General features: G+C 51.2%; 134 protein-coding genes. 51 read left to right on the top strand and 83 right to left on the bottom strand.

Annotated features, from left to right (window positions below):
* Together BLX24_RS18710 and BLX24_RS18705 are read right to left on the bottom strand one after the other, a co-directional pair.
* On the bottom strand, positions 1–1,358 hold a 1,358-nt coding region (locus tag BLX24_RS18710; RefSeq protein ID WP_218160704.1), incomplete at its 3' end, for a DUF6923 family protein.
* 171 nt (positions 1,359–1,529) lie between these two features.
* The gene (locus BLX24_RS18705; RefSeq protein WP_071504706.1) at positions 1,530–2,765 is read right to left on the bottom strand and encodes a spore maturation protein; all 1,236 of its coding nucleotides are present in this window, start codon (positions 2,763–2,765) and stop codon (positions 1,530–1,532) included.
* 87 nt (positions 2,766–2,852) lie between these two features.
* Here BLX24_RS18705 and BLX24_RS18700 point away from each other — a divergent pair, with 87 nt between their 5' ends.
* A complete protein-coding gene (locus BLX24_RS18700; protein WP_071504705.1) occupies positions 2,853–3,536 on the top strand; it encodes a M15 family metallopeptidase in 684 nt (227 codons plus the stop codon).
* A 61-nt stretch (positions 3,537–3,597) separates the two neighbouring features.
* Here the strand turns inward: BLX24_RS18700 and moeB are convergent, their stop codons facing one another.
* Positions 3,598–4,737, bottom strand: coding sequence for a molybdopterin-synthase adenylyltransferase MoeB (moeB, locus tag BLX24_RS18695; protein ID WP_071504704.1), 1,140 nt, complete (start codon positions 4,735–4,737; stop codon positions 3,598–3,600).
* Between the two features lie 437 nt (positions 4,738–5,174).
* Between moeB and BLX24_RS18690 the strand changes: the two genes are divergently transcribed.
* Positions 5,175–5,720, top strand: a complete 546-nt coding sequence (locus tag BLX24_RS18690; RefSeq protein WP_071504703.1) for an RNA polymerase sigma factor — start codon at positions 5,175–5,177, stop codon at positions 5,718–5,720.
* Positions 5,721–5,769: 49 nt separating this feature from the next.
* Here the strand turns inward: BLX24_RS18690 and BLX24_RS18685 are convergent, their stop codons facing one another.
* The gene (locus tag BLX24_RS18685; protein WP_071504702.1) at positions 5,770–5,961 is read right to left on the bottom strand and encodes a hypothetical protein; all 192 of its coding nucleotides are present in this window, start codon (positions 5,959–5,961) and stop codon (positions 5,770–5,772) included.
* A gap of 158 nt (positions 5,962–6,119) precedes the next feature.
* Here BLX24_RS18685 and BLX24_RS18680 point away from each other — a divergent pair, with 158 nt between their 5' ends.
* Positions 6,120–9,917: a hydantoinase B/oxoprolinase family protein gene (locus BLX24_RS18680; protein ID WP_229201842.1), complete on the top strand. Its 3,798-nt coding sequence runs from the start codon at positions 6,120–6,122 to the stop codon at positions 9,915–9,917.
* A gap of 2 nt (positions 9,918–9,919) precedes the next feature.
* Here the strand turns inward: BLX24_RS18680 and BLX24_RS18675 are convergent, their stop codons facing one another.
* Positions 9,920–12,778 (bottom strand): serine hydrolase domain-containing protein, encoded by a 2,859-nt coding sequence (locus BLX24_RS18675; RefSeq protein WP_229201843.1) that lies wholly within the window; start codon positions 12,776–12,778, stop codon positions 9,920–9,922.
* 545 nt (positions 12,779–13,323) lie between these two features.
* Between BLX24_RS18675 and BLX24_RS18670 the strand changes: the two genes are divergently transcribed.
* Positions 13,324–13,824, top strand: coding sequence for a rhodanese-like domain-containing protein (locus BLX24_RS18670; protein ID WP_071504700.1), 501 nt, complete (start codon positions 13,324–13,326; stop codon positions 13,822–13,824).
* Positions 13,825–13,904: 80 nt separating this feature from the next.
* On the opposite strand, the gene BLX24_RS18665 is transcribed toward BLX24_RS18670, so the two are convergent.
* Positions 13,905–14,324, bottom strand: a complete 420-nt coding sequence (locus BLX24_RS18665; protein WP_071504699.1) for a nucleoside-diphosphate kinase — start codon at positions 14,322–14,324, stop codon at positions 13,905–13,907.
* Positions 14,325–14,461: 137 nt separating this feature from the next.
* On the opposite strand from BLX24_RS18665, the gene BLX24_RS18660 reads away from it, so the two are divergent.
* The 4 genes from BLX24_RS18660 to rdgB all read left to right on the top strand — a co-directional run bounded on the left by BLX24_RS18660 (position 14,462) and on the right by rdgB (position 18,114).
* On the top strand, positions 14,462–15,478 hold the full coding sequence (locus BLX24_RS18660; RefSeq protein WP_071504721.1) for a DHH family phosphoesterase: 1,017 nt from the start codon (positions 14,462–14,464) through the stop codon (positions 15,476–15,478).
* Between the two features lie 28 nt (positions 15,479–15,506).
* Positions 15,507–16,427 carry an FKBP-type peptidyl-prolyl cis-trans isomerase gene (locus tag BLX24_RS18655; protein WP_071504698.1) on the top strand — a complete coding sequence of 307 codons (921 nt, stop codon included), beginning with the start codon at positions 15,507–15,509 and terminating at the stop codon, positions 16,425–16,427.
* A 112-nt stretch (positions 16,428–16,539) separates the two neighbouring features.
* Entirely contained in the window at positions 16,540–17,472 is a 933-nt protein-coding gene (locus BLX24_RS18650) for an FKBP-type peptidyl-prolyl cis-trans isomerase (RefSeq protein ID WP_071504697.1), read from the top strand.
* 63 nt (positions 17,473–17,535) lie between these two features.
* Positions 17,536–18,114: an RdgB/HAM1 family non-canonical purine NTP pyrophosphatase gene (rdgB, locus tag BLX24_RS18645; RefSeq protein ID WP_071504696.1), complete on the top strand. Its 579-nt coding sequence runs from the start codon at positions 17,536–17,538 to the stop codon at positions 18,112–18,114.
* A gap of 159 nt (positions 18,115–18,273) precedes the next feature.
* On the opposite strand, the gene BLX24_RS18640 is transcribed toward rdgB, so the two are convergent.
* Together BLX24_RS18640 and BLX24_RS18635 are read right to left on the bottom strand one after the other, a co-directional pair.
* A complete protein-coding gene (locus tag BLX24_RS18640; protein ID WP_071504695.1) occupies positions 18,274–20,388 on the bottom strand; it encodes a peptidylprolyl isomerase in 2,115 nt (704 codons plus the stop codon).
* Between the two features lie 188 nt (positions 20,389–20,576).
* Entirely contained in the window at positions 20,577–21,275 is a 699-nt protein-coding gene (locus tag BLX24_RS18635; protein ID WP_071504694.1) for a DUF3291 domain-containing protein, read from the bottom strand.
* A gap of 346 nt (positions 21,276–21,621) precedes the next feature.
* Between BLX24_RS18635 and BLX24_RS18630 the strand changes: the two genes are divergently transcribed.
* The gene (locus BLX24_RS18630; protein WP_083422055.1) at positions 21,622–22,497 is read left to right on the top strand and encodes a carboxypeptidase-like regulatory domain-containing protein; all 876 of its coding nucleotides are present in this window, start codon (positions 21,622–21,624) and stop codon (positions 22,495–22,497) included.
* 293 nt (positions 22,498–22,790) lie between these two features.
* Positions 22,791–24,671: a polysaccharide lyase family protein gene (locus tag BLX24_RS18625; RefSeq protein WP_071504720.1), complete on the top strand. Its 1,881-nt coding sequence runs from the start codon at positions 22,791–22,793 to the stop codon at positions 24,669–24,671.
* 115 nt (positions 24,672–24,786) lie between these two features.
* Here BLX24_RS18625 and BLX24_RS18620 read toward each other — a convergent pair whose 3' ends face one another.
* The 4 genes from BLX24_RS18620 to BLX24_RS18605 all read right to left on the bottom strand — a co-directional run bounded on the left by BLX24_RS18620 (position 24,787) and on the right by BLX24_RS18605 (position 28,280).
* Positions 24,787–25,602: a TPM domain-containing protein gene (locus BLX24_RS18620; protein ID WP_071504692.1), complete on the bottom strand. Its 816-nt coding sequence runs from the start codon at positions 25,600–25,602 to the stop codon at positions 24,787–24,789.
* A gap of 42 nt (positions 25,603–25,644) precedes the next feature.
* Complete coding sequence (locus BLX24_RS18615; protein WP_071504691.1) at positions 25,645–26,079, bottom strand: TPM domain-containing protein; 435 nt, start codon at positions 26,077–26,079, stop codon at positions 25,645–25,647.
* 77 nt (positions 26,080–26,156) lie between these two features.
* Positions 26,157–26,738 carry a LemA family protein gene (locus BLX24_RS18610; protein WP_071504690.1) on the bottom strand — a complete coding sequence of 194 codons (582 nt, stop codon included), beginning with the start codon at positions 26,736–26,738 and terminating at the stop codon, positions 26,157–26,159.
* A 102-nt stretch (positions 26,739–26,840) separates the two neighbouring features.
* Positions 26,841–28,280, bottom strand: coding sequence for a DASH family cryptochrome (locus BLX24_RS18605; RefSeq protein ID WP_071504689.1), 1,440 nt, complete (start codon positions 28,278–28,280; stop codon positions 26,841–26,843).
* 491 nt (positions 28,281–28,771) lie between these two features.
* Between BLX24_RS18605 and BLX24_RS18600 the strand changes: the two genes are divergently transcribed.
* Positions 28,772–29,926: a hypothetical protein gene (locus tag BLX24_RS18600; RefSeq protein WP_071504688.1), complete on the top strand. Its 1,155-nt coding sequence runs from the start codon at positions 28,772–28,774 to the stop codon at positions 29,924–29,926.
* 229 nt (positions 29,927–30,155) lie between these two features.
* Here the strand turns inward: BLX24_RS18600 and BLX24_RS18595 are convergent, their stop codons facing one another.
* From BLX24_RS18595 to BLX24_RS18565, 7 genes are all read right to left on the bottom strand, one after another.
* A complete protein-coding gene (locus tag BLX24_RS18595) occupies positions 30,156–31,397 on the bottom strand; it encodes a M20/M25/M40 family metallo-hydrolase (protein ID WP_071504687.1) in 1,242 nt (413 codons plus the stop codon).
* 59 nt (positions 31,398–31,456) lie between these two features.
* A complete protein-coding gene (locus BLX24_RS18590; RefSeq protein ID WP_071504686.1) occupies positions 31,457–32,527 on the bottom strand; it encodes a TolB family protein in 1,071 nt (356 codons plus the stop codon).
* Positions 32,528–32,613: 86 nt separating this feature from the next.
* A complete protein-coding gene (locus BLX24_RS18585) occupies positions 32,614–33,858 on the bottom strand; it encodes an alkaline phosphatase family protein (protein WP_071504685.1) in 1,245 nt (414 codons plus the stop codon).
* A 126-nt stretch (positions 33,859–33,984) separates the two neighbouring features.
* A complete protein-coding gene (locus BLX24_RS18580) occupies positions 33,985–36,597 on the bottom strand; it encodes a TonB-dependent receptor (RefSeq protein WP_083422053.1) in 2,613 nt (870 codons plus the stop codon).
* A gap of 194 nt (positions 36,598–36,791) precedes the next feature.
* On the bottom strand, positions 36,792–37,598 hold the full coding sequence (locus BLX24_RS18575; protein WP_071504719.1) for a LytR/AlgR family response regulator transcription factor: 807 nt from the start codon (positions 37,596–37,598) through the stop codon (positions 36,792–36,794).
* A gap of 68 nt (positions 37,599–37,666) precedes the next feature.
* A complete protein-coding gene (locus tag BLX24_RS18570) occupies positions 37,667–38,851 on the bottom strand; it encodes a sensor histidine kinase (RefSeq protein WP_071504718.1) in 1,185 nt (394 codons plus the stop codon).
* Positions 38,852–38,977: 126 nt separating this feature from the next.
* Complete coding sequence (locus tag BLX24_RS18565) at positions 38,978–39,730, bottom strand: DUF547 domain-containing protein (protein WP_071504717.1); 753 nt, start codon at positions 39,728–39,730, stop codon at positions 38,978–38,980.
* Between the two features lie 230 nt (positions 39,731–39,960).
* Here BLX24_RS18565 and BLX24_RS18560 point away from each other — a divergent pair, with 230 nt between their 5' ends.
* On the top strand, positions 39,961–40,749 hold the full coding sequence (locus BLX24_RS18560) for an SDR family oxidoreductase (RefSeq protein WP_071504683.1): 789 nt from the start codon (positions 39,961–39,963) through the stop codon (positions 40,747–40,749).
* A 39-nt stretch (positions 40,750–40,788) separates the two neighbouring features.
* Here the strand turns inward: BLX24_RS18560 and prfA are convergent, their stop codons facing one another.
* Positions 40,789–41,862 carry a peptide chain release factor 1 gene (gene prfA, locus BLX24_RS18555; protein ID WP_071504682.1) on the bottom strand — a complete coding sequence of 358 codons (1,074 nt, stop codon included), beginning with the start codon at positions 41,860–41,862 and terminating at the stop codon, positions 40,789–40,791.
* Between the two features lie 97 nt (positions 41,863–41,959).
* Here prfA and BLX24_RS18550 point away from each other — a divergent pair, with 97 nt between their 5' ends.
* The gene (locus BLX24_RS18550) at positions 41,960–42,547 is read left to right on the top strand and encodes a hypothetical protein (RefSeq protein ID WP_071504681.1); all 588 of its coding nucleotides are present in this window, start codon (positions 41,960–41,962) and stop codon (positions 42,545–42,547) included.
* A gap of 60 nt (positions 42,548–42,607) precedes the next feature.
* On the opposite strand, the gene BLX24_RS18545 is transcribed toward BLX24_RS18550, so the two are convergent.
* The 3 genes from BLX24_RS18545 to BLX24_RS18535 form a co-directional block, all read right to left on the bottom strand.
* Positions 42,608–44,293 carry a hypothetical protein gene (locus tag BLX24_RS18545; protein WP_177225869.1) on the bottom strand — a complete coding sequence of 562 codons (1,686 nt, stop codon included), beginning with the start codon at positions 44,291–44,293 and terminating at the stop codon, positions 42,608–42,610.
* A 143-nt stretch (positions 44,294–44,436) separates the two neighbouring features.
* Entirely contained in the window at positions 44,437–45,477 is a 1,041-nt protein-coding gene (gene mnmH, locus BLX24_RS18540; protein ID WP_071504679.1) for a tRNA 2-selenouridine(34) synthase MnmH, read from the bottom strand.
* A 7-nt stretch (positions 45,478–45,484) separates the two neighbouring features.
* Positions 45,485–46,198 carry a pyridoxine 5'-phosphate synthase gene (locus BLX24_RS18535; protein WP_071504678.1) on the bottom strand — a complete coding sequence of 238 codons (714 nt, stop codon included), beginning with the start codon at positions 46,196–46,198 and terminating at the stop codon, positions 45,485–45,487.
* Positions 46,199–46,286: 88 nt separating this feature from the next.
* Between BLX24_RS18535 and BLX24_RS18530 the strand changes: the two genes are divergently transcribed.
* The 5 genes from BLX24_RS18530 to BLX24_RS18510 all read left to right on the top strand — a co-directional run bounded on the left by BLX24_RS18530 (position 46,287) and on the right by BLX24_RS18510 (position 50,515).
* Positions 46,287–46,487: a hypothetical protein gene (locus BLX24_RS18530; RefSeq protein ID WP_143092713.1), complete on the top strand. Its 201-nt coding sequence runs from the start codon at positions 46,287–46,289 to the stop codon at positions 46,485–46,487.
* The gene (locus tag BLX24_RS18525; RefSeq protein ID WP_071504676.1) at positions 46,478–46,927 is read left to right on the top strand and encodes a GatB/YqeY domain-containing protein; all 450 of its coding nucleotides are present in this window, start codon (positions 46,478–46,480) and stop codon (positions 46,925–46,927) included. Before BLX24_RS18530 ends, BLX24_RS18525 begins: the two co-directional genes overlap by 10 nt.
* 60 nt (positions 46,928–46,987) lie before the next feature.
* Positions 46,988–47,518 carry a CvpA family protein gene (locus BLX24_RS18520; RefSeq protein ID WP_071504675.1) on the top strand — a complete coding sequence of 177 codons (531 nt, stop codon included), beginning with the start codon at positions 46,988–46,990 and terminating at the stop codon, positions 47,516–47,518.
* A 69-nt stretch (positions 47,519–47,587) separates the two neighbouring features.
* Positions 47,588–48,634: a dual-specificity RNA methyltransferase RlmN gene (gene rlmN / locus BLX24_RS18515; RefSeq protein ID WP_071504674.1), complete on the top strand. Its 1,047-nt coding sequence runs from the start codon at positions 47,588–47,590 to the stop codon at positions 48,632–48,634.
* Positions 48,635–49,093: 459 nt separating this feature from the next.
* Positions 49,094–50,515, top strand: coding sequence for an inorganic phosphate transporter (locus tag BLX24_RS18510; RefSeq protein WP_071504673.1), 1,422 nt, complete (start codon positions 49,094–49,096; stop codon positions 50,513–50,515).
* A 65-nt stretch (positions 50,516–50,580) separates the two neighbouring features.
* On the opposite strand, the gene BLX24_RS18505 is transcribed toward BLX24_RS18510, so the two are convergent.
* A complete protein-coding gene (locus tag BLX24_RS18505; protein ID WP_071504672.1) occupies positions 50,581–51,387 on the bottom strand; it encodes a lysophospholipid acyltransferase family protein in 807 nt (268 codons plus the stop codon).
* A gap of 230 nt (positions 51,388–51,617) precedes the next feature.
* Here BLX24_RS18505 and BLX24_RS18500 point away from each other — a divergent pair, with 230 nt between their 5' ends.
* Positions 51,618–52,310, top strand: coding sequence for a porin family protein (locus BLX24_RS18500; protein WP_071504671.1), 693 nt, complete (start codon positions 51,618–51,620; stop codon positions 52,308–52,310).
* A gap of 81 nt (positions 52,311–52,391) precedes the next feature.
* Here the strand turns inward: BLX24_RS18500 and BLX24_RS18495 are convergent, their stop codons facing one another.
* The 3 genes from BLX24_RS18495 to BLX24_RS18485 form a co-directional block, all read right to left on the bottom strand.
* The gene (locus BLX24_RS18495) at positions 52,392–52,862 is read right to left on the bottom strand and encodes a Uma2 family endonuclease (protein WP_071504670.1); all 471 of its coding nucleotides are present in this window, start codon (positions 52,860–52,862) and stop codon (positions 52,392–52,394) included.
* A 27-nt stretch (positions 52,863–52,889) separates the two neighbouring features.
* Positions 52,890–55,013 (bottom strand): protein-disulfide reductase DsbD family protein, encoded by a 2,124-nt coding sequence (locus tag BLX24_RS18490; RefSeq protein ID WP_071504669.1) that lies wholly within the window; start codon positions 55,011–55,013, stop codon positions 52,890–52,892.
* Positions 55,014–55,368: 355 nt separating this feature from the next.
* A complete protein-coding gene (locus BLX24_RS18485) occupies positions 55,369–56,205 on the bottom strand; it encodes a phytanoyl-CoA dioxygenase family protein (protein ID WP_071504668.1) in 837 nt (278 codons plus the stop codon).
* A gap of 163 nt (positions 56,206–56,368) precedes the next feature.
* Between BLX24_RS18485 and BLX24_RS18480 the strand changes: the two genes are divergently transcribed.
* The 4 genes from BLX24_RS18480 to BLX24_RS18465 all read left to right on the top strand — a co-directional run bounded on the left by BLX24_RS18480 (position 56,369) and on the right by BLX24_RS18465 (position 60,031).
* Complete coding sequence (locus tag BLX24_RS18480) at positions 56,369–57,262, top strand: helix-turn-helix domain-containing protein (RefSeq protein WP_071504667.1); 894 nt, start codon at positions 56,369–56,371, stop codon at positions 57,260–57,262.
* A 229-nt stretch (positions 57,263–57,491) separates the two neighbouring features.
* Positions 57,492–58,784, top strand: a complete 1,293-nt coding sequence (glyA, locus tag BLX24_RS18475) for a serine hydroxymethyltransferase (RefSeq protein WP_071504716.1) — start codon at positions 57,492–57,494, stop codon at positions 58,782–58,784.
* An 88-nt stretch (positions 58,785–58,872) separates the two neighbouring features.
* Positions 58,873–59,748, top strand: a complete 876-nt coding sequence (gene tatC, locus BLX24_RS18470; RefSeq protein ID WP_071504666.1) for a twin-arginine translocase subunit TatC — start codon at positions 58,873–58,875, stop codon at positions 59,746–59,748.
* 64 nt (positions 59,749–59,812) lie between these two features.
* On the top strand, positions 59,813–60,031 hold the full coding sequence (locus BLX24_RS18465; protein WP_177225868.1) for a hypothetical protein: 219 nt from the start codon (positions 59,813–59,815) through the stop codon (positions 60,029–60,031).
* A gap of 87 nt (positions 60,032–60,118) precedes the next feature.
* Here BLX24_RS18465 and BLX24_RS18460 read toward each other — a convergent pair whose 3' ends face one another.
* The 8 genes from BLX24_RS18460 to BLX24_RS18425 all read right to left on the bottom strand — a co-directional run bounded on the left by BLX24_RS18460 (position 60,119) and on the right by BLX24_RS18425 (position 68,419).
* On the bottom strand, positions 60,119–61,585 hold the full coding sequence (locus BLX24_RS18460; RefSeq protein ID WP_071504665.1) for a M20 family peptidase: 1,467 nt from the start codon (positions 61,583–61,585) through the stop codon (positions 60,119–60,121).
* A 41-nt stretch (positions 61,586–61,626) separates the two neighbouring features.
* Positions 61,627–61,941: a nucleotidyltransferase family protein gene (locus BLX24_RS18455; protein ID WP_083422052.1), complete on the bottom strand. Its 315-nt coding sequence runs from the start codon at positions 61,939–61,941 to the stop codon at positions 61,627–61,629.
* Positions 61,942–61,966: 25 nt separating this feature from the next.
* Complete coding sequence (locus tag BLX24_RS18450) at positions 61,967–63,313, bottom strand: DUF58 domain-containing protein (RefSeq protein ID WP_071504664.1); 1,347 nt, start codon at positions 63,311–63,313, stop codon at positions 61,967–61,969.
* On the bottom strand, positions 63,310–64,284 hold the full coding sequence (locus BLX24_RS18445) for an AAA family ATPase (RefSeq protein WP_071504663.1): 975 nt from the start codon (positions 64,282–64,284) through the stop codon (positions 63,310–63,312). The genes BLX24_RS18450 and BLX24_RS18445 overlap by 4 nt, the downstream gene beginning before the upstream one ends.
* A gap of 100 nt (positions 64,285–64,384) precedes the next feature.
* Entirely contained in the window at positions 64,385–65,539 is a 1,155-nt protein-coding gene (locus BLX24_RS18440) for a DUF4350 domain-containing protein (protein WP_143092712.1), read from the bottom strand.
* Between the two features lie 75 nt (positions 65,540–65,614).
* Positions 65,615–66,322: a DUF4129 domain-containing protein gene (locus BLX24_RS18435; RefSeq protein ID WP_071504661.1), complete on the bottom strand. Its 708-nt coding sequence runs from the start codon at positions 66,320–66,322 to the stop codon at positions 65,615–65,617.
* Positions 66,323–66,431: 109 nt separating this feature from the next.
* Positions 66,432–67,304 carry a hypothetical protein gene (locus BLX24_RS18430; RefSeq protein ID WP_071504660.1) on the bottom strand — a complete coding sequence of 291 codons (873 nt, stop codon included), beginning with the start codon at positions 67,302–67,304 and terminating at the stop codon, positions 66,432–66,434.
* Positions 67,305–67,480: 176 nt separating this feature from the next.
* On the bottom strand, positions 67,481–68,419 hold the full coding sequence (locus BLX24_RS18425) for a stage II sporulation protein M (protein ID WP_071504659.1): 939 nt from the start codon (positions 68,417–68,419) through the stop codon (positions 67,481–67,483).
* 212 nt (positions 68,420–68,631) lie between these two features.
* Between BLX24_RS18425 and BLX24_RS18420 the strand changes: the two genes are divergently transcribed.
* The 3 genes from BLX24_RS18420 (at position 68,632) to BLX24_RS18410 (ending at position 71,263) form a co-directional block, all read left to right on the top strand.
* The gene (locus BLX24_RS18420; protein WP_071504658.1) at positions 68,632–69,327 is read left to right on the top strand and encodes an RDD family protein; all 696 of its coding nucleotides are present in this window, start codon (positions 68,632–68,634) and stop codon (positions 69,325–69,327) included.
* A 6-nt stretch (positions 69,328–69,333) separates the two neighbouring features.
* Positions 69,334–70,527: a M20 metallopeptidase family protein gene (locus BLX24_RS18415; RefSeq protein WP_071504657.1), complete on the top strand. Its 1,194-nt coding sequence runs from the start codon at positions 69,334–69,336 to the stop codon at positions 70,525–70,527.
* A gap of 232 nt (positions 70,528–70,759) precedes the next feature.
* Positions 70,760–71,263 (top strand): SixA phosphatase family protein, encoded by a 504-nt coding sequence (locus tag BLX24_RS18410; protein WP_071504656.1) that lies wholly within the window; start codon positions 70,760–70,762, stop codon positions 71,261–71,263.
* A 5-nt stretch (positions 71,264–71,268) separates the two neighbouring features.
* Here the strand turns inward: BLX24_RS18410 and BLX24_RS18405 are convergent, their stop codons facing one another.
* The 9 genes from BLX24_RS18405 to BLX24_RS18365 all read right to left on the bottom strand — a co-directional run bounded on the left by BLX24_RS18405 (position 71,269) and on the right by BLX24_RS18365 (position 78,818).
* Positions 71,269–72,600, bottom strand: a complete 1,332-nt coding sequence (locus BLX24_RS18405; protein ID WP_083422050.1) for a TolC family protein — start codon at positions 72,598–72,600, stop codon at positions 71,269–71,271.
* On the bottom strand, positions 72,597–73,976 hold the full coding sequence (locus BLX24_RS18400; protein WP_083422049.1) for a beta-barrel domain-containing protein: 1,380 nt from the start codon (positions 73,974–73,976) through the stop codon (positions 72,597–72,599). Before BLX24_RS18400 ends, BLX24_RS18405 begins: the two co-directional genes overlap by 4 nt.
* A 73-nt stretch (positions 73,977–74,049) precedes the next feature.
* A complete protein-coding gene (locus tag BLX24_RS18395; RefSeq protein ID WP_071504654.1) occupies positions 74,050–76,326 on the bottom strand; it encodes a peptidase domain-containing ABC transporter in 2,277 nt (758 codons plus the stop codon).
* 295 nt (positions 76,327–76,621) lie between these two features.
* Positions 76,622–76,858 carry a hypothetical protein gene (locus BLX24_RS18390; protein ID WP_071504653.1) on the bottom strand — a complete coding sequence of 79 codons (237 nt, stop codon included), beginning with the start codon at positions 76,856–76,858 and terminating at the stop codon, positions 76,622–76,624.
* A 127-nt stretch (positions 76,859–76,985) separates the two neighbouring features.
* On the bottom strand, positions 76,986–77,216 hold the full coding sequence (locus BLX24_RS18385) for a hypothetical protein (RefSeq protein WP_071504652.1): 231 nt from the start codon (positions 77,214–77,216) through the stop codon (positions 76,986–76,988).
* A 127-nt stretch (positions 77,217–77,343) separates the two neighbouring features.
* Positions 77,344–77,574 (bottom strand): hypothetical protein, encoded by a 231-nt coding sequence (locus BLX24_RS18380; protein ID WP_071504651.1) that lies wholly within the window; start codon positions 77,572–77,574, stop codon positions 77,344–77,346.
* A gap of 111 nt (positions 77,575–77,685) precedes the next feature.
* The gene (locus BLX24_RS18375) at positions 77,686–77,922 is read right to left on the bottom strand and encodes a hypothetical protein (protein WP_071504650.1); all 237 of its coding nucleotides are present in this window, start codon (positions 77,920–77,922) and stop codon (positions 77,686–77,688) included.
* 127 nt (positions 77,923–78,049) lie between these two features.
* Positions 78,050–78,280 (bottom strand): hypothetical protein, encoded by a 231-nt coding sequence (locus tag BLX24_RS18370; protein WP_071504649.1) that lies wholly within the window; start codon positions 78,278–78,280, stop codon positions 78,050–78,052.
* A gap of 301 nt (positions 78,281–78,581) precedes the next feature.
* Positions 78,582–78,818: a hypothetical protein gene (locus BLX24_RS18365; RefSeq protein WP_071504648.1), complete on the bottom strand. Its 237-nt coding sequence runs from the start codon at positions 78,816–78,818 to the stop codon at positions 78,582–78,584.
* 435 nt (positions 78,819–79,253) lie between these two features.
* On the opposite strand from BLX24_RS18365, the gene BLX24_RS18360 reads away from it, so the two are divergent.
* The 4 genes from BLX24_RS18360 (at position 79,254) to BLX24_RS18345 (ending at position 83,855) form a co-directional block, all read left to right on the top strand.
* Positions 79,254–79,676 (top strand): helix-turn-helix domain-containing protein, encoded by a 423-nt coding sequence (locus BLX24_RS18360; protein ID WP_071504647.1) that lies wholly within the window; start codon positions 79,254–79,256, stop codon positions 79,674–79,676.
* Positions 79,677–79,691: 15 nt separating this feature from the next.
* Complete coding sequence (locus tag BLX24_RS18355) at positions 79,692–79,973, top strand: hypothetical protein (protein ID WP_071504646.1); 282 nt, start codon at positions 79,692–79,694, stop codon at positions 79,971–79,973.
* 81 nt (positions 79,974–80,054) lie between these two features.
* Positions 80,055–80,495 carry a hypothetical protein gene (locus BLX24_RS18350; protein ID WP_071504645.1) on the top strand — a complete coding sequence of 147 codons (441 nt, stop codon included), beginning with the start codon at positions 80,055–80,057 and terminating at the stop codon, positions 80,493–80,495.
* A 12-nt stretch (positions 80,496–80,507) separates the two neighbouring features.
* Entirely contained in the window at positions 80,508–83,855 is a 3,348-nt protein-coding gene (locus BLX24_RS18345) for a M4 family metallopeptidase (RefSeq protein WP_071504644.1), read from the top strand.
* 46 nt (positions 83,856–83,901) lie between these two features.
* Here the strand turns inward: BLX24_RS18345 and BLX24_RS18340 are convergent, their stop codons facing one another.
* From BLX24_RS18340 to BLX24_RS18325, 4 genes are all read right to left on the bottom strand, one after another.
* The gene (locus BLX24_RS18340) at positions 83,902–84,792 is read right to left on the bottom strand and encodes an energy transducer TonB (RefSeq protein ID WP_071504643.1); all 891 of its coding nucleotides are present in this window, start codon (positions 84,790–84,792) and stop codon (positions 83,902–83,904) included.
* 38 nt (positions 84,793–84,830) lie between these two features.
* Complete coding sequence (locus tag BLX24_RS18335) at positions 84,831–86,660, bottom strand: M56 family metallopeptidase (protein WP_071504642.1); 1,830 nt, start codon at positions 86,658–86,660, stop codon at positions 84,831–84,833.
* Positions 86,657–87,028, bottom strand: coding sequence for a BlaI/MecI/CopY family transcriptional regulator (locus BLX24_RS18330; protein ID WP_071504641.1), 372 nt, complete (start codon positions 87,026–87,028; stop codon positions 86,657–86,659). The genes BLX24_RS18335 and BLX24_RS18330 overlap by 4 nt, the downstream gene beginning before the upstream one ends.
* Positions 87,029–87,146: 118 nt before the next feature.
* The gene (locus BLX24_RS18325; protein WP_083422048.1) at positions 87,147–87,644 is read right to left on the bottom strand and encodes a hypothetical protein; all 498 of its coding nucleotides are present in this window, start codon (positions 87,642–87,644) and stop codon (positions 87,147–87,149) included.
* 198 nt (positions 87,645–87,842) lie between these two features.
* On the opposite strand from BLX24_RS18325, the gene BLX24_RS18320 reads away from it, so the two are divergent.
* From BLX24_RS18320 to BLX24_RS18310, 3 genes are all read left to right on the top strand, one after another.
* Positions 87,843–89,336 (top strand): S41 family peptidase, encoded by a 1,494-nt coding sequence (locus BLX24_RS18320; RefSeq protein WP_071504640.1) that lies wholly within the window; start codon positions 87,843–87,845, stop codon positions 89,334–89,336.
* An 87-nt stretch (positions 89,337–89,423) separates the two neighbouring features.
* On the top strand, positions 89,424–89,966 hold the full coding sequence (locus BLX24_RS18315) for a 3'-5' exonuclease (RefSeq protein WP_071504639.1): 543 nt from the start codon (positions 89,424–89,426) through the stop codon (positions 89,964–89,966).
* A gap of 57 nt (positions 89,967–90,023) precedes the next feature.
* Positions 90,024–91,142, top strand: coding sequence for a Gfo/Idh/MocA family protein (locus BLX24_RS18310; protein ID WP_071504638.1), 1,119 nt, complete (start codon positions 90,024–90,026; stop codon positions 91,140–91,142).
* Between the two features lie 54 nt (positions 91,143–91,196).
* Here the strand turns inward: BLX24_RS18310 and gmd are convergent, their stop codons facing one another.
* Together gmd and BLX24_RS32750 are read right to left on the bottom strand one after the other, a co-directional pair.
* Positions 91,197–92,309: a GDP-mannose 4,6-dehydratase gene (gmd, locus tag BLX24_RS18305; RefSeq protein WP_071504637.1), complete on the bottom strand. Its 1,113-nt coding sequence runs from the start codon at positions 92,307–92,309 to the stop codon at positions 91,197–91,199.
* Positions 92,310–92,360: 51 nt separating this feature from the next.
* The gene (locus BLX24_RS32750) at positions 92,361–92,798 is read right to left on the bottom strand and encodes an SPOR domain-containing protein (RefSeq protein WP_071504711.1); all 438 of its coding nucleotides are present in this window, start codon (positions 92,796–92,798) and stop codon (positions 92,361–92,363) included.
* Between the two features lie 236 nt (positions 92,799–93,034).
* Between BLX24_RS32750 and murB the strand changes: the two genes are divergently transcribed.
* On the top strand, positions 93,035–94,060 hold the full coding sequence (gene murB / locus BLX24_RS18295; protein ID WP_071504636.1) for a UDP-N-acetylmuramate dehydrogenase: 1,026 nt from the start codon (positions 93,035–93,037) through the stop codon (positions 94,058–94,060).
* A 108-nt stretch (positions 94,061–94,168) separates the two neighbouring features.
* Here the strand turns inward: murB and BLX24_RS32200 are convergent, their stop codons facing one another.
* From BLX24_RS32200 to BLX24_RS18265, 5 genes are all read right to left on the bottom strand, one after another.
* A complete protein-coding gene (locus BLX24_RS32200; protein ID WP_143092711.1) occupies positions 94,169–101,908 on the bottom strand; it encodes an Ig-like domain-containing protein in 7,740 nt (2,579 codons plus the stop codon).
* A gap of 571 nt (positions 101,909–102,479) precedes the next feature.
* On the bottom strand, positions 102,480–103,598 hold the full coding sequence (locus BLX24_RS18280) for a TlpA family protein disulfide reductase (protein WP_083422047.1): 1,119 nt from the start codon (positions 103,596–103,598) through the stop codon (positions 102,480–102,482).
* A 302-nt stretch (positions 103,599–103,900) separates the two neighbouring features.
* Positions 103,901–104,761, bottom strand: a complete 861-nt coding sequence (locus BLX24_RS18275) for a hypothetical protein (RefSeq protein WP_143092710.1) — start codon at positions 104,759–104,761, stop codon at positions 103,901–103,903.
* A 233-nt stretch (positions 104,762–104,994) separates the two neighbouring features.
* On the bottom strand, positions 104,995–107,616 hold the full coding sequence (locus tag BLX24_RS18270) for a S8 family serine peptidase (protein ID WP_229201841.1): 2,622 nt from the start codon (positions 107,614–107,616) through the stop codon (positions 104,995–104,997).
* Between the two features lie 259 nt (positions 107,617–107,875).
* Positions 107,876–111,934, bottom strand: coding sequence for a S8 family serine peptidase (locus BLX24_RS18265; protein WP_071504631.1), 4,059 nt, complete (start codon positions 111,932–111,934; stop codon positions 107,876–107,878).
* Between the two features lie 159 nt (positions 111,935–112,093).
* Between BLX24_RS18265 and BLX24_RS18260 the strand changes: the two genes are divergently transcribed.
* From BLX24_RS18260 to BLX24_RS18240, 5 genes are all read left to right on the top strand, one after another.
* Entirely contained in the window at positions 112,094–112,873 is a 780-nt protein-coding gene (locus tag BLX24_RS18260) for a ParA family protein (protein WP_071504630.1), read from the top strand.
* A complete protein-coding gene (locus BLX24_RS18255; RefSeq protein ID WP_071504629.1) occupies positions 112,851–113,645 on the top strand; it encodes a hypothetical protein in 795 nt (264 codons plus the stop codon). Before BLX24_RS18260 ends, BLX24_RS18255 begins: the two co-directional genes overlap by 23 nt.
* Before the next feature lie 153 nt (positions 113,646–113,798).
* Positions 113,799–115,286, top strand: coding sequence for a helix-turn-helix domain-containing protein (locus BLX24_RS18250; RefSeq protein ID WP_071504628.1), 1,488 nt, complete (start codon positions 113,799–113,801; stop codon positions 115,284–115,286).
* A 117-nt stretch (positions 115,287–115,403) separates the two neighbouring features.
* Positions 115,404–116,843, top strand: coding sequence for a DUF1800 domain-containing protein (locus BLX24_RS18245; RefSeq protein WP_310590791.1), 1,440 nt, complete (start codon positions 115,404–115,406; stop codon positions 116,841–116,843).
* A 124-nt stretch (positions 116,844–116,967) separates the two neighbouring features.
* A complete protein-coding gene (locus BLX24_RS18240) occupies positions 116,968–118,173 on the top strand; it encodes a DUF1501 domain-containing protein (RefSeq protein ID WP_071504626.1) in 1,206 nt (401 codons plus the stop codon).
* A 69-nt stretch (positions 118,174–118,242) separates the two neighbouring features.
* Here the strand turns inward: BLX24_RS18240 and BLX24_RS18235 are convergent, their stop codons facing one another.
* From BLX24_RS18235 to BLX24_RS18220, 4 genes are all read right to left on the bottom strand, one after another.
* A complete protein-coding gene (locus BLX24_RS18235; protein ID WP_177225866.1) occupies positions 118,243–118,740 on the bottom strand; it encodes a GNAT family N-acetyltransferase in 498 nt (165 codons plus the stop codon).
* A gap of 11 nt (positions 118,741–118,751) precedes the next feature.
* Positions 118,752–120,335 carry an aldehyde dehydrogenase (NADP(+)) gene (locus BLX24_RS18230; RefSeq protein WP_071504625.1) on the bottom strand — a complete coding sequence of 528 codons (1,584 nt, stop codon included), beginning with the start codon at positions 120,333–120,335 and terminating at the stop codon, positions 118,752–118,754.
* Between the two features lie 244 nt (positions 120,336–120,579).
* Positions 120,580–121,098, bottom strand: coding sequence for a sll1863 family stress response protein (locus BLX24_RS18225; protein ID WP_071504624.1), 519 nt, complete (start codon positions 121,096–121,098; stop codon positions 120,580–120,582).
* A 68-nt stretch (positions 121,099–121,166) separates the two neighbouring features.
* Complete coding sequence (locus BLX24_RS18220) at positions 121,167–121,790, bottom strand: thioredoxin family protein (protein ID WP_071504623.1); 624 nt, start codon at positions 121,788–121,790, stop codon at positions 121,167–121,169.
* A gap of 186 nt (positions 121,791–121,976) precedes the next feature.
* On the opposite strand from BLX24_RS18220, the gene BLX24_RS18215 reads away from it, so the two are divergent.
* From BLX24_RS18215 to BLX24_RS18195, 5 genes are all read left to right on the top strand, one after another.
* Complete coding sequence (locus tag BLX24_RS18215; protein ID WP_071504622.1) at positions 121,977–122,588, top strand: TetR/AcrR family transcriptional regulator; 612 nt, start codon at positions 121,977–121,979, stop codon at positions 122,586–122,588.
* A 48-nt stretch (positions 122,589–122,636) separates the two neighbouring features.
* Positions 122,637–124,022, top strand: a complete 1,386-nt coding sequence (locus tag BLX24_RS18210; protein ID WP_071504621.1) for a TolC family protein — start codon at positions 122,637–122,639, stop codon at positions 124,020–124,022.
* Positions 124,023–124,109: 87 nt separating this feature from the next.
* Positions 124,110–125,162 (top strand): efflux RND transporter periplasmic adaptor subunit, encoded by a 1,053-nt coding sequence (locus BLX24_RS18205; protein ID WP_071504620.1) that lies wholly within the window; start codon positions 124,110–124,112, stop codon positions 125,160–125,162.
* Positions 125,163–125,194: 32 nt separating this feature from the next.
* Entirely contained in the window at positions 125,195–125,608 is a 414-nt protein-coding gene (locus BLX24_RS18200; protein ID WP_071504708.1) for a four helix bundle protein, read from the top strand.
* 93 nt (positions 125,609–125,701) lie between these two features.
* The gene (locus tag BLX24_RS18195) at positions 125,702–128,782 is read left to right on the top strand and encodes an efflux RND transporter permease subunit (protein WP_071504619.1); all 3,081 of its coding nucleotides are present in this window, start codon (positions 125,702–125,704) and stop codon (positions 128,780–128,782) included.
* Positions 128,783–128,846: 64 nt separating this feature from the next.
* Here BLX24_RS18195 and BLX24_RS18190 read toward each other — a convergent pair whose 3' ends face one another.
* The 9 genes from BLX24_RS18190 to BLX24_RS18150 all read right to left on the bottom strand — a co-directional run bounded on the left by BLX24_RS18190 (position 128,847) and on the right by BLX24_RS18150 (position 136,353).
* Positions 128,847–130,307 (bottom strand): M48 family metalloprotease, encoded by a 1,461-nt coding sequence (locus BLX24_RS18190; protein WP_071504618.1) that lies wholly within the window; start codon positions 130,305–130,307, stop codon positions 128,847–128,849.
* A 116-nt stretch (positions 130,308–130,423) separates the two neighbouring features.
* Positions 130,424–131,530 carry a hypothetical protein gene (locus tag BLX24_RS18185; protein ID WP_071504707.1) on the bottom strand — a complete coding sequence of 369 codons (1,107 nt, stop codon included), beginning with the start codon at positions 131,528–131,530 and terminating at the stop codon, positions 130,424–130,426.
* A 60-nt stretch (positions 131,531–131,590) separates the two neighbouring features.
* On the bottom strand, positions 131,591–132,754 hold the full coding sequence (locus tag BLX24_RS18180; RefSeq protein WP_071504617.1) for an AIR synthase related protein: 1,164 nt from the start codon (positions 132,752–132,754) through the stop codon (positions 131,591–131,593).
* A 45-nt stretch (positions 132,755–132,799) separates the two neighbouring features.
* Positions 132,800–133,318 carry a hypothetical protein gene (locus BLX24_RS18175; RefSeq protein WP_071504616.1) on the bottom strand — a complete coding sequence of 173 codons (519 nt, stop codon included), beginning with the start codon at positions 133,316–133,318 and terminating at the stop codon, positions 132,800–132,802.
* A 120-nt stretch (positions 133,319–133,438) separates the two neighbouring features.
* Positions 133,439–133,648 (bottom strand): zinc ribbon domain-containing protein YjdM, encoded by a 210-nt coding sequence (locus BLX24_RS18170; RefSeq protein ID WP_071504615.1) that lies wholly within the window; start codon positions 133,646–133,648, stop codon positions 133,439–133,441.
* 36 nt (positions 133,649–133,684) lie between these two features.
* Positions 133,685–134,056 carry a type II toxin-antitoxin system VapC family toxin gene (locus tag BLX24_RS18165; protein ID WP_071504614.1) on the bottom strand — a complete coding sequence of 124 codons (372 nt, stop codon included), beginning with the start codon at positions 134,054–134,056 and terminating at the stop codon, positions 133,685–133,687.
* Positions 134,053–134,277 (bottom strand): hypothetical protein, encoded by a 225-nt coding sequence (locus tag BLX24_RS18160; RefSeq protein WP_071504613.1) that lies wholly within the window; start codon positions 134,275–134,277, stop codon positions 134,053–134,055. Before BLX24_RS18160 ends, BLX24_RS18165 begins: the two co-directional genes overlap by 4 nt.
* A gap of 106 nt (positions 134,278–134,383) precedes the next feature.
* A complete protein-coding gene (locus tag BLX24_RS18155) occupies positions 134,384–135,340 on the bottom strand; it encodes a Kelch repeat-containing protein (protein ID WP_071504612.1) in 957 nt (318 codons plus the stop codon).
* A gap of 38 nt (positions 135,341–135,378) precedes the next feature.
* A complete protein-coding gene (locus tag BLX24_RS18150; RefSeq protein WP_071504611.1) occupies positions 135,379–136,353 on the bottom strand; it encodes a Gfo/Idh/MocA family protein in 975 nt (324 codons plus the stop codon).
* Positions 136,354–136,479: 126 nt separating this feature from the next.
* On the opposite strand from BLX24_RS18150, the gene BLX24_RS18145 reads away from it, so the two are divergent.
* On the top strand, positions 136,480–137,316 hold the full coding sequence (locus BLX24_RS18145; protein WP_071504610.1) for a DUF481 domain-containing protein: 837 nt from the start codon (positions 136,480–136,482) through the stop codon (positions 137,314–137,316).
* 30 nt (positions 137,317–137,346) lie between these two features.
* On the opposite strand, the gene BLX24_RS18140 is transcribed toward BLX24_RS18145, so the two are convergent.
* The 7 genes from BLX24_RS18140 to eno form a co-directional block, all read right to left on the bottom strand.
* Positions 137,347–138,060, bottom strand: coding sequence for a LysM peptidoglycan-binding domain-containing protein (locus BLX24_RS18140; RefSeq protein ID WP_071504609.1), 714 nt, complete (start codon positions 138,058–138,060; stop codon positions 137,347–137,349).
* Between the two features lie 18 nt (positions 138,061–138,078).
* The gene (purE, locus tag BLX24_RS18135; protein ID WP_071504608.1) at positions 138,079–138,564 is read right to left on the bottom strand and encodes a 5-(carboxyamino)imidazole ribonucleotide mutase; all 486 of its coding nucleotides are present in this window, start codon (positions 138,562–138,564) and stop codon (positions 138,079–138,081) included.
* 222 nt (positions 138,565–138,786) lie between these two features.
* The gene (locus tag BLX24_RS18130; RefSeq protein ID WP_071504607.1) at positions 138,787–139,359 is read right to left on the bottom strand and encodes a hypothetical protein; all 573 of its coding nucleotides are present in this window, start codon (positions 139,357–139,359) and stop codon (positions 138,787–138,789) included.
* Between the two features lie 81 nt (positions 139,360–139,440).
* Positions 139,441–141,018, bottom strand: a complete 1,578-nt coding sequence (gene gpmI / locus BLX24_RS18125; protein WP_071504606.1) for a 2,3-bisphosphoglycerate-independent phosphoglycerate mutase — start codon at positions 141,016–141,018, stop codon at positions 139,441–139,443.
* 68 nt (positions 141,019–141,086) lie between these two features.
* Positions 141,087–141,602, bottom strand: coding sequence for a low molecular weight protein-tyrosine-phosphatase (locus tag BLX24_RS18120; RefSeq protein ID WP_071504605.1), 516 nt, complete (start codon positions 141,600–141,602; stop codon positions 141,087–141,089).
* A 48-nt stretch (positions 141,603–141,650) separates the two neighbouring features.
* Positions 141,651–141,962: an FtsB family cell division protein gene (locus BLX24_RS18115; RefSeq protein WP_071504604.1), complete on the bottom strand. Its 312-nt coding sequence runs from the start codon at positions 141,960–141,962 to the stop codon at positions 141,651–141,653.
* Between the two features lie 119 nt (positions 141,963–142,081).
* A complete protein-coding gene (gene eno / locus BLX24_RS18110) occupies positions 142,082–143,362 on the bottom strand; it encodes a phosphopyruvate hydratase (RefSeq protein ID WP_071504603.1) in 1,281 nt (426 codons plus the stop codon).
* A 321-nt stretch (positions 143,363–143,683) separates the two neighbouring features.
* Between eno and BLX24_RS18105 the strand changes: the two genes are divergently transcribed.
* The 3 genes from BLX24_RS18105 (at position 143,684) to sov (ending at position 153,887) form a co-directional block, all read left to right on the top strand.
* Positions 143,684–145,393, top strand: a complete 1,710-nt coding sequence (locus BLX24_RS18105; protein ID WP_071504602.1) for a GH39 family glycosyl hydrolase — start codon at positions 143,684–143,686, stop codon at positions 145,391–145,393.
* Between the two features lie 115 nt (positions 145,394–145,508).
* Positions 145,509–146,105, top strand: coding sequence for a Holliday junction branch migration protein RuvA (gene ruvA / locus BLX24_RS18100; protein WP_071504601.1), 597 nt, complete (start codon positions 145,509–145,511; stop codon positions 146,103–146,105).
* A gap of 177 nt (positions 146,106–146,282) precedes the next feature.
* Positions 146,283–153,887 carry a T9SS outer membrane translocon Sov/SprA gene (sov, locus tag BLX24_RS18095; protein WP_071504600.1) on the top strand — a complete coding sequence of 2,535 codons (7,605 nt, stop codon included), beginning with the start codon at positions 146,283–146,285 and terminating at the stop codon, positions 153,885–153,887.
* A gap of 63 nt (positions 153,888–153,950) precedes the next feature.
* On the opposite strand, the gene BLX24_RS18090 is transcribed toward sov, so the two are convergent.
* The gene (locus BLX24_RS18090; protein ID WP_071504599.1) at positions 153,951–155,459 is read right to left on the bottom strand and encodes a flavin-containing monooxygenase; all 1,509 of its coding nucleotides are present in this window, start codon (positions 155,457–155,459) and stop codon (positions 153,951–153,953) included.
* A gap of 181 nt (positions 155,460–155,640) precedes the next feature.
* The gene (locus BLX24_RS18085) at positions 155,641–156,909 is read right to left on the bottom strand and encodes an MFS transporter (RefSeq protein WP_071504598.1); all 1,269 of its coding nucleotides are present in this window, start codon (positions 156,907–156,909) and stop codon (positions 155,641–155,643) included.
* Positions 156,910–157,155: 246 nt separating this feature from the next.
* On the opposite strand from BLX24_RS18085, the gene BLX24_RS18080 reads away from it, so the two are divergent.
* Positions 157,156–158,520 carry a tetratricopeptide repeat protein gene (locus tag BLX24_RS18080; protein ID WP_071504597.1) on the top strand — a complete coding sequence of 455 codons (1,365 nt, stop codon included), beginning with the start codon at positions 157,156–157,158 and terminating at the stop codon, positions 158,518–158,520.
* Between the two features lie 69 nt (positions 158,521–158,589).
* Here the strand turns inward: BLX24_RS18080 and BLX24_RS18075 are convergent, their stop codons facing one another.
* From BLX24_RS18075 to gcvH, 6 genes are all read right to left on the bottom strand, one after another.
* Positions 158,590–158,955, bottom strand: coding sequence for a VanZ family protein (locus BLX24_RS18075; RefSeq protein WP_071504596.1), 366 nt, complete (start codon positions 158,953–158,955; stop codon positions 158,590–158,592).
* A gap of 9 nt (positions 158,956–158,964) precedes the next feature.
* Positions 158,965–159,684, bottom strand: coding sequence for a gliding motility-associated ABC transporter permease subunit GldF (gldF, locus tag BLX24_RS18070; RefSeq protein ID WP_071504595.1), 720 nt, complete (start codon positions 159,682–159,684; stop codon positions 158,965–158,967).
* A gap of 256 nt (positions 159,685–159,940) precedes the next feature.
* Entirely contained in the window at positions 159,941–160,456 is a 516-nt protein-coding gene (locus tag BLX24_RS18065) for a DUF4199 domain-containing protein (RefSeq protein WP_071504594.1), read from the bottom strand.
* Between the two features lie 81 nt (positions 160,457–160,537).
* Positions 160,538–161,089 (bottom strand): DUF4199 domain-containing protein, encoded by a 552-nt coding sequence (locus tag BLX24_RS18060; protein WP_071504593.1) that lies wholly within the window; start codon positions 161,087–161,089, stop codon positions 160,538–160,540.
* A 22-nt stretch (positions 161,090–161,111) separates the two neighbouring features.
* The gene (locus BLX24_RS18055; RefSeq protein WP_071504592.1) at positions 161,112–162,401 is read right to left on the bottom strand and encodes a dihydroorotase; all 1,290 of its coding nucleotides are present in this window, start codon (positions 162,399–162,401) and stop codon (positions 161,112–161,114) included.
* Positions 162,402–162,489: 88 nt separating this feature from the next.
* Positions 162,490–162,873 carry a glycine cleavage system protein GcvH gene (gcvH, locus tag BLX24_RS18050; RefSeq protein ID WP_071504591.1) on the bottom strand — a complete coding sequence of 128 codons (384 nt, stop codon included), beginning with the start codon at positions 162,871–162,873 and terminating at the stop codon, positions 162,490–162,492.
* 252 nt (positions 162,874–163,125) lie between these two features.
* On the opposite strand from gcvH, the gene BLX24_RS18045 reads away from it, so the two are divergent.
* Together BLX24_RS18045 and BLX24_RS18040 are read left to right on the top strand one after the other, a co-directional pair.
* The gene (locus tag BLX24_RS18045; RefSeq protein ID WP_071504590.1) at positions 163,126–164,364 is read left to right on the top strand and encodes an MFS transporter; all 1,239 of its coding nucleotides are present in this window, start codon (positions 163,126–163,128) and stop codon (positions 164,362–164,364) included.
* A 119-nt stretch (positions 164,365–164,483) separates the two neighbouring features.
* Positions 164,484–164,912 (top strand): T9SS type A sorting domain-containing protein, encoded by a 429-nt coding sequence (locus BLX24_RS18040; protein WP_071504589.1) that lies wholly within the window; start codon positions 164,484–164,486, stop codon positions 164,910–164,912.
* Positions 164,913–164,943: the final 31 nt, after the last annotated feature.

The raw sequence follows: 164,943 nt of genomic DNA, 5'->3' as shown, positions 1-164,943 counted from the left end.
TCAAAACTGTACTCAACGCCGCTGGCCGGAGCAGTCACCGTAATCGCGCCCGTCGACAAGAAACACGTCGGCTGCACGACACTGACCGTCGGGGCGGACGGCACCGCCGGTGCCCCATTCACCGTCACACTCACCAGATCTGACTCACAGCCCGAGGCCAATGAGCGCACCTTCACCAAATACACGCCCGAGACTAACCCGCTTTTTGAACTGCCTGATTGATAGCTGGCCCCGTTGTCAAAACTGTACTCAACGCCGCTGGCCGGGGCCATGACCGTCATCGTGCCCGTCGACAACGAGCACGTCGGCTGCACGACATCCACCGTCGGGGCGGACGGCACCGCCGGGGCGGCAGTGACCGTAAATTTGTTTACTACAGAAACACAGTTGGTCTGTACGTTCCGGGCGGTCACAGTGTAGCTACCCGGGACTAATCCCATAAATTGTGTATCGGTCTGATAATCCCCCCCATTCAAACTATATGCTATCCCGGTACCTGTCGGCGCGGTCAAGGATATTGTACCCGTTGTAGTGGCACAGCCGGGTTGTGTTACAAACCCATCCGGACGAGCCGGAGCCTGGCAGGGAGGCGGGGCATTCATACAACGCGTACCGTCGTTCGACGATGTTGTCATGCCGGTACTTGCGAATAGATTTCCGGAAACCCGGGCCGTTGTACTGGCCACTAAGAGATGTGGCTTGTCAATCCTGAAAATTTTGCCGCCCTGATTATCCTGAACATACAAATTACCTTCGCTGTCTGAATAGGCCGCACCAAAACCGGTTCCTGTTGATACTGACCATTGAACAACACCTAACGTTGTGCGGACACCCGTTGTGGTATTGTAGCGCAACAGTAACGAGCTTTGATTAATGGCGTAAATATTGCCGTCCACTACGTTGAGTGCCCAGTCTGCAATGGTCGTACCAGTTGTGGTTAAGTCGGAAAGCGTTTGTAGATACGTTGGCGAGGAAGGATTCAGATCAATCCGTTTGATCACCGAACTACCTGAACTTAAATACATAATTCCATTGGCGTCAATATCACCAACATCGTAGGACCCAATGGCCAGACCGGAAATGGTAAAAAACTGAACCGACCAGTCACCGCCTATCCGGACCAACTGGTCGGTTCCTGACCGATACCCCCATAAATAATTATCCAGGATATTGTAGCCAACTGCCTGTATTTGCCGCCCCCCGATTCCTGTTCCGATCAGGTTATTCTTCACTAATGTGGTTTCGCCGGTCAACAGGTTAACAGCATAGGCATCTGTAGGACTGCCCTGCAACAGATAGGCCGGCATGGAGCATGAAAAAGTGGGCGGATCGACCGCCTTACGCGGTTGGTTACGCACATTTTTTACCGGTGGATTGATCGCATATAGACCAATTGAGCAAAAGAGTAACAGTAAAGTAAACGGTTTTTGCATGGCACAAACATGACAAAATTTTAATTTGTCTGTCAGACGCCTGTATCATAGCAGAGTAACGACCCGCTTATATATATAACCGTATTGTCCTATTTCTTAATGAAAGAATAAATAGCCGAGCGCAATACCCGCTAAAACACCCACAAAATCAGCAACTAAACCTGCAACAATCGCATAGCGGGTTTTCTTGATACCAACTGATCCAAAATAGAGCGCAACGATGTAGAAAGTAGTGTCAGCAGATCCCTGAAAAATACAAACGAGCCGCCCAATAAATGAATCCGGTCCGAATTGCTTCATGGCGTCGATCATCAACGCCCGTGCGCCGCTTCCGCTTAAAGGTTTCATTAAAGCCACCGGCAGCGCGTCCGTAAAATCTGTATTCACACCGGTCAGGCTAAAAAGGTATTTCAGGCCCCCTACCAGATAGTCCATCGCGCCGGCATTGCGGAAAGCGCCGATGGCCACCAGCATGCCAACGAGGTACGGAATAATACGCACTGAGGTCTCAAAACCAGCCTTTGCCCCTTCAATGAACGTGTCAAATATGTCTATTTTCTTCACAACCGCCCCGGCCAGAAAGCTGACAATAATCGAAAAGAGCAGCACATTACCAACTACTTTCGACACCTGCTCAATAGCTTCTTTAGGCAATCCTGATAAATACCATAAGGCCAGCGCCAGAAAGGCCGTTATACCACCCAGCCAGCCCAGTACCGTTGCATTCAGCAAATTCAGTTTTTGCTTAAACGCAACAATGATGACACTTACTACGGTGGTCACATACGTTCCGATCAGGCATGGGATAAATACATCGGAAGGGTCCTGAGCCCCCAGAATAGCACGCTGGGCCATAATCGACAGGGGAATAATGGTAAGCCCGGACGTATGCAGCACCAGAAACATAATCTGCGCATTGCTGGCCGTATCTTTCTGCGGATTCAATTCCTGTAAGCTCTGCATCGCTTTTAGCCCGAAAGGGGTCGCCGCATTATCAAGGCCCAGCATGTTTGCCGAAAAATTCATAATCATCTGGCCGTTAGCCGGATGATCTTCAGGCACTTCCGGAAAAAGTTTATTAAAAAACGGTCCGATTACACGGGCAATGACATTGATGGCTCCGATACGCTCCGCAATGTTCAGCAAGCCCAGAAAAAAGGTCATCACCCCGGCCAGCGGTAAGGCGATATCCATCACCGCGATTTTCGACGAGTCGAATAACCCTTCGATAATAACCTTAAAAATCTCGGTATCGCCCAGAAAAATGAGTTTGGCCAGTGCCACAAGAAAAGCAATAAGGAAGAAAGCGACCCAAATGTAATTTAGTGCCATATTTTGACGACTTGTGGCTGATGATTGTAGTTCGTTAATTAGTTTTAACCCCAATATTCATCATTCAGCCGCAAAATTCAACGTTCAATGCCGCATAAATCCATTTTTTTTCTGGTTACATTGCTCATCCATCTCCTTTCCTGTCCGAGGATAAAGGCTCAGGACATTGAAAAAGCGATGATCAACCAGGGCCTGACTGACGTTCAGACACTGGATCCGTCGATTCTGGTAGAGTTAAAGTATTCGACAACCGATAACTTTATCGGCAAGGATGTATATGGTGATTTAACCCGCGCTTATCTGCAACCAAAGGTGGCCCGTCAGTTGGTTCAGGCGAACCGGTTCCTGAAAGAAAAACATCCTGATCTGCGCCTGCTGGTTTATGATGCAGCCCGCCCCCGTAAAGCACAATGGAATCTGTGGAACGCGTTACCGCACTATCCGGAACGCCAGCGCCGGACCTATGTGGCCGACCCACGTGAGGGCTCTATTCATAATTATGGCTGCGCCATCGACCTGACTATTGCCACAGCCGATGGCAAACCCCTTGATATGGGTACGAAATACGATTATTTCGGCGAACTGGCTTATCCGAAAGCCGAAGCAAGATTATTGGCCGCCGGTAAACTTAACCGGCAGCAGATCAGCAACCGGCAGTTGCTCCGTGAGGTCATGCGGCGGGCCGGTTTTCTACCTATCGAGTACGAATGGTGGCACTTCAATGCCCTGTCCCGTGCCCGCGCGAAACAAACATACAAACTGATTGAGTAGCACCGGGCAAGGATTACCGGATGTTGGATATGACTAAGTACTGGTATCCAGCATCCACCATCTAGTACGTTGCCATTTCGGGCTCAATTTCGGTTGCCCAGGCATGAATACCGCCGGTCAGATTGTAGAGATTTGTCCGGCCGGTCTGGGCAAATAAATAGTCGATCACATTAGCCGAGCGGATGCCATGGTGGCAATAAACCACGACCGGCCGATCCGCCGGAATTCGCTTAAGGTTATTCGGAATCATGCTGACCGGAATCAGTACGGCTCCGTCAATGTGACAAAGCTCATATTCCGGTCGTTCGCGCACATCCAGCAGAAAGACCTCTTCATTATTCATCAGGCGGTTCGCCAGTTCCTGAACCGATATTTTCGACGGTTCATTGGTTTTGACGGCCACCTGCTGACGATGCTGTAGCCCTTGCCGCGCCTGCTCTTCAGCATCCGCCCGTCGTTTCACTTTGATTTTCTGTGTCGATACGTTGAGCAGATCCAGCATCACCAGATGCTCCTTCAGTGGCTCGCCGATGCCGGTAATCAGTTTGATCACTTCACTAGCCTGATAGGTTCCGATTACTCCGGGCAATACGCCCAACACGCCGGTATCTGAACAATTCGGAATTTCAATCTCGCCGGGCAACTCCGGAAACAAGCAACGATACGTAGGTCCGCGCTGCCCTTTTTCCGGATCCAGCACAGCGTTAAACACCGCGATCTGTCCTTCAAACCGGTGAATGGCCCCGTATACAAACGGCTTGCCGAGGCTTACGCAGATATCATTGATCAGATAACGTACTTTGAAATTATCCGTACAATCGACCACAATATCATACTCCTCGATGATGGCCCGTGCATTGCTATATTCCAGCGCTACCGTATAGGCGTCGAACGTCAGTTCCGGGTTCAGTTTCTGCAAATGAGCAACCGCCGATTTTGCTTTGTGTTTCCCGATTTCGTTAGTAGTATACAAAACCTGCCGCTGTAAATTACTGATATCGACCACATCATGATCGACGATACCAATATTACCGACACCGGCCGCCGTCAGATAAAGTAACACCGGGCAACCCAAGCCTCCCGCTCCGACAATCAGTACTTTGCTGTTTTTCAGTTTGATTTGACCTTCCTGGCCGATTTCCGGCAGATTAAGGTGTTTTTGATAACGTTTAAGTTCAATCGGAAGCAGGGTCGTTGTCATATACTTCTTATTACACTACACTACCTAACAACACTTCCGGTGCTACAGTTCTTAGTATATACCTGCATTTTCTTGTATTTTTTGTTGTAAGCTCCTCCTATCAGAGGCCGCCGGAAGGCTGGAGAAAAAGCTAGTTAAAATACACATTTTCCCGCTTCCCTGCGAGTATGAAAACAATATTTTTTTCATACTCGCAGTATGCCTGTTCTCTGGTATGTTGATCCAATGGCCAGGTGCAGAAACCTCATCCTGTACAATCAATAACGCTTAACCTGCCCAAAAGCAACTTAATCTAAAGTAACCAAAAATGCAGTTAAATCCTGTTTTCACGATTTCAAGTACAAAAATGCTCATTCATTTGTTTAAGCAATAATTTACTGGAAATCCATCAGTAAATACCTACATTTGAGATGACTTGTACCTACTGAAAATTTGCTATGGAAAAACTCACCGATGAAGAGTTAGTTCATTTGTTTATGACTACTCGCGAAAACAAATACTTTACTAACCTTTATAAGCGCTATCACAACAAAATTTTAAAAAAGTGCCTGTATTATGCTGCAGGCAACTACAGTGAGGCTGAAGACCTGACCCATAATATCTTTATCCGGATGCTGGAAAAGCTTGACACCTTTCGTCATGAAGCTCGCTTTTCGACCTGGCTCATGTCAATTACAGTTAATTATTGTCTTGACCACTCTCGCCTAAAGCGTAAATTAATTGTAACCTTTCAGGATTTATATCCGATGGCCGACTACATCGGTAACGGCGACACTGACCTGACTGACTTTATTAATTACCGCCTGCAACGGGCTATCAATCGCCTGGAAGAAATGGAGCGTACACTGCTCGTTCAGAAATATCAGGAAGGCCAGAGTATCCGCTTGTTGGCAACACAGTATGCGCTTAGTGAAAGTGCAGTGAAGATGCGGCTCAAACGAGCGAAAGAGCGGCTGCGGTACTCTTATCAGGAGGCGGCCTGACATATATAGTAACGTTCCTCCGGACTATCGCCCGGAGGAACGTATTGGTTTATTCTTCATCTTTCTGATTGCTCTTACCGAGAAAATCCTTCTCTTTCATTCCATCTGATGTATCGTTGACCCTGGAAGGCGACACCTTTACATCTTCCGTTTTTTCCTCAATCAACTTTGCACCTCCGGTTTGGCTCCCTGTGCCAAATTCTTTTCCTGCTTTCTGATTGCTTTTGTCTGTTCTGTCCATATCGTTAAGTATGTTTGTTATGTGGAGAACTGTTCAGGCTGGCAATAGTAAAGTCTTCAGAGATAAAAATGCGCTTCCGGTCCGTTACAGATTGCTCTGCTTTGTTCAATCATATTCTACCGTACCGGTGAACTACCTTCACCCGAATCCATCACAATATGACTCCAATCTGGCAAGTCTGGATTGATACCGGCGGCACCTTTACCGATGGTATCGCGCAAAAACCATCCGGTGACCTTGTACGCACAAAAGTATTAAGCAGCAGTCGCTTACGAGGCATCTTACACCATAACCACATTACTGCCAGCTGGCTCAATGCCCCGATTTTTACCGGTTATCAGATCAGGATTCCGGAAACCGGCGCATCGGCAACCATTGTTTCACTCACCGAAACCGGACTGCTACACACGGAGCCTGCGTTACCGGCAGTATCCTCACCACAAACCGTTGAACTCTTTACCGGTGAAGAAGCGCCTGTTCTGGCGGCCCGTCTGTTAACCCAAACACCCCTACATGCGCCTTTTCCGGCACTGGAAATGCGGCTGGGGACAACCAAAGGCACCAATGCCCTGCTCGAACGCAAAGGCGGCCGTGTGGCACTGGTAGTTACGAAAGGGTTCCGCGATCTGCTACGCATTGGTACCCAACAACGCCCGAACCTGTTTCAGCTCGCTATCCCTCCCGCCGAACTATTATATGATACCGTTATTGAAGCAGATGAACGCCTCAGTGCTACCGGTGACATTATCAGGCCTCTGACAGCAGAACACATTGAATCGCTCATCGACCGGATTAAAACGTTATCTGTCGATGCCGTTGCCATCTCGTTACTGAACGCCTACCGGAATGATACCCACGAGCGCCGGTTAGCAGCAGCGCTGGAGGCCGCCGGTATGCCATATGTGGTCACTTCAACCCGTATATCGACAATACCCCAGTATGTGTCACGTACCCAAACTGCAGTGGTAGAGGCTTATTTATCGCCGGTATTACGAAGCTATCTGAACAACATCCAGCTACAGTTACAGGGTTACCCCGTTCGGGTTATGACCAGTGCCGGTGCCCTGTACCGTGCCGACTTATTCCGGCCGAAAGACAGTCTGCTCAGCGGTCCGGCGGGTGGTGTTATCGGCTCCGCAGCTATTGCCCGGCAAACTCCGGCCATGCTCAAAGACATACCGCCAGGTCTGCACCGCCGCGTGCTTACGCTGGATATGGGCGGCACCAGCACCGATGTCGCCCGTATCGAAGGCGACCAGCCTGATTACCGTTTTCACACACAGATCGGCGGGTTCGACCTGCAACTACCTTCTTTAGCCGTAGAAACCGTGGCAGCAGGCGGCGGGTCGATTTGCTGGTTTGAGCATACCGGACAAGCGTTCGGGCAACTGCGCGTGGGCCCACACAGTGCAGGGGCTAATCCTGGCCCAGCCTGTTACGGTGCCGGAGGGCCGCTAACCATTACCGATGTGAATCTGCTGCTCGGCAAACTACATCCGGCCCGGTTCGGGATTCCGGTTTTTATCGAAAAAGCACAAGCGGCCCTGACAGCGATTCAGGAACGGATTCAGACACTTACCGGTCAGGAACTAACAGAGAATGATTTGCTTAAAGGCTTCGAACGCATCGCCGACGAAGCGATGGCCGGTGCAATCCGGAAAATTTCGGTAGCGCGGGGCTTCGATCCGGTTAACTACTCATTACTGTTTTTTGGCGGAGCCGGAGGACTGCATGGTTGCTCGGTCGCCCGGTTGCTCCACATTGACCGGCTTGTTCTGCCGTTCGACGGCGGTTTACTAAGTGCTTATGGCATCGGACAGGCACAAATTGAGCGGATAGCAACGCAAGTGGTTCTTAAACCGCTGCAGGAGGTAACAGATGCCCTTCCAGGGTTAATTGAGCGGTTAGGTACCGGGGCCATCGACGCCCTGCAGGCAGATGTTGGTAAAGCGACACCTGTAATCATCCGGTCGGTCTTGCTGTTTCTTCGGTTTTCCGGTCAGGAAACAACGTTGGAGATCCCGTACACCGCAACCCAAAACCTGCCTTCCCTCTTCCGTGAGGCCTATACGCTCCGCTACGGCCACTTTCCCGAAAACCGGTCAATCGAGCTGGAAAGTGTGCGTGTTTTTGCCTGCACGGATCCGGCAACCCGTACAGAAAGTTCAACACCACGCGACCTTACACAAACTGAACCAGCATTCCACACGGGCCATTATGCCGTCTATGACTGGACTCAATTAGGCCCCGGCGATACTTTTTCGGGACCGGCGTTACTGCTCAATAAAACCTCTTCCGCTTTTATTGAGACAGACTGGCGGGTGGTTATAGGTCCGGACAACAATGCAGAAGCCGTTTATCAGTCCGCCCGGGCAGCGCAGACAGGCGCACAGACCGCAGATATCGTTCAGACCGAGTTATTTGCCCGCCGGTTTATGGCCATTGCCGAGGAAATGGGAGCGCAGTTACAGCGTACAGCCTTTTCGGTAAATGTTAAGGAGCGCCTCGATTTTTCCTGCGCTGTCCTTAACCAATACGGGCAGCTGGTTGCCAATGCCCCCCACATTCCGGTGCATCTCGGCAGTCTGGGGGTGTGCGCCCGACTCTCAATTGCCTCACTGCCCCCCCTACAGCCCGGCGACGTCATTATTACCAACCACCCAAAATACGGCGGTTCGCATTTACCCGATGTAACACTGCTAAGCGGCGTTTTTTCTGATAACGACGAGCTTATCGGCTATGTGATCAACCGGGCGCACCATGCCGAAATCGGGGGTAAAGTACCTGGCTCCATGCCGCCGGATGCGACCAGTCTGGCCGAAGAAGGCGTTGTGCTGGTTCCGCAGTATGCCGTCCGGGACGGCGTCTTCCTGTGGGAAGAAGGGCTGAAAAGCCGCTTTACCGACGCCCCGTATCCAACCCGCTCGCTTGCCGAGAACCGGGCAGATATCGAAGCGGCGATTGCCTCCCTTCGTACCGGTGAACTGGCCCTGCAGGCCCTCGCCCGTCAGGAAGGCCTGACCACAGTCCATCATTACATGGACCGGCTCGCTCTAACCGCACAAAGCGCGATTCAGCGGGTATTGCAGCCATTGAGCGGCCAGGTGTTCAGCGCCGAAGAGTTGCTTGATGACGGCCATAAAATCTGTGTCCGGATACAGGTCAACGGCAATGAGTTATTGTTTGATTTTTCGGGCACCTCCGCCGTACACCCCAACAACCTGAATGCCAACCTGTCTATTCTGCACAGTGCTGTGCTTTACGTTTTGCGGCTTTGGTGTAACGAAGATATTCCGTTGAACGAGGGATTGATGGTACCGGTTCGCCTCGAAGTGCCTGCCTCATTTCTCAATCCTGATTTTGCGGATGACCCGGCACAATGTCCGGCCGTAGTGGGTGGCAATACCGAGGTTAGTCAGCGGCTCGTCGATACCTTACTGAAAGCGCTGGGCCTTTCGGCCTGTAGTCAGGGAACCATGAACAACTTTCTGTTTGGCCGGTCGGCGGCGGAAGGCCTCCAGCCGTTTGGCTATTATGAAACGATTGGCGGTGGTGCCGGAGCTACGGAAGGCGCTGACGGCCGGCCGGCCGTGCACCAGCATATGACGAATACCCGTCTGACAGATCCGGAAGAGTTTGAACGACGCTATCCGGTCCGGCTGCATCAGTTCAGCATCCGGCAAGGCTCGGGCGGCAACGGACAGTGGCAAGGCGGAGACGGGATTATCCGTGAAGTAGAATTTCTGGAACCGGTTCAGGTAACCCTGGTAAGCCAGCACCGCGTGGTTGCGCCTTATGGCCTTAATGGCGGGCAGGCCGGCAAACCCGGTCAACAAATGCTTATCAACGAAAAGGGGGAAGAGGAAGCACTACCAGGCATTTTCAGCCGTCCGGTACGGGCAGGCCAGCGTATCCGGATCGAAACCCCGGGCGGTGGCGGCGCTGGGAACGTTTAAGTTTATTTCAGCGCCTCGTAGATTACGTCGTTAATCCGACGGCGCAGTTTCGTGGTGTTGATGGATGTATTGGCAGCCGTCGGGTTGATCCGGTTAGAGAGGAAAACAAAAACCAGTTCCTGATCCGGGTCAATCCAGACGACATTGCCCGTAAAGCCGGTATGACCGAATGACCGAATGGATGCCTGCGGAGACAGGTATACGCTGTTGCCGTCCGGATTAGGCTTATCCCAGCCAAGGGCCCGGTAACTGCGGTTGCTGATGGTTTGCGAAAAATACGGGAGGGTCTGTTCCTGCAGAAAACGCTGTCCGCCATACATGCCCTTTTGCAGATTCATTTGCAGCATGGCCGCCACGTCCTGCGCATTACCAAACAACCCGGCATGGCCCGAAACGCCGCCCTGTACAGCAGCCATCTGATCATGCACGGTACCGGTCAGCAGGGTATGACGGAAATAAGTATCGAGTTCGGTCGGCGCACAACGCGGATATACCAGGCGCTGTAGCGGGGTAAACCCAATCACCGAGAGCCCCATCGGCTTGTAAAACCGCTCGTCCATGAACTTATCCAGTGACTGCCCGCTAACCCGTTCAACAATTTTCTGTAAGGTCAGAAAACCAAGATCGCTGTACACATACGCTGGTTTTCCATCCTCAACCTTTTTTGACATCGGCGACTGAATAACCCATTTCCAGACCGAATCTTTCAGCGCGGGTTTTGCCCAGAGGTTTGCCGCAATCTGTAAGGTATATTCGCTGTCCGGCGTTTTGCTGTAATATTCCGGTTTCAGCACACCGCCCGGCGTACGGGTACGGTCCCAGATGGTTGAATACGAAGAAATTAACCCCGACTGATGCCAGAGAATATCCTGAACGGTAATATTCTGTTTGTTAGTCCCCCGCAGTTCCGGCAGGTAGAACGACGCCTTCTGGGTCAGGTCAATGGCCTTCTGGTCATACAGATACATCACGGCCTGAAGGGTACTCAGCACTTTGGTTACCGAGGCCAGATCATAAATCGTTTCTGACGTAACCTTTTCGGGATTGTTGTAAGCCAGTGTACCAAAGTTTTTATTATAGACAATTGTTCCCTTACGGGCAACCAGCACCTGGCAGCCCGGCACGACCTTGTCTTTAATCGCCTGCTGCACCATTTTGTCGATCAGTTGCAGCTTGGCAGAATTCATCTCAACGCTTTCCGGTGTACCATAACCGAGGCGACCGTTCGGGGCCACTTTCAGGCCATCGCCGGCTTTCCGCCAGTCACCGATTGAGATCGGCAGCACACCTTTTGCCGCCAGTCCGCCAAAGATCACTTCGGCAGCCGCCCGGTGCATTTCATCAAAATCCTGATACCCGCACACAATGGCGTTGGCGCCCGCAAACTGACTCATACTATACGGCGATCCGAATGCGGCTACCACCACCCGAACCCCTCTTTGCCGCAGTTTATTGAGCACCATTAACGACCCTTGACTGATACCATATTTGCGGAAAGCGGATTCGCTCATGCGGTGAAAACTCATCACCACCATATTAGCATCACCGACCTGCGCCACAATGTTGTTAGCTTCAGCTTCAGTCACCGGCTTTTCCGGATAGGTTAAATTGCGGAAAGGTGCATACTGGTTCAATGATTTCTGAAACGCATTCTGCGGATCAATGCCAATCGCCACCGAAGCCAGCTTTAGTGTATCCAGCTTTGTCAACGGCAGAATCGCCCCCTGATTTTCGACTACCGTCAGCGCCTGGTTACACAGCTCCTGTTTTAGTTGCATGGCTTCCGGCGAGTTCAGATCCCGGTTCAGGTTAGCCAGGGCAATCGGTTTATATTGGTTCAGACCGGCCCAATACTTAGCCCGGAGAATCTTCTTTACTTTCTCATCAATAAATTCCTGCGAGATGACTCCTTGCTGCACCGCATTCAGAATGGTATGCACAGCATCTTTCACATTTTCGGGATACAGCAGAATGTCGTTACCCGCAATCAGCGCCCGAAGGTTTACATCAACCGCACGACCTGCACGACTTACGCCGCCCATGTTCAGGGCATCGGTAAACACCAGCCCACGGAAGCCAAGTTCTTTTTTAAGCAGTTCAGTCACCACTTTTTCAGACAGGGTTGCCGCCAGCGCCGGCCGGTTATCAACAACGGGCACGTGCAAATGTCCCGTCACCACCCCCATCAGGCTGTCGGCGATGAGTTTCCGGAACGGATAGAGATCAATATCACGGAGTTGCTCCGAGGAGCGGCTGATTATCGGAAGGGTATGATGTGAGTCGGTGCTGGCATCGCCATGGCCGGGGAAGTGTTTGGCCGTTGCAATGATGCGGTTATTCTGCAGGCCTTTCATGTAGGCAGAGGCCTTAATCGCTACGTTTTCCTTAGTTTCGCCAAAGGAGCGGATACCGATCACGGGATTAGCCGGATTACTGTTGATATCCGAAACCGGGGCAAAGTTAATGTGGATGCCTAACCGGTGGCACTGACGCCCGATCTCTTCCCCCATGCGGTAAACAAGGCCGTTGTCGCGGATGGCGCCCAATGCCATCTGCTTCGGGAAATCCATCGCACTGTCAAGCCGCATCCCCAGTCCCCACTCCCCATCTATCCCGATCAGCAGCGGAATTTTTGACAGGCTCTGGCACCGGTTGGTCATGATTGCCTGACGGTAGGGTCCGCCCTGGAAGAAGATCAAACCGCCGATATTATACGTTTGGATTAGGTGTTCAATGTATAACCGGTGGTTTTCGCTGCGGTTAGAAAACGCAGCGACCATAAAAAACTGACCTACCTTCTGCTGAGGCGTCATGGTCTGGAAGACACTATCAACCCAATGCCGGCCGCTATCGTCGATCATTAACACCTCGACCGGCTGCCCGATCCGTACCGGCGCTGTTACAGGTGCAAGAGGCAGCGGGGCACGCTTTACAACCAGATGTCGGGCAGCAACTTTACGGGCTTTTTTGGGTATGAGTATGTCTGTCCATAGGCGATTGGTCGTCATATGCAGACCAAAGGCTGTCAACAAGCTGATTATCAACAAAAAGCATGCAGACATCAGTAGGACCAGTCTTTTCCTCATGGGTACTTGGTACGGTAAAACAATGAAAACGGACGCGAACTCAAATTAAACGAATTCTAAAAATATATAAACTTAGTATGTTACCCTAAATTTTAGAGTAATTATTCAACATTTTAACGCTTTTTTCATAAAACAGTTATATTTGCCGGTTTATATTGTATGCTGATTTATAGTAACTTGTCAGTAAAATAACAGTTTATCATACCTGATGCTATTTTATCCTATGCACTTATTGGCCGGGAGCTCCCGAAATCCTTTGTAGCATACAGAGTTTGCTGTTTCAACGCATGTTGGTATAGTAGCGAGTAACTATTTTGACTATGAAAATCCGGCAATTGCTGCCCTGTCTTCTATGCATCTGCACGCTAACAGTAAAAGCACAGGTTACGAGCAAGGCATACAAAGCCTTACTCGAAACATTGTACAGTAAAACCGTACCGCTGGTTTCGTGTGAGGAACTGAAAAAAATGCCGGATCCGGTGCTGCTCGATACCCGTGAATCGAGAGAGTATGCTGTAAGCCACCTGCCCGATGCCCGCTGGGTGGGTTATGATGATTTTGACATCAGCCGCGTGAAAGACATTCCTAAAACGGCCGTTATCGTTACCTACTGTTCGGTTGGGTATCGCAGTGAAAAGGTGGGAGATAAACTACTGGCTGCCGGTTATAAACACGTCTATAACCTCTACGGAAGCATTTTTGAATGGGTAAACCAGGGCAATACGGTCGTGGATCAGCATGGGAAGCCAACGCGCCGCGTCCATGCCTACTCCCGGGCCTGGGGGATCTGGCTCAGGAAAGGGGAAAAGGTATATGACTGAAACGAGTCTCCGGGAAAAAACTAAGGATAAGAGGGAAAGTATAAACCCTATACCCCTCCCCCTTATCCTCTCGATCTTACTTAATACTGCTCTACGCCGGCAAAGAAGAATGACCCTTCAATCGCCGCGTTTTCGTCTGAATCTGAGCCATGGATGGCGTTTGCCTCAATTGATTTTGCAAACAGTTTCCGGACTGTTCCTTCAGCAGCCTGTGCCGGATTGGTAGCGCCAATCAAGGTACGGAAGTCAGCTACAGCGTTTTCTTTTTCCAGAATCATCGGAACAATCGGACCCGATGACATGTATGCACAAAGTGAGCTATAGAACGGACGTTCGCTGTGAACAGCATAGAATTTTCCGGCTTGTTCGCTGGTTAACTGCGTCTTTTTCAGCGCGATGATCCGAAAACCTGCTTCTTCAATCATTTTGATGATTGCACCGGTATGACCGTCAGCAACGGCGTCCGGCTTGATCATCGTAAATGTACGGTTTGTTGCCATGGATGAATGCCAAATTTTATTTGGGTGCAAAGGTAGGGACTTTTCGGCTACAATTTCCTAAACTCCCGGCAAGATGCTGTTGAGACGAGAAAACTTCGTATTTTTGGCGATTGATTTTCGGCCAAGGCCGTCTGTGTATGCAAGATATTGAAGCGATTGGCGACCTGCTTAAACAGCCGCAATCCATCCTGATTACCACTCACCAAAACCCCGATGCCGACGCCATGGGTTCGTCGCTGGGTTTGGCGGGTTACTTAAAGAAACGGGGTCATCGTGTGACAGTGGTCACACCAACCGATTATTCGCAGAATTTGCACTGGCTTCCGGGCAATGATGAAGTCATTGCCTTTGAAGAAAAAGCCCGTGTTGCCATCAGTCAGTTGATGGACGAAGTCGATATCATATTTTGTCTCGACTTTTCCAGCATTGAACGCATCCGCGAACTGGGTCAGATGGTCCGCCAGTCGCGGGCCAAAAAAATTCTGGTCGACCACCACCTGGAACCGGAATCATTTACAGACCTCGGGTATTGGGATCCGACGGCAGCGGCTACCGCCCAGCTCATCTTCTATCTCATTGATAAGCTAGGGGATCTCGATCTGATCGACATGTCGATTGCCGAGTGCCTTTATGCCGGTCTGATGACCGATACAGGCTCGTTCCGGCATCCGTCGACCACCGGCGATGTACACCGCATGGCCGCTTTTCTGGTCGACCGGAAAATCAACGTCAGTAACATCCACCGGCAAATCTACGACAATGTGTCACTCGAGAAGCTACGGATGCTGGGGTATGTCCTGAACGAAAAACTGCGCGTGCTGCCGGAATATAAATTCGCCTACATTACCTTATCGGATAGTGAGCTGAAACGTTTCCGTTCAAAAACAGGCGACACCGAAGGGCTGGTCAATTATGCTCTTTCGGTTGACGGTGTGGTTGGCGCCGCTATTCTGATCGACCGCGGCGACGAAATCCGGCTGTCTTTCCGGTCGATCGGCGATTTTTCGGTCCGCGACCTGGCCAGCCGTCATTTTAACGGCGGCGGACACCGGAACGCCGCCGGAGGACGCTCCCGCCTGTCATTAGCAGAGACCGAAGACTGGCTGCTGTCAGTACTGCCGATGTATCAGGAGCAATTACTTGAAACGCATTAAACGATTACAATAAACCAATTCCCAATTCATGTTTTTAAAAGACCTCGGAAAAGCCGCTTTGTTGATGGCCGTGTTGGCATCCTGCGGAAAAGACCGCGTTCAGGTAAGTGATACAGGGTTGAAATACCAGTTACACGACCAGAACTCTGATGCCCGCAAAGCCAAAGTTGGCGATGTCATGACAATCCATCTGACGCTGAAAAACAGCAAAGACTCTGTGTTGCGTGATACGCACAAAGAAGGGACTCCGCTGAAACTGATGTTGCAGGTACCTCCCTTTAAAGGCAGTTTTGAAGAAGGTCTGGCGATGCTCGCTAAAGGCGACAGCGCAACTTTCTTCGTTAGTGCGGATTCGCTGTTTGGCCGTGCTATGCAGCCAATGCCTCCGGGCGTAACGAAAGGCTCTGATATCGCGTTCAACGTCAAAATTCTGAACGTTCAGAGCGAAGAAGAATACCGTAAGTCGGAGGCCGAAGCGATGGGCAAACAAAAAGGCATCGACGATAAGGCAATCGTTGCTTACCTGGCAAAAAATAACCTGACCGGCAAGGCACAGAAAACGGAAAACGGTGTGTATTATATCGTTTCTCAGGACGGTACCGGTCCGCAGCCACAACGGGGTGATGCCGTTACTATCCATTACACCGGCAAATTGCTGGACGGCAAAGTATTCGACTCATCGCAGAAAACCGGTCAGCCAATTCAGCTGCAAATTGGTGTTGGTATGGTGATTCCGGGTTGGGATGAAGCTATCCTGAAGCTGAAAAAAGGCACCAAAGCGACACTGGTTATTCCGTCAACAATGGGTTACGGCCCACAAGGTTCACCTCCGGCTATTCCGGGCAACTCGGTTCTGGTATTTGATGTAGAACTGGTGAATGTACAGAAAGCGCCGGCAGCCGGTCAGGCGCCGGCAGGTGCACCGCAGGGAGCGCCGCAGGGTCGTTAATTCTCAGGCGTTCAAGCACCAATTTGCGCGCAATTTCGTTTATATAAAACGGGCGAATAACCGGCTCTTTGCCGCCTTGTTCGCCCGTTATGCTTACCAACTTTAAGCAAACATGCCTTTACGAGTAAACATAAATACGAAGCTGCTACTGCTGGCGGGAATTGCTGTCGGCCTCTGGGGCTGTGAGCAGGCAGGTGAGGCGCTGACCGAACGCTACAAACGGCAGAACGATACTGAAATTAACCAGTATATCGACAAAAACGGCCTGCGGGATAAAATCCAGCAAACGGAGGTAGGTACTTATTACATGGTAACGACCGCTGTTCCGACCGCTCAAACGGCTAATACAGGGGATGAGATCCAGTACCATTTTATTGCCCGCCGCCTTGACGGTACAATCGTCGACAGTACCGAAATTGCGGCAAACGTCCCCAATAAATTTATTGCCGGCGTGTATAGCGGGATTACGGCCGGTCTGTATGATGGTATCATCAATTCCGGTACGGTTAGGGGAAAAGGGCTGCGAAAAGGCGAGGCAGCCACTTTACTGGTTCCTTCTTATCTGGACAACGGCCGCGTAGGAACCCTGTTACTGCCTCAATATGCACCGATCCGTTACGACGTACGCGTTGTAAACATCCGCACTGAAGATCAGCAGATTGAAGATTATATCGCCGCCAATAAGCTGACGATCACCAAAAAAACCGACGAAGGGGTACGCATTGCCGTAACCTCGCCGAAGCCGGATTCAGCCTATGCACAAACCGGCCAGACAGCATCGGTATTGTATAAAGGAAAACTGCTGAACGGTACACAGTTTGATAGCCGCCAGGACTCCACAAACGCCTTTTCATTTAAAATCGGTGAAGGCTCCGTTATTAAAGCGTGGGACATTGCGCTGCCACTCGTCCGGAAAGGAGAAACATTTATTCTTATTCTGCCATCGACCGTTGGGTATGGTATTGCCGGAAGCGGCTCAGGTTCAACCGCCATTCCTCCCTATGCTCCGCTTGTTTTTGAAATCAGGGTACTGAGCTCAAAATAAATTTAAAACGGGGAATCTCCCTGGCCGTTCGTAGCTTTACGAACGGCTTTTTTTATTTCCACTATGACACTCTGTTTTGCCACTAACAACGCGCACAAGCTCGAAGAAGTAGCGCACGGTTTAGGTGATGCGTTCACCCTTCAGACATTAAAAGACATCGGCTGTAACGAAGAGCTTCCTGAAACAACCGGTACCATTCCGGGCAACTCGCGGCAGAAAGCCGGGTATGTATACAAGCATTTTGGCGTCTCCTGCTTCGCCGATGATTCAGGGCTGGAAGTAGATGCGTTGAATGGCGAGCCGGGCGTTGATTCAGCCTTTTATTCCGGCACACGGGACCACGGCAAAAACATTGAAAAACTACTCCGGAACCTCACTGGGGTTACCAACCGCCGCGCCCGTTTCCGTACGGTATTTACGCTGATTCTGCACGGTGTAGAGCATCAGTTTGAGGGTATTGTAGAGGGTACTATTCAGGCAGCCCCGCGCGGAAGCGGCGGTTTTGGTTATGATCCGGTATTTGTTCCTGAGGGTTACGACCGCACCTTTGCAGAAATGTCGCTGGAGGAGAAAAATAAAATCAGCCATCGTGCCAGAGCCCTGGCCGGTCTGACGGCTTACCTTAATCAACAGATCCACTGAATTTTCACCGTTCAACTACAGTGACTTTTGCTCTGCGCCATGTAGCGTAGACATGTGCGTCATTGCCGTACTGTCTGCTACGGTAGATTACCTGTAAAGAATAAGGCCCCGCTTCACGTTGAAGCGGGGCCTTATTCTTTTGTTTATGTCTGGCGCTGATTAAAAGAATTTAGCGCGGCGATCTTCAATTTTAGCAGACTCCTTAATGGCTTCGTTGATGTAGAAACCAGTCCGTGATGATACGTTCTGCTGCAACATGTTTTTGTAAACCGTGTAATCAGCAACGGCCGGAGCAGGTGTTACGCGTGTTGTTTCCAGCACCAGCACACCAGCTTCACCAGCGAATGGCTTAGAACGCTTACCGGCTTTCTGGCCAAATGCCTTACCCAATGCAACCGGGTCTACACCGGCGCTGCGCAGGAAGCCCGTTGCCAGGTTAACGTCTGTTACATCTTCAACCAATGCACCTGAACCGTATTTCTGAGCAATGGCTTCCAAAGTACCGCTGGCCGACCCTAATTTCGAAATGATCTGCTCTGCTTTCAGTTCGTTACGAACTTTTGCTGTCAGTTCCTGGCGATAATCGTCAACCGATACATTTTTTTTATCGCTCTTACCCGTCAGAACAGCAACGACATATTGCTCGCCCAGATCGAATGGTTCAGATACAGCATTCAGGTCGGTTTTATCGTCGAATGCCCAACGAACCAGCTGACGGGCATCAGTCAATGCATTCACGGTATTAGCACTTTCCGGAATCCGGTCAGCGGTAGCCACAACCAGTGATTTATCCTCTTTCACTTTCGCCATGAACTCGTCTTTCGTACGGGCTTCAGAAGCAAACTGATCGGCTTTACGCAACACTTCGTCACGGGTAACCTGGCTTGGCGTAATTGTCTTACCAACCGTTGCTAAGCGGTAGAGCGTGTTTGTCTTAGCTTCAGTTACCTTAATGATGTGGAAACCGAAATCCGTTTCTACCACTTTAGGCAACAAGCCTGTACCGCTGTGCGCGAATACGGCCTGCTCAAATGGTTTAACCATCTGACCATTGTCTTTGAAGTACCCCAGGTCACCGCCTTGCTGTGCGGAACCGTCGGCGCTGTTGGCCTGAGCCAGTGCTTCGAAGCTGGCGCCACCCTGAATTTGCTTCAGAATGTCTTCGGCACGACGACGGGCCTGTGCTTTTGCCGAGTCAGTCTGTGCCGTCGGACGGATCAGGATATGGCTGGCCCGTAAAGTATAGCTCGTATCTTTTTTCGTTCCGCCGTATTTTACAATAAAATATGTGCTGGCTTCACGGAAAGGACCGTAAACACCACCTGGGGCGAATGTACCCAGTGACGTGCGGATCTGCTCCGGAATTTCACCGGTTGTCATGTACAACGGCAGACGGACATCAGAGTTTACGATCGCAAATGATGAATCATTCTTGGCCGCACCTAAGCCACGGGCCAGCGATTTGATTTCGTCATACAGGCTGGCGCTGTCTTCTTTTGACGGTACAACCGAGAACGTCACATATTGCATTGAACGGCTGTCTGCACCCGGATATTCATCTTTGTGCTTATCCAGATAATCCTTCAGCTGTGAGTCGGTAACTTTTACCGTTGTATCGTTGATGGTATAATAAGGCACAAACAGGAACTTAACATCTGCCTTGCTGTTTTGTGCGTCATATTCTTTTTTTGCTTCAGCCGATGTGGCAAATACGGACAAACGCATCAGGTTTTCGTACTTTTCACGCAGGCGGTCAGAGCTCAGGTTTTTCTCAAAGCTCGCCCATGCTGCCTGCTGCTGAGGCGGCAGGTTACGCATGCCTTTCAGGTAGCTGATGATCTGATTTTTGTCAAAAACACCGGTTTGCGGGTTGGTAAACGCCTGACGAACAGCAGGGCTGATATTTTTACCCTGCACCATATCTACCAGTTCATCCGGTGACACTTTCAGACCGAGCTTGTCGAATTCTTCCTGATAAGCAATGTCAAAGATTAACTGATTCCAGGCCTGCTCACGAATCTGAATCATATCCTGTTCGGCAGGTGCGCGGCCGGTTTGCTGCTCGTATTCTGAGCGCAGCTGATCTACTTTTAAATTGAAGTCCTGATAATCAATCGACTGTCCGCTGATTTCTCCTACTTTCTGACTATTTCCGCCAAATAGCGAGTTTTGCCCCATCATCAGGTCACTCCCTACGATGAAAAGAATCAAGCTAATGGCCACAATCGCGACAGCGATACCAGATCGTTCTCTGATTTTGTTAATTAACGACATCTCGGTTTGAACAACATTTAGAACCGCAAAATAACAATTTTCCTTGCTGGTTTACAAATAGAAACAAAAGGTTTCGCAAAGTACTGATGTGCAGGGGGCTAAGGGCGCAGGGCGGAGAGCCAGTGCGCGGAGCGGAGAGCATAGGGCTCTGTGTTCTGCGCCCTATGCTCTCCGCCCCCTACACTACGCTACTGAGCAAGTTCCATGCCGATTTGATGAAAAACCGGTCCTTCAACGCTAATAACCGCAAACCGGGCAAACAATTCTTCACTATACCAGCGTCGCTGACGGGTACGCTGTACGACTTCCTTATGCCCGCTTTGCCGGTACGCATATTGGTTGATGGCTGCCCCATCGCGCCAGACACTGATCGTGCATTGCTGTACCAGTGGTTTCTCGCCTACCCCCAGCGCAAAAAGCAGCTGGTCCTGGTGGTGCTGCAGCATCTGACGGGCTTGTGGCACATGCCGCCAGAAATCCGGCAGTGCCCGCCAGCGGATGGTGGCGCGGGTCAGCACGGCAACGGGGCCATGCTGATGATCGTCGGGCAGCGGGTTAGTCATGAACGGGTTCTGCCCGTCCCAATTTCCGTGCGACCGGAAGGGCCGGAGGTATAGGGTACCGGTAGCCGATGTACCGTAGAGCAGCCGGCCAGCCTCTGTTGATTGCCAGAACGCCCGCGCCTGCTCTAGTGACTCCCAGACACCCAGAAACACATATTGAGAAAAATCAGGCACAACGCCGAAGTCGCGGCCGCTCCCGAGCAGCTTCTGAAACCGCAAGCCTGTAGCGGTAAAGGGCTTCATCAGAAAACGCCCCATATTGCCGAACGCCCGGAAACGGGCTCCTTTCGGGTATTGTAATACGGTTACTGTAACGATGGACATGGCGCTATAACACAGGGACGGGTAACCTTGTTTGCAGACAGGCACCACTACGCCAACAAATGAAAATACCTACGTATTATTTGTTACATTCCTCCTCTGAGCCGTATTATACGCTAAAAGCCACAACTAGCTATGATTGAACAACTTTCCCCCCCCCCAATAACTTAGTAACAACAGAGAAACTACGTTCAGGTTTAGATGAACTTACAGCTCAGGAGTGGAAAGATTTTAGCGTTGACGATTCAGGATTTTACCTATAAGGAAATTTACTATTATAAGACTTTATTAAGCAGCTTATTTACATCATATTATAAGCCACGTTTTCTGCATTAATTTAATTAATAGCATGAGTTATAAAATTATATATTTTCTTATTATTCTCTTTTTAGAATCAACTCATGCTTATTGCCAAACGTCAGGCAAGATAATAGCGTCATCTACAAAAGAGCCAGTCCCTTATGCCACTATTTTTATCAAAAACAGAAATATAGGCTTTCACTCAGATAGTGACGGGAATTTTACTATCGCTGCAAACATACTGGAAAATGATAGTCTGTATGTGCAGGCTCTTGGTTTTAAAACAGCGATATTAAGATACACAAAAGATATGTCGTTATCTGTTATTACGTTAGATGAAGCACCGATTCTTTTACAGCAGGTTACGGTAAAGAAGAAAAATAAACCCGATTTTGTCTGGAAAGGAGCAAAAGGAGAACATAAAGGTTTTATTTTCGGACAAATGGGGGGATCAATATTACGGGAAGTTGCTCTGTATATTCCTAATGAGGATAAACTAGAGGGGTTTCTTGATGAAGTGGCATTTTATATAGTCCGGTTTGGACAGCATAAAACCCCTTTTCGGGTGCATGTATATGATGTAAATGGCGATATGCCAGGCAAAGAACTGCTTTCAGGAAACGTAATTCTTGCCGGCAAACGCCCCAATAAATATACCACTGTTGATATAAGTTCGTATAATATTCCTTTTGGAGAAAACGGAGTTTTTATCTCCATGGAATGGTTAAATCTGAATGACAAAAAATATTTTTATACCATCAAACATTACAACAGTAAAGCAACAGATACGTATTATGGCCAACAAATAGGTTTATCGGGCGAATTTGAAGAACTCTATGGCAGAGTGCGTATAAATAACGGTCCGTGGAAAAAAATGACCGCAGGTTTCGCCTCTCCAATGTTCAGGGCAAAAATTTCGTTTTAGAAGGAAATTACATGCATCGTGATACATCCCGAACTTGTTGCACTTACTGTTTATTAAACCACGCACCATTCTAAAAGTAAGATCTTGCTAAACAACCTGATCACCACTGGTATATGAATGGGTTAGTTTGGCTACTAATGCACTGTCAATAATCTGTTTTTTCTGAATTACATTTTCCGATAGAAGCGCAGCAGCCTGGCGTTTCAAGGCGACACCGCCAGGCTACCTATAGCCTGGCTATTAGCCCGAACAGACCTTTGGTCAGTATGCTGTATACATACATGACCAAACCAATGCGAAACCTATACGCAGGCATCTTTTTACTATTACAGGGGCAGAACGCCGTGTTTGCCCAGACCGGCAGCGATCACGAACCGGTACGCTACGTCGGCGGGATCAGCGCTGACCCGCAGGTGCACGAGGGGCGGCTACGCTATGCCATCGGCGTCGAAAACCGGCAAACGGTCCGTGTTAACCGCACCCATCCCGAACTGGCTGATGGCTTTGGCTGGACCTACAGCCACGCCTCGAACCTTTGCTACTGGAACAACACCTTTTATCAGCAATACTTGAGCAACCCCGCCGACGAGCACATTGCGCCCGGGCACACGCTGATCGTCACCTCCCCGGACGGACGAACCTGGAGTAAACCAACCGTTGTGTTTCCGCCTTATAAAGCGCCCAAAGGCGTCAGGGTCCCCAGGGGGTCAAAGGGGTATATGATGCATCAGCGGATGGGCTTTTATACAGCCCCGAACGGACGGTTGCTGGTACTTGGGTTTTATGGACATGCTGAAGATCCGTTCCGCGAGGGCGGGATCGGGCGTGTGGTGCGCGAAGTGTACAAAGATGGCACCTTCGGGCCCATTTATTTTATCCGCTACAGCAGCCACAAAGCGGTAAACGGTACGCAGTGGACAGAAAAAAATACGGCATATCCCTTCTACCACAAATCCGGTGATGCCGGTTTTGTAGAAGCCTGTAATGCCCTGCTCCGTGATAAGCTTATGACACTACAGTGGCGGGAAGAAGACAACGGGCTGGACGGGTTTTACAAAAATAATCTGGACAAATCGCTCGACATCCAGGCACTCTCTTATTACCACCGCAAAGACGGGCAGGTCGTTGCGCTCTGGAAACGGTCAAAAGCAGCGTTATCGGCCGATGAAGGCACGACCTTCTCTAGGCCGGTCAAGGTGCCGACGCTGACTATGGCCGGGGGCAAACAATGGGGGCAACAGACCGGCGACGGGCGTTATGCGATCTGCTACAACCCGGTTGAGATGGACGAACACCGGTTTCCGCTGGTGATTATTACCGGCGACGACGGGGCCATTTTCGACAACATGCTGCTCGTCCAGGGCGAAGTACCGCCACGGCGTTTCTTCGGGCGCTGGAAGGATTTTGGCCCTTGTTACATGCGCGGCATTGAGGAGGGCAACGGCAATCCGCCAGGCAACGACATGTGGCTGTCCTACAGCATGAATAAGGAAGACATCTGGATTAGCCGCATCCCAACGCCTGTCCGTTACGAAATCAAAGGCCCGGTTAACGATTCGTTTGACGGGCTCGCCCTGAACGGTGCTGTCCCGGACTGGAACCTGTATGCTCCGCAATGGGCACCCGTAACGGTTGTGAATACGCCTGATAAAGCCGGTAAGTGCCTCGAACTGGCCGATAAAGACCCCTATGATTATGCACGGGCCATCCGGGTATTTGAAGAAGGCAGTCAGATTGAGTGCTCGGTGTCTGTTTCACCGGCACAGCAACAGACAGGATCGCTCGATATTGACCTGACCGACCGTTATGGCAACCGGCCTGTCCGCCTGCGTTTTGACGACAAAAGCCAGATTGTCGTAACCGATGGTGGTACCGAAAAAATCGTGCAGCCCTATGAAGCGGGTCAGTGGTATACGATCAGCCTGACGGTGCATGCAGCGCTATCGGGTGGCTGGTTCGATGTGATCATTAACGGTAAAAAGGTAGTGGAGCATGCCGCGCTGGCAGAGGCGGTCAAATCGGTAGAACGCTTATCGCTTCGCACGGGGCCCTACCGCGATCTGCCGAACCGGAAAACGCCGAACGAGGAGCCGCATCCACCACTAGCCGGGGCTGACGAGCCGGTGACGCCGGCCGTTTTTTATGTGGATGATGTGGTGATCAGGAAGCGATAAAAGCAAACTGCCCCTCTCTTGAAAAATCAGGAGAAGGGCAGTTTGCATACCTTACTAATTGCCTCAGAAAATCTATTATGGCTTTGGGTAAACAGGCAATAGACTACTTTACATGCTAGTAATCGCCGCTGGCGCCGCCGCCGCCGAAGCTGCCGCCGCCAAAACCGCCAAAACCACCACCGCTGCTGCCGCCACCACTGCCCCAGCCGCCGGATGAACTCCCCCAACCGGAATAGGTTGTCGGCGGGAAAAAGATCGGCCCGCCGCCGCCCCCCCGGTATCGGGTACCACCGCCGCCATTACGACGGCTGATGATGATGACCAGGATGATGATCCCGAAAATCAGGAAAAAGAAAAAGATACCGCCTCCGCCGCCGTCATCATCCGATGATTCATCGGCTTTGTATTCACCACTGGCACGTTTGATGATTTCGGTCGTTGCTTCGTCAAGGCCCTGGTAATACCGCTGTTCCTTAAATGCGGGCGACATGATGTTTTTAATAATCCGGTTCGCTACTGCATCAGGAATTGCCCCCTCCATGCCATAACCCGTAGCGAGGGTTATCTTACGGTCACCGGTGGCCCAGGCTAAGACCAGACCATTGTTTTTTTCATTCTGACCAATACCCCATTTGCGTCCAACCTGAAACCCAAAATCCCCGATAGGATATGGCTGGGTTGTCCGGACAATAACGATGGCAATCTGGGTCGAGGTAGAATCGTTATAGGCACGCAGCTTTTGTTCCAGTTGTGAACGCTCCGAGGGCTGTAAAATGCCGACAAAGTCGTTCACTAACCGCGGCGGATTTGGCCGGTCAGGAATGACCGCATCACCCGTATTATCCTGCGCCCATACCGGTAGCAGGGAACACAATGTCAGCAACATGGCTCCAAGCAACCGTACCAAAGATTTATTTGCGAGTAAACTCATAAGAAACAAGTTGAAGAAACAGGCATGCTGCTTCCGGGTGGGCTAGGCAAACGAAATATCATCGGGCAGTTCGTTGACATCGTCGTCCTGCCGCGGGAAAAAGGCCTTGAGCTGTAATCCCGCCTCGGTAATACCCCGGCACAACCCTTCGGTAATCTGGCCTTGTCTGAAGTGATGCCGGAGCAGGTCCTTAGTGCTATCCCAGAAACCGGCCGGTACTTTGTCGTTAATGCCCTTGTCGCCGATAACGGCAAACCTCCGGTCGTCGAAGGCCAGATAGAAGAGGACACCATTCTGCTCCCTCGTCTGGTGCATGCCCAGATGCGCAAAAACAGCAATCGCCCGTTGTATGGAGTCTTCTTCCGGACATCTGGCTTCCACATGCAGACGCACCTCACCCGACGTAGCCAGTTCGGCTTCCCGAATGGCTTCCATGATCTGATGCTGTTGCTCAGGTGTAAATACCGCGTTTTCCATAGTGGCAGCGTTTAGAGCATAGCGCTCAGGGCGGATAGCATCGAGCGCTATGCCCTGAGCGCCCCGCCCTGAGCTCGTTAAAACTGTACTGTCGGTGCGTTTTGGGCAGCCTGAGAAGCTTCGAATAAACCCTTACGCTGGAAGCCGAAAATGCCGGCAAAAATGTTATTAGGAAACGAACGGACCGATTGATTGTAGGTCGTTGCTACCCCGTTAAAATCATTACGGGCCACGGTAATCCGGTTTTCCGTACCTTCCAGCTGGGCTTGTAAATCGGAGAAATTCTGGGTAGCCCGCAGCTGCGGATAGCTTTCTGCTACCGCCAGCAAACGCGACAGGGACCCCCCTAACTGATTCTGGGCAGCCTGGAATTTCTGTATATTTTCGGGCGTCAGCTGGTCGGCGGTCAGCTTAACCGATGTGGCATTCGAACGGGCTTCAATAACTGCCTGCAGCGTACTTTTTTCAAAGTTAGCGGCGCCCTGCACCGTCCGGACGAGGTTTGGAATCAGATCTGCCCGACGCTGATACTGGGTCTGTACATTGGCCCATGCCTGTTCAACTTTTGTATCTTTTTCTACAAGTCCATTATACGAACTACAGCCGTACATGCCTAACACAATGGCGATGACAACGAAAATTATGAGTCCTTTTGACATAGTTTTATTTCAATTTTAATGGGCGATTGCCGGTAGCAAATGTGGTTAAATTGATCCTGAAATCCGACTGTTTTGTGTTGATCGGTGCTTTTGATACGTAAATCATTTTTTAATCCATTTGTTCGGATTTATGATTGGAGACGGATAATCCCTGCCAATCATCACGCCGAAAGTCTCCTGCTCCCGGGCATTCAGATTAGCGACCATGTGTATCTGTTTCGCCGGTACACGTTTCAGTTCAGGCAGCCAGTGCTTTACGTAATCACCCTGCTCATCGTAGCGCGTTGCCTGACTGTAGATGTTGAAATAACGGTCTTCGCGTGGATCATTTCCGACCCCGGCCACGTAGTTCCAGTTTCCCCAGTTACTGCACACGTCGTAGTCGGTCAGCATGCTTTCGAAGTAAGCCGCGCCCCACGTCCAGTCGATTCCCAGGTCCTTGACCAGGAAACTGCCCACGTTCTGACGCCCCCGGTTCGACATAAAACCGGTCAGTTTCAGCTCCCGCATGTTAGCATCTATAAGCGGGATCCCGGTTTCCCCATTTACCCATTTCATAAACAGGGCTTTGTCCTGCCGCCACTTTTTATGCATTTCGTATTTAATACCCGCCGGTTTAAACAGGCGGGTACCATATTTCAGTGCTACAAACCGGAAATAATCGCGCCAGATCAGCTCGAAGGTAAGCCAGTAGGTTGAGTCATTCCGCACGCGTTCGTCTTCATACCGGCAAACTTCGTCGTATACCCAGCGCGGCGAGAGACAACCCAATGAGAGCCAGGCCGAGAACTTACTTGAAAAGTCGGCACCCAACAGGCCGTTACGGGTTTCTTTATATACGTTCAGGGCATCACTGTCCCAGAAATAGTGCTTTAGCCGCGCCAGAGCGGCCGTTTCTCCGCCCTTAAACTGAATAGCCGCCCGTGCATCAATCGCAGCGGCCTCCTCAAAACCCAGCGCTGTCAGCGTCGGGATTTCCCCGGCCTCGATACCACTGATAAAGCGTATTCCTTCCGGAACCGGCCATGTCTCGCGCACCGTCGAGCGATCTTCCACTTGTTTGCGGAACGTTGTAAAAACGTCCGGCAATTTTACCACGCTGAACGGTAAATCACGGACATGGTACAGCGTCGACATCCAGAAAAGCTCCAGATCAATGTTAATGGGTTTCAGCCGTTTACTCAGCATCGACTCCTGATCGGTTTCTTCCTGCGTGACTTCCTTGCTGGCATACACTGCATCGGCATTCATTTCCGTTGCCAGCTCACTCAGTATCGTTGCCGGATTACCAATCCGGACTATGAGCTCCCCACCCTGGTTGCGAAGCGATTGCCGGAGGTCGGTGAGTGATTCAAGCAGAAAGGTTGCCCGATAGATACCGGTCTTCTGAAAACCAAGAACCGGATGCCGGCGAAACCAGCGCGGGTCAATGACAAATACAGGCAGGATTTCATCAGCATCTTCTACCGCACGGCTCAATCCCTCATTATCGTGCAGCCGCAAATCATTCCGAAACCAATAAATAATACGTTTACCTGACATAAAACAGTATCCAAATCAAGAACTTTAAAAAGTTAGTACAAAAACACTTACTAAAATCTAAAAGACAACATTAGCCTCTCTGGTTCACGATTAGGAAAAATATATCTGGTATATCTCCATTTTTGCCGCGCAGTGTAGAGCCAAAAGGAAACACAATATTAACAAACCGTTACACATAAAAATATTCCCTACCAATCATTTAAACATATAAACAAATATGTACAAATTTGTTTGTCCGTACATACCTCCAGATAATCTTCTATACTATAACGTTTCCATTAAAAATACACTATGATATGCTGTCTATCAATCACATAAACCCTAAGCCATTCTGTCTGTCCAGAAAGACTATCCGCACATTTCTGTTCAAGCTACATCGCATGGATCAATTGCCTGCACAAATCCAGTCAAATCGCGCGATAATCCTGATAACGTTGCTTCTGTTTAGTGCAAGCCTAACCTCCTATGCACAATACGGCACTAAAAATAACTTGTCTCAGTTCTCCAGTCCTGCGTCGAAGTACACCGTTCAGGTCAACGGATGTTCGCTCTTACTGGGTTGTTTATCATCTTCCGTTTCAAACGCCTCAGCTGTTGCCGACAACAGTCTGACCAATTATGCAACCGCGTCGGTCACCGGCTTATCCATTTTGGGCAGCGTTAACACGTCGGCCAGGGCCAAACTGGCGTCAACAACTATTTCTAAAGCCGGCGATTATGCCGGCTGGGTAGTTGCAACCAGTGGTCTGATTAATGTTGACCTGCTGAACAGTATAACCCTCAAAACATACCTGAATGGTACCTTTCAGGAGCAAAGTAACTCAGGTACACTGATCGGGCTTGATGTATTGGGCTTACTGGGCACACCACAAAATGAAATCGCGTTTAAAACAACCAAGGATTTTGATGAAGTAGAAATCATTTTCGGCGGCAGTCTGATTGGCGTTAGTTTGTTTAACGGAACGCAATATTATTACGCCTTCGGTGCTCAGACCCTTCAACCACCCACCATAGCAGTCCTGACGCCGGCCAATAACGCAACTACTACCACAAGTCCTGTCTTTAGTGGTACAGCATCGCCGGGAAGTACGGTTGTACTAACCGGAACGGGCTCAACAACCCTCTGTTCAACCACGGTCAGTACAAGCGGTAGCTGGAGCTGTCTGATCAGTGTTTCACTAGGTCTGCAATCAGTAACGGCTATAGCCCGTAATCAGGTCGGAGCGAGCAGTCCGGTCGTCACTCAGTTTACCGCCGTTAGTCCCGTCACAAATGGCGTTGGTGTGATAAACTGCGCTGCTACCTTCCTGATTGGTTCAATTGTTCCGGGCACCCCGGGTAGTGGTGTGTTAAAGCTTACAACCCTGGTAAATACAGCGGGGCTGTTTCCTGTGACGGTACAAGGTTCAGGACTTTCCTTACAAATTACCCCAACCGTACAGACAGCAGCCAGTACGGGCTCGCAGGTTTTCTATATCCCCGTTAACTACAACGGTTCAACATTAAATACATTTACTGTAATCTTAACCGGTGCCGGAACCTGTAGCTATGACCTGAGTAATCAAACACCACGGGGTCGGATGATATCCGTACTGGACATTGGCGGCAGTTGTCCGATTATTATTCCGGGAACGCTGGGGAAGTAATCCTGACCAACTATACTACTGAACGCCAGAGTCTTTTATCTAAGATTCCGGCGTTTATATTTACCAGCTGTTATATTGTTATCTATGAAACTAACCCGGCTACGCCCCATCCTCCGGGCCGGATACCTTAGATGCTGGATAACGTTAGATATTGGATAAGTATTCAGTATCAGTCATCCAGTATCAGTCATCCAGTATCCGGCATCCAGCATCAACCATCCAGCATCAGCTAAAACGTCACCTCCACTTCCTTCTCCCTCCCTTCCCGCAGGACCTTTACCTTGACAGTATCACCCTTTTTGACCTTGGCAAGGGCCTTCATGTAGCCCTCTACGTTCTTCACGTCATCGTCGCCCATGTGTATGAGCACATCGCCTTTTTGCAGGCCGGCTATCTGTCCGGGTTTTCCGTTGGTAACGCCGTCTATGCGCATGCCTGTGCCGTCGAAGGCATAGTCGGGCATGACGCCCATCGTAATGCGGAAGGCTGAGCGGGTCATGCTCGTATTGCGGGTAGTCAGGAAGGCGAGTTTGCCCTTGTCTTTTGTCTGGTTGATAACCGCCAGCATATACTCCAGTACGTCGCGCTCACCGGCATAGTTAATACGGTCGGCATCGTCGCTCGGCTTGTGGTAATCACCGTGCTGACCGGTAAAAAAGTGCAGTACCGGAATATTTTTCAGGTAAAACGAGGTCTGATCGCTCGGGCCGATACCTGAACTGTCTTTTACAACCTTAAACGAGGATGTCAGGCCATCCAGCAGCGGCACCCATACCGGCGATGTCCCGACGCCATATACCAGCAACGTCCGTGAATCGGGATTCAGTCGCCCGATCATGTCCATGTTGAGCATGTAATTCACTTTTTCGAGCGGATAGGTCGGGGCTTCACACCATTTCTTAGAGCCCAGCAACCCCAGTTCTTCGGCCGAAAAGCCCATAAACAGAAAGTTGAACGGCTCTTTTTCCTTGTTCTGCGAAAAATGACGCGCCAGTTCGAGCATTCCTGCCGTACCGCTCGCATTGTCGTCGGCACCGTTATGGATCATGCCTTCCGAATTGGCCTGTAAACTGTTCCGGTCTTTGCCAAGGCCGAGATGATCGAAGTGGGCGCCGATGATTACCGTGTTTTCGGCCCCGTTATCCAGAAAGCCGACTACGTCCAGCCCATTGCGCAGCGGCAGGTTAGCCGTTGCCGTATCGTGCGGGTTCGGGTTGGTTTTGAACGTAAACGGGTAATAATAGCCATCAGTCCCCATTGGCTTCAGCCCGTATTTTCTGAACTGCTTTGCCAGATAATCAGCCGCCTTTTTTTCACCGTCGGTCGACGTGCCGCGGCCTTGTAGTTCATCTGATGCCAGGTAGCCGATGTGCTCCCGCAGGTTCTTTTCCGATATAGACTGCGCCACCACGGCCGGTGCGGCCAGGTTCAGGGCAATCAGGGCAAGTGGTGTTGTGAATAGCTGTTTCATAGGAGTAGAAAGAAAAAAGGCCCTCTGTCCAGTCGGGGAGGGCCTGTCTGAATGCGTTCTTAATCGACCCATTCGGCGATAAACAGGTTGGTATCGCGCGTGTTACCGTTGTCACGGTTCGAGCTAAAAATCAACCGTTTACCGTCGTACGAAAACATCGGAAATGCGTTAAAGATGCTGTTGTTCGTAATCCGTTCAAGGCTGGTTCCGTCTTCGTTGATCATATAGAGCTGGAAGTCGTACCCGCGCTGACTGTGGTGATTCGAGGAAAAGATAATGCGCTTGCCGTCGGGATGAAAATACGGTGCCCAGTTGGCCTTGCCCAGCGTGGTTACCTGATGCAGGTTCGAACCATCGACGTTGCAGACGTAGATTTCCATATTCGTCGGTGCCACCAGCCCTTTTTTCAGGTAATCAAGATATTCCTGCTTTTCGGCCTCTGTTTTCGGCCGCGACGCCCGGAAGACCAGTTTCGAGCCATCGGGCGAAAAAAACGCCCCGCCGTCGTAACCCAACTCGTGGGTAATGCGCTTCACATTCGAGCCATCGATGTTCATGATGTACAAATCGAGGTCGCCGTCGCGCGTACTCGTAAACACAATTTTATCCCCTTTCGGCGAAACCGTTGCTTCGGCATCATAGCCCGGCGTGTTGGTCAGCCGCTTTTTGATATTCCCTTTCAGATCGCTGATATAAATGTCGAACGATTCATAAATCGCCCAGAGGTATTTCTGACCCGTCGGCGGCGGCACCGGACACGAATGCCCGCCGCCTTCGTGCGTGCTGGCATAAAGCACATGTTTGCCGTCGGGCATGAAAAACGAGCAGGTCGTCCGCCCGTGTCCTGTGCTGATAAACGGCGGCCGCGCGTCAGGGTCCTGTAGCCCCTTTTTCAGATCCATCATAAAAATCTGATCGCACTCCAGCCCCCACTTCGGATTATCCGACTGGAAGGAAATGTAGCGGTCATCGCGGCTGAAATAAGCCTCGGCGTTGTTGCCGCCAAAGGTCAGCTGACGGATATTTTTCAGGTGTTTTTCGGGAGCTGGCGGGGTTGCCGGATTCGGTTGCTGGGCCAGCACCTGTGTACCGACCAGTACGCTCAGCGCCAGCCAAAGTGAGTGTTTCATAGAGGTTTCAATCTTTCGTCACAATGGCCTCAAATCTACATACCTTTTGGATTGGTTGTCTGCCTGTTGCCCAAAAACGTACCCGGTTATTCCACAATCCAGCGATTCATGGTGTTATGCCGGCCTTCCAGTACGATTTTGTAGAACTTAGACGGTAGCTTCGATACGTCGATGGTCGCTTTTCCGGCCGTTACGCGGACCTCAGCCATCAGCCGGTACAGGTCCTGTTTGCCTTCTTCAAACAGGTTTGTGGTGGTCAGCCAGATTTTCACATTGCCTTCCGGGCCGACCGGCAGCCAGCTGATCTCAATCTGGTTATCTGTCTTCCGGACTACGGGCTTTATCAGTGATAACGGTCCTGTCAGGGGCACGCCATCCACCTCAAACGCCTGCTCTTTCGGGATGGTCACCCGCATGTGCCGGGCAATGGTGGGCATGATATCAACAATAGCAGGTTTGTCGTCCCCCGACCGCCGGAAGTTGACGTTCAGGTCTCCGGTGTTGGTTACCATCCAGGTATTCCGCTCCCGGTCCGACTGTCCGCCGTGGTTTTTGCCCGCCACGGCATCGCGCCCGTGATCGGTGGTGATCACCACCAGCCAGTCTTCCTTAAACGCTTTCCGGCGGTACTCAACGGCTTTCCACAACCGGCCCATCTGATCGTCCATGAGCTGAATGGCTTTCGTAAACTGTTCGCTGTCCCCGTAGCGATGGCCCATATCATCGGTGTATTCCAGATAAACCCACGACAGGTCGGGTCCCTGTTCGCTGATATACCGCGTAGCTTCGTTCACCACCCGCTCGTCGATCTGCCGGATGTACTGCTTGTCTTTGTCGTGCGGAAAGTTCACCGTATCGAGTTCAAACCCGTCGAAATGATACGATAAACGGAGATGGTTGGTTTCCGGCATATTTTCGCCCACGAGCTTTGTACGGTTATCGAGCCAGGTCGAAAAAACGGCCGTTTTCGCTGCCGGGTATTGCTCATGGAAGTATCGGAAAATAGTCCAGTAGTGGTAATTCGGGGCTTTGATGGAATTGTCCCAGACGTTGTGTTTGTTGACCCAGGTGCCGGTCAGCAGGCTGTTATAGCCCACGGCCGAGATCGTCGGCGTCTGCGAATACGTGCCCTTCCCGCCACCCACGTAGGCACGGGTATAGCCGCCTGCTTTGGCAATAGCGTCCAGATTCGGGCGCGGTACTTTTTCCAGTGCATCCGACGAAATACCGTCAACAATGACAAACAAGGTTTTCGGCGTTGACTGCGCCTGTACGGAAACGGTGAGGGCCATCAGGCCGGCAAGGGAAAAAAATCGGGTAATGCTTTTCATAGCGTGATTGTTCTGCGCCGCAAAACTGCAAAAAAAACAAAAGTGGTGGCACGACCGCCAGGCGAACCTGTCAAAGTCGTGCCACCACTAAAACCTCCTCACTACTAAACTCCTTCCGTTCACTAATTACCCGCGGGGTGAGGCCGCCTGGCTCTGGCTGTTATCATCGCCGCCTTTCACGTCGTCGTTATTGATACTTTTCTTCTTTTTGCCCAGGGAGAAACCTGATCCGTCGAAGCTCATTTTACCGATTTTATAGCTGAAGTTGATCCGGAAACCGGCGTTGTACATGCTGTTGATGCTGGTCTGTGTCAGCAGCGGCGATGTGATTTCGGTACGGATGTTATACGGATTGTTCAGGAAATTTTCGGCAACCAGACCGATACTGCCCCGTTTGTTGGCAAACTCTTTCTTCACACCCAGATTGTAGAACATGAAACTGCCTTGAGTCCCCTGCAGCTGCACCTGACGACCGCGTCCGCCGCCGAACGCCTGCACCGCCCAGCCGTTGCCCAGCGTCAGCGTCGAGAACAGGTGGCCACCGACTACCCAGCCTGCATTCGACTGGCCGTAAAGCTGGTTGCTGCTGTTGCTGGTCAGGTCAACGTGGTAGATGTCGAAGCTGGCACCCAGCTGTAGTTTAGAAGCAAACGTACCGTTGGCGAACAGGTTCAGGCCGACCGCGTTCTGCTTACCGATGTTGGCGTATGAGGTCTGAATTACCTGCTGCGTAACCCCGTTAATACTTTGTGAAAGCGTATCCCGCACACTGCTGATAGCGTTGTTGGTCTGACGGGCATACAGCGTAGCACTCAGGAAAATCTTGCTGATGTTACCGCTGAAACCAGCCTCCAGGTTGTCGGTCAGTTCAGGCGAGAGGTACGGGTTACCCACGCTGATGTTGGTCGGGTTGGCGGCGTTTACATTCGGGTTCAGGAACTGAATGCCCGGGCGCTGAATCCGGCGGTTATAGGCCAGTTTGATGGTTTTGGTACCACCGATGTTTTTCGACAGGTTCAGGCTTGGCACCAGCACGCCGTAGTTCGGAATAGACTGTGCTTTGGTTTGCTCGTTCCCGAACGCCGCGTTGATGAACGTGTATTCGTAGCGGGCACCGGCTTTCAGGGTGTATTTGTTCTTTGTCGACAGGGTGTAGGACAGGTAGCTGGCCACCACATCCTGATCGTAGTTAAGGCTGTTCGACGGATGCGAGTTGTCGACCACATAATCGCCCGTGGCGGTAGCAGTCAGGTACTGGTAGTCACTGTCGACCTGCCGGAATATCCCTTTCGCCCCTACTTCGAGCAGTTGGTTTTTCTGAATCGGGGTCTGATAATCCAGCTGGAAGGTCGATTCCTGGTTGTAGCTCAGGTTATTGTTTTTCTGGCGGGCCGTGATCGTTTCCATATCCGTGCCATTCAGCAAGTCAGCCACGAAGTTGTTGGTATTGTTGTTACGGCTGTACAAACCCATAATGCTCAGCTCCTGCTGCGGCTTGTAAATTTTCGTATAGTTCACGCTCGCATCCAGTGTGCCCGACAGGTTGGTTGTCTTTACATCACGACCAGACAATGTTGGTGATGTTACGTTGGGCAGGAACGTCTGCGTCAGCAGGTTATCCTGGGTCGAAATCATGTTCCGGACACCGTACCGGACGCTGGCCGAGAGTGAGGTATTTTTGTCAATATCGTAGTCCCAGCCAAACTGATAGGTACCAAACTGCCCGTGGCTCAGCGTATTGGCCGATTGCAGCGTCGTGATGTTGCCCAGCGATGAGAGCGTCGTCTGCGTATTGCTGAACGCGCCCTTTACGTTATACATTGCCCGGCCGAAACCGCTCAGGGTGAAGCCCATTTTACCCTGACGATATGAGCCGTTCAGGGCTAGATTTGCCCCCCGGTTACCGGCACCCATGTCCACATTCAGCGTAGCACCTTCCAGCGTAGTTTTCTTCGTGATGATGTTGATGATACCGGCCGTCCCTTCGGCATCGTATTTCGCCGACGGGCTGGTGATCACTTCTACCGACTTTACCATATCAGCCGGAATCTGCTTCAGGGCGTCGGCCACGCTGCTGGCCACAATCGTCGATGGTTTGTTGTTGATCAGCACTTTCACGTTCTGGCTACCCCGGAGGCTTACGTTGCCGTCGAGGTCAACGGTCAGCATCGGTACTTTCCGCATGATGTCGGTGGCGTCGCCCCCTTTGGCTGTCATGTCTTTATCCGCGTTATATACCAGCCGGTCTACCTTATTTTCGATGATCGACGCCTGGGCAGTAACGGTCACTTCGCTCAGCGTCCGGACGTCCGGCGACAGCAGCACCGCGCCGATGTTCAGGTCCGTGCTCTTCGCAATGTTGATGGTTTTGGTTTCCTTGTTCTGGTAGCCCAGGAACGAAACCTGTAAACGGTAGGCACCCGGCAGAATGTTGGCGATGGTGAACTTACCCTTATCGTCCGACATGGTGCCGTCGACCGGTTTGCCGGTAGCCGCGTTGAGCAGGGCAACCGTTGCAAATTCGACCGGCTGTTTGGTTGTTGAGTCGGTCAGCACCCCGCTGATTTTGCCGGTTCCTTTCGGGGCCACTTCCGCAACGGCGGCGGCTTGTGGCTGACCGGCAGCTTGTTGAGCGAAAGCAGATACGCTGGCAGTCAGCGCGATACAGGTGATAGCCGAAGCCACTAATTTCCGTGATACTGAGGTTAGCTGTGTAGTGAAGGAGTGTCCCGTCTTCATGACAAAGGTTGTTTACGATTGATGTCACAAAGTTGGGAGGCAGTCGCTCTCTCCGGAAATCAACTTCACCGAATGCCGGTTTCCGGTCGCTAAGTACCGGTTTTTCGTCGCTAAATTACGGGTGCTGAATGGGCTGAAAGCAAACTTCCCGAGGGGTTAAACCGCTCGGGAAGTTGATAGAAAAAGGCGGGTATCTACTTCCCCAGCCACTCTTTAAAGTCGCTGATACGGTCGCCGCTGACGAAGACCTCATGCCGCGCTTTGGGTGTCAGTTCCAGCTTGAGCTTACCTGCCGAATAGGTATGAATGGCCTGAATCGCCGGCAGTGACACCAGAAACTGGCGGCTTACCCGGAAAAACTGCTTCGGATCAAGCAGTTGTGTCAGTTTATCGAGGGTATAATCGACGGGCAGATTCGCACCGTCTTTCGTGACCAGAAAGGCCATCTTTTCTTCCAGAAAAAAGTAAGCAATTTCGTTGACGCCTACGCTCCGGATGCGGGTCCCGATTGTAATCATAAACCGGTCTTTATAACTCGTTTCCCGAGGCTGGGCCAGTAATTTCAGCAAGGCGTCAAGGTCAGGCGTCTGAACCGGTTTGGCCTCTGGCTCAGGGACGGTACCGCCGAAAATTTCGCGGAACGATTTAAACTTCTCAATAGCTGCGACCAGATCATCGTAGTTAACAGGCTTCAGCAAATAGTCGACACTATTGAGTTTGAACGCCTTGATCATGTACTCATCGTAAGCCGTCGTGAAGATAATCGGCGTGGTGAGCCGGGTCTGCTCAATGATCCGGAACGCCAGCCCATCTTCCAGGTGAATATCCATGAATACCAGATCAGGCTTCTCCTCAGCAGCTTCGACGGTCGAAAACCAATCAACGGCTTCCTCTACGGAAGGCAGTTGGGCCAGCACCTGAATGGTGGGGTCGTAGCGGAGCAACAGCCCTTCGAGCCGCTTGGCGGTCAGTCGTTCGTCTTCAATAATGACTACTTTCATGATCATTGAGTGATTGAGCGATTGGGTGATAGAGTGAATAGACAGGCGAATCAACTACGGATGGCGACTCAGGCGACGGCAACCGTCTGGGCAATCAGCGGAATCCGGACCACAAACTCGCCTTGCTGCTCGCCAACCCAAACGGGCTGACTGGTCAGCAGGTGATAACGGTTAATGATATTCTGCAGGCCAATGCCCGTCGATGGCTCATGATCGTCGCGGGGCTGAATCCGGTTTCGTACGACCAGCTCATTTCCCTCGACTCTGATCTGCACCTCCAGGGGCTGTTTGCTGGTCATCCGGTTGTGTTTAACCGCATTCTCAATCAGTAGCTGCAACGTCAGCGGCGCAATGGCGTTTTGCTCAGCCACCCTCTCCGGCACATCGAGCACGACAGAAAACTTCTCATCGAACCGGATTTTAAGCAGGAAAATGTAGGCCTGAATAAACTCCAGCTCCGTCCGCAGCAAAACACGGTCGTTATCTTTTTGTTCCAGAATATAGCGATAGGCCTTCGACAGGCGGTCGATAAACTGCTCCGACAAGGCCGGATCGACATAGACCAGCGATGAGAGGATACTCAAGCTGTTGAACAGAAAGTGAGGACTAACCTGATTTTTCAGGGCGGCAAACTGAGCCAGTGCATTTTCCTTTTCAAGCCGTTCGGCCTCCACCTGAATGTCTTTCATCCGGCGATTGGCGCGGCGGTTAGCGGCGAGGTAGAAAATGGAAAGCATAATGACCACAGCCAGCCCGTTGTTCGATCGTTCAAAAAACTCCCAGCGCCCGCTGCCGTTCCGGCCACGCCAGTTAGTTGTGGCAGGGCCGGACGCCTGATCTCCGGCCGGGCGCTGCTGCCCCGACGGACGCTGACCGGCTACCTCCTGCCGGTTCGGATTCTTCAACACCTGCCGCCTGATCTGGTGAAAAATTACGTTAAAGAACATCGCAAAACAGATCGTCACCACGATGGACACCAGCTGCCCCGGCCACTTAAACTCAAACATAAACTGATCGCCGAAGCGGTCGGCCAGTTTCTGCAACAGCCATTCGACGATGCCAATCCAGAAAAAATACAACAGGAACATGAGCCCGCCCTGCATGAGCAGATACGGCAGGGCCTGCATAATAAAGTCCCAGCTGCGGTCAGGCAGGTTGACGTAGAGCAAAATGGGATAGTACACAACCAGCACAAAAAGCGCCAGTTGCGCGATCTGCCATACCGACAGACGATACGATTTAGCGGAGCTCATACTGAGCAAATCTACAGAAAGCACGCATCAAAATGGTGATTTTTAGCCCCTCGCAGCAATTATTTATCGCTTAGTGCCCCGTTTTACCGGCTAAGCCAGCCAGAATCTCCGCCGAATGACTGTAGCCTATTGCCCATTCAGATCCCAGTTATAATCGAGGTAAGAAATTTTTGTGTCCTTGTTGATTTTGTTTGACGAATATTGGTTTACCCACGCTTCAACGGTCTTTCCGCGGTCGGTCCAGTCGGCTTTGTACCAATCAAAATATTTGGATAGGCTGGCATTTCCCGGGGTAATGGCATTCTTGGCAGGGTTATTCAGAAAGTCGGTTCCCTGATCGTCCAGCTGGGCAATCAGCCGGTCGGCGTCGTAGGCTTCCTGACGCAGCCGGGGGCATGAACGGGCTGCACACACAAGCGCAAAGTGAATCCGTGGTTCGTCAAACTTCTTCCGCAGAATGTCGTGCTCAATGTTATTGAGGTCGTATTTGTCGTTGCCGATGGTGATGAATTTAATGTCCCAGGGCGTATTCACAAACGGAATCTGGATTTTACTGCCGATGTCTTTAATGCTTTTAATCGGGTAATGTGTCAGGACCAGCTGTACCGTATACGCATTGTAGACATTGATCCAGTACGCCATTTGTTCGTTTTTACTCCATTTCGCTGTCGGCGGATTTTTGCTCAGCAGATCAAGGTATTTCCTGAGTTCGCCTTCTTCTTTTTTCAGCCCTTTGTAGTTGACCAGCCCTTTTTCATTCACGTATTTTTTCAGCAGCCGGTCCCAGATGCCATGATCAACGGCCATCGGGCGACTGATAAACGCGGCTGACACGCAGCCGATCACGAACAAAAGCAGGAATAACGTCTGTCTTTTCATCTGGTTTTTCATCTTTGCATTGCAATATACAAGGAATGGACCGGAGCGCGCAGCCTCACCGGCTAATAGCCCGGCGACGTTCTTCCTTTCAGCTGCACATCACTCAACAAATCAATCACTCAACAAATCAACAAATCAGCCACTCAATCACTCAACCACTCAATCACTCAACAAATCAGCCACTCAACCACTCAATCATTTAATCATTTAATCATAGTAAATCATAGTCCATGAACCTGAATTTAACCGGAAAAACGGCGCTGGTGTGCGGTAGTACCCAGGGTATCGGCAAAGCCACGGCCATTGAACTGGCACTGCTGGGAGCCAATGTTACGCTACTGGCCCGTAATGAAGAAAGCCTTCGGCAAACGCTGACTGAACTGGACAGAAGCCAGGGACAGACCCACCGCTATGTGGTGGCCGACTTCAGCGAGGCAGGAGCCGTTAAAACCGCTCTTGACCGCTATCTGGCCGAACACCCGATGGTGCATATCCTGATCAACAACACCGGCGGACCAGCGGGCGGACCACTCATCGAGGCAACTGCCGACCAGTTTACGACCACATTTCACAACCACCTCGTCAATAACCAGACATTAGTGCAGGCGGTTTTTCCGTCGATGAAAAAAGCCGGTTTCGGGCGTATTGTGAACATCATCAGCACATCGGTGAAACAGCCGATCATCGGTCTGGGAGTATCCAATACCATTCGGGGAGCGGTGGCGCAATGGGCCAAAACCCTGTCGCTGGAGCTGGGGCAATACGGCATTACAGTGAACAATGTGTTGCCGGGCTCCACGGAGACCGACCGTATCGAATCACTGATTACGGCTCGGGCCAAAGCCGCTGACAAAAGCCGGGAAGAAATCCGGCAGCAAATGGAGCGGGAGATTCCGATTGGCCGCTTTGCAACCGCCGAAGAAGTAGCCGCGGCGGCCGCCTTTCTTTGTACACCGGCTGCTGCTTCTATCAGCGGGATCAATGTGCCGGTCGATGGCGGCAAAACGGGCGGGCTATAAAAACAAAGCCGCAGGGGTCACTCCTGCGGCTTTTATACGCTAAGCGGTTGTGCCTTCTTTCAGGCGTTCCGCGTTTTCGGCAATCCGGAGCTGCTCGATAAATTCGCCGATCTCCCCGTCCATCACCGAGGGCAGGTTATAGACCGTCAGGCCGATGCGATGATCGGTTACCCGGCTCTGCGGGTAATTATACGTCCGGATTTTATCCGAACGGTCGCCGCTGCCGACCATCGTTTTGCGTTGCGAGGCAATGGCGTCGTTGTGCTTCTGCAACTCAATTTCGTACAGCCGAGACCGCAATACCGTCATGGCCTTTTCGAGGTTTTTAAGCTGCGAACGTTCGTCCTGGCACTGCACGACCAGACCGGTTGGCAGGTGCGTCAGCCGAACGGCGGAATAGGTCGTGTTTACCGACTGACCACCCGCTCCCGACGAACAGAAGGTATCCTTCCGGATGTCGTTCATGTTCAGTTCCACGTCTACCTCCTCGGCTTCGGGCAACACAGCCACACTGGCCGCCGAGGTATGAATACGTCCCTGCGTCTCCGTCGCCGGTACCCGCTGTACGCGGTGAACCCCCGACTCAAACTTCAGTTTTCCATAGACATCTTCCCCTTCCACCTCGGTAACAATTTCCTTATAGCCGCCTGAGGTTCCCTCGGTATAATCAACGATTGACATCCGCCAACCCATTTTGTCGCAGAAACGCTGGTACATCCGGAAAATATCACCGGCAAAAATCGACGCTTCATCGCCACCGGTACCCGCCCGGATTTCGAGGATGACGTTTTTGCTGTCGTTCGGATCTTTCGGAATCAGCATTTCTTTCAGGACGTCCTCCATCGGTTCCCGGCGAGCCAGCAGCTCATCGAGTTCCATTTTGGCCATATCCCGAAATTCTTCGTCTTTTTCTGTGGCAATGATTTCCTTAGCGTTATCAATTTCCTGCAATAACTGTTTGTAATCCAGGTACTGATTAACGATTTTTTCAAGGTCTTTATATTCTTTGCTCAGCTTTACAAACCGCTTCTGGTCGGAGACCACTTCGGGCTGCACGATCTGCTGAGATACTTCGTCGAAGCGTTCGCGAATGGCTTCTAACTGGTCGAGCATAGTTGTATCGTAGACTTATTTTGCAAAAATACAAAATTCGTTCTGTACTACCTTTGTACTATTGCAGATAGGCAATTCTATAACCAGTAAGAACACGATGGATGTCACAATGTTCAGGTCGATTTTTCACGGATGCATCCTTGCCATGCTGATCATGGGGTGCAATCCTGACAACCGGATTCAGCAAACCCCGGCGCTGAAGCAGGAAATGATGGATAAAAAAATAAAGCGGATTACGAATGAAGAAATCAACATTACCGTTGATAGCTGGGGAAAACAAATCGCGTCTGTTGCCCAACAGGAGCTTACGGCCAGACTAAGCGCCAAACCCGCCGACATAGCGGGGCTGTGTACCCTTAGCGAACTGCCCAAAACCCGGGCGCTGGCCAAACGGTATGCCATTGACATCAATCTGCTCAGCGGAGCCGATGTGCAGAATACGAAGCTGCCGGCCAAAGAGCGTGAAGTACTCGACGCTTATCTGTATAACGCCGAGAACAAACTTGCTCAGCAGCCGAATATCCAGAAAGTCAACGACACGCTGTATGTCTACAATACGGCCGTCCCGACCGATAATGTGATTTGTCAGGCGTGCTTCGGCAACCAGAAACAGCCATTAGCGGTCTGGCGGCTGGTTTTTCACAAGAGGGAGGTTATCCGGCGGCTGAATCAGCCGAAGAAATAGCCGGAAAACAAGAAAGGCCAGCGTAAAATGCGCTGGCCTTTTCTGTTGTATGTCGTTTATTTACTTACAATTACAGCCTGAAATCAAGCTCAAATTATAGACTCGCTGACCGGGTGCGGCTTTGTTCGGGTCCTGCATGGTAGCACGGCCCAGAAAAATTTCATCCCCTGTCATATTAATCTGCGTAACGAAGTTATAACCATTTTCGGCATAGCGCAAGAGTACTGACGTCTGTTCGCCCGCCGCTGCATAAGGTTTTGTAGCCGCTACCAGAATCTGATCGCCCTTCACTACCGCCCGTACAAACGGTAACCCTCTCGTTTTCAGTTGATTTGCATTGTATTTATGCCAGGTCTGCCCGCCATCGTACGAACACTCAGTGTTTTGATTCAGGTAGGTTTCGCCGCCCGAGAACATATCACCATGGTGTTTGAACAGACGCCACAACCCATGAATGTAGTGTTCGTAGCAGGCATAGTTCCGGTCGTTGCCGATACCCACCTGAGCCGGATCTGTCGGCGTCGGCTGATTGGGTACCAGGTTGATGTGGTCATCCCAGAACAGAGCTCCGTGAGCACCGGTAAACCAGTAAAAGATCGCTAACCCTTCGGCAATGGCCGGTGGCGCCGGATGCTCAGCTTTCCCGCTATTGAGGTAATACGAGTCCTGGGTATTAAATAACCACTGCCAGGCAACCCGTTTTTTAGGCGACAAGGCCAAATTAACTTCCTGCTCCTGAAGAATGTGGGCTAACCAATGACGGTCACGGTCACCGGTATGCGTCGATGCAGAGCTGTAATCAAAGTCAGGGTAAACAAAGTACACCCCCGGCATCTGCATGGTAATATGGTCTGAAAATGAGGTTCCGACAATGTCGTCCGGCATCCCCCGTTCACGCGACGTAGCGGTGTGCTGGGCCGTATTTTTCCAGAGATAATCGGCCGGCAGGTAATAATCGCCGCCCGGCGATACGCCGTGGCCGTTTACCGGAACAGGCGCAATGGAAGCCGTTTCGGTCTGCGGACTAACTACCTCCTTCAGTGTTTTTGCCAGGTAGGTATACAGGTTCACTTGCTCCTGCCCCAGATCCGACGAAATTCCTTCATTTTCAATATCCAGAAAAATAGTCCCGAATGTACTTTTCTTGTTCACCGGATTACAGTCACCGAATACCTCGCACGATCCCTGAATGTCTGAGATAGCCTTATATAAGCTGTTTGAAGAGTTCGGATCACCGTCCGGACGCCGGTAATAGGTATTTGCCGCGTCCTGGCTGTTGCGCGCCCACTGAACCTGATAGGCATTTTCGCTGAAGTATTGCTGGTAGAGAATCCACGAACGCTGGCTTTGTGTCAGCCGACTCATCCAGCCTGCCGGCTTGGGATGAGCAGGGTCGTTGTTACATTCGTCAGGTACCATCCTTGACTTTTCAATGGCCGAGAAGCCCCGTTTAAAAAGCTTCTGCCAGTCACTATTGACATGCAGATTTCGTCCTGCCCCACAAAACGTAATTGCTTTCGTGACGGGTAACGTAAAATCATCCACAACATCAATATTCCAGAAACCTTTAATGGTTGTAGGTACAAATGACTTACGGGGAGTAGCGGCCAACGTCCCGGTAAGCTGTATCCCTGTTGCTGAGGCTGGCTTACTCAATGCTCCACTTTCCCGTGCCTCCATTCGCCCGGCCTGCACATGGGTTATACCCAATGTAGCAAGCAACATTACACCGTAGATTTGTCTCATTCGGGTCATCACGTTATAGTAATTATAGTTCATGGCGTAAACCATGTAGATTTTTCTCCCCACTATCGCGGAGAAGTTGAGTAAAAGGCTGCTGAGGAGGCTATCTCAATTTTCGGGCCAAAAACAACACATGAAAGAAAATTTTAATTTCTTTCAGCTTTTAGTTGTATTAATTGAGTTGCAGAGAGAGACGGATTGTCCGTTGGAGCATCAAAAGTATATAAATCCGTCGATTTTTTTAACGAAAGTCCCGTTAAATATGACTTATCGTAATATGAAAGAGCAATATCGGCAACAGTTGCATAATCGCGTGTGGTTATTGCGTCGATAGCTTCCTGAGTGGCTTTTCCACCCAGTCTTTTCTGAATACGGCGGGTAGCTTCAATAAGGGCAGCCGGTTCAATGCCTTCCCCGCTGTATTCACGGACCAGCCGGGCAATGCGTTCGTGCCGGGGGACCTCTACCACCACTGTTGGTGCGGCTTGCATCTGCAACCAGAGGGGGTACGGAATAAAGCAGGTACCAATGGTCCGGCTTTCGTCTTCGAGCCAGATCCGGCGGGCAGGATCCAGTTGGCGCCAGGCATCAAAAAGCTCATTTTCAAAATATTCAGATGATACTTGCGGCAACTGCCCGATCGCTCCGTAAGACGAGCCCTTGTGCCGCGCGATGGCTTCCAGATCGATCACCTGCTCTCCTTGCCGCGCGAGTTCTTTCAGAATGTCGGTTTTACCGGAGCCGGTTTTGCCGCCCAGAATCATCAGTTGCCGGGGCTGCGCAAATGCCGACAGCACCTCGCTGCGGTAGGCTTTGTAGCCGCCTTCGAGCGTACGGGCACGGATACCGGCCGTATTGAGCAGCCACGCAAACGATCCACTGCGCATCCCCCCCCGCCAGCAATGCACCAGCACCTCTTTCCCCTCCGGATTCAGCCTTCTGACTTGTTTGACAAAGCCAGCCAGCTTCGGGCCTACCAGTTCAAGACCGAGCAGGACCGCTGCATCTTTTCCGGCGTGTTTATACTTTGTTCCGACTTTGGCACGCTCGTCATTATCAAATAAAGGAATGTTGATGGCATGGGGTATGTGGGCATGGACATACTCTCCCGGCGACCGCACATCGATGACGGGCAGCCGGCCGGCTTCGTTCAGAAAATCAGCCACAGAGAGTTGTTTAGCCGTCATATACCTACTACGCCAGCTGACGTAAATACATCTGAATGGTATTTTCCAGACCGAAATAGAGCGCGTCGGCAATCAGGGCATGGCCGATTGATACTTCCAGAAGCCCCGGGATATGCTGTGCAAAATACTGTAGGTTTTCCAGACTCAGATCGTGCCCGGCATTCAGCCCGAGTCCGAGTTCCTGTGCTTTCTGTGCGGCTTTTACGAAGGGAGCAATAGCGGCTTCCCGATCGTCCGGATAATGGGTTGCGTAGGGCTCTGTGTATAATTCAATGCGGTCGGTACCAGTGGCTTTGGCGCCTTCCACCATGCGCTCATCGGCATCTACAAAAATCGACACCCGGATACCGTCGGCCTTGAACATATTGACGAGATCCGTCAGGTGCCCGCGGTGGGTGATGGTGTCCCAGCCGGCATTCGAGGTAATGGCGTCAACGGCATCAGGCACCAGCGTTACCTGCTCTGGCTTCACCCGTTTTACCAGCTCAATAAAGCGGTCATCGGGATTACCCTCAATATTAAATTCCGTCGTCACTACGTTTTTCAGCGCCAGCACATCCGCATACCGGATATGGCGTTCGTCAGGCCGCGGGTGTACGGTAATGCCTTGCGCACCGAACCGTTCGGCATCAATGGCTACCTGCACTACATCCGGATTATTTCCTCCGCGCGAATTACGGAGCGTAGCAATTTTATTGATATTAACACTGAGACGAGTCATTGAATAAGCTGTAATTGAATACCTGAATTACTCTGCCAAAATTAACCCCATTACACGAAATATGGTTCTCCCGCCGTTTTTCTTTCCTATGATCCGCTATCTGCTCCGCCATCTTCTTGCCATCGCCCTGGTGCTGCACGGCCTCTATGCATTCAGCCAGCCGCTTTACGCCCCGGCCAGTCGGCTGACGCTGACACCTGGTAAAGGCGGATTTTATCTTTATTGCTCCCTTATTCCTACCTTTGCACGAATTATCAATACACTATCTTTTACGAAATCATGTCCTTAAAACAACAAATTGACGCCGATATAAAAGAAGCCATGAAGGCTAAGGATCAGGACGGTCTGCGGGCTTTGCGGGCTATCAAGTCTTTGATTCTGCTGGAAGAAACAAAAGAAGGTGCAGGCGACGGCCTGAAACCGGAAGACGAAATCAAGCTGCTGACCAAAGCCGTGAAGCAACGGAAGGATTCGGCCGATGTTTTCCGTACGCAGGGTCGCGAAGACCTGTTAGCGAAGGAAGAAGCCGAAATTGCTATCATTGAAAAATACCTGCCCAAGCAGCTGACTGAAGACGAGCTGAAGGCTAAGTTACAGGAAATCATTGCCCGCGTCGGTGCTTCTGCGCCATCCGACATGGGCAAAGTGATGGGCGTCGCGACTAAAGAACTCGCCGGCCTCGCCGAAGGCAAAGCCATCTCTGCCACGGTGAAGCAGCTTTTACAATGAGTGATTGAGTGATTGAGCGTTGTTCTTCACTCAATCACTCATCCGCACATTCACTCATTGATGAAAACACTCGACATTCTTATATTGATTCCGTTGATATGGGGGGCCTGGAATGGATATCGTAAGGGGCTGCTGATCGAGATCATTGCCGTTATTGCGTTTGTGGTCGCCATGGTTGTGGGATTCAGGTTTCTGGGCTTCGGTATTGAGTTACTGTCTCCTTATATCAGTCGCGAACTGGCCCGCAAACTCCTGCCATGGCTGGGCTTTTCGGTTATCTTTTTTCCTACCGTGTTCATGATCAACCAAATGGGCTATTCGCTCCGGCAATCGCTGCGGTACACCCTGCTCGGTACCTTTGACAGTATCGTGGGGGCGGCCGTCGGGATTTTTACGTGGGTATTTGGAATTAGTGTGTTGTTTTGGTTGTTCAGCTACATGGGAGTCAAAATCCCTGCTAATCAGACACAAGGCACCTATCTGTATCCGGTCATCCGCCCCGTGGCACCGGCCGTCATGCGCAAAACCGCCGTCTGGGTACCGAAGGGACTGGAAGCAGGGAAAAAAATAAATGAGCGAATTAGTGATTGAGCGATTGAGCGGAACGGCATCGTTTTGTCTCACCAAATCACTCATTCACACAATCACTCAATCGTAATAATGAAGCAAGATATTCGCAAATTATCGGCGGTTCAGCTGAAAGACTGGTTTACGGCAAACGGAGAGCAAGGCTTTCGCGCCAAACAGGTGCACGAATGGTTGTGGAAAAAATCCGCTCAATCGTTCGACCAGATGACCAACCTGTCGAAAACAACCCGCGAAAAGCTGGACAGCCACTTTGATATACGCCCGCTCACGGTTGCTACTCAGCAGCGCAGTGCAGACGGCACCGTTAAATCGTCGTTCAGACTCTATGACGGCAACCTCGTCGAAGGCGTTCTGATTCCGGCACTCCGGGCTGACGATACCGACCGCATGACCGCCTGTGTATCGTCGCAGGTAGGTTGCTCGCTGACGTGCAAATTCTGCGCCACGGGCTACATGGATCGCAAACGCAACCTGGAAGCCTCCGAAATCTACGATCAGGTGGTGGCCATCGACCGGCAGGCCAACGAGTTTTATCAGGCCCCGCTGACCAACATTGTCTACATGGGCATGGGCGAACCACTCCTGAACTATAAAAACGTCATGGAGTCGGTCGACCGCATTACATCGCCCGACGGCCTGGGTATGTCGCCGAAGCGTATTACGGTTTCGACAGCAGGCATTGCGAAAATGATTAAACAACTCGGCGACGATCAGGTAAAGTTTAATCTGGCCCTGTCGCTGCATGCCGCCAATGACCAGAAACGCGACCAGATCATGCCGATCAACGAAAGCAACTCGCTGAAAAACCTGGCCGAGGCGCTGAATTATTTCTACCGCAAGACCGGTACCCGTGTAACCTTTGAGTATATCGTGTTCTATAATTTCAATGACACCCTGCAGGATGCGCGGGAATTGTGGGAGTTCACGAAGAAAGTACCGGCTAAGGTCAACATCATTGAGTACAATCCGATTGCTGAAGCCAGCTTTAAGAATACCGACCCGCAGACACTCGACAAATTCGCAGGTTTTCTGGAGCAGAAAGGCGTTACGGTGAATGTGCGCCGCAGCCGGGGTAAAGATATTGACGCAGCCTGCGGACAACTGGCCGGCAAATCCTGAGGCTATTTTTGTACGGGCGACCCCACGTGGTCGCCCTTTTTTTTTATTGGCCCACGTGACCGCCCATTTTTTATTCGCCACGTGACCGCCCATTTTTATCCCCGATCAGCAGCAACACCGTACGGGCGACCCCACGTGGTCGCCCCTTTTTATCCCCCGATCAGCAGCAACACCGTACGGGCGACCCCACGTGGTCGCCCTTTTTTTTTATTCGCCCACGTGGTCGCCCCTTTTTTTATTGGCCCACGTGACCGCCCCTTTTTTTTATTCGCCCACGTGGTCGCCCTTTTTTTTATCCCCCGATCAGCAAGAACGGTCAGGGCATAACCCACCAGGGCGACCACGTGGGGTCGCCCCTACTTAACAATTTCTTAACATGGGGCTTAAAAGATTGGCTTACCTTTGCGGTATAATCGCCTGTCAGTAGGATAGGCTTTGAACTACAGAAGAATACCTCCAATGTTTGGTCTAGAAACAGACGTTTTCATCCTTCTTTTTATTAGCCTGTTCGCGGCTTGTGCTTTTGAATTTGTAAATGGTTTTCACGATACAGCGAATGCGGTTGCTACCGTTATTTATACCAATTCGTTAAAACCAACCGTTGCGGTAGTATGGTCAGGCATGTGGAACTTCATCGGCGTACTCCTCGGAGGGATCGGTGTCGCCATGGGTATTGTCAACCTGCTCCCTGTCGAACTCCTTGTTGATCAAAACGTTTATCATAGCATTGCCATGGTGTTGGCCCTCCTGCTGAGTGCCATTATCTGGAACGTAGGGACCTGGTACTTCGGGCTGCCAAGCTCCAGCTCCCACACCCTGATCGGATCGATCCTCGGGGTAGGTTTAGCCTTCTCTACGTTCCCTGAAAACACCTCAGGATCAGCCGTTAACTGGGACAAAGCGATCGAAACATTCGAGGCTTTACTGCTCTCACCGATGATTGGCTTCAGCCTTGTGATCATTCTGATGTTCCTGCTCCGCCGGCTGACGCCTCAGGAAAGCAAAGATGCGCTTTTCAAGGAGCCTAAGAAAAATTCACCGCCGCCAATCTGGATCCGTGGTATCCTGATCATTACGTGTACGCTGGTTAGCTACTTTCACGGCAACAACGACGGTCAGAAAGGTGTGGGCCTGATCATGTTGATTCTGATCGGTATCACCCCGACATTCTTTGCGCTCAATAACAGTAAGAATCCGCTGGAGATGCGGGAGAATACCGTACGCATTGAGCAGATTATCAATAAAATTGACTCGTCACGCCTATCTGATCAGGACCGGAAACGCCTGTCGGAGACACGCAAAGAACTGGCTGAGCTAAATAAAACGCTTTCAGAACCGATGGAAGACGGCAAGTTACCGGCCGCCAAACGTCTGGGTGTGCGCCGCGATCTGCTGCTGATCAACAACAACGTCAAGAAGATTCTGGACAGCGGCGAAGCCTCTCTGACCAAAACCGAGGTTGACGACCTGAAGGCAAACCTTGACGAAAAAACCGGTCTGCGCCGGTATACCGACTATGCACCGACGTGGGTAATCCTGATGATTGCCTTGTCGCTGGGCTTAGGAACGATGGTTGGCTGGCGCCGGATTGTGGTGACTGTCGGTGAAAAGATTGGTAAGCAGCACCTGACCTATGCGCAGGGAGCTTCGGCCGAGCTGGTTGCCGCGAGTACCATCGGTATTGCTTCAGCCCTGAAAGTGCCGGTTAGTACTACACACATTCTGTCATCGGGAATCGCAGGCAGTATGGTGGCTAATAAAGGTATCAAAAACCTACAGGCAGGTACCGTTAAGAACATTGCGCTGGCGTGGGTGCTGACCCTACCGGTTTCTGTACTGCTTTCGTTTACGCTCTTCCTGCTGCTGCGCTGGTTACTATAAGCATCAGCAGTAGCTTATATCCATAACGAAAAAGGCGCTCATCACACGATTGAGCGCCTTTTTCGTTATTTGTTCACCCATTCGGGGGCGTCCTGTTCGATGGCGCTCCGGACCCTCGCCACAATATCGTCTACGCTATCGTCCGGACTAATGTGCATCGGGGCTTTAAACCGGACTGTCAGCAGCGTATTGCGTTTTTTAAACCGCAATCCCTTTTTGTCGAATGCACGCCGGAAGCCGTTGATGACGATCGGCACCACAATCGGATGATGATCTTTGATCAGGTGGCCGGTACCTTTTCGTATCGGTGCATACGGGCTGGTTGTGCCTTGCGGAAAGCTCACTACCCAGCCATGTTCCAGTGCCCTGTTTACTTTGTCACCGGCTGAGGTGTCGACCGCCCGCTTTACATCACGGCCGTCGGCCCGCCACGAACGTTCGACCGTCAGGGCACCGCCCATGGCAAACAGACGCGACAAAATATCTTTTTTCATGGTTTCCGACGCGGCAACAAAGTAATTCCTTGCCCGTGGTCCGAACAGATAAATCGGTGGAAGCATCGTATTCTGAAAGCCCCATTTTACCGCACAAAAAATATGATAGAAGGCAATGACGTCAGCGAAATACGTCTGGTGGTTCGACAGAAACAGAACGTTATTGATCGGCAGGTTTTCCAGATGCTCGGTACCCTCAATCTGAATCCGGTTTACTACCGTGTACCGCGCATAGGTAAACCAGCCAATAATGCAGATCAGTATTCGCTTCACCAGCAACGAATTACCGAAAGGGTCACATTCAAACAGGCCCAATATATCCAGCCAGGCCAGAAACCGGGGCAGATAGCTATATTTTGTTGGCTTTGTGTACTTCATCACGATTAAACGGGAGGCTTCTTTAGTAAAGCTACAACTACTTTACAATGTTTTCAACAAATAGTGCAATACACCAAAAAAGGAATGTAAACGGTTCAAAAAAATATTTCCTGCCTGATTAATCCTTTTGGCTGCTTCTGCATCCAAGCATTACAAACAACAACTACTGCATGGCACAAGCTGTACTTTTTTACAAATGACTTTTACAATCAATCTTTTTTTTGACTACCATGAAACGAATTGTTTTCGCACTTGTATCAGCTTGTAGCTTTTTCCTGTTTCATACTGCCTCTGCACAGGTTGAACTGGGTTTCCGCGGGGGTGCCCACTGGGGTACTGTTTCCAAGCCATCTTCCTTCGATAGCTTCACCCCTGAATTCAAGCTGGCAGCAGGTCCGCAGGGCGCCGTTTTTCTGAACATACCTCTGAGCGACTACGTATCATTCCGGCCGGAACTGGCTTATGTCCAGAAGGGACTTATGATGCGCGAAGGCCTTAATCTGAACCTTGGCGGGATACCGCTTCCTTTGGGAGCACGGATTAACTTCCAGACCAAAAATATTGAATTACCGCTGCTGGCCCAAATTAACCTTAGCGACGGTGCCATTCAGCCCTATATCATTGCCGGTCCGTCAATCGCCTATGCCGTTGACAGCAAGGTTCGTACCCGCGCCGAGGCGCTGTTTGTGTCAAAACCAATTGATCTGGATGTGCCACTGGGTGGTGTGATGCAGCGGTGGGATTTCAGTGCCGTAGGCGGTCTGGGCTTAGCCGCTCCGGTTGGTGCCGGTAAGCTGATTCTGGAAGGACGCTATACCCATGGCTTCACCCGTCAGGTAAACGTACCGGTGGTGCAGTTGCCGGTTCGTAACCGCGGTGTCAGTGTATCACTGGGCTATTCATTCCCGATCGGCGGATATTAAGATTTTTCATTGACTGTTTTTGTTGAACCTACGAACTAGAAGCAGAAAAGCCGGCCCTTATCGAGGCCGGCTTTTTTTATATCAGCGAAAGATCCGTTTCAGGTCCAGTCGTATATCCAGTATCTCGTCGTAAAGTTCATTCTGCATATACGTTTTGTAAGTGTGCTTGTCCGAGAAAACATGGATCATTTGAAACGTTGGAATCACAATCCAGCAAGATTTTATCCCGAAAGAAAAATAAGTCTCCATCTTGTCAACCAGCTCCTGATTACCCTGAGTAGGCGATAGTATTTCGGCAATACCTAACGGCGGCTCTTTTACTTTGATTTCATCTTCCAGCCAATCAGATTCCTTTACCGCAAACAGTGCAATATCCGGAACTAAAGGCCGTGATGGAATATCAAGGCTAACTTCGGTCAGAATATCGAAGCGATCTTCGTATAAATCGCCAATCGCTTTGGATATCCGATACTGAAGTTTTCCGTGGTTCTTGCTTGGCATATGTTTATCCCGTTCCAGTTCATACTCCGACAATTCCCTGATCACTTCCATACCGTCTTTTTGGTTGATTACTTAAATTTAACCCTTTCCGTTAAACTTCGTTTTGCCGGCATCAAGAAACTGCACGAAGTTGTTGATGTCGCGGTCGTAGTTTTTAGGCGCCACCAGCAGTTTACCCTCGTGGTCGACCAGGCAATAGTGCGGCTGGGCGTTGTTGTTGTATTTTACAATCTGTAAATCACCGTTCTGGGCACCAATTGTTGTCTTTTGCTTTTGATCGTAGGTCGAGGTATACCAGTCGCTTTCGGGCAATTCGGTCTTATCATCGACATACAATGCCACAACCACATAGTCCTCTTTGAGCCGGCTCAGTACCTGCGGATCCGACCACACACGGGCTTCCATTTCGCGGCAGTTTACGCAACCGTGTCCGGTAAAATCAATGAACACCGGCTTGTTCACCTTTTTAGCGTAGGCCAGGGCCTGCTTGTAGTCGAAAAAGCCTTGTAAACCGTGCGGCAAGTGAAACAGATCGCCGTATTTCGGTTTTTCACCCAGCGCATTAGCCGGTTCCGATGCCGCTGAGCCGCCCGCTGTCAGTTTAAAATCCTGCGAGGCTTCCGGCGGCAAGTACCCTGAGAGGGCCTTCAACGGCGCGCCCCACAGACCCGGTACCATGTAAACGACAAACGCAAACGTAATAATCGCCATCAGCAGGCGCGGCACACTCACCGATTTGGTTTCAGAGTCGTGCGGCAGGCGGATTTTACCAAGCAGATAAAATCCAATCAGCGAGAAAATAACAATCCAGAACGCCAGGAATACCTCACGGTCTAGCAGCCCCCAATGATACACCTGATCGGCAATACTCAGAAATTTGAGCGCCAGCGCCAGTTCGAGGAAACCCAGGAGAACTTTCACCGAATTTAACCATCCGCCCGATTTCGGCAGGCTTTTCAGCCACTGCGGAAAGGCCGCAAACAACGTAAACGGAATGGCAAACGCCGACGAAAACGCCATCATACCGACAATCGGCTTGACCACTTCGCCACCGGCCGAGGCCACCAAAAGGCTCCCCACAATCGGACCGGTGCAGGAAAATGACACCAGCACCAGCGTAAAGGCCATGAAGAAAATCCCCATCAGCCCGCCTTTTTCGGCTTTGGCATCGGCACTGTTGACCAGGCTATGTGGTAATACGATTTCGAACAGCCCAAGGAACGAAAGCCCGAACGTAAAGAAGATGGCAAAGAACAGAATATTCGGTACCCAGTGGGTGCTCAGAAAGTTGGCAAACGCCGGTCCGTTGATGCGGGAAACCAGCGTGCCGATCAGTACGTAAATCCCGATAATCGAAGCCCCGTAGATAATGGCTTTCCAGCGACCACCTTTCTGATGGGTGAAATAACTAACTGTCATCGGAATAATCGGGAATACGCACGGGGTCAGTAATGCAACCAGACCCGAGAGGAAGGCCGCAATGATGAACCCAAGCATCGAATCACCCTCTGTTCCGGCGGCGGTTTCGGCAGCAATACCCGTAATTGATTCCGGTGCAGGCGCAACGGATTCGGTTACTGTATCAGTACTTGTTGTGGCAGCAACCGCTTCAGGTGCCGTTGTCGCACTTACGGCTGTGGCTGATACCGGTGTACTCACCGAAGCCGAAGCAGTCGTGGCAGTGGCCGGCACAGTAGCGGCGGCGGTCGTTTTTATTGTCAGCGAAAAGTCATCACTTACCTGCACACATTTTCCGTCAGTATCCGTACATGCCTGCCCTTCTATAGTGCCTGATATACCAGGATTGTCCTTAATTACTCTGATTTTCTGAATAAATACCGCCGGACGTGGCATCATGTACACATCTCCCTCAAATACTTCTTCGTATTTCGTTTTGGCACCGATTGGTTTCAGCTTGCCAACTACTTCATACCCTTCATTTTTCTTAAACGAAACGGTGGTAGCAATTGGCCCGAACTCCATTTTGGGATTTGATTCTGAAGAGTACATATGCCAGCCCTCCTGCACGTTTGCGGTAAGGTATAACTCCACCACATCACCCACCCTGGCAGTTGCAGGCTTTATAGTATAGTTCCATGACGGAACGGGCTTGGCAATACCCGATTGTCCGGGCACCCCAAACTGGGCATAAACACTCAGATTCAGCAGGAAGATTGCGCAGAGCGCCAGTATTCGTTTCATAAATGTTATGTACAGGTTCACGTAAGGGACAGTACTTTGGGTATAACAGAATCGTTGCAAAAATATTTCCAAACTACCGCAGATGTTTTCGTGACTGGTTCGTGATTGTTGAAAACAGATGCACAAAGATGGTCGATCGGCTCATAACTTCATACGCAAATCTTTGGCCAACCGCTCTCATTAACATCCTGATAACAAAAACACCGCCCCGACATCGTGGTCAGGGCGGTGTAACAACAACCAACCTATATTAATTTTTATTCACTCGAATAGTCTAAAAACAAGCCTTTTCAGTAATACTACTATATATCGCTGTTTAATTACTGATTTTTTCGTTAAAAAGGCTATTCCAACGTTAAGAACAACTATATAAAACCGGGTTCAGGTCGCTTTCCGGCCTGCTGCCAACCGGGTAAGACCCTAGCCAGGTCTCCCAGTCAGCCTGCTGAAACTGATTCCGGGGGTGCATAATGGTCTGGTTCTGGTCCATATAAATCATAGTCATCACTTTGCGGGGGGCTGCTGAGGTATTTGGCCCTGCCCGGTGAAACGTCCACCCGGCATGGTAACTGACTTCGCCCAGATCGAAAGGCGTATCGTACATCTCGAAGTTCATGCGCTGCAGTTCATCTGACAAAAGCCGCTCGCTCTCGTCACTGATTTCGATATCGCGGCCGATTTCGACATGCTGACTGCGGGCAGCAAATGCCAGTGGTCCCATGTTCATCGGTGTTTCCTGCAATGGAATCCAGACGGTTATGGTTTTCGGGCTTGCCAGGGGCCAGTAAAACTGATCGGCATGCCAGGGCGTAAGGCCACCGGATGGCTCCTTGTACAGCGCCTGATCGTGGTAAAGCCGGACACCGCTGACATCCATCAAATCAGCGGCAATCTGTGCCAGCCGACGGGAAAAGACAAACTCTTTTATCTCGTCGTTTTCACGCCATAAGTTCATGATCTGGAGAAAAGCGCGCTCATAAGTCGTGCGCTCCTCCATGGGTTTTGTCAGCGTATTTAATTTGATAACCCATTCAGTAATCAGATTGCCATAGTAGTCCAGCACTTCAGGCGATAACACGTGCTTTAGTTTAATAAAGCCATATTCCTGATAAAAGGCCCGTTGTTCGGGTGTGACCGCAAAAGGTTCGGCCAGCTGGTGTAAAAGCGATGATTTGTCTATGGCAGTCAGCATGATGATAAAAGTTAAACTATTTCTTTATTTACTGTTACAAAAATGCGGGCTTAGTTCTTGACAAACGTTCAGATTATTTGCTTATTTGTATGTTTTTTTGACGCCTATACCTTAACAACTTTCTCCTTTCGATCAATAAAGTACATTTTATTGCCATTACGTTATGAAAGCATTATTTGAGAAGGTCAGCATTGCCGACCGGGAATCGTTACTCACCAAACATGTCTGCATCAATCGTTTCAATGTTCCCTGGCATTATCATCCCGAGTACGAATTAACGTACATTGTCCGCAGTAGCGGAAAACGGTTTGTTGGTGACCACGTCGGTGATTTTGTGCCCGGCGACCTGGTCCTGCTCGGCCCGAACCTACCCCACTTCTGGCGTAACGACGAAGACCAGCCCGAGTTTCTGACCTCCGAAGCCTATGTCGTTCAGTTCAGCCCCAACCTCGATAATGCCCTTTTCCGGACGCTTCCGGAAGCAGACCGCATTATGCAGATGCTGCACCGCGCGAAATATGGCATCCAGTTCAGCGAGGAGTTTCAGCAGCGCGTTGGCCGGAAAATGGAACGGCTTCTGACGCGCACCGGTATGGAGCGCATCATCGACTGGCTCCAGATTCTGAATGAGCTCAGCTACGATACCGAAGCCGTATTACTGGCAAGCGATAGTTATCAGCTTTCGCCGAACGAAGCAGAGACCGAACGGATGAAGCGCGTACTGGAACACATGCTGCATCATTTCCGGAAAGAAATCCGGATCGACGAAATTGCTTCAATCGCCGGTATGGCGCCGGCTGCCTTCTGCCGGTATTTCCGTAAACGCACCAACAAATCGTTTGTCGAGTACCTCAATGAACTGCGGATCAGCCATGCCCGCAAACTGTTGACCCAGGCCGATATGAGTGTCGGGCAGGTTGGTCTGGAGTGTGGCTTCAATAATATATCTCATTTTCACCGGCAGTTCCGGCAACAGACCGGTACAACTCCGCTGAAATACCAGACACTATACCGCGATAAAGAGGTTCCGGTACTGGCGGAGGAAGAAATGTATTAAAATACGGGTAATACCCTCGGCTGTTTCAGGCAGGATCTCCGCTTCAGGCACTGATCCTGCCTGATTTTTTTTACTTGTCGGACTGTCCACCCGCCTGGTATGCTGTGCTGTACCACAAAATGCCGTACCTTTGCAGCAAAAATAGTTGGCCACGCAATGTGGCCGGGGAATTATCCATCCGGCTGATCAGCGGTCAACGGTTCAATTTTACCAAACGGAGTTCACTAACATGTCAACTGCAACGACAACTACCGCCCGCGACACGCAGGTATTTGATCTCATTGCCAAAGAACAACATCGCCAGGAATCAGGCATCGAACTGATTGCATCTGAAAACTTTGTCTCCCGCCAGGTAATGGAGGCTGCCGGCAGCGTATTAACCAACAAATATGCGGAAGGCTTACCAGGTAAACGGTATTACGGTGGTTGCGAAGTAGTTGACCAAATTGAGCAGCTGGCTATTGACCGGATCAAGGAACTGTTCGGTGCTTCGTGGGCAAACGTACAGCCGCACTCAGGGGCCCAGGCTAACACCGCTGTTTTCCTGGCCTGTCTGCAACCAGGCGACACTATTCTGGGCTTTGACCTGTCACACGGCGGTCACCTGACTCACGGTTCTCCGGTAAACATCTCCGGTAAATATTTCCGCCCGACATTCTACGGTGTTGAAAAAGAAACCGGCGTTATCAATTACGACATTGTGGAAGAAACAGCCCTGCGTGAGCGTCCGAAAGTGCTCATCTGCGGTGCTTCGGCCTATAGCCGTGACTGGGATTATGTTCGTCTGCGGGCAATTGCCGATCAGATCGGTGCGCTGCTGCTGGCTGACATTTCGCACCCTGCCGGCCTGATTGCCAAGGGCTTGTTAAATGACCCGCTGGAGCATTGCCATATCGTGACGACTACAACCCACAAAACGCTGCGTGGTCCGCGGGGTGGTCTGATCATGATGCGGAATGATTTTGAAAACCCGTTCGGCATCAAAACACCGAAAGGCGATATCCGGTTAATGTCATCGCTGCTGGATTCGGGCGTATTCCCGGGCACACAGGGTGGCCCGCTGGAGCACGTGATTGCGGCCAAAGCCGTTGCATTCGGTGAAGCATTATCTGAAGACTTCTACGATTATGCGGTACAGGTTAAAGCCAATGCCCAGGCAATGGCAAAAGCATTCGTTGACAAAGGCTACCAGATCATTTCGGGTGGTACTGACAATCACCTGATGCTGATCGACCTGCGTTCAAAAGGGTTAACCGGTAAACTGGCGGAAAACACCCTGATTAAAGCCGACATTACGATTAACAAAAACATGGTTCCGTTCGACGACAAATCGCCGATGGTTACGTCAGGCATGCGTGTCGGTACGGCAGCCATGACCAGCCGCGGCATGAAAGAAAGCGACATGGAGCAGATCGTTGGCTACATCGACGACGTATTGATGAACCACGATAACGATGCCAAAATTCAGACCGTTCGGGAGGAAATTAATTCCTGGATGAAGGCGTTTCCGTTATACGCATAACTTTATTTGTGATTGAGCGATTGAGTGACTGAGCGAACGTTTCAATCGCTTCCACTCAATCACTCAATTACTCATTCGCAATTTTTATATGGCACTCGACCAAGCATTTGAAGATCGGTACGATCAGGACGAAGAACAAGCGGAAGAAGGTGGTGAAATGACCTTCCTCGAACACCTTGAAGAGTTACGCTGGCACATCATCAGGGCAGTTGCTTCGATTTTTGTGTTTGCAATCGTGGCGTTCGTTTTTATACAGGACATCTTCCAGTACGTCATTTTAGCCCCTGCTAATCCTGGTTTCTGGACGTACAGGCAAATGTGTAGGCTGGCCGAGTTTTCGGGTTATGATGCGCTTTGTGTAAAAGACCTGGACTTTGAACTACAGGCGATCGGTATTGCCGATCCGTTTACGATGGCGCTGACGTCATCAGCCATTATCGGGCTTTGTTTTTCTTTCCCATATGCCTTCTGGGAGCTTTGGCGGTTTATCAAGCCCGGCCTTCGTTCATCAGAGCGTCAGGCAGCAAGGGGGGCGGTCTTCTATGTATCGATGCTGTTTCTGTTGGGTCTTTTGTTCGGCTATTACATTGTTTCACCGCTGGCCATCAACTTCCTGGCTAACTTCCGGATTGCGCCACAGATCAAAAACCAGTTCGATATTACCTCGTACGTAGGCGTACTGGTAACGCTGTCGTTAGGTTGTGCGCTGATGTTCCAGATGCCGATTGTGGCCTTTGTGTTGTCGAAAGTCGGTATTCTGACGCCACGCTTTATGCGCGAGTACCGCAAGCATGCCTGGATCGTGATTCTGGTCGTAGCCGGTATCATTACGCCTTCCCCTGATATTTACAGCCAGATTCTGGTTGCCCTTCCACTGGCGATGCTGTATGAAATCAGTATTCTGGTTTCCGGTTCCATTGAACGCGCCCGGCTTAAGGAGGCAAGAGAGATTCTGAATAATTAATCAACGGATATCTGCAGCCGTTAAGAGGTAGTCATCCTGCTTCTTAACGGCTTTTTTATGCTATATGGAATACGATTTCAGAAAATACCACTACCGCTCCATCAACGCGGCCACGGCCGAAGAGCGGGCCGCCATTAATCAGGAGCTGAAAGAGTTATACAATTCACTGCCTGATGACGAAAAAGAAGACTTCAATCGCCAGTTACAAACCTTTCTCGCCCGCGAAATGGGCCGGCTGAAATCCGGTTACGAGTCGGTTAGAGGAGGCATAAGCGATAACTAATCCGTTTTTTTGTTAGTCCGGACCGGAGAGGAATCTTAAGGCTTTTAACGCCTTAAGATTCTTTTAACGCCTGCCACGACAGCAGTGTTATCCGTTCTTGTCGAGCGTAATAAGCTGAATGTAGAACTGAATCATTTGCTGATAGTCTTTAGCAGCAATGCGTTCGTTGGTGCCGTGCAGCAATTTGAGGGTTTCATCGCTCATGCGAACGGGCATAAAGCGGTAAACATTCTTGCAGATGCCTGTATAATGACGGGCGTCGGCCGCCCCGAGCATCAGATACGGCGACACAATTACTTCGGGAAAAACACGTTGTATCGCACGCTGTACCCGTTGAAACGGTGCGGCATCCGGATCCGAGATCGGCGATGGCTCCGAACCAATTGTTCCCGGAATCGGCGCTACCCTGATACGTTCGTCGCCGATCACCTCAACAACGCGTTCTGTAACACTCCGGATCGTCTCGCCCGGCAAAATCCGGAAGTTGACCGTAGCCGTTGCCTCGATCGGCAGCACGTTTTCCTTTTCGCCGGCTTTAAAAATAGTCGGTGCTGTAGTTGTCCGCTGAGTAGCATCTCCCGCCGGGGTGCCGCCCAGAATCGAGCTGATTACCGGTGCAAACAACCATTGATTGGCAAACACCAGCCGTTGCCCGAAGCCCATTTCCGGACCGATGTACTGAAACATGTGGTTAAGCCCGGCATCCAGACGCCCCGGAAACGGATTTGCTTCCAGCTTAGCGACGGCGCTGGCAATAATCCCGATACTGGTTTGCTTCGGTGGCATAGACGAATGGCCGCCCTCGCCTACTGCCGATAGCTGCAGACTTACGTACCCTTTTTCGGCAATGCCAACGAGTGCGATCTGCTTTTTCAGCCCCGCCACACCGTCGGTTTTGATCACCCCTCCTTCGTCGAGTACCATTTCCGGCTCAATTCCGCGTTTTTTCAGCGCAGCAGCCATCGTTTTAGCCCCGCGACCCGTTGTTTCTTCATCCGGCCCGAACGCCAGCATAATCGTTTGTTCGGGCTGGTAGTTTGTTTTCAGCAGGTATTCCACGGCTTCCAGCAAACCCATCACCGTTGCCTTGTCATCGAGCGCCCCACGCCCATAGAGATAACCGCCCTCGGTCTCGCCTGCAAATGCCTGATGTTTCCACATCCGCTGCGTTCCCTGAATAACCGGCACCACATCGTAGTGCCCGATCAGCAGCATTGGTTTTCGGTTGGTGTCCTTGCCGGGCCATGTATACATCACAGCATAGTTGTTGAACCGTTCCTGCGTCAACTTACTGTGGATAAGCGGATAAGCCTTGTGGATAAATGACAGGAACTGATCAAACTGAGTCGTATCGGTCAGCGAATAATCCGTAAACGAAACGGTCCGTATCCGCAGTGCCTGGCTCAGGCGAACAAGCGCCGAATCCCCGACCGGCAAGTTGGCTACCGGCTTTACATCGGTTAGCTGTCTGGAGGTGAAGCGAAATGTATTGACCAGTAAAACCGCCGACAGCAGCACAAGAGCAATGCCCGAAATACGGAGAAGTCGTTTCATATTTTAGTTTGTTTCTTCCGGCGAACTACCTTCCCGCCAGACTATGCGGCATAAATCATCTGTTTAGTTGCCTCGACAGAGTTAGCGAAATAAGGATTCCGGAAAGGCCTTTCAATCATCAGATCAACTTTTCTGGAAAACAAATCTTCAAGTTCACATTGTAGCGTAAGTAGATGCTGTCCGGCTTCTTCTGGTCGTAATCCATCCTGGAATCTGACCAAAAAATCAATATCACTTCTCTGTTCATTAAATGTTCCATCAACTGCGGAACCAAAAAGATACATGCTTTTGATTTTATGCGCTTCACATAATTGCTTCAGAGAGGCCATCTTTTGCTCAACAATAGGGTGTATCATAACTTCTTCAACGCTAAAATCTTTGTTAAATCATGCCCCTTGCTTTCAGTTCCAGGTACTTGTTTACGGTATTCGCCGTCAGGTTTTGCGGAGCGGTCAGAATCGTCTGGATCCCATATTGCTGTAACTCCTTCACAATCTGCTTTTTTTCATACGAAAACTTCTCCCCGATTGTTTTCAGATATATCTCTTCGGTGTTTTGTGCCGGTTCATCCAGCAACGTACGCAATTCAGTATTTTCAAAGAAAACAACCAGCAAGAGATGCTCTTTAGCTAACCGGCGCAGAAACGGAAGTTGCCGGCGCATGGCACTGACTGTCTCAAAGTTAGTAAACAGCAGCAACAAACTACGTTGCCGGATCTGCGTACGGATAGTGGCATAAAGGGCTTCGTAATCCGTCTCCAGAAACTGTGTTTTCTGGCGGTACAGCACTTCCAGAATCCGCAGCATCTGCCCCGGCTTCCGGTCGGCAGCCACCATCTGCCCGATCTTGTGCGAGAACGTCAGTAACCCCGCACGATCCTGTTTAAAGATAGCGATATTACTCAGCACCAGCGAGGCATTGATGGCGTAATCGAGCAAGGTCAGCCCCTCAAACGGCGATTGCATAACCCGGCCTTTGTCGATCAGGCAATAGACCGGCTGTGACCGTTCATCCTGAAACGAGTTGACCATCAGCGTGGTAGCCTGCGCATCGGTCCGGCGGGCGGTTGCTTTCCAGTTGACCGTCCGGACATCGTCCCCGCGCGTATAGGGGCGGATCTGCTCGAACTCCATGCTGTGGCCAATGCGCCGGATTTTTTTAATGCCCAGTTCATTCAGCCGGTTGGTAGCTGCCAGCAGCTCATACTGCCGCATTTGCAGGTACGACGGATAGACTGCCACTGTCTTTCCCTGTTCAAACTGATACCGCCGCTTCAACAAGCGTAACGGCGTCATCACAAACACGTTAACCGCCCCAAAGTTGTATTCGCCCCGCCGCACCGGCCTTAGTTCGTAGCGGATTACCTGCTTTTCGCGCGGCTTCAGTCTGGCTTTAAACAACACATCACGCCGCTGAAACTGCGGGGGTAACTCGTCTATCACCTCAACGGGAGTTATAAAGCCGTAATGGTTCTCCAGATAAATGCTCAGCGGATTTTCATCCCCGTTCGACAGCCGGTCCGGCACGTCCCGCCGCGCGAAAAAGCCGTCTTTTACCCGGAACAACAACACCGTTTCGATGCCCAGCAGCAGGATAAACACGACGAGCCCGATCTGCACGACGGGTAAAAGAAGCGGCAGGGCAAAGGCTACGACAAACAATACCGTAAAGCCCGCCAACGCCAGCCAGACACGGACGGAAATGTATAAAGACCGGATTAGCTTCATCGCGGCACGTCGGCTTTCTGCACTACCTGCGCAATGACATCATCGACCGTTCCGCCTTCCATCTCCCGCTCAGGGGTCAGCAACACGCGGTGGCGCAATACAGGAACCGCCAGCTGCTGCACATCTTCCGGCGTAATGAAATCGCGGCCCCGCAGCGTAGCCAGTGCCTTCGCCCCGTTCAGCAGCGCCACGGCTGCCCGTGGTGAGGCGCCCAGATACAAAGACTTATTGGTCCGGGTATTCCGGACAATCTGCGCCATGTAATCGAACAGATGTTCTTCCACATGAACCTGATGCACGCTCGCCCGCAGGCCGGCCAGTACATCGGCCGTAATAACGGGTTCAATGGCCGCCACGGCATCCGATAAATTCCGGCGCTGGTGGTGCCCCCGCAAAATCGCAACTTCTTCGGCAGCGTCAGGATAATCAACTACGACTTTAAACAGGAAACGGTCAAGCTGGGCTTCCGGCAGCCTATAGGTCCCTTCCTGCTCAATCGGGTTCTGCGTAGCCAGTACCATAAACGGATCTGCCAGCTTATAGGTCGTTCCGTCGTTGGTTACCTGCCGTTCTTCCATTACCTCAAACAGGGCTGCCTGTGTCTTCGCCGGTGCACGGTTGATTTCGTCGATCAGGACCAGATTGGAGAAGATGGGCCCTTGCTTAAACTCAAAGTCGTTCAGTTTGGGCGTATATACCGACGTACCTAATACATCCGACGGCATCAGGTCAGGCGTAAACTGGATACGGCTGAAATCAACCGAAATGGTACGGGCCAGCAGCTTGGCTGTCAGTGTTTTTGCCACACCAGGTACGCCTTCGATCAGGACATGGCCGTCTGCCAGGAGCGCTGTCAGCAACAAATCAATGGTCTGATGCTGGCCAACAATTACTTTTCCGAGTTCAGCCCGGATGGCATTCACGGCGGCGGAAAGGTTATTAAGATCTAAGCGGGATTCGAACGATTCCATGTATGTAAAGACTTTCTGTTTTGATATAATTAGTTGCCGCAAAGGCCCTAAGCGGCACGACGTTTTGTTAGCATCTTTGTGCTGCTTCCTGTCTTCGTGGTTACCCCTGCCGGACCTCGCTGTTGAACTTTTCGATGGCAGCATTCAGCACCAGCAGGTCATACTCCGTCAGTGTAATACTCCGGCGGGCATTTTGTAACACCCGCACCAGTTCTTCGGCTTCGCTGCGGGCAATACCGCTCTTCAGCGCCAGCAGCTCCGCCAATCCGGCGTCCAGGGCATTGGTATTCAGCCCGTAGCGTTCACGAAGATGCGCCAGAAAATACTGAATCTTTTTTTGCCCGATATTATGATGATCGCCCTGACGGAAATACAACCGGCCAACCGTCTGTACAAAGTCAAGAGACGTATTTTTCGGCAGTTCAACCACCGGAATGATCCGCTGTGTTCGTTTTCCGGCAAAAAACACGTACAGGATCAGGCCCAGGATAACCACGTAATACGCCCATGTCAGCGCCGGTTGTGCGAAAATAAACCGCAGAATGCTTTGCTCATCTTCGGCAAACCGGCCCTGATTCTGGTATTCATCCCAATCGGTCGGCCAGGCCGGTAAATACGACATGGCTTTAAAGGCATAGTCTGACGTTTTGGGGCTGAGCACAAAAAAATTGGTGAATGCCAGCGGCAGATTATGGGCGTAAAAGTACCCCTTCCCGTAGCGGATCCGCAGAAATACCGGTTCTCCCCGTGCGTTGCGCCCCAGCACGGTTATCCCCGCCGGTTTCCTGATTGTGAAATAATTCCGGCCGTCATCGTGAAAAAAGTTATAGCCGCCTTTCTTACGAAGCTGCGGATTCACAAAGTTGTTCAGCAACGTGGTGTCGCGCAGACGGGGGGCTTTCATTGCGGCCTTGAACCCAAGTGACCGGGTAAGCGAATCGGGCCAGTCATAGGCCGAGACAAAGGCATTATTGCCCCGCTTCACATAGTTCAGTAACTCGCGCTGATCGTTTTTGTCGATACCGTACTGTGAACAAATGGTAATGTAGTTGCTTCGTGCGGCGAGGGTATCTTCGGTCAGGTGGTTATAGGGCGGCACCCGGATGGTCCGCACCTCCTTTTGTTTCAGCAAGCCGGGCAACAACCCGTAAAGCACTTTCGTCCCGAACGGGATCTTGTGGTTATTCTGATAGGTTGGCGAATAATCAATCGGTTTGGGACGGTAGTACTCAAACACCACGTAAGCGATCAACATCGTCGCCAGTATCAATAAATATTTGTTGGGCTTCAACGGATACGTAATTAGATAAAATCGAACGATTCGGGTTGCTTACTTCCGGTCAATCATGGCCTGCCGGTCTGATGCGAACTGACGATAGCTCTGTTCATCGACCGGAAAATCGCCATACCAGACATATTCGAAACGGGTGGTCAGCCGGTCGAAATCCTGGTGCAGCGGTGTATGGATCAGTTCCACTAAATACTGCCGGTTGGTTTTATCCGGTTTCCAGTCAATCAGGCGCTTATCGGTCAATTGCTTCAGCGTCTGCAGGTAGAGCAGCCGGATAGCCAGCCGGAAATTACGCCTTTGTACGGCTTCGTCAATAGCCTGCTCAAAATTGATTTCGTGTATGTTTTCGGTAATGTTTTCATAGTCCAATGGCAGCTCAGAGGCTTTGGCGGTAAACATAAACCGCAGCACATCGGCCTTAACCAGCAACCAGATGGCAACACCGGCAATGACAAGCAGGATCACGTACTGCCAGAAATTATGGTAGGCCTTACTCCGCAGAAAATCACGGATTTTCTGCGTCAGCCATGCCCGGAATCTGGCGAGCGGGTTTTCCGGAATCCGGGTGTCGTAGTCATACTGATAATCGCGCTGCGACCGGTAATCGCTCAGCCGGTCGGCCGGCGGGTAGCGAACGGTCATCGGCGCCCGGTCATCAGGAGCAGGAAGGGACACGGTTTCGGAGGCTGGTCTTTGCGGTGTCTGCGCCCATACCGGCCCTCCGGCCGCCATCAGCCAGAGGAGCATCAGCGGCACTAGCAGCCTGGCGGCTGATACCCAAGAAACGGAGACGCCAGAGACACCAGAAACGGAGACGCAAGGAACGGAGACGCAAGATGTTGCGTCTCTACAGTTGTTAAAATTCACCTTCATCGGCTGAATTCGGGCGGTTTTGCGAACTGCCGATTGAATCGATAGCTGATAATAAACCGGTTCCGTGATGACGTTCAACAAGGTTGGTATATTGAAATCCGAGTGCCATGGCCAGCAAGGCAGTCATTAGGGTGCTGCCAACGGTGCTCAGCGTATTGGTCATAATCGTTACGATGGATGGCATGTCCGGCACAAGTTTCATGCTGACCAGCATGCTAACGATACCCGCCGGAATGGAAAACACGAGGTTGCTGATCATCACAATGATAAACATGATCAGAATCAGCCCGAAGGTCGACCACCACTTATCGCGGATCAGTTGAAAACAGCGGCTCCATGTTGCGCCAAAATCCGTTTCTTCAAACACCAGCACGACAATACCCAGCGATAAGGCCACCCCTACATACAGACCGGGGATAAGAAAGAAGACAGAAGCCACCGCAATAGCCACAAAACTGATAAACGAAAACAGCAGCGAAGCCACAATATGCCGCCGGACCTCGTCCCATACGTCGCTGACACTGAGTACGCCCCCGGACCGCTCATGGTACAGCTTCATGTAACTGTAGGTAGTCAGGTTGACGAGAATATTCGACAGGATCGAAAAAAAAACCATCAGAAAATAGGCCGGGCTGAAGACGCGGGCCAGCGTATCGAAGGGTAGTTCGCTGCCCTGGCTTCGGTTCAGCGCCAGTATGTTCGATTGGTAGATACCCGCCGTGATACCGGTTGCCAGGGCCAGCGGCCCCACAATGTAGAGCAAACTGGTTATGAATGGCTTAAACTCGCGGCCAATAAAGGTAAAGGTGGCGTTGATCTTTTCGCCAAAGTCACGCTGCTGAAAAAGAGTAATCATGGTTCGGATGTATGCAGTCAATAATTATAAACCTAACGAAAATTCAGGCGATGCACAACAACGCACCATTGATCCATTCCCGTAGAGACGCAATAGCTTGCGTCTCAAAGCCTGCATTTCAATAGCTTGCGTCTCCATGTTTTTTGTTTCAGATCTGTTTTCCCGGAAAACACAAATTATCCGCGCCGGTTCAGCTGAATGGGGTATATGATAAAATACCAGATGATAAACGCGGCCGATATCAGGATAATAGCACTACTCGCGGCCGGATGCAGCGGCAGACGGGTTACGAAGCTTTCCAGAAAACCGGCAGCGATAAAAACCGGAATCAGGCCGACAGCAATTTTCAGTCCCTGCTTTGCCCCGCGTTTAAAGGAGGTCAGGCGGGAATAGGTACCCGGAAACAGGATACTGTTGCCGATGGTCAGCCCGGCGCAGCCGGCAATGACGATGGCCGAAATTTCGAGCGTGCCGTGTATCCAGATTTTAAGGACCGACTCCAGCAGCAGCCCGCGTTCGTAGAAGAAATACTGAAACGAGCCCAGCATCACCCCATTGTAAAACAGCATCACCACGGTACCGAACGAAGCGGCAATTCCCATCACAAACGCACGGAGGGCAACCATGATGTTATTCAGCGTAATCTGCAGAAACATGGTCGACTGATCACCGCTCCCGTAAACGCCCAGCGGATCGCCTTTCCGGATGTTTTCGAGCGTCATGTTCACGTAGCCATCGCCCAGAATCAGCCGCACAAACGTCGGGTCGTTGGCGGCCGATACCCAGCCAACCAGACAGGCCACCAGAAAAACGATGAACGACACCAGCAGCAGCCGGTGTGAGTGATAAAACAGCGTCGGCAGTTCATATTTCCAGAACGTGATAAACCGCCCCCGCTCCTCGCGTTTGTTCTGCATCAGCCCGCGGTGCATCTGAGCCGCCAGACCGTTCAGGTATTTTGTTACCTGTGCATGCGGATAAAACGTTCGGGCATAGGAAAGATCATCTGTCAATTCGACAAAGCGCTCCGTGAGTTCGTCGGGGTCGCGGGTCGGATTGAGCTCAATATCACGCCATTTGTCGGTATTTTTTTTGATAAACGCGGCTTCACGCATACGAATCGGGAACAGATGTGGCTTGTGTTAACGCAAGCAGGGTCGAACAGGGAAGAAATTTGAGAATTTAAACGTAAATACCCAACTTTTTGATACTACTTTTGATTTCACGAACCATGTTTGTCGTTAAATCGGTTTTCATCAAAAGCCCGCTGCCGGTGTGGCCGTGAGCTGCCAGTTTCTATTTTCTGACCTGAATTGCTAACAACCCAGTGGCTGTTTCTATCCTCACATCCCAAAACGTACGGCTGGAGTACGAGCCGGCCAGCATCGGCGAACGCATTGCGGCTACCTTTATCGATTATGCCGTTTTTATCGGCTGGATCCTGCTGACGCTCGCCGTTCCGGCGGCGGCCAAAATTCCGCTCGGGACGTTTTATGTCATTCTGGTCGGGGCGCTGCCGGTTTTTCTTTACGATTTTATCTGTGAATGGCAGCTCAATGGCCAGACATTAGGCAAAATCGCCATGAACATCCGGGTTGTTATGCTCGACGGCTCACAGCCCGGTATCGGTGCCTACCTGATGCGGTGGCTGCTCCGCCTCGTCGATACCAAACTGTTCAGCGGCCTGGTGGCCATTATTGCCATTGCAGCCAGCGAGCGCGGTCAGCGCATCGGCGACATTGCGGCCGGCACAACCGTTGTCAAACTCACGCAGAAAGTTTCGCTCGAAGAGGTAACGGTCAGCCAGTTGCCGGCCGATTATCAGGTCACCTTCCCGGAAGTAAAACTGCTTTCGGACCGTGATATTCACATTATTCGTGAGGTCATGTTACGGGGCGATGCTGAGGCCCTGCACCGTACGGCTCAGAAAGTAAAGGAAGTTACCGGTACCATGACCATGCTGCCGGATTACAACTACCTGAAAATTATCGTTAATGATTATCAGTTTTTAGCAACGCAGTAACGCCCTATGCTCGATTCCATAAAATCACTGGCGAAGCAATACGCTGCCGATAGCATTGCTACGCGCCGGCACCTGCACGCCAACCCCGAGTTGTCGTTTCATGAATACAAGACGGCCCGCTATGTGGCCGAACAGCTCAAAGCCCTCGGCCTGACGCCGCAGGAAGGAGTGGCCAATACCGGTGTGGTGGCCCTGATCGAAGGCACCAAAGCCCCCTCAGGCCGCGTCGTCGGTCTGCGCGCCGATATGGACGCCCTGCCCATTCTGGAGGCGAACAACGTGCCCTACAAATCGACGGTCGACGGGGTGATGCACGCCTGCGGGCACGATGTACATACGGCCAGCCTGCTCGGCACGGCCCGTATCCTGAACGTGCTGCGCGACCAGTTCGAAGGCACCGTCAAGCTGGTGTTTCAGCCGGCCGAGGAAAAAGCGCCGGGTGGTGCCTCACTCATGATCAAAGACGGGGTGCTCGAAAACCCGGCCCCCGGCAGCATGCTCGGCCAGCACGTAGCGCCGAATATTCCGGTCGGTAAAATCGGCTTCCGCGAAGGCATGTACATGGCCAGCACCGACGAACTCTACCTGACCGTGAAAGGCAAAGGCGGCCACGGCGCCATGCCCGACCAGCTGATTGACCCCGTACTGATTGCCTCGCACATCATCGTGTCGCTGCAGCAGATCATCAGCCGCAACCGCAAACCGGCCAATCCGTCGGTGCTGTCGTTCGGCCGGTTTATCGCCGACGGCGTTACCAACGTCATCCCGAACGAGGTTACGATTCAGGGAACCTTCCGCTGCATGGACGAAGAATGGCGGGAAGACGGCCTGCGCCGGATGCAGAAAATGGCGGAGGGCATTGCCGAAGCCATGGGCGCCCGCTGCGAATTCGAGGTCGTCCGTGGGTATCCTTACCTGAAAAACCATCCGGAACTAACCCGCCGGACCCGTGCTGCGGCCGTGGATTACATGGGCGAAAGCAACGTTGTTGACCTTGACTTATGGATGGCGGGCGAAGATTTTGCCTTTTATTCGCAGGTTGTCGATTCGTGTTTTTACCGGCTCGGTACGCGCAACGAAGCCCGTGGCATTGTATCGGGAGTACATACGCCCACGTTCGACATCGACGAAGCGGCCCTCGAAACCGGTCCCGGCCTGATGGCCTGGCTGGCGTTGCAGGAGTTGGCAAAGAGTGAATGAATGAAAGAGCGAAAGAGTGAAAGAGTGAATGAGTGAAAGAGTGAATGAGTGAAAGAGCGAATGAATGAAAGAGTGAAAGAGTGAACAGGGCATTTAGCCCCGCCAACGCATACTAACCATGCCTGCTGCTAAACATCGTATGCATGCATTCCATAACCCATCAGTAAATGTACCAACCAAACGGGCAGCTGATGGGTTATTTTATTGAATCCCGACAAACACGACACTTTATATGAAACACATTCTTCTGTTTGCCCTTTTAGCCAGCTTCATGGCCTGTACGCGGTCGGCTTCGATCTATATTGTCCGGCACGGCGAGCGGGCCAACGACTCCGACACAACGAGCCTCTCGGCAGCGGGGCATGAGCGGGCCTTTGCCCTGGCCAAACGCCTGGAGGGTCTTCACCTCGATACGATCTTTGTCACGCCTTACCTCCGGACGCAGCAGACGGCGGCCAAAGTCGCTTCGCTGAATGCCTTGCCGTTCACCCAATATCCGGCCGCCCCGACGAGTGTCCTTATCAACCGGCTGGCTAACCTGGACGACCGGCGCGTGCTGGTGGTCGGCCACAGCAATACCATCCTGGAGATTGCCAGGGGGCTGGGCACCAAACCGTCGATGACCAAAATTGAGCATTCGGATTATGATAACCTCCTGTTTATCCGGATCAGGCATACGCTCTTCGGCAAGCGGGTGCACCTGTACGAAGAAACGTACGGTAAACCAACGCCCTGAGCGATTTAGTTCTGATAGGTGTCGGCAATGAGTTTCCGGAAGTAGTACTCATACCGCGCCTGTAGCTGGTTAGACAACGCACGGTTCAGGTTTGTCTGCAAGGTTGCATACTCAATTACGTGGATGAGGCCCTCGTCAAACCGGGCTTTACCGGCCAGTAATGCCTTTTGCTGGGCTTCAACCTGCCGTTGGGCACTTTGCCATTTCTCAAATGCCAGTGTTTGCGCAAACACGGCCTGCTCAATTTCCTGGGTTAGTTGTAAATGAACCTTCTGCACATCGATCTCAGCTGTTTTTTTGGCGATAAGCGCCCGGGCAATCTGAAACCGGGCCTGTAGTCCGTTCAGAACAGGCAACGATACCGATAACCGCACATATTGACCGAGGTTATAGTTCAATTGCCGCCCGATCGGGAATAATTCGCGGGGGGCCGCGCTGGAATAAGCCGTATTAACGCCCCCACCCACCGAAATAGCCGGCAACAGTGAGGTACGGGCAACGGCATAGCCCGACTGAGCACTTTTCAGACGCCAGCCCGCCACCTGCGCCATTGGCTGCGTTCGTAATCCTTCCCGTATCCAATCTGACGGCTGCGCCGGTGGCGCGGCCGGTTCCGGAACCTCAATCACCTGAATGGTTAACGGCGCGGCTTCCTGCCAATTCAGTAATTGCTGCAGGAGCAGGCTGTTTTGCCGCAACGATGCCCCGGCGCTTACTACCTCATAGTCGGCCGCCGCCAGCTGTGCGTCCCAGTCCGTCAACTGAATGGTTGCCGCCTGCCCCTCCTCAATCAGCGCTTTGGTGCGGTCGCGCTGCCGGTTAATGGTTTGTCGCTGCGATACTGCCAGCTCTGCCAGTTGCTGACTCAGCAGCACCTGCATATAGGCCCCGATTACCCGCTGGCCCACTTCCTGCTTCTGACGCATTAGTTCAGCCTCATCGGCCTGCCGCATATACGTTTGCTGCTGCACCTGATGGTGCTGCCGGAATCCGTTAAACAGGCTCCAGTTGCTGCTCAAGCCGACACTACCCGAATGAATGGTCTTTTGGACAAACCCGTTGCTGAACGGGTCAATGGTCCGGCCCAAATTAAGCGCCTCCGACATGCTTCCTGCCAACGTTGGCCAGACCGCCCGTTCGGTCTGACGCTGTGTGAGCCGGGCCGTTTCGACCTGCAGCTCTCCCTGACGTATGACCAGGCTATGCCGAATGGCATAGTCCTGACACTGTTGAAGCGATAGCGGCTGGGCATTTAACGGCAAAAGAGTGAATGAGTGAATGAGTGAAAGAGTGATGACCAGGCTGACGTACCTGCTTAAACATGCTAGTCGTTTCATCGGATCAGCTTGCGAAGGTCGTAGAAGAAGCGTTCGAGCAGGCTAACCTCTTCGGTAATGATTTCGGCCGATGCCATCATGCCGTTCCGGAAAGGCAACTGCCGGCCCGCCGATGTCCTGAGCCCCTGCGGAAACTGCACCGAAACCCGCCAAAGCGAGTCGCGGGGTATATCGCCGATAGCCAGCACCCTGCCCGTTACGATACCAAACTCCTGATAGGGATAGCTTTTAAACTTGACAATAACCGGTTGCCCCTGCCTGACTTTACCGAAATTGTATTCACCCACGTACATTTCGCCGGTATACCCCGCACCCGCAGGCAACACATACAGCAGCTCCTGACCCGCCTTTACGGATTGGCCCTCCTGCAAGGGAGTCAGAAACGAAACGCGGCCGTTGGTGGGCGCCACCACCACAAACCGCTGCTTCCAGGCCTCCAGCTGACTTTTCAGGGTATGCAGCGATTGCAGCATCGTATTGCGCTGCTCCCGTACGGTTCGGTCTAACTCGACCAACTCCTGTTGTTTCTGATTTTTACTCATCTGATGATTATGGGACGTATTCCGCGCCTGCGCAACCGTTTGTTTCTTACTCAGATAACGGCTCAGCATCTGCCGGTAGTCATTTTGGGATACGTAGCCCTGTTTCATTAACCGTTCCTGACTTTTCAGCTCGGCTTCGGTCAGCGCCAGGTCGTGTTCGTATAGCTGAATCTGCGCGTTATTGTTTACCGCGAGGGCCATCAGCTGCTGTAAATCGTTTTGCAGCACCGCCCGTTTCTGCGCATATACGCCCGACGTGGTGAGCGCATTGGCTCGGACACTCGTTTCCTGAAATGTCTGATAACTCTGCTGTAGCTCACCTAACTGAAAAAAGGAAGGCAACGGGTTCCGGATCATTTCCTGAATCTGTCCCCGTTGTTCCAGCCCGATGAGCGAATCAACCACCTGATCCAGCGTCAATACGTCGGCGGTATTGGCGGTACTTTCCAGAAACGCCAGTTGTTGGCCTGCTTTAACCGGTTGTTGTTCCCTGACCAGCAACCGCATCAACCGGCCTTCTGTCCGGACAATAACTGATTTGGGCCATTGCGTGGCCACCACTTTCAGCGTCGCCTTAACCAGGTCAGGGTATTCGACCCAATAGGCTACGCCCCCCAGCACCAGCAGCACAAACGCCAATACCGTAATTCCCCACCGGACCAGCCAGGCCGGCGGCTTGCTGAGTACTTCATTAACATCAGGGCTACGAAGCTCAACAGCGGCCGGCGGCGGTTCCGGCGGCTTAGCCAAACCCGACAACCAGTCAGCGGCAACGGGCGGAAGTCCGCCTTCGGCCCTGCCATTCCGCCCTCCTACATAATCACGTAAATCCATAGCTCACTCTTTCACCCGTTCACCTTTCATTCAATCACCCAATCACTCAATCACCCAATCACTCAATCACCATTTAATCCGCCAGTTCCAGCTGATTCCGCACCAGTTCGTAATACCGGCCGGCTCGTTGCGTCAGTTCCGCGTGCGTACCGACCTCCACCACTTCGCCCTGCTCCAGCACCACAATCTGATCCGCCTGTTTGACCGTACTGAGCCGATGCGCCACCACCACTACCGTTTTCCCGTTAACAAACTGCGCCAGATTGTGCAGAATCATACGCTCGTTGTTGGCATCCAGGGCGTTGGTCGCCTCATCCAGAAACAGATAGTCGGGGTCTTTATAGACGGCCCGCGCCATGAGCATCCGTTGCCGCTGCCCCTGGCTGATCCCGCTCCCGTCGGACCCGATTTTTGTGTTGTATTTCAGGGGCAGGCTCTCGATAAATCCGTGAATATTCCCTACCCGTGCCGCATTTGCCAGTTTTTGCCGGTCAGGCGTTTCGTCAGACACAGCAATGTTGTTGGCAATGGTATCCGAAAAAATAAAGCCGTCCTGCAAAACCGTCCCGCACCGTGCCCGCCAGGCGCGGTGCGAAATGTCGGATAGCCCGACCGCAACCTCACCCCCCTGCCCCCTCTCCTGAAAACCAGGAGAGGGGGACTGAAATTGGTTTTCAGTGAGGTAAATTTCCCCTTTTGTCGGTTCGTAGAACTTGAGTAGCAGTTTCAGCAGGGTTGTTTTGCCGCTGCCGCTCGTGCCCACAATGGCCGTGACTTTGCCGGCCGGTATGTGTAGATTAATCCCCTTCAGCACAGGGTCATTACCGGCCCCGGGATAGGTAAACCAAAGGTCATGCAACGTAATGGACCGGGGGGTCGAAGCCGCCATCGTGCCCGCGCCGGCCACTTCTTCATCCGCCTGTTCATGAATTTCGTTGAGCCGTTCCAGACTGATCTGCGCATCCTGATAGTGCTGGATAAACCCGATAAGCTGTTCGACCGGCCCGTTGAGCTGACCAATGATGTATTGCATGGCCAGCATACCGCCCAGGGTCATCTGCCCGTTTACGACCGCCGTAGCCGACAGAAACGTAATGATAATATTCCGGCCTTCGTTCAGAAACAACGCCCCGGCCTGCTGATACTGCCCGATTGCCAGGCCTTTCATTCTCAGTTTAAACTGTTTTACCTGCAGGTTCTCCCACTCCCAGCGTTTGAGCTGCTCAGCATTGTTGAGCTTGATTTCGGGCAACCCCTGCACCAGTTGAATCAGGCTGCTCTGATTCTGCGAGGCCAGCGCAAACCGCTTATGATCCAGTTGTTTACGGTAGCGGAGAAAAATCAAAATCCAGGCGGTATAGAGGACACTCGACAGCACAAACACGCCGAAAATGGCGAGGTTATACATGGCCGCTACCACACTGTAGATCACCAGATTGAACACCGAAAACAGGGTGTTGAGCGAGGTCCCGGTCAGAAACTGCTCAATCCGGCTGTGGTCGCCGATCCGCTGTAGAATATCGCCGGTGAGTTTGGTATCAAAAAAAGAAACGGGCAGCTTCAGGAGTTTGATCAGAAAATCAGACAGGATGCTGAGGTTGATGCGGGTACTGATGTGGAGCAATATCCAGCTACGGATAAACTCAACGGCCATCCGGCCGACAAACAAGGCCAGTTGCGCGGCAAGCACCAGGTAAATAAAATGCAGGTTGCGGGTCTGAATACCGGTGTCGACAATAGACTGCGTCAGGAAGGGCAGTATCAGCTGCAGCACCGACCCGACCGCCAGGCCCAGCCCGAGCTGTAGCAACAGGCGTTTATGCTGCCACAGATAGCCGAATAGTATACCCCACCCCCGGCCCCTCCCCTGAACAGCACGGGAGGAGCGGTCTGACGTTCCGGTGTCGTCATCCTCAAAAAACACGGGTGTTGTTTCGAGTAATAAGGCAATGCCGGTACGGACCCCGTCGGTGACCGTAGTTGCCCACCGGCTTTCAAATTCGTTGCGGGTATAGGTGAGTAGCCCTGCCCCGGGGTCGGCGACATACACCTTTCCCTGTTTAATCTTATAAACGACCACGAAATGATTCTGCCCCCAGTGAACGATGCAGGGCAGGGGTGCTTCGGTGTCAAGCCGTTCAAACGACACTCTCACCGCCAGCGTCCGGAAACCGATGCTTTCGGCGGCCTGAGCAATGCCCAGCAACGACACCCCTTCGCGCCCGATTTCGGTTTTTTCCCGCAAAAACGGCATCGAAAAGCTACGCCCGTAATGCTTCGCTACCATGCGCAGGCAGGTAGGGCCACAATCCATGGCATCGGGTTGGCGGTAATGGGGGAACTCAGCCATAAGGTTTACGCTATACGGCTCCGCAGAACCGTTTCATGTGGTAAAATCATCAAAAGGGTCGCAGGGCTGAAATCTTCATTTCATACCCTGCGACCGCCAGGCCGGGAGGCCAGCCTGTTTACCGGTTTGGCCCGGCGCTACTTATCCCCCCACTCTATCAACGCGTTGCTTCGCTGCCGGACCAACCGCCCAATCTATAGCCGCTCAACCTGACGGATACAGTGGCGATAAACCGGGGGAACGGCCAGGCAGACTAACCCTTATTAACCAGGTTCTGTATCAGTCAACACCATCTTCACACTTCTACATTATCTGAAATGTGCACGACGGCAAAGTTAAACCCTTGAATGGAAGGGTTGGCGAGGTAGAGGTCATACAACGCCTGGTTATGCACCGTGGTTACGCCCGTTTCATCGTCGGTAGTCGCCACCAGGATTCCGTTGTAATAGATAGCCGAGCCGCCAACAATGGCTTTGGCTTCGGCCGGGCTCAGGATGGCTTCGTCAGCCAGAAAGTTGGTCAGTGTTTTCATGAGTAATATGTAGGGGAAGTGTAAGTTGGTAAAATGCCCGATCTATCGCCGCTCAACCTGACGGATACAACGGAGATAAACCGGGGGAACGGACTAATCCTGACACAGAAAAGCAGCAGAATGACAGTTAAAAATCAGTGTCAAGCACACTTAACATCGACCCAAACCCTTGAATGGAAGGGTTGGCGAGGTAGAGGTCATACAACGCCTGGTTGTGCACCGTGGTTACGCCCGTTTCATCGTCGGTAGTGGCCACCAGGATTCCGTTGTAATAGATAGCCGAGCCGCCAACAATGGCTTTGGCTTCGGCCGGGCTCAGGATGGCTTCGTCAGCCAGAAAGTTGGTCAGTGTTTTCATGAGTAATATGTAGGGGAAGTGTAAGTTGGTAAAATGCCCGATCTATCGCCGCTCAACCTGACGGATACAACGGAGATAAACCGGGGGAACTGGCTAATCCTGACACAGAAAAGCAGCAGAATGACAGTTAAACTTCTCCCTCAATCGCAGTTACCATCGACCCAAACCCTTGAATGGAAGGGTTGGCGAGGTAGAGGTCATACAACGCCTGGTTATGCACCGTGGTTACGCCCGTTTCATCGTCGGTAGTGGCCACCAGGATTCCGTTGTAATAGATAGCCGAGCCGCCAACAATGGCTTTGGCTTCGGCCGGGCTCAGGATGGCTTCGTCAGCCAGAAAGTTGGTCAGTGTTTTCATGAGTAATATGTAGGGGAAGTGTAAGTTGGTAAAATGCCCGATCTATCGCCGCTCAACCTGACGGATACAGTGGCGATAAACCGGGGGAACGGCCAGGCAGACTAACCCCTATTAGTAGTCCGCACCTTCACCAATAAGCACGATTGCATATTGAAACTCTTGAATGGAAGGGCTGGCGAGGTAGATGTCATACAACGCCTGGTTATGCACGGTGGTTACGCCCGTTTCATCGTCGGTAGTCGCCACCAGGATTCCGTTGTAATAGATAGCCGAGCCGCCAACAATGGCTTTGGCTTCAGCCGGGCTCAGGATGGCTTCGTCAGCCAGAAAGTTGGTCAGTGTTTTCATGAGTAATATGTAGGGGAAGTGTAAGTTGGTAAAATGCCCGATCTATCGCCGCTCAACCTGACGGATACAACGGAGATAAACCGGGGGAACTGGCTAATCCTGACACAGAAAAGCAGCAGAATGACAGTTAAACTTCTCCCTCAATCGCAGTTACCATCGACCCAAACCCTTGAATGGAAGGGTTGGCGAGGTAGAGGTCATACAACGCCTGGTTATGCACCGTGGTTACGCCCGTTTCATCGTCGGTAGTGGCCACCAGGATTCCGTTGTAATAGATAGCCGAGCCGCCAACAATGGCTTTGGCTTCGGCCGGGCTCAGGATGGCTTCGTCAGCCACAAAGTTGGTCAGTGTTTTCATGAGTAATATGCAGAATCTTTAACTTGCTATAATCATCAAAAGGGTCGTAAGGTTGAAATCTTCATTTCACACCTTACGACCGCTATGTCGGGATGCCAGCCTGTTTACCGGTTTGGCCCGGTGCGACGTTCAGCCTCAGAGTTGAATGCTCCCCTCAGGCCCGGCTCGGCTTATCCCCCTGCCTGACTCCATGAACGCGTTGCTTCGCTGCCGGACCAACCGCCCAATCTATCGCCGCTCAACCTAACGGATACAGTGGCGATAAACCGGGGGAAAGGCTAATCCTGACACAGAAAAGCAGTTACATATCTGTATCAGTACCAGGTGAAAAATACCCAAACTCTCCAATGGAAGGGTTGGCGAGGTAGAGGTCATACAACGCCTGGTTGTGCACCGTGGTTACGCCCGTTTCATCGTCGGTAGTCGCCACCAGGATTCCGTTGTAATAGATAGCTGAGCCGCCAACAATAGTTTTAGATTCGGCTGGGCTAAGGATGGCTGAGGCTTCGTCAGCCAGAAAGTTGGCAAGTGTTTTCATGGTTTAATTAAAAGTTAACAAGTAAAATAAAAGCAATGAGTACACTAAAAAGAAGTAAAAAATTGAAAATATGTTACTATGATGATCATCGATACAAACGTAGGTCAAAAAAGGAGAACCGTCTTCACGGAAATCCGTATTTTTTTATAGTATTTTCCGAAAAATTTATACGGTTTTTACTATAATGGCCCCGGCAGCAGCGTTGGCGAGACAGTATACACGGCTCAGCGACCGGCTCAGCGGCCCGAACCGGCAGGGCTCAACCGGACGAACAGCCAAATCCGAATACCGGAATTAACGATTAATTATCATCTACTCTATAAAATCCTACAGTTGGCACATATAAAGTACAATTGGTTCAAAAGGCCTGAAAATCTTTTATCCGTAAAAGATTTTATCCTACGTTTGTTATACTTACAGTTAATACTTGCTACCATGACTTACGGAACACGTCTTTTACATTTCCGCCAGAAAAGTGGCTTCACCCAAACCCAGATTGCCGAAAAGCTGAACATTGCCGTGAGCACCTACAATGCCTGGGAAGCTGACCGCAGCCATTATAAAATCGAAATGTTGCTGCGCTTAGCCGACCTATTCCAGGTTAGCCCGCTTGACTTAATTCCCGAAAAAGCCGCCGTTATGCCCAACCACGACAGTCCAACGGATTTGTCTCCGCTTACCATTGAGGCTCATTTGCTCTATACGGAGCTTGTTCAGAGTCTGAAACAGGTCTCGTTTCTGAAAGACGCCGAAATAGAACGCCTTCGTCAGCAGATCAGGCAGAAAGACACCGAACTGGCACAGCTCCGGCAACAGGCCGGTTTTACGCTGCCCCACGAAGGCATCGCCGCCCTATAACCCCTCCTGCTCCCGATGGCCGTCGCTTCGCTAAATGCCTTGCCGTTTGCTCAATATCCGGCCTTCCCGACGAGTGCCCTTATCAGCCGGCTGGCTAAATTAGACGGCTGGCGCGTGCTGGTGGCCGGCCACCGCAATACCATCCCGGAGATTGCCGGGGCCCCGGGCACCAAACCGTCTATGACCAAAATTGAGCACTTAGACTATGATAACTTACTGTTCATCCGGATCAGGCATACGCGCTTCGGCAAGCGGGTGCATCTTTACGAAGAAACGTACGGTAAACCAACACCCTGAGCGCCGGACAGGGCGACATGAACGGAGGGAAACTGTTTCGGCAGTTTCCCTTTTTCTTTTTCAACACTTTATGTAAATACGATGACTAAACAACTAATCGCTGCGCTTTACTGCTTAGTATCTATGGCGGTTTCGGCGCAAACCACCAAAAAAGCCGCGACCCCGGCTACGTATAAGGGACGCCAGATCATTGTGGGCAGCGGCGGCGGCTTTACCGGGCGCAGCATCAGCTATTACCTGCTCGACGACGGTAAGCTCTTTACCAAAGGCAGTACCGATTCGGCCTTTACACTCCTCGGGGTGCAGACACGCGCCAACACCAGCCGTGTGTTTTCGGCGCTGGAAACAACCTGTCAGATAAAAACCACCACATTTAACCATCCGGGTAATCTATACAAGTCTGTCCGGTGGAAAAAAGGCAAACAGGTATTCAGCGTCGTTTGGGGCGATGCCCAACAGCAACCACCGGCCAATTATCCGAAATTCTACGATTCGTTTATGGCCATGATGCGGAAGAAGTAACAACTATTACGGATGAAAATACGGTCTACCAACCAGCACTCCTCCCTCCGGTTTACGGCATCCTGGCTCCTTGCCGCGCTGCTCACGGCGGGTATCCAACCCCTTTACGGGCAAACGCCGGTCAAAGGCTTTGATTCGAAAAAGAAAACTACGCCCGCCCAACCTGGTCTGGCCGAAATCCTGCATGCCGGTCAGGTTCCGGTACCACAGCAACGTACCGGCCGGCAAACGCTGGCGGCTACGGGCACCAGCCCGATGTCGGTGCAGCCGCTGCGCCTGCGGGTGGTACGCGACTCAGCCACGGGACTGCCCGTTTATATCGAAAACCGTAACGTGGTTAAAGCCTCCACGAACGGAGCCGGCCGGCGGGCGCTTACTCCCGCCGCTGCGCAAGCCACTACGTTCCAGTTCCTGAATCAGGTGAAAGGGCTGCTGCGGATCAACCGCGCCGAGGAAAATTTTACCCTTAAACAAACCCTTACGGATGAACTGGGCAAAACCCACGTCCGGCTAACCCAAACCTTTCAGGGGATTCCGGTATACGGCGGCGAGCTGGTTGCGCACCTGTCCGACCAGACGGTTGAGCTGGTCAACGGCCGCTATCAAACCATTCCGGCCGGTACGGCGACTAAACCAGAGCTTACGGCGGTACAGGCCGGTGATTTCGCCCTGCGGGATGTCCGCAAGCACTCGCTGGTACGGTCGTTCGGCGATAATTTCCTGAAACTGAAACCATCGGAAGGAGAACTGATGCTGTATCCGCTGGATGGTGGCGCGGTACTGGCCTATTCGATCACTGTGCGGCCCAACCTGCTCGAACGCTGGCAGTACCTGATTGACGCTCAGACCGGTGCTGTGATTGAGAAGTATAACCACACGTGCGGCGTCGACGGGCCGGTAAAGGCAACCGCTAAAGATCTGAACGGTACCACCCGTACGTTGCAGACGTATTTGCAGGGTTCTAAATACTACATGATCGATGCAACCCGGAGCATGTATAACGGACAGACTTCGAAACTGCCCGACAACCCGGTAGGTGCGCTCTGGACAATTGACGCCCAGAATACGTTCGGCGATAATACCAAGATGTATCAGCTTACATCCGCCAACAATACGAACTGGACCCCGACGGCGGTATCAGCGCATTATAACTCAGGCATTGCCTTTGATTACTACCAGAAAACATTTAACCGTAACTCGCTCAACGGCAAAGGCGGGACCATTATCTCGGTCATTAACCTGGACGACGACGACGGTAAGGGCCTCGACAATGCCTACTGGAACGGCGCCTTCATGGGCTATGGCAACGGGCAGCTCGGGTTTAAGCCGCTGGCAGGCGGGCTGGATGTGGCCGGTCACGAAATGACCCACGGCGTGATCGAAAACACCGCCAACCTGGAATACAAAAGCCAGTCGGGGGCACTGAACGAGTCGTTTGCCGATATTTTCGGGGTGATGATCGACCGCGACGACTGGACCATCGGCGAGGATGTAGTGCAAACGGCCTATTTCAAATCAGGCGCGCTCCGGAGTATGTCGAACCCGAATCAGGGCGGAAAAGGTACGCGCGGCTACCAGCCGAAAACGATGGGCCAGTATGAGTCGCTGCCCGTCACGGAAGACGGCGACAACGGGGGTGTACACGTCAACAGCGGTATTCCGAACTATGCCTTTTACCTCTTTGCGACCAACAACAGTGTCGGCCGCGACAAGGCGGAGAAGGTCTACTACCGCGCCCTGACCACCTACCTGACCCGGACCGCTAAGTTTCTCGACCTGCGGCTGGCGGTCATCAAGGCCACCGGCGACCTGTACGGCGCAACCGGTGCCGAGGTCACGGCCGCCAAAGCCGCCTTTGATGCCGTCGGGATTGTGGAAAGTACCTCAACCACCCCAACCACCAAACCGGATGCGCCCGTAGCACAGGGCCAGGACCTGCTGCTGCTCTACGGCAGCGACAGCAAGCTCTATTCCACTACAGTGGTCACGAGTGGCTCTAAGTTTGACCTCAAAACCGCGCAAGGCCTCCGGCACCGCCCGAGCGTTACCGATAACGGGCAGTTTGCTTACTTCGTATCAGCCGATAAACGGATACGGGCCGTTAGCCTGACCGGTACACCGACCGAAAGCATGATTCAGAACGAACCCCGCTGGAGCAACGTGGCGATCTCCCGCGATGGCACCAAACTGGCCGCCCTCAGCGACGAACAGGATGCCTCGATCTGGGTCTACAGCTTTACTAAAAAGCAATGGAAACAGTTTAAGCTTTATAATCCGACCTACTCCGAAGGGGTGGCAACAGGCGCGGTGCGGTATGCCGATTCGTTTGAGTGGGACCATGCCGGCGAGTATATCATTTATGACGGCTACAATGCCCTTAACAGCGCCGACGGCCAGCCGATTGATTACTGGGACGTCGGTTTCCTGCACGCCTGGGACGGTGCGAAAAACGATTTCGGTGACGGAGCCGTTGAGAAGCTGTTCAACGATCTGGAAGAAGGCGAAAGCGTCGGAAATCCGTCGTATTCGAAAAACTCCCCCGATATTGTGTCTTTCGACTATTTCTATTCGGATGGTTCTTCGGAGCAGTATTATGTACTGGCCGCCGACCTGAACAAAGGCAGTCTGAAGCTGATTTACGAAAACAATACGCTGGGTTTCCCGAGCTATTCGCGGCTCGACAACCGGCTGGTATTCAACGTAACTGGCCCGAACGACCGGGGCGATGTGGGTGGCATCAACCTGGCAGCCGACAAAATCACGCCAAGCGGTTCGCTGCTGACCCTGTACAACAACGCAAAATGGCCGGTCTGGTACACCCAGGCCACCCGGACTATTCCTACGCGGAATAACCAGTCGATTACCTTTACTACGCTGGCCAACCGCTATGCCAGCGATCCGGCCTTTACGTTGACCGCCACCGCCTCGTCGGGACTCCCCGTGAGCTTTGCCATCGTCTCAGGCCCCGCCGAAATCACGGGCAATAAAGTATCGGTAACGGGTCCGGGCACGGTCACGGTCCGCGCCTATCAGGAGGGCAACGGCGAGTTCTACGCCGCCACTCCGGTCGAGCGTTCGTTCACGGTCATGACCATTCTCGGGCTGGAACCCACGTGGCAGGAAGCCATGAAGCTCTATCCCAACCCGTCGAAGTCTGATGTGTGGGTAGAGCTCCCTACCGGTCATACCATTGAGCACCTGACGCTTACCAGCCTTTCGGGCAGTGTGTTACGCCACGAAAAGCCCGCTATTCGCAGCAACACCGCGCATCTATCCATGGCCGCGCTGCCGGCCGGGGTTTACTTCCTGACGGTTGAAACACCCAGGGGGAACGTCATACGAAAACTGATGAAAGACTAACAACAAAAACGGCACTCCGATGATGAGTGCCGTTTTTTTGTTTTGTTTACTTCCGTTTAAACTGAATCGGAATGTTATATCTCACGGCCACCGCTTTACCGTCCTGCATACCGGGCTTCCAGGCAGGCATTTTGGCGACTAACCGTATCGCCGCTTCATCGCAACCGAAGCCAAGGCCTTTCAGCACGTTAACGTCGTGAATGCCTCCTTCCTTATCCACCACAAAACTAAGGAATACCCTTCCCTCAACGCCGGCCAACCGGGCAGGCTCCGGGTATTTCAGGTTATTACCGATGTAGGCCGACAACGCCTCCATCCCTCCCGGAAACTCCGGCTGATGCTGCACAACGGTAAAGACATCTTTCCGCGTTTCAATAACAGTCATCGTCGCCTTCTGCGCTTTTTCATCAGGATCCAGAGGGCTTTCCGTCACACCATCCTGATTGTTCCCCAACGCAACAACGAACATAGTGGATTTTTTCACCAGTACACGCCGTGACGGAAACCCCTGGAAGGCTATTTCCAGCTGCGATTTAGCCTCACCTTTCGGCAGGTTGAGCGTAAACAGACCGTTCGCGTCGGTCGTGGTGCCACTTTGGGAACCAACCAGCACAATACTCGCTCCCGGTAACGGCTTACCCTCCGGATCCACCACTTTTCCTTTTACAATGGCCGGTTCATTGGCCGGGGTTTCCACAACGGCTTTAGGGCCCGAACCTGCCAGCTCTTTCTCCTGCCGGTCGCAGGCCGCCAGATACAGCATGGGCAGCGCAACCACCGGAACGATCAGCGTATACCGCCACATGGCCCGTTTCCGCGTCGGTGCGGTAGCCAGCATCCGGAGCCGCGCTTTCAGCTGCGACGGCGACAAAAAGGCATTCGTTAATTCATAGCCCGGCACCATGTCCGGGTCTACCTGCGGACGTTTGTTTTTCATGGTCAATGGATGATTAAAGGGTAAGGAATTATGTATGGTTATTTCTTTAGTTTAAGGCCGGCGTTTTTGGTCTTGATGATGATTGCCCCATCAACGGCTCTCTCACCATAAACGGCCGTTGCTGACACACCTTTCAGCACGCTGATGCTCTCAATTGTATTCGGATCCAGCTTCTTCATATCAACGTCGTCAATCGCTATTCCGTCTACCAGATAAAGCGGCTGCTTCCCAAGCGGGCTAACTCCTCTTAACTGAATGGCTGGCTGCTGAATACCAGTGAAGTGCCCTGTTCCTTCAAGGATCACCTTCCGCTCATCGCCCATGGGGTTCCAGCCGGTTGTGTCTTTGCCGTTTATTTTCCGGCCTTCGCCTTCCAGCAAAAATTTGATCGGCAACACATATTCTACCTCAACGGGATTACCGTTTTGTTTGCCGGGGTTCCAGCGCGGCATGCCTAAAACCACCCGCAGCGCTTCTTCATCGCAGCCGCTGCCAATGCCCCGCTGTATCTGCGGCTGACGCACCGACCCCGTTTCCGACACAATAAACCGGATCAGGACTTCTCCCTGAACCCCTTTGTTGTGGGCTTCGGCCGGATAGCGTATGTTTTTTGCCAGGTATTGGCCCAATGCACCGATACCGCCCGGGAAAGCAGGCGCCTCTTCGACTACGGTAAATACCTCGTTGTTTTTTGGGGTAGTTGCCGGTGAGGTGGCCGTTGTCGCTGCCGGTTTCGAGGCATATCCTACCACCACCACTTCCTCCAGCTTTTGCCGCGACGGAGCCAGTTGTATATTCACCAGCTTACGGCCCTTTACCTCTACTTCGGTAGTTCCCAGGCCCACGTAGCTGAACACCAGCACACCGTTATCCGGTACGTTTTTCAGTTCAAACAAGCCTTCGCTGTCGGTTGTGGTGCCGGTTGTTGTTCCTTTCAGGACTACGCTCACGTTGGCGAGCGCCTTGCCCTGCTGGTTCTTCACCTGCCCCATCACCGGCCCCTCTTGTTGGATCTGTTGCTCAACGAGGGCGTTCAACGGATCGTTTGCCGTTGTCATGGCCAGTAAGCCCAGGGCGAGCGGCAGAATGACCAGGTATTTACCCAATGCCCAGCGGCTTGTCGATTGTTTCCGTAACATGGTAATCCTTGCTTTCAGTTGTGATTTATTAAAAAAGCTATTGGTCAGGCCATCGGGTTTTACGCCAAAGGCATATTCGACCAGGTAGGCGGCATATTGCTCATTGGCCGCTTCTTTATCGGCCAGAAACTCATGTATCTGCCGGATCGACTGCTTGTAGCACCACACCACCGGATTGAACCAGAACAGCGCCTGCAATACTTCAAAAAAGACAACATCCAGACTGTGCCATTGCCGGATGTGGACCAGCTCGTGGCGATATACCGGTTCAGCCTGCGCATCGGACGGATTCATCACCAGGTACCGGAAAAACGAAAAGGTGGGTGTTTTCGGATCACCTGGCCACACCAGGGTATAATCGGTCATCGGCTGCTGATCGGAGCGGCGGATAAACTGTAGCAGACTCATGGTCCGTGCTTCGAGGCGGCCCAGCAGCCATAAGGCCAGAATACCGTAAGCGACCCAACCAATGAGTTCCCAATCGGGCCCGGCCGACTCCGGCTGAATGACAATGGCCGGTATGGTGGCTACGGCCATCGGTAAGGTTACGGTCTGCACCGTTTCCTGCGGCAGTTCAATCAGGGGCAGGGCAAACGACGCCAGAATTGATCCGAGCAGGTAGGCCCTGTTGAGGGCAAAAAACGTATGCCGCCGCAGAAAAAGCCAATAGCAGGCATAGAACAGAATCATAAACAGGTTGGCCCTGAGGATATACTCTAAGATGGTCATGGCTCTTTTGTCTGGTTCAGGAGTTTAATTATTTCATCTGCTTCACCCAGGCTGACGTCTTTTTCCTTCACAAAAAAGGACACCAGCTTCTTCAGCGAATTATCGAAATAGTTCGCCATCAGTTGTTCCGTCTGAAAGCGACGGTACTGCTCTTCCGTTATAAGCGGATAATATTCATGCGTTTTCCCGTAGGCCGTATACCCGACCAGCTCCTTTTTCTCCAGTATCCGGATAATGGTCGATACGGTGTTGTAAGCCGGCTTAGGGTCAGGTAGTTCGGCCAGCACATCCTTTACGAAGGCCCGTTCCAACCGCCATAAAACGCGCATGATTTCTTCTTCTGCTTTGGTCAACTCACGTACTTGCATGATTGCGGGTTTGAATTCTGTTGTAAAGTTAGACTAATAACTTAGTTTTAAAACTAAATGTTTAGTTATTTTTTCAATAAAAAAGCCTGACCGGTCTGTCAGGCTCATAGTCAGCGACTTATCGCAGGTATTTCAGATTGAGAGCATACAGAATGGTAAAGATGATGCTGAAGAACACTCCACCTGACGAGCCAATGCCAACGATCCCTCCTACCCAGATAATGGGAATCAGAAAGCCCGCAATGACGCCCGCCACATATACGTAGAATCCTTGTTTCTGCAGGCGGAACATCAGCCAGGCCCCCAGTAGGGTCAGTACGGCATAGATTAGTTTCGAAATTCCCAGTTTACGGATGTTCTCCGCCGTCATCCCCGCCGAAACGCTGTTCATAATTTTTTCGACAAAGTTAGCGCCCCCGCTTTCCTTGATTTTATCAGCGGTTTCGCCCATCACTTCCTGCGTTGTAGAGGCCACAAAATCTGCGGATGCAATGGTCGTTATTCCATTATAAAAGTCAATTGCACAGGAGACAAAGGTCAGGATACACAATACGGTCAGAAACTGCGGGCGCAACGAAGCCGGCGTGCCCGGAGCAGGGTTTGTAGGTTGTTCCATAAATCGGTGATCGTTTTTATGCTAGTTACTTTGTTTTTTCATACGTTTTCTACAAACCTAACCGTTTTTTTCTGTACAAGCTTTTTTGCAGGGTCTAAGTCATCATTACTTGTAAATTATTTTACTTTTTGGTAACTTCACAGTACCATCAACCCTTTTCTTTATTTTCAGGCATACATTATTCCGTAACTTGTGAAGATGAATTTTGTGAAGTTGCTCCTCCTTTTCAGCTGGATTTGTGTTATGGGTATGTCTGCTCAGGCACAGATTCTTTCTCCGCAGGCCGCCAGAGAGGATATGGCTTTTTTAAAACATAAGCTGGATGCCTACCATCCGGGGGTGGGGTATTATACTCCCCTTGCCCGCTATGAGTATCTGTATGACTCGCTCTACAACACGCTCACGGCGTCAACCGACTATCTGACCTTTTTTCAGCGTGTAACACCGCTGGTTAACAGCCTGAAAGACGGGCATACTAACCTGAATCACCGCCGGCAATATATCAATAAACAAACCCTGTATATTCCGTTTTACCTGCGGTCGGTAGAAGACCGCTACTACGTTACGCATAACATGGCCGCTGACACCAGCATCCGGCGAGGTTCGGAGGTGCTGACGATCAACGGCAGAACGATGAAAGACCTGCATCAAATCCTGATGGACTCTGATCATTCCGGTTCCGACGGCGATAACCTGACCGGCCGGCGGCAATGGAGTTTATATCAGTTTGCCGACTACTATGCAACCTGGTTTGGCACGGCCGATTCTGTTGTCATCACCTACCGGCTACCAGCCGACACCCTGGCCCGGCAGCGGACCATCAAGGGTGTGTCCCTGACTCAGTTTCGCAACACATTTTACAAGCGCTACCGGGCCGAAGCCGATCGCCGCCCGAACCTCTCTGTCCGGATTGTTGATTCGCTGACCCGAACCGCGGTATTACGGGTCTCGACATTTATGAGTCCTAAAAAGCATGATCCGTTTCAGCTGGCGTTTAAACGCAAACTGAAAAAGTCTTTTGCCGACATAAAGGCCGCCGGCATCGAAAACCTCATTGTCGACTTACAGAACAACGGCGGCGGTCTGGTGCTTAACTCTGCCCGGCTGCTGCAATACTGGATGCCTAAGTCGTACCGGATGATGGAAAAGGAGCACATGAAACGGGCGGCCCGCGCCGAACTGGTTACGCGCTGGAATCCGTTTTCGATGCTGGATTTTCACCTTCACTACAAGGCCGATGGCCAGGGCGGATTTGCCAGCCGGGCCCATAACCGGCTTTATTCACCCAGGAAAAAGCTGGCGTTCAAGGGCAATCTGTATTTTCTGATGAACGGCGCTTCGTTTTCGGCAACTACCTCTGTGCTGGCGAAAAGCCTCGACGCAGGCGTCGGGACCTTTGTAGGTGAAGCCTGCGGCGGAGCGTACTGGGGCGACTTTGCCGGTCAGTTTAAAACGGTCACGTTGCCGAACTCCCGTTTGCAGGTCCGTATTCCGCTCAAAAAGCTCACCCACGCGGTTGTAGCCGAAAATGCCAACGGATTTACGGTTGAGCCTGATTTTTCAGCACAGCGTACGTATCAGGACGTTTTATCGGGCAATGACTACATGACGCGTACGGCCCTTGAGCTGATCCGGAAAGGTACGGTTGCCAGAAAGCCGGGGACCTTCCGGTCTTTTCAGGCATCCCGTTAAGGTTTTGATTTGAAATGTTTGGACAGTTTCATAAGTTTGACTTTATGAACGACAAACTATTGTTTTAAAAGCCCCTTTATTTAGTTAGTGTATTGCATCATAGACGTTGAAACGACCGGCGGTGTTCCCGGCCCTTCCCGACTTACCGAAATTGCCATGATCCGTCATAATGGCCGGCATGTGGTCGATACGTTTCATACGTTACTCAACCCCGGCTGTCCGATTCCACCTTTCATTTGCCGCCTGACGGGCATTACCGACGCCATGGTTGAGCACGCCCCTACCTTTGATCAGGTGGCGCAGCAAGTACTGGATTTATCCTCAGAGGCTATTTTTGTCGCACACAACGCCAGCTTTGATTTCGGGTTTCTGCAAAAAGAGCTGGGTTGGCTGGATCGTCCGTTTCTGCGCCGTACCCTCTGCACGGTTCGTTTAAGCCGGAAAATATTTCCGGGTTACAACTCCTATAGTCTGGGAAACCTCTGCGAAAGCCTGGCAATACCCGTTTCTAACCGGCATCGGGCAATGGGCGATGCCCTGGCGACGACTAAATTATTTGAAATGCTTCTTGAAAACGACCATTTCGGTATCATCCCAAGGCCCCATTCCCTGATACCACCTCTTTCCTAGATTTCTTTAACAGTTTTCCTGCCGGCGCGTTCAGTTAATAAACTGAATTCCGACAGCATGCAACACGAGAAAAACGAATTTGGGCTTGGCGTGATTGGTATGGGAGGTTTTGGCTTGTTTGCTTCACAGCATTTTCTCCAGATCCCGGGCACGCGTCTTGTGGCCATTGCCGGCACAAACCGTGAAGGCGCTAAAGCGGCCGCAGAACGGTTCGGGGCCGTTCTGCTGGATAGCCTCGATGAACTGGTAGCTCATCCCGATGTTTCGATTGTTTATATTGCCACCCCTCCTTTTCTCCATTATCAGCAAGCCCTTTTAGCCTTGCAGGCTGGTAAACACGTCATTTGCGAAAAACCGCTGGCGGTCACTGCGGAGCAAGGCCATGAACTCATCAGGCTGGCTGCCGCGAAGAAGCTGTTAATGATTACCAACCTCATGCAGCGGTATAATCCGATGTTTGAGCGCGTCCGGCAGCTGATTGACAACCAGTTATTAGGTCTGCCTCTGCACGGCTACTTCGAAAACTACGCGGCTGATGAAGGTCTTTCGGCCGGACACTGGTTCTGGGACCGGTCTAAAAGCGGCGGCATTTTTATTGAACACGGGGTCCACTTCTTCGATTTATTTGCCGGTTGGCTTGGTCATGGCGAGGTAGTGGCCGCCCAATCCGTTAAACGGCCGGGAACCGATATTGAGGAACAGGTCAACTGTACCGTTGTCTACGACGGCGGCGTGACGGTTAATTTTTACCATGGTTTTACCCAGCCCGGCCGCATGGACCGGCAGGAAATGCGGATACTCTTCGAGCGTGGTGATATTACCCTGCATGAATGGGTTCCGACGCGTATTAACATCCGCTGCCTTGCCGACGAAGCCACTACCCGCGCACTGATGGATTTATTTCCCGGAGCGCGTCTTGACGTGAGCGCAAGTTATGGTGGTTCAGACCGCAACGCCCGTGGGCGGCATAAAGACATGGATGTCTGGCAGCAGGTTGAGATTTCGTATGGCTATGATCAGCACAAAATGCACTTATACGGAGAGTTGTTGCGGCAGATGTTCCGTGAGCAGACGGCTTACCTTCTCAATCCGGAAACACACCGGAAAATTACGGAAGAAAACGGGTTGCAGTCTTTATTGACAGCGATCGAAGCCAGTCGGCTGGCCCGGCGTTAACAAAAAAGCCGCTCCGGACCGGAGCGGCTTTTTCATGCTATTTGTTTTTTGCTTTTATTCAAAGTAATTCAACACCCGGTGACCACTCTGTTCCAGAATCTGATCTTTCCGGAACAGTTTCAGGTCAGCGGTTACCATGTCCTGAACCAGGCCTTTCAGATCGTATTTCGGCTTCCAGTTCAGTTTGGTCATTGCTTTTGTCGGGTCGCCCAGCAACAAATCGACCTCCGTCGGCCGGAAGTAGCGTTCATCGATACATACGACTTCTTTCCCGGCCTCAATCGGGAATGCAGGATTTGTGGCTTTTACAACCACCCCTTTTTCGTCTACACCGGTTCCTTTAAACTCAAGTTCAATACCAACCTCAGCAAAGGCCATCCGGACAAAGTCGCGGATATGGGTTGTCTGGCCGGTGGCAATCACAAAATCTTCCGGTGTATCCTGCTGCAAAATCAGCCACATGGCTTCTACATAGTCTTTGGCATGTCCCCAGTCGCGTTGTGCATCCAGGTTGCCCAGGTATACTTTATCCTGCAGGCCGAGGGCAATCCGTGCCACGGCGCGGGTAATTTTGCGGGTAACGAATGTTTCTCCCCGTAACGGCGACTCGTGGTTAAACAAAATCCCGTTGCAGGCATACATATTGTATGCTTCGCGATAGTTGACCGTAATCCAGTAGCCGTACAGTTTAGCAACGGCATACGGCGAACGCGGATAAAACGGCGTTGTTTCAGATTGAGCATGTCCCTGTACACCACCGTACAGTTCTGATGTTGATGCCTGGTAAATTCTGGTTTTGTCGGTCATGCCTAATAAGCGGACAGCTTCCAGAATCCGCAGCGTTCCGATACCATCTACCTGTGCGGTGTATTCAGGCTCATCAAAGCTAACCCGTACGTGCGACATGGCACCCAGGTTATAAATTTCATCCGGCTGTACTTCCTGAATAATGCGGATGATATTTGTCGAATCAGCCAGATCGCCGTAATGCAAATGAAACCGGACATTCTGTTCGTGTGGATCTTCATACAGATGGTCGATGCGGTTTGTGTTGAACAATGAGCTACGACGTTTAATCCCATGTACCTCATACCCTTTTTCAAGCAGTAACTCCGCTAGATAGGCCCCATCCTGGCCCGTAATTCCGGTGATAAGCGCTTTTTTCATTAACTATACCTATTCTGGACGAGTTGTTTGATGAACTCTCTCATACTGTTTTTAATTGATCGACATGCTGTAGCGTATGTCGATTTTGTCAGGTTGCAATACGGCTGTCGGAAACAAAGACTTAATCTGACTATAATATCGTTCGGCATCCATTTTCCGCATAAAATCCCCAACCTTTAGTTTATAGGTTGGCTGTTTGTATGATAAATACGGATTCAGTTCCGGGAAATTCTGATAAACCAGCAACTTTGCCGCTTCTGCGCTTTGTCGTTCATTACCGGTATATACCTGAATCCGGTAGCCAGGTGCGTAGCGAATGCTTTTATTTTTTGCGGCCGAAGCGTCCATAACCTCTTCCAGTCTCCGGTTGACATGCTGTGCTTCTGCACTCATTGACGGAATAATCTTTTTAGACTCCGGTGCACCGGTCCCTAGTTTTGGTTCCGTTTTGGCAGGTGCAGGCGTATAAGCCGGCCTTACGTCACTCAAATCTTCATTATAGTCGTTATAATTACCTGTTTTGCCCGATGTTGGCACTGATCTGGCTGCACATCCAAAAAAGTACACAGCCACAGTAACTACTAACAGCCTGTTAACGATACGTTTCATACCCTTTATACGAATTGCAAACATAGTAAATATCCAATTAGTAATCAGTAATCCTTTGCCTCTTCTGAGGGAAGGGTATAAATCATTTATTATTTTTGGACAATTTTTACTGCCTTATGTTGACGCTACAGAGCAATTTTTCGCTAAAAAATTATAATACGTTCGGAATCGATGCAACAGCACGTTTTGGCGTTGAGGTACATAACCTTGCAGATCTTCAGACGCTTCTCAGGTCAGAAGAGTATCAGGAGATGCCTAAGCTTATCCTTGGAGGCGGAAGTAATGTTCTGTTCACAAAAGATGTTGACGGTCTCGTTATCCTGATGCGCATCGACGGCATTGACGTTGTTCGTGAAAGCGACACCCATTATTGGGTACAGGCAGGCGCAGGGGTCAACTGGCATCAGTTTGTAATGTATTGTGTTGAAAATAAGTATGCCGGACTCGAAAATCTATCCCTGATACCAGGCACAGTAGGCGCTGCTCCCATGCAGAATATCGGTGCTTACGGTGTTGAGATTGAACAGGTTTTTGACTCTCTGACAGCACTTCACGTAGAAAGTGGTGAACTGAGACAATTTAACCATGAGGAATGTCGGTTTGGCTATCGCGAAAGTGTGTTTAAACATGATCTCAAGGGCCAATACATTATTGCCAGCGTTACATTCCGGTTAGCCAAACAACCAACGTTTCACATTTCATACGGTGCCATACAGGATACCCTGGCAGAAATGGGCGTTTCCGCGGGCGATATCACGATACGTGATGTAAGTGACGCCGTTATTCGTATTCGCCGCAGCAAGTTGCCGGACCCCGCCGACATTGGTAATGCCGGAAGCTTTTTTAAAAACCCAGAGATACCAACCGTCCAATACCAGCAACTGAAGCTAGCCTATCCGGCAATTCCTGGTTATGTTGTAAGCGAAACGACCACCAAAGTACCGGCCGGATGGCTTATCGAACAGGCTGGCTGGAAAGGATATCGTGATGGTGATGCAGGCGTGCACACGAAGCAAGCACTCGTCCTGGTGAATTATGGTGGGGCTAATGGTCATGATCTGCTCTCTCTGGCTACCCGGATTCAAACATCCGTTTTTGATAAGTTCGGGATTACAATCAACCCTGAAGTGAATGTGATTTAGGTTTACTAAAGCCAACAAAAAAGGCCCGTTGTATAACGGGCCTTTTTTGTTGGGTCATAAAGCAGAAAACCCCGCCAATTGGCGGGGTTTTCCTATATGCAAGGTTAATTATTGACGGATAACTTTAACCGTTTTAACCTTCGACGGCGTGATTACCTGCAGGAAGTACATACCCGCTGAACGGCCCAGACCTAATGTCTGACGTTCTACTGAGTTTGCTTTTTCTACAGCGATTTCACTTACTGAAGCACCTTGACCATCAGTCATGCGCAGTTGCAGACGCTGACCTTCAGCACCACGTACTTCAACTTCAACCTTGTCGCTCAGAGTTGGGTTACCCAGAACTGTTACATCCAGAGCATCAGCAGTTGTAGCCTCACGACCTGCACCATCTTTACGCTGGCAAGGAGATGATACTACGATTTGAGCTGTTGCCAGGATAGCACCAGTTTGTGTATTACGCTGACGAGCATTGATAGTAAACGTGTTATTATCAAAGTTGTTCAAGTCAAGCGTTTCTGAACAAGCCTGTGTCCATGGAGTAATACCAATACTCATGAATTCAATCACCGAACCGGCATCAACTACACCACCTGACGGGATGAAGTTAACAACGTGTGGTGTTGTACCAGGGTTACATGTGAATGCAGCCGATACGCTGAAAGGAGCACCAGTTAATACATATGGCTGACCACAAACTGTGATTGTGTTGCCAGGCGTCACCGTTGTGCTTGTTGGAGGAGGCGTTACTGTACCACCACCTGAGCACTGAGCACTGTAATCGAAGTTGAAGATTGGCGACATTACACCGCTCTGCATTACTTGCAATTGTACAGGCTTACGTTCTGCAAACACACCCGCGTCAAGGATCAGAGGCTGAGCCATTGACTGGAATTGCGTTACTAACAGGATACGACCCTGGATCGCTGTTCCGTCACCACCAACTGTGTTGATTGTGATTTGACGAGTTGTACAGTTGATCGATGCACCTGTGATTGCCAGCGCCTGACCAGTACCACACACTGCAGAGAATGTTGTAGTCTGAGCAATGTTAGAGCAACCTGCAGTTGTACCTGTTACACTGATTACACCTGGAGTAGTTACTGTGATCGTTGGTGTTGTTGCACCATTGCTCCACAGGTAGCTAGCCGCACCGGTAGCTGTCAGTGTAGCGCCTGTTACGACACCACTTGTTACGCAAATCTTACCGTCACCGGCAATCGATACGTTTGGTGATGCGTTGAATGCTACAGTTACCGGAGTAGCTGCACCTTCAACACCGTTCACAACGCAGACTACGTTGATAGAAACTGTACCTGTTACCGGGCTTTCTACCGAGTATGTTGGCTGGTTGAACGAAGCGTTGCCACGGTTGAAACGTGGTGTACCTGTTGCGCAGGCAGCTGTCAACAATACGTTCTGACCTAAGCAAGCCTGCAGGTTTGTACCTGGCGTTACTGAAGGAGCAGCCGGCAGCGGCGTTACGGTTACAGTTGTCTGACCTGAAGCTGAGCAACCTGCCAGAGACGTTACTGTTACGCTGTATACACCACCTGTTTGTGTAGAGATTGTCGGTGTTGTAGCACCTGTGTTCCACAGATATGTTACACCGCCTGTTGCAGTCAGAACTGCAGTCTGGCCTTGTACGATATTTGTGTTACCAGTGATACCAACAACCGGAGCAGAACCTGCTACTACTGTTGCGCTCGCCAGTGCTGTACAGCCTGAAGCGTTCGTTACGATTACGTTGTAAACGCCCGGAGCCTGAACAGTGATTGACTGAACATTACCAGCGCCGTTGCTCCATACATAGCTTGAACCGCCTGATGAAGTCAGAACTACGCTACCACCCGGGCAAAGTGTTGCCGAAGATGGTGTAACGTTAGCAACGAAGTTACAAGCCTGAACTGTAACCGGTGTACCACCTGTGCTAACCATACCACGGCAAGTACCGTTGAAGCAAGCACCGTAGTACGTTGTGTTTACAGTTGGGTTAACCACCAGTGAGCCTGTTGCGCTACGTCCTGCTTCAACTGTACCCGCAGCGTCTGTATAGAAGATCACTTGCGAACCAGCCGGGCAACCGAATGCTGTCAGTGTTACTGAAGCACCTGGAGCTACAGGGTTTGGCAGCGCCTGGATTGATGGAACACCACTAGGCATTGGCAGAACAGTAATGGTTACTGCTGTCGTTTTAACACTTGCACAACCGTTTAATGAACAGCTAGCCTGGTAAGATGTTGTGGCAGTTGGAGAAACTGTCAGTGAAGCACCTGTACCGATTACTGTATTTGAACCTTGTTCGTACCAATTGATCACACCACCTGTGCAACCACCTGCTGACAATACGCTTGACGTACCTGCGCAGATTGCGTTAGGCAGCGTTGCCACGTTTGTTGGAGCTGGTGTAGCTACACGGTTGTTGAACGATACCGTTGACACAGGGCCAAGGCAAGTTGGCGTTGTCGCGCACTGAGCAGCAACGGTGTAAGCACCAGGTGTTGCCGCTGTGTAGTTTACAACTGAAGTACCAGTGATTGCTGTTGAACCGCTTGCCATTGTTACAGTGTATGATACATAACCGGTAGCACATGACAATGTACCGGTAGCGTTTGTAGCGTTGCCAGCACCACAAGTCGAAGCAAAACCTGAAACAGATACGCTAGCTGTCGGAGCATCTGTGATATTCAGCGAGAAGCTGGATATCAGTGTGCTTGTACAGCCTGATGGCGACTGGCAAGCCAGTGTTACTGTGTAAACACCTGTCGGGATACCTACTGTTGGTAATGTACCAACCAATGTATTTGACAATGTTCCTGAAGTACCACCACCGCTGATACCACCAACTGCACCTGTGTTACTCACTGAGATACCACCAGAGATAGTACCTTGACCAGGGATAACCACACTTGTACAACCAGCGATTGTCAGAGAAACCGGCGTGTTACGGCAGATTGTCAGTGTCTGATTAGAATTACCAACGATGTTGTTGATTGTGTTACCGCTAGCTGAAGCTGTAATTGTTGCGTTTGCAGGCGCAACGTTTACAGTTGCAGTGAACGTTTTCACTTCACTCACACATCCTGACGAGTTCTGGCAGGCAATTGTATAGCTGCCTACACCTGTCGCGCTGGTAGCAATTGTGTAAACACCAGCCGTTGCAGTCGTATTACCTGGAGCTATATTTGTTCCAGAGATTCGGCCACCGATCAGTGTAGTACCTGTTGGACAGTTAGCCGATACTGAGATCGGAGCTGTGCCCTGGCAAGCTACGTATGTGGCGGCAGGAGTCGGAGCTGCCGGTGTCGGGTTAACCGTTACCGAGAAGCTTGTCACCGCTGTGCTAGAACAACCAGCTGCATTTGTACAAACTAATGTGTATACATACGTCTGTGTTGTAGCCGATGAGAACGTAGCTGTGTAGAACGCATTGTTATTTGTTGTTACACCACCACCTACTGAACCACCACCAATTGAGCCACCAATACCGTTAGAACCACTCTGGAATGGAGGGTTGTTAGTAATGGTAGTAGCTGTTGTTGATGAGCTAACGAAGCAGTTTGTCAATACAGTCAGCGACTGACCTGAACATACTGTTGCAGAAGCACCAGAAATCAGCGAACCTGTACCAGCGTTAACCAGCGTGATAGACGCTACGTTTGGAGCAGGAACTACTGTCAGGCTGTATACCTGTGGTGTAGCTGCGCAACCTGAAGCATTTGTACATACTACTGTGTAACCATATACACCCGTTGCGTTAGCAGGGATTGTAGAGATTGTTGTAGTACCTACTGTACCTGTTGAGAAACCTGTACCGCTGCCAGTAACAACTGCGCTTGCGCTTGAGCAAGTAGCTGTAATGTTGATTGGCGACGTAGACTGGCAGATGCTTGCACTGCTGATACCAGCAACTGTAGCTGCACCTGGCGTCGGGTTCACTGTGATTGACAGGCTTGTTACCGCCGTGCTTGAACAACCAGATGCATTCGTACAAACGAATGTGTAAACATACGATTGTGTTGTAGCTGATGTAAACGTAGCAGTGAAGAAGGCGTTAACCGGAGCTGTCGTTGAACCAGGAGCTGTACCGCCACCAGTTGAAACTGTTCCTGAAGTACCTTGATCTATACCTGAACCACCTGTGTTACCACCAATCAATGGCGGGTTAGTAGCACCTGGCGATGTGTTCGATGAAACACCGATCTGGCAGTTTGTCAGGATTGTCAGAGACTGACCTGAACATACAGAAACTGCATTTGCCAGAGCTGGAGTTGGTGTACCACCTAATACGGTCAGCGATGCGTTTGGAGCAGAAGGAACAACAGTGAAGCTATATGGCGTACCTACGCTTGTGCAAGATGAAGTTGCACACAGGCCGGTAAAGCTATACGTTCCTGTAGAACCAGCTGCGATAGTTACGCTACCAGCCGTGTTTGTAATACCTGTACCTGTACCAGCTGCCAGAGCGATCGGGCTACCACCGGTAGGGCAAGAGAAGGCAAAACGACGAACTGAGCTAGACTGGCACAATGTTGTCGACGAAGCGGCTAAGCCACCTGCGAAGCCACCAACGGTTGGTGCTGCAGGAGTTGGGTTAACTGTAATCGACAGTGTTGTTACGGATAAGCTTGTACAACCAGCTGTATTTGTACATACGAATGTGTACACATACGTCTGTGTTGTTGTTGCCGTGAATGAACCAACGAAGCTGGCGTTTACCAGAGATGTAGTTGAGTTACCAGGCGTTGTACCTGAACCTGAACCAACACCGGCAGTACCGCTATCGACACCGTTGAAGCCAGTATTCTGACCAATCAATGGCGGGTTAGATGTACCGGCAGTTGAGCTTGTTGTTGTACCGATTGCACAGTTTGTAGCAATTGTCAGGGAGTTACCTGAGCAAATTGAAACGCTGCCTGCACCACCACCTGCAATATTAGCACCTGTACCACCTGTTACAGTAAGTGATGCGTTATTAGCCGTTGGCACGATAACAAAGCTACGTGTTACCGCTGTGCTTGTGCATGAAGATGTACCGCAAACCGCAGTATATCCAAATGTACCTGTTGAGCCAGCAGCAACGATAGCCGTTGTTGACTGACCCGGAGCACCTGATACTGTCAGACCTGAACCTGTAACTGTTACATAGGCAGTTTCACCTGTAGCACATGAAGCAACAGCCGCTAGTGGTGTTGTGCTTTGGCAAAGTGTTGCTGCTGTGAAACCAGAAACTGTAGGCGCTTGTGGTTGTGACGTTACCGATACAGTCAGGCTTGTTACTGAAAGGCTAGTACAGCCTGAAGCATTCTGACATACGAATGTATAAACCAGCGGCGATGTCGTGATCTGCGTAAATGTAGCAGAGAACGACGCAAAGGCATTCGTTGTAGAGCCAGGGATAGTAGTACCACCACCTGTTACACCTGTACCTGAACCACCCTGGTCAACACCTGAACCACCACCTGAACCGATGAACGGCGGGTTACCAACATTTGACGAGCTGATTGTACCTGTGCTGATCAAACAGTTAGTTTGAACGGCCAGTGTGCTACCAGCACATACTGTCACGGCGCTACCACCGGCAGCAGCCACGTTAACCGGTGACGGAACACCACCTGTTACTGTCAGAGCAGCAGCATTAGGAGCCGGAGCAATTGTGAAGCTAAACGGCGTACCTACGCTTGTACAAGATGATGTTGCACACAGACCAGTGAAGCTATAAGTTCCTGAAGAACCAGCTGCAATGGTCAAGCTACCCGCCGTATTTGTAAGACCTGTACCTGTACCAGCTGTCAGAGCGAGTGGGCTACCACCAGTTGGACAAGAGAAGGCAAAACGGCGAACCGTGTTAGAAGCGCAAAGCGTAGTTGATGTACCAGCTAAACCACCTGCGAAGCTACCCAATGTTGGCGCAGCAGGAACCGGATTAACCGTTACAGACAATGTAGTAGTGGTTGGGCTTGTACAACCGGCAGTGTTTGTACATACGAATGTATAAACGTATGTCTGCGTTGTAGTAGCCGTGAACGAACCAACGAAGCTGGCGTTTACCAGAGATGTAGTTGAGTTACCAGGCGTTGTACCTGAACCTGAACCAACACCGGCAGTACCGCTATCGACACCGTTGAAGCCAGTATTCTGACCAATCAATGGCGGGTTAGAGCCAACAGCCGTTGAGCTTGTTGTCGTACCAATCAAACAGTTTGTAGCAATTGTCAGTGATGTACCTGAGCAAACAGATACACTGCCAAGAGCGCCACCCGCAACGTTAGTTGTTGTTCCGGCAGTTACTGTTAAGGCAGCAGCGTTAGGAACAGGGTTAACTGTCAATGTTGTTGTGATAGCAGAGCTAGAGCAACCTGAAGCGTTTGTACAAACGACAGTATATGTCAACGTAGTTGCTGACGTGATACCTGTTGTAGCTACAGTTAAGCTGTTCCCTGTAAATGACGTTGCACCGCTGAACACCGCTGTAGACGAAGCGCAGCTTGTTGTCAGGCTGGCAATGGTACCGGCACAAACTACCTGAGGAGCAATTGCCGCTGGAGCAGCAGGCGTCGGGTTAACAGTCAACGTCAGTGTAGCAACATTTGTGCTCTGGCAACCATTAGCACCGATACATGGGATTGTATAGACGAATGGAGAACCAGCACCTGTTACAATGTTCGTTGGGATCGCAAACACGTTGATACCAGGAGCACCGGCAATCGTTGTGCTTGTTGTAGCCCCGATGATTGTCGTTCCGCCAGGACCTGTCACAAAAATAACCGGATCGTTATTTGTTGTTGACGTCGATGATGGCGCTTGCGCTACACATCCGGAAATGCTCAGTGCAAGTGTTGTGCCCTGACAAACCGTGCCGGATGCACTGGCACTAGCCGTTGAAGCATCAACCAGTGTGCTGCTGAATGTACCAGCAGAAACAATAGATACAGAAGGGCCGTTAGCCGGAGCGACGCGGTCAGCTGTAACAGAAGCGGATGCAGTTGCCGTACAACCACCTGCACTTGTTACCAGAACAGAGAACGCTAATGGTCCAGTACCTGAGCCGGTATAAGTATAAGAGGATGTATTTGTAGTAGAACTGCTAACACCAGACCATACATACGTATATGAACCGGCAGGCGTAACATTAGCCGTTGCAACTGTAGCAGGGTTTGTACAATTCAACAGCGTATTGCTAAATGTAATTGAAACCGTTGGAATCGGGTTTACGTTTAAGTTAGCCGTAGCTAACGCCGTACAACCAGATGCATTTGACACAACCAGTGAATACGTCTGGATACCAGAGGCAGCTGCAGACGTAGTTACATTCAGAACATTTGTCGGAGTTGGAGATACCAACGCCAGGAAACCAGGACCAGACGCACTTTGAATCGTCAGATCCGATGGGACAGTAATAGATGAGCTACCACCGGCACAGATAGCGGCAGGCGAAACAGTTGTACTTACCGGCGTCTGAATTGATGGATATACACCAATCGTTAAAGACGCGGTACTTGACGTACCGTTCGAGAAGTAACCTGTAGCCTGAACAACTAGCGTTGACGAGGTAGTCACACCAGGGAGGGTGTATGAACCATTAAAACCGACACCTGATCCGTTAAACTGCGGTTGTACAATCCCATTCAGAACAGGAGAGTAAACGACAGCCGTCACAGTTGTTGGGTTTGTTGTCTGGATAGATGGCACGATTGTTATTGTCGTTCCACCACAAGCCGCCGTCAAATTAGAACCACCCGTAAGAGATAGGCTCGTAATTGAGTTCTGTGCCTGTACCACTCCATACCCACCCAGCATAAGCAATAGCCAAACGGTTATCTTAGCTAAGTATAATCGTGAAGACATAAACAGCAATTAAGTGTTTAAAATAGATTTTGTTTGTGAATTAGCGTGATCAGGCTTAAAGGCCTGATTTACCGGTTTTTCTGAACCGTAACGGGTGGCGGGTGCCATAGCTTTTAAGCAGATGAACTGCTTCATTTCAACAGAGAGCTTCAGTGAATGCGAATAGGTTTACAGACAGTGGTTAAATCATAGGCGAAACGGTGTTAGGGTTAATGATTAATAATAAAAGACGCGCTCTGAGCATACAACCTACCATACGAATAGACTTTTTTTTCTCCATGAACGTTATATGCACTATTAGCACAATCTCACATCGGGATGCAAATAAAAAAAAAGTGTTTGAATTATAAGCTAATTTCTGGCTGTGATTGAAAATTTTTTAACAAAGTCGTCGTTAAACATAAACTATATATATTAAGTATACCTTTTAATATACCCCTTCTATACAATCTGTAGTTTCTCTAGCGTTTTTGTGTTATTTTTTTTCAATTGTCCGGAAATTCATTCGTGAGCTTAAATTGTCAAAACCTCGTTTTCGGATGGTCTCCCGTTTATCGGAATAAGAAAAATCCTATTTCAGTTTATCTACCTGATCAGCATATTTCTTTGTATTCAGCTTTGCACTTTGTGCTACCGCCAGTGAACTATTGGCAGCTTTCAGGGCTTCCTGCGTCTGGTTTGCCCGTTTGTAGGCATCGGCGAGTTCAAAATAAAGATCTGCTTTTTGGGCAGGCTCCAGCTTAGGTAACGCAAGGGCTTTTTCAAGCCATTTAATCGTTGACGGGGCATCGCTGCCGTCTTTACTGTTAGCATTAAAGAAGTGCGCTACGTAAAGAAATTCCGGCGCACTTAATGGAAACTCATTTACATGCTTATCCATTCGTGCAGCAGCCATATTGGTCTTATTGTGGTAGATATAGGCATTGATCTCCTGCATCAATGTCCGTGCATTAGCAATTTTAGGATCGACACCAATCTTTACTAACTGCTCGCGAATCTGCTGGATTTTCTCCGGTGCAAAACGGGCTGCCTGCGGACTATACAGGGAAGAAAGCAATAAATTCTCAGCAACCTCCCGGGCTGTCCCCTCGCCATACTGTTTGTAAGCTGCCTGGTTATTGATCAGGTACTGGGCAATGGGATTTGTGTAATCCATAATTACCTTTTGCAGCACCAGCCAGTTTGTTCCGTTAGCATATTCAGTAGCCGGCTGTTGTTTGGCATACTCTTCCATGACCCGTGAGTTTGCCGTTGTATCTTTGATAATCTTTGTAAAAAGACCGTACTCGATCAGGAAATCAGCTCCGCGTTCGCCGGCGGCAAAACGGTCCGGATATTGTTGGCTCCGGTAGCGTGGATCCAAAGCGGCCGCAGCCCGGCCATTAATCTCATCAGGACCGTTATTAGTCATTGTAGCATGAAGCAGGTTCCCATCTGCATCAAAAAACAGAAACATTGGAATTGACGGGATATAAAGCTTTTTCCTCTCCAGCCACTCCTGTGTTGGTTTCTGCATCAAGTCAAGCTTCTTACTTACAAAATACTGATTGTAGACATCTCCGACTTTTTTACTGGCGAGTATCGGCATAAAGCTTTGGCAGGTGTGACAATCGGGGGAATAGATTTCGACAAATACAGGTTTACCAGCTTTTCTGGCACGGGCAAACACAGTGTCGATCGGTTCCTTCATGAATGCAATACCACCGAGTTTTATGTAATCAGGTTCCGGCGGATGAGTAGCCTGAGGGGCTGGTGCAGGAACTGTTTTTTTGATTTGTGCGGGGGCCGCTTTTTTTACAGGTGTCTTCGTCTGAGCGATGAGTACATATGGTAATACGAGTAGCAAACTCAACAATACGTTTGTCCGCATTTGTAACATGACTAATTCAGTTTCTACGATGGTTGTATATTGAAAGTGGCCCGCTATGATTAGCGAGCCATTGAAGACGATGACATTCCCCCCTCCCCTACCCTCTTCAGGCAGGCATAGAATTATTTGCAGGTATCTTTCAGATTGAATTTGTAGGATACGACTTTACCGCTTTGGCGGGCAAATAGCATTAACGCCGACGCTGACGGATCAGTCACCGTTGCGGCATCCACAGTGCTGGTCGCATTCGTTGTCCAGCCGGTAACACCAGGGGCCATGTACTCAACCGTACTGCCGTTACCACCGCTGGTCTGAAACGTTAACTGGCGGGTAGAGCAGTTGTAGGAAGGAGCAACCAGCGTCAGATTGGTACTGCCGGTATCGCCTGTTTTGTTCGGAGGCACAACACCTGTACTTCCGCAAAGCTGACGGATGTTAAAGTCACGGCTAACAATCTTGCCGCTCTGGCGGGCAAATAACTTAATAACCGTAACTGAGCCATCAGCAGCGGTTCCGGCATCAACAACGTTTGTCGCATTCGTTGTCCAGCCGGTAACGCCTGGTGCCATATACTCAACCGTACTGCCATTACCGCCACTTGTCCGGAAAACCAATTGACGGGTATTACAATCGTATGACGGGTCAGCCAGAGTAATATCCGTAGAACCGATATCACCGGTTTTATTCGGCGGAACAACGCCGGTACTGCCACAGAGCTGACGGATGTTAAAATCACGGCTGACAACGTTGCCACCCTGACGGGCAAATAACTTAATAACCGTAACCGAGCCATCAGCAGCGGTTGACGCATCCAGTACATTTGCGGCTTTCGTTGTCCAGCCGGTAACGCCTGGTGCCATATATTCAACTGAAGAACCATCACCTCCGCTTGTCCGGAATGTCAGTTGTCGGGTATTACAATCGTAAGAGGGGTCAAGTAACGCCAGGGTGCTTTGTGCATTAACGGTTGTGGCTATAGTCATGCAAAGCATGATTAACAAAAATCCCCACCGAACAAAAACCGAAGAGAGGGCTGGACGAGATTTCATACAGTTAAATAAAAGTATATCCAATAATAGATTATTAGCTTTTTCTATGGTAAAGTACGCGATAAATCGTCGTCCGGGCAAGTTATATTGATTGAATAGCCGGGCATTAACCGTTCATAAAGGTTCATATTTGTAATCTCTGAAATATAAACTATTGAAAACCAGTATTAATACTTAAAAAAACGTGCATTCTTAAAACGATATCCGTCGTACAATCGTATAAAATAATAACCTAACGGTAGCGCACTGATATCTACCCGGTATTCAAAGGTGTCATTCACTAGTGTCATGGGCAAATTTTCTGAATATACTCCTCCCGCTACATCATATACGGTCAGGCTCATTTTTGTGGCTTTCGGGTACTTGTACTTTATATGTATATATTGATGCGCAGGGTTCGGATAAATGGTTAGTGTACTATCGGCAGATATTGACATAAGTGAGTCACCGGATATATCGTCGCTCCACTTGATAATACGGCCTTGTGACAGAATAACACAAAGGCTCTGTGTAAGCTTTACTTTATAGATTCCAGGTTCATTAACGGATATATTATCTTTTGTGGCGCCATTAATCACCAAATCGTTGCGTAGCCACTGATAACTTTTAAAATCCCCCTCTGGTGCATTTAGCTGAATACTGGCGCCCCTTGGCAAGTTAATAAGTTGATTATCAGGCAAAATTTCAAGCGATTGCGTTGCTGCCGTACCGACCCGTACGCCCTCCAGTAACCGCTGGCATCCTTGCTGCGTGATCCGTACCTGATATAAGCCGGTTTGCGTCGCTAAAACAGACTGACTGCGGCTACCGGAAATGATCTGTCCGTTTCGCAGCCATTCAAATTGGGTACCGGCTTCTGCGCTGGCAGCAATCTGTACGCTCGTGCGTCCTTCGCATAACCACTGATCGGCTGAGGGTGTCAAGGTAGCGGTCGGTGTAATGAGCTGAACAACAACAGGAGCAGACGTTCCGGCACATCCGTTACTGTCTGTTACCCGGACAGCATACGTCCCGGCCTGTGTTACCTGATAAGCAGCCCCCCCCGCCGTGCCTGACGCAATACCGTTTTTGAGCCATTCATAGGTCAGGGAAGAAACCTGTCCGCCCGATGAGGCTATCTTTGTCTGATCGGTCTGTAAGGTTATGGATGTACCTGCACAGAAAGTCGTATCCTTGTTCGGTGTAATCCCGACCGTCAGCAAACAGGCTTTCCTTGATAAACCACTTATGATCAATGAAAACGGCTGTGCATTGTATTTTAATTGTCCTTTGTGGGAAACAGTAAGTGTATATACCTTTCCGGCTACCGGATTTTTAATCACAATCTGCTCTACATTGTCCCGGATGTTATCGCCGGTTGTAGCAGCCAGATCGGGGTTCGCAGGGTCAAGCACCCAGGGCGAAGCCGTGGTCTGATTATCTGACAGGCGAACATCCAGATCATTAACCAGTTTTGGTGTCCGGTTGTCGACATTCAGGCTGTTTGCCGCAGTCCCGATGGCCTCAGGATCTGTCCAGCAGATTGTTACAACCAGAGGTTCGTTTCCCTGTGCTTTGATTTGGGTAGTATATTTTCCGCCTTGTTGCAGGATTTGCTCGGTCAGCAAATGAGAACCGGTTGTGTTCAGCAATATAGCTCCGGCCTTTTCCATGTTCAGCACGCCCCAGCCTTGTTTATAGTCCGGACCGATGCCAGCCTGAATGGCTCCGGAGGCATTTATCCGGTCGGCGCTATGAATGGCCAGTCCCCGTAACGTAGCCGCCCGCATAAACCGGCCTTCACTACTGCTGTTCTGAAGACGGGCGTATAGCTCCTGAAGCAATAACAAGGAGCCGGTTACGTTCGCACTAGCCATTGACGTACCGGTATTGGTACCATAGGCATTCGTTGCCGATGAAATGGTTGAATACAGTTTTGTCCCTGCGCCCAGTAAATCCGGTTTAATACGACCGTCATCGGTTGGTCCCCAGCCGCTGTAAGCCGCAATGTTGAACGAAACGGGCTGATTGTTCTGTAGTACGGCCTCGGCCGAACCAACTGTCAACACGTTTTTTGCGTTAGCCTCCCCTGCGATTACATCGTAACCATCGTTCCGGCTGCGATTAACGGTACTCTTTTCTGCGGAATTACGCAGATAATAGGCTACACCCGCCGGCGGGCCGGTTTCGGTATGCTTGTTATCGGCCGACCGGACCATCAGGTAATACGGGTTACTGTAAGCAATCCGGTCAATATCACTTGAGCGAGAGGAGTAAAACCCGAACTGATAATCCTCTACCTGACTAATGCTGGTATTGCCCCACCACTCCCATTTCTGGTCAGGATCATTACCGGGACGGTCTGCGTTGTATACCCAGCCTGCAACAGGCCCATACGAGTGATTTGAGAGCAGGAGGTCTTTAGCTGCCGTTCCGATTTCGGCAATATCGTCGTTAAAATCCCATACACGCAGGTTGGCACCAAATGCCATGCCTTTTGCCTGTGTATTTACGCCTTTGGCAATCAGGGTGCCTGCCAGATGCGTGGTATGTTCATTAACCAGTGTCGACTGATCCATCTGCATGATTCTTGTCGTTCCGGTACCGGCAAACTCCTGATGTGTGCCCAGAGCCTGCCCACCGTCCCACATGCCCAGTTTCCCCGACATAAATGCCGAAGCCCCGCTTAAGGCGGTTCCGAGCGAGCCACCCGGCCATAAAGCCGTTGTCCGTGTAGTCTGCGCCGCCAACGCATTGTGCGTAATGTAATAAATTGGATGGCCGGTCTGGTCAATACCCTGCAATTGCATAATCCGTCCATTGGAATAGTTTTTGCGGATAGGCCAATTATACTTTTGTGCCAGTTTGAAAGCTTCCTTCCGGTTAGCAATATAGGGACTTAGCTCCCCTTCATGAGACTCCGGAAGAGTCTGCGACACAACCATACCTGTTGTCAGAAGACAACAAAAAACACCCCTTATGATGCTGATTGCTACCTGACAAACAGCATCATAAGAAATCGGCACGTGCGTGTTAGTATATGTAAGAAATCGTTTCAGAACGAAAAATTTACTGTTTAAGAACTCGTTTTACTCCCAGTATTTGACCCTGGTTATCCTGAACAGTCACAAAAAATATACCGCCTGACAAAGACGTCAAATCAAGCGTCCCTGAATAATTTTTTCCGTCTCGTTTCATCGACCCCGTTTTTACCCGGATTCCTTCCGTATTTGTCAGAATCAGCGTAGTCGGCCGGGTCTTGGCGATGGCCGCATCAAGGGTTACCGTCAGGTAGTTAGCTGTCGGGTTAGGGTATAGCTGTATACCTGCCGCCGTTTCTTCCAGACCCAGAATAATTACCGACAACTCTGTTGAGATCAACTCGCCGCATCCGTTTGCATTCACCCGTACCGAGTAGCGCCCTGACTGAACGGCCGTATAGCTTTGTCCCGTTGCTCCCGTAATCGGTACCCCGTTTAACAGCCACTGATTGCCTGTCACCGAATTAGAGGACAACACAAAACCATTGAGCGTAATCAACGGGGCCACAGGGTCATTGACACTCAACTGAACGGTCTGAGAGCTGGCGGGCTGGCAGTTGTTGGACACCTGTACCAAATATCCCCCCTCATCCGTTGCCCGGTAACTGCTTGACACAGCCCCTGAAATAGCCTGATTGTTTCTGAACCATTGGTATGACAGATTACTACCCGTATTGGCCTGTAAAAGCACCGACGAACCACGGCAAATTGTTGTTGGCCCATTTACCGTTACTAAAGCCGTCGGGGCTGTACCGCCGCTTTTTGTTACCGCCACACGCTGTGCTGACGGGCAGTCGAGGGACCGTACTTTCAGATTGTACAGGTAATACCAGGCGGTCGTAAGGGTATCAACCCGTCCGTTTTGCGGAAATAGCGCTCCTTTCGTGCTGACAACCGTCATCCCGTTTGGCGCTGTGAGCCGATAGGGAAAGCCGCTTACGCCCACATTACTCCGGTAAATCGACGCACCGCCTTCGTATTCAATCGTGATTTTATAATCGCCCGCAGCCGGAATGCGTAGATTAAGGGGATACTGAGCCCCCTGGTCATTAGGGTCATCCAGTAACTGGCCGTTGGCATTAACGGCGGTCAGACTGGTATTACGCGTTGGGGCAACGTCCAGCGAAACGCTCGAAACCGCTACATCATCTAACCGGCGCACGGTAAAGGTCAGCCGTCCGGCACTGGCAATGTAGAGTCTGGCCGACTCCAGAACAACCGGTATTCTGGTAGAAAGCAGCGGAGAGGGCCCGAAATTCCCGGCATACGATCCTCCGCCAAACACATACTTGCTCACCGGTCCCAGCGTCCCGCTAAAGTCATTCAGTGAAACAAAGTAGGTGTTACTGACAGGCTTTATGTTCGTAGTAGTCCGGTTACCAACTGCCAGCAAATTACCGTTTGCCGCCGCATCATACCAGAAAGCAGTTCCCTGCCCGTTGTTGGTCAGTGCCACAACGGTATCGGTTCCGCATTGGAGCGCTGCTAAAGCGGATGGTATAGATGCTGCCGCAACCGTCCGTGACTCAACAAAGGTATTATTGGCCGGGTTCTGATCACTGGCAAGTTCGGTTGTGGCCTCAAAGCGGTAGCTCTGGCCTGCCGTAAACCGGCTGGCAGCAACATTGATGGTAAACAAAGCGTCATTAAATCCATTGATAACCGGTAATGTACCGGTTAAAACCGTCAGGGTAGTGTTGGCCGCATCGGCAATACGGACACGGACCGGTACATTCTGCTGTGTATCGGTGCCGTAGTTTCTGATCCGGACCGCTACCGGAATCTCATCCGTTACCCGGCAAAACGCGTTATCCGGCGAAACCAGCGCCGTTACACCTACATCAGTTGCCGACCGGATCGTACGCACCAGCCACTCCATAGTTTCGCCTTTTGCATAAGTACCACAGGCTGACACGGAGGCAGGGCTGTTTGTTTCGGACAAGACCAGCCGCACCCGGATCAGCTGCCCGCTGCTAACGGTTGAGGGAATCAGAACATTACGGGAAAAGGCAGTTACGCCCGTTAACACCCCGGAAGTAGCCAGGGTATCGCCGGCATCCGAAAAGCTGCCGTTTTGATTCCAGTCGGCAAAAACGCGCAGGATGGTATTCTGCGGTGTTCCACAGGTACCGACACTTACCGAAAACGGCAGCGTCTGCCCGGGCTGCACATCAATGATTGTCCGGGTCAGGTCGGTATACGTAGTACAGTTATCGCTTCCTTTCTGCTGTGTTTGGCCTAGCTGAAAACCCAGCACTTTACTATCAGCCGATGAAGCCGGTGCCGACGCACAATACGTGAGGGTTCCCACACCACTGGCGATCAAGGCATAATCTTGTCTTGTTCCACCCAGATTACCTTTATGGGTGATGGTAATCGTGTATGAGCGGCCAGGTACTGCCGCCGGAATCAGCACCTGTTCAATATTATCCCGGATATTGTCGCCCCGCTGCGCAGGCTGTGATGGACTCTCGGGATCAAGTATCCACGGCAGAACGGTCTGCTGCCCGTCGCTGACACGAATATCCAGGTCATTAATGAGTTTCGGCGCCCGGTTGTTGATCACGCCGGAATTGACGGCAGATGGTGTCCCTTCCGGATCTGTCCAGCAAATTGTGACCATTAACGGGCCTCTGCCGGATGCAGTGACCTGCCGTGTATAGGTTTCGCCCTGTGCCAGTGTCCGTTCTTCCAGCAGGTGATTCTGCAAATCGTTTTTAATGACTTTGGCCGCCTGTTCAACATCCAGCAGGCCCCAGCCAAAGCGATAGTCGGGGCCGGGCGTGTCACCGGCTTCATCGGCGGTATGTAAAACTAACCCTTTCAGGGTCGACGAGCGCATAAATTTTCCGGCGTTAAGCTGGTTGTAATATTCCTGCAACAACAACAGTGAGCCGGTTACGTTGGGGGTCGCCATTGAGGTACCATCCAGAACCGCATAGCTACTGTCAGTTGTGTTGTAGGTTGACAAGACACTCACCCCTACGCCGGTAATATCCGGTTTGATCCGGCCGTCGTCGGTTGGTCCCCAGCTACTGAAACTGCCCAGTTTTACGTCTCCCGGCTGATTATAGCCATTCAATGTATTCGAAATGGCACCGACAGTCAGGATGTTTTTGGCAGTCCCATACGTACTGATCAGGTCATAGGCATTCTGGTCGTATCGGGGGCGGGTGCTGATACGGTTGCCGTGATTGACAAGGTAATACGGCTGATTAGCGCCCGGGCCGGAATCTCCCCGCTCATTACCGGCTGCCTTGACAATGAGGTAGTAGGGCGCATTGTATGAAATACGGTCCCAGCTTTGTGCCTGCGAATTATAAAAACCGAATTTATAGTCTTCGGTGGCACTGATGGTCGTATCTCCGTACCACTCCCAAAAGATCGAGCCACTACGGCTTGAGTTATAATTCCAGCCGGAAATAGTCCCGTAGGAGTGGTTAGACACCAGCAGATCGGCCGCAACCGTAGTCATCTCCGAAACGTCGTTGGTTTGATCATAGGCCTGCAGATTGGCCCCATAGGCCATCCCACGGACCAGCGGATTCTTACCGGCCGCCATCAGGATACCGGATACGTGTGTAGAATGCTGATTCCCGGTCGCATCGGTACTCGTCGGATTATCACGCTGGAGGAGGCGGCTGCCAAACTCCACATGACTGGCTCTGGGCTTACCCCGAACCTCCCACATACCCATCCGGTTCTGAACGGTTGTACTGCTGCCAGACAGATTTACCCCGATGCTACCTCCTGCATACAAACTGTTCGTACGGGTAGTGATCCCGGCCTTGGTTGTGCTGGTACTGGCCACATACAGCAGGTTTCCGGCCTCATCAATGCCGTCGAGGGCAAAAGCCCGTCCGTTGCCCAGGTTTCCCAGTAACGGGCGTCCCTGATTAACGGCCTGTGTCCTTGCCAGTTCGTAATTCTTTTGTTGATTGTCCTTTATTTGCTTCTGAAGTGTTTTGAGAGTAGCCTTCTGACCACTCGTATAATGAGGCAACGGCTGTGCCTTTAAAGCCTGAATACCAGCAACTTGTAAAAAAAGAAGCAGACATAGATGCAGGCAGCAGTAGTGTTTTTTCATGTTAGGATAAGAACTTACGATAAGGCCAAAAGACTGTTGATGCTATCAGAAAGACGCACTAAGTTTAACTTTTTGTATTAGTCACTGCTTAAAAAGCTGTTAAATTTACAGCAACGTTCTCAGCAGAAAAAATACTGTCTCCGTACAGAACTCCTCGATATGTCTAAGAGACCGATTACGATTTCAATAACAAACAACAAAGGCGGAACCGGAAAAACAACTACAGCGCTTAATCTGGGGGCCGCGTTGCAGAAAAAAGGCTTTCGCGTCCTGCTGATTGACCTTGATGCCCAGGGCAATTTAACGCTCGCCACCGGTTGCCGGCAACCCCGCCACCACGCGGGTGAATTGCTGATGGATGAAGCTTCGTGGGAAGAAACCCTGATTACCGGCCCGACCGTACACCTGATCCCAGCCAGCCGTATGCTGCTGAGTTATGAGCACCGCCTCAACGCTGAGCCGGATAGTGGTTATCTGCTCCGTGAACAGCTGGAAAACCGGCCGTATGATTATGTCATTATTGACTGCCCACCCAGCTTAGGGGCGCTGACGTTTGGTGCGCTGAGTGCTACCGACTGGTTCATTGTTCCGATGCAGGGTGAAAACTTCGCCTATATCGGCCTTGACGAGATTCTGCAATGTGCTGCCAAAGTGCGTCGCCGGATTAATCCGGGTATCAAACTGGCCGGCATTCTGATGAACAAATTTGATCTCCGTACGAAATTCGGTCAGAGCGTTTATCAGAAACTATCGGCCAATCCGTCGGTACGGGTATTTAATTCATCCATCCGGCAGGATATCAGCCTGATGGAATGCACAGCCTTCGGTCAAAGTATTTTTGATTATGCGCCCAATTCGCGGGGCGCCCGGGATCTTATGAATTTTTGTGACGAGTTCTTACAATACACCAACCAGCATGAAACGAGCCAAGTCATTTGATAATTTACTGACCGACCTGCATAGCGAGCCGATTGCCGACGTGAACATGTCGGTACTGGGTGCACTCGACTCCGAAGATGTAACGGAGCTATCTCCTCTCAGCATCGACGAACAGGAACGGCTGAGCGTCTGTGAACGGATTATCGACGAAGGGCTGGCTACCTTTATGGCAGTTGGTAACGCCCTGATTGAAATCCGTCATTCTAAGCTGTATCGGGAGAAATACCGCACGTTTGAGGCCTACTGCCGCAACCGGTTCGGCATTAAACGCCAGCGTGCCTACGAGCTGATGGGAGCCGCCGAAGTCGTTAACAGCCTGCAGCAACCTACCGTGTCGGAAATTTCCGACAATGATATTCTGTACCCCCTTCCGGAACGGGAATCTCATGCCAATGCGCTGTCGTCAATTCCCAAAGACGAACGGTTGAAGGTATGGCAGCAGGTTAATGAGACATCACAGCAAACAGGGAAGTCTATTACGGCGAATATGATTCAGTCAGTAGCGCAACAAAATCTTGCTACTGAAACAAATTCCCTTGAAGTATTACCTAAACAGGAAAACACCCTGATTTTAATGCAAAAAATCAGGAAAAATATCTCGAAAGCTGAACCGGATGACATCCGGGTAGAAGTTCACGGAGTCTGGCTGAAGCGGTGTGGTCTGGAAGAAGCATGGCGTACACTCCGCGGCCGGCCGGAATGGGTCATTAACGACAATTTCAAGGATTGGCTGACGCTGGACGAGGCAAAAGCAATCGGCCTGATCAAATAACAAAAAAGTAGGGGTGAAACGTCTCCCCTACTTTCCTCTGTTTCTCTAACCTGCTCACTGATTTTGTGCGTTCACCCCGTATATTTCTGTCTAGTTATGGAGCAGCAAAACGGAATGCGTAAGTTTGACACTGAAGCAGAAATACCCACTTGAATGGACATAAACTCCGACAGCATCAAAATTCTGTTTGGCCTCAAACTCCGGCAATTACGCATTGATAAAGGACTAACGCAGTATGATTTGGCTGACCTTTCCGGCCTGTCTGTCTCATACATTAATGAGATCGAAAAGGGTAAGAAGTATCCAAAAACAGAAAAAATCATTGCGTTAGCGCAAACCATGGGTGTTTCGTATGATGCCCTGGTTTCACTGCAGCTCAGCAAACGAATGGAGCCCATTTATGAACTGCTGCGCTCCAATCTGCTGAAAGACCTGCCGCTCAGTATGTTTGGCATTGAGCCGGCCGACCTGCTTGAACTGCTTTCAGATGCTCCCGTTAAGCTCAGTGCCTTCATCAGTACCATGATGGAGATCAGCCGTCATTACAACCTGGGCGTAGAAGAGCTTTATTTCTCCGTCCTGAGGACCTATCAGGAAATCCATGAGAATTACTTTGAGGACATCGAAAACGCCGCAGAAACGTTTTTAACCGACGTAAAAGCTAAAAAGATACTGGACGAAGCCTTTCTTCGGACTCATCTGGAGCAAACGTATGGGTATACCATTCAGATTTTCGGCGAACAGGACTATCCGAATCTGGTCAGCCTGCGGTCTGTACTGATTCCAGGTGAGAAAAAGCTCTTGCTGAACCGCATCCTTACCCCCGACCAACGGGCCTTTACGCTGGGACGGGAAATCGGTTTTCTGCGCTTACAGATCAGGGAAAGACCGCTTACGTCGTCATGGGTAGAAGTAACGTCATTCGAACAGGTACTGAATAACTTCCAGGCGTCCTACTTTGCCGGGGCAATTCTGATGCCCAAAGACAACGTGCTGCCGTTGCTGGAACAGTGGCTGACACTACCTACCTGGAAAGAGGCCGGTCAGTTTCTGCACCGCATGCTCGACGAACTACAGGCAACACCGGAGACACTGCTTCACCGCATGAGTAATTTTCTGCCAAAGTACTTCGGCGTCGATCAGCTTTTTTTCCTGCGCTTTGAACACAAGCCGGGCAGCCAGACATTCAACCTGACAAAGGAAATGCACCTGGCGAGGCTTCATAATCCGCACGGGATCACTAACGAGCACTATTGCCGCCGCTGGGTATCGCTGTCGATGTTGTTTGAGCTGGCCGAAATTCAGCAGGCCAACGCATATAAGGCGCCTATTCTGCGGGCACAGATCTCGGACTATATCGACTCTCAGAATGCCTACCTGGTTTTCGGTTTCGCCCGCCCGCTGACCCCGATCAAGGATCTTAACCACAGCGTTTCGCTGGGTATCCTGATCAACGAGGTAACCAGAGCCCGGATCCGGTTTCTGGCAGACCCCGCCCTTATTCACCGCAACGTCAACGAATCCTGTGAACGGTGCAGCGCCGTTGACTGTCAGGAACGGCAGGCAGAACCGGTTTTATTACAGAGACGGGAACGGATTGAAACCATAAAATTGACCTTACAGCAGATGGGCGTAAAATAAGATTTGCCGCCGGAGATGAAGTAATTATTAAAATTCAGGTCTTTACTATACTGCCGGTTAAACGTTTTTGCGTTATGCCTGTCTAACGGGCTTAGACCCAATAAACTAACCATGCATATGCGTAAAGAAAAGCAGGCGACTGCCCGAATGCGCCACTTGTTCGAACGGGCAGGTTTTGGCGCTACTCCTGCCGACATTGCCGATGCCGCCCAGTCTCCGGTCCGGAAAGTGGTCCGTATGCTCTTTAAACAGAGCGAGTCATACACGCCCTTCACCATCATTGACCCGGAAGAATACAGCCCGAAGAAGCAACTGAAAAACATGGCGCAAAACGGCATGCTTGACAGGGAGTCGCTCAAAACACGCATCAAGGAGAACGCAGAGCTTGTGCGCGATCTCAACGTCGCCTGGCTCGACCAGATGGCCTCCGGCAAAGGAGCCCTCCGCGAAAAAATGGCCCTCTTCTGGCACGGGCATTTTGCCTGCCGCGCACAGGGCCGCAATGGTCTTGTTATGCAGCAGTATGCCAACGTAATCCGGCAGCATGCACTTGGTAAGTTCGGCGATTTACTGATCGCTGTGTCGAAAACCCCGGCGATGCTTCAGTTTCTGAATGCCCGGCAAAATAAAAAAAACGCACCCAACGAAAACTTTGCCCGTGAGGTCATGGAGCTTTTTACGCTCGGCCGCGGCAATTATACCGAACACGACATCAAGGAAGCCGCACGGGCCTTCACCGGCTGGAGTTCCAATATCGACGGCGAATTTGTGTTCCGGCAGCAGGCACACGATACCGGTGAAAAAGAGATTTTCGGCAAGACAGGTGCCTTTACCGGCGACGACGTACTGACGATGCTGCTTAATCAAAAGCAAACCGCCCGTTATATCACCGGCAAACTTTACCGCTACTTTGTTAATGAACAGGAGGATAAACAGCGGGTTGATACCCTCGCCGATGCCTTTTACCGGTCTGGCTACGACATCACGCAACTGATGGAGAGCATTTTCACAGCCGACTGGTTTTATGAGCCGGCTAATGTGGGTGCCCATATCAAGTCGCCGGTAGAACTGCTGGCCGGTATGCGCCGCACTCTGGGCGTTCAGTTTGACCAGCCCCAGCCGCAGGTCTTCGTGCAACGGACCCTGGGGCAGACCCTGTTCTATCCGCCAAATGTAGCGGGCTGGCCCGGCGGCAAAAACTGGATCGACTCGTCGAGCCTGCTTTTCCGCATGAAACTGCCTGACTATGTTCTGAAAGCAGCGGAAGTAAACATCCGCTCGAAAGACGAAGCCGATGTCAACGCCGAACTGCTGGCGAAACGGGGTAAAAATCAGTTTACGACCACCATCAACTGGGACGAATTCGAAAAACCGTTCCAGCGGGTGAACGATGAGGAACTGCCGGAGACGCTGGCAACCTACCTGTTGCCTTATCCTTTGCAACCGGTTCAGCAACAGCTGCTGGCAAAAACCCTTAAGCCCGGACAAACGCACAGCGAGCGCATCCGTACATTAACAGCCGCTCTGATGAGTTTACCCGAATACCAGCTTTCGTAAACCAAAGACCGAAAGAGATAAAGAGTGAAAGAGTGAACGTTCTACACTCACTTTGTCTAACTGCTCTTTATGCGCTGCGTCGGGCCGCTCTTTATCTCTTTCGCTCTTTCACTCTTTAAAACATATGAAACGTCGCAAATTTCTCAATAAATCGGCGCTGGCCACGGCGGGAACCATGATGATTCCCCATTTTCTGAAGGCCTATGAAACAAGCCACCTTGGCTCCGGAGCGCCTGCTCATAAAATACTGGTGATTGTGCAGCTGTCGGGCGGTAACGACGGTCTGAATACGGTTGTACCCTATCGCAACGATATCTATTACCGCGAACGGCCGGGCATCGCTATTAAAGCCGATAAGGTGCTGCGGCTCAATGATGAAGTAGGCTTTAATCCCGCGCTGGAGCCCGTTAGAGGGTTGTATGACGACGGTTTGCTGACCATCATCAACAATGTGGGATACCCTAATCCGGACCGGTCACATTTCCGGTCGATGGATATCTGGCATACTGCCAGTGACTCCGATAAATATGTACAAACGGGCTGGGTAGGCCGTTATCTCGATGCCAACTGTTCTGGCAAAACCTGCGAGCCGCACAGAGCCATCGAGGTTGACGATACACTCAGTCTGGCGATGAAAGGCGCCGACATCAACGGCCTGGCGATGCTTGATCCTAAGAAACTGTATAATCAGACCCGCAGCGGACTTGTCCATAGTCTTTCGGAAAACAAACCGGAGGGTCAGCATGAAAACGTGGCCTATCTGTATAAAACCCTGGCCGAAACGGTCTCATCTGCCGATTATGTTTACGATAAGGCAAAGCGGGTTAAAGCCTCTCAGATGACCTACCCTGGCAGTGAGTTAGGTAACCGGCTGAAAACCGTTTCGGAACTGATTCAGGCAGGCGTATCAACCAGTGTCTATTATATCTCTATCGGCGGCTTCGATACCCATATCAATCAGGTCAATCAGCAGGAACGGTTATTGAGTCAGTACGCCGAAGCGGCCAATGCATTTATGCGCGACATAAAGCAGGCGGGGCTGGTAAATGATGTGTTATTAATGACGTTTTCGGAGTTTGGCCGGCGGGTGAAGCAGAACGCCAGCAACGGAACCGACCACGGGACGGCTAATAATGTGTTCCTGTTCGGCGGCAATCTGACACCCGGCAAGGTTTTCAATGAAGCCCCCAACCTGACTAATCTCGACGAAGGCGATCTGAAATACAGTGTTGATTTCCGCAGCATTTACGCAACGCTGCTCCGCAACTGGCTCAAAACCGACGATGTTGCCATTCTCGGTAAAAAGTTTGATACCTTACAGTTTGTGTAAGTCTTTAAGCCGTAGTGGCACGACTAGTCGTGCCACTACGGCTTACGCTCTTTGCCCCTCGCTTTCCGCTTAGAGTGGCTTTTCCATGATATAGTCCTCCATCAGGAAACCGTTTCCAATATCGATATTCTCCTGACCGGCTACGCTAAAGCCGGTTTTTTCATAAAATGCCACCGCTTTGTTGTAGCGGTTTACATTCAGCGATAGCGTCGTATTGCCTTGCTTTTTTGCCACCCCGGCTACCTTTTCCAGCAACAAACGCCCGACACCCTTGCCCTGCTGATCAGGCAGGATGTAGAGCTTGTGCACCTTAATGGTGGGGGTATCCTTGTAATCAGGCTGGCACGAAACGAAGCCCACAGGCTCTTCACCGTCCATCGCCAGAAAAAACTGGTGCCCCCCCGTTGTCATCTGTGCTTCCAGGGCTTGCGATGCATACATCCAGTCGAGCATATAGGCAATCTGCTCCGCAGACAGGATAGCACCGAACGTCTCCGGCCATGTCTGATGAGCAATCCGCCGGATAGCGGCAATATCGGCAGTTGATGCAGTTACGATGGTTATCATAGCCCGTTTATTTATTGGCTTATTTTTCCGTCGACCAGGCGCCAGATGCCAAGGGGATTGCCGTCTTTGAGTTCAGCAGGCAGCAGTGCCTGCGGGAAGCCCTGATAGCAAACCGGCCGCGCAAACCGCCGGATGGCATTTGTGCCGACCGACGTACTGCGGCTATCGGTTGTTGCCGGATACGGGCCACCGTGCTGCATCGCATGGCTTACCTCAACCCCTGTCGGGAAGCTGTTGATGATAAGCCGGCCGACTTTCTGCTCCAGAATGGCCAGCAGGTCTGCATAGGCGACCAGTTCTTCGTCGGTGCCGTGGACAGTTGCCGTCAGGTGGCCCTCCAGCGAACGGGCAGCCTCCAGTAGCTGCTCACGCGTATCGGCCTGAATGATGACACTGCTTGGCCCGAAAACCTCTTCGGCCAGATCTGCCGTTTTCAGAAAATTGTCGGCCGAGGCCGTCAGCAAAGCCGGCGTTCCCAGGGCAAATCCGTCGGTGGCCTGCCCCTCGCCTACTACGGTCACCCCATCAATTGTTTTCAGGTGAGAGAGCCCCCGTGTATAGGCTTCCTGAATTCCTTTTGTCAGCATGGCCGCCGGTGCAGCCTGCTCAACGGCCGTACGTGCCTGCTCTACAAAAGCACTGGCCGTTTCTGACTGTTGCAGGAGGACCAATCCGGGATTAGTACAAAACTGGCCCACACCCAGCGTGACAGAAGACACATACGCCTGTGCCAGTGCCGTACCTTTTTGCGCGACGATTCCGGGCAGGAAGAAAACAGGGTTGGTACTGCCCATTTCGGCATATACCGGAATGGGCTCCGGCCGTTGATTCGCGGCGTCGAAAATTGCCTTGCCCCCACGCAGAGAGCCGGTAAACCCAATGGCTTTGATGCCGGGGTTCTGTACGATGGCCATCCCGACAGCGACTGTCCGTCCCTGCACCATCGAAAAAGTACCCGCCGGTAAGCCACAGGCTTCTACCGCACGGCTGATGGCCAGGCCAACCAGCTCTGAGGTGCCCGGATGGGCAGGGTGTGCTTTTACCACCACCGGACAGCCCGCTGCCAGTGCGGAGGCTGTATCGCCCCCTGCTACCGAAAAGGCCAGCGGGAAGTTACTGGCGCCGAAAATACCCACCGGCCCCAGCGGACGAAGCATCTGCCGCAGATCCGGCCGGGGCAACGGCTGACGGTCCGGCAGTGCAGTGTCAATGCGGGCATCGACCCACGACCCTTCGCGGACATACTGCGCAAACAACCGCAGCTGACCCGTAGTACGGCCACGTTCACCGGTCAGGCGAGCCATTGGCAGGGCTGTTTCCGCGTGGGCACGCTCAGGCAGAGCATCACCCAGATTCTCTATCTCGGCCGCAATCCGCTCAAGGAACAGTGCCCGTTGTTCACCGGTTGTTTGCCGGTATACCTGGAAGGCATCAACCGCCTGTGCGCAGGCGGCTGCGACTTCGGCTTCGGTCGCTTCGTGAAAATCACCCGGCAACGACTCACCGGTCGCCGGATTTATACCCTGAAAAATTTCCGTATTGGCGGCGCTCCGAACAGCACCCAGGAATTGATGACCAGTTAAGGAAGAAGACATTGCTGTGCGTTAAAATAATGGCTTTCGGTAAGCAAGTTAGTAAAAACAGCGCGTAAGCAGGCGGCTCTTGCCGGCAGAAGAAATGACTCGACAAAATCGTATAAATTTCTGTCAAAAAGTGATCATAAAAACGAGCAAGTGGTCCTGCTACCCGTAACGTTCACTTTCCTCCTTGTAGATATCTTTCCACAAAAAAACGCCAACTATCTACAGTTGGCGTTTTTAACATCAGGTGTATGTATCCTTAATTTTTATCGTTGTCCAGACGGTCACCAGCCCGTTTGAAACCTTTTTTGATTTCCTGCCAGGCATCAGCTGTTGCGTCCTGTGCGTTCTTCATGTCTACTTTCAGTTCATCACGTTCCTGCTTCAGCTTATCCAGTTCTTCACGGGCATCGGCTTTGGCTTCACGGCCTTCACGCTTGATTTTGGCCTGCAATTCATCAATCCGGGTATCCAGCTTCTGCTGTTGCTCTTTCATGTTTGCAACCGCCTTATCACGCTCTTCGCGGAAATCAGCAGCGGCTTCGTCGGCTTTGGCTTCTACCTTGTCGCCGGCTTCTTTCATATCTTCACGGGCATCTTCGGTAGCCTCTTTGGTATCAGCTTCGATAGCATCGCCCGTATTTTCCAGTGCATCTTCAGTACGCGACTCTTTTTTGTTGTCTGAGCTACAAGATGGCAGCATGGTTAATGACGTAAACACCAGACCTGCGGCCAGAAAGTAACGGAGTTGTTTTGCTAAAACCTGGATAGATTTCATAACGTTTGTGTAGTTTGTTTTAGTTTGACAACCGTAAAAAAACAAACGTCATGCCAAAGCCATCCGGTTTATTTCCATTTGATCGCACAGCCAATGGGCCGGGTTACCGGATTAATAACGGCTTTTCCGGCAATCAGGCTTGTCAGAGCATCTTCCAGATAGCGTACCCGCACACTGTTTGCATCCTGTGGATTGTCGTCAATCGCACCGGTATATTGTAAGGTAAACTGTCCGCCTGTTTGTTTTAGTACATATACTTGTGGCGTTTTTGTCACACCAAACAAACGGGCGACCTGCTGCGTCTCATCAAACAGGTACGGGAATGAATAACTACGCTCGCGGGAGCGGGCCTTCATGTTATCGAATGAATCATCTTCGTAAGCGGCAGGATCATTCGATTGAATGGCCACCACCGGATAGCCTTGTCCGCCATATCGCTGGTTCACCGACTGAATCCGGTCTTCGTAACTTTTCGCAAACGGGCAGTGATTGGAGGTAAACACGACAATTACGCCTTTCTGTGTCCGATAGTCCTGTAGGGAAACCTGGCGATCATCTACGTTTTTCAGCCTGAAGTCCTTTATCACATCCCCAATCCCGTACGTTCCGGGCGATTGCGCCCGTGCACCAACCAAAGTCAGCACAGATAGCATTACTGCCCACATAACCAGCTGACCCCGTTTTCTTTCCATTTCAGTAGCGTATTTGTTTTATTACTTAGATAACGTTGTTGCCTGAAAGATTAATGGCTTGCCATCAATAATAATACTCTTTGTCGCCAAAAAATAACCATTCATCCTTTTTTTATTCCGTTTTATCGCACACTGTTTGTTTACTAAACACTGTTCAGTTACTTTTGTCACGTTAACAATATACCCATGGGAATAACGGAGCGCAAGGAGCGGGAAAAAGAAGAAATGCGTCAACGGATTCTGGATGCAGCCCAAAAGCTGTTTCTGGAAAACGGCTATGAAAAAGTGAGTATCCGTAATATCGCCGATGCGATTGAATATAGTCCGGCCACGATTTATCTCTATTTTAAAGACAAAAACGAGCTGTTGTATGCCGTGCATCAGAAAGGTTTCGGCTTGATGCTGCAGGAGTTTGCTCCGGTCTCAGCAATCAGCGATCCTTTCGAGCAGCTGGTTGAAATGGGCCGCCGGTATATCCGGTTTGCTGTGGATAACCCTGAGTTGTTCGACCTGATGTTTATCATGGCTGCGCCTATGGAAGCATGCCGTGACGATGAATGGGATGAAGGAAAAAATGCGTTTCAAGCCCTGGTTCAGGTTGTACAACATTGTATTGATACCGGTGTCTTTAAACACCAGGATGCCGAAGTAGCTTCCATGATGATCTGGAGTGCTATTCATGGCTATACCGCGCTGTTTCTGCGTAAACGCATGATGATGTTCGACGAAGAGCGCCGTCAGGAACTGATGACTGAGGCCTTTAACCTCTTTTGCGAAACAATAAAAAGAGGGTTGTAAATTTTTTTATGTTTTCACTAAACACTGTTCACTAAATGACCTACGATTATGCATCTCTTAATCAGGCATTCGCGTAAAACCGGATATATACTGGCCCTGGCTTTGTTGTCTTGTAGTACTTTTGCGCAACCCAAGCCTTCTCCTGTTCTGGAAGCGTATGTACAGGAAGGTTTACAAAACAACCTGGCACTCCGCCAGGAAAGTCTCGAAATCAAGCGGGTAACCGAATCATTGACTCAGGCGAAAGCCCTGTTCTACCCACGGTTTACCTTTAACCCGACCTATTCACTGGCAGCCGGTGGCCGGCGACTGCAGTTCCCGGTGGGCGATATGCTGAATCCGGTCTACAAAACCCTCAACCAACTGACGGGCGCGGAACGCTTTCCGACCAATCTGGCTAACGTAGATGAGCTCCTCGCGCCTACCAATTTCCACGATACACGGGTTAATGTGCAGTATGCCATCTACAACACCGACATTCAGTACAACTACCTCATTCAAAAAGATTTACTGAGCGCACAGGAGGCTCGCAAGCGCGTTGTTGTCAACGAACTGCGGTATACCATTACTACGGCCTATTACCAGTATCTGCAAACGCTCGATGCCATCCGCATTTTTACCAACTCCCGCAATCTGCTACGCGAACTGACTCGGCTGAACCAGAAACTTGTCGGCAATAACGTAGCGACCAAAGATGCCGTGACATCGTCAGAATATGAGGTCAGCAAACTTGAACAGCAGCTGGCCAATGCCGTAAAAAACCGGACCACCGCACAGGCATATTTTAATTTTCTGCTCAATAAAGACCTGCAGGCCGCTATTACCGTTGACAGTACGCTCTTAGAACAGGCTCCAACACAAGCGACCGAAACCCTACCCGGGCTGCAGGAAGCGGCCATTACCCGCCGGCAGGAACTGACACAGCTGCAAAGTTCTATCCGGGCGGCTCAGAATGCCGTCAAGCTCAATGAGGCTAATGCCAGAATTCCGTCAGTATATATTGGTGGCTATACCGGCTTTCAGGGCTACGGCTACACGTTCCGCAATCAGGCCTATGGGATTGCCCAGCTCGGGCTGAGCTGGGATTTGTTTAAAGGCTATGAAAAGCGGTCAAAAATTCAGCAGGCCAAAATTCAGGTAGATGCTCTTCAGACGAAGCTGAACGAAGTGCAGCAACAGATCCGGTTGCAGGTAATTCAGGCCGATGCCGACATTGATGCGGCTCAGGAAAGCCTGCAGGCTACACGTCAGGGGGTTACCGCCACCAGCCAGACCCTTAAAGTGATCGACAGCCGGTACCGCAACGGACAAGCGCTGCTGATCGAACTGCTTAAAGCTCAGAATGATCATCTGACCGCCCAGATTCAGCAATCGCTGGCGATGTATGATCTGCTTGTAAAACGCGCTACGTTGAGCCGCATTCTGGCGGAATAGTCCTCATGCTCTGAACAGTATATCACTAATGCACTATGCGTTGACACCAGGCAACGTACTATCTATCACTCTCATTTTTCTGATTATATGAAAACCACGCATTACTTAGTAGCCATACTACCGGCGGTTTTCCTCTGGGCTTGCAGTACCAAAGCCGATGAAAAACCAACCTCATCGGCCACTGAAGAAACGGTCATACCCGTACGGTTAACGAAGGCCGAAACCGTGTTCCGGTCTGAACCGGTTGTGGCTTCAGGGCTGGTATCCTCAGCCGAAGAAGCCCGGTTATCGTTTAAAATCGGCGGCATTATCAGCAAGCTTTACGTCGACGAAGGGCAGTTTGTGCGCAAAGGGCAGTTACTGGCCACACTCGACCTGACCGAAATCAACGCGCAGGTAGCCCAGGCACAACTCAGCGTCGATAAATCGGAGCGCGATCTGAACCGCGTAAAAGCCATGTATGCCGATACGGCCGCCACCCTCGAACAGATGCAGAATGCCACTACGGGCAGCAACGTTGCCCGGCAGAATCTGACGATTGCCCGGTTTAACCAGAACTTTGCCCAGATCCGGTCAACCATCGACGGAACCGTAACCCGGAAGCTGATGAATGAAGGCGAGCTGGCCGGTCCGGGATCCCCCGTGTTTATGATTTCCGGTAACCGGCAAAACGGCTGGGTAGTCCGGGTCGGCGTCTCGGATAAGGACTGGGCACGGCTCAAAATCGGTAATCGTGCTACCATTACGCTGGACGCCTACCCCAACCAAACGTTTACGGGCACCGTTCAGGAACTGGCGCAGGCCGCCGACCCGATGAATAAGCTGTATGAGGTGGAAGTACGGCTTCAGCCGGCCGGTGTAAAACTAGCGCCCGGCTTGTTTGCCAAGGTTACTCTTCAGCCGGGGCAAAGCCGCAGTTACAGCGTAGTACCGGTTGAAAGCATTGTTGAAGGGAATGGTAAGGAAGGATTTGTGTTTACCCTGACGGCCGACCGCAAACACGTTCAGAAACAGCCGGTTCAGATCGGCTTTATCGACGGAGCCAACGTATTGCTGACAAATGGCTTATCGGCAGGCAGCGAAGTGGTTACGGCAGGCTCGGCGTACCTTACTGAAAACTCAACGGTCCAGGTTAAATAATGGAAAATGAATAATGTAAAATGGACAATGGTATGGAAGAAATAACAGGGAGTTTCTGGGCAGAAGAGCCGGGTTCCGGATACCAGCCAAAACAAAACATTGTTCTGGATCGGTCATTTGATTTTGCAGTACGGATTGTGAAGTTTTATCGCTGGCTTTACAAAAATCATGGTGAAATAGCGCCGCTGGCTAAACAGATTCTTAGAAGCGGGACGTCCATCGGAGCTAATCTGGAAGAAGCAGACAGTGCCTTTTCTAAACGAGAATTTGCAGCTAAAGTAGGTATATCGCTCAAAGAATCGCGGGAGACGAGATATTGGCTGCGCCTGTTACACGCAACCGAATACATTGATGACGACATGTTTTCTTCTCTCCGAAAGGACAACGACGAAATTATACGCTTGTTAAACGCGATTTCAAAGACAACACGAGAAAATTCAAAATGATGAATAATGCAAAATGAATGTGAATAAGACGGTTTACGGCGCTATGCCCCTATTATTCATTATCCATTTTTCATTATCCATTCCCATTAGATTATGAACTTGTCTGAATTTTCCGTCAAAAACTGGCAGTTTATGCTGGTGCTGTTTGTGGCCGTACTGGCCCTGGGCATCAACTCCCTGCTGAATATGCCACGGGGCGAAGACCCCGAATTTGTGGCCCCGAGCTTTGCCGTAGCGGTGATCTATCCGGGTACGGATGCCATGGACATGGAAAAGCTGGTCGTTGATCCCGGCGAAGCCCGTTTTAATGCCCTCGACGACATGAACCACGTCATTACCAACGTCGACGACGGGCTGGCTGTGTTCCGGATCGAGTACGACTACGGCGTTGATCCGGATGAAAAATACCAGGAAATTGTGCGCGAAGTCAACGCGCTCAAGGGCGAGCTCCCATCGGATATTTTCCGCATCGACATCAAGAAGTTTTCACCGACTGATGTGAATATTGTCCAGGTTGCGCTGCTGTCGGAAGTAGCATCGTCGAAAGAGCTGGGTGACTATGGAGAGGAGCTTAAAAAGCGCTTTGAGAAGATCAAAAGCCTGAAAAACGCCGAAGACTGGGGCTACCCCGCCAGCGTAGTCAGAGTATCCCTGAACGTCGAGAAAATGGCCCAGAACGGCATCCCTGTCAACCGCGTACTGGGGGCATTACAGGCCGAAAACCTGAACATTCCGGGCGGTAGCCTACAGGCGGGCACCCGCAAATTCAACGTAAAAACATCGGGTGATTACCAGTCGCTGAACGAAATCCGGAACACCATTGTCGCCACCAACGGACAGAAAATCATCTACCTGCGCGATGTTGCCGATGTTGATTTTAACTACGCGGAAGAAACCCACATCACCCGGCTGAATGGCCACCGCGCGGTACTGGTAACGGCCGGTCAGAAAATGGGAGAAAATATTGCCAAAGTAGGCGAACAAGTCAATCCGGTAATTGATGCCTTTGCAAAGACGCTGCCTCCCCACATCACGCTGGTCAAAAACTTTGATCAGTCGGCCAGTGTTAACAAACGACTCAGCCGTTTTGCCAAAGACTTCGGCATTGCCATCCTGCTCGTTTCCCTGACCCTCTTGCCGCTCGGGTTCCGGGCAGCGGTTGTGGTGATGATTTCGATCCCGCTTTCACTGGCCATTGGCCTGGCCGGACTGGATTTTCTGGGTTTCAGTATCAACCAGCTGAGTATTGTCGGCCTGATTGTAGCCCTCGGCATTCTGGTCGATGACTCGATTGTGGTGGTCGAAAACATTGAACGTTACCTGCGCGAAGGCTTTTCGAAGCGAGAAGCGGCCATCCGTGCAACCAAACAGATCACACTGGCAGTTATTGGCTGTACCGTAACGCTGATTCTGGCCTTTTTACCCCTGATGTTCCTGCCCGAGGCATCGGGTGATTTCATCCGGTCCCTGCCAACGGCCGTCGTCACCACCATTCTGGCGTCGTTGCTGGTTTCGCTGACGATTGTGCCTTTCCTGTCGAGCCGTATCCTGAAAGAATCGCACAACCCGGATGGCAACATCTTCCTGCGGGCGCTGAAAAAACTGATCAGCGGCTCGTATAGCCGGTTACTGCATTGGGGCTTACGCCATCCGGCGATCACGCTGACGGTTGCCTTCGCCATCTTTGCCGGTGCGGTATCGATGTTTAAAACCGTTGGTTTTGCGCTTTTCCCGGCCTCCGAAAAACCTCAGTTCCTGATTAACATTGAAACGCCGGAAGGAACCAGCCTGAGCGAAACCGACCGGATTGCGCGCTATGTGGAAGGGAGGCTGAAACAGGTGTCGAGCGTTAAATACGTTACGACAAACGTTGGTAAAGGTCAGCCACGGATTTATTACAACGTGATTCAGCGGAACGAATCGACCAACTATGCGCAGTTTTTCGTACAGCTTCAGGACATGGAACCAGCCGAAAAACGGGCACTGATCGATGAGCTGCGGGAAGCGTTTAAATACTACCCTAACGCCAAAATTGAGGTTAAAGACTTCGAACAAGGTCCTGATCAGGAAGCCCCCGTGGCAGTCCGGGTATTTGGCGAAAACCTTGACTCCCTCAAGATCATGGCGGCACGTGTCGAAGCTGAATTCAAAAAAACACCGGGCCTGATTTATGTAAACAATCCGCTGGCTAATCAGAAAACTGACCTGCGGGTACGGATCAACAAGGAAAAAGCCGGGCTGCTGGGTATTTCGATCGCCGATGTCAACCGGACGATCCGTCTGGCCGTTGCCGGGCTGAACGTCGGGACCTTTAAAGAGCCAAACGGTGATGACTACACCATCAATGTGACGATGCCTAAGGGTAAAATCACGGATCAGGCGGTGCTCAACAACCTCTATGTAAATACCATGACCGGCAGTGCCGTGCCATTGCGCCAGATTGCCGACCTTGAGTTTGAAAGCGGTACTAACCAGATCCGCCATTACGATAAAGACCGTTATGTGACTATCACCGGCTTTGTAAAAACAGGATACCTGGTCGATGATGTGTTTAATGATGTATTACGGAAACTGAATGGGCTGAAATTCCCGAAAGGCTTCAGCTACAAAGCGGCGGGCGAGCTGGAAAGCCGCGAAAAATCGTTCGGCGGCTTGGGTACCATCATTCTGATTACCATCTTCGGGTTCATTGCGGTGCTGATTCTTGAATTCGGCACCTTCAAAAGTACACTGATCGTACTTTCCGTGATTCCGCTAGGCATTATCGGTGCAGTGCTGGCGCTGTACTTGACCGGAAACCCGTTCTCGTTTGTCGCAGTCATCGGCCTGATTGCCCTGATTGGCATTGAAGTGAAAAACTCCATCCTGCTCGTTGATTTTACCAATCAGCTCCGCGAAGAGGGAATGTCGCTGCTGGATGCGATTCAGGAGGCAGGTGAAATCCGTTTCGTACCGATCGTTCTGACGTCGCTGACGGCAATTGGCGGACTTATCCCGCTGGCGATTGAGGGCAATCCGCTTTATTCGCCGCTTGCCTGGGTATTGATCGGCGGCCTGATTTCATCAACCTTACTGTCGCGGATCGTGACGCCGGTGTTGTATAAGATCTTACCGCCCGGCATAACCGTTAAAAAACAGCCTCCGGTAGCCATTGAACAACCGGAAATGGCCTGATTAACCGACAAAAAACGCCGCTGACTGTATGCCAGCGGCGTTTTTTGTATGCGGATGACGGCGGTTACCGGCTTACAGTTTTAACCAGCATCCCCCGCTGTACGGGATCATCGGCTTTCATGCTATTCAGCGTACCGAGCTCCTCCATTCGGGTGGCAGGCATGCCTAATGCGGTCATTACTTCCCTGAACGTACCGGCGCGCGGGGCGGCTTTGATACGCACCCGTTCGGGCTGACGGTTGATTTTGTCCGGATCGCTTAACGCCTTAAAACCACCGGCAACCTGCCGGAACGCATCATAGCGGTTACTGAAGTTTGCGGCCTGTGCCAATCCGTGCAGGGCATAAACGGCATTGTTGTATTGAATCAGCCACGTACCGATCTGCAGGCGCGTTTTAGGGTCTTGCGGCTGCTGTCCGGTTTGCTGCTGTGGGGCCTGCTGTTGCGAGATCAGTACCAGCGCCGGATTGCCGTTTATGGTCGTCCGTGTATTTTCCTGTACAGTCAGCCCAAGCTCTTTAACCAGATTTTGCGCCGCCTCTTCCAGCGATTTACCATTGGCCAGCATCAGAATCATGGCAGACTGTCCGTCTTTGGGACCCATCTGAAACTGAGCCGGCGAGTTCTGGTGTGTCCAACCCGCCGGAACCGGAAACTGAAACCGCAGCTCAGGATGATAAAACTGGTTATTTTCGACAAAGCCCTGCTTCGGGTCTTCACCAAACACAATTCCGTCAATCATGCGGAGATAGCTGTCGCGGTTTGCCTGGTAATTGCCCGGATTTTTGCGCTGATAATCCGTTGCCAGTTCATTCACACGCGTCAGGCGGTTACCCGGATCAGGGTGCGTCGACTGAAACTGCGGAATGGCCTGTCCTGAATTATCCTGAATCCGTTTGATCGTTCCGAAAAAGTTAGCCATCTGGTGTGCATCATAACCAATCTTACTCGAATATTCAACGCCAATGCCGTCAGACTCCGTTTCGTGGGAACGGCTGTAACCCAGCAAAGCCAGTTGAAGCCCCTGAGCAGCGGCTTCGGTGAGCTGCCCTGTTTTGTCCAGCAACACGGACCCCAGAATCAGACCGGCCGTGCCAAACAGCTGGGTGCTTTGTTGCCGGGCCGAATGCCGCGCCGTAATGTGCCCGATTTCGTGTCCTAACACCCCCGCGAATTCAGCTTCGTTATTGAAATGCGCCATGATGCCCCGTGTGAAATAGACATAACCACCGGGTACCGCAAAGGCATTCACCACCGGCGAATCCACAATGTAGAACTGGTAAGGCAAGTCGGGGCGGTGCGAAATCTGCGCCATCGCTTTGCCTTTCTGATTAATAAAATCCTGTAGCTTTTTATCGTCGTATAGCCCCATTGTTGACACCACAGACGGGTGCGACTGCTGCCCAAGGGCAATTTCCTGCTCTTTCGACATAAAAACGACCTCCCGTTTTCCGGTAACCGGATTCCGGGAACAGGCCGTTAAGCCAATCAGTGTGATGAATAGAAGCGAACGTATTGAAACCATCTCTCAGTAATGTGTATTGTTTGTAGTGGGTTATAACCAATCAAAAGTAAGACTGGTTTTAATCCTTGATTCTACTGAAGACCTTCCGGACGAAAGTTTCTGTAAGTGGTCCCTGATCACTTTACTAAAACCGCAATCACCTGTTTAGTACCTTCTTCAATCAAGACCAGCCAATACAGTCCCGGACTCAGCGGCTGGTCCGGAATCCATTGCCCGGTCTGCATGCCCGTTTGCCGCCATTGCCCGGTAACAGGCCGGCCGTTGGTAGTCAAGACACTAACTTCCGGCCGGATTGCCTGCTGTAATACCATGCCAATACCTGTCGGGCTAGCCGGGTTAGGTGCCACAACCGCTAAAGGCCGATTCGTTTTAACAGTTACCGGAACCGGCTTCATTGCCAGCTCCCGGCCATCACTGTCTAATTGCAGTAACTGATAATAGCTCGTCCCTTCCAGCGGCTGTTTATCCCGAAAAGTATACTGCTGACGGATTTGTGTCCCTCCGGTGGCCGGTTGTTCATGGATGCGTTCGTATGCCCGCCCATCCCGGCTACGCTGCACCACAAAGTGACTGGCCTTATCTTCCTGTATCGTCGCCCATTCGGTTTGCACCCCGTTTTGCTCCGGTTGCGCCCTGAAATAAAGCAACGATACCGGTGTGGGCGTCTGCGTCACGGTACCGCTCACCACGATGTTATCCAGCCGCAGGGTCCCGCCCTGCGAAATCAGTTTGCAGGCATAAATCCGGAAGCTGATAGAGCCGGCTACATTCGCATAAGACAATCCGATATTGGCCTGCTGATAGCTGTCTGTTACGGCAAAAGCACCAATGTCACCGGAAAATCCGTCGGCGCCTGACCGCACATACACCTCCTGCGGGCCCGCATTTGAGCGGTTGAAGAAGAATGAGAGACCTGTCAGGGTCATTTTTTCGCCGTTAAGCGGCTGAAGTGTTATCTGGACAAACTCACTGTAATTACAGGTAGATACCGACCAGTTCTGAATATTACCGGCCTGCCCCGACTGCCCGGGCGCATAGGGCGAAATGCCGGACAAATTGACGCCGGTCAGATTGGCGCCACTGCCCTGAACGTTTGGGCTGGATGATACGGCTCCGGTATTTCCGTCAAATCCCCACGTAACCGTAAAGGGAGTCTGAGCCAACACCAGCGAGCCAAATACCGAAGCTAATAAACTGACTATTAAAAAGATAACTAACTTCATAAACCACACAATCAGGAACTTTGCCAAAGTGATAAAACTCCGGCAAAGTTCCAATTCGTGTTAGTAAACGAACGTCCCGGCTTCGCTCTGAATCGTTACCTGCTTACCCTCAAAAGCCTCCACATGGCCGATAATCTGCGCATCGATACCAAACGATTTTGCGATGTCAATCACCTGTTGTGCCTTTGCTTGGGATAGATAAATTTCGAGGCGATGCCCCATATTGAAGACTTTGTACATTTCCTGCCAGCTCGTCCCGCTTTCTTCCTGAATCAGGCGGAACAGCGGCGGTACCGGAAACAGGTTGTTCTTGACTACATGCACACCGTCCACAAAATGCAGCACCTTGGTCTGTGCCCCACCCGAGCAGTGGACCATGCCGTGAATCTCAGTGTGTAGTTCTGTCAGCAAGGCTTTTACGACCGGAGCATAGGTCCGCGTCGGTGATAAAATCAGTTGTCCCACATTCAGTCCTGTCTCCGGCATAACATCTGTCAGTCGTTTTGAGCCGCTGTAAACCAGGCTACGGTCGACCGCCGGATCAAAACTTTCGGGATATTGACTGGCCAGATAATGGGCCAGCACATCGTGCCGTGCCGACGTCAGGCCGTTGCTGCCCATACCGCCGTTATACGTGTTTTCGTAGGTGGCCTGCCCAAATGAAGCCAGCCCGACAATCACGTCACCAGCCTGAATGCGGTCATTGCTGATCACGTCGCTGCGTTTCATGCGGGCAATGACCGTACTGTCGACAATCACCGTCCGGACCAGATCCCCGACATCGGCCGTTTCACCGCCGGTACTGTAAATGTCAATACCGTGGCTCCGCAGCATCTCCAGCACCTCTTCGGTACCGTTGATGATTTCGGCAATTACCTCGCCCGGAATCAGGTTTTTGTTCCGTCCGATCGTCGATGAAAGCAGCATCGGGCCGGTTGCTCCTACGCAGATCAGATCATCGGTATTCATGACGACTGCATCCTGGGCAATGCCCCGCCAAACCGACAGATCGCCGGTTTCGCGCCAGTACAGGTAGGCAAGCGATGATTTAGTGCCTGCCCCGTCGGCGTGCATGATGGTACAGTAATCGGGGTCACCGGCCAGGGTATCCGGCACAATTTTGCAGAAAGCTTTCGGGAAAAGGCCCTTATCAAGCTTGGCTATGGCGTTATGAACGTCTTCTTTCTGAGAGGAAACACCCCGTTGGGCGTAGCGGTCAGTCATGATAAATTTGCAGTATTGACAACGCAAAGATACCGTTTCTCCCGCTTACTTCACCTTAAATTCTACAGTATACCCTGGCGGCAGTTTAGGGACAAGCACCCAGTTCATGCTGAAGACGAGTTTTTTGCACCATCCAGACTCACGGACCTTCACTGTATAAACGTATTTTCTGTGTTTGGCAACAGGCTCCACAAGGCGTGTAAAGGCCACATCGCACCCACCGTCGGCATAGTTGCCGAGCAGGGTAAATTTTGTAAAGTCAATCGTTTCCGGCACAAAGGAGCGGCAACTGTTCTTTCCCGGGCCGGCATACGTCTGATAAGCAAAAAATGACCGGAAGGCACTGTCGCTGTCAATAACGATATCCTGCTTTCTGAGCGTATCAGACCCGAACCATGCCGGGAGGTAACACATATTCTGTCCGGATGCCGACCCGTTTGCCGGATACTCGGCGATAATAATGCCACGGTTATGATTTTTACCGTCGATCAGATCAATACAGCTATCGTGAATGACTAGCAAGCCGATCAGAATCAGGGGCGTCAGGTGTGTTTTTCGGAACATCTCACCGGTGTTTTTTTGAGAGGACCCGTTTTGGGGCAGAATCGTTGCAGGATGTCAAACAAAAAGGCCCTGTACCGAAACGATACAGGGCCTTTTGTGTATGCTCTTCACAGGAAAAGCTCAGGCTTTCTTCAGGAACTCTGTCCGCAACACCATCATGGTCCGGTCTACTCTGCCTTCAATTTCGGCCTCGTCGTCGGTAAGCCGGATGTTTTTAACCAGTGTACCACGCTTCAGCACCGATGAAGAACCACGCACCTTCAGATCTTTGATGAGGGTTACCGAATCCCCATCTTTCAACAAGTTACCGTTACTGTCTTTGACTTCCATAAAAAGAGGAATAATTTCGGCCGCAAAGATACAGCTTTATATTTTCATCAATGGATTAAAGAGCCTTATTCCCGTTATACTGTCAAAGTCGCCTGTATTGTCAGTATTGAGTCCGGCATCATACAGCAAAGCGGTAGCGGCTATTATTGAATCACCAAGTGAGTATTTCCGTTGCTGTTTTAGCAGGATAGCCAAATCAATCACGGGTTCATTTATTGGTAAAACCGGCACTATGTCGAATACATGCTCAAAGTATTCTTTTTCAGCTTTTACTAACCTGTGATAGCCTAGCGTCTCAACCTTCGAAATTGCAGAAACACATACATCAGGGGCTAATAGCAATGGCCTTAAATAACGATACTCATCCTTTGCAGCATAAATAATGATGTTCGTATCCAGAAGCTTCATACTTCGCGAAAAGGGTGTTTCCGGCCTTTACGCGAGTCTTCAATACTTTCCAGCATTTTGTCAACATCAAGTGAGTTGGCCCCGCGCATAATTACCGCACGGGCGCGCTCGTATTGCTCACTGTTATTTGATACCTGATAGCTAACCTGCAATCGGTTGAGTAGGTCCAGTAACCATTTAGCCTCATCCTGATCGGGTAAGTTAATCGTAATCTGCGTCATAAGCCGGCTCTTAACTAGTAATTATGCCTCCAGGCATTTATAAAAATACGAAGATCGGATCAAAATGTTTTTACAGACGCATACTTTATTCACAAGGCCTGTACTCTTACTTCAGTACCTCAACCGTATCCAGTTCGGGGCCGCCACCGTGATTGGCCGAACCGGCAACGATGTAAATTTTCTTCTTATACACCACGGCCTGCGTACCATGCCGCCCCTGTTTCATACGCGGACCGGCTGTCCATGTATTGGTTTTCGGGTCCAGTATTTCGGCTTCGTTATGCGCCGCAAGCTGCGGGCTTTCTCCGCCGATAATCCATACCTTGCCGTTGTTAGTCACCGCCGTACTCCCCGCCCGCTGCGTCGGAATGTTGGATTCGGCGGGTAACGTTGCCCACTGACCGGTTTTGAAATCGTACATATCCACTTCGGCAATCGTCGTTTCGAGCACCTGATTGGTTTTTGCCGACGATTTACGGCCTCCGGCCAGATACAGTTTATCCCCGACCATGGCGGCGCTGATGTGGTCCCGTACGCGTGGCGCATCGGGCAGTTGTTTCCAGGTATTTGTTTTCGGATCGTATTCGTCAAACCAGGCTACATGACCATCGTAATGCCCGTCTATAATGCCGCAGACAACATAAATCCTGTCTTTGTATACCACCACACCGGCCGAGCCCCGAAGCCGTTCTTTAGGGATTTCCGGACCTTTCCGCCAGTTGCCGGTTTTCGGGCTGTAGATGTACATATTCGGAATCGGTGTCTCATGCGGGTATTTTCCCTCAAAAGCCGCAATCACATACACTTCGTCGTGGTAATTAATAGCCTGAAAGTGGTTCATCTCGACCGGCGGAACCGGGAGCTTCTTCCACATCAGTGTTTTCAGGTTCAGGGCCTCTAACGGCTTCATACCACGGCCACCAATGGCATACAGGCTGTCGCCGACCAGGGCAGCAGCATTCTCGTGGCGTTTTTCACAGCTGTTTTGGGGGGTTACCGGTTCCCATTCCTGACCAAAAGCCAGAGCGGGTGCCAGCAATAGCAGCAGTATTAGTTTTTTCATACTACAGAGAGATTGGTTGTTAAGGGTTTAGTTATCACTCAATCAGCGTCGTAAACGATACCGGTTTCCTGCCGGATGGCATCCAGCAAGCCCATCAGATTTTCGCTATCCTCCAGCGACCACATCCGGCTTTCGGTCAGGCCCTGCGCCAGACAGTCGCCAACGTGCTGAATTTCATAGTCGTAGCCGTGGGTTTTTCGGTTAAAATCAAAGCGTTCCGGCTCCTGCCCGTCGAGTTCCAGCGACACGGCCATGCTTTCGTGAAACCGGCCATGAATGCGGATCATGCCTTTTTCCCCATAGATCAGCCCTATGCAATCGGTTTTGGCCATGATCGTACTATCAAGCAGGGCCATTTTACCGCCAGCATAGGTCAGCGCCATGCCACACTGTTCATCGACACCCGTCGACCCGATGTTGGCTGCCGCTTTTATGCTTTCGGGGATCCCCAACAGCAAATACGATAAAAACAGGGGGTAAATGCCAATATCAAGCAACGATCCGCCGCCAAGCGCCTTATTGAACAAACGGCCTTCCGGATCGAACGTGGCGCGGAAGCCGAAATCGGCTTTCAGCAGCTGCACCTTGCCGATGGCGCCTTCGTCGATCAGTGCCTTTGCTTTCAGGATCGCAGGCATAAACCGGCTCCAGAGTGCTTCCATCAGAAAAACCTGACGACTGCGGGCTAAGGCCACCATTTCGCCTACCTGACGGCCATTCATCGCAAATGGTTTTTCGCACAAAACCGCCTTATTTCCGCCCAGCAGCATCATGGTATTAGCGTAATGCTGCACGTGTGGGGTAGCGATGTATACCACGTCCACCTCGTCGCAGGTAAGCAATGCCTCATAGCTGTCGAAGGCATACCGGGCTCCGTACTGAGCTGCAAATGCTTCTGCCCGCGCCTGATCCGAAGAAGCAACGGCATACAATTCAGCATCCGGTACCATCAGTAGATCCTGTGCAAATTTGTGGGCGATCCGGCCCGGTCCAAGTATTCCCCAGCGAGTCATATTCAGTAAATCAGATAACAGTAATTAAGCAGGAATTAGGGCAAGTGCGTAAATTGGCAGCGGCAAAACTAACTCTTTTACGTTACTATAAAGGGAATACTCTGCCAACCTTACCCCGGTTTTGTTATGAAAAAGTCTTTTTTTGCGCTGTTAACCACTTTATTAACGATTTATAGCCTGTCTCTTCGGGCGCAGATTACCGATAGTGCCGATCCTCTCCGCCCTTCGGCCCCCGACACTACAAAACGCGTAAAGGCGGATTCCTCCACGTCCCGGGCAGTACAAAAACCGGCCCGTGATTCAGTTACGTACCGGATTAAAGTCACTGCCGACGGGACAGCTAACAGCGGCAATGTAAACCGGGTACTACTGCAGTTAACCAGCGCGATTGACTACGAGTTAAGCCGGCAGTTCAAGCTTTCCACCAATCCTTCATTCATTTATGGTCGTCAGAACGGTTTATTGAACGAGCGGGAATGGGCTGGCGATCTGCGGTCTACCTTCAGGTATGATGACCGGCTCTATTACCTTGCCTTTGGTTCACTGGAAAAAAGTAATCTGCGAAAAATTGCCCTGCGTTTTTCAGCAGCCGGAGGTGTCGGATACAAGCTGGTAACCAAACCGTCGGCTTACCTGTCGGTTACCAATGTATTTCTGTATGAGTACACCAACTTCATTGAACTCAACGATATCAACGTTCTGCGCAACTCGGCGCGGGTATATGGCGAATATTTTATGGGTAAAGACAAGCGCTGGTCGATTTCCCACACGGCGTTTTACCAGCCTGCTCTCAACCAGAAAGGCAATGTACGCTGGAACGCCAGTCTGAGCGTTCAGGTACGGGTAACGGCTGCCGTAAGCCTGCGGACGACAGCCTTCAACTCTTACGAAAGCATTATTTCGCCCGGGCGTAAGAACAACGATTTCCGGTGGACAATGGGTCTGGTGTATGAGAAAAAATAAAGGCTGACGGTATCCATCAGCCTCTCGTTACTATTGGCGCTCGCCGTACGGGATAATGAGTTTTTCACCCCGTTGGGCAAAATCTTTGGTTTTCCCGTTTGCCCGCATCAGCGCTTCTTTGCTGATACCGTATTTTTCGGCCACCACCCGCAGGACATCGCCCGGCCCGACGGTATGCACCGCACGGGCTTTTACGTTTAGCCGGGTAACGCCGGCCTTTACGGATTCTTCGGTGACATCCGGATTCATGGCCTTCAATGTGCTGACCTTCATGTTCAGCCGGTTGGCAATGCCGTAAAACGTCTCACCGTCTCCGACGGTGTAGGTTGTTGTTACCCCGCCTTTCGGAATGTCAGGCTTTTTTTCTTCCGCCTTTGGTTTTTCCTCAACCGGTGGTTTAGTCTCGTTAGCGGCGGTTTTGGTTTCTTCGCCTTCTGCAGCCGGTTTCGTTTCCTCTACGGCCGGTTCGGCAGGCGGTGTTTCCTGCGACAAATCAACCGGGGCCGGTGTTGCCGTGGTATCTACCAGGGTATCAATCGGGGCAATAAGCTCCGACTCACCCTCCAGCGACAGGTTCCGTTGCACCGAATCGATCGGGATATTCGTCAATTCTTCGGTATTGCCCGTCGTGTCGGCCAGTTTTTCGTAACCGATGTACAACAGGGCAATAATCATGGCCACCAACACCGCGAGTGTAATGGCAGGAAGTTGTGAACTACCGCTTTGTTGTTGATGTGCACTCATATGGGTTTTACTTGCAAATTAGGTTAGCGAGTGAAGCTCCCGGCTCATCTCATCGACTTTGGCTTTCAGGCTTTCCTTATACGCATCCAGCCGGGCAGCAACGGCATCGTCAAATGTGCCTATAATCTGAGCAGCCAGGATACCGGCATTACGGGCACCGTTCAAGGCGACCGTAGCCACCGGAACACCCGACGGCATTTGCAGAATCGACAGCACTGAGTCCCAGCCATCAATGGAGTTACTCGATTTAACCGGCACTCCGATTACCGGCAACATGGTCAGTGAGGCCACCATTCCCGGCAGATGGGCAGCTCCGCCCGCACCGGCAATGATCACTTTCAGGCCACGTTCGCGTGCTGTCTTTCCATACGCAACCATCTTTTCAGGCGTGCGGTGTGCCGATACAATATCCATCTCGAAAGCGATACCGAATTCAGTCAGCATGTCTGCGGCTTCCTGCATTACCTTCCGGTCAGAAAGGCTTCCCATGATAATCCCTACCATACTCAACAATGTTCAATCCGTAAACCGATTCACTATAAACCGATTACTTTATATATTAATCAACTTTAACTGCGAAATAACGCAGTTTCATGCACACTTAGGTGGCTGAGAACTATTTTTTATTTAACAAACGGCACAATGAGGCTACGGGACAGTCATCTGTCCCGGTCAGAGCGATTCCTCTCCTGAAAAAGCGGTCAATACAGCCTGAGGGCAGAAGGGTTAATGCACAGTTGCTTTAACACCGAAATCGTTGCGTTCGAAAAAGCGAAGCTGTTGATACCCGTCAATGGCGTAGTGCTGCACCCGCCATTCGCTGCCGGAAGCCGGCGCACACGTCATCAGCACATGCCGGTCTGACTCGTATAACAGGTTCCTGGTCCGCAGCAGGGCTTCGATCCGGCGGGGCTGACGGGTTGCCGAATCCAGCTGAATGCTCAGCGACCGGACCGTCAGTTTGTCTTCTTCCGGCTTCAGGGTATAGGTATACGACAGCGGATCGGCCTGACTAACCTGATAGCTGCTCCGGAAAGCGGATTTATTCAGATCGGCCTGCACAAACAGTTCAAGTTCATGGGCCCAATCTACCTCCCGGGTTTGTTGGTTCTGCGTCTGCTGTTTAATCGTAGCGGCCTTATCGACCATGGGTTTTTGCTTCTCCAGCAGAGCAATCTGCTTTTTCACAAAACCCTCAAGGTCATAATATACCTTGGTCTGATTTTGATCACTCGCTGGCGTACAGGCCGAAAAAACGGCCATCCCAAGGCATATGGCTACTTGTAAGACGTGTCTCATAATCACAAAAAAGGCGCCCTCCGCAGGGTTGCAGAGGGCGCAAATACTGCTTGCTGAATGGCCAACAAGATTTTTTTAAAATCAGTTTGCGATCAGACTAACGCCCGACATTTCGGCTGGCTGCGGAATACCCATCAGTTGCAGCACGGTTGGTGCAATATCGGCGAGCTTACCGTCCTTCAAGGTTGGATGATAATCGCCGGCCACCAGAATGCACGGCACCAGGTTCGTCGTATGCGCGGTGTTCGGTGAACCGTCGTCGTTGATCACATAATCTGCATTACCGTGGTCGGCGATGATGATCGACGCGTAGCCATGGGCCAAAGCGGCGGTGACTACGGCTTCTACACACTGATCGACGGTCTCAACTGCCTTCACCACGGCATCGAACACGCCGGTGTGGCCCACCATATCGGGATTGGCAAAGTTCAGACAGATAAAATCAGCGCTTTCCTTCTCCAGCTCCGGCACAATGGCGTCGCGGATGTCAAATGCACTCATTTCCGGCTTCTGGTCGTAGGTCTTTACCGGAATGGTAACAGATTCACCCTGTTCGTTGATGATCACCATTTCTTTCGGCGACGGGCACAACAGGCGTCTTTCGCCGGTAAACGGCTCTTCGCGGCCACCAGAGAAGAAAAACGTAACGTGCGGGTATTTCTCCGTTTCAGCAATCCGGATCTGTGTGCGGCCTGCTTCGGCAACCACTTCACCCAGCGTTTTATTCAGGTTGTCCTTGTCATAAATAACATGGACCCCGGTAAAGTCGCTGTCGTAATTAGTCATTGTCACGTAATACAGGTTCAGCTTGTGCATGTCCTGCTCAGGGAAATCGCGTTGCGTCAGCGCCTGCGTAATTTCACGGCCACGGTCGGTCCGGAAGTTAAAGCACATGACCACATCGCCCTCTTCAATCACCGCTACCGGTGACCCGTCGGGCTTAACGGCAACAATTGGCTTGATAAACTCATCAGTAATATCAGCGTCGTAACAGGCTTCAACAGCGTGTAACAGCTCATTGGCCCGTACTTTTTGTCCGACTCCTTTTACCATCACATCGTATGCCTGCTTCACGCGCTCCCAGCGGTTATCGCGGTCCATGGCGTAGAAACGGCCGACAATGCTGGCAATCGTCCCTGTGGTTTTGTTGAGATGATCCTGTAAATCAGTCAGGAAACCCAGCCCGCTTTTCGGGTCGGTATCCCGCCCGTCGGTGAAGGCATGGATGAACACGTCGCGCAGTCCTTCGGCATGTGCAATCGAAGTCAGGCCTTTCAGGTGCTCAATGTGCGAGTGTACGCCCCCATCCGATACCAGCCCGATAAAGTGTACTTTCTTGCCGGTCGTTTTTGCATAAGCCAGTGCATCGGCCAGCACCGCTTCCTTACCCAGTGTTTGTTCTTCTACTGCCTTATTGATTTTTACCAGATCCTGATAGACAATCCGGCCGGCACCGAGGTTCATGTGCCCTACTTCCGAGTTGCCCATCTGTCCCGCCGGCAGACCTACCGCCAGCCCGGAGGCTTCCAGGCGGCTGTGTGCGCAGGTGGTCCAGATTTTATCGTAAAAAGGTGTTTTAGCAGCAGCAATGGCCGAACGATCGGCCTGAACGGTCATTCCCCAACCGTCCATGATGATGAGAATAACTTTCTTATTCATAAAGTAATAGAGTGATCGAATGACAGAGTAATTACCGGATTGAACACCGTGACGGTTCAGGCCCTCAATCAGGTAGTCCGGCTATCATTCAACAATGTAAGATTATGATGATGAGCCAGATAGGCCAGCAATTGCCGGCAGCAACGCAAGACAATCTGATAAACCTGCTCGAAGGCTTCGGGGCCTTCGTAATACGGGTCGGGCACACTGGCTTCATCACTGACAACAGGATCGAACTCACGCAGCAGGAAAATATTATCCTCACTGATTAAACCGACACTACGATGGCTGAGTTTCAGAATAGCGTCGAAATTCGCTTCGTCCATAGCCACTACATACTGGAAGTTGGCCAGATCTTCGCCAATCATACGCCGTGCACGGTGCGTTAGTTTCAGGCCGTGCCCCAGCGCATTCTCGCGGGTCCGGCGGTCGGGAAGCTCGCCGACATGATACGCCGCCGTACCGGCCGAATCGCACTGAATCTGACCGGCCAGGCCCTGTTCGGCTACCAGCTGGCGAAAAACGCCTTCCGCAACCGGCGAACGGCAGATATTTCCCAGACAGACGAATAGAACGTTAATCATGCTAAAAAAAGAAAGAGTGGAAGTACCGCACCGGCGCTCCCACTCTCTTTATTTTTCAATCGGTTCGTTATGCTCATCGACGATGACATATACCGTCTCCGTCGGTTTTTTCATCAGGTACTTTTCACGGGCGTATTTTTCCCGGAGCTGATCGGTTCCCAGCACCTCGCGCCGGGCTTTCTGTACCTCTTTGATCTTATCCTGATAGTATGCTTCTTCGTTCTGAAGTTTATGGAGCGTCCACCAGTTCCGGAACTGCGAGCGCAGATCGTTAGGATCCAGTATTACCATCCATAAAAACAGACCGACGCCCGTAGCGACGTAAAAATTGCGAAGCGAGCGAAGAATCCGTTTGAACATACGTCTGTTGTCGTTTGATAGCACTAAAGCCGGACCAGCTTCCGGATAACATCCGACCGGCAAACAACCCACAGGCTGCGGGTACGTTACCGGCCGGATAACCCTATATCGCTGACTACCTAGAATTTCAGACCGGGGAAGTAAGCCACTTCACCCAGTTCTTCTTCGATACGAAGCAATTGGTTGTATTTCGCCATCCGGTCTGAACGGGAAGCCGAACCGGTTTTGATCTGGCCGGTGTTCAATGCCACGGCAAGGTCAGCGATGGTTGCGTCTTCTGTTTCACCCGAACGGTGCGACATGATGTTTTTGTATGAGTTACGTTTCGCCAGGTTCACGGTGTCGATTGTTTCTGACAGCGAACCGATCTGGTTTACCTTCACCAGAACCGCGTTAGCGATACCAGCGTCGATACCTTGCTGCAGGCGGGTTACGTTCGTTACAAACAAGTCGTCGCCAACCAGCTGAACGCCTTTGCCTTTCAGCGCCTCTGTGTGTGCTTTCCAGCCCGCCCAGTCGTCTTCGGCCATACCGTCTTCGATCGACAGGATCGGGTATTTTGCACACCAGTCAGCCCAGTAGCCGGCCATTTCAGACGAAGTCAGCTTATCACCGGTTGATTTTTTGAAGTGGTAGATGCCTTCTTCGGCATTGTAGAACTCCGACGTAGCTGCATCCATTGCGATCCAGATGTCTTCGCCCGGACGGTAGCCCGCCTTCTCGATAGCTTCCAGAATCGTTTTAATGGCTTCTTCGTTCGACGTGATGTTCGGGGCAAAACCGCCTTCGTCACCAACGTTTGTTGATAAGCCTTTGCTTTTCAATACTTTCTTCAGTGTATGGAACACTTCTGTTCCCATCCGCAGAGCTTCTGAGAAGCTTGGTGCGTTGGCCGGCATAACCATGAACTCCTGGAAGTCGATTGAGTTATCGGCGTGTGAACCACCGTTCAGGATGTTCATCATCGGAACAGGCAATGTATTGGCATTTACGCCACCGATATAGCGGTACAAGGGCAGACCGGCTTCCTGAGCAGCCGCCTTCGCCAGTGCCAGCGATACACCCAGAATAGCATTGGCACCTAACCGGCCTTTGTTTGGCGTACCGTCCAGTTCCAGCATGATCTTGTCGATCATACCTTGCTCAAATACCGAGATGCCAACCAGCTCAGGGGCGATCAATTCGTTCACGTTTGATACGGCCTTCAATACGCCTTTACCAACGTATACTTTCGAGTCATCATCGCGAAGTTCAACTGCTTCGTGCGTTCCGGTTGACGCGCCTGATGGCACAGCGGCACGGCCTAAAAAGCCATGTTCAGTACGGATGTCAACTTCTACGGTTGGGTTACCTCGCGAGTCCAGAATTTGTCTGGCATGAATGCTCTGAATGGTACTCATTGCGTCTGCTTGTAATTGGTTAAATTTCGATAACAGGGTTACGTAGCCATTACCGCCCTGTTCATATTCAGGAATTTATCCGGTTTTTTCACGGATTATTCTTAAATCATAGGTAGTTACGCGGTTTTGGCCGTACAAAGTAAAGGATTTTTTTCGGGATGCACGGCGGCTGTTACTGATTCGGGTTGTTGGGACGGGCTGAACCGACAAATCTGTTTGTATTTAGTCGTTATCCGGCTTATCAGCAACGGATTCACCGGCGCTGACCGGGTAAATTCCGGCCATCGGGTTGTTTTATGCCTACCAACTCTTTCCGATTCCATGATGTTGCTAAACCGCCTTCTCTGCGCTGCCCTGCTGGCCACTGTACTCACTGCAACAGCAGCTACAGCACAGACACAACCTGCTACCACCAACCCAACCAGCATCCGCGTTGAGCTGAACAAACCAGCCGGAACCCTCCAGCCGGTCTGGGCATGGTTTGGTTATGATGAGCCGAATTATACCTACATGAAGGACGGTAAAAAGCTCCTGACCGAAATAGCGAACCTCAGTAAGGTTCCGGTATACGTACGGGCCCACAGCCTGCTGGTTACCGGCGACGGAGAAGCGGCGCTGAAATGGGGCTCAACCAATGCCTATACCGAAGACGCCAACGGCCAGCCGGTCTATAACTGGACAATCGTCGACCGGATTTTTGATACCTACATCGAGCGGGGCATGAAGCCAGTCGCCCAGATCGGGTTTATGCCCGAAGCCATGTCTGTTAAACCGCAGCCCTACCGCCATCACTGGAAACCGGGCGACAATTACAACGACATTTATACAGGCTGGGCCTACCCGCCTAAAGACTATCAGAAATGGGCCGAACTGGTTTACCAATGGGTTAAACACTCCATTGACCGTTACGGCCGGAAAGAAGTTGAGTCGTGGTACTGGGAGCTCTGGAACGAGCCTAATATCGGCTATTGGAAAGGCACTACCGACGAATACATCAAGCTATATGACTACACGGCTGACGCCGTAAAACGCGCCCTGCCAACGGCGAAAATCGGTGGTCCGGAGGTTACCGGTCCGGGCTGGTCCGAATCGGCTAAGTTCCTGAAAGCTTTCCTGGATCACGTCGTCAGCGGCAAAAACTACGCGACCGGCAAGACCGGGTCTCCCCTTGATTTTATTACATTTCACGCCAAGGGAGCGCCGAAGGTGGTCAACGGTATTGTACAAATGAACATGGGCACGCAACTCCGCGACATCGACAAGGGCTTCGAGATTGTGGCCTCCTACCCCAAACTAAAACACCTGCCGATCATCATCGGGGAATCCGATCCGGAGGGATGTGCGGCCTGCTCGGAAGACCTTCACCCGCAGAATGCGTACCGCAACGGCACGATGTATTCGAGTTATACGGCGGCTTCGTTTGCCCGTAAATACGACCTGGCAAATGCCCGCGGGGTGAACCTGCTGGGGGCCGTCACCTGGGCTTTTGAGTTTGAAAACCAGGCCTGGTTCAGGGGCTTCCGGGATCTGGCAACCAACGGTGTGGATAAACCGGTGCTGAATGTGTTCCGGATGTTCGGCATGATGCCAGCCAACCGCGTACAGGTCAATAACGATCTGGCTTACAATTACCTGCGGGTACGGGATCAGAGTGTGCGGGCAGAAGCAGACATCAATGCGCTCGCCAGTAAAGACGACCGCAAAGCAGCGGTTATGGTCTGGCACTACCACGATGATAACCTGCTGACCCCTGCCGCACAGGTTGACCTGTCGGTAAACGGCCTGCCGGACGGGCGCGTGCTGGTCCATCACTACCGGATTGATCAGGAACACAGCAACGCCTACGAACGCTGGAAAAAAATGGGATCGCCGAAAGCGCCGACAGCCGAACAGATTACCGAACTGGAAAAAGCCGGTGAACTGGCCCTGTTAGAGGCCCCGGTCTGGCATACGGTCACTAAAGGGACATTGCCTTTATCCTTCAACCTACCCCGTCAGGGAGTATCGCTGATTACGGTCAGCTGGCCCTAGCCGCCGGACAGTCATAAACCTGAGTCTGAGACAAGTGCAATTTTCAGGAAAAGTCATGGTTTTTTCGTAACTTTACAGCTTACCAAAAAGCTAAAAGAGAGGCTTTCGGCTCTGCATGATTGCTTATTTAGACGGAAAACTGGCGTACAAGGAAGCTACGTACGCGATCATTGATGTACAGGGGGTAGGCTACGAGATTCATATCTCTCTGCAAACCTATTCGACCCTGCCGGGCGGAGGAGATCGGGTAAAGTTATTTATTCATCATTTGTTTCGGGAAGACTCACAATCGCTGTATGGCTTTGCTACGGCCGATGAGAAAGCCTTGTTTCTCGACCTGATCAGCGTATCAGGCGTAGGCCCGAATACAGCACTGACGGCTTTGTCTGCGTTTTCACCATCCGACCTGCGGCTGGCCATTCTGGCCGAAAATGTAGGCATGGTACAATCCATAAAAGGCATTGGGGCCAAAACAGCCCAGCGGATTATTCTTGAACTCAAAGACAAGATGAAAAAGCTGGGTGTTGTGCCGGACGTACCTACCTACCGGCAAGGACAGGGTGCCAATCCGGTCCGGGAAGAAGCCCTGGCCGCTCTTATGGCCCTCGGACTGGCGCGGCTAATGGCCGAACGCAACGTCGATGCGGTTCTGAAAGCCGCTAACGGCCAGACGGTTACTGTCGAGGATCTGATCCGGCAGGCATTACGCTAATCCGCAGGCAGTGTGCAGGCCACGCAGGCTATGCCGGCAACGCGTATACACACCGGCCTTTATCAACCAAAAATTTTCCCCCAAACAGACGATTGGCACGCTATTCGCCGTTTGAAGTAAAGACAACTTGGGAAACTCTATATCGTTCGTAGTACTACCAGATTCAGCAGATTCAAAATGGTGAACCTATCCACCGTTCACAGGTTACCTTTCCCGGCCAATAACGTCCTTTTAAGGGCATTGTCGGGGCGATATTGGCCGCGTTTTACGACGTTGGCGCTGTTAAGCACCGTCGTCTTTACAGTTTCAATATCCGTTAGCCTGGCGCAACAAACACCTTCCCGTCGGGGCGGAAGCAATCGCCGGCCGGCAACGTCTGATACAACAAAGCGTCAGACACCGCCAAAAAGCACGTCATCCGTCAACGCACAACGCGTGGAGGCTGCCCGGCTGGCCCAGGAGCGGGCCGACAGTATCCGTGCCCTGCGTAACGCAAACCGGCGGCCAACCGTAAACTGGCCGGACCGGTACGCAACCCGTTTTTCGGAACGCCCTCCGCGTTCGCCCTATATTCTCCGTGACCCGAAGGGTGTCTCAACCGAATTCAGACTCGATCCGAATGGCCAGATGGGCGTTTATGAGCGCGTCCGTCCGGGCGTATCCCTTTCGTCGCCTTCGACGCCGTCACCGAATACACCCATTACAACGCCGCCGAACAATAACCGCGTAGCCACCGCTCCGCCGACACCAGGCGTCAACACAGAACAGAACGGTCTGTATTTGCGTCCGGCCGAAACCATTCCGTATGCGACCTACAACCGCCTGCAAAATGCACGCGCGCAGGAATCGCTGCTACGGGAATACAGTGCCCGGCAGGATGGTAAAAGTGCCCTCAGTGGCCGGGGTCTGATACCTAAACTAGAATTACCGCCAATTGTTGACCGGATTTTCGGCGGCAACCAGGTCGACTTCAAACCAAATGGCTTTGTTACCCTTGATTTCGGGTACCTGCATCAGTTTATCGACAACCCGGTACTGCCTGTTCAGTTCCGGCGGACCGGTAACTTTATTTTCAACGAGCAGATTAACATCAACTTCAACGGAAAGATCGGGGAGCGGCTCGGCGTCATGGCCAATTATGATACCAAGTCAAGCTTTAACTTCGAAAATGCGCTGAAGGTCAATTATAAACCGCAAGGTCTTTTACCGAACCTGCCCAATATGCCGAACGGGCTGAACGGCTTAAATAAACCTGGTCTGCCAGGAATGCCCGGCATGCCGGGGATGAATTCATCCGGATTAAGTCAGCCGGGGATGCCGGGTATCCCTGATTTTACGCCGACAAACGAAAGCATCATTCAGGGCCTGGAAGCCGGTAATATCAACTGGAACATCAACAGTCAGCTGATTCCGGGCGTGCAGAACCTGTTCGGGGCCAAGGCACAGCTCCGGTTTGGCCGCTTAATGGCCACGCTGGTTGCCTCACAACAGCGTTCGAAAAAGCAGGAAATTACCCTGCGTAACGGTTCTGTCGGCAAACAATATGAAATCCGTGCTGATCAGTACGACGAAAACCGGCACTTCTTCCTGTCGCAGTATTTCCGCGATCAATACGAACGCTCACTGCGATACATCCCGCAAATTACCTCAGGGGTAACCATTACGCGGGTGGAAGTTTATGTGACCAACCGTACCAACACTACCGAAAGCTTGCGGAACATCGCCGGTTTCTCCGATCTGGGTGAGGGCAGCAAATTCAACAACCCGACTAACAGCAACCTGCAACCTGTTCGCGCAGGCGCACCGGTCAACAACGGTACCAACGCCTTGTATGAAAAATTGCGCACAACAAACCAGCTACGCCAGGTCGATCAGACATCCAATATAGTAGAATCGTCGTTTGGCATGCAGAAAGGCCGTGATTATGACCTGTTGCGCGGCGCCAAACGCCTGACCGACCGTGAATACAAATTCCATCCGCAGCTGGGATATATCTCGCTCTTAACGCCTCTTCGTAACGACGAGGTGCTGGCCGTTTCGTACGAATATACTTACCAGGGCCAACGCTATCAGGTAGGTGAGCTTACCGAAAACTACCAGAACCGGAAAGACGATGAGGTACTGGTGTTAAAGCTGCTGAAATCGGCGACGATCCGGAACAACCTGCAGCTGCCGATGTGGGATCTGATGATGAAAAACATCTATTCCCTCAACACCACGCAGATTACAAAGCAGAACTTCCAGCTCCGGCTGATTTACAAGGATGATATCACCGGCATGGATGTACCCAACCTTCAGGAAGGGGAAAACCTGCGCAACCGTCCGTTAGTCCAGGTCTTCAACATGGACGTCCTGAACCAGATGCAGGACCGGCAGCCCGACGGCAACTTCGATTATGTCGAAGATGTTACGATAGACCCACGCTATGGGCGGGTCATTTTCCCGGTACTGGAGCCTTTCGGGTCATATCTTTCAGGCAAATTCCTCCCCTCAGAAGAAGACCTGAAGGCGAAATATGTCTTCAACGAACTGTACCGGAAGACCCTGGCCGATGCCCAGCAGCTGCCAGATAAAAACAAGTTTTTTATTCGTGGTAGTTTCCAGTCTTCAACCGGTCAGGTCGTCCAGTTACCATTCGGGGTTAAGGCCGCCTCTGTGCAGGTTATCGCCGGTAACGTACCACTCTCTCCCGGGCAGGACTATCAGTTTGATGAATCATCCGGATCGTTGCGGCTGATGAATGACGGCGTCTTGAACTCCGGCCGCGAGGTAAAAATTTCGTATGAGTTGCCGGATATGTTCCAGAACCAGATCCGGACCCTGGTCGGTACTCACCTCGATTATGCCCTGAGTCCTGATGTTACCTTCGGCCTGACGGCCATGAAGATGAAGGAGACGCCGGCCGGCTTCCTGACGCGGGTGGCTATCGGCAACGAGCCGGTAAACAACACCATGCTCGGGGTAAGCGCCAACATCCGGAAAAATTCAGCCGCACTGACCCGGTTCATGGACTGGCTGCCTTTTATCCAGACCAAGGAAATGTCGAATATCCAGTTCCAGGGGGAGGTAGCCCAGCTGATTCCGGGCGTGGCACCGCGGGTAAACAACAACTCGTTTATCGACGATTTTGAAGCCACGCGGACGATTTTTGACCTGACGCGCCAGCCAACCCGCTGGCGTCTGGGCTCGACACCGCAGCAGTTCCCGCAGGGTACGCCGAACGACCCGCTGCCTTATGCCTATAACCGCGCGCGTATTTCGGTGTATACCGTCGACCAGACGATTTATAACGAAAACGCTAACATCGGGGACGCGAGCGTAAACCTGACGGAGGTTGAGAAACGGAACTTTTACGAACGATACTATTTACCGACTACACTCTTCCCGGGGCGTTCAGTACCAACTGTTCAGCAACCGGCCAACGTACTGGATGTAGCCTATATCCCGGAAGAGCGGGGTATGTACAACTACAACCGCGATCTGACTTTTGACGGTAAGCTGAAAAACCCGCGTCAGAACTTCGGGGCCATCATGCGCGCCGTAACGTCGGACAACGATTTCGACAATGTCAACGTTGAGAACCTGACCTTCTGGATGCTGGACCCATTCATCGAAGGGCAGGACGGGGTTGTCCGGGCCTATCCGGATAACACCAAAAACAAAAACAACACGACCGGCGGTAAACTCATATTCAACCTCGGCGACGTATCGGAAGATGTCATCAAAGACAGCCGCTACAACTTTGAGAACGGTTTGCCGATCAGCGACGATCCAAACGACCGGAACAACCTGGCCGGCGTTGACTCAACGGCATGGGGTAAGGTAACCCGTCAGCAGTTTGTGACCAATGCCTTCACCAACCAGGCGGGGGCACGCGAACGGCAGGATGTTGGTCTCGACGGCTTAGGCAACGCCGCCGAGCGGGCTTATTTCAAAGACTTTATTGATGCCGTCCGCCAGCGCGTTACCGACCCGGCCGCTCTGAGCGCGATCCTGAATGATCCGTCGAACGATGATTTCCAGTTTTACCTGGGTGCAGAAGCGAATCAGGCGAAATACATCGTCAGCCGCTACAAAAAGTACATGGGTATGGAGAACAACTCTCCTGAAAACAGTGCGACCGATCAGTTGCTGACTCCTGCCAACAATAACCTGCCGGACATTGAAGACCTTAATACCGATAACACCATCAACGACAACGAAGCGTATTACGAGTATGAAATTGACCTCCGGAAAGGCGGGTTAGAGGTCGGGAAAGGTTACATTACCGATAAAGTTGTCACCGACGGTGCCACCTGGTACCAGTTCCGGATTCCGGTGCGGGAGTTTCTGCGGAAAATAGGCAGCATCAACGGTTTCAAATCCATTCGTTTCATGCGGATGTACCTGACCGACTTTGCCGAACCGGTAGTGCTGCGGTTTGCTCAGCTACAGCTGGAAGCCAACCAGTACCGGAAATATACCGGCGATCTGAACCAGCGCGGCCTGCAGGAAGTACCGGAGCCGTACGATGCTCAGTTTAAGGTAACGACCGTAAACATCGAAGAAAACAGCCAGGGAACATCAGATCCGGCCAGCCCGAAATATACCTATGTCGTACCGCCGGGCTTCCAGCGTGACCGTGACTATACCAATATCGCGAACGTAGAGCTGAACGAACAATCAATGGCCATGTCGGTAAAAAACCTGCGGGACGGTGACTCACGGGGTGCCTTTAAAATCACCAACCTGAATTTGCTGTTCCGTCAGCGCCTGAAGATGTTTATCCACATGCACGGCGAAGACGGCAATGGAACGGCAGCCGATGGTCAGGTTTCGGCTTTTATCCGCGTTGGTACGGATTACCTCAATAACTATTACGAAATTGAAGTTCCCAGACTGAAAGTGACGCCAGCCAATGCGCAGGCTGATACAGAAATCTGGCCGTCTGAAAACGAACTGGATGTCGACTTAAAAGCCCTGGTCAATGCTAAGGCAGAACGGGACAAATTGACCGGCCGGACGTCAGGCCTTCCTTATACGACTGTTTATACGAATACAGACAAAGGAAAAGATTATCCGATTACCGTCGTCGGAAACCCGGATTTAAGTTCGGTACAGACCATCATGATTGGGGTGAGAAATCCCAAATCGCCGGACGAGTTGCCGAAAACATTTACCATCTGGGTAAATGAACTCCGTACCAATGGCTATGACCAGACAGGCGGTACAGCAGCCGTTGGCACACTGAATGCCAAACTGGCCGATTTTGCCACGGTACAGGCGTCCGGGAAACTCTCGACCTTTGGGTTTGGCGGAGTTCAGACCAAAATCGGCGACCGGTCTCAGGAAACGTCGATGGAGTTTGGCATTTCTTCGTCAATCGCGGTGGATAAACTATTCCCGCAGGACTGGGGGCTGCGGATTCCGATGTATGTCAACTATGACATGCGCCGCATCATTCCACATTTTAATCCGCTTGATCCGGATATGCCACTGGAACAGGCCCTGTCGACGCTGCCGGAGTCAGAGCGTGATGCTTACCGCCGCATGGTTGAAGATAACAACTACCGGAAAGGCATCAACCTGTCGAACGTACGGAAGGTCAAAACCAGTACCAATGCGAAAAGTCATTTCTATGATATTGAGAATTTCTCGTTCAATTACGCATTCAACGAAGGACGCCGGCAGAACATCCTGATGCAGGAGTATTTCCAGCGGCAATATCGCGGCGGCTTTGCCTATAATTTTACGCCAAGACCCGTATCATGGGAGCCCTTCAAGAATGTACCAGGTCTGGAACGTAAGTACCTGTTCTGGCTGAAAGACCTCAACCTGTCTTTGCTGCCAACAGTTGTTTCATTCCGCACGGATCTGGACCGGAGTTTCATCAAAACCCAGTACCGCAGTTCTGATCTGACGACAAATGGTGTATCGCCCCAGTTTGAAAAATACTTCCTGTTCAACCGGTATTACGACCTGAGCTGGGCCCTGACAAAAAGCATCAACATCACCTATAAAGCCCAGGCGAATGCCATTGTTGATGAGCCATACGGCGAAATTAACACGGAGGTTAAACGCGACTCGATGCTGCGCAGCCTGAAACAATTGGGGCGTCTGAAGAATTTCCAGCAGGAAATCCGGACTACCTATCGTTTGCCACTGGATAAGCTACCGCTTACAGACTGGATGTCTGCCGATGTTACCTACAATATCGGCTATCAGTTCCAGGCAAACTCCTACGCTCTGGCCGATTCTGCCGGAAACCTGTTTGGTAACATCGTCCGTAATAACCGTGAACGGGGAATTTCAGGCCGTGTCGACCTGGTCCGTCTCTATAACAAGCTACGCTATCTGCGTTTTGCCAATACGCCATCGCCGGTCCGGAAAAATTTCTCCCGCAGCCCGGGGGATGATGAAGAAATCCAGCGTTCGGAGAGCAAGCTGCTGAAGAGTGCGACACGGCTGTTGATGACCATCCGTGGTATCAACTACTCGTATACAATTCAGGAGTCGACCCTGTTACCAGGATTTCTGCCCACTCCGCGTTTCTTTGGTATGGCCGAAGGCAGTTTAGCCCCCGGTCTGCCTTTTGTATTAGGCTCGCAGGACCGGAATATTCAGTATAAGGCCGCTGACCGTGGCTGGATTTCGAAAAGTACAGAGCAAAACACCGCTTTCCAGCAAACAATCGGCAAACGTTTCTCGGCCAGTACCAACCTGGAACCGTTTAAGGATTTCCGGATGACGATCAACATGAACCTGACGCGTACAGACAGCTACGAAGAACGGTTCAGGCCGGGTGCCAACGGGCAGTACGAAAGCCAGAGTCCGGTTCGTAACGGTCAGTTCAGCATGTCGTTCTGGTCATTCAGAACGGCTTTTGATCCCATCCGGAAAGACAACTCATCGCCGATTTTCGAGCGGTTTGAAGGCTTCCGTGAGATCATCCTGAACCGGTTAAAACAATTGAATCCGAGTGCCGGTGAATACAACAAAAATTCGCAGGATGTGTTGATTCCGGCATTCTTTGCGGCCTACAGCGGTCAGAGCCCGATGAAAACCAGCACATCGCCGTTCTATAACTTCCCGCTGCCTAACTGGCGGGTTGATTATAATGGTCTGTCGAATCTGGCTCCGTTTAAGAAAGTGTTCAGTTCGTTTGTACTGGCCCACAGTTATACCTCGACATACAGCGTCGGTAATTATATCTCATCGCTGGACTACGGTGCACAATACGTAAACCTGGCAGTTATGGGCTACAACCTAGCCAATCAGGTTAACCTCGACGGGCAATACATCCCGATCTTTGTGATGAGTACCATTACGATGTCTGAAAAATTTGCTCCGCTGATCGGTATTCAGTTCCAGACAAAGAACAGGATTACCGGTGGTCTGGAGTATAACAAGAGCCGCGACGTGGCGCTGAACCTGTCAAACTCGCAGGTGGCTGATCTGAACAACCAGGACATCACAGCCCGGATCGGCTTTACACGCAGTAATTTCCGGGTACCGTTCAAAATTAACGGAGGCTACAAACGACTGAAAAATGACCTGACCTTCTCGTGTAACCTGACCTTCCGGGATACCCGGGCAATTCAGCGGAAACTGGATGCCGAGCACATCATTACGTCGGGTAACATCAATTTCCAGCTGCGTCCGCAGGTGAGTTATGTAGTCAACAAACGGCTGAATCTGAACTTCTATTTCGACCGGACGTTTAACAACCCGCTCGTGTCGAACTCGTTTATCCGGGCCACAACGGCCGGCGGGGTTCAGGTACGCTTCAATCTGGCCGAATAACGAAACCGATAATAAATAAAAAAAGCCCGGACGCCTATCCGGGCTTTTTTTATGGTCGGCAGGCTACACAAACACATCGTCAGGAGCCGTATAAACTTTCTCCGGATATCCGTGAATAACCGTAAAATCGTTGGGGTTAATGCGCCGTGTCCGTGCCCGGTAGTCCATAGTGGAGCCTGGCCAGAGGGCGGTATTACTACCCTGTTTATCCATGTACCAGCTCCGGCACCCCGAAGCCCAGACCGTCGGCGAAAACCGCTGCTGAAGCGATGCCTGGTACTGCTGCTGGACCTCCGGCCTGACATCCAGCGCGGCGTCCGGACCACATCGGTCCAGAAACCGTATGTAATCCAGTACATAGTTTATCTGCGACTCAATCACGTGAATGATTGAATTATGCCCAAGGCCGGTATTAGGGCCCACTAGCAACAGCAGATTCGGGTATCCGGAAAAAGCCATACCATGCAGGGATGACACCCCGTCAGAGACCCAGTCCTGGATAAGGGTACGGCCGTTCCGCCCGATAAAAGGCATGGAAAACAGTCCGCCTGCCAGTTGAAAACCGGTGCTATAAATAATGACATCGGCAGGGTATTCCTGTCCGTCCTGCGTTTTAACCGAATCAGCCGTTATGGCGGCGATACGCTCTGTCACCAGTGACACATTGGGTCGGGTGAGTGCCGGATAGTAGTCGTTCGAGAAAAGCACCCGCTTACAGCCCAGTACATAGTCCGGGGTCAGCTGCCGGCGAAGCGCCGGATCGGCAATCTGACGGTGCAGGTGGCGAAGTGCGCGCCACGTTCCGATGCGGTTCAGGGTCTTGTGCCCCCAGAAACTCAGGCCCTGCCCTTCGTTTACCCAGTAAATGCTTTCGCGAAGAATCCGCTGGACTACCGGCAGTGTACGCAGTACGGACTGCATAAACCGGGGAACCGGGCCGTCAAGCCGTGGCATTACATACGGAGCTGTTCGCTGAAAAACCCGCAGTTCACCGGCCACTTTGGCGACCTCCGGCACCAGTTGGACCGCACTGGCCCCTGTTCCGATTACGGCCACCCGTTTGCCGCGCAGATCACACGCATGATCCCAGCGGGCCGAGTGGAAAGCAGTTCCCTGAAAAGCCTCCATCCCGTTTATTTTGGGGAATGCGGGCTTATCAAGCGCGCCGATTGCACTGATAACGACACGGGCAGTTATTACCTCCCCTCGCTGCGTTGTCAGTGTCCAGTGTCCGTGAGCTTCCGAAAAAACCGCCTTAACGACAGATGTCTGAAAACGGAGATGTGGTTGCAGATCATAGCTGGCCACACAATCGTTCAGATACGCCAGAATCTCGGCCTGCCCCGCATAAACCCGCGACCAGGCCGCGCTCGGCGCAAATGAAAAGGAGTATAAATACGAGGGGATATCACAACCGCAGCCGGGATAGGTATTTTCGCGCCAGGTACCGCCAATCGACGCCGCCCGTTCCAGCACGACAAAGGAGTGATGGCCTTCACTTTTCAGCCGAATGGCAGCCCCTATCCCCGCAAAGCCCGCCCCGATCACTGCCACATCAATAGTTGTCTTCATACGTTGTACTCAAAAAACGTATCAAAAGTACAACGATGGCGCAAAGGGTGAAAGACAGAACGAGCGAAAGAGGGTAACGGCCTTAATGATGGCCCTTAGCGTTTTGACTTATGCCTTTATGATCACTCACATCCATGAGCAACCGGCAGAACAACCCGTACCCATCGGCAACCATTAAATATTATTCTTCCAGAAATGCCAGATCTTTAGCGTAGGTTTCTTCAATATTCCTTAGCGACCAGAACGTAAACAGGTAAACCGCAGCCCCTACTATACCGGCACTCACCAGCGCACCGAAGGATGGTTTTAACCACTGAAAAATAAACGTCATCGGAATTACCATGCCCCGCACCAGACTAGGCACCGAGGTAGTGGCTGTTGCCCGCAGGTTTGTGCCGTATTGCTCAGCGACCATGGTCAGGTACATGGCAATATAGCCGGTACAGAAGCCGGCACACAGACAAACCGTATAGACCGCCGCCGGTGTTTTTAAGCCGCCAAACAGAAAGACACCGCAGAACAGCATATTCCCGGTTAACATGTAGATAACGGTCCGCCGCCGTGAGCGTAACCATTGGCTGGCTGGCCCGGATAACAGGTCGCCAACGGCCATACCCAGATAAATCATTGATACACACTGACCGGGAACAACATTTTCGGCAATGCCCATAGCCTGCCCGAACTCATTGGCAAATGTTGCCAGAATCCCGACCAGAAACCAGGTAGGAACACCAACGGCCACACAACGAAGGTATTTGATTGCTTTAGGCCAGCTGGTAAAGAAGGCGAGAAAATTTCCGCGTCCGACATGCTTTTGTTCTTTCTTTAAGTGATCAAATAGTCCTGACTCAAATACACTGACCCGGAGCAATAACAGCAACAACCCCATGCCCCCACCGACAAAAAACGCAGTCTGCCAGCTGAACAGCGCCTGGGTCAGAAACGCGACACCCGCCCCCAGATACCCGATTCCTGCCACAATGCCCGAACCATAGCCACGGATTTCTTTTGGTAAGATCTCAGAGACCAACACCATGGCGGCTCCGATTTCGCCGGAAAGACCTACACCGGCAATAAACCGCATCAGGGCATAATAGTCGACAATCGGCATAAACGTTACATAGGGTATAAAACCGCAGGCAATGTTTGCCAGTGAATAGGTAACGATACTGCCGAACAATACCGACATACGGCCTTTTTTATCGCCTAATATACCCCACAGAATTCCTCCGATGACAAGACCCGTCTGCTGCCAGTTCAGAATAAAGGTTCCTGCTTCTGATATCCCTTTTTCGTCGAACCCCAGCCCTTTCAGACTAGGCACGCGGACAATACTAAAAATAAGCATGTCGTATACGTCGACAAAAAAACCAAGGGCAGAGACGATGACGGCAAGCGAAAAAAGCGGGCGGAAAGATACCGGTTTTGTTTCGGTAACAGCAGATTCCATAGGATGTTTTTCAGGGTTTAGTACCCGAAATTGCTCAGGATTTTTGGTTAATAAAAGAAAGCAATCCGGGACAATCCAGCTGAGTCTAAATAATCCGGCATTATGTTTACAATTACCCTCATAAGTTAACTTACATACGTGATAGCATCTTAATTTTTTTATGCACAATTACTTGGTAGCGCAATCCAATAGAATTACTTTTACCGTATAGTAACTTTTTTAACCCGTAATTTACTGTAAACCTATATGATAAAACCACTACTCCGTATCCTTGTACTCGCAGGATGCCTACTACCTGGATTGGTGTATAGCCAATCGGCACAAACCGCAGCAGACTACTTCAACGAAGGTGTCCAGAAAATTAACGCAAAAGACTATGCGGGCGCGTTACAGGCATTTACCACCGCCATTATTCTCAATCCTGAAAATGCGCCAAGTTATTATAACCGCGCACTCGCCAAAATCAGTTTGAATGACGTTCAGGGAGCGATTAAAGACCTTGATCAAACCATCGAACTCAATCCACAGGACGCCAATGCGTATTTGTACCGTGGTATTAACCGGACCAAGCTGGACGACTTCCGGGGGGCCATGCAGGACTTTAACCGCGCTATTGACCTGAATCCGAATGATGCCATGCTGTATTACCACCGTGGTATTTGCCGGGCTCAGATTAACTACTACGCAAGTGCCCTGAACGATTTAAATAAAGCCATCACGTTAAACCCGAATGACGTAAATATCCTGACGGCACGCGGTAACGTAAAAAGCCAGACCAACGACTTCAAAGGTGCTTTAGCCGACTATACGCTGGCACTTGAGAAATCGCCGAACAAATCGGCAGCGCTGGCCGGCCGTGGCTATTCACGGTACAAACTGGACGATCCGAAAGGAGCACTGGCTGACTTTGGCCGCGCCATCGAAATCAGCCCGAACGACCCTGAATTATTCTACCGCCGCGGGCTGGCCAAAACCCGCCTGACGGATTTTGAAGGTGCCCTGGCCGATTTTGACAAAACCATCCAGCTTGACCCATCGCACTTCCGTGCCTTCTTTAGCCGTGGCTTCTGCCGCAGCCGCCTGGGCAGCAACAAACAGGCTATCGGCGATATCGACAAATCGATTGAAATGGGAAACACCCAGATTCAGACAAAAGCATACTATAGTGATTTCATTACGGCCAACCTGTTGCCGATCCTGAACAACCTGATGCAAGACCGTTACCGGTTAATTAACGAACTTCAGGACGACCGGTCGGATGCATTTATGATGCGTGGTTTACTGAAAAACGCTCAGGGAGAAGGTAAAGCCGCCCTGGCCGATATGAACCGTGCGATCGAACTGAACCCGTCAAATTCAGAATCGTATTTTATCCGCAGCGTTATCCGGTCTTCACTGGGCGATCAGAAAGGGGCCATTATTGACTGCAACAGCGCTACGCGGCTGAACGTACGTCATGCTGAAGCATACTATCTGCGGGGTATTATCCGCTTCGATACCGGCGATGAGCAAGCCGGTTGTGCTGACCTGAGCCGCGCGGGTGAGCTTGGCTTCGTGCAGGCCTATAAAGTGATCGGTGAAAAATGTAACCGGGTAACCGCACAGCGCTAATCCGGACAAACCCCATAAAAAAAGCGGTCAGGCTAAGCTAGCCTGACCGCTTTTTTTATGCATAGGGACTTAATGATCAGCCGCCTTAAAAACGGGAATCTGGGCCACAAGAATGCCAAGCACTGTCCCGACGGCATCGGCTATACCATCGTAGAGATCAAACGAGCGTTTAAGCACCGGAAAAGCGCCCTGAAATACCTCGATACCCATGCCATAGATAATACCGGCGATGAGCACCCAGGTAACGCTCCGCCCGGCCCGTAGCCACAGCCAGGCAAAAAGTGCAAAAATACCGAGGTGTTCAACTTTATCGAAATTATCGACACTTGGCATACCGTTGCCGGGCCAGGCGCATCCGATAAACATAATGACTGTCCACAGAATAGCCAGACGCCAGAAGTTTTTACGGGTAATAAGCTGGTTCAGAACATCCATAACGTGAGATCAGGCCGATAACCGGCGTACTGTCAGCCACAGAAAAAAGGCCGTCAGGCTCAGTAAATACACCACATTGCGCGAATCGATAAGACCACGACCCAACGCGCGGTACTGCTCATCGAGCGCAAAGTAAGCAAGATAATAGGCCAGGCTACCCAGTATGTCAAGACCGGCAACCGCACTAAGGCCGATATAGAGTAAAAAACAAACAAATACGCCCAGGACAAAGGCAACAACCTGATTGTCGTTCAACGAAGAAGCCCACAATCCGATTGACACGAATACACCGCTAAGCAGCAGCAAGCCGATGTAGGAGCCACTCACAGCCGCCGAATCGATGTTTCCGGCCGGATTACCCAGCTGATAGAGCGAATAATAATACAGCAGCGTCGGCAGCAAAATAACGGCTACCAGCAACCAGCTGGCCAGAAACTTCCCCCCCACAACGCCCCAGCGGCTTACGGGCTTGGTCAGAAGCCATTCGAGCGTCCCGGCCCGCACTTCTTCTGCGATGGACCGCATCGTAATGGCAGGAACCAGAAACAGCATCACATACGGCGTCAGGTTGAAAAACGTACCCATGTCAGCATATCCGTACTCCGGCAGACTGGTATCCGGAAACACCCAGAGTAACAACCCTAACGCCGTCAGGAAAACCGCCATGATGATGTAGGCGATGGGTGAGCTGAAAAATTGATTAACTTCTTTACGAAAAACAGCAAACATGCAGCATTAACGAATTTAAAGAGCCGGTTATGCGAATCACCCTGCCTTTTTGCACATCAATAACCCGTACGGGCGACCCCACGTGGTCGCCCAATCAATATCACGTGGTCGCCCAACCAATATACCGTACGGGCGACCCCACGTGGTCGCCCAATCAATAACCCGTACGGGCGGCCCCATGTGATGTGGTTGCCCAATCAATAACCCGTGCGGGCGACCACGGGTCTATCAATCGGGCGACCACGTGGGGTCGCCCCTACTCGAATACCGGCTTATTTTTACGCAGGATGGCCGCAATCACCAGCGCGAAAATAACGCTCATAACAATCATTCCGATGATGCCGAAAATAAACAGAAAGCCGGGTGACTGAAACTTCTCCATCATCCCAATCTGGGCATCAATCGTGGCATCCGGAATGTTTTTGGCTTCCAGGTCTTCGCGGACACGGTCGACCATACGCCCCATTACTTCTGTATCGATCACCGTCGTATAAAATACCGAAAAGGCACTTGACAGCAGCCCCGACACGCCGCCGATCAATGCACTCAGGCCAAGGCCTTCGCCATAGCTCATAAACCCGTTATTGGCCGACCGGAAATCACGCATTGCCATCACCAGAACAGCAATGATCAGAATGTATGACAGCGAGGACAGGCCGGCATTGCCCATCTGATCGGTCATATACAGGGCCGTCGAAAACAAGATCTGGCCAACAGCCAGTATAACGCCCCATTTAAGGGCAAAACGGGCAGAGGATACTTTTTCTTCCATGTCTGTAGTTGCATTTCCCGCTGAAGCGGAGGTTTAGTTTGTTAAATATACAAATAGTATACACCATTCATACCCTTATTGCTATTCCAGAACACTATAATCCTGCTTACGGAAAATCAGAGAAATGACCAGAACCGGTAATACGGCCAGCGCAGTTTTCTTAAACAGTTCGTCGTAAATCAGATCCCCCTCCTGAATGCGGCTGATATTGGCCAGCATTGTCTTAAACTGATCCGCGCCCAACTGCCGGACAATGTCTTTTTCGCCTTCCAGCACCAGCGCCCGCGAGTTATCCAGAAACTGCTGAAAAACAGCAGGATCAATCTGTGTCACAAAAAAATAAATCCCCCAGCCGGTTACCAGAGCCCCGATGGTATTGATCAGATAACAGATGGAAATACCCTCCCACAAATGCAGACGGCCTTTGCCAATGTGCTTGCGGTAATACCAGACGGTCGCGGTCATGGTGATGATATGAATGCCGAAATCCAGCGATTTATGGTTGCCCAGCGGCGGAATGCCGAGGCCGTATAACGCCAGAAAATAAACAAAGCACAGCACACCGGTCAGTACACCAACCAGCAGCGGAATTTTCAGCAGCGGATGGTTAAAATAGGCGATCACATTTTTCATAAAAATTGTTTGTTGCAAACAGTTAGATGCCGGCGTTCTGCACAAACTGTCCTTTATTGATAATACCAAGTACTGCGCCCGTCAGTGTTTTACCCAGAAACGGAGAGTTTTTTGACTTCGACAGCGTCTGCGCAAACGTCCAGGACCGTTCCGGATTAAAGATCGTTAAGGTCGCAGCTTGGCCCTGATCAATGGTTACCGGCAGTAACCGCAGAATCTGCCGTGGGCGGACCGACAGTTTATGCACAATCTGACCGAGTGATAGACCCTGATTATGGCTTACCAGCGCCCCAAACAGGGTTTCCAGTCCGGTAATTCCGAAATCGGCGAGGTCGAACTCAATATTTTTACTTTCGTCGTCCTGTGGATTGTGGTCAGACACAATGGTATCAATAGTGCCGTCGGCGAGCCCGTACCAAAGCGCCTGCACATCGGCCTTTGACCGGAACGGCGGATCAACTTTCAGGTTGGTATCAAAAGTGGCCAGGGCCGAGTCATCAAAAACAAGCTGGTGCACGGCCACATCGCAGCTTACGGGCAACCCCTGCGCCTTCGCCCGCCGGATCAGTTCGACTGACCGTGCCGACGAGATTGTCGAGAAGTGGAGCACAGGTGCCGAAACAGGGTCTTTGCCAAGGGCATAATCCAGCAACCGCAGATCGCGGTCAACGATCAGTTCCTCAGCCAGTGCCGGAAGCCCTTTGAGCCCCAGCAACGTACTTTGCACACCCTCGTGCATCTGCCCGAAGCGCGTCAGCATCTTTTCTTCCGGCCGGTTCATCAGCAACCCGTTGAATGGTTTCAGGTATTGCAGGGTTTTCACCAGCAGATCGGCATTCTGAAGCGGGTGGTCGCCATCAGAGAACGCCACGGCTCCGGCATGATGCAGGTCGATCATATCGGTAAAGTCCTCTCCTTTCGCTCCTTTGGTAATGGCGGCAATGGGGTATACCGTTACAGGATGCCCTTCGGTCATTCGCCGGATATAGCCCAGGGTACTTTTGTTATCTACCGCAGGCAGGGTGTTTGGCAGCAGGGCAATGTCGGTAAACCCACCGGCCGCCGCTACAACACAGACACTGTCGAGGTCTTCCTTATGCTCAAAACCCGGATCTTTACCGGCAACCCGCAGATCAACCCAGCCGGGCGATACATGCAGGTTTTCGTGTTCGATCACACGGATATTTTCACTGGCCGTCAGGTTTTCGCCGATTTGCCGGATCAGGCCGTTTTCAAGTAAAAGGTCGGTCACCTGCCCGTCGAAAGGCGACTGCGGATCAACGATGCGGGCAGAACGAAGAAGAATTTGCATAGATATGGGTTGTCACTCCTTCCGACAGGAATGTCAATTCTAAAAAAAAGGCCCCTATCGGAGCCTTTGACACTATCTTTATAACTCGTTATTTACCAATCAGCTCCTGATAGGCTTCTGCCGATAACAGGTCGTCTTTCTGAGCGTCGTCAGCGAGTTTAACCCGAATGATCCAACCCCCTTCGTAAGGTTCTGTGTTTACCAGTTCCGGAGCGCCGTCGAGTTCAGGATTTACCTCAAGCACTTCACCGGCAACCGGAAGGAACAAGTCAGATACTGTTTTTACGGCCTCAACCGTACCGAAAACATCACCTTTGCCCAATACCTCGCCAATTGTATTGATATCCACATACACGATATCGCCCAGCTCGTGCTGTGCAAAATCAGTAATACCAATTACAGCTGTGCCATCGGCATCAAACCGAATCCACTCGTGGTCCGGTGTGTAAAAAAGTTCTGCGGGGAAGTTCATTCGTTTATTGATTAGGTATGCAAAATACGGAAGGCTCTGTGGGATTTGCAACCTTTTTTACAGCAGGCGGGGGTTTGACAGGGATGTTTTTTGACAGCATAACCGCACAGGCAGGCTAATCGTAAACCGGCAACCTGTTTATCGTCCCGTTTATGGCAGCCGCCTATGTCCGAAATTCGGGCAGTCCTCTCAAAAAAATGTTCACGCTGTCAATAAAAACAGTAAACTAGTGGCTTGTAAGTTACTGACCCTATGCAAACCCAACTCGATACCGACACAACCCGTTCGTTCCGTGCGTTGTTCAGCCTGCCCGTTATTGTGGCTGCGCTGGGCTACTTTGTGGATGTTTATGACCTGCTGCTTTTCAATATTGTACGCGTCCCCAGCCTGAAAGACCTTGCGCTCGACGAAAAGTCAATTTCCATCATCGGCGGAAAAATTTACAATTATCAGCAGGCCGGTCTGCTGCTTGGCGGCATTCTGTGGGGCATTCTGGGGGATAAGCGCGGCCGGTTGTCGGTCCTCTTCGGCTCTATCATTACCTACTCGCTGGCCAACATCGCCTGTGGTTTCGTCAAAAGCCCCGATATGTATGCCTGGCTCCGGTTCGTAGCCGGTCTGGGCCTCGCGGGCGAGCTGGGAGCGGGCATTACGCTCGTCAGCGAAGTGCTGCCCAAACACCTGCGCGGTTACGGCACCTCACTGGTGGCCGGGATTGGTCTGCTCGGGGCAGTGGTTGCTTTTTTTACGGTACAGGGCTCTGACTGGCGGACAGCTTATTTCATCGGCGGCGGACTCGGTCTGGGGCTGCTGCTGCTCCGGCTCGGCGTACTGGAGTCAGGCATGTTTGTCAAAATTCAGCAGGACCGGATCAAACGCGGGAGCTTTGCTGCTTTTTTCACTAGCCGCCACCGCCTCGTCCGTTACCTGCTATGTATGGGCATTGCCGTACCGACCTACTATGTCATCGGCATTCTGGCCACCTTTGGCAACGAATTTGGCGCAGCCATGGGGATCACCGATATTCAGGCAGGCCGCTGCATTCTGTTTACCTACATCGGCGTGGTGGTCGGTGACCTCATCAGCGGGCCGTTCAGCCATTACCTGCATTCGCGCCGGAAAGCAATCGGTATCATGACCGGACTAACCATGCTTTTTGTGGGTATCTACCTCTACGGCGGCATCTCGTCGGCCAATACATTTTATATGGTGTGCTCGGGTATGGGTTTTGCCATTGGCTACATTGCCCTTTTCCTGACGGTTACGGCGGAGAATTTCGGCACAAACCTTCGGGCCACAGCCACTACGTCTGTCGCCAACAATGTGCGCGCCACTACTCTGCTGAGTATTCCGGCTTTTCAGGCGCTGAAAGCATCGGTCGGGGTCATCAGCGCGGGGGCCATTGTTGGTCTGGTCTGCTTCGCCATCGGCCTCTGGTCGATCTATAACATAGACGAAACCTTCGGCAAAGAACTGGAATATACCGAGTAGTGCTGTTCATACAGCACAGGTGCCGTTTGTCCTTTATTCCGGCCGCTCATCACCGAATGCAACGTTGGGGTCAGTTGTTGTCATCTTTAGCATGTAAACAACAAAAAACTGAACTCTCAATGAAAACGTTACGTCAATCTTTCGGCAAGGCCCTGCTGGTGGCCACATGTGTAGCTGTATCATCATGGGCTAATGCGCAGGCAAAAGCCTCCACTGAAACCTATTACGAAGCGAAGCCTGAACAGAATCTGGCTTTGGCCATGTATCCGGCATCCGACCCTTCCAAACTCTGGATGGTTGTCGAAAAGGGAATCCCTGCCAAACGGTTGACCATGCGTATCATGGACAGCAAGCAGAAAGTCGTTTACGAAAGCGATATCTACTCAAAGAAGACGACTTTCCGCCAGCGTTTTGACCTGAGCGAACTTGCCGACGGGTTATACACCTTCCAGATTTCCGACGGCAAACAAATTCAGGAACGCAGCTTTAAGTTAGCGACGCCGGGCATCACCGAAACGCTGCCGCAACGAAACATCACAATGAATTAGATTTAATCCAAGTTGCGAGATAGTTAATCTT

It is taken from the genome of Arsenicibacter rosenii (assembly GCF_001870735.1).
In the GTDB taxonomy this organism is placed as follows: domain Bacteria; phylum Bacteroidota; class Bacteroidia; order Cytophagales; family Spirosomataceae; genus Arsenicibacter; species Arsenicibacter rosenii.
Note: the sequence above shows the minus strand (reverse complement) of the source record. Positions and strands in the feature narration are given on the sequence as shown.

Coding starts and splice junctions, on each gene's coding strand:
- BLX24_RS18120 (WP_071504605.1), bottom strand. CDS start 141,602: ATGATTAACGTTCTATTCGTCTGTCTGGGAAATATCTGCCGTTCGCCG.
- BLX24_RS18175 (WP_071504616.1), bottom strand. CDS start 133,318: ATGTTCCGAAAAACACACCTGACGCCCCTGATTCTGATCGGCTTGCTA.
- eno (WP_071504603.1), bottom strand. CDS start 143,362: ATGAGTACCATTCAGAGCATTCATGCCAGACAAATTCTGGACTCGCGA.
- BLX24_RS18325 (WP_083422048.1), bottom strand. CDS start 87,644: ATGGAACAACCTACAAACCCTGCTCCGGGCACGCCGGCTTCGTTGCGC.
- BLX24_RS18490 (WP_071504669.1), bottom strand. CDS start 55,013: ATGAAACGAATACTGGCGCTCTGCGCAATCTTCCTGCTGAATCTGAGT.
- BLX24_RS18615 (WP_071504691.1), bottom strand. CDS start 26,079: ATGGAAAACGCGGTATTTACACCTGAGCAACAGCATCAGATCATGGAA.
- gcvH (WP_071504591.1), bottom strand. CDS start 162,873: ATGAACTTCCCCGCAGAACTTTTTTACACACCGGACCACGAGTGGATT.
- BLX24_RS18140 (WP_071504609.1), bottom strand. CDS start 138,060: ATGAGTGCACATCAACAACAAAGCGGTAGTTCACAACTTCCTGCCATT.
- BLX24_RS18335 (WP_071504642.1), bottom strand. CDS start 86,660: ATGACCATCTTAGAGTATATCCTCAGGGCCAACCTGTTTATGATTCTG.
- BLX24_RS18395 (WP_071504654.1), bottom strand. CDS start 76,326: ATGGCTGAGTTCCCCCATTACCGCCAACCCGATGCCATGGATTGTGGC.
- BLX24_RS18575 (WP_071504719.1), bottom strand. CDS start 37,598: ATGAAAGTAGTCATTATTGAAGACGAACGACTGACCGCCAAGCGGCTC.
- BLX24_RS18530 (WP_143092713.1), top strand. CDS start 46,287: ATGATCCGCTATCTGCTCCGCCATCTTCTTGCCATCGCCCTGGTGCTG.
- BLX24_RS18235 (WP_177225866.1), bottom strand. CDS start 118,740: ATGATAACCATCGTAACTGCATCAACTGCCGATATTGCCGCTATCCGG.
- BLX24_RS18115 (WP_071504604.1), bottom strand. CDS start 141,962: ATGTTCAAACGGATTCTTCGCTCGCTTCGCAATTTTTACGTCGCTACG.
- BLX24_RS18075 (WP_071504596.1), bottom strand. CDS start 158,955: ATGGATGTTCTGAACCAGCTTATTACCCGTAAAAACTTCTGGCGTCTG.
- BLX24_RS18390 (WP_071504653.1), bottom strand. CDS start 76,858: ATGAAAACACTGACCAACTTTCTGGCTGACGAAGCCATCCTGAGCCCG.
- BLX24_RS18225 (WP_071504624.1), bottom strand. CDS start 121,098: ATGAAATCTATCCAGGTTTTAGCAAAACAACTCCGTTACTTTCTGGCC.
- BLX24_RS18085 (WP_071504598.1), bottom strand. CDS start 156,909: ATGGAATCTGCTGTTACCGAAACAAAACCGGTATCTTTCCGCCCGCTT.
- BLX24_RS18630 (WP_083422055.1), top strand. CDS start 21,622: ATGAGTTATAAAATTATATATTTTCTTATTATTCTCTTTTTAGAATCA.
- ruvA (WP_071504601.1), top strand. CDS start 145,509: ATGATTGCTTATTTAGACGGAAAACTGGCGTACAAGGAAGCTACGTAC.
- BLX24_RS18205 (WP_071504620.1), top strand. CDS start 124,110: ATGAAAACCACGCATTACTTAGTAGCCATACTACCGGCGGTTTTCCTC.
- gldF (WP_071504595.1), bottom strand. CDS start 159,684: ATGTTTGCTGTTTTTCGTAAAGAAGTTAATCAATTTTTCAGCTCACCC.
- BLX24_RS18090 (WP_071504599.1), bottom strand. CDS start 155,459: ATGAAGACAACTATTGATGTGGCAGTGATCGGGGCGGGCTTTGCGGGG.
- BLX24_RS18605 (WP_071504689.1), bottom strand. CDS start 28,280: ATGTCAGGTAAACGTATTATTTATTGGTTTCGGAATGATTTGCGGCTG.
- BLX24_RS18310 (WP_071504638.1), top strand. CDS start 90,024: ATGCAACACGAGAAAAACGAATTTGGGCTTGGCGTGATTGGTATGGGA.
- BLX24_RS18690 (WP_071504703.1), top strand. CDS start 5,175: ATGGAAAAACTCACCGATGAAGAGTTAGTTCATTTGTTTATGACTACT.
- BLX24_RS18240 (WP_071504626.1), top strand. CDS start 116,968: ATGAAACGTCGCAAATTTCTCAATAAATCGGCGCTGGCCACGGCGGGA.
- BLX24_RS18635 (WP_071504694.1), bottom strand. CDS start 21,275: ATGTCCATCGTTACAGTAACCGTATTACAATACCCGAAAGGAGCCCGT.
- BLX24_RS18550 (WP_071504681.1), top strand. CDS start 41,960: ATGGATGTCACAATGTTCAGGTCGATTTTTCACGGATGCATCCTTGCC.
- BLX24_RS18450 (WP_071504664.1), bottom strand. CDS start 63,313: ATGAAGCTAATCCGGTCTTTATACATTTCCGTCCGTGTCTGGCTGGCG.
- BLX24_RS18410 (WP_071504656.1), top strand. CDS start 70,760: ATGAAACACATTCTTCTGTTTGCCCTTTTAGCCAGCTTCATGGCCTGT.
- BLX24_RS18195 (WP_071504619.1), top strand. CDS start 125,702: ATGAACTTGTCTGAATTTTCCGTCAAAAACTGGCAGTTTATGCTGGTG.
- BLX24_RS18505 (WP_071504672.1), bottom strand. CDS start 51,387: ATGAAGTACACAAAGCCAACAAAATATAGCTATCTGCCCCGGTTTCTG.
- purE (WP_071504608.1), bottom strand. CDS start 138,564: ATGGTAGGGATTATCATGGGAAGCCTTTCTGACCGGAAGGTAATGCAG.
- BLX24_RS18245 (WP_310590791.1), top strand. CDS start 115,404: ATGCGTAAAGAAAAGCAGGCGACTGCCCGAATGCGCCACTTGTTCGAA.
- tatC (WP_071504666.1), top strand. CDS start 58,873: ATGGCACTCGACCAAGCATTTGAAGATCGGTACGATCAGGACGAAGAA.
- BLX24_RS18520 (WP_071504675.1), top strand. CDS start 46,988: ATGAAAACACTCGACATTCTTATATTGATTCCGTTGATATGGGGGGCC.
- BLX24_RS18405 (WP_083422050.1), bottom strand. CDS start 72,600: ATGAAACGACTAGCATGTTTAAGCAGGTACGTCAGCCTGGTCATCACT.
- BLX24_RS18675 (WP_229201843.1), bottom strand. CDS start 12,778: ATGATCGACGATAGCGGCCGGCATTGGGTTGATAGTGTCTTCCAGACC.
- BLX24_RS18560 (WP_071504683.1), top strand. CDS start 39,961: ATGAACCTGAATTTAACCGGAAAAACGGCGCTGGTGTGCGGTAGTACC.
- BLX24_RS18370 (WP_071504649.1), bottom strand. CDS start 78,280: ATGAAAACACTGACCAACTTTGTGGCTGACGAAGCCATCCTGAGCCCG.
- BLX24_RS18665 (WP_071504699.1), bottom strand. CDS start 14,324: ATGGCAACAAACCGTACATTTACGATGATCAAGCCGGACGCCGTTGCT.
- BLX24_RS18255 (WP_071504629.1), top strand. CDS start 112,851: ATGAAACGAGCCAAGTCATTTGATAATTTACTGACCGACCTGCATAGC.
- BLX24_RS18510 (WP_071504673.1), top strand. CDS start 49,094: ATGTTTGGTCTAGAAACAGACGTTTTCATCCTTCTTTTTATTAGCCTG.
- BLX24_RS18045 (WP_071504590.1), top strand. CDS start 163,126: ATGCAAACCCAACTCGATACCGACACAACCCGTTCGTTCCGTGCGTTG.
- BLX24_RS18230 (WP_071504625.1), bottom strand. CDS start 120,335: ATGTCTTCTTCCTTAACTGGTCATCAATTCCTGGGTGCTGTTCGGAGC.
- BLX24_RS18580 (WP_083422053.1), bottom strand. CDS start 36,597: ATGAAGACGGGACACTCCTTCACTACACAGCTAACCTCAGTATCACGG.
- BLX24_RS18380 (WP_071504651.1), bottom strand. CDS start 77,574: ATGAAAACACTGACCAACTTTCTGGCTGACGAAGCCATCCTGAGCCCG.
- BLX24_RS18415 (WP_071504657.1), top strand. CDS start 69,334: ATGCTCGATTCCATAAAATCACTGGCGAAGCAATACGCTGCCGATAGC.
- rdgB (WP_071504696.1), top strand. CDS start 17,536: ATGACACTCTGTTTTGCCACTAACAACGCGCACAAGCTCGAAGAAGTA.
- BLX24_RS18640 (WP_071504695.1), bottom strand. CDS start 20,388: ATGTCGTTAATTAACAAAATCAGAGAACGATCTGGTATCGCTGTCGCG.
- BLX24_RS18495 (WP_071504670.1), bottom strand. CDS start 52,862: ATGGAAGTGATCAGGGAATTGTCGGAGTATGAACTGGAACGGGATAAA.
- glyA (WP_071504716.1), top strand. CDS start 57,492: ATGTCAACTGCAACGACAACTACCGCCCGCGACACGCAGGTATTTGAT.
- gmd (WP_071504637.1), bottom strand. CDS start 92,309: ATGAAAAAAGCGCTTATCACCGGAATTACGGGCCAGGATGGGGCCTAT.
- BLX24_RS18190 (WP_071504618.1), bottom strand. CDS start 130,307: ATGGTTTCAATACGTTCGCTTCTATTCATCACACTGATTGGCTTAACG.
- BLX24_RS18590 (WP_071504686.1), bottom strand. CDS start 32,527: ATGAAACACTCACTTTGGCTGGCGCTGAGCGTACTGGTCGGTACACAG.
- BLX24_RS18435 (WP_071504661.1), bottom strand. CDS start 66,322: ATGCTCCTCTGGCTGATGGCGGCCGGAGGGCCGGTATGGGCGCAGACA.
- BLX24_RS18270 (WP_229201841.1), bottom strand. CDS start 107,616: ATGCAATTGCAGGGTATTGACCAGACCGGCCATCCAATTTATTACATT.
- BLX24_RS18480 (WP_071504667.1), top strand. CDS start 56,369: ATGAAAGCATTATTTGAGAAGGTCAGCATTGCCGACCGGGAATCGTTA.
- BLX24_RS18400 (WP_083422049.1), bottom strand. CDS start 73,976: ATGGATTTACGTGATTATGTAGGAGGGCGGAATGGCAGGGCCGAAGGC.
- rlmN (WP_071504674.1), top strand. CDS start 47,588: ATGAAGCAAGATATTCGCAAATTATCGGCGGTTCAGCTGAAAGACTGG.
- BLX24_RS18105 (WP_071504602.1), top strand. CDS start 143,684: ATGATGTTGCTAAACCGCCTTCTCTGCGCTGCCCTGCTGGCCACTGTA.
- BLX24_RS18185 (WP_071504707.1), bottom strand. CDS start 131,530: ATGAAGTTAGTTATCTTTTTAATAGTCAGTTTATTAGCTTCGGTATTT.
- BLX24_RS18150 (WP_071504611.1), bottom strand. CDS start 136,353: ATGACTCGCTGGGGAATACTTGGACCGGGCCGGATCGCCCACAAATTT.
- BLX24_RS18445 (WP_071504663.1), bottom strand. CDS start 64,284: ATGGAATCGTTCGAATCCCGCTTAGATCTTAATAACCTTTCCGCCGCC.
- BLX24_RS18160 (WP_071504613.1), bottom strand. CDS start 134,277: ATGACGCAGATTACGATTAACTTACCCGATCAGGATGAGGCTAAATGG.
- BLX24_RS18685 (WP_071504702.1), bottom strand. CDS start 5,961: ATGGACAGAACAGACAAAAGCAATCAGAAAGCAGGAAAAGAATTTGGC.
- BLX24_RS18350 (WP_071504645.1), top strand. CDS start 80,055: ATGACTAAACAACTAATCGCTGCGCTTTACTGCTTAGTATCTATGGCG.
- BLX24_RS18570 (WP_071504718.1), bottom strand. CDS start 38,851: ATGAGCTCCGCTAAATCGTATCGTCTGTCGGTATGGCAGATCGCGCAA.
- BLX24_RS18705 (WP_071504706.1), bottom strand. CDS start 2,765: ATGGCACTAAATTACATTTGGGTCGCTTTCTTCCTTATTGCTTTTCTT.
- BLX24_RS18650 (WP_071504697.1), top strand. CDS start 16,540: ATGCCTTTACGAGTAAACATAAATACGAAGCTGCTACTGCTGGCGGGA.
- BLX24_RS18535 (WP_071504678.1), bottom strand. CDS start 46,198: ATGACTCGTCTCAGTGTTAATATCAATAAAATTGCTACGCTCCGTAAT.
- BLX24_RS18165 (WP_071504614.1), bottom strand. CDS start 134,056: ATGAAGCTTCTGGATACGAACATCATTATTTATGCTGCAAAGGATGAG.
- murB (WP_071504636.1), top strand. CDS start 93,035: ATGTTGACGCTACAGAGCAATTTTTCGCTAAAAAATTATAATACGTTC.
- BLX24_RS18385 (WP_071504652.1), bottom strand. CDS start 77,216: ATGAAAACACTGACCAACTTTCTGGCTGACGAAGCCATCCTGAGCCCG.
- BLX24_RS18610 (WP_071504690.1), bottom strand. CDS start 26,738: ATGTCAAAAGGACTCATAATTTTCGTTGTCATCGCCATTGTGTTAGGC.
- BLX24_RS18455 (WP_083422052.1), bottom strand. CDS start 61,941: ATGATACACCCTATTGTTGAGCAAAAGATGGCCTCTCTGAAGCAATTA.
- BLX24_RS18275 (WP_143092710.1), bottom strand. CDS start 104,761: ATGACTATAGCCACAACCGTTAATGCACAAAGCACCCTGGCGTTACTT.
- BLX24_RS18670 (WP_071504700.1), top strand. CDS start 13,324: ATGAAAATCCGGCAATTGCTGCCCTGTCTTCTATGCATCTGCACGCTA.
- BLX24_RS18065 (WP_071504594.1), bottom strand. CDS start 160,456: ATGGAAGAAAAAGTATCCTCTGCCCGTTTTGCCCTTAAATGGGGCGTT.
- BLX24_RS18700 (WP_071504705.1), top strand. CDS start 2,853: ATGCCGCATAAATCCATTTTTTTTCTGGTTACATTGCTCATCCATCTC.
- BLX24_RS18355 (WP_071504646.1), top strand. CDS start 79,692: ATGGCCGTCGCTTCGCTAAATGCCTTGCCGTTTGCTCAATATCCGGCC.
- BLX24_RS18595 (WP_071504687.1), bottom strand. CDS start 31,397: ATGAAACAGCTATTCACAACACCACTTGCCCTGATTGCCCTGAACCTG.
- BLX24_RS18545 (WP_177225869.1), bottom strand. CDS start 44,293: ATGAGACAAATCTACGGTGTAATGTTGCTTGCTACATTGGGTATAACC.
- BLX24_RS18625 (WP_071504720.1), top strand. CDS start 22,791: ATGCGAAACCTATACGCAGGCATCTTTTTACTATTACAGGGGCAGAAC.
- BLX24_RS18345 (WP_071504644.1), top strand. CDS start 80,508: ATGAAAATACGGTCTACCAACCAGCACTCCTCCCTCCGGTTTACGGCA.
- BLX24_RS18525 (WP_071504676.1), top strand. CDS start 46,478: ATGTCCTTAAAACAACAAATTGACGCCGATATAAAAGAAGCCATGAAG.
- BLX24_RS18040 (WP_071504589.1), top strand. CDS start 164,484: ATGAAAACGTTACGTCAATCTTTCGGCAAGGCCCTGCTGGTGGCCACA.
- BLX24_RS18320 (WP_071504640.1), top strand. CDS start 87,843: ATGAATTTTGTGAAGTTGCTCCTCCTTTTCAGCTGGATTTGTGTTATG.
- BLX24_RS18375 (WP_071504650.1), bottom strand. CDS start 77,922: ATGAAAACACTGACCAACTTTCTGGCTGACGAAGCCATCCTGAGCCCG.
- gpmI (WP_071504606.1), bottom strand. CDS start 141,018: ATGAATAAGAAAGTTATTCTCATCATCATGGACGGTTGGGGAATGACC.
- BLX24_RS18210 (WP_071504621.1), top strand. CDS start 122,637: ATGCATCTCTTAATCAGGCATTCGCGTAAAACCGGATATATACTGGCC.
- prfA (WP_071504682.1), bottom strand. CDS start 41,862: ATGCTCGACCAGTTAGAAGCCATTCGCGAACGCTTCGACGAAGTATCT.
- BLX24_RS18330 (WP_071504641.1), bottom strand. CDS start 87,028: ATGCAAGTACGTGAGTTGACCAAAGCAGAAGAAGAAATCATGCGCGTT.
- BLX24_RS32200 (WP_143092711.1), bottom strand. CDS start 101,908: ATGTCTTCACGATTATACTTAGCTAAGATAACCGTTTGGCTATTGCTT.
- BLX24_RS18485 (WP_071504668.1), bottom strand. CDS start 56,205: ATGCTGACTGCCATAGACAAATCATCGCTTTTACACCAGCTGGCCGAA.
- BLX24_RS18660 (WP_071504721.1), top strand. CDS start 14,462: ATGCAAGATATTGAAGCGATTGGCGACCTGCTTAAACAGCCGCAATCC.
- BLX24_RS18680 (WP_229201842.1), top strand. CDS start 6,120: ATGACTCCAATCTGGCAAGTCTGGATTGATACCGGCGGCACCTTTACC.
- BLX24_RS18055 (WP_071504592.1), bottom strand. CDS start 162,401: ATGCAAATTCTTCTTCGTTCTGCCCGCATCGTTGATCCGCAGTCGCCT.
- BLX24_RS18340 (WP_071504643.1), bottom strand. CDS start 84,792: ATGAAAAACAAACGTCCGCAGGTAGACCCGGACATGGTGCCGGGCTAT.
- BLX24_RS18250 (WP_071504628.1), top strand. CDS start 113,799: ATGGACATAAACTCCGACAGCATCAAAATTCTGTTTGGCCTCAAACTC.
- sov (WP_071504600.1), top strand. CDS start 146,283: ATGGTGAACCTATCCACCGTTCACAGGTTACCTTTCCCGGCCAATAAC.
- BLX24_RS18180 (WP_071504617.1), bottom strand. CDS start 132,754: ATGACTGACCGCTACGCCCAACGGGGTGTTTCCTCTCAGAAAGAAGAC.
- moeB (WP_071504704.1), bottom strand. CDS start 4,737: ATGACAACGACCCTGCTTCCGATTGAACTTAAACGTTATCAAAAACAC.
- BLX24_RS18460 (WP_071504665.1), bottom strand. CDS start 61,585: ATGAAACGACTTCTCCGTATTTCGGGCATTGCTCTTGTGCTGCTGTCG.
- BLX24_RS18220 (WP_071504623.1), bottom strand. CDS start 121,790: ATGGAAAGAAAACGGGGTCAGCTGGTTATGTGGGCAGTAATGCTATCT.
- BLX24_RS18260 (WP_071504630.1), top strand. CDS start 112,094: ATGTCTAAGAGACCGATTACGATTTCAATAACAAACAACAAAGGCGGA.
- BLX24_RS18430 (WP_071504660.1), bottom strand. CDS start 67,304: ATGATTACTCTTTTTCAGCAGCGTGACTTTGGCGAAAAGATCAACGCC.
- BLX24_RS18440 (WP_143092712.1), bottom strand. CDS start 65,539: ATGTTGATCGCTTACGTGGTGTTTGAGTACTACCGTCCCAAACCGATT.
- BLX24_RS18080 (WP_071504597.1), top strand. CDS start 157,156: ATGATAAAACCACTACTCCGTATCCTTGTACTCGCAGGATGCCTACTA.
- BLX24_RS18465 (WP_177225868.1), top strand. CDS start 59,813: ATGGAATACGATTTCAGAAAATACCACTACCGCTCCATCAACGCGGCC.
- BLX24_RS18585 (WP_071504685.1), bottom strand. CDS start 33,858: ATGAAAAGCATTACCCGATTTTTTTCCCTTGCCGGCCTGATGGCCCTC.
- BLX24_RS18170 (WP_071504615.1), bottom strand. CDS start 133,648: ATGGAAGTCAAAGACAGTAACGGTAACTTGTTGAAAGATGGGGATTCG.
- BLX24_RS18155 (WP_071504612.1), bottom strand. CDS start 135,340: ATGAAAAAACTAATACTGCTGCTATTGCTGGCACCCGCTCTGGCTTTT.
- BLX24_RS18265 (WP_071504631.1), bottom strand. CDS start 111,934: ATGAAAAAACACTACTGCTGCCTGCATCTATGTCTGCTTCTTTTTTTA.
- BLX24_RS18425 (WP_071504659.1), bottom strand. CDS start 68,419: ATGCGTGAAGCCGCGTTTATCAAAAAAAATACCGACAAATGGCGTGAT.
- BLX24_RS18655 (WP_071504698.1), top strand. CDS start 15,507: ATGTTTTTAAAAGACCTCGGAAAAGCCGCTTTGTTGATGGCCGTGTTG.
- mnmH (WP_071504679.1), bottom strand. CDS start 45,477: ATGACGGCTAAACAACTCTCTGTGGCTGATTTTCTGAACGAAGCCGGC.
- BLX24_RS18280 (WP_083422047.1), bottom strand. CDS start 103,598: ATGAAGGAACCGATCGACACTGTGTTTGCCCGTGCCAGAAAAGCTGGT.
- BLX24_RS18360 (WP_071504647.1), top strand. CDS start 79,254: ATGACTTACGGAACACGTCTTTTACATTTCCGCCAGAAAAGTGGCTTC.
- BLX24_RS18500 (WP_071504671.1), top strand. CDS start 51,618: ATGAAACGAATTGTTTTCGCACTTGTATCAGCTTGTAGCTTTTTCCTG.
- BLX24_RS18200 (WP_071504708.1), top strand. CDS start 125,195: ATGGAAGAAATAACAGGGAGTTTCTGGGCAGAAGAGCCGGGTTCCGGA.
- BLX24_RS18145 (WP_071504610.1), top strand. CDS start 136,480: ATGAAAAAGTCTTTTTTTGCGCTGTTAACCACTTTATTAACGATTTAT.
- BLX24_RS18215 (WP_071504622.1), top strand. CDS start 121,977: ATGGGAATAACGGAGCGCAAGGAGCGGGAAAAAGAAGAAATGCGTCAA.
- BLX24_RS18130 (WP_071504607.1), bottom strand. CDS start 139,359: ATGAGACACGTCTTACAAGTAGCCATATGCCTTGGGATGGCCGTTTTT.
- BLX24_RS18565 (WP_071504717.1), bottom strand. CDS start 39,730: ATGAAAAGACAGACGTTATTCCTGCTTTTGTTCGTGATCGGCTGCGTG.
- BLX24_RS18060 (WP_071504593.1), bottom strand. CDS start 161,089: ATGAAAAATGTGATCGCCTATTTTAACCATCCGCTGCTGAAAATTCCG.
- BLX24_RS18620 (WP_071504692.1), bottom strand. CDS start 25,602: ATGAGTTTACTCGCAAATAAATCTTTGGTACGGTTGCTTGGAGCCATG.
- BLX24_RS18365 (WP_071504648.1), bottom strand. CDS start 78,818: ATGAAAACACTTGCCAACTTTCTGGCTGACGAAGCCTCAGCCATCCTT.